Below are 167,712 nucleotides of genomic sequence, written 5' to 3' on the forward strand. Positions count from 1 at the left end.
CGTGCTCGAGCTGGTCGATGGTGCGGGCACTGGAGAGTGCGACGGCGGCGTGTGAGGCGAGCAGCCAGCTGGCGGTCTCGATGTCCTTGCCGAAGGCTCCGGGGCGGCGCGAGTAGAGGTTCAGTGCGCCGAAGTCGTCGTTGTCGGTGTAGAGCAGTACACCGGTCATGCTGCCCAGGCCGAGCTTGCGGGCCTCGGCGGCGTACCGTTCCCAGGCCGGCTGCGGCTGGGACATGTCCGCGATCCGGAACATGCGTTCACCGCTGTCCTTGCGGCTTGCCAGATCGAAACAGGGCCCCTCACACAGCTCGCCCTGCAGGCGGTCGGACTCGTGGACCATGTCCCCGCAGGCGGCCAGGGTCACCGCTCGGCCCTTGCGCACCACCAGAATCCCGGCGGCCTCGCAGCCATCGACCAGCTTGACCGCAGACGCTGCGATTTCATCCAGCGTGGCCTGGAGCGAGTCCTTTGCCAGCAGATCACGCGCGAGCACAGCCATCTGCTCGGCGTACTCCCGCCACTCCACTGCCACCACCCACTCGCCTCGATCACCGATCGAGCCACAGTACCCCCAGCCCCCGGCCGGCTGCCGCAACCAGGAAGCGCGGGAAGACTCCGGCCGACTCGTACCCCGAACCTTGACGGACCGCGGCCGCAGCGGTGAACACTGCGCGCAGCCCCAGCGCCCTTCGATATCGCCTGCGGCGAGGACGCGAGCCCACTGGTTCGTTCGCCGTCCTCGCCGCCGGGCATCGGTGTCTGGGAAGCGCGGCCCGATTGCATCCGCAGGTGAGCAGGCGCCTACCAGGTTGCCGCGAGACAAGCGGAACCGCAGGTGACGCCAAGACCATCCACACCCTCGGTGGACGGTCCGCATCAGCCGGCGAGGTCGGCCTTGCCGAACAGGACTGCGTAGCCGGAGGGGAGCTGGCTGATGACCTGGTTCAGTTCGCCACCGCTGACGGCATCGGCCACGGCGGTCAGCACCGCACTCGCGTCCCACTCGGCCGTGCGCGGCCGCGCCCCCGTCTTCTCCGCGACCCGGCGGAAGAACTCCTCGATCCCGAAGCTCTCGGCCTGCTGCGGCTTGGCGGCGGCCAGCGTCTGTCCCAGCGGCCCGGGCAGCTGCGAGCCAAGATCGTCGACCTCGCCGGGGCTGATCCGCTGAGCCAGCACGCTCAGGACGCCTTCGGTGACCTCCGCAGCTTCGTCCTGGCTGTCGTACTCGCCGCGCTCGCGTACACGGGCGAGAAACTCGTCGTACCTCATGGTCACCTCCGCTTTCATCCTTGCGTTCGAGACATGTGATCTTCTAATGCATCCTGCGCCACTCGCAGTTCTCTGTTCCGAGTACCCGGCCAGTCTGCGAATCTGCAGCGGAGCGTGCTGGTAGCCAGCGCCGTCCGGCGCCGCGACCAGCACGCCGGACGGCGAGACGACGCCACTGAAATCCAGGATGCCGCCAATCGCGATGACGATGACATTGAGGACGCTGAGATCGTCCCCGGGTCTCACCAAGGAAGTCTTCGCTCAGCCCCGCCACCGATTCCGTCAATGCAGCCAACGGCCTCTCGAGGAATCGCGAGCGGCCCACTACCCGTTATCCGGAATCCCGCTCCATGCGTGCTGCGGTGGTCCTGCCTCCCGTGATGGTCGCCGGGCAGGGCTACCGCCCTCTGCAGGGGGGCCGGAGCGAGCAGCGGCACGGCCCCGTCGCCGCACAGGCGGCGCGGACCCGCGGGCGACGACTCCGCGGTCCCGGCGATCCAGGGTGCGCGCCAGGCGGGATGAAGTGCCGCAGCATCAGGGCCGTAGCGTCAGGACTCAACGAACAGGACGATGGAGTCGGGATGCACACCGTCGTCCTTCATCGCGGCAGCGGCCTCCGGGGTCTGGAGTGCAGCCAAGAGGGCGTCGAGGTCAGGTACTTCCATCGTCAGCGCGACCTGAGCCGGGTTCTGCGGGTTGACGAAAGTACGGATGTTCGTCACCCCGAGCGGCCCGAAGAATTCTTTGCGCCTGGACGAGGCGAGCCAGTGCTTGCTGTCGTCAACAGAATGATGGATGACAATCTTCGGCAAGGTTTCCTCCGTGGTAGACAGACTTCGCTTACACGCGCTACTTCGCTTGGACGTGCCATGCGCAACGGTCCAGGCCACAGCAACACTATGTATCGACCAGATCGAACGCATCTCGAAGCAAAGCTCGCCAATCACGCGTGATCCGGACGTAGGCACCACCCCCTGGCCGAAGAGGCCACATCCCCGGGCTCCAAGTCGTGAGGGCGGTGTCCGTGCCTCAGGGCCGGAAGATCCGGTCCAGGTGGTAGCGGAGGACGGCCGTGGCGGATTCGGCGTCACGCTGGCCCACCAGGACGCTGGTGCCGAGCCCCGCGGACATGGCCAGCAAGCCGACCGCTTCGGTGTGAGTGTCCGTACCGGCCGGGAGCAGTCCGGCGTCCGCCGCCTGCTGCAGCAGCCCGGTGAGGGTGATCTCGGCGGCGTCCGGATCCTTGATGAAGGGCTGGGCCGCGAGGGCCTCGTCGGTCACCGACAGCACGGCGTACGAGGTGTAGAGGTGATGGAACAGGCGGCTCTCCTCGTCGACCGGCAGGGCCGCCGCCAGCAGCGCCTCGATCACCGCCCGCGGCCCGGGGTTGTCGCCGGCGGCGCGGACCCGGGAGCTCACCCGTTCCCCGAACCTGTCGGCCAGATGCCGCAATCCGAAGAGGAGCAGCTTCTCCTTGGACTCGAAGTAGTACTGCACCAGCCGCAGTGAGACGCCCGCCTCGGCCGCCACGTCGCGCATCCCCACAGCGTGCAGCCCGAGCCGTCCGGCGGCCCGGACGAGGGCCTGCGCGATCTCGGTGCGCCGCTCTGCGTGATCCACGCGCTTGGGCATGGTTCGACTCTCCGCTCTTCGGATCGCTCCTCCGACTTTTGATGATACAGCCGTACCATTTTCGTGGTACGTTCGTATCACAAAAACCGACTGCCCAGGAGATGGCCGTGCCCGAGCCCACAAGAGCCCGTCCCCAGCCCGATGTCGGCCGCTTCGTCAGCGACGCCTGGCGTGAGCGCTACTTCGCCGCCTGCGACGCGGTCTACGCGCTGGGCGTGCCCGCGTCCTCGGAGGAGGACGTGGAGACCTCCTTCGGGACCACGCACGTCTACCGCTACGACCCCGAGGACCCGGCCGCCCGTGAGCGCACCCCCCTCGTCCTCGTCCACGGAGCCGGCTCCTGCTCCGCAATGTGGTACCCGAACACGCCCGACCTCAGCGCCGAACGGCCCGTCTATGCCATCGACACCCCCGGCGACCCGGGCCGCAGTGTGCAGCACGCAGCCATCCACGAACCCGAGCGCGCCGCGCAGTGGCTGGACGAGACACTCGCCGGCCTCGGGCTCGACCAAGTGCACCTCCTCGGCTCGTCGTACGGCGGCTGGCTCGTCCTGAACCAGGCGTACCGCGCACCGGATCGCCTCGCCTCGGTCACGCTGCTCGACCCCGGAGGCCTGGAGAAGGTAGGGCTGCGCTTCTTCGTGTGGATCTTCGCCAGTCTGTTTGCCACCTTCGCCCCCAAGGCGCTGCGGCCACGGCTCGCGTCCTGGCTGGAACAACCCGTCCTCGTCGTGCCGGAACTGCGCACCATGATCCGGACCGGGGTACGCGCCTACCGCATCCGCCGGCCGGTGCCGCAGCCTCTCACCGAGGCCGAACTCGGGTCCATCCGCAAGCCGTTGTACCTGGTGCTCGGCAGGCGCAGCCTGCTGGTCCACCCCGACCGGCAGGTCGAACGCGTGCCCCGGCTGATCCCCGGCGCAAGGGCCGAGATCATCTCCCGGACCGGCCACGGCCCGCAGATCGACCACGCGGAACTGACCAACCGGAAGATGCTCGACTTCATGAACACCGCCGACCTCGGGCTGCCGACAACGCGCTGAGACTGTCCGGCAGGCCACGCAAAGCCAGAGCCATTTTCGCCCCGTACTGCACGGTGAGTCCCTGGCTTCTCTGCACCGAGAAGGCGAGCGGCTTCGAGGTTGTTTGAAGCGCGCAGCGACACCGCTCCCTGGGCGAACGCGATCGGCCAGGAGTCCGCATGGGAGACCGTGGCCGGTCGTGTGCGCTCAGCCGGTTACAGCTGTGGCTGCGGCATCCGTTGCCAGCGGAAGGGTCCGTAGGTTGTGCCAGTGACGGCGTAGTTGGCGTTGGCGTCTGCGGTGAGCTTCAGCCATTCAAGGGGGGTGGTGCTGCCGTGCACGACGATCCGGTGGAAGTTCGAGACGTTGTAGTACGGGTGCTCGTTCCACGCGTTGTTACCCGGGTCGTGGGCGCACACGCCGGCGCCGGTGGCCGGGTCCGTCTCGCCGGTGCACGTCGCCGTCGGCGACAGCGGGTTGTCCGAGCGGTAGAGGTGCGAGTCACCGTTGAGCATCAGCACCGGGCGGCCGAACTCGGTCGTCTTCGCCGCGACCTCGCTGATGATCGGCTCGTAGTTCGTAAGGTGGTCCTTGGTCTTGCCGTCGAGGTCCCACATGTCGGCCTGTGCCGTGATCACCACCGCCTTGGCGTGCTTGGCCTGCGCGCCGGCGAAGGCAGCATCGAGCCAGCGGACGTCGGCCGCGGTCCGGTTGGTCCGCTCGTCGGTCTGCGCCTGAGCCGCGGTCGGCACCTTGTACCAGGGGTCGGCGTCGTTGTTCGAGCCGCCCGGCACGTTGATGGTCACGAAGACGATGTCGTTCTGCGCCCACATCACATTCTCGACGTACTGCGCGTCGCCCGGGTGGCTCGGGTCATAGGCGGTGGCCTGGGACACCACGTTCAGTGTCCCGCTGCCGAGGGTGTGGCCGGGCTGCGCGAAGAAGTCCTGCCGGACTTCGGCGAGGTTGTCGAGCGGGTTGCCGCAGTGGTAGCTGACGCAATCCTGCGTGTTGGTCGACAGGCCGCTCGTGCCGATGTAGTTGATGTCACCGGAGGCCGAGTCGTAGAAGCCGCCACCCTGACCGGGGGAGGTGAGGCTCGATGCCTTGTGGCAGTCGGCCCACTCGTTGTCGCCCGGCGTGTAGACGAGCGGCTTGGTGAAGGTCTGCCACACGGACGCAATCGAGGCGTCGTAGTCCTGGGTGCAGAACTCCTTGCCCGAGTGGATGTCGCCCACGTGGACGACATCGCTGATGGCCGGGTCACTGTTGATGGTGCCGATGAACGCCGGGGTCTTCTGGAACTGCGAGGTGTCGGCCGTCTGGCCCGCAGGCGCGTACGCCGACCTGCCGTACGGCGAGTCGCCGAAGACCGCGAGCGTCAGCGGACTGTCGGCCGCCGACGCCGTGGCTACCGACCCCACGGAAGAGGCAAGGCCGACGGCGACGAGCGTGACAAGCCCGCGCTTCAACGTGCGTCTCAACATGCGTCCCTCTTTCAGATCCGGTTGAGGGGGGCGCCCCAGTGAACTGGATCCTCAGGAAGCGCGACATGGCATCAATGGCAGCCTGGAGATGACGAGTAAGCGAAATTCAGGCCGCGCCCGCAGGCCGGATCGCTCTCTGCGCGGCTCAGTCGTTGTGGCGTCCGCCAGCCGCCGCCTTGGAGATCTTGTCCTCGCCCAAGAAGTCAGAGAAGGTGCAGTTAACACGTCAACGTGCGCAGTGGCCGACCTGGCCCGGGCCGGCACCCGAGAATCAGCGCCGCGGTGGCCCGGTCCGTCGTGGGGTCGATGGGTCTGGGCGCGTCGTTCATGCTCACGACCGTACGGCGCCACCGCACCGAAGCGGCCCCCGCGGACGCTCCGGGCGGCCCGTACCTACGCTCCCTGTATGAGCACCGAGGACTTCCCCGAGCCCGAACCGGCTCGCCCGTGGCGGCCGGAAGACGGGCCCCGACCCAAGGTGACCACCTGGCCGACCGGGAAAGATCCCGCCCTGAAGGTTTGGTCACACGTGCGCTGGCGACGCGCCTCGGTCATGGCGCGTCAGGACTGGGCTGAAGGCCGGGTCTGGACATGACGAAGCGTCCGACACCATCCATGGCACTGTCGCTCGACGGCTACATCGTGACGATGCCTCACATGGACGACCCGGTGGTCGCTCTCCTCCAACGGCGAGGCATCTCGTACGTGACGCTGGGGCGCGATCCCAGCCGCCCGTGCGCGGCACCTTCGAAGCGCCGCCACCTCCTGGCCCAAGCCTGCCGGCACCTCCTGGAGACCCTCCGCGGTCGCGCCTTCACGCCCGGCCTGGACAACGACATCGCCCCAGGCCATCGCCCGCCACTCCCGCCAGCTCACCGTTCCCCAACCCAACCACCGGACCTCGGCCCCGACCAGCTCACCTACACGGCCGATTTCGCCTGGCCCGGCCGCTGATGGGTCGCCGGCACCGACGGCAAGCCACCGCGGGCATCGACCCAGTACGAGCGGGCCCGGGTCGTCAGCCTTTCCCTGCGGAACACGATCCGCGCCGCTCGCACCGCACCCGCCGCGCGGTACGAAGCCCCGGCCGCGACCGCTTCGCCCACCGCGCGTGCCGACGATCACGACCACGACCAGGCGGCGGCCGCGCCGCACGTCGTCGACCACCCGGGCCGGGACGCTGCCCTCCCCCGGGCGCAGCAGGGCGCCGCCGCTCACTTCACCAACCGGCTGCAATGCCCGACCTGTTGGAGGGCCGCACGACCGACCCTGCGACGTGGATGCGCTCGCCGGAGAACCTCGCCGGACCAGGACACCCGGCGAGCCGGGCGTACGGCTGCGCTGCTCCCTCGACCTGCGCCAGGAGCTTCCCGCCGTGGCCCGCCCGACCAAGAAGCCGACCACGGTGTAGCGCTCATGGCGAGGCAGGGTCCTCGCCGACCAGCGGTACCTGCGCTAGACCGACATCTGTGCGGATCTGGCCGCGGCAGCTGCCGACGCCGAGCGGTGGCGCCGGGCGACCGAGTCAGGACGTCCAGCAGGTGTAGGTGAACCAGGTCTGGACCTCGTCGGCGGACAGCACGCGGGTCAGCTCGGCCGTACCCGGGAGCATCGGGAAGAACCGGTCGGCATTCCAACTGCGCGGGTACATCGGCTCCTCCAGCACGAGTAGGCGTCGTCCCTCCACTACGGGGATGTCGTCGGGCAGCCCCTCGTTCCAGATCCGCTCCCCGTCCGGGGCGAGTAGTTCGAAGGCCCCAGACGCGACGGCCCCGGTGCGTCCCTGGGCGGGCTCGGGGGCCGTGGCCAGGCGGACGCTCTCCGCCGACGGTGCGGTGCCGGGCACGTGGCCGCCGCCGACGAGCACGTGGGCGAGCAGCGTGTGCAACTGGAAGTTGTCCCCGATGCCGCCGATGCGCACTTCGAACCCGGTCCCGGTGGGCCGGTGCAACACCACCAGGGGCTCGTCGTCCAGGATCGCCAGCGCATAGGCCAGGCACTTGAGGTCGTGCCGCTCGAGGGCCGCCAGGTCGCGGCAGGCGGGGAGGAGCGCGGATGCGTGCCGACGGCGCACCTCGGCGCTGCGGCACAGCACGGCCAGCGCGGGGGGCTGCCACTGCTCGACAGAGCACCAAGCCAGCGCCAGCCGCAACGCCTCGTGCGCCTCGCCTCCCAGCCGGGCCATCAGCGCGTCGTCGATGATCTTCTCGTCGGCCTCCGGCAGTTCGTCCCCGGCACGGCCGGCGGCGGCCCAGCGGCGGGCGAACTCCAGGGCATCGAGCAGATCCCGGTGGGTGCCGTCGAGGATCGGCTCCGCACAGGCCGCCGGATCGGCACCGCGTTCCACGCAGAAGCCGGCCATCGTCGCCAGCATCGGGCGCGGACCGGTGGGCGGAAAGGCGGGGAGTAGCGCGGCCAACCGGGGTCCCACCGGCACGCATTCGGTGCCCGTCGCCGACTGCAGCCCACTCATCGCCGCATTGAACGCACGCTCGGTGCGGCCACCGTCGCGAGCGGCTACTGCCTGCTCCAGCTCTGCCATTACGGCGGCCAGGTCCGCGGCCTTCTGTTTCCTTCTGAAGATCACCGGCACACCTTACTGATCGTTTCTGAACGAGTTGAACTACGGATCTTGTGCTCGGCGCTCTTGGTCGGCAGGGTGTCCGGGTGCGCGCTGATCTTGTTCCTGACGACCCGTGGGAGCGGGTTGCCCCGCTGCTGTCGCCCGCTCCTGAGCGCCGCTGCCGCTGTCCCGGGCGGCTGCGCGTTCCGGACCGAGCGGCACTCGCCGGCGTCATGTACGTGCTGCGGATGGGTGTCGCGTGGCGTGATGTCCCCGCGGAGACGGTGGTCTGCTCCGGTGTGACGGCCTGGCGTCGGCTGCGGGACTGGACCGAGGCCGGCGTGTGGCCGCGCCTGCATGCTGCCTGCTGACCGAACTTCGCAGCGCCTGCCTGCTGGACCTGGACGACTGCTCCGTGGACGGTTCGCACGTCCGGGCTCTCAAAGGGGGGATCACGTCGGCTCCTCACCCGTCGACCGCGCCCGTCCCGGCTCTGAGCACCACCTGATCGTCGACCGTCACGGAACACCGCTCGCCGTCACCTTGACCGGCGGCAACCGGCGCGACATCACTCAGCTCCTGCCGCTGCTGGACGCCATCCCACCGATCCGGGGACTGCTGGGACGTCCCCGCAGCAAGCCCCGCGCCTGTATGCGGACCGGGGCTACGACTTCGGCAAGTACCGTCGCCTGCTGTGGAAGCGGGGCGTCAAGCCGTTGATCGCGCGATGCGGCGCCGCTCACGGTTCCGGACTGGGCAAGGTGCGCTGGGTCGTCGAGCGCGCCTTCGCCTGGCTGCACCAGTTCAAAGGGCTCCGTACCCGCTACGAGCGACGCGCCGATCTCCACCAGGGACTGCTCGAACTGGCCTGCAGCCTCATATGCCTGCGCCGCCTGCGAACCTCATCCTGAAGCGATCAGTTGGCTACGCGGAACCACCCAGGCCGCACCTCGGTCAGAAGCGGTTGCAGCGACCGCACTGCGGCCCGCAGGTCCTGATCCGTGACGTCGAGAGGCTTTGGCAGGCTCAGCCCGTACCAGCGCAGCCGCCAGAGGTCGAAGACTGCGCTTCCGTCGGCTTCGAAGTCCACATCGATGTCGGTGCCGTTGTTGCCGACGAAGCGGCAGCCTGCCCCATGAATCTTGTAGGAGAGGGTGCCCACGCACCCGCTCCGGCTGATCCGGCGCGAACGGGCCAGGCCCGAGGACATCTGCCAGCCGCTCAAGAGCGGGGATCGCCACCCTCAGGGCCTCATCAATCGCGTTCAGAGCGTGGACGTAACCGAGCACGAGGTCTCGTGCAGCCCCACCCTGTTCCATACGGCGTCATCTCCCTGAGCGCGCGGCTGAAGGGATTGTTCCATGGGGCAGCCAGAGTCTCGGCAGGACGGCATTCTGAAACGATCCGTAAAGGCGTCGGCCGCCCGGCGCGGGTAAGCGCGAGGCGTGAACGGGGTAGTGAAGGCAGCCGCTATGGACTCGACGCCCGTGGGCAAGGACGGCACCACACCCGAACGGCGGGCCACACAGACAACTTTGGCCCGGGACGGGGATAGCACCGTTATCGCCCAGGCACGTCACCTGGCCGCCGGCTTCCTCACCCGTGTCCAGTCCGAACACGGTCTGCCCGTCTCCCGGCGCGCCATGGACCTCACGCAGCTGGTCGTCAGTGAGCTGGTCACCAACGCCCGCAAGTACGCCCCCGGCTTGGTGCTGCTGGACCTGCGCTTCCCCGGCGGTCTGGTCGAGATCGTGGTGTGGGACTCCTATCCCGTGGTGCCCATCGTCCGGGCCGCGGACGCCGGCCGGGTCGGACAGCACGGCCTGGAGATCGTGATGGCCGTCGCCCAAGGCTTCGAGGGGCAGCGCGAGCCGGTCGGCAAACGCATCACCGCCCGCTTGGCCCTGGCCGACGATCCCGACGGTGATATCTCCGGGCGGCCGCCTCAGTAGAGGTGCGCCACTGGTGCTGCCCGGTCGTGCGGCGGGCGTGGTGTTGCATGCGGCTTGCCGACGGGGGCGTCGTGACGGGCGACGGCGGCGGTCAGATGGCCTGCGGTCCCGGCATCCGGATGACAGCTCCAATCGAGCTGAATCAGTGCGGGCGTCGTGGGCACGCAGCAGGTAAGGGCGGCCAGACAATGCGCTCCCAAGCTACGGTCCTTTAGGTCATGAGTCGCCTGTCGCCTCCTTCAGCAGTGGGGATGGGGCGGTGCCGGTCCCACTCGCCTGAGGTGATCAGTTCAGGAGGCCGAGCACGGTGTCGGGCCGGCAGTGCGCGCACACGGGGACCTGCTGACGCAGCGCCTCCAGCGCCTGAGCACGTGTGGTCGGGCGAGATCGGCCGCTCTTCGTGGCCGCCCAGCAGTCACGGTGTGCACCCAGTCGACGTTCTTCCGGTGAGGCCGTACTGGATCTGCCAGTCTGGGGCGGGTGGCCGGGCCGCAGCCCGTGTTGTCGGTTGGGCCCCGTGGAACTGGCGGATCTGCTCGATCCCGCCACGTACAGGGGCGCCGCGGCCGCCGACCTGCTCGACTGGGCTACGGCGCTATGGCCAAGCCGGGAGCGGTCGTGGGATGCCGCGAATCCCGTCCACAGGGAGTGGCCTCTCCTCGCCGACTCTTACGACAAGCACCGTCTCTAAAATTTTCACCAAATCGTCTCACTCGTTTGCCGCGCATCTGGAGGAGTGCGGCATGCGTTAGCGGAGCATGACGAAAGCAAGTCTCTTTTCCTCGGCCCCCTCCGGGCCGACGGCGGACAAGCTCCCCACGGCCCGTGGCGTGGCGCTAGGGCGGTACATCTTCACGCCGGCCTCGGCGTACTCATCGCCTGACGCCAACGGCACCCTGCACAGAGACGGCGCGAAGGTCGAACTGCGGGTCACTGAGACCCTGCTCGGGGAGCTCCTGGTGCTGCTGGATACGGCCCAGGAGGAGCTCAGTCGGCGGTGGGCCAGCCCGGGGCAATCCGATTGCCTCGCATCCCGCATCTGACGGAGGCGGACTTTCGTGAATCACGATTATCCGGATCACTGGTTCGCCCGGCCTGATGAATATCTCGGTGCCTACCAGGACGGGCAGTCGGCAGGTTGGCACATGGGAGCTGCTGAGCCCCTGCATTCGATGACGTCCCCGGTAGCGGGCTGGGATCCCGTCGAGGAACTCACCTATCTCTTGCAGGATGCCGCGACGGCAGACCAGGTGGCTGCCGTGCCACCTCCTCGTAGCGAGCCGTCCCCCGGCATTGACTCCACCGACGACCCGATGGACAACCTGGTGCAGCTCACTGCTGAGTTGCCGCCTATCCGGCGCTTTTCCGCCGGGCATCGGAAGGTGCGAGCCCGCGAACCCCGCTTCACGAGGTTGCAGACCCTCAGTTACCTCATCGCCGCAATCGCTTGCGTCATCGTTTCTATGGTGAGTGTTTTTGGCGGCATGGTGGCCTACGCACCTCTTCTGCACGTTGCGGGTGCACGGGGCGCCATGGCTGAGGGGTGGCCTCTTCTGATCTATGGCCCCTGGATGGTGGCCTCGCTCTCCATCCTGCGGGCCGCCCTGCACCAACGGCGTGCGATGCACTCCTGGTTCGTCGTTCTGCTGTTTTCTTCCCTGGCAATGATCCTCTGCATGGCCGAGGCCGACATGACCTTCACGAGTGTCGCATCAGCCGCCTTGCCGGCCATTGCATCCCTGGCTTGCTTCCAACAGATGGTCCGTCAGATCACTCTTACTCGGCCACCTCGCCAGAGGACTTCACGTCGCCGGCAGCGCCTCACTCTCGCACCTCCGGAGTCCACGAATCTCAAAGGGCATAGACCGCTCTGACTCAAGGACACGCAGTGAGCCGTATCCAACCTGGCGCTGAGGCTGCGGGCAGACCCCGGCGGTAGCAACAGACGAAGCTCCTGGTAGATGGGTTGTCGACCAAGATCAACCTGTCAGGCCAGGAGCTTCGCGTGCTTGTCTGCCCATCAGCGATCGATCTGTCCAGTTCGGCCCTGCGGTTCCTCAGCCGTCACCTGACCGAGCGGCGCAGAGCTATCGGCTGCCGGGGGCGCCGCCTCTCCAGCAGTCGGCAGGCTTTGCTGCTCCTGGCCCACCTGCGCTGCGGCGACACCTACAGCCGTCTTGCCGCGGCGTTACGGATCGGGGTTGCCACCGTCTGCCGCTATATTTATGAGGCCGTCGTATATCCATGAGGCCGTCGACATCCTGGAGGCCTTGGCCCCGGGCCTGACCAAAGCCATGAAGACGGCCGCCACCAAGGCGCATGTGATCTGGACGGCACCCAGCTGCCGATCGACCGGATCGCCGCTGACCGGCCGTACTACTCGGATAAGCACAAGCGGCACGGCATGAACGTCCAGGTCCTCGCCGACCCGTCGGGGAAGCTGATCTGGGCCTCCCGGCGCTGCCCGGTGCGGTCAACGACCTCCGCGCGGCCCGCACCCACGGCATCACCGACGCTCTGAGCGAGGCCGGCGCGGCCTGCTGGGCGGACAAAGCCTACCGAGGCGCCGGCGGCACCGTCCGGGTGCCCTACTGGGGCCGCGGGGAGAAGCTCTCGGCCGGGCAGCAGGCCCACAACCGCTCCCATGCCCGCATCCGCGCCCTGGGCGAGCAGGCGGTTGCCGAGCCCTCAAGTCCTGGCGGCTGCTGCGCAAGCTCCGCTGCGGCACCACCCGGATCACCGGCCTGGTCAAGGCCGTCCTCACCCTCCACCTCGCCGCATCAGCATGAAGTCGGAAAACAACGCCCGCCTGTCGCCGCTGTCGCCCACCCATCGCGGTAACAGCTGTTACCATACTGGTATGGCGAAGACACAGCTGGGCGCGCGCGTGGACGAAGACGTCGCAGAACTCGCGAAGAAACGCGCCGCCGACCTCGGACTGAGCATCGGCGACTACCTCGCCCGCCTCGTGCACGATGACACCAGCGGCCTGCGTGCCCGCGCGGTGGACGCCGCCGCCCGGTTCCTGGCCGACCACCAATCGGTCTTCGACGAGGCCGAACAAGCCCAGCAGACGCCCCCCGGAGCGCGCGCCGCCTGATGGAACTGCACATCGACGTTCCCTGGATCCTGCAGGTCGCCGAGGCGGCCGGAGCGAACGACCCGGCCCCCGACGACTACGGTGTTCCCCTCTCCGCGGTCGCCCGCCACCGGGCGGAGCTGTTCGAGCAGCCCGTTTACGACGGCCCGTACGCCAAAGCCGCCGCCCTGGTACACACGCTGGGCCGCTGCCGCTGGCTGGAGCGCTCCAACCTCGCCGTCGCCGCTGCCACCGGCGTCATGTACCTCGAGGCCGCCGGGATTCCCGTCAAGCCCGCCCGCGAGGACGCCATCGCCCTCAAGGACCTGCTCCTGGACCCCGCCTGCACCGCCGGGAAGATCGCCGTCCTGCTGCGGGCCTGGCCCGCCACCAGCTGAAGCGACTCGGTGGCCCGCCCCTGTATCTTCCGTTCTAGTGGTCGTCGCAACACCCCAGCTCAAGGGGCGCGATGGACTTCAAGATTCGGGAGAACCGGACAACGGCTCAGGGCCCAGGCCCCTCTCCACTGAGCGAGCTGCATACTTCCGGCTCGTGAAGCAGGGGTACAGCAACAACGAGGCATGCCGGATCATCGGGATCAATCCGAAGACCGGCCACCAGTCGGCGTGGCGGTATAGCTCGGCAGCTGTGGCGTCCAATAGGTGCCTCAATCGTGTCGTGTTCGATGGTCACCGCCTGTGGGCGGCGTCTGCGACCTTTCTCACGGGCTGGTTGCTGTTGTCGTCCGCACAGTTCCGTGGCCGGTTGCGTGAGTGGCGGGTGGCTGTGGGGGTGGTGAGGACGGCGAGGCAGGTGATGACGAGGGCGATGCCTGCCCAGCCGGTTGCGGGGAGATGTTCGCCGACGACCAGGACGGCGAGGACAGCGGCGACGGCCGGTTCGAGCAGGGACAGAGTGGTGGCGGTGCTGGCGGATACCTGGGCGAGGCCCCAGCCGAAGAGGACGTAGCCGGCGAACATCGGGACGAGCGCCATGTACACGCCGACTCCGGCGTTGGACCAGGAGGCGACCAGTGGCGCGCCCGTGAGGGCCAGGACGGGCAGGAGGAGGAGTCCGCCGGTCCCGAAGACGGCGCCCATCGCCGCGCGGGAGGGGATCTGGCGGCTGATGAGCCGGTGCGCGGCCCAGGAGTAGAGGGCATAGGTGGCGGCGGCGATGAGTCCGAGGCCGATGCCGAGCAGGGTGCCGGTCGTGGAGGCGCGGCCGGTGTTGTCGGTGGCGCGAGCGGCTTCGGCCACGCAGAGCAGGACGGTGCCGAACAGGCCCAGTGTGGCCGCGGACATCCAGCGGCGCGTGAGTCGGCGGCCGTCCACCACGCGTTCGATCAGGGCGGAGGCGAGCGGGGCGGTGTCGATCGAGACGACGGTGCCGACGGCGACTCCGGCCAGGTGCATGGAGCTGTAGAACGCCAGGGGATAGACCGCCACCGAAGCGGCGCCGAGCAGGACCGTGCCGCGCTGCTCACGCAGACCGGCGGCGTCGCGGGCGATCTGTGGAGCGGCGATGAGGGCCTGGAGGAGCCCGCCCAGACCCATGGCCGCCGCGCCGATGGCCAGTGGGCCCACGGTTGGGGCGAAGGTGGCAGCCGTGCCGGTCGTACCCCACAGCACGGAGGCGGCCAGCACACACAGGGCCCCGGCTCCCGCGGACCGGCCGTGGCCGGTCACAGCCGGTCCAGCACAGCTGCGGCCATCGAGCGGGCGTGCTGGACGCGCTCGCCATCGCCCTCCAGGCCGGCGCGGGCCATCGCGCCCTCCAGCAGGAAGGACAGGTGCTCGGCCGTCGCACGGGCCTTGTCGGGCCGACCGGGCAGCATCTGCTGAAGGTGACCGGCGATCAGCTGCTCGACCTGCTCCTTGTGGGCGCGCACCACGGCGCGGCCCTCATCGCCGACCGGGAGTTCGGCGGCGGCGTTCAGCAGCCCGCAACCACGGAAGCCGTGCTCGTAGGCGAACGCCGCGTGGTCCGCGTAGGCGTCGAAGACGGCCAGCACACCTTCACGGGGACCGTCGGCGTGCTCCAGCCGAGCCCGGTAGAGACCGAGCCACTCCTCGTGCCGGGCGTCCAGATAGGCCCGGACCAGGTCGGCCTTGGAGGAGAAGTTGTTGTACAGGCTCATCTTCGCCACGCCGGCCTCGGCCGTGATCGTGTCGATGCCCGTCGCCGCCACGCCATCGGCGTAGAAGCGCCGGGCCGCCGCTTCCAGAAGCCGTTCCCGGGCAGGCCGCCGTCGCGCGGCGCTCACGTCGGTCTCGCTCATCACAATCCAAACTAGGTAGGTAGGTCTACCTAGAGTACAGAGTGGAAAACCACCGCCGCTACCGCCCGAAGCGCCGCGCCCCGCCCGGCGCAGGCCGAGCCCGCCACCGGCGACGTCGATTGGTGCGCAGGCCTCCGGCCGAGGCGGAGGTCCCCCAGCCGCGCACCAAGGGCGACGCTCCCGCTGGCCCAGAAGGGCGAAGGCAAGTAAGAGCGCGATGCCCCGCACCGATCGGTGCGGGGCATCGTCAAGTGCGCGGGAGGGTCGTGCGCGGCGCAGGCAGGTCTTCGGGACCTGCCCGCCCGGACGGTCCGCCAGTGGTGTCCCTCGGCACCGCACGCACGGTAGCCGGGCCGCTGTCGTCGGTCCGTGCGACAGCGACGATGGAGAGCGGACCAGTTCGCCTTGCAGAAGTGAATTCCCTCGTAGCTGTGACCGGCGGAAACGCTGGCTGCACCGCTCCTGGCCTGGAAAGCACCCCTCCGTAGTTCTCACGTGTTCATGGGGTTTCCCGGCCTCATGTGTGCTGGATCCGTTCCGGCGCGAGCTCCGGGCGGTTGCCAACGGTCGACCGCCGGCGCGGCGGCCCAGGCAACTCGACTGCAGCAACGGTTGGAGGCTGCGGGCCACTCCCTCCGTTAGGCCGAGGAGTGGTGTACACGGACATCCGCTGTCTGAGGGGGCGTGTCCGTCGCCAGTGACGCGGGCTCAGTCCGCATGAGGTCGGGCCAGGCCGTGGTCGTAGGCGAAGATCACCGCTTGGATGCGGTCGCGGGCGCCGATCTTCGACAGAACGCGGCCGACGTGGGTCTTCACCGTGGATTCCGACAGCACGAAATGCGTGGCGATCTCCCCGTTGGACCAGCCCTTGCCGATGGCGACGAGGATCTCCCGTTCGCGGTCGGTGAGGGCGCTGAGGCGCGGATCCTCGGCAGAGCCATTGCCGCCGGGTGGCACGAGACGGGCGAACTCGTGCAGCAGGCGGCGGGTGAGTGCAGGCGCGATCACCGCGTCGCCGGCGGCCACGGCACGGATGCCTGCGAGGAGTTCCTCGGGGCGGGCGTCCTTGAGGAGAAAGCCGCTGGCTCCGGCGCGCAGGGCCGCGTAGACGTACTCGTCGACGTCGAAGGTGGTCAGGACGAGGACCCGGGAACGGCCGCCGGCGGCGACGATACGGCGGGTGGCCTCGATGCCGTCCATGCCGGGCATGCGTACGTCCATGAGGACGACGTCGGGGCGCAGTTCGGCGGCCTTGCGCACGGCTTCGGCTCCGTGCGCGGCCTCGCCGACCACCTCCGTCTCGGGCACGGAGTCGAGGAGCATGCGGAAGCCGTATCGCTGGAGCGGCTGGTCGTCCACGATGAGCACGGTCGTCATCGGGCGCCAGCCTGGGGAGCGAGGTCGAGGGTGGCGCGCACCATCCAGCCGGCGCCGCCGGCCGGGCCCGCACTGACGTGCCCTCCGTAGAGTGCCGCTCGTTCCCGCATGCCCACCAGGCCGTGTCCTTCCTCGTTCGCCGGGCCGGGACGGCCGACCGGTGTGGATGGGCCGGAGTCCTGGACGGTGATGGTCAGCCGTGTGTCCTCGACGAGGACCGCCAGGTTCGCACGGGCGCCCGCACCGGCATGTTTGAGGGTGTTGGTCAGGGCCTCCTGCGCGATGCGGTAGACCGTGAGCTGCACCCCGCTGTCGAGGGCGTCGATGTCACCGGCCGTACGGTAGACGACTTCCAGGCCGGCGGCGCGCACCGCCTCGCACAGCGCGTCGATGTCCGCGAGACCGGGCTGGGGGCTGAGTTCAGGCTCCCCGCGCGGGCCGTCCGGCTCGCGCAGGACGCCGAGCACCCTGCGCAGTTCGCTCAGGGCCTGGCGGCCGGTGTCCCCGATGAGGTGCAGGGCCTCCTTGCCCCGCTCCGGAGCGGCGCCGGCGGCGTAGGCTCCCGCGTCGGCGAGGGTGATGATCACGGACAGGTTGTGGCCGACGATGTCGTGCATCTCCCTGGCCACTCGGGCCCGTTCGGAGGCGACGGCGAGTCTGTCCCGCTGGTCGCGTTCGATCTCCAGCCGCGTCGCACGGTCACGCAGCCCTGCCAGCTGGGCGCGCCGGATACGGATCATCAGGCCGAGCGCGAGGGCCGCGGTCGCCGTGCTGAACAGGAAGAACAGTGCGTCCCAGACCGACATCGCCACCGACACCCGGGCGGCGACCAGGCTCAGCGCACCCGCTGCGACGGCGCACGCCCACGGAAGTTGCCGCAGGCGCCCGTGCAGGGCGAGGCTGTACAGGGCGACGAAGAGGGCGACGTCCGCACGCAGCAGGGCGCCGAGGGACCACTGGAGGACGAACACGGCCGTGACCGCGCCGAAGGCCGCGGCGGGCGCGCGGCGCCGCCACAGCAGCGGCACCACCAGTCCGGCCTGCAGGGCCAGCATGCCCGCCACGGGCAACCGGGTGAACGCCAGGCGGAAGCGGCGCGGCCCGTCACCGTCCCCGCCGATCACGCCGACCGCGTGCAGCAGGTCGGGCAGGCAGAACACCAGGAAGACGACGACCACCACCGCGGTGTCCAGCACCCACGGACGGGCCCGGTCGGCATGCCGGAGCCGCTGGCCGGCCCGGCCGAGCCGGGCGACCAGGGGTCCCATCCCGCTGAGATCTTCGGTGGTCATCGAGGTCACCGGACCATGATGCGGGTCGCCGCCGCTCAGACGTCGCTGCGCAGCAGCCGGTACGCCGCTCCGGCCAGCGCGAGCGCCGTCCAGCCGAGGAAGACCAGCAGCCCGGCGCCTGGTGACAGGGCGGTCGAGTCGTGGGTCAGGGCGAAGACCGACTCGCCCGCGTTACTGGGGAGGTAGGGAGAGATGTCGCCCTGCCAGGAGCTGGGCAGCAGCGAGACCAGCCCGGGGACGAGCATGAGGGCGGCGACCAGCACCGAGATGCCGCCGGCCACCGACCGCAGCAGGGCGCCCAGAGCGGTGCCGATCACGCCGACCAGGCCCAGGTAGAGCCCGGCGCCGAACAGGCTGCGGACGACGCCGGCGTGGCCGAGGCCCATCGCGGCGGGCGTGCCGGAGACGATCCGGCTGCCGATGAGGAAGGCGGCGAATGCGCCGACGGTCGCGATCACCAGCGCGACCAGCCCGTACACCGCCGCCTTGGACCACAGGACGGGCAGCCGGCGCGGCACAGCGGCCAGCGTCGAGCGGATCATGCCCGTGGAGTACTCGCCCGCCGTGACCAGTACGCCGAGCACACCGAGGGCGAGCTGGGCGAAGTTCGTGCCGAACAGGGACAGGCTCGCGGCCGTCGCGGTGGCGAAGTCGCGGTCCATGTGCCGGCCGGAGCCGAGGCTGGACTTGTAGTGGCTCGCGGCGATGACGCCGAAGACCACGAGGAACAGCAGGCCCAGGCCGAGGGTGATCCACGTGGAGCGCAGGGACCAGAGCTTGGCCCACTCGGAGGACAGCACGCGCCGTCCGGTCACCCGGTACACGGGCCGTTCGGGCGCCGTCGGGGCGGTCTCGGGGATTTCGGGGGTTGCCGTGAGGGTGCTCATGCCGCGCTCCCGGAGGTCTCGGTGCCGGTGGTGGTGCCGTGGTACTCGACGGCATCACGGGTCAGTTCCATGAACGCCTCCTCCAGCGACACCGCCTTCGTGGTCAGCTCGAACAGGGGGATCGCGTGCTCGGCGGCCTTCAGGCCGATCTCACGGGCGGACATACCGGTGACCTGCAGTTCCTCTGAGCCGATGCGACCGGCGATCTCCACACCCGGCCCGGCCAGCACGTCCCGCAGCCGCGCGGGGTCGTCGGTCGCGACGCGTACGGTGTCGCCGCCGGCTTCCCGGACCAGGTCCTGCACGGTCGTGTCGGCCAGCAGCCGTCCCCGCCCGACGATGATCAGGTGATCGGCCACGAGTGCCACCTCGCTCATCAGATGCGAGGAGACGAAGACCGTGCGCCCCTCGGCCGCGAGGGCGGTGAGCAGGTTCCGGATCCAGAGGACGCCCTCGGGGTCCAGGCCGTTGACGGGCTCGTCCAGCATCACCGTCTGCGGGTCGCCGAGCAGGGCGGCGGCGATGCCGAGCCGCTGGCCCATGCCTAGGGAGAAGGCGCCGGCCCGCTTGTTCGCGACGCTGCCGAGACCGGCGAGTTCGACGACCTCGTCGACCCGGCGGCGCGGGATGCCGTGGGTGAGCGCGAGCGCCCGGAGGTGGTTGTGGGCCGAGCGGCCCGGGTGGATCGACTTCGCCTCCAGCAGCGCCCCGACCTCTTGGAGCGGCGCCTCGTGGCGGGCGTAGCGCTGTCCGTTCACGGTGACGGAGCCGCTGGTCGGCGCGTCCAGTCCGACGATCATGCGCATCGTCGTGGACTTGCCCGCACCGTTGGGCCCCAGGAAGCCGGTGACCGTGCCGGGCTTCACGGTGAAGTCCAGACCGTCGACGGCTGTCTTCTCCCCGTACCTCTTGGTGAGCTGCTGTGCCTCGATCATTCGCACCTCTCTCGGAATGCGGCGCCCGAAACGCCTGGCGCCTTCTCCCTCACGCTAAGTCCGTGACCTGCGGAATCCGGTGGTACCAGAGGGCTGAACAGCGCCGGGCAGGTGGTACTGGGGTATGACGACCCGGTGGTGCGCACGGAGCGAGCGTGAGGTTGCGCGGCCGGCCCGATGGCCGGTCAGGGGTCCGGCGGGGGCGAACAGCGGGTGCGAGGCCGCCGGCGGCTCACCACTCGGCCGGCGGCCGTTTTCTGCAGCAGACCGTAGGCGAGGACGGGTAGGAGCAACTGCGGTTTGCGGGCAGCGTGGTGGGTGATCAGAACGGCGCTCGCGCTGCTGTCGTTCATGCCGCAGGCGAGCGTGAGTGACGAGGCCCCCGGGGCGTCCGGTCTCAGTAGGCGTGCGGCGGCGTTGCCGACCGTGAACGACAGCAGGCAGACGCTCGCCGTCACGGTCAACGCGGCGGCGAGCAGCAGAGGGCGCGGGCGGGCCAGGAAGGAGCCGAGGCGCCGCAGGCGTTGACGTAGGTAAGGACGAGCGAGCCGACCAGGGCGACCGGCTCGATGACGCCGAGTACCGGCTCAGCCACGGCGCGGGCAGTGCCAGACGGCACAGAGTGCCGGCCGCGCAGGGCAGGACCGCGCCGATCAGGGCGAATCCGCCAGGGGCGGTGTGCGCGGCCCCGGCGAGCGTGCCCGCGTAACCATCGCTGAGCAGCGGCAGCAGGCTGCCGATGAGCAGGGGAAGGGTGAGCGGGCTGAGGAAGGTGGAGGCGAGGACGAGCCCCACCATGGTCGGCTGGTCGCCGTCCCCCTTGCCGGTCCACACGGTGGCTCCGGCGCCGACGGCCATCGCCGTGATGAGGATCATCGCCGTCACCAGGCCGCTGACGCCGTCGGTATCGGGGGTCTGGCGGAGCAGGGACGCGACGCCGGGGATGGCCAGTAGCGGAGTCCAGGCGCCGGGCAGAGCGAGTCGCGCTTTACGACAGGCTCGCCGTCCGTTACGAAGCAACCGTGCTGGTCGCAGTCGTCAACGAGTGGCTATGACCAGCAGCCGTCCCAGTACCCACAGGGCCTGTCCGGTTGATCCTCCCGGATGCTCATCGAGTCGGAGCCGGGTCACTGACCACCCGAGTCGTCTGGCTCGACCACTCGGAAGCGTTCCGCAACGACAAGAGTGCCGTCATCAATGACTGGGGTGCGTCCCAGGTACTCGCTCACGCCATCGCTCCGGAAGAACTCTTCGTGGGCTGCCCGCCACTCGGCCACGTCGGAGTATCCGCGTCCCTCGGCTCGCGCGAAGTCGTCGTCGATATCCTTCATGGGAACGACGCGCACGTCGACGAGCTCGATCGTGACGGCCGGACGACCTTCGGAATCAAGCACCGAGAATCGCTGGCCGGTCACCGGTACTGCCTCTCCGGTGTGCTCGTAGATCTCCAGGAGACCCGTGAGCGCGGTCTTCTGACCGTTCAGGATCGCCGCCACACCACGGTCACGTTCCGGACCCGGGAAGGCGAGTTCAAGGGTCGGAAGATCGTCATGTTCCATCGAGCGAGGGTATGAAGCCCAGCCGCGCTGATCAAGGGCCACCCCTCCGCTCGCTCCCGAACCCACAGTAAGCACGTTCACAACACGCCCTTACCGTAGGCCGTGTTTGAGAACCTGCTGATCTGCTTGTTCGGCCGTCCGGGGAAGTCTCGGGCGGCTATCCAGCTGGTGAGGTCGCGGGCAATTCGGCTGAGAAGTCAGCCACCCCACGGCCCCGCCGCACAGGCTGAAGATCAAGCTGGACCCATCCCTGTCCCCACGGGTGTGAACCGTCAAGAACGGGAAGGAAACCGGCGGGAGCCGGGAGAGCGGGGGAGGCGCTGTGGGTAGCGAGATCTTGGACAAGTTCCAGTACAGCATCACGCACACCTACGTCACGCGGCACGTCGGTGACAGCACACAGACGGCGACGTTGGTCAGCGCGGAGGTGGGCAGCCTGGACCGGTTCGCCGAGCGGCCGAGCGAGATGAGCGTGTTCTGCGAGCACTGCGAGGCGCGGCTGCGGGTCGTTCTCCGGTCCACGGCCCACGTACGGCAGCGGCGGCGCATGCACCGGCTGCTGTGGCCGGTGTGGGCCCTGCTGGCCGTGTTGAGCGGCTGGGGTCTGGTGCATGTGCTGCGGACCGGCGACGGCCTGGGGTACGACGACACCTTCGGCTTGATGTTCACCGCGGCCGCGACCGTCCTGCTCGGGTACGGCACCCTGCGCAGCCTGGTACTGACCCAGGGCTTCGACACCCCCGAGGTGACCAGGACGGACGATCGGGAGCCGTACGGGGTTCACCACAGCTGGACCACGCCCCGGCAGGCAGAGGCCGAGGACCGTAGGTCATGAGGCGGTCGACCACCACGCCCCACGACGCATGATCAGCCCGCCCCCTGGTGGGGGCGCGGTCCACCGTCGTGCTGAGGTCGGTGCCGGCGCGCCCGGCGGTCAGGTCGTGGGTCGAGCCGGCAGAGCCGGCGAGGCCCAGAGCAACCGTGCGAACGGATCGGTGAAGACCTGCACGTTCATGCCGTGGCGCTTGTGCCTCTCCCCGCAGTAGCAGCGGATGCCGGCGGCGATGCGGTCGATCGGCGGCAGGGTGCCGTCCAGGATGACGAGCGCCTTCTGCTGGATCGTCCGCATCGCCTCGGCCAGGGATGGGGCGATGGCGGCCAGGGCCGACGGCTTCGCGTAGGTAGCAGTAGACAGTCACGATCCCGGTGCCGAACCCGGCGGCCGGCTGGGGGACAGGTGTCGCCGCACCGCGGGTGGGCCAGGGCGAGCAGGGCCTGTCACGAGGCGGGAAGGCGCCGCCAACGCGTCCCGATCTCCCGCCGCCTGGCGAACTCGTTCCTCATCGGGTGTCGCTCGGTGCGGAACTGCCGATCCTGCGCTGGCGCCGCCCGCAAAAACACCGGCCGATCCCGCCCGGCCAGAGCCACGCGATAGACGTTGTCGTACATGCCCGTTCCCAACTCCACCACGGACACAACAACGGCATCACCGCCGAACGCGCGCCGGCACACGGCCTCGATCTCCCCTGCGGTCAACGACTGCTGGAACGCCTCCGAGGCGCGCTCAACGGGGCTGGAACTCCACGTGCCGCACGCTACCGCGAAGGGCCGCCCCAGGGCGAGGTTCCCGTGCAGCTCCGTGGTGATGACCCCTGAGCCATCCTGCGCGGCGGTGTGCGTCAGACGAGTTTCAGGGTGCCAGGCGTCAGAGCCCGACCATCGCTCTTACCAACCGGTCGGATACAGCCACTGCTGCTTTCCGGCGTGTCACGCTCCGGGCCCGGCAGCAGGAAGGCCGACCTCCTGTCAGGGGAGGCCGGCCCCGATGGGGCGGATGGGATAAATGTGGCGTAGGTGACACTTCGGCCCTACTTTGGTGGATGACGGTCTTGCTTCGTGGACAGGACGGTGATGGTGCCACCGCGCGTACTCGTGATCGAGGACGACCCGGACGTGAGCGCCCTGCTGGCACGGCACTTCCGCGAGCTGGGATGCCCCGTGACCGTCGCCTCCTCGGGGGAACATGGGCTCGACCTCGCCTTCGCCGACCCTCCGGACATCGCGGTCATCGATGTGATGCTGCCCGGCATCGACGGCCGGGAGGTCATCCGCAGGCTACGGGCGGACGAGCGTACGCAGAGCTGCCATCTGGTCGTCTCCTCGGTACTCGACCCGGAGGACCTGGTCGACCTCGCGGACGCACTGTTGGCCAAGCCGTTCCGGCAGTCGTCCGTGGCCCGGCTCTTGGAGTCCTACCGGATTGCCGTGTCACAGGAGGAGTAATGGCCCACGTCCTGATAGCCGACGACGACGCGGACATCCGCGGTCTGGTGGCGTTCAAGCTGACCCAGAGCGGTCACCGTGTCACGGCCGTGGAGGACGGCCTGGCGGCGCTGCAAGCGGCGCGCGAGGACACGGTGGACCTGGCCCTGCTCGACATACGGATGCCGGGAATGTCGGGCCTGGACGTGTGCCGGGCACTACGCGCCGCGCCCAGAACCGCGACGCTCCCGGTCATCATGATCACCGCGCGGTCGCAGGAGGGGGACGTCGAGGTCGGCTTCGCGGCGGGCGCCGACGACTACATCATCAAGCCCTTCAGCCCCCGCGAACTGTCCAGCAGGGTCACCGCGCTGCTCAGCCGGGTGGAACGGTGATTCCCACAGGTATCGTGAGCGGCGCGCTGCTGTGTCTGCCGGCCGTTGTGGTGACGCTGAGCCTGATGATCGTCGTCAGCCGCGGCGTCCGCGGCCTGCGCCGGCACAGACGTGAACGCCTCGTGGCACCGGTGCGCGGTCTGCTGATGCAGCTGCTGTGCGCGGAGGAGGACGAGCAGAGCGAGCTGCTGAGCCTGCTTGCGGGGACCGACAGGCGGACCTGGACCGCCTTGGAGCCGACCCTGACGGCGCTGCTGGCCAAGGTGTCCGGTGCGGCCCGTACGGCGCTGGTCCGCCTGTACGAGCTCCGAGGCGCCGCCGTGGACGCCGTCGGTGATCTGTCGAGCTTCAGCGCGGCCCGCCGGGGTCGCGCCGCGCAGGTGCTCGGTCAGCTCCGCCACCGCCCCGCGGCCGGGGCGCTGTGCCGTCTGCTGGCCGACCGCGACTGCGAGGTGCGGCTGGCCGCCGCACGCGCGCTGGGCAGGTGCGGGGATCCGGCAACCGTGCCGTACCTCCTGGAGTCCCTGCACGGACCGCGGCCCGTGGCGCCCGGTGTGGTCACCGGTGCCCTCGTCTCGCTGGGGCCGGAGGCACAGCGCAGGGTCGCGGCCGGGCTGGAGCACCCGGAACCCCTCGTCCGGGCGGTGGCGATCGAGGCGCTGGGCGCGACCGGCGCGGTCTCCCAGGCGTCCGTGATCGCCCGCGCGCTGCGCGAGGATCCCTCCGTAGAGGTACGGATCAAAGCGGCACGAGCGCTCGGCAGACTCGGCATGCCCGACGGCCTGGAACCTCTGCTCGCGGCCGTCGGCCGCAGCGGGCCGGCCGCCCTGCGCATCGTGGCGGTCGGCGCCCTCGGCAGTCTCGGGGCCGTCGCCGCGACAGGCCGGCTGGCCTGGCTGGTCGGCGACCCCGACCCGCATGTGGCGGCCACCGCGGCCCGCGCGCTGCTGAAGCTCGGTCCGGCAGGGCAGGCGGTGCTGCGCGCGGCGGCGGGCGACCGTCCCGGTGGACCGGCCGCCGCCCAGGCCAGGGCCGCGCTCGACGAATGGGAGGTCGGGGGTGCGCGCCACGACCTCCGGGTGGAGGTGGCGCTGTGAGCGCGGCCGGCGAGGGGATGTGGGCGGAGCTGCTCAGCGTGGTGCACACCGTGATCGCCGTGACCGACAACGCGGTGATCATCTACTTCCTGGCCATCAACACCGGTTACCTGGTACTGGTCCTCCTGGCGGTCCGCGAGTTCATCAGAAGGGCGCGCCGGGCTCGCTTCGCGGGCTACGACGACGCCGCCTCCAGCCCGTTCACCCCGCCCGTCTCGGTGCTCATGCCCGCGCACAACGAGGCAGCCGGCATCGTCGAAGCGGTACGGGCCATGCTGCTGCTGCGCTACCCGGTGTTCGAGGTCGTCATCGTCGACGACGGATCCACCGACGGCACGCTGGACGCCCTGCGGGACGCCTTCGACCTCGTCGAGGTCGACTGCGTGGTCCCCCGTGACGTCCCCGCACGCGGCGACGTCACCTCGGTCCATCTGCCCCGGGGCGGCCCGGTGCCCCTGGTGGTGGCCCGCAAGGTCAACGGCGGCAAGGCCGACGCGCTCAACGTGGGGATCAACCTGGCGCGCTATCCACTGCTGTGCATGGTCGACGCGGACTCGATCCTCGACTCGCAGGCGCTGCTCGCCGTGGCCAAGCCGTTCAGCGACGACCCGATGCGGGTGGTCGCCACCGGCGGGGCGATCGGCCTCGCCAACGGCTGCACCGTCGTGGCCGGCCGCGTGGTCGAGCCGCACGCTCCCCCCGACCTGCTCGGACGCGTGCAGGTCGTCGAGTATCTGCGCGCCTTCTTCCTCGGCCGCACCGGATGGTCCCGGCTCGGCGGTCTGCTGATCATCGCCGGTGCCTTCGGCCTGTTCCGCAGGGACGCGGTGGTGGCGGCCGGCGGAATGGACCCGGACTGCATCGGCGAGGACGCCGAACTGGTCATCCGCCTCCACCGGCACATGCGCGAGCAGGGCCGCGACTACCGCATCGTCTTCGTCACCGAGCCGATCTCCTGGAGCGAGGCGCCCTCGCAGCGCAAGGTCCTCGCCAGGCAACGGCGGCGGTGGCACCGCGGCCTGACGGAGATCCTGATCAAGCACCGCCGCATGATCGGAAACCCCGCCTACGGCCGCATCGGGTTGCTGGCCCTTCCCTTCCACGTCGTCTTCGAACTGCTGGCTCCGCTGGTGGAGCTCGCGGGCCTCGTCCTGGTGCCCCTGGGCGTGCTGGTCGGCGCGGTGAACGTGGACTTTCTGTGGCACTTCCTGCTCGCGGCCTACGTCTACGCCCTCGTGGTCAGCATGGTGTCGGTCGTGGTGGAGGAGTACGCCTTCCACCGGTTCACGCAGTGGCGGGACGTCCGGGGCGTTCTCATCGGGGTGCTCGCAGAGAACATCGGATACCGCCAGCTGACGGCGTGGTGGCGGCTGCGCGGGCTGTGGGACGGGCTGCGCCGGTCCCCCCAGGAATGGGGCTCGATGACCCGCGCCGGATTCGGCTCTTCCAGTCAGGCGAGTGAGGGCGGAGGTGATCGGGCATGAACGTTTCCGGAAGGGCCGGCGCCCCGGTGGCGCGTCGGCTCGGCCTCGCGTTCGCACTGCTGACCCTGCTGATCGCGCTGTGCGGGACCGGTACGCTGACCGGCGCGCTGCTGCTGGAGAGCCGGCACGACCGTCTCACGCACCGGGTGCACCCCGCCGAGGACGAGAATCTGCGCCTGGCCAACACGGGCGTCAGCGCGCAACGTTCGATGCGCGGCTATCTGATCACAGGCGACCAGGCCGAACTCGACGCCTTCCGCATGGCCCGGGACGCCATTCCGGCGATCATCGACGACCTTCGCGGGTACGGAGTGGTGGACGAACGTGAACTCGCGACGCAGCAGCGGCAGCTCCAGGCGTATCTGCGCGTCACCGCGGCGCAGGAGCACGCCGCCCCGAGAAGCGAGCGGGCCGCCGCGCTCACTCGTGAGGCCACTCGGCGGTTCGAGGAGTTCCAGGCCACCAACGACCGCGTGAGCGACCGACTGGCCGCTCAAGGGAATCGTCTGGAGGAGCACGCCGACACGGTGATCCGGTTCGGCGTCGCGGGCCTCGGTGTCGCGGTGGTCGCGGCCGTCGCCGTGGCCGTGTACACCTCGATGCGCACCACCCGTGCCCTGACCAGACCGCTGCGGAACACCGAGCGGACGCTCGCCAGGCTCACCGCGGGGGAGCACTCGGCGCGGGCCGACGAGGACGGTCCGGAGGAGATCAGGGCGGTGGCCCGGTCGGTCAACCTGCTCGCGGACGAGAGCAGTCGCCTGCTCACGGTCGAGCAGGAGCGGCAGAGACTGTCGGGGGCCGCGAGGGAGACCGGCATCCGGATCAGGGACCGCCTCGACGTCGACTACGTCCTCGACACCGCGTGCCGCGGCATCGGCGAGGTCCTGGCCGCCGACTACGTCTTCATCCTGCTCGCCGAGAACGACCGTGCCGAGTTCCCCCTGGTCCGGGTGTGGTCCGCACAGCGCGGCCTGCTGTCGGAGGAGGAGGGGAGAAGCATTCCCACGCTCCCGGCCGACGTGGTCCGCGACCACTACCGGCGCGGAACGGTGTGGTTGCTCACCGACATTCCCCAGTACACCTCCGACAGCCGGCCGATCCCGGGCGCCCCCGGCTCCTTCGGGGAGACCGGCATGCCGGCCGAGAACCGCGCTGCCGCGGCGGAGCTGGACCTGGACTCCGCGGTGGTCATCCCCGTCGGAGTGGGCGAGGAACCGATCGGTGCGGTGGCCGTGGCCCGTACCAGCTCCGACCGCCCCTGGCGTCCGGTGGACATGGAAATCGCCGAGTCCATGGCCAGCGGTGTCGGCCGGGCGCTGCACACCGCCCTGCTGTACGAGCAGGAGTCGAGCCTGGTGGAGAAGCTGCGTGCCCTGGACAAGGCCAAGAGCGACTTCCTGTCCACCGTCTCGCACGAGCTGCGCACCCCTCTGACCAGCATCGTGGGATACATCGAGTTGCTGAAGGACGAGGACACCGGTCCGCTCAACCCGCCCCAGCTGCGCATGCTCGACATCGTCGACCGCAACGCGAACCGGCTGCGGGCATTGATCGAGGACCTGCTCACTCTGTCCCGCATCGAGTCGGGAGCGTTCACCTCCCGGAAGACACCGGTCGACCTGTGCCGGGTGGTGACATCGGCGGCCGACGCGATGAGGCCGGCCGCCGATGCCGCCTCGGTCTCACTGGAGACCACGTGCCCCGAGCAGCCGCTTGTCCTGCACGCGGACGGCGACCAGCTCGACCGGGTCCTGATCAACCTGCTGTCCAACGCGGTGAAGTTCACCCCCGGCGGAGGCAACGTGAGCGTCCGTACCGACCAGCGGGACGGGGAGGCGGTCCTGAGCGTCAGCGACACCGGCATCGGCATCCCCGCGGCCGAGCAGCAGAAGCTCTTCCAGCGGTTCTTCCGCGCCTCGAACGCCACCGACCAGGCCATCCCGGGAACCGGTCTCGGGCTGACCATCGTGCACACGATCGTCGCCAACCACGGCGGGCGGACCGAGGTGCACTCCGAAGAGGGCCGGGGCACCACGATCACCGCCTTCCTGCCGCTCGCCGGCACGGACCACGCGGAGGGCGCCGCCTGAACGGCGTTGCGGTGGGCGCCGGTTCAGACGGTGTCCTCGAAGGTCACCCCCCGCGCCCGGAAGTCACCGACGACGCCCTGCACCTCGGCCGGGGTCAGCACCTGGTCCTTGAGGTGATACACGTAGTCGACCGTCTCCTCGTACGAGCGTGACCGCTTGCTGGTCGTGCCCAGGAGGTCGATCAGCCAGTGGTTGAAGCGGATGTCCATCGACGTCTCGGGCAGGTACGGCTCCCCGTGCGAGGCGAAGAGCCTGCCGTCGATGTAGTAGTTGACACTCGCGGTGTCGACGGTGATGACCAGGTTGTGCCAGCCGTCGAAACCGGCGCGCTCCTGGGTGGAGATGTTCACCTCCTGGGTGTCCGAGTAGGTCTCCCAGGACGTGGCGAGCAGGGCGCTGCTGGGGATGCCCCATCCGCCGTTGGGCAGGTACTCGAAATCGAGTTCGCTGTAGTCCGGGTCCAGGGGGAAGTTGAGCGGCGAGATGGTGAAGAAGGTCTGCACCATGTGGTCGCCGTCCGGTCCGGCCGCGGGCGTGTCGCTGAAGCGGACGCGGGCGGCGTAGGTGCCGCGGAAGAACTTGCGCTGCGTGTGAATCTCGCTCTCGGAGGTGGTGGAGGCCGTGCCGCTGCTACTGGCGCGCAACGTCATGAGGGAGTTGCCGCCGGACTCCGTGGTGAAGGTGATGTACGACGGCCGCCAGGTGGCTCCCGGAACACCGGGTCCGCCCTGGCCCGACTTCAGGGTCCAGCCGTGCTGGGTGAGCTGCGGATCCGTGTAGCCGGCGTAGTTGAAGTCATCGAACAGCGCCTGGCCGACGACGGGTTGGGCGACCGCGGCCCGGGCGGCATCGGCCTTCCCGGGGAGGGCGGTGAGGGTGGCGCAGACCAGGCCGGTCGCGGCAAGCACGAGGGCTGCCCGCTTCCGGAGAAACTGGGCGCATCCGAGCATCGGTTGACTGCCTTTCGTGAGCTGAGCAGGGCAGGGCGAGGTTCGGTGCCGGAGAAGGCCGAAGGAGAGGTGCGGCATTGCGCAGGGGCGGCAGTTGATGCGGACTGCCGGGCCGTGAGCGGGTGCAACGGCGGGCGGGTCGGGTGACGTCAGGGCAGCGGCTGGGCGTTGCCGCAGGCAACTGATTCGCTGTCAGGAGCGTGGCACAGCAGGCCCGGACGCGACAGAGCTTGGCCCCGGGACCACCCGAATGTGTGAGGTGGCGCCTGGTGAAACGCGAAAACGCCGCCCCCTCGGTCATCGGGGAGCGGCGCTTTGGCGCACGATGTCCGTGTGTGCGTCTGTGAAGCGCGGTTACTTCACCGGCTCCGGGGGCTCCGGCTCGCTCTCCGCCTCCGCCTCACCCGCCGGATCGACCGGCGTCTTCACTGACTCCAGCAGCTGCGCAACGGCGACCACGAGCGCCGCATCCACGGCCCGCGCCCGCGGGCCGAGCACGGCCGCACCTTCCCGCTGCGGTAGCCCCGGCAGGGCCCCGGCCCCCGACCGCCCGCCGCCTGCGCCCCCTTCGCAGGAAGCGCGGGGTCACGGCAGCACGGCCGTGACCCATGGCACCGTCCGGCCGACCTCGAACCGGTACCCGGGCTCCGGCAGGGGCGCGGTCTGTGTCGGGGTGGCCCGCACGGTGCCGTACACGTCCACACCGGCCGGCACCGACCGCACCCGTCCCTCGGCCTCGACGTCGTACGTGCCCGGGCCCGGGTACGGCAGCGTCCCGGAGGCGGCCGTGCCCCCGTCACGCCGCGCCGTCCAGGTGCCCGACGTGGCGCACGCCGGCCGCCCTCCGCTTCCGGGCCGGCGGCATCTCGCCGGCGTCGACACCGTCATCGTCGGCGCGCCACCGCCGACGCACAGGCTGACCTGGGCCCGCTGTCCGCCCGGGCCGCGCAGCACACCCTCGGGCGCGCACAGCGTCACCGGGCCGTCGTCCGTCGGCGGCGGGCCGGGAGCGGCCCACGCCGGCGACACCAGGGCGAGGCGCAGTGGAGCCGCCCCCGCCGGAGTCCTGAGCCTGCACGCAGCCGTCGGCACCGTCGTCCTCCCACAACTCCGACCGGCCCGCCGCCGGTCGTCCGCACCGAGGATGCGGGCACCGGCCGCCCGCCCCGCGGCTCCCACGCCGCCGCGCGCCGGACGGTCACCTGCGGGCAGCAACGGCCGCCGGGTGATCTTCGAGTGCGCGCGAAGTCCTGGGCTCCCCTTGTCAGCCGCTGACGAAGGCAGGAGCAGCAACGATGCAGTACCTGAAGCTCGGTTCGACAGTTCCGCGAACCCGTCGGTTTCCCGTCGCAGGCGACTGCATGATCGACGCGGCGATCTGTGACGGCGACATCGTGACCGTGCGACGGCAGGTCAGCGCCGACCACGGCGACATCGTCGCCGCACTCCTGGAAAACGAGGCCACCATCAAGGTGCTCCGCCGACAGGACGGGCGGGTGTGGCTCATGCCCCGCAACCCGGCCTACCAGCCGGTCCCCGGCGACCAGTCGGCCGCGAGCACCTGGTCATGGCCGACTACTTCAAGGGCCGGCCGATGTACGAAACGGCGGCCGCGCTCGCCCTGGACGAGGACCTGGTGGGCTGCGTGGTCTCCGAGCGGGTGGCGTGGGAGGAGGCGAGCCTGCCCCATGACGCGGCCGCGGCGCGGATCGGCTGGCACTGGCGGGACATCGAACGGCGGCAAGCTCCACGGCGCCAAGGGCTACGACTGCATCCACCTGCGGCGATGGTTACGCGGGCGGGGCATCGCACCTCGGATCGCACGCAAGGGAAGGGAGTCCGGCCAGCGGCTGGGCCGGCACCGCTGGACCATCGAACGCACCATGGCCTGGCTCGCCGGCTGCCGACGCCTGCACCGGCGCTACGAACGCAAAGCGAGCCACTTCCTGGCCTTCACCAGCATCGCCTGCACCCTCATCTCCCTGCGCCGCCTCACCCGCTGATGTGCCGCTGCAACAGCTCGACTGCCAGGTTGTGGCCGTAGTGAACGGCGAGGTTCATGGGCGTTTGCCCGTCGGGACCTGGGAGCTGCGGATCAGCGGCGAAGGCCAGGAGCACTGCGGTGGTGTGCACAGTCAGCGGACTGCCGCTCTGCAAGGCGCCATCGCCTTCCGCATCAATGGCGTGCGTAAGGAGAGTCATGTTGTGGCATACCTCATCGGGATCCCCTCCCTTGGCCAGCAGCTGAGCCAGGGTCTGTGCGTCTTCGCTCTCCACCGCTATATGTGCCGGTGCACAGGTGTTCTCCACGCCGGAATTCAACCCCTGCTGCACCAGTCCAACCAAGCCTTTTCCCGGCATCTGCTCGCCGATTGAGATGGCTTGTAAAGATCAAGCTAGCCCTCCCGCGCGACGCTGGTGATCACCTCCCGCAGCCGGGTCGCGTACAGCGACAGGTTCTTGTGCGCGATGTCGGTGTCCGGATAGCGGCATGCGAACCACAGGCCCTCGTGGAGTCTGTTGACCCAGACGCAGACCCGGTCGCCGTACGACACCCTGACCAGTCCGTAGGCCTTCAGCTCGGCCCACCGCTCGGAGCCGGGGACGTAGCGGGCGTCGAGGAAGGACACCAGGGAGTACAGGTCGGGAGAGGTGGGGCGGAAGTCCGTTCCGAGCAGTCGCAGCACCCGCTCGAGGGGGGTGCGGGCCAGCCGCTGATTGGCGCGCAGTGCGGTGCGTGCGTTCTCCAGAGCTCCGTGGAAGTCGCGGAGCTCCGCCAGCTGGATCTCGACCGGTGCCCCGCCGACGTACCAGCCCACGGAGTCCGACCAACGGGACGTCGCCCGGGTGTGGAACGGTACGACGGTGCGGAAGACGGGTTCCCCGGCGATCTCATGGACGATGAGCGCGGTGGCCGCCAACATGCCGACCAGACTGCCGCCGTAGGGGCGGCAGTGTGCCTCGAACGCGGCGGCGTCGTCGGCGTCCACAAGCGGCTCGCACAGCACTTTCTGCGGGGGCAGTCCCCCGCCGGGGTCCAGGCCGAGATCGACGGGGAAATTCGGCAGCTGCCCGTCGCAGTTCTTGATGAACTCCCGCCAGCGGGCCACCGTGTCATGGCCGTCGTCGATGTGGTCCGCGTCCGCCCGTTCGGCTTGGCAGAAGTCGACGTAACTGGCGACGGGTTGCTGCTTTGGGGAGCGGCCCGCCGCGGCCGCCGCACAGAGTTCGTGGAGGGCGGCGGGAATGTTCTGGAGCGAGTAGGCGTCGACGTTGCTGTGGTCGAAGGCCATGTACACGCTGGTGCTGTCGTCCCGGAAGACCGCCGTGTAGATGAAGTTGGGCCACCGGAGTGCGTCCGCCACGATGTCGAACCGGTTCTGGAGGTGCACGGCCAGCGCCGTCTCGTCCGTGAAGTCGCCGATGTCCTCCCGGTGCAGGCGCACGTCCTCGCTGTCGAGCGTGAACCGGACCATCTCGTCGTCGGGCGGCCCGGACCAGGTGAAGCCGCTGCGCAGTGTCTCGTGCCGCAGTGTCCAGGCGTGCAGGGCGTCCTGGAGGACGTCCAGGTCCGTCCGGCCGGGGAGATCGAAACTTACGCCGATCCAGGTGGGTACGAACAATCCGTCCTCACGCACGGACCGGGAGGCCCTGATGTGCGACTCCTGGATATAGGCCGGGGGCCGGGAGTCCTCCGGGAGGCCCTTCACCGTCGCGGCGGCGGCCGGATCGAGCGTCCACTCCACGAGTCGTCCGGGCCGGACCTCACAGTGCTGGATGTCCGTCATGCGCACGAGGTGTCTCCGTTCGCCGATGTGATGTACGGATCATCAGTTGCCGTGGGGGTGGACGCCCCATACCGAAAGGCGCGACTTTTCAGTGGAACGGATGGCATCCCGCAGGGTGAGCACTCCGGAAGGCGGTTGACGCTGGAAGGGGGCTTGTTGGTGTGCGGGGTGGTGGCTGGTCTGGGGGTGTGGGTTCGCTGAGAGATGGAATTGGCGGTTCGAGCGGGTGGGGTGGGGTGTGTGAGCTGGGGCTATGTGTTCTGCGTCGAGGGTGGCTGGGTTCGTTGTAGGTAGCTCTGGCGTGAAAAGGCCTGGTTGGTGTTTACGCTGGTCAGGGCTGTTTCGCGTGCTCGGCGGGTGGGGTTGGCGGCCTCGGCGGGCGGCGGCGGCGGTGGTGGGTTTCGGCCCTCCACCGGTCAGAGTGGTTCATGACGACCGATCTGACCGAGCACCCGCGGCACGCGCCCGCCGCGCCGTACGAGCGCGAGGTCCGCACGGAGGGCCCGGTCACGGTCGTTTCCCTCCACGCCTCTCCTCGGGAGAGGTGGCGGCGCGCGGCACCATCGCAGTGATCGGCGCCGATGCGATCGCCGATCGCATCGAGACGGACGCGGCGCACCGAGACGCGGCCTGGGCCGCGCCATGATGAGCGCTCTGGCGGAGGCCGCCGTGGCGCAGGGGGGCCCGTACCGGTCTTCTCATCGCCGGTGAGGAAGGCCAGCGCCTCTACTCCTCCCTCGGCTGGCGCCCCAAGGCGTCCTGATCGCCTTCCGGGGGCCGGGTCGTCCCCTCCGACCGGTAGGACTGCCGCACGCCGGCCGATCCCCCCTTACGCACGGCGCCGTCCGGGCGAGAAGACGAGCGCCGAGGCGACCTCAGTGAACGCCACGGCCTGCGTCGCGCGCTCGGCCGACCCGCACAGTTGTGGGGGAGACGTCGGCGAGGTCTTCTGCTCGTGCCGCAGCGACGGCCTCATGACTGGTTCTCGTTGCCGTGCGGCAGCCGGTCGATCGCGCGGACCGTGGCGTCGCGGGCTTTCGCCACCCGGTCCAGCTCCGCGCGGTGCTCTGCGATCGCGGCCTGTTCGTAGGCCGACTCGACCGCGAACCAGACTCCTACGAGGTTGGTGCGCGCCTTGCACGCGACGTCCGCCCGCGCCTGGGCGATCTCGCTGCGGGGCGGGGTCGCGCCGTTCGACGAGGGCACCTCGTCCATGGGGGTGGTCATTCTGAAGCCCCGGGCGTTCATGCACGCCGACCATGCCGAGAAGACCTTCGTGACCCGGGGATCGGACATGGACCGTTCGAAGCCGTCGGCCTTGATGCTGGTGACGATTCCGTCCGTATCGGTGCCTGGCCCCTGCGAAGCCCCGGCGCCGAGGAGCCGTTCGGCCTCGCCCAGGCATCCGCCCCTGGGGACCGGCCGGCCACGGTACGAGGTGAGGGGCGTGCCCGAGCTGTCCACCCCCGTGAGGACACTTTGGGCCGCCGCTGAGAGGGACGAAGGCTTCGCCGCCTTCGCCGCGGTGGCTCCGGAGGGCTCGGGGGCGGGGGTGTGGTAACCCCAGGTCCGGGCCTCCGCGGCGTCGGTGAGCCCGTACCGCCGGTACAGCACGGTGTACGCGTCCAGCGCCTCTCGCTCCGCCGCCGAACCTGCCGGCAGGCGGGCCGCCGCAGGGTACGGCACGGACAACCTCCGCACGCACGCCCGTACGGCCGCGTCGTCCACCTCGTCGTATTCCAGGGCCTGCCGCGGGGTCAACATGTAGCGCTCCACGGGCAGATGAAGGTGCTCCACCCCGACGATCCGCGGAATCGCGCCCACCGCGGGCGGTGCAGCCTGATGGGACGGCTGGGCCGACCGGGACGAGCACGCGCTCAGGGCGGCCAGCACCAGCGCGCCGCCGGCGAGTGCGACGCGTCGTGGTAGCCGCCGACGCGGTGTGCGTCGTTCACGCTGTACTGGTCGTGCGGGGGCGGGTGCGGAGACGTAGGCCATGGCCATCGCTTTCTCGGCAATCGGGCACGCGGTGCCCCGCCCATCGGCGGGGCACCGCGTACTCACGGGTCTGCTCGGCTCAGTGACCGAGACCGGGGCAGCGGGTGTGGTCCGAGACGGCGATGGACGCCTCGTTGTTCCGCATCCAGCTCGTGAGGTTCCCGCCCTTGTGGGGCGACAGCCAGTTGGAGTCCCCGCGGTAGTTCGTCGAGTACCAGATGCCCACGTTGCACACCGTGCCGTTCTGCGCGGAAGCGGCGTTGTTGCGGACCTTCTGGCCGTAGCCGGCCCCGCTGCCGCCGAACCGCTTCGTTCCCAGGTCGCCGACCTTGAGCAACGTCGTCCGGTACGCGGCGTTCTTGGCGTTGGGGGAGTAGTACAGGCAGAGGTCGTAACGGCTCCGGACGTCGCAGTCGGACCTGCTGTTCCAGCTGGAGATGTTCGCGCTGCGGGCCTCCGCGTGTCCGGCCAGGGCGCCCAGCGCCAGCGCCGCCGTGGCCATGAGCACTCCGGCACGGGCCGGCGTCCGCTTGATGATCGTCATGTTCGTTCTCTCCCGGTGTCTGTGTGACCACAACAGGTGCGGTGCGGTCCCCGAAGCCCCCCGGCCAGGCGGAAGACGGAGCCCGTCACCCGCGATCAGGAGACGTGGAGGGCGTGGGGCCGCCAGGTGCTGCCGCCGTGCAGGCCGGCCGGCACCTGCAACCGGTCTAGTACGTCATCGTTGTCCGGTGCCGGTGAGCGGGCACCGGACAACAGCGGCCGGACAACGACGGCTCAGACACGCAGGTCAGGAGAGTGGGCCCGGTGTGCTGCCACTGCAGGGCACGTCATGGGCAGGGCTGGTCCAGCGACGGTTCGGGCATGTACCGGTGCCACTGCCGCGCGGTGACGGCGCCGGTCGAGGCGCACAGGCGGCGGATCGCCTGGCTGACGTCGAGGTTCCACAGCCGCACGGTATGGTCGTCGCTCGCGCTCGCCAGAGTGTGGCCGTCAGGGCTGAACGCCACGTCGTCGATCGGCCCGGTGTGGCCGACGAGGGCGGTGCCCAGCTGGGACGGATGCTCCGGATCGGTGACGTTCCACAGGACGACGGTGTGGTCGTCGCTGCTGCTGGCCAGAGTGTGGCCGTCCGGGCTGAAGGCGACCCCGTACACGAAGCTTGTGTGACCGAGCAGGGGCTCGGCCAGGGCCAGCGGCCGTGCGGGGGCGGTGACGTTCCACAGCCGTACCGTGTGGTCGACGTTGGCGGTGGCCAGGGTCCGGCCGTCGGGGCTGAACGCCACGCCGTACGCACCGCCGCTCCGGGCGGCGAGCGGCCGGCCCAGCAGGGCAGGCCGGTAAGGGCGGGTCACGTCCCACAAGCGGGTGGTGTCGTCCGCGGAGGCCGTGGCCAGCACGTGCCCCCGCGGGCTGAATGCCAGAGCAGTGACCGCTCCGGTGTGCGCGGTGAGCGGCTCACCGATGCCGGTCGCGTGCGCCGGCCGGGAGACGTCCCACAAACGGACCTTTTGATCGCTCATGCCCGCGCTCGCCAGCGTCCGGCCGTCCGGGCTGAAGGCGACCGAGCTGATCTCGCCCCGGTGGCCGGTGAGCGGACTGCCCAGAAGCTTGGCGCGCGCGGGATCGCGCACGTCCCACAGCCGGATGGTGCCGTCCCGGCTGGCGCTGGCCAGGATTCCCCCGCTGGGGCTGAACGCCAGTTTCCGCACGGCGTTGCGGTGGCCGGTGAGAGGCCGGCCGAGGGGCGTGGGCCGCAACGGGTCGGTGACGTCCCACAATCGGACGGTACTGTCGGTGCTGCCGCTGGCCATGATGTGCCGCACCAGGCTGAACGCCACGGTGTTGACGTAACTCGGGTCCGGGATGACGGTGTCCGGGAGCTTCCAGAGCCTGACGGTGTGATCGGCTCCGGCCGAGGCGAGGCTGTGCCCGTCCGGGCTGAACGCCAGCCAGTAGACGTATTCGGTGTGACCGGTGAGGGGTTGCCCGAGCGGGACGGGTGCGGAGGGGTCCGTGACGTTCCACAGGCGGACGGTGTGATCGGCTCCGGCGGTGGCCATGACCCGTCCGTCCGGGCTGAAGGCGACCGCGTAGACCGTGTCGTCGTGTGCGGCCAGGGGTTTCCCGAGCGGGACGGGCGCGGTCGGGTCGGCGACGTTCCACAGGTGGACGGTGCGGTCGTTGCCCGCGCCTGCCAGGAGACGGCCGTCGGGGCTGAAGGCGACGGAGTACACGGTGTCCCGGAAGCCGGTGAGCCGCCCCAGACGCTGCGGCTTGGCCGGGTCGGTGACGTTCCACAGCCGAATGGTGTGATCGTGACCGGCGCTGGCGAGCGTGTGCCCGTCGGGGCTGAACGCGGCCGAGGCGACGGCGCCGTGGTCGTGTCCCCTGAGGGGGCGTCCGAGCCGCCGCGGGTGCGCCGGGTCCGCGACGTTCCACAGCCGGACCGTACCGTCGTCGCTCGCGCTGGCCAGGGTGTGTCCGTCCCGGCTGAAGGCCACGGAGAAGACGTAGCTGCTGTGACCGGTCAGCGGCTGTCCCCAGACAGCGGGGTGTGCGGGGTGGGTGACGTTCCACAGCCGCACCGTGTGGTCGCGTCCCGCGGACGCCAGGGTGCGGCCGTCGGGGCTGAAGGCGAGCCAGTAGACCCACTTGCTGTGACTGTCGACGGGCCGGCCGACCGGCACCGGGTCGGTCGGGTCCGCGACGTTCCACAGCCGGATCCGCCCGTCCGAGCCCCCGGCAGCGAGGGTGCGGTGGTCGGGGCTGAACGCGACCGCGAACACGGTGCCGCTTCCGGCGGTCAGGAGCCTGGACACCGGGGCGCCGGCGGCGCTGATCAGGTCGGTCTGCAGCTCGGGCCGCGGACGGATGCGGTAGGCGGCAATGTCCAGTTGGGCGGCGAGCGAGGGGTCGGTCTGCCGTAACTGGCCGGCCTCGGTCTGCACCTCCCCGGCGATGGCGTTGTTGCGTTCGGCCTGGGCGGTGGCGCTCTTCTTGAGCGCTACTCCGGCGGCCACGGACGCGACGAGGGCCAACACGCACACGGCGGTGATTCCGGCGCGGCGCAGACGTGCCGCGCGGCCCGCGTGCCGGACGGACGCGGCGAGGAACTCCTCCACCCGGGGGCCGGCGGCCGGACCGTCGCCACGGGTGGCGGCCCACTGACGCGCCGCGGCCAGCACGCCGCCCCGGTACAGGGCACCGGGGTCGCGGCCCTGCCGTTGCCAGACGGCGGCCGCCTCGGTGATCTGCTGGTGCATGAGCAGACCTGCCCGGTCCTCGTCGATCCACTGACGCAGCCTGGGCCATGCGTGCAGCAGTGCCTCGTGGGTGATCTCGGCGCTGTCCCTGTCCAAGGTGACCAGCCGCGCCTGGGCGAGGAGGTCCAGAACGGCACCGTTGTCCGGGCCGAGGTCCTCGCGCGCCACGGGCCGTTTGGTGTCGTCGGTTCCGTCGCCGAGTGACACCATCCGCAGCAGTACGGAGCGGGTGAGCCGCCGCTGCTCGGCCGTCATCTGCTCGTACAGGGCCTCGGCGGTGTTGGCCAGGGCGTGCGGGATGCCGCCCGCGGCCTCGTAGCCACTCAGGGTCAGCGTGTTGCCGCGACGGCGCAGCCAGGTCTCTCGCATGGCGTGGGAGACCAGCGGCAGGACGCCCGGCTGTCCGGTGGCCTCCGCTACGACCCGGGCCAGCAGGCCCGTCTCCACGGCGCACTCGGAGCGGACCGCCGGCCGGCTGACGGCGCGGCGCAGTTCCTCCGTCGACATGGGGCCGACCAGCAACTGCGCGTCCTGGAGAGCCGCCACGAGTTCGGGGTGCTGCGAGCAACTCGCGTAGAAGTCGGCCCGCACTCCGATGACCACGCGGGTACGGCTGTTGGCGGCTCGGGCCGCCGTGAGTAACGCGCCGACGAAACGGTCGCGTTCGTCCTTGCTCCGGCAGAGGGTGAAGATCTCTTCGAACTGGTCGACGACCAGCAACAGATCCGTGTCGTCGGGGCAGTCCGCCTTGACGAGTGCCTGGAGGACCGCCTGGTGCAGGGACCGGGAGTCGGTGCTGAGCTCTCTGTGAAGGGCGGACGCCGTGCCCCCGGCGAAGGCCGAGAGACGGGCGGCACACTCCTCCAGCGGATGCGCTCCAGGGGTGAACAGCAGGACCGGCAGGCCCGGACCGCCGACCGCATCGCCCCCGCGCAGACGAGGGATCAGACCGGCGCGCAACAGCGAGGACTTGCCGGATCCCGACGCCCCGAACACGGCGAAGAACCGGGCTGCGCGGACCCGGGCGACCAGATCGTCCGTGAGCCTCTCACGCCCGAAGAACCGGTCCGCGTCCTCCGGCTGGAAAGCCGACAGCCCCACATAGGGGCACGGCCGATCCTGCTCCCGGCCCGCGTCGTCCCCTTCGTGCGGCGAGGCGGAGGCCAGACCCGCGGCGACCTCGTGCCAGCGCGCCTTCCATTCCTCCTCGTCGCCGCCGCACGCCCGGACGAAGGCGAGCGTTACCTCCAAGGTGGGCAGCTTTCTTCCCCCGGCCGCGTCCGCGAGCGTCGTCGACGAGTAGTGCGCCGCCGCCGCGAGCTGACGGTAGGTGGGCTTGCCTGCCGTGTCCCGTAACCGGCGCAGCTCCGCGGCGAAGCCGGTCAGTGCGCTGCCATCGTCCTCCAACGGCTTTTCTCTCCGCGGCACTTGATACCCCCAAGGTCGGAGAAGCGTCGCCGGGAGCCTACTTGTCCGGAGCCGGTTGTCCGAAGACTCTTCACCGACACCGGACAACGCGTCCTGCCGTAGAACCGAATCGGCGACCGGCTGACGCGGGGGAACGGCCGACGCCGTCCAGGGACGAGAGAGATGGCCGTACAGCTGCAACGAAACGCAGGCCGCCCTCTTCCCGACTCGACCTTCTCTTCTCCCTGAACCTGAGGAGTACCGGACATGCTGACGAACATTCCTGCGGCCACCCGCCCGGTGCGGCGGGCCCGGCGGGCCGTTCTCGGTCTGCTGACCGCCGCGGTCGCGACCGGCGCCCTGGCGGCCGCCCCGGGCCCGGCTTCGGCGACGGTCTCGACGGCCGCCAGGCCGGCTGCCACCTCCCCCCAGATCAAGCTGGCCCAGCGGGACCTGAACGGCCTGGCCTACGGCGCCGGTCAGGTGGACGGTGTCGGCGGCCCCAGGACCAAGGCGGCGACGCAGTCCTTCCAGAGCGACCGGTGCCTCGCCGTCGACGGCGTCATCGGGACGCAGACGCTCGCCGGGCTCACCTCCGAGGTGAAGCAGGTGCAGACCAAGGCCGGGGTGCAGGCCGACGGTGACTACGGGAGCGGCACGACGAGCGCGGTGAAGAAGTACCAGTCGAAGCACCACCTGTCGGCCGACGGCATCGCCGGCGAGCAGACGATGAAGGCCATGGGCATCGAGCGGATCGTCAAGAGCTGCCACGCCACCTCGGCGCTCCGCACCAAGATCGTGAAGACCGCCCGGAGCCAGATCGGGGTCACGGCCAACTCCCACCAGTGCGTTCCCGGCAAGCCCTACAGCGTGTGCACCGAGTGGTGCGCGGCCTTCGCCACGTGGGTGTGGCGGCAGTCCGGGGTCAGCATCCCCTTCATGACGTACGTGCCCAACGTCTACGACTGGGCCGTCCAGCACCACAGGTGGGTCGGCACCAGCGGCCTCAAGTCCGCGAAGCCCGGGGACCTGATCATCTTCGGCAGTGCGCACAACCGGTACCACATCGGCGTCGTCGACCAGGTCAGCGGCGCGACCGTGCGCGTCATCTCGGGCAACACGACCGATCCCGCCGGTTCCGGCCGGCACGGCGTCTACGACAAGAGCTACTCGCTGTCGGGCTCCGTCTTCTACGGCCTGGTGCGCCCGTAGCGGCCCATGCCCGGCTGCCCCGCCTGCCCCTGCCGGCGCGTCCGGCGGGGGCAGGCCATGACCGACCACGGAACACGAACGGAGAGACAGCGATGACGCATCCCCACGGGCGCGGTGCCGCCCCGGTGAGAGCCGGGTGGCGAACCCGCGGTGCGGCGGCCGTCGCCGCGCTGACGGCCCTGTGCGCCGGCGGCGCGGGCGTGGCCCACGCGGACACCACCGCGACGGCCGGGGCGAGCCGGTCCACCGCTTTGGTGCGGGGGCTCGACGTGAGCGGCTACAACCCGACGATCGACTGGAAGAAGACGGCCACCATGGGCGCCGCCTTCGCCTATGTGAAAGCGACCGAAGGAGTCACCTACACCAACAGCTACTTCCCGCAGCAGTACCAAGGGGCGGCCGGCGCCGGACTCATCCGCGGGGCCTACCATTTCGCCCGCCCGGACGCCTCCGGCGGACGCGCACAGGCCGACTACTTCCTGGCCCACGGCGGCAGGTGGCAGCGTGACGGCATGACCCTTCCCGGCGCTCTGGACCTCGAGGCCAACGGGCACGGCGCCACCTGCTGGGGGCTCAGCCGCAGCGCCATGACCAACTGGATCGCGGCCTTCGTGAACGAGTACCGCGCACGAACGGGCCGCCACCCGGTGATCTACACCTCCGCCGGCTGGTGGGCGTCCTGCACCGGCAACTACCGGGGGTTCGGCCGCACCGTCCCGCTGTGGATCGTCAACCAGTCCGGTACGCCCACCCCGCTGGCCGCCGGCTGGAACACTTACACCGTCTGGCAGACCGCCGAGTCGGGCCCCTTCCCGGGGGATCAGGACGTCTTCCACGGCACACGGAAGGATCTGAAGACCTTCGCCCTGGGCGACTACACGCCCCCGCCGCCCGCGCCGAGCTGGCCCCTGGTGCAGCAGGGCGCGACGGGGCGCCAGGTGGTCACCGTGCAGTACCTGCTCGACGCGCACGGGGCTTCCCTCGCGGCGGACGGGCGGTTCGGGGCGGGGACCCGGGACGCCGTGGTCTCGTTCCAGAGGAGCCGGAACCTGGCCGCCGACGGCATCGTGGGGCCGAACACCTGGCAGCGCCTGGTCGTCACCGTGCGGCAAAGCGACAGCGGTGCGGCCGTGAAGGCGGTCCAGGAGGAGCTGAAGGCCCACGGCGTCTCCGTGGCCGTGGACGGCCGGTTCGGGGCCGGCACCCGGAACGCCGTGATCACCTTCCAGAGGTCCAGGGGACTGACCCCGGACGGCGTCGTCGGCCCGAACACCTGGATGAACCTGGTGAGCTGACGCCGCCAGAGCCGTCCGGCTACCGTCCGATCCGCCGCATCCTCCCCGGCGGATCGGGCGTGCGCACCAATGAGTCTCCGCCAACTTGAAGCAGCAGGTCAAAGGGCTGGTGTGACCGGTTCTCGGCATGCTCACGTCGGCCGTGAACGACTGTCTGCTGAGTAGATCATCTGGCGGAGTTGTGCCGGGGCAGATCAAGCGTCGGGACAAGTCAATGGCAGTTCGAGGTGACGATCGGGCAGGGTAGACGGATGCCTGAGTCGCCCTTGGCCGGAGGCTTCGTCAATACGGTCGTTCGTGTCGGGGACACGGTCCGCCGTCCAGTCTCGACTCGCACGAGGTTCGGTGGGTGATCTGCTGAGGTTGCTTGAAGCACGTGGTGGGAGCGGTGCTCCGCGATATCTCGGTATGGACGACGAGGGCCGTGAAGTCCTCAGTTACCTCGAGGGGCATGTGGCATGGGAGCCGCGACAACCTGCTGCTGTCTCATCCGACAAGAGTCTGGCGACGGTCGCCCGGCTCGTGCGTGAGTTCCACGACCTGACTGCCGGCACCCCGCTGGCCGGCGACCAAGAAGTCGTGTGCCACAACGACCTGTCGTCCAAGACCACGGTCTATCAGCTGTGCGGGGGAGAGCTTCGACCAGCGGCATTCATCGACTGGGACCTTGCGGCGCCGGGCGCGCGGATCCACGACATCGCTCATGTCTGCTGGCAGTACGTCGAACTGGGCCCTTCGGTCACCGATGTCGAGGAGGCTGCCCAGCGGTTGAGGCTGATCGTTGACATCTAAGAGTTGGCGGACCGGCAACGTCTCGTGTCCACGATCTTGTGGTGGCAGGACCGGTGCTGGCGGGGCATCGAGTCCCGGGCTGATGCCGGTGACGTCGCCATTGCCCGGCTCCGTGACGCAGGGGCGGTAAGGCACCTTCGGGCGGCCTATCAGTGGGTTTCCGATCATCGGGGTGCACTGGAACGCTCAGTGCGGTGAGCGCGTGAGTAACGGTCGCGGTCGGTTCAAGACGGCCATCCACCGCGTACTTCAGACGGCGAGTCCGACCTTGGCGGTTGCGCCAGGTAAGCCTAGCAAGCAGTTCACCGGGGATGGCCACATCGAAGTGTACGGGCGTCGAGCCCACATGCACCGCCATGGTGCCGCAGCCCCCGGCGCCGAGCATCGACCAGTCGCCGTGCCCGGGACAGGCAGGGTCCTCCCAGGTTGCGGGCGCCGCGCCGCAGCAGTCGCGTTCCATGTCGATCACCCGCAGCTGACTCACCACGAAGCTCGGTCAGCCTCCAGAGTTCTACCGTCTGACCCCCGAGGCCGCTGGCGAGTTGGCGGAGGCTTGCCCCTCGTTTCATCTCCACTCATCGGCGGTCTGAACGCCGTGCGTGTCACCAGGGTCGACGCCTGTGGCTGGCTCGGCCACGACACGATGTTGACGAGGACGAGAACACCGTCGAAGCCTGATCAACAAGCTGCTTGGTCCGAACCCGCCGTTGGCGACTTCGAGGCACAAGCGCGGCAGTACGTGGGTATTGGCCACCCCACGATGGCCTCCAGCTACTGAACTTGAACTCGGGATGTCGGCCAGCCCAGTTGGTCTGGCTTATGGGTGTGCGGCCGCCGTCGGCGAGAAAGGTAGCGGCTTGGTCCCCGATGGCCGTGCCTGAAGTGTTCAGTGCCTACGGTCTGGACTCCACTCGTAGACCATGGGGGCGGTCTCGATTACTTCGCTTGGCCAGACCTGCTGAAGTCGGTCCAGTCGGACTCGGTGGTCCAGGATCCAGTCGTCTTGTGGCCGGATCCAGAAGAATGTAGAGAGCCGGTCGGGGTCGTGGATCGTCACGCACACGGACTGATCCTCGTTGAGGCGAATGCCAAGCTCCAGACCCCGGCCGCCGCCGATTCCCACGTTGCCACCGGGCACCAGCCCTTCGAGCTCGTGTTCCCAGGCGGAGAGATCCCGCTGCAAGAGGTAGAGCTCGAGGCGTGCGTCGAGGAAGCTGGTGGACACCAGGACATCGGCGCGCAAGGTGTCATGACCGGTCAGGATGCCGGGCTGATAACGCCCAGTGACGCGAACGATGCACCGGTCGCCGTCTGCGTCTGCCAGGTGAATCAGGTCGACTGGTTCCGGCTCTCCCACAGTGCGCCTCCACTTGGCCTAGCTGGTGCGGGTAGCGTGCATCCTCTCTCATGGGGTGCGTGCGGACGAAGGAGACCCCCGACAAACGTTCGACGCGATCAGCGGTCCAGGATCAGGCCGGTGCCAGTGAGACAGCCGTCGATCACGTGGGGTCGGTACTGCAGCATCTTGAGCGTGCGCTTCACAGCGCGGGTGATCTGGTCCAGGTCGGCGGCGGCGAGGTTGCCGATGTCACGCTTGACCAGGGACCACACGCCTTCTTGCGGGTTCAGGTCGGGTGCGTAGGTGGGCAGTTGGAACACGGTGAGCCAGTCGGCGTTCGCGGCGATGAACTCGCGCAGCGGTGCGGTCAGGTGGATACGGACGTTGTCCCAGACCAGCACGATCGGTCCGCCGAGCTGGATGCGGGCGCGGACCAGCAGGTCGCGGAAGTCCCGCCAGCCGAAGCCCTTCGGTTGGTCCTTGCGCCCGTTGTACTCGCGGACCGAGTAGATCAGTCGGGACCGCTCGCCCGGTTTGTAGCAGGTCATGCCCGCCATCGACACTCGTCCCGAGCCCCGGCCTCGCAGCCGCACTACCGGGGTCTGTCCGATCCGGCCCCAGGTCCTGGCACGCGGCGGCGTCATCGACTGGCCGGCCTCGTCCTCAAAGACGATCCAGCCGCCGCACTCCGCCGCGACACTCTTACCCGCGGCCAGACCTCCTTCTTCCAGAGCTCTACCGCGGCGTCGTCACGCTCGATCGCGCGGCGAGTGGGCTGCTGCCAGGACCACCCATGCCGCTTCAACAGTCGCCACGTGCCCTCCACCGTGTAGGAGACGTGGAAGAGCCGCCCGATCAAGTTCTTGACGCGCGAGAGTCCATCGCTGATCGAGCCAGCCATGTGCGAGCGGGCCGCACTCCAACTCCCGCTCCAGCCGGGCGATCTGCTTGTCAGAGAGCCTGGGGCGCCCAGGCGAACCCTTCGAGGCGACACCAGCCGCACCGCCTTCGCGCCACTGCCGTCTCCACCGCTCCACCGATCGCTCTGACACGCGCAGCGCGGTGGCGACAGCGCGGTTCGTCGCCCCGGCCTCGAACCGGGTCACCGCGTCCAGGCCCACCCGCTCTCGGGCGTCCCTCTCAGCGTCGGTCAATCCACCGCCCTGCGCATACCTCACAGCGAAAGCAGTACAGCGCCCCAGGCTCACCGCTCAGCCGAACGGCCCCGACATCACCCGATCAAGTTCAGTAGCAACGGTCTGTGCGGGTGCCGGGGGAGGCATGCGGTGCGTCTGCGTGAAGACCGAACTGCTCGACGATCTCCTCCTCACTCACCGGGTGATCATCGAGGCTGCATCTTCGCCTGCCTGCACCCATCTGTCGCTCCTGATGAACCACTGGGAAGGCGGGACCAGGGACGCCGAGCATCGTCACCCCGTGCCATATGGCCGGCGTCGAGGTCATTCCCCTGAACGGGTGGGGCATCCCTGGGCGGGCCTGGGTATCGAGGCGATGTGGACAGACACAACGCGCACCCGCGGCCCCAGCAGGACAGTCATCCGGTGCCCAAGGCAGTACGTGACCTCATCAACGGCATCGTCGTGGCCGTTCGCGCGGGAGATGACCCTGTCGTCCAGACCTTGCTGACCCGACTTGCCCCCGTCGCCGACACGACCGCTCTGTTACTGCTGCGCTACCGGCTCGGTCTTGCAACGAACCCGCACGAGCCAACGGCTTCCCACCCGAACCCGCAGTCCCGGGTCGGCCCCACCGGTGCCCGGTCGACCCGAAGATGATGACGCTGGAGTTCCTCACCGAGCGCGGATCGACCTGCGGGGCCCCCACCAGGGCTGATGCGTTGCCAGATGAGGCCCAGGGTCGCCAGGTTCGGTGGGGCGGGGTCAAGCTGAGCACCCCGTTCGAGACGGGGTCGGTCACGGCCTCGCCCCGTCGGGCAGTTCACTGCAGTCGACATAGACCACAAGCGTCTGCTCCGGCTGTTCGGCCACGTGAAAAGCGGTGTAGGCTAAATCGATCGCTCCTCGTTGCGGATGCCGTAGCCGTTTGCGACCGCTGTGCCGGGCCTGCACCTCGTACTGGGGCCACCAGTCCCGCACCTCCGGGCTGCCCTCGTTCAGCTCCTCGATCAGTCGGGTGTACCGCGGGTCGCCGGAATGGCGTGCGGCCAGCGTCCGAAGTCGGGCGAGCAGGCCGCGTGCCTCGGGTTCCCAGTCGAGCAGAACCTCCCGGGCCACCGGTTCGAGGAACACCCAGCGGACGAAGTTGGCTGGCCGGTCCGCCTCGGTGGTGAGATTCGGAAACAGTTCGTCGGCCGCCTGGTTGTGACTGAGAACGTCATAGTTGCCGCCGATGATGTACGCCGGGTGCGGCTGGAGCAACAGGGGGACGGCCCCCGCGTCGGCCGTCAGCGGCTCGCGTTCCTCGACTTCGGGCGCAGGCGCGTGATCGGCAAGCTGGAGGAGATGATCGCGCTCGTGACGGTCGAGCCGCAGCGCCGCGGCGAGGGCGTTCAGGACTTGTTCGGAGGCGCGGATCTCCCGCCCCTGTTCCAGGTACGTGTACCAGGTGGCGCTGATCCCGGCCAGCAGTGCCAGTTCCTCTCGCCGCAGTCCCGGCGTCCGGCGCCGGCCGGTCTTGGGCAGGCCCACCTCGTCAGGGGTGAGGCGCTCTCTCCTGTTGCGCAGAAACGTACTCAGCTGACGGCGTTGGTCGCGTTGATCCGGCTGCTTGGGCATGACGGGCACCTTCAGTTCCAGAATAAATACGGTCTGGATACCAGGCTAAAGCTCCTGAAGACTGGTGTGCGAGCACAGGGCCACGGCGCTGCCGACGGCCTGACACGGTCACACAGGCCCCCGGCCGTCCAGTGCGCAACAGCTTCCGGACGCTCCACCGGGACCTGCTGCCGCTCAGTACCCCAGCCTCGGTGCCAAGGACGGAGAGGACGCCTTCATGTCCGGAATCAAGGGCAAGGTAGTGGCGATCACGGGAGCCAGCAGCGGCATTGGAGAGGCGACCGCGCTGCTGCTCGCCGAACGCGGCGCGCGACTCGTCCTCGGCGCGCGCCGGTCCGAGCGCCTGGCGGAACTGGTGACCCGGATCGAGAAGGCGGGTGGCGCAGCCATACAGATCCGCACCGACGTGACTCGGCGAGAGGACCTGCGCGCTATGGTCGCGCTGGCCGGTGAGCGATTCGGTCGACTCGACGTACTCGTCAGCAACGCCGGAGTCGGTACTATCTCGCCTCTCGACGATCTGCGCGTCGAAGAGTGGGACCACATGGTCGACGTCAACTTGAAGGGTGTGCTGCACGGAATCGGCGCCGCGCTGCCGGTCTTTCGGTCACAGGGCGTCGGGCACTTCATCACCACTGCCTCCACGGCCGCGTTTCGCATCGTGCCGACGATGGCGGTCTACGCCGGCACCAAGTTCGCGGTCCGGGCCATCTGCGAAGGACTGCGTCAGGAAGCCGGCGACTCCCTGCGGGTGACCACTGTCTCGCCCGGTCCGATCGCCACCGATTTCGCCGAGGCGTCAACCAACAGCCAGGTCAGAGCAGAGATCACGAGGATGCGGGACCACATCGCGATCCCGCCCGAGGCCATCGCCCGGGCCATCGCTTTCGCGATCGAGCAGCCTGCCGCGGTCGATGTGAACGAGATCGTCGTGCGGCCCACCGCCCAGAGCTGACCTCTCCCGCTCCTTTGGTGCGGACCCCGCACCCAGTCAGCGGCAGCGGGGACGGTCCGCTCGTTTCACCGGCGCGGGACGAGGCGGCGTGCCGGCATGTTCGAACGCAGAACCGGTCAGCCGGCGGCTCCCTGGCCGCCTGGTAGTTCGTGGACAGTTTCTGGCCCGCTTGTCCACCCTCCGACCTCGCTGATCCACTTTTCCGTAGTCCGGACTGACGGGACGGGATATGGGCCAGGATGGATCCTCGGCACCGGACCGGAGATGATCCATCCGATCCACCTGCACGGCGGTTACTTCACCCTGGTCGCCCAGGACGGGCGGAAGCTGCCGGCACCGCAGCAGATGGACACGCTGAACGTGGGAGCTACTCCGCGACCTCCTGCGTGCGGTCGGCAAGGGCCTGGAGGACGACGCGGAGTTAGCCGAATGCGTTGCCAGGGCCCACCTCGAGAAGCAGCAGGCGAAGCACTTCGTCCTCGAGACCGGGGAGATCGTCTCGATGACTGGCGACGATCCGGCAGCGAGCGTGCGGGGTCTGGCGTTCGAGGACATTCCCGACGCCGTCGCCAAGGCCGAGGCGGCGATCGCCGGCCAGGGCGACGACTGGCTGGCCTCGGTCCGAGCCGATTGGCAGAGGCACTTCGCGTCCTTCTATAGCGAGGCGCTCTACTTCTCCTTCCCCAACTGACGGGACCCGCGGCGCGGTGCCGGGCGATCCCGGCCTGATCCAAACGACCGGTCCTGGCCGGGGGGACTGCTGGGCGGCGCGGCAGGCCTGACAGACGACCTGAGCGTGTGGCCCGTATGGCACCGTGGGTTCCTGGCAGCGCGCGCAGTGTCCGACCTGGCGCGGCCGGCATCCGAGGGTAGCGCCGCGGTGTCCTGGTCCGTCGTGGGGTCGATATGTCTGGGCGCATCTCCCAGCGGCAGCCTATACACCTGGTCGATCGCGGTGTGCTCGCGGACTGGACCGCAGGCACGAGGCCGCTGTGCCTCGCTTGCGAGGGGCAGCACCTCACAGGCGCGGCAACCCCGCACGTTCCAACGCCTTGCGGGCAGCGAGGCAGCCCGCGATCTTGAACGCCAGTTCATGAGAGCCGAACGTATCGGCGCGGGCGCGCCGCAACACCACCCGAGTGGCGACCACAAAGACTCCGTGTTCGGGCAGCCTCAGCTGCTCCTCGATCCCTACGGTGGCAGCCGCGAAGAAGCGTGACACGGCTTCGGCGGGTTCATAGTCCACCGTCAGCTCTTGCGCCACCTCGAAGGCGAAGCCCTCAGCTGCAGGCTCGAAATCCACCTCTATCTCCGCGAAATGCGGCGCGCAGTTCTGCCTCTGATGCACCACCCGTACGCCACGGATCGGATACGGCGGAAACCGGGGCGGCACTGACGTCATGCCGGAACGCTACCGCCTGCCTGCTACCTCGCTCCGCTTCCGCCGCCGGATCTTGGTGACAGCAGGCCTGCCTCTGTGACCCCCGTTCCGTGCTTCGGCTCACTTGAGGCCGGCGGCCGCCGAGCAGCGGGAGACGGGCCGGAGCATCACGTCCTGGCGGTTCAGCAACGCGCAGTGGGACGCCCCGGCCAACGCTCAGCAGCTGTCCACGCAGCCGACCGTCCGCGCAGTTCCTGCACTGCCTCAAACATGGGCAACGCCGCCGGACTCGTCTCCATCTTCGGCCGCCGTACCGACGTCGAGGGCCCCGACGGCTACGTGGTCTTCGCCGCCGACAGCCGTCACCCGGCCTATCACCTGGTCAAGAACGTCGTCGACTCCTCGAAGTTCGTGAGCGAGTTCCGCTTGGAGGACTATCCCGCAGCGCCAGAGGACGTCCTGCACACCGGCCACGCCGCCTTCGACGCCGCCCTCAAGACCGTCAACGTCGGCAAGTTCACCCTGTGCACCGCCTCGATCGGCATCTGCGAACACGCGATGTACGAGGCCGTCACCCACGCCCACAACCGCATCCTCTACAACCGCCCCGTCACCAGCTTCCCGCAGGTGCGGCGCGAGTTGACCGAAGCGTACGTGAGGCTCGTCGGCATGAAGCTCTTCAGCGACCGAGCTGTCGACTACTTCCGCTCCGCCGGCCCGGAGGACCGCCGCTACCTGCTCTTCAACCCGATGACGAAGACGAAGGTGACCACGGACGGCGAGAAGGCCATCGACCTGATGGGGGACGTCATCGCGGCCAAGGGCTTCGAGAAGGACAACTACTTCGGCCAGGCGGCCGTGGAGATCCGCGGTCTGCCGAAGCTCGAGGGCACGGTCCACGTCAACCTGGCGCTGATCCTGAAGTTCATGCGCAGCCACCTCCTCGGCCCGGTCGACCACCCCGTCGTGCCGACCCGCCTCGACGCGGCCGACGACGACTTCCTGTTCCGGCAGGGCCCGGCCCGCGGCCTCGGCTCGGTGCGCTTCCACGACTGGCGGCCCGCCTTCGACGCGTACGCGCACCTGCGGCCGTGACCGGAGTGCCGATGGCCACGCCGGACTGGGCGGTCCGTCTCGCCCGTGCCGGACAGGGCCTGCTCTTCTTCGACGAACTCTCCTCCGCACCGCCGGCCGTGCAGGCAGCGCTGCTGCGGGTGGTGCTCGAACGACGCGTCGGCAACCTGGTGCTGCCGGGGAAAGGCCCGGTCACCCGAGGCTGAGAAGGCCGGCGTCGAGCACCGCGCTCCCGAAGGGGCGGGCGAGTTCGGCGAGACGTTCGCAGTCGGTGTCACCCAGGGCGGCGTAGGCAGGGAGGGCCAGACGGTCGGTGCGGTCCTCGATGTGCCGGCGCAGGAGTACGCCTTCCGAGCTCAGGGAGTCGCCGTCGAGGAGACCTCGCTTACGCAGGCGCTCCTTCGAGTCGGCCCACTCCTCCTCGGGCCAGGCGCGGCTCGCCTTGAGGAAGTCGACGGGAACCTCGCCGGTGGCGGCGTGCAGAATCAGGGCCTCCAGGCCTCCGACGCCCTCGCTTACCAGGCACGCGACATGGCCGTCTCCACGGAACTCCCGCAGCAGCGTCTGGGCGTGCCACAGCTGCAGTACCGGCTTCTCCGGCCAGGGCAGTGCGGCATGCGCGGCGAACAGCGGGCGGCCCTGCGGATGTTCGTGGGCCGCCTCGGCGGCCCGGCGGGTCAGGGCCAGGACCTCGTCCAGGGCGGGCAGCTCGTGGATTCCCGCTCGCTGCAGGGCCTCGCCCGCCGCGGCGTACCGCGCGTCCAGCACCTGCTGCGGCGTCGCCGCGTCCCAGGCCCCGCCGACTGCCTGCCGTACGAAAGCGGGGTTGAAGTTGTAGAAGGTCGAGATGACCAGCTCGGCGGAGGCTCGGCCGAACGCGGCGCTGCGGGAGGCGAAGTACCCGGCGCGTCCGCTCAGTCCGAGGTCCGCGTACCGCCGCCGTGCCTCGGGGACGAAGTAGATCATGGCGTGTACGGGCTCGAGGCGGCGCCAGGCCGCGCGCGCTGTCTTCACGGGGTCACCTTCTTCGGGGATTCGACGAACGGGGGTATGCGCTGCGGCTCAGAACTCGCCGTGCGTTCGGAGATGGTCGAGCAGTAGGCGGTTCATCGTGTCGGGTGCCTCCTCGGGGACCCAGTGGCTGACGCCCTGGAGAATCTCGAACCGGTACGGCCCGTTGACCCACCGCCCGGTCTCCTGTGCGGCCGTCGGGCCGAACGCGCCGTCCGCGGTGCTCCAGATGTACAGCGTGGGCGCGTCGATGACGCCGATCGCGCCGTCGGGGCGGCCGGCCCGGTACCAGTTCAGCGCCGCGGTGAGCGCGCCCGGCTGCGTCAGGTGCCGTACGTAGGCCTCGGCACTGTCGTGCGGGACCTTTCCGGCGTAGAGGGCGCGAAGCTGCTGGGCGTCGTGGGCGAGCATGCGCTCTTCGGTCGCGGGTGTCTCACGCCAGTCGATCATGTAGCGCGAGCGTGTGCGCTGATCTTCGGTGCGCAGGGCGGTGGCCAGAGCGCCGGGGTGCGGGGTCGAGACAACGGTCAGGGTGCGTACGCGACTGGGGTGGGCGTGCGCGGTCCACCAGGCCACCGCGCCGCCCCAGTCGTGGCCCACCAGGTCGAACGCCGCCCAGCCCAGTTCCTCGGTGATCGCGACCACGTCGTCGACCAGGAGGCCGATGCGGTAGTCCTCGGGCCGCTGGGGGCGGGCACCGGGGGAGTACCCGCGCTGGTCGGGTGCCACCACTCGGTAGCCGTGCGCGGCCAACGCCGCGATCTGCCGCTGCCACACCAGCCCCGTCTGCGGGAAGCCGTGCAGCAACAGCACCGGGCGGCCCTCGGGCGGACCCGCCGCAACCGCGTCGAACACGCCCGCCGCGGTGGAGATGCTCAGATCCGCCACGATCCACCCTTCGTACCGTCTGGTCGGTATCTTTGGGCCACGAAGGCGCGCCGTCAAGGCTGGGAAGCCGAACGCGCATGGTTGAACATGACGCCAAATTCAATTATAACCGTCGAGGCCGACTCCAGTCACTCCTGCGGCCCGGCTCAAGTCCTCGGTCAAGCAGGAGAGGGTCAATGACCGCTCACGAAGCGCCCACTGACCGTACACAGCACGCCGGTTGGCGTTCGGCCCCGCCATCGGCACCGAGCCGGGCGCACGGAGCTCGGAATTCCCCAAGCTCCGGGACGCACCGGACCAACAGGAAGCACTGAGGCGACATGCGAGAAGCAGTCATCGTTTCGACGGCCCGGACGCCGATCGGAAAGGCCTACCGCGGCGCGTTCAACGACACCCAGTCGCAGGAACTCGCCGCCCATGCCCTTGCGCACGCGGTGCAGCGGGCCGGGCTCGAGGGAGACGAGGTCGAGGACGTGATCTTCGGCTGCGCCGCGCAGCAGGGGTCCTCCGGCTTCAACGTCGCACGCCAGGCCGTTCTCCGTGCCGGGCTTCCGGACACCGTGTCCGGGATGACGATCGACCGGCAGTGCTCGTCGGGTCTGATGGCCATTGCGACGGCCGCCAAGCAGATCGTCGCGGACGGGATGCAGACAGCTGTCGGTGGCGGGGTCGAGTCGATCTCCCTGGTGCAGAACGACCACATGAACACCCACCGGGCGGCCGATCCCTGGCTGGTCGAGCACAAGCCGAGCATCTACATGCCGATGCTGCAGACGGCGGAGATCGTCGCCGAACGTTACGGCGTGAGCCGGGAGCGACAGGACGAGTTCGCGCTGCTGTCACAGCAGCGCACCGCGGCGGCGCAAGAGGCCGGCCGGTTCGACCAGGAGATCGTCGCGCTCAGCAGCGTCAAGAGGGTCCTCGACAAGCAGTCCGGGGAGGTGCGGGACGAGGAGGTCACCCTGACCCGGGACGAAGGCAACCGCGCGTCGACGACGCTCGAAGGCCTGGCCGGGTTGGCGCCGGTGCTGCCCGATGGTCAGGTGACCGCGCACTCCAGCGTGACGGCGGGCAACTCCTCACAGCTGTCGGACGGGGCTTCGGCGTCGGTGTTGATGGAGTCGAAGGAGGCCGAGCGCCGCGGACTGGAACCGCTGGGCGTCTACCGGGGTATGGCCGTCGCCGGCTGCGGGCCGGACGAGATGGGCATCGGCCCGGTGTTCGCCATTCCGAAACTGCTGAAGCAGCACAACCTCACCATCGACGACATCGGCCTGTGGGAACTCAACGAGGCGTTCGCCTCCCAGGCGCTGTACTGCCGCGACGAACTGCACATCGATCCGGAGCGGTTCAACGTCGACGGCGGCGCCATCTCGGTCGGCCATCCGTACGGAATGACCGGCGCCCGCCTGGTGGGGCACGCCCTCATCGAGGGCAAGCGCCGTGGTGTCCGCTACGTGGTGATCTCGATGTGTGTCGGCGGCGGAATGGGCGCGGCCGGACTGTTCGAGGTCGCCTGATGGGGAAGGATCGAACCGCGGTCCTGGTGGACTTCGGCGGGGTCATCACCTCCAGTGTGCTGGAGGCTTTCACCGACTTCGGCGCCTCGCTCGGCGGCGACCCGCGCCTGCCGCTGGACCTGCTCAGCCGGGACCAGCCGTCACGCACCCTCCTGGCCGACCATGAGTGCGGCCGTATCGACGCGGAAGCCTTCGGGCGAGGATTCGCCGAACGGCTCCGCGCCCATGGCGTCGACGTACCGGCCGAGGGGCTCACGGCCCGGATGCAAGCGGGCATGTCGATCGACCAGGACATGCTCGCGCTGCTCGGTGATCTCCGGGCCGCCGGTCATCCCGTCGCACTGGTGTCGAATTCGTTCGGTACCGGAACCTACGACGGCGTCGACCTCACCGCCGTCGCCGACGCGGTCGTCATCTCCGCCGAGGTCGGCATCCGCAAGCCCTCCCGGCGGATCTACGCGATCGCCTGCGAACGCCTCGGCATCGACCCGGAGGAGGCGGTCATGATCGACGATCTGCAGCAGAACCTCGACGGAGCGGCACGGCTCGCAATCGGGGGCGTACTGCACACCAGCGCCGCCGACACCCGCCGCCAACTCGCCGAACGCTTCGGAATCACCGCCTGACCGGTCGGCGCACCCACGGCCACGACGTCCGACGACCCGCTGTCGAGGCCGGGCCCGGTCAACCGATCGGCGAGGCGAGCCTCGCACCGCCCCCTGCTCATACCCCCGGAAGGCACCGCCCATGACCAGCGTTCTCGACCCCGTGTGCCGCCACGCGGCCGCCACTCCCGACAGCATCGCGCTGCGCGGCGCCGTGGATCAGTGGACCTATCGTCAGTTGCGTGACGCGAGCGCCGGGTATGCGGGCGCCCTGGCCGCTGCGGGCCTGTGCCCCGGGGACCGGGTGCTGCTTGCGGCCCCCTCGGTGCCCGAGTTCGTGGTGGCCTACCTCGGGATCCAGGCCGCGGGCTGTGTCGTGGTGCCGGTCAACACGATGGTCACCCGGGCGGAGGCCGAGTACGTGCTCGGCGACGCCGGGTGTTCCCTGGCGATCGCATGGCACGCCCTCGGCCCCGCCGTCGCGGAGGCGGCCGCAGCGCTCAAGGTGCCCTTCTGGACGCTGTCCCTGGGCACCTCGGTCGTCGGTGCACCCCCTGCCCGCGTCGTCGACCGGGACCGCGACGAGACCGCGGCCATCCTGTACACCTCGGGCACCACGGGGCGGCCCAAGGGGGCCCAACTCACCGTCGGAAACCTGTTGTCCGCGGGGGAGATCGGTGCCGAGTGCAGTCGCGCCTCGAGCACCGACCGTATCGGCACCGGACTCCCGCTGTTCCATGTCTTCGGCCAGGCGTCGGTCCTGATGGCCGCCCTGACCGTGGGGGGCTCGATGTCGTTGCTGGCCCGGTTCGACCCGGCGTCGATGCTGGAGATGCTGCGCCGCGACCGGCTCACCATCATGGCCGGCGTGCCGACCATGTGGAACGCGATGCTGCACGCGGCGGGCGACGCGAACTCGGCCGACTTCGCCGGGCTCCGTGTCGCGGTCTCCGGCGGTGCGTCGCTGCCCGGTCAGATCGCCCGCGCCTTCGAGGCCCGCTTCGGCTGCACCATCCTCGAAGGGTACGGGCTCACCGAGACCACCGCGTTCGGCACCTTCAACGACCTCGACCGCGGTGCCAAGACCGGGTACACCGGCCGGGCGGTCCCACGGGTGCAGGTGCAGGTGCGCGACGACGACGGCAACGAGTGCCCGCCGGGCAAGGTCGGCGAGGTTCACATCAAGGGGCATACGGTGATGCGCGGTTACTGGAACCGCCCCGCGGACACCGCCGCGGCACTCTCGCCCGACGGCTGGTTCCGGACCGGCGACCTCGGCGAAATCGACACGGACGGCGACCTGCGCATCGTCGACCGGCTCAAGGACCTGATCATCCGCGGCGGCTACAACGTCTACCCCGGGGAGATCGAGGAGGTTCTCTACGAGCACCCCGACATCGTCGAGGCGGCCGTGATCGGCGTGCCCGACGACCACTACGGTGAGGAGGTGGCCGCGCTCGTGGCCGCCCGCCCCGGTTCGCAGCTCGATGCGGCCGAGGTCTCGGGCTGGGCACGCGAGCGGCTCTCCGCCTACAAGATCCCGCGCATCGTCCGGTTCGTCGACGCGCTGCCCAAGGGCCCGACCGGGAAGATCCTCAAACGGTCCATCGACCGTACTGCTCTCACCCGCGACACCGCGCCCGACGACGTTGCCGCCCGCCGCCCCTGAATCCCGGAGACCGGGCCATCGACCGGAGCGGCCGGTGCCCCCATGCACTTCCCGTTCATGAGGTGGCGCCGGATTCAAGTAAAGTTGCGCGGATGGACAGGACTGCGCCGGAAGAGATCGACGGCGAGACGGCACCGCCTGTGGCACCCCTCTCGCCACTTCGTGAGCCGACGACGCAGCGCGGAGCGCGCACGCGGGCCGCTCTGCTGAAGGCCGCGCGGAAAGTGTTCGAACGGGACGGCTACCTCGACACCCGCCTGACGGACATCACCAAAGAGGCTCGGTGCGCGGCGGGATCCTTCTACACCTACTTCGCCAACAAGGAAGAGGTGCTTGCCGCCGTCCTCCTGGAGGCGCAGGAGGACATGCTGCACCCCGGCGTGGGCCGGGTGCAGGGCACCGACGATCCCTATGCGGTGCTGGAGGCGAGCAATCGCGCCTATCTCCAGGCGTACCGACGGAACGCGAAGCTGATGGCACTGCTCGAGCAGGTCGCACAGGTGGAGCCGGAGTTCCGTGAGTTCCGAAGGCGGCGCGGGGACGCGTTCATCCGTCGCAATGCCCGCGGCATCGCCGACCTGCAGGCGCGGGGGGTCGCCGACACCGAGCTCGATCCGATGACGGCCTCCCGTGCACTGTCGGGCATGGTCAGCGTCATGGCCTACCACGCCTTCGTGCTCTGCGAAGGGCAGGAAGCAGGTACACCGGTGGACTTCGAGGAACTCGTGTCCACGGTCACCCGGCTCTGGGCGAACGCCCTGCGGTTCCCCGGCCACCGCTGACCGTCCGACTCGTGACACCCGGCACCGCCGGGTGTCTTTTCTTTAGCCATTTATCTCTTCAGCCACTTATCGACGGGACGATGGCCTCGGCCTTCGCGATGACCGAGCCGCGTGTGGCCAGTTCCGACGCCACCGACATCGAGCTGCGGATGGAGCGCGACGACGACGAGTACGTGCTCCGCCTGTCCCGGACCGGCTCGGGCGCGGTCAGCCGCATCGGGCGCACCCGGTACCGCATCAGGGGGCCGCGGGCGGGTCCCGCGGCGCCACCGCCACCGCCACCGCCGGCCGCCGGTCGCCTGCCGGCGGTCGGCGCACTATGTGGCCCGTGGCCCCCAAGCACGCGCCGCCGGCGAGCGCGGGATGCGCGGGACAGCAGACGCACCGACTCGTACACCCCCGTGGCCGCCGTTGCCCCGGCGGAGCACATGCCTCGGGCGTCGTCGGCCCTTTTGCCCCGGCCACGCGCCGGGGCGCTTCAGCCGACCGGGGTCGACAGATGGACCAGGATGCCGCACACCTCGTCCACGATCTCCCTGGCCTCCGTCTCGTCCTCACAGTCGCCCAGCTCGCGCGCCGCCCCTCCGATGACGGTGGTCAGCACACTCACCCGGACCCGTCCGGCGCGTCGTTGCTCGTCCACCTCCAGGAGCCGGGCGTTGCGCCGTACCCATGCGCGGTCCCACTGGCGGCGCAGCGATTCGAAGCCGGCCGGACCCTCGTCCTCCGCGAGGAGCCTGGCGAGCCGCCGGTTCTCCCAGGCGCCCCCCAGATACGCCCTGGCTCCCGCCACGAAGAGGGCGATGGGGTCCACCACGCCACGGTCACGCTCGGCGGCCAGCGTGGCCGCGGTCCGGTGCTCCTGCTCCTCCCGGAACTCCTCCCAGAGGGCGAGGTAGAGGCCTCGCTTTCCGCCGTAGTGCTGGAAGAGGGCACCGGCGGGGATGCCGGAGCGCGCCGCGATCTCGGTGAGGCCGGCGTCGGTGTAACCGCGCTCGGCGAACACCGCCAGCGCGGCGTCCAGCAGCGTCCGCCGGACCGTTCCGTCCTGCCCGGCGTACCTCTCGTGCAGAGCCGTGCTTCCCTGTTCGCCCGGGACTTGCCGTGCCGCCTCGGTCCCGGCGGACTCCCTGGTGCCGCTCATCGGCCGTCCTCGCCTTCTCCGGCCCCGTCGCGGATGGCGAGGGCGACCAGCAGTTCCACGAGGTCGGCGATCCGGCGCGGATTGCGGCCGGTGCGTTCCTCGATCCGGCGCAACCGGTAGTGCGCCGTGTTGTGATGCACCCGCAGCCGCTCGGCGGCCAGCCGCAGATTGAGGTCCGCCTCCGCGAAGGCCCGGATGGTGTCGGCCAGTGTGTCGCCGCGTCTGCGGTCCTCCTCCAGCAGCGCCCGCAGGCGCGGATCGACCAATTGGCGGGCGAGATCGTCGGCGCGCAGCGCCAGGTAGTCGAACGGGGACAGCCACGGCAGCGCGGCCACCCCGCCCCCGCTCTGCACCAGGTCGAGGGCGGCCCGGGCCTCCGAGTAGGCGCGGGGCAGTTCGCAGGCGCCCTGCGCGACCGTGCTGATCCCCATGCAGAGCCGGGTTCCCTCCCGCGCGAGCCGCCGCTGCACGGCCTCGAAGTGGGCGCAGATGTCGTCCGCGTTCATGCCTGCCCGGACGACGGGCACCGCCACCACCTCTTCGTGGCGCACCACGACCAGGGTCCTGCCCGCCCAGGGACCGGCGACGCTGATCGACGCGCTGGTGGCATACCCGTGCTCGACGGAGGTGAGGTCCTCGGCACGGGTGTCGCCGACGCACACCGCCACGACCGCCATCATCGGCGATCGCGGCCCGATGCCGTACGCCTGGGCCGCGGCGGACAGCGGACCACGCGTCGGTGCCACGCCGGCCAGGAGCTGGTCCAGCAGGTCCCGCCTCTCCCGGTCCGCGTCCGCCACCACGTGCTGCTGGTACTCCACGTATGCCTGCGCGGCGTGGGTGCTGGCGTAGTCGACGTACCGCATCAGCGGGGTGACGAGGGACAGGGCGGCCTGCTGGGCCTCGGCGGATGGGCCCGCGCAGTCCAGCAGCGCGTCCCATATCACCTGCCGGCCGACCCGGAAGGCACTGATCCAGTCCTCCAGAGCGAACCCCGCGCGGGCGCGGCGCATGGCTGCCGCGCGGCTGAAGACCAGGTCCTCGGGAGCGATGTCGCGGTCGCCCGCCAGCACAGCCAGCTGCATCCGGTAGTGCTCGAGCACCTGCTCCCGTACCTCGGCGAAGAACCGCTCGTCCTGCAGCGCGTACGACGGGATCTCCGCGCGCATCACCTCGACGGCCGTCTCCGCCACCTCCTCGACCCGGTCGTGGACGGCGTGCAGGATCCGCCACCGCTCCCGGCGGAGCGGTTCGCAGAGGTGGGAAGTGCCCGACACGGGACCGGAAGGCATGGCGCCGATCGTCGCCGTCCGCCTCGTGTTCCGTCAACAGGCTCGGCGTGAGACATCTTCCGGCATCTGTGCGCGGCGCACAGTCCGGCGGCCGGGAAGTTGGGTTCTCGCACCCAATGTGCGCCGGGAAGGCCCCCGCCTACTGTGACGCTCGCCCACCCCCCAGCACGTCGGAAGGGGCGTCACTCATGCTCGCGGTCGACGGTATCACCGTGCGTTTCGGCGGGATCACGGCCTTGGACGGTGTCGGATTCACCGTCGAGCCGGGCACCGCAGTAGGGCTCATCGGGCCCAACGGCGCCGGCAAGACCACCTTGTTCAACTGCCTCACCAGGCGCTGCACCCCCGATGGGGGAGACGTGCGGTTCGAGGGTGAGGACCTGCTCGCCCTTCCGCCGCACGCCGTGGCCGGGCGCGGTATCGCCCGCACCTTCCAGAACCTGGGCCTGTTCCCACGGCTCACGGTCCGGGAGAACGTCATGGTCGGCGCCCACAGCCGGGGGCGCACAGGACACCTCGCCGCGGCGCTCCGGCTGCCCCGCGTCCGGCGGGACGAGAGGGAACTGCGGGACCAAGCGGACGACCTGCTACGGCGGCTCGACCTGGCGGACGTCGCCGACCACCCCGCCGCCGGACTGCCGTTCGGCACGCTCAAACGCGTGGAACTCGCCCGGGCGCTCGCGGTGCGGCCCCGGCTGCTGCTGCTCGACGAACCCGTCAACGGACTCAGCCACGGCGAGGTCGGCCACTTCGCGGATCTGGTCCGCTCGGTGCGCCAGGAGTTCGACCTCACCCTCGTCGTGGTCGAACACCACATGGGCTTCGTGATGGGCCTGTGCGACAAGGTGGTCTGCCTCGACTTCGGCCGCAGGATCGCCGAGGGCTCGCCGGAGGAGATCCAGCGCGATCCGTCGGTCGTCGAGGCGTACCTGGGGGTGGCCGCATGAGCGAGCCCACCACCGACCGTGCCGAGGCCCAGGCGAGTGCGGAGCCGGAGGACTTCCTGAAGGTGGCCGGCCTGCACGCCGGATACGGCCAGGCCCGTGTGCTCCAAGGCCTCGACCTCACCGTCGCCCGCGGCGAGGTGTGCGCGATCCTCGGACCCAATGGCGCGGGCAAGACCACGACACTGCGCGCGCTGTGCGGCATGGTCCGCGGCCGAGGTTCGGTCACCTTGAACGGTACGGAACTGCTCGGCCGCTCGCCCGAGCAGGCCGCCCGGCTCGGCGTGGCGCATGTACCCGAGGGCCGGGGCACCTTCAACGACCTCACCGTCGCGGAGAACCTGCGCATCGGCGCCCACCTGCGCACCGGCCGGTGGCGGCGGGGCCGTACCGAGCGTGCGGCCGTCGTGGCTGCCGACCTGGACCGGATCTACGGCTACTTCCCCAAGCTGCGCCAGCGGTCGCGGCAGGCCGCCGGCAGCCTCAGTGGCGGGGAACAGCAGATGCTCGCCCTCGGCAGGGCGCTGATGCTGCGGCCCTCCCTGCTGCTCCTGGACGAGCCGTCCCTGGGGCTCGCGCCGCTGGTCACCCGCGAGCTGTTCGAGATGGTCCGAGCCGTCAACGAGGAGGAGCGCACCACCGTGATCGTCGTCGAGCAGAACGCCCAGCTCGCACTGGACATCGCGCACCGGGCGCACGTACTGGAGGCCGGCCGCCTGGTGCTGTCCGGACCGGCCGCACAGATCCGCGAGGACGGGCAGGTCGCCGAGGTGTACCTGGGCGTCTCCGTCCGCTCCCGGAAGGCCGGGTGAGCACCGTGACCGATCTTCTCCAGCAAGTGGTGGAAGGACTGGGCTCCGGCGCGGTGTACGCCAGCCTGGCGCTGGCCATCGTGCTGATCCACCGGTTCACCGGAATCGTCAACTTCGCACAGGGCGAGCTGGCCATGCTCTCGACGTACGTCGCCTGGCAGCTGGTGGCGTCCGGGATGCCGTTCTGGCTGGCGCTTCCGGTCACCCTCGCGGTGTCCTTCGCCGGCGGCATGCTGGTCGAGCGGATCGTCATCCGCCCCGTTCAGGGCGCACCCGAGCTGACGGTGGTCATCGTCACGGTCGGCCTGTTCATCCTCGTCAACGCGCTGGCCGGCCTGATCTGGTCGTTCACCGTGAAGGACTTCCCGCAGCCGTTCCCCGACGGCGGGCTCGACCTCGCCGGGGTGCGCCTGGACTGGTCGACGCTCGGGATCCTCGGCGTGGTGGCCGTCGTGATGGGCCTGCTGTATCTGCTGTTCCAGCACACCTCCATCGGCCTGGTGATGCGGGCGGTCGCCTGCAACCCGGCCTCCGCCCGGCTGTCGGGCATCCGGGTGAGCCGGGTGCTGATGCTCGGCTGGGGACTGGCCGCGACGGTCGGCGCCGTGTCGGGCGTGCTCGTCGCCCCGCTGCTGTTCCTGGAGCCCAACATGATGGGCGGGGTGCTGATCTACGCGTTCGCCGCGGCCACCCTCGGGGGCTTCGACAGCCCGGTCGGCGCGGTCGTGGGCGGCCTGTTCGTGGGCGTCGCCGAGACGCTGACCGGTGCGTACGTGGACGCCATCGGTGCCGATCTGAAGGTGGGGGTCCCCCTGGTGATCATTCTCGCGGTGCTGCTGGTGCGGCCGCAGGGCCTGTTCGGACGGGCGGCGGTGGAGCGCGCATGAGCACGATCGTCGCCACACTCCGTACCGACCGCGCCCGGCGCCTGCGGCCCGCGCTCACCGTGCTGCTCGCCGCGGCGGTCGCCGTCGGCGCACCGTTCTACTTCGCCCCCTTCCAGGTCTTCCAGCTGACCATGGTGCTCCTGTACGCCGTGGCGCTGGCCGGCCTGAATCTGCTGGTCGGCTTCGGCGGGCAGATCTCGCTCGGGCACGGCGCGTTCTTCGCGGCGGGTGCCTACACGGCGGCGGTCATGCTCGACCGGTACGACACCGGTCACCTGGCCACGCTGCCGGTCGCGGCCGCCGGCTGTTTCCTGCTGGGCCTGGGGTTCGGAGTGCCCGCCCTGCGCCTGCGCGGGCTGTACCTGGCCCTGGTCACCCTCTCGTTCGCGGTGTTCCTGCCGCCGCTGCTCAAGCGGCTCGAACCGGTGACGGGCGGTTCCATGGGCCTGACGGTGGACAAGCTGCAGCCGCCCGCGTGGAGCGGGATGGCCGAGGACCAGTGGATGTACTTCGTCGTCCTGGCCGTCACCGTGGTGGCCCTGCTGCTCGCCCGCAACCTGCTGCGGTCCCGGGTCGGCCGGGCACTGCTCGCCGTGCGGGACAACGAGAGCGCCGCCGAGGTCATGGGCGTACGGCTGTCGCTGCACAAGACCCTCGCCTTCGCCTGGAGCGCGATGTTCGCGGGTGTCGCCGGCTGCCTGTACACCTGGGTGATCGGCTTCGTCTCACCCGACTCCTTCAGCTTCGTCCTTTCCATCACCCTGCTGGCCGGCCTGGTGGTCGGGGGGCTCGCCTCGCTGTACGGGCCCCTGCTGGGGGCTGCGTTCGTGATGTACGTGCCGAGTGTGTCCCAGGACCTCAGCGAGGCGGCACCGGGCGTGGTGTTCGGCCTGCTGATCATCGTGGTGATGTTCGTGGCCCCGACGGGACTGGCCGGTCTGCCGGGCCGTGTCCGGGCTGCTGTCACCCGTCGCCTGCCCCGCCCCACCGCAGCCGTCCCCGACCGGGCGTCCGGGGCCGTGTCCGCGCCGGATGCGGAACCGACGTCCCAGCCCTCCGCGACCCTCGCGCCGGGGGATCCCGCGGTTGCCGAGGCCGAACCCGTGGGCGCATCGCCCCGCACGGAAAAGGAATGAATCACATGCGCAAGACAACCCTCCTGCGGGCGGCTGCGGCCGCCACCGCGGCCCTGCTCACCCTGAGCGCCTGCAACAGCCGACGAGGGCAGGACGCCCAGGACAGCGCCGCCGGCGGTGCCTGCAAGGGCCAGCAGACCACCGGCATCACCGACAAGACCATCAAGCTGGGCGGTATCTACCCGCTGTCGGGACCGGCCTCGGCGTACGGCACGATCAGCAAGGGTGTGGCCGCCTACTTCAAGTACGTCAACGCCCAGGGCGGCATAGACGGGCGCAAGGTGGAGTTCATCGTCCGTGACGACGGCTACCAGCCGCCCAAGGCGGTCGAGGAGGCCCGCAGACTGGTCGAGCAGGAGAAGGTCTTCGCCGTGTTCCAGACCCTGGGCACCCCGTCCACGGCAGCTGTGTGGGACTACCTCAACAAGCAGAAGGTGCCGCAGCCCTTCGTCGCCACGGGCGCCTCCCTCTGGGGCACCGACGACAAGCACCCGTGGACCATCGGATGGCAGCCCAGCTACGTGGCCGAGGCACGGGTGTACGCCAAGTACCTCAGGGAAGAGAAGCCGAAGGCCAAGGTCGCGGTCCTGTACCAGAACGACGACTTCGGCAAGGACCTGCTGGGCGGATTCCAGAAGGCCGTCGCGGGCAGCGGCATCAAGGTGGTCGCCAAGGAGAGTTACGAGGTCACCGACCCCTCTCTCTCCGCGCAGATGGCGAGCCTCGCCCGCTCCAAGGCGGATGTGCTGCTCGACATCACCACGCCCAAGTTCGGCAGCCAGGCCCTCGCCGCCGACGCCAAGAACACCAAGTGGAACCCGCTGCACATCATGAACAACGTGGCTTCGTCCGCCGCCGTGCTCAAGCCCGTCGGGTTCAAGAACGTCCAGGGCGTGGTCTCGACGACCTACTTCAAGGACCCCGCCGACCCGCAGTGGGCGAACGACCCCGAGATCAAGGCGTACAAGGACGCCCTGCACAAGTACGCCCCCGACGCCGACCCGGGCAACCAGTTCAACGCCTACGGCTGGGCCGTCGCCTCCGGCCTGCACCAGGCCCTGGACGCGATGAAGTGCCCGACCAGGGAAGGCCTGCGGGACGCGGTGCGCAACCTGAAGGACGTGAAGGTGGACATGCTGCTGCCCGGGGTCACCCTGTCCACCGGACCCGGTGACGCCTTCCCGCTCGAGACGATGCAGCTGATGCGGTTCAAGGGCGAACGATGGCAGCTGTTCGGCAAGCCGGTGGACACCCGCAAGGAGTTCGGTCCGCCGGCGAAGTGAGTCGGCGGGGGCGGTCCCGGTCGATGCCCTGACCTCTGGGACCGCCCCCGCCCGTCCTGAGTCCGAAGGGCTCACACGGCGCTCAACCCTCCGTCCACCACCAGGCTCTGCCCGGTGATGTAGGAGGCGCGGTCGGACAGCAGGAAGGTAACGGCTTCGGCCACCTCCCAGGCGGTGCCCTGGCGCCCGAGCGGTACACGGCTGAACGAAGCGGAACGCGAGGCCCGCCGGGACGACGCCTCCCGGCCCATCGGAGTGTCGATCAGGCCCGGGACGACCAGGTTGGCGCGGATCCCGCGCGGCCCGCCCTCTTTGGCGACATGGCGGGTGAGCCCGAACAGGCCCGCCTTGGAACTGTCGTAGGCGGGCGAGTCGGTGGCCGCTCGCAGCCCGGCCACCGAACCGACGAAGACGATCGATCCCCGGTCGGTGAGCGCGGGCAGGCCGTACTTGGCGGCGAGGAAGGGAGCGCTCAGGTTGAGCGAGAGCACGCGCTCCCACTCCTGGGGTGAGGTGCCCGCCAGGCCCGCGCCGAGGCCGATGCCGACGTTGACCACCAAGGCGTCGAGGGGACCGAGTTCGCTCAGGGCCTCGGCGACCATGGCCGAGGACTGGCCCGGGTCAGCGGCGTCACCGACCAGGGGGAGGCCACGGGTGCCCTCCTCACCGACCAGGGCGGCGGTGGCCGCCGCGGCGGACGCGGAGACGTCGGCGCAGGCCACGGACGCTCCCTCACGGGCGGCGAGCACGGCCACCGCCCGTCCGTTGCCCACCGGAGCCCCCGGATCGTCGCTGGGGCGGGTGCCCGCGCCGATGACCAGTACATTCCGGCCGGTCAGGAGACCGGCGCGGTGGGCCACGGGGGTCCTGGGCTCAGACATGGCCGTGTGCCCCTTCCGCCGCGTCCGCGCCGGGCTCGCCGGGCGCGGGCAGGGTTTCCGTTGCGTAGCCGGGCTCGAGCCGGGTACCGGCGGAGTTCAGGAAGAATGCGACCATGTGGTACTGACCCACGAGCATCGTGATTTCGATCAGCTGTGCCTCGTCGTGGTCGGCGGCGAGCGCGGACCAGGTGGCCGCGGACAGACGTGCGTCCCGGTGCAGTTCGTCGGCGGCACGCAGCAGAAGGGCGTCGGCCGGCGTCCACCCGTGGGCGTCCGGGCCCGCGCCGACCCGCCGGATCTCCTCGTCGGTGACCCCGGCGGCTCTGGCCAGTGGTACGTGCCGCCCCCATTCGTAACCGGCCCGGGTGTGATGGGCGGTGCGCAGGATCAGCAGTTCACGGGTCCGGTCCGTAAGACGGCCGTCGCGCAGCAGATGACTGCCGAACGGCAGGAAGTGCCGGAAGAGGCCGGGGTGCCGCACCAGGGTCGTGAAGACGTGGGGGAGGCGGCCGTCGGCGTCCCGGGCGATCGGGGCGAGCAGCTGCCGGGTGGCCGGGTCCCACTCGTCCTCGGGAAGTGGTGCGAGGCGCGGGCCGGTGTCGGCGACGCGGTCGGGGCGGTGATGGTGTTCGTCGGTCATGGTGGTCTCCGTACGGTTCGTCAGACGGGGCGGTGGCGGGCAGGCGGGGCTGGGCACGGTCGATCGGCGCCTTGCTGCGTGGCCGCCGGTGGGCTCCTTTTGCCGCCGTGCCACTGTGCTTCCGGGGCCGGGGCGTTGTCGACGGCTCCCGGGCCAAGGGCGGAGGGGTCATATTGTTCCTTTGGACAACGGCCGGTGCCGGAGGCGGAGGTGAGGGCCATGCCCGGACAGCAGGGTGCGGCGGCGCCCCTCGAACGGGTCGTCGTCGCGATGGCCGAGCAGCGGGGGCACGTGGGCGGGCGGTTGCACGCTGATCTGACGAGTCACATCCCGTCCTACCGCGCGGTCCCGCGGGAACTCCTGGACCAGATCTGGCACCGGCACTTCCAGCGGGCTCTCGCGGTGCTGCGGGAGGGGACGGTTCCCGCGCCGGAGGAGTTCGACGAAGCCGATGTGGCCTGGGACCGGGTCGCCCGAGGCGTCCCGCTCGGCGACGGGCTCCGCGCCTTCCGCCGGGCGCTGAGCGCGATACGGGACCTGTTCCTCGCCGAGGCGGCCGAACGCGGGCTGGACCCCGTCCTCGTCGTGGACCGCACCAAGTGCCTGTGGGAACTGGCAGACGTGGCGAGCCTGCGGATCGCCGCCGTCCATCGGCAGGCTGAGGTCGCCTCCGCCCTGCTCGACGCGCGGCGCCGCGCCGACTTCGTGCGCGGACTGCTCTACGGAACGCTGAGCGCGGCGGAGATCCACAGCGGTGCGGTGATCTACGGTCTGCATCCGTCGCAGCGGTACCGGGCCATCAGAGCCGTCCCGAACGGCGACGCCGACCCGGACACGCTCGAACGCTCCCTGGAGTCCCACAGCCGCAGGTACGGCGAAGGGGCGCTGCTCACCGTGGTGGGGGAGGCCGTCGCCGGAGTCGTCCAGGTCAAGCCCGAGGCCGGTGACCTGGAGGTCACTGCGGGACTCGGCCCGCCGACGGACCTGACCGCGGTGCACCGCTCCTTCCGCGCGGCAGGCAGGCTGCTGGAGGCCGCCCGTGCGTACGGTCTGCGCGGCGTGTACGACCTGAGCGACCTGTCCTGGCGGGTGGCCGTCGTCGCCGAACCGGACCTGGCGGAGTTGCTGCTCGACCGCTATCTGCGCCCCCTGGAGGCGGAGGGGGAGTTCGGTGCGCTCATCGAGGAGTCGGTGCGGGACTACCTCGAGAAGGGGCGGCGGATCCGCGATGTCGCTCGGAGCGCCCACGTCCATGCCAACACCGTCCGCTACCGGTTGCGTCGTTTCGAGGAGCTGACCGGCGCGAGCCTGGACGCTCCGGACACCGTGGTGGAGCTCAGCTGGGCGCTGGCGGCGCGCGCGCTGAGGACTCCTCCACGCCATGCCGCGCGGCGGGCGCGACCGCGCCTGCCCACCGGGTTTCAATAGCCGTACAGGGCATCAGCAGTCCGCGGTGTCGTGAACGCCGGGTCACCGCTCCGGACGCCGGCACGCCGTCCACCGGCCGCGGTGATCGGCCGGTGGACGGCGATCTGCGGCACCGGACCGGTGATCGTACGAGGTGGTGGCGAATGGTGCAGAAGCCGACGAGGGAGCCCAGCGAGAGCCACGACGATCCGTTCGCCCCGCACCTGGCCGCCCTGGCGGTGCTCGACGACCGGGGAGCTGTCGTCGGATGGAACCGGCGAGCCCAGGAACTGCTCGGCCATCCGGCGACAGCCGTGATCGGTCGTCCGGCCTTCGAGGTCCTGGTCGATCCTCCTGATCTGCCGGCCGTCAGGAGGGCCGCCGCGAGCTGCATGAGAGCCGACGGCTGGTTCGGGGTGCTGAACGTGCGGCACCGCGACGGGCGGCTGGTGGAGATGGGGCTCAGGGCCCAGCCGCTCTCCCGGGACGACCACAACCGTGAGTGGCTCCTCACCGGGGCGCCGGCCGCCGACGTCCTGGAGTGGCAAAGGGACCGCGCGGTGCTCGACGGGTTGTACCGCCGGTGTCCCATCGGCCTGGTCGTCCACGGCCCCGACCTGCGGCTCCTCAGGGTCAACCGGGCCATCGAACGCTTCAGCGGCGTACCGGCAGCCGAGTTCCGCGGGCTGCCCACCGGATGTTTCCTCCTCCCCGACGACGCCCACAGGGCCGTGGACCGGGTGCGTCGGGTGATGGAGACCGGAAGGCCGATGGTCTACTCCGAGCAGCTCGTTCGCCTGCAGTCGGACCCGGCACGGGAGCGGGTCGCGATGGTCTCGTCGTTCCCGATGGAGGACTCCACCGGCCGCATCCTGGGTGTGGCCGAGATGATCGAGGACATCACCGAACGCCATCGGGCCCAGCGTCGGCTCGCGCTCCTCGACCAGGTCGGCAGCCGCATCGGGACCACCCTCGACGTGGCGGAGACCGCGCGGGAACTCGCCGAGGGGATGGTGCCTCACCTCGCCGACCATGCGTCGGTGGACCTGCTGCGGCCGGTGACGCGCGGCGAGGAACCGGCCCAGGCCCAGGCAGGGCCCCTGGTGCGCGTGGGCGCCTGCAGCGTCGGTGCCCAGCCACCCGGCCCGACCCACCCGCAGGGCGAGCCGGTCGAGTTCGCGTCCGGCACACCCCAGGCCAGATGCCTGGTCGAAGGGCGGGCCGTCCTGGAACCGGTTCTCCCGCCCGACTGGTTCTCCACCCAAGGCCGCCAAGGGGCCCACGCGCCGAACTTGTACGTCCACTCCCTGATCGTGGTGCCTCTGGCCGCACGGGGCCTGGTGCTGGGCGTGATGACCCTGTGGCGCGCGGGTCGTCCCGATCCCTTCGAGACGGACGACCTCACCCTCGCCCAGGAACTCGCCGCCCGGGCCGCCGTGGCCATCGACAACGCCAGGCGCTTCACCCAGCAGCAGCAGACCGCGTTCACCTTGCAGAGCAGCCTGCTGCCCCGGGCGGTTCCCGACCAGATCGCCGTCGAGGTGGCCCTGCGCTACCTGCCGGCCAGCTCGGCGCCGGGCCTGGGCGGCGACTGGTTCGACGTCATTCCCCTGTCCGGGGCGAGGGTCGCCCTCGTCGTCGGGGACGTGGTGGGACGCGGCATCCACGCTGCCGCCACCATGGGCCGGCTGCGCACCGCCGTACACACGCTCGCCAGCCTCGACCTGGAACCGGACGAGGTCCTCTCGCGCCTGGACGACCTGGTCAACCTGCTGGCGGTCGAACAGGAGGCGATCGGGGAACGGCCCGTGGGCGAGCAGGTCGTCGGCGCCACCTGCCTGTACGCCGTGTACGACCCGGTCTCCGGGCGGTGCTCCTTGGCCCGCGCCGGCCACCCGCCACCGGTGGTGACGGCTCCGGACGGACAGGCGGCTCCGCTCGATCTGCCCGCCGGTCCCCCGCTCGGCTTGGGCGGGCTGCCGTTCGAGGCCCGGGAGATCGAACTGGCCGAGGGAAGCCTGCTGTGCCTGTACACCAACGGACTCATCGGCGAACGCCGGATCGATGCCGACCTCGCCCTGACCAAACTGTGCACGGCGCTCACCCGCCCCGCGAACGCACTGGAGCGGACATGCCAGTCGGTGGTCGACTCACTCGTGCCCGAGCGCCCCATCGACGACGTGGCGTTGCTGATCGCCCGTACGCGCATGCTGCCACCCCGCGATGTCGCCTCCTGGCAGCTGCCGCCCGAGCCCGCCAGCGCGGCGCGGGCCCGGGCACTGACCTCGGCCAAGTTGACCGAATGGGGACTGGAGCACTTGGCGTTCACCACCGAGCTGATCGCCAGCGAACTGGTCACCAACGTCTACCGCTACGCCGGCGGCCCCGCGACCCTGCGGCTGATCCGTGAACGGTCACTGGTGTGCGAGGTCGGCGACACCAGCCACACCTCACCCCACCTGCGCCGCGCCCGCACGACCGACGAGGGCGGGCGTGGCCTGTTCCTGGTGGCCCAGATGGCCGAGCGCTGGGGCACCCGCTACACCCGCGAGGGCAAGACCGTGTGGACCGAACAACCACTGGCCGGCCCGCTTCCCTGACCGTCTCGGTCCGGCCCGGGGCTGCGGCGGGGCAGGGCCGGAGCGCCGATGCCCGACGGGACGACCGCCCCTGGGGGACGGCAGCCACGGCACCCGGCCAACCTGCTCGGCCCGCCCCGCCGCTCGGTCATTCGGCTGCGGCCAGCAGCCGTGCCTCGCTCTCCTCGTACAGCCGCCGGTGCTCGCGGGCGGCGGCGGCGCGGCGCCGGTGATCCACACGGCTGCCGAGCCAGCCCGCCAGGTAGCCGAACGGGACGGAGACCAGTCCGGTGGACTGCATGGGGAACAGGTCGAAGTCGGCGTCCGGGAAGACGGAGGCCGGCGTGCCCGAAACGGCCCTGGAGAAGACCAGCGCCAGCAGCGCACAGGCCGCTCCGCCATAGAGGGTGGCGAGCAGGCCGGTCCGCGTGAATCCGCGCCAGAACAGGGAGTAGGTGAGCGCGGGTGCCACCGCCGATGCCCCGACGCAGAGGGCCAGCGTGGTCAGCACTCCGACGTTCCAGTTCTGGACCAGGATGGAGAGCCCGATGGCGACGGTTCCCACCGCCACGCTCGTCCACACCGCCACCGTCATCTCCGTATGCGGCTGGGCCTGTCCTCGCCGCACCGCGTGCGCGAACAGGTCATGGGCGAGCGACGAGGCCGCGGCCAGGGTCATTCCCGCGACCGACGACAGCAGCGTGATGAACACCATGCCCGCCACGGCCGAGTAGAGAATCGTCGTGGCCGGGGAGCCCGGTCCCCCGCCGAACATCTGCGACAGCATGAGCACCGACGTCCTGCCCTGCGGGTCGGCCGCGGTGATGTACCGCGATCCCACCAGCGCCGCCGCGCCCGTACCCATGATGATCACGAGCAGGCAGAAGGTGGTGACCGTGCCGACCGCCCACGACATGGAGCGACGCACGGCCGGCACGTCCTGCGCCGAGTACAGACGCATCGTGATGTGGGGCAGGCAGGCCACGCCGAGGACCACGGTGATCTGCAGACCGATGAAGTCCAGCCGCGCGCCGGCCGAGGTGCCCAGTTCCAGGCCCTGCTGAAGGAAGGCGGGGCCCGCGCCGCTGCCGTTCTGGGCCTGCCTGAGCAGGTTGCCCGGGCTCCAGTCGAAGCGGTGCAGGACGAGGGCGGCGACGGTCGCGCTCGTGCCGAGCAGGAGCACCATCTTGATCATCTGCATGAGGGCCGTGCCCCTCATGCCGCCGAGCGCCGCGTAAATGATCATCAGGCTGCCGACGATGACGATGCACGCCGTCCTGGCACCCGCCACGTGCGGGAGGTCGATGATGAAGGTCAGCAGCGACCCGGCCCCGGAGAGCTGGACGACCAGGAAAGGCACGGTCGCAGCGAGCGTCACCACGCAGGCGGCCACACGCACGGCCCGCCCGGGCATGGTGCGAGCCAGAACGTCGCCCATGGTGAACCTGCCGGCATTGCGCAGGGGCTCGGCCATCAGGAACATCAGCAGGACCAGGGACAGGGCGGTGCTGACCGCGAGGACGTAGCCGTCGTACCCGGTGAGCGCGACGATGCCGGTGGTGCTCAGCACCGTGGCCGCCGAAATGTAGTCACCCGCGATGGCCAGGCCGTTCTTGAGCGGGGTGAGCTTGAGGTAGCCGGTGTAGAAGTTCTCGAGGTCGTCGCGGTCCGGGCCTGCCATCACGCAAACGAGCAGCGTGAGGGTGACCAGGGCGGTGAACAGGACGAGGACGGTGGTCTGCGTCCCGGAGTTGAAGTCGTTCATCTGGCCGCTCCCGCGTTCCGGCCGGCGGCGGCCGCCCGCTCACGCACGGCCCGGGCCTGCGGATCCACCGAGCGTCGTGCGCTGCGCCCGTACCAGAAGACCGCTGCGAAGGCGGCGAAGAGCTGGAGGACTCCCAGGGCCATTCCCAGGCTCAGCTCACCGGCGATCCTCGATCCCATCAGGCCCGGCGCGCAGCAGGCCAGCACCACGTACATCACGAAGGAGCCGAGCGCGGTGAGGGTGGATACCCGGCGGAGCCGGCGGTAGGCCGAGCGGAGGGCGGCCAGGTCGGCATGGTGCTCAGCCTGGTACGCATACGGCGCTCCCCAGGTGGCCTGCCCGAAGCGGTCATGTCCGGGGGCGCCGGCTCCGTATGACGGAGCCTGGCCGCGGGGCGGCGGCCATCCCGGCGGTCCGGGGGGCGGGTACTGGTTCTCGTCGGCGTATGTCATCGCCTGGCCTTCCACTACGGCTCGGACCCGTGCAGTGAACGGGGGAGGAGTCCTTCAGGCGCCGTACCATACCGACTGGTTGGGATGTCTGTTAGTGACGGTGCGATCACGTTATGGGATCGAGAAGAATCTTGCCGACGCGGCGGGGCGGCTGTTGTCTGGTGGCCGGCGCCAGCGGGTCGCCCTGGCGCGGGCGATCCTGCGCGACGCGCCGATCCTGCTGCTCGACGAGGCGACCAGCGCCTTGGACTCCGAGAGCGAGATCCTCGTCCAGGCGGCGCTCTGGCAGCTGATGGAGGGACGGACGGCGCTCGTGGTGGCGCACCGGCTGAGCACGGTCGCCGGCATGGACCGGCTCGTCGTCCTCGACCGGGGACGGATCGTCGAGCAGGGCACGCACCAGGAACTGCTCGCGTTGGACGGTGCAGCCTACGCGAAGCTGTGGCAGCACCAGTCGGGCGGCTTCCTGACGACGGCCCCGTCGGTGACACGGCCACGCGGGCCGAACTGCACTGAACGACCGCGGGTGGGGTGCCGGCATCCGCCTCAGACCACGCCGAACGGGACCTCCGCCCACCGAGTCGTCCCGCCCGCGTGCACGCGTACCCCGAACCGGGACGACAGCGCGGTGACAATGCCCAGCCCCCGGCCGTGCTCGTCCGGATCGACGGCGGAAGCCGACAGCCCGGTCGGGGCCACGGGACCCCGGTCGGTGACCTCGATGTGGACGGCCCTGCTCCGGCCCACCTGGCTGGGGGCGAGCCTCAACGTTGCCGGGGGCAGGGCATGGACGAGCGCATTGGTGACCAGCTCGGAGACGACCAGCAGCACATCCGCAACGACCTCCGGGGTCAGGTTCCACTCGGCGAGGACCACGCGTACGCGCCGGCGCACGGTCGCCACGGCCCCCGGGGCGTGCGGCAGCGGAAAGACATGCTCGGCCTCCTCGCGAGGCGCCGCGGTGAGCTGCGCTGTAGTCATGGAACCCTCCGTCCGGGAAGCACTGGCGGCCGGCAGTCGGGCGCGATGGAACGCTAAAGTCCCAAATGCCGCCAGTCAACGAACAGAGGTCGGCATTACCGAACGGCAGTCCCAAATGGGAAATATCGGGACTACTATCGCCTCATGACCGGCTCAGTCCAGTCGATCGAGCGCGCGGCGGCGATCCTGCGTCTGCTGGCCGGTGGACCCCGTCGGCTGGGGCTGGGGGAGGTGGCGTCGTCACTCGGGCTGGCCAAAGGGACCGCCCACGGCATACTGCGCACCCTGCAGCACGTGGACTTCGTGGAGCAGGACGCGGCGACCGGAAAGTACCAGCTCGGAGCGGCTCTGCTGCACCTCGGCACCAGCTACCTCGACGTCAACGAATTGCGCTCGCGCTCCATCAACTGGGCTGACGCCCTGGCCGCCCGCAGCGGCGAGGCCGTGCGCCTGGGCACGCCCCTGGAGGGCAAGGTGCTCGTCATCCACCACGTCTTCCGCCCGGACGACACTCTCCAGACACTGGACGTGGGCGCGCTGCTTCCGCTGCACGCCTCCTCACTCGGCAAGGTCCTGATGGCCTTCGGGGCCACGCCCGCCGACCCCGTGCTCGAGGCCGCACCGGAGGCGTACACCCGGCACACGCTGGTCCACCCCGACGACATCACCCGGGCGCTCGGTGAGATTCGGGAGCACGGATGGGGTGCGGAGGTGCAGGAGATGAGCATGGGCGAAGCGGGAATCGCCGCACCGATCCGGGCGCACGGCGGTCTCGTGGTCGGCGCGATCGGGGTGTCCGGCCCCGTCGAGCGGATCTGCGACGCCAAAGGCCGGCCTCAGCCGGCCCTGGTCACCGTGCTGCGGGAGGCGGCACGCGCGATCTCCAGAGACCTGGGCGCGGCCCGCTGGTAGGCCACCGGCATCCCCCGCGACGCACCGGAAGGCAGGGCAGATCATGGTGGATCGGTATGTGATGTCCATCGACCAGGGGACCACCTCCACGCGCTGCATCCTGTTCGACCACGGCGGACGGCTGGTGTCGGTCGCCCAGCGCGAGCACCAGCAGTACTTCCCGCGCCCCGGCTGGGTCGAGCACGACGCCGTCGAGATCTGGCGCAATCTTCAGCGCGTCGTACCCGAGGCGCTGTCGAACGCCCAAGTGGACGCGGGGCAGATCTCCGCCGTCGGGATCGCCAACCAGCGCGAGACGACGGTGCTCTGGGACCGGCGCACGGGGGTCCCCCTGGGCAAGGCGATCGTCTGGCAGGACACCCGTACCGCCCCGCTCGTGGAGGAACTGAGGAAGGATCCCGGGGACGAGTACTTCCTCGAACGCTGCTGCCTTCCCCCTTCGACCTACTTCTCCGCACCCCGGATCCGCTGGCTGTTCGACCATGTCGACGGGCTGGAGCGGCGTGCCCGGGACGGGGAGGTGCTGTTCGGCACCATCGAGAGCTGGCTGATCTGGAATCTCACCGGCGGCGCGGACGGCGGCCTGCACATCACCGACGCCACCAACGCAAGCCGCACCATGCTCATCGACGTCCGGACGCTCACCTGGAACGAGGAGCTGATGGACTTCTTCGGCGTGCCCCCCGCGATACTGCCGGAGATCAGATCCTCGGCCGAGGAGTACGGAGAGGCCCGCGCGGTGCTCCCCGGCGTTCGTCTCACGGCCGCGCTCGGCGACCAGCAGGCGGCTCTGTTCGGACAGACCTGCTTCTCGCCCGGCGAGACGAAGTGCACCTACGGAACCGGCAGCTTCCTGATGATGAACACCGGCACCGACCTCGTACGGTCCCGGCACGGGCTCCTCACCACCGTCGCCTACAAGATCGCGAACCAGCCCACGGTCTACGCCCTGGAAGGCCCGATCGCCGTCACCGGCTCGCTGGTCCAGTGGTTCCGCGACCGGCTGGGCCTGATCACCAGCGCACCCGAGATCGAGACCCTGGCGCGGACCGTCGAGGACAACGGCGGCTGCTACATCGTCCCCGCGTTCTCGGGTCTGTTCGCACCTCGCTGGCGCAGCGACGCCCGGGGCGTCATCGTCGGCCTCACCTCGTACATCACCCGGGGGCACCTGGCCCGGGCCGTCCTGGAGGCCACCGGCTGGCAGACGCGAGAGGTCGTCGACGCGATGAACGCCGACTCCGCGCTGACCCTGGAGCGCCTCAAGGTGGACGGAGGAATGACATCCGACCATCTGCTCATGCAGATCCTGGCCGATGTGCTCGACGTTCCCGTCGTACGGCCCCTGGTCCACGAGACGGTGTCACTGGGCGCCGCCTACGCGGCCGGACTCGCGGCCGGCTACTGGCCGGACCTGCAGATCCTGCGCCGCAACTGGCACATGGCCGGCCAGTGGCTGCCGGACATGGACCCCGCTCGACGGGACTGGGAGTACGCGTGCTGGCAGCGAGCCGTCGAGCGGTCCCTGGGATGGATCCAGCCTCCGGAGCGGTCATGACCGCGCGGGCTCACCATCCTGTCCCAGCCGGAAGACCTTCACACTGAGTGACAGGGGCATTTGGCCCGTGTCGGGAGCATCATGCGCCGTCCATGGATACTCCTTCCGGCGCTCGCTCCGGGATAGGTGGTGCTCTCGCATCCCCCGCCTGGGGACAGGACGAGGTGGTCCCGCACGGCCGTGGATTCCGTGCGCGGTTTCTGCAGGCGCTCATCGACGGCATCCAGTTCGGTGGGTCATCGCCATCACCGCGGTCGGACTCTCGCTGGTCTTCGGCACCATCCACCTGATCAACTTCGCCCATGGCGAGTTCGTCAGTACCTTCCGCTTTGAACGCCCTGTCCGGGAATTCCCATGGCTGGCGGCGGTGGGCAGCGGGACTGGAGAAGCAGCGCTGTATCCGCACGGTGTGTCAACCCGGAGTGATCTTGAGCTTCCGCAAGAAGACGTGGACGCTGGTGTCCGGTCGACGTCAAGCCAGTTCTCGCGTTGCGTGGGTGCGGTCGACGAGGTGACGACTGCTGACTGGTGGGCGGCCGTTCGCGTCCATCATTGGTCGTCGACCTCGTCGAAGATGCGTTGCAGAGCTTCGATAGCACGCTGGTGGCCGACTCCCGAGAGCTCGTCGGCCACTCCCTTGACCGTGAACGCTGCGCCCGCGTCGAGCGCCTTGCGCGCGAGGGTCGTTCCAAGGGCGACCGTGTTCGGCTGGCGCAGCCTGTGCAACAACAGCAGCCGAAGTGGCTGCACGGTGCGGCCATGGTCGAGGGCTTTGGATCCGCGAGTGCCTCGATGCTGCGCAGTGTCTCCGCCTGCTGACCTCCCGCTCGCTGCGCGGACGCGGGGTCGTCAGGGACGCGACGACTGTGTACGTCGCCCTCGGCACCGGTGGTGGGTTTCGTAACGCTGTGGCTTCGTAGGTCGTCCGTGCGATCCCCTGGGCCGTCACCGGCGCCATGCTCACACCATGACTGACACCCCCCACCACAACACCGCGGAACCGCAGCGCGACATCGAGCCGTCGGGCGTTCCCGCAGAGGCCACCCGCAGGTCCGTCATCGCCGCCTTGGGCGGCGCCACCCTCGGCGTGGCCGCGCTGGGTCTCGCCGCCACGCAGGCGACCGCCACCACCGAGCACCGGGCCGCGGCCCGGCCGGCTGCCGCCTGCGTCCTCACGCCCGAGCAGACCGAGGGGCCGTACTACCTGGACCTGGAGACGGTCCGCAAGGACATCACCGAAGGGAAGGCGGGTGTTCCGCTGGCCCTCCGAGTGACCGTGGTCGACGCGGCGACCTGCGCCCCGCTGCCCCGGACGGCGGTCGACATCTGGCACTGCGACGCCCTCGGGGTCTACTCCGGTTATGTCGCCGGAGGTTCCACCCCGGACACCACCTTCCTGCGCGGCGTGCAGCTGACCGACTCCGCCGGTGTCGCGGAGTTCACCACCGTCTATCCCGGCTGGTACGTCGGCCGGGCCCTCCACATCCACGTCAAGACGCATGTCGGAGGCACCGTGTCCAACGGGACGTACCACGGCGGCCACGTGTCCCATACGGGGCAGCTCTACTTCCCGGAGGCGTACAACGCCAGGATCGCCGCCCTGTCCCCGTACCGGAACAACACGGCCACCCGCACGCTCAACGCCCGGGACGGCATCTACCGCAACGGCGGGTCCTCGACCCTGCTGACCCTCGCCCAGTCGGGCAGCGACCTCGGCAAGGGAGTGACCGGCACCGTCGTACTCGGCATCGACCCCGCCGCCACACCCTGACGCACCTGGACGCCTGCGGTGGCCGGCCCTGCCACGGTGTCGGCCACCGTCGCACGCGCGACTGCGGCCGCTCCGCTCCGGCCGAAGCCGGCCGGCGCAGGCGTTGACGAGACACATGGCTGAAGGCGATGGTTTCGCTCCGGGGCGGTGGGGCCAGGAATCGGGGATGAGCCGGAGTCGAACATGTGACGTGTGCGGTGAGGCGCTGATCGTGAAGCCGCAGGGGGGCCGGCCGGCTCGATACTGCTCCAGCGCCTGCCGGCAGCGGGCGCTGCGGCGACGGGCGGCTTCGAACGTCACGCCCGCGGTCGCGACGGCCGGTGGCAGTGTCCTGTCGCCGGCGCTCGACTCCTTCGTCGGCCGGCAGCACGAGCTGTCGTGCCTGCGCGCGCTCCTGAGGAGTTCGCGCCTCCTCACGTTGACCGGTGCGGGCGGGGTGGGCAAGACCCGGCTGGCGCTGGAGTTCGCCAGGGGATTACCGAAGCGCTTCGCACGAGTCGACCTCGTGGAACTCGCCTCCCTCCAGGATGGTGCGCTGCTGACGCAGACCCTGGCCGCCGCGCTAGGAGTGGGTGAACGAGCGGGCCGGACCGGCGTCGACGTTCTGGTCCGGGCGATCGGCGGCGCCTCCCGGGTGCTGATTCTGGACAACTGCGAGCATCTGGCCGAGCCGTGCGCCCGGCTGGCGGCGATCCTGCTGACCCGCTGCCCCCGTCTGCGGATCCTGGCCACCAGCCGGGAGGCCCTGAGGGTGCCCGGCGAGAGCGTGTTCCGGGTCGGCGAGCTGTCCCTGCCGCCGGCCGGTGCCGGAGACGAGGTGACGGCCCTCATGCAGTCCGATGCCGTACGGCTCTTCGTCGACCGCGCCGCGAGGAATTCCCCAGGGTTCACGCTCCATCGCGGTAACGGCCACCTCGTGGCCGAGATCTGCCGGCGCCTGGACGGCCTGACGCTCGCCGTCGAGCTCGCGGCCCGCCACGTCGGTGCGCTCGCACTGAGCGACATCCTGGCGGGGCTGGACGACCAGTTCTCCCAGCTGGACCTTCTGACCGGGGGAAGCCGAACCGGACCCCCACGCCACAGTGGGCTCGCCGCAGCGGTCGACTGGAGCCATCGGCTGCTGGATCCGGCCGAGCAGGCGGTCTTCCGGCGTCTTTCGGTCCTCGTCGGCGGGTTCGATGTGGCTGCCGCGCAAACGGTCTGCGCCGGTGACGGCATAGGTCGGCGGCAGGTCTTCCGCATCCTGCGCGACCTGGAAGCGAAGTCGCTCGTCGTACGTCTGCCGGGAGAGACGGCACCCACACGCTTCAGGCAGCTGAGTGCCATCCGCGCCTGCGCCCTGGACCGGCTGCGCGCATCCGGCGAACTGCACGCCACCCTGCGCCGGGCGCTCGCGTGGCTGACCGAGCTGGCCGAGCGGGGCTGCGGGGACGTGTTCGCCGACCAGGCCGGCAGCCCGCTGGCGGCGGAACGGGACAACCTCGCCTCGGTATTGGCCTGCAGCGCCGGCCACGGCGATGCCGTGCGGGTACGGCTGACACTGGAGCTGGCGCGTGTGCACTACCAGCAGGAACAGCCGTCGTCCGCCCGTGCGCTGCTCACCGGACTGCTGCGGGGGGCCGGGGGCCGGGCACTGGGTGGGCAGGTGCCGGCGCTCGCCGCACGCGTGGCCTGCCAGCAGGCCGATGTGGACGAGGCTCTGCGCCTCGGCGAGCAGGCGGTGCAGAGCGAGCGGATGCGCCGTGACGCCGCCGGACTGGCCAACGCCCTGGACGCCCGGGCAGCGGCGCGGCTGTGCCGCGGTGACTTCACCGAAGCCGTCGCGGATCTACGGGAGTGCCTCGAGGTCGTCGCCACCCTTGGCAGGCCGCAGGACGCCGCCTGGTGCACCCATCACCTGGCCTGGGCGTTGCTTCAGGCCGGCGGGAAGCTGGAGGCCGACGAGCTGATGTCACGGTGCCTGCCCGTTCTGCGGGAACAAGCGCCATGGCCTCGGACCGCGGCCGCGCTGCACACTGCGGGGGCCGTACGGCTGGCTCTGGGACAACTGCGCAGTGCGGAGACCTTGTTCGCCGAGGTCCTGCGGATCGCTCCGGGGGCCAGTTTCCACGCCCTGTACCCCGTGGAGGGCCTGGCCCTCGTGGCCGCGGAGAACGGCGACATGCCGCGTGCGCTACGGCTGTACGAGGCGAGCGTGCGGGCGCGGCGCCGCTTGGACACCGAGCCCGAGGCTCCCTGGCGGCACAGGATGGAACAGGCAGCGGCGCGTGCCCGGACACGGCTGTCGGATGCGGCGCGGGAGACTGCTGTCGCCGGTGCCCGTGGGCTGCGTGGGGAGCAGCTGGTCGCGTACGCGCTCGGGGCAGGGAGCGGCGACCACCGAACGCGGCGTGACGTCCGGGCCACAGACGAACGGTTCCGGCTCACCGCAAGGGAGTTCACCGTGGTTGAACTCGTCGCCGAAGGGCTGACCAACCGGCAGATCGCGGACCGGCTCGGCCTTTCGATCCATACGGTCGCCACGCATCTGGACAAGATCCGCGACAAGCTGGGCATGCGCTCCCGCACACAGATCGCGCTGTGGGCAGCCGCACGGACCGAGGCGGCACGGTGACGGGGCATCCGGCCCCTCCATGACGGAAGCCGCCTCCCTTCCCCTGGTCGCCCTGACGTCGTGGCAGGCGCTGGTCGAGAGGGCACAGGTCCGGCCCGGCCAGAAGGTCCTGATCCGGCTCACCGCGCTGTGGGCGCTGTGCCCGTCGACCACCGACCCGGCCACTGTGCCCGGGTGGATGACCAGCTAGCCGTGGTCGGTCTCGCAGGGGCGGCAGTCCTGCCCGTCGAGGTGGGGGTGCTCCGGAAGGGTCTGGCGAGGAACTAAAAGAGTGCTGCCTGGCTGCGGTGCGTGCGGGGCGGGACCGGGGGAACCCTGCAAATCGAGCTGTCTGCACCTGCCCAATTCCCCGTGGAAGTAACTCACATTTTATGTGCTTGTAGGACTGCAATAAGGGCATCCGTTGGCCAGGAGGTTGATAACGATGGTTCCCCTGCTTCTGGTTCTGCTGCTGGCTCTGATCCTCTTCGGTGCGGGTTTCGCGCTGAAGGCGCTGTGGTGGATCGCGGTGATCGTGCTGATCGTGTGGCTGCTGGGCTTCGTCGTCCGTTCCGCGGACAGTGCGGGCCGTAGGGGCCGCTGGTATCGCTGGTAGAGGAAAGCCGCCCGCGCGAGGAGCGCGCCACGCGCGAGAGGTGATGGGGGCTCGGCCGGATGCGGCCGGGCCCCCACTCGTGTAAGAAGCTGTCCCGTGGGCCAGTTGGGAGGGATCGGGCGTATCGGACGCGCTGCAGGGTACGTGAGTCATGCACCGGCCCCGCGGGCCCAGCAGTGGAACCCTGCACCTCCTGTCTGCGGGGCCGCTGCGCGCGGAACAGCCGGTAGCCGGTCGTCTGTTCAGATGTGCCGACATCTTCCGAGGCCGACTACCAGCCGCGCAACGGCCGGAGGCGGAGGCACTCAGTTCCACCGCATGCCGAGTTGGTCGAGTTCCGTGCGGCGCTCCGGCGCCAGCCGGGACCTCCGTGAGTGCCTGGTGTCATCGAAGATTGATCACACTGGCCAGCGGCCCGCAGCCGACGTCCGTGGAGGCGCGGCGGGCCAGGGCGCGGAGTCATTGTTACGGTCGCTGGATGGCGAGCTGGGACGAGGACGGCATCCGCGCACGGATACGGGAGATGGCCGCACAGGACCCGGAGCGAAAGCGTTTCGGGGCGCGCACGCATCAGTACGCGCTGGCGCCGCAGCTACCGGAGACGGAAATCCGGACGTTCGAGGTATCCCACGGCATCGCTCTACCGGGGGAGACCGGTCCTTCGTCGCGCAGGTCGGCAACGGCCCGGCCGGGCCCGCGCACGGCATGATGCCGTTGACCGTCTCGCGCTTGGGGGCCGACAAGGAGTGGGCGGCGGACGACGAGTGGGAGGAGGACCGGCTGCCGGGCCGCCTCGCCGAGCCGTTCCCGCTCACGGAACCCCTGCCCGGCCCGATCGGGGCACCCATCGATCTGACCCGGGGCACACTCATGGTGGCCGAAGAGGGCTGCGGCACGTACAGCCGGCTCATCTTGAACGGCCCGCACGCAGGAGAGATCTGGCAGATCGATCCGGGCTGGGGCGGCTTCGTGCCGGTGAGCCCCAGCTTCCGATCCTGGTACACAGATTGGCTGGCGAGCCCGTAAAGGCGCGTGTGCTGTCCCCTGGCCCGGGAGGGATCACGAGTAAGTGGCCCACGAGCAACTCGAGCTCGAAGGGCACAGGATCAAAGTTCGATGGCACAGGACAGCGAGGCCCAGCGCGCTCTGACCACCACCCGGCCGGGGCCTCGAGGCGGACGATGTTGCGTTGCGCGGGTTCGTCGTCACAGCAGGAAGCCACCCCAGCTCAGCCGAGGCGCTCGGCAACATCACGGCATGCGCCAGACGACGCCGAGCCGGGAGACACCTCCCGGCTCGGCATCCGCGTGTGATCAGGCGCGCAATGATCAGGAGGCGGCTGAGACGTGGCGGGCCCGATGGCGGGCCGTATACAGCGCTGATGCGGCCGGTGTGCGTTCTCCATGCCAGTGGGGGTGGAAGAGCACCTCGCCCGACAGCTGGACGAGTCGTCTGCGCAGTACGGTGCGCGGCTGCGCGGCGAGTTGGCGGTAGGTGGCGTACCACTCGTCAACCGCCCGGGCAAGGTCGTCGGGAATCGGTCTCATGGCTGAATGAGGGCGCAGCCTCGGTCACCAAGGTCGTCGGCGGGTGCCTCGCCGACAGGTTCTCGCGCCGGCTCCTGATCGGCGCGAGTTACGGGCTGGCCGCGCTCGGCAAGGTTCTCGTTGCGCTCGCCACCGTGTGGCCGCTGGTGCTGGTGGCGCGGGTGGTCGACCGGTTCGGCAGGGGCATGCGGGGGGCACCGCGCGACGCCCTGTTCGTCGACGGGGTCCCTGCCGGGCAGCGGGGCAGGGTGTTCGGGCTGCACCGGGCCGCCGACACCGCGGGCGCCGTCGTCGGCCCAATGGTGGGCTTGGCACTGGACGAGGCGCTCGACCACCGTCTGCGGCCGCTGTTCTGGGTGGCGGTGATCCCTGCCGTTGCCTCGGTCGTCCTGGTTGCCGCCGTCAGTGACCCGGGCCGCAGGGCGGCCGGCGCGTCGGTGAAGGCCGTACGGACTCCCTGGCGCTCCCTTCCCCGCCCGTACTGGCGTGTCCTGGGCGTGCTGCTCGTGTTCAGCCTGGTCAACTTCTCCGACGCGCTGCTCCTGCTGCGCGCGCGTGAGCTGGGCCTGTCCACGGCCAGAGTCGTCGGCGCGTACGTGGTCTACAACCTGGCGTATGCGGCACTGTCCTATCCGCTGGAGCCCTGTCCGACCGGGTGCCCCGCCCGCTCGTGTTCGCGGCGGGCCTGCTCTTCTTCGCCGTCGGCTATCTCGGTCTCGCCCTCATCCACACGTCCTGGCTCGTCTTCGTCGTCCTGCCGCTGTGCGGCGGATTCGCCGCGTGCACCGACGGGGTCGGCAAAGCCTGGATCTCCACCCTCGTCCCTGACCGCCGACAGGGCACCGCCCAGGGCCGCTACCAGGGCGCGACCGGAGCCGCGATCCTCTTGGCAGGGCTGTGGGCAGGACTCGACTGGGCTCCAACGGCCAGGATCCCCCTGCTGATCTCCGGCATTGCCGTTCTCTTCCTCATCGGTGCCCTGCCGGCCTTGCGGTCCTCACAGGCAGGCGGCGTCACCACCCACGGCCTGAAATAGCTGAGATTTGAAGGAAGTTCGGGTCCGTGTGAGCTGAAAGGTAAACACCGCGCCATTTTTCGTGTGAGCCCTTTGTGCGACTGTTGTGCTCACGCCAAGATCCCCTCTGCGCCTGGGACACCCCCATGCACCCCGGGCGCAGGGAGGAGAGGGCATGCTGCCCCCAAGACATCAGCGACGGTTCATGACCTGTACCGTCGTGGCCGCCGCGTTCGGACTGGTAAGCACCCAGGCGTTCGCGGGCCCGGCCGACATCAGCCCCCGGCCCTGGCAGGCGCGCCACCAGGCCGCCATCGGCCGGCAGCACATCAAGGCGGTGCACGCAGGCGACGCGATGTCCGCCTTCGCCGCCGAAGGCGATGACGACGGCGCCGACGAGGCGGAGAACTCCGCCGAGGCCACGGCCCAGTTCACCGAGGCCCGCACCGCGCCCGGCGTGGTCGCACCGGGCGCCTACGGCGCTGCCTGGCAGCAGCTGCAGTCCATGCGGCACACCTCCGGCAGCTGGGACCACGTCACGAAGAAGCCGTACAACTCGGACGATCCGCGCTACCGTGATGTGAACTCCAACTCCAGTGGCGGCGCCGGGCAGGTGACCGGCCGCATCACCGGGATCGCCGCCGACAGCCAGGGCTATGTGTACGCGGGTGGCGCCAACGGCGGTGTCTTCCGGTCCACGACCGGTGGCGGGCACTGGAAGCCGATCGCCGACAAGCTGCCCTCCCTGTCGACCGGCACGCTCGCGCTGGACGGAGGGAACCGGCTCTGGTACGCCACGGGCGAGTCCAACACCGGGGCCACGTCCTTCGTCGGTACGGGCGTGTACGTCCTGAAGGACCCGCGGCACGGGCAGTTCCAGCCCGGCGACCGCGTGGGCGGCGCGGAACTGGAGTCCACCGTCATCCACGCGCTGCGCTTCGCCGGCACCAAGGTGTGGGCCGCCACGAGCACCGGCGTCTGGTCGCACTCCACGACCACGTTGTCGGGGCCGTGGAATCAGGAGTTCGCACCCAACCCCGACTATCTGCCGGGCGGTTCGAAGGCGGACGACCCGAGCGCGCCGTACAAGAACATCGCCAACGACATCGCCGTCGACCCGAAGGACCCGGACAAGGTCCTGCTCGCGGTCGGCTGGCGCGGTGGCGACACCTACAACGGCCTGTACGCCCGCCAGGCCGACGGCACCTGGAAACCGGCTGGCGGCCTCGGTGACCTGCCCACCAGCAGCGACGACGTGGGCAACATGACGTTCGCCGCCGCGGCCGACGGCTCGCGTCTGTACGCCATCGACCAGTCCCCGGCCCAGACGGCCGCCAACCCGGACAGCGGGCTCAAGGGCGTGTACGTGTCCAAGAGCGGCTCGCCGTTCGGGCCGTGGGCGCTGATCGCGGACTACACCAAGCTGAAGGCGTCCGGATCCGCCCTCCAGGGCGAGGGCTACCAGCCGGGCATCCAGTCTTGGTACAACCAGTTCCTCCAGGTCGACCCGGCCAACGCCGACCACGTCTATCTCGGGCTGGAAGAGGTCTTCGAGACCAAGAACGGCGGCTCCACCTGGACCACCCCGGGCCCGTACTGGAACTTCCCCTTCCCGTGCTGGAGCATCGACCCGGCCAAGCAGACCGGTGACTGCTCGCCGACCACGCACTCCGACCAGCACGCCGTCGCCATCGGCAGTTACCGGGGCAAGAGCTGGGCGTACGTCGGCAACGACGGCGGCATCTACCGCCGCCCGCTGAACGGCGCCGTCGACTCCGGCGGCCACGCCAAGGACTGGCAGTCCCTCAATGACGGCACTCTCGACACTCTCCAGTACTACTCCGTGGGCGTCGGCAAGGACCTCGCGGGCGGCGGCGTCTCGGTCACCGGGGGCCTGCAGGACAACGGCCAGTCGATCCTGCGCGGCCGTGACAAGGTCATGGGCTCCAATTTCGGCGGCGACGGCGGCGACACCATCGCCGACCCCGCCAACGGCTGCAACATCGCCGAGGAATACGTCTACCTCGACCTGTGGGTCACCCAGAACTGCGGTGTCAACGACGGTTCGTGGACGACCGACCCGGCCAAGGCCACCGAGTACGAGGTCGCCCCGCCGGACAAGGACCAGGGCGGCGCCGGTGCCCGCTTCATCGCGCCGATCACCGCCGACGCCAAGAACATCAGCACCTGGATCGCCGGCGGCCGGCACGTGTGGGTGAACACCAAGGGCTTCGCCATCCGCTCCGGCAAGGAGTGGACGAATGCCTTCGACCTCGGTGAGGGCCACGTGGCCACCGCCGTGGCATCCTCCGGCGGCACCGTCTACGCCGGCTGGTGCGGCCCCTGCAACAACCAGGGCTTCACCCGCGGCATCGCGGTCGGCAACGCCGACGGCACCGGCTGGCACCAGCTCAACCTGCCCGTCGGCGGGACCATCCCGAACCGCTACATCTCCGGCTTCGACGTCGACCCCGCCGACGCCCAGCACGTATTCGTGGCGATCAACGGCTTCTCCCGCAAGTGGACCGAGGGCCCCGGCGCCGGCGTCGGCCACATCTTCGAGTCGAAGAACGGCGGCGCCGACTGGACGGACGTCTCCGCCAACCTGCCCGACGTCCCGGCCAACACCGTGAAGGTCCTCCCGAACGGCGGCCTCGCCCTGGGCACGGATCTGGCCACCTTCTACCGGCCGGCCGGGGCCACGCAGTGGGAGGTCCTCGGCCACGCCCTGCCGAGCACAGCCGTCATGCAGCTGCGCCTCGGCCCCGACGGCAAGCTGTACGCCGCCACGCACGGACGCGGCGTCTGGTCCTTCGACGTACGGCGCCTCAAGGGCCGTAAGAACTGACCACAACGGCTTCGTCACCACGGGCGGCCGGTGCACCTCCTTCGCGGGAGGCGCACCGGCCGCTCTACGTCCGGGGTCACTGCATCGGATATGCCGCCACGCTCAGCCGGAGAGTGAAGAACGGCTCGGCCTCGGGGCCCCAGGTCACCGACACCACGCCCGTGCGTGCGGCCCGTACCGTGACGCGGGTGATTCCCTCACGGTCGGTGTGGTTCGAGACCACCGTCGCCGGTATGGATTGCTGCTGCGCGGCTGAGGCCAGGGGATTGCGGAGCGAGGCCGCAGAACCACGGTCACCGTGGCGCCGGGCCGGACGCACAGGGTCCGCACGGCAGCGTCTGCGGGGCCGTGGGTGACCGTGAGGGCGCCGACGATACAGGACATCAGGACGGAGGGATCCTCGGACGTGCGCGGAGACGCGGGATGCTGCGCCTGCGAGGCGCTGCCGGCGCTGTCTCCGCAGGCCGTCAGGACACAGGAGGCGGCCATCAGGACCGCGCCGAACCAGGGCCAGGATCGCACGCCACTGTGACGTTCCGGACTGCCCATCGGTTCCGGGAGGTGCGTACCGGCGGCCGACACACACCTCCCCTGGTACAACCGACGTCTTAGCGGAGGGTCGGGACAGACTTAGTACTCCAGTTGCAGTTCGCTCAGGTGACGGGAGTTCGTAACCTCCGCCGTGGCGGCGACGGTAATGGAAGTGTCGTGCGGTTGCCTGGTGGCGACGCCGCCACCAGGACCAGCTCAGCGCGTGATCGGTTTTCCGCCGGTGTGCCTGTGGGGGACGGTGAACTGCGAGGAGCCGCCGGACCTCTGCCACGGTGAGGGGTGCAGGGGCACCGGGACCGTTCTGCAGCCCCCTTGCCGCCGTCGCGGTGGCGGACATGGCCGCGAGGAACACGTGGGCCAGCATGGCGAGAGTGATGTGCCGGTACCAGCCCGGATAGCGTCGGACCTCGTACTGGTCCAGGCCGCACTCGTTCTTCGCAGCCTGGAAACACTCCTCGATCACCCACGGGTTGCCGGCAATCCGGGCCAACTCGGGAACCTCAGTGCCGACGGGTTGGTGCAGGGGGATCCCCGCCTTGACGCCTCAACTCGATCTCGCGGATGGATCTCAACCCTGTGGCCGACCAGGCACTGGATTATCTGGTCGGGGCCCACCTTGAGGAAAGTACTCTCAACGCTTCCGCCGACGCCCGCGCCGGCCGGCAGTCGCTCCGGCAGCAGCCCCAGCCTCGGCCGTCGCCGGTTGCGCCTGCGGGCCGGGCCGGTCGGCCGCCACCACCAGCGCGGCGAGCGCAGTGGTGACCGGCACCGAGGCGACCAGGCCGATCGAGCCCACCAGCGTGCGCACGATCTCCTCGGCCACCAGCTCACTGTTGGCGACGGTGCCCACGCCGCTCTGCGCGATGGAGAAGAGGAGCAGCAGGGGTAGTGCGGCTCCCGCGTAGGCGAGGACGAGCGTGTTGACCACGGAGGCGATGTGATCGCGTCCGATACGGATGCCCGCTCGGTACAGGCCGCGCCAGCCCATCGAAGGGTTGGCGTCGTGCAGCTCCCAGACGGCTGAGGTCTGCGTCACGGTGACGTCGTCGAGCACACCGAGCGAGCCGATGATGACTCCGGCGAGCAGCAGACCGCTCATGTCGAGCTTCGGGTACAGGCCATGGATCAGGCCGGTGCTGTCGTCGGTGTTGCCGGTGAGGGCGGCCCAGCCGATGAATGCCGAGCCCAGGAAGCCGATCAGTGCCAGCGAGAGCAGCGTGCCGAGTACCGCCACCGATGTGCGGGCCGACAGGCCGTGGCACATGTACAGGGCGATCAGCATGATGGCGCTCGAGCCGACCACTGCCACCAGGAGCGGGTTCGAGCCCTGCAGGACCGCCGGCAGGACGAAGAAGTTCAGTACCAGGAAGCTGATGGCCAGCGCGACCAGAGCCATCACGCCGCGCAGACGGCCGACCACCACGACGGCGAGGGCGAAGATGCCGGCCAGCAGGCCCATCGGGAAGCGCCGGTTGACGTCGGCAACCGAGTACTGCAGGTCCCTGGGCGCGGAGGGTTCGTATGCGGCGACGACCTTCTCGCCCTGGTGCAATTGTCGCGCCTGGTCGGGCTGCACGATTTCGGTGAAGGTACGGCCCTGGTCCTCGCCGGTGTCGACCCGGATCGTGGCTTTGTGGCAGGTGCCGTTCGCCTGTTGCTGTGCCGAGTTGCCCTCGGCGGTGGAGGTGTCGCCGGTGGGGGTCTCGGCGGAGGCGTTCACCGACTTGCAGCTCACCTCGACGACCTTGGTGACCGTCGCCTGCTGGGTCTGCTGGTCGAAACCGACACCAGTGCGCTTGTGTGGGGTGGCGTCGCCCGGCCACAGCACCACGAGCCCCACCACTACCGCGGCGGCGAAGGGGATCAGGATCGCCGCGATGACCTTGCGCAGGTGCCGGGAGACGGGCGCGGCAGGGCCATGGCTGTGGCTGTGTCCGTGGGTGTGCGCTCCTCCCCGACTGCCGGCGTCCACACCGTGTCCGTGATCGGAGTCATGTCCGGCGCCGGTCACTGGTGCGTGCCCGTGGTCAATTGCCTGGGAGGGGAGGTGGCCCGGGCCTGCGCCGGGTCCGTAGCCGGCGTGAGGTATCGAGTCGGGAGGATTCCCGTATCCGTACCCGTACCCGTAGGCGTGGCTCTGCTCGCTCCCTCGACCATCTCTGAGGTGGGGCGGGTCGCCGACCCGGTTCCAGTCTCCAGCACTCTGCCGGTCAGCGGCTCCCATGCCGTCTCCCTCGTGGTTGTCAGTCCCCCTCCGGAGCCGGTCCTGCGCGGCGGCTCTGAGGAAGGGTACGGGAACGGCCGTGCCGCGGTCTCGGTCCGACGGCGGGCTGCATCAAGGGTCGGTGCCACTTGCGGTGCGCGTGGTACCGGGGCCGCCTGGGCGAGCACACGGTGTACACGGTCATGAGCGCGGTTGAACGCCTGTGCGGTGGCCGCCGTAGTCAGGGTGAGGTCTTCTCGCAAACGCTGCCCGCCGGAGGTGTCGTACCCGTGGCCACCACGAGATCAGGCCCCACCACCAGGACCGACGACCGGCACGCGATGGCACAGGCGCCAGGTGGCCGGGGGCGGCCGGCGGAGACCGCGGGTGAGCGTGCCGGCGGGGAACGTGGGGCCGGTGACGGCCGGCCTGTGAACTCCTCCGTCGTCCTGGTCACGGTCCTGCTCCTGATCGTCATGGGGCAGGGCCCGATTCGCAGGGCCCTCGCCGCTCCGGTGATGCAGAGCTGGATGACGGTGTTCGTGGCGGTGGTGATCCAGGCCCTGCCCTTCCTGGTGTTGGGTGTCCTGCTGTCCGCAGCTCTCGCGGTGTTCGTCCCTCCCTCGTTCTTCGCCCGCGCACTGCCCGGCCGCCCCGGGCTCGCCGTGCCGGTCGCGGGCCTGGCGGGCGCGGTGCTGCCCGGCTGCGAGTGTGCGTCGGTCCCGGTGGCGGGTGCGCTGGTGCGTCGTGGGGTGACGCCCGCCGCGGCCATCGCGTTCCTTCTGTCCGCGCCGGCGATCAACCCGGTTGTGCTGACGGCAACGGCGGTGGCTTTCCCGCGCCATCCGGAAATGGTGCTGGGGCGTTTCGCGGCCAGCCTGCTCGTCGCGTGTGCCATGGGCTGGCTGTGGCAGCGACTCGGCCGCACGGAGTGGCTGCGTCCGCCGGCCCACGCGAGATACGACGGGCAGAGCAAGGGCGCGGCGTTCTGGGACTCGGTCCGGCACGACGTGATGCACGCGGGCGGTTTCCTTGTTCTGGGCGCGATGGCGGCTGCGACGCTCAAGGCGGTGGCCCCGGACGGCTGGCTGCGCACAGCGGCGGCCAACCCTCTTGCTGCCGTGAGCGCGTTGGCGGTCCTGGCCGTGCTGCTGTCGATCTGCTCGGAGGCGGACGCGTTCGTGGCGGCGTCGCTGACGCAGTTCTCGCTGACGGCGAAGCTGGTGTTCCTGGTGGTCGGCCCCATGATCGACCTGAAGCTGTTCGCGATGCAGGCGGGTACCTTCGGCCGCGGTTTCGCGTTCCGCTTCGCCCCGGCCACTTTCGTGCTGGCGGTCGCGGGAGGGGTCCTGACCGGGGTGGTGCTCTGGTGAACAGGCAGGCCCAGGCGGTGGTCATGTTCCTGGTCGGCGCGGTACTCGTGCATGCCGGGTTCACGGACCTGTATCTGCGGTACGTGAAGGCGGGGTTGCGGCCGCTGCTGCTGGCGGCGGGTGCCGTGCTGATGGCTGGGGCGCTGGCGGTGGCGTGGTACGAGTTCAAGGGCCGGCGGGGACCCGCCCAGCAGGACGGACACGAGGACGCGCAGCCTCACCGGACTCATGAGCACGGCCGTGAGGGCGGTGATGAACATGACCACCGTATGGACGACCATCACGGGCACCGAGAACCACGCGTCTCGTGGCTCCTCCTGATCCCCCTCCTCGCACTGATCCTGGTGGCGCCGCCGGCGCTCGGCTCCTTCAGCGCGATGCGTGCCGGTACGGCGTTGCAGCAGCCGTATGGCTACGCGAAACTTCCGGACTCGGACCCCCTCCCGATCAGCCTGGTCGACTACGCGGGCCGCGCGGTGTACGACCACGGCCGGTCACTGGGCAAACGAAAAGTTCAGATCACGGGCTTTGTCGCCCTGGACGCACAGGGCGCACCGTTCCTGGTCCGCATGTCCCTGAACTGCTGCGCCGCGGACGCACAGCCCGTGAAGCTCGCCCTGACGGGCGACATCCCACCGGTCCTGCAACCGGACACCTGGCTGCGGGTGACGGGCACTTACACCGCGAAGCAGATCAGGGACCCGGTCAACAACCGTCCGATCCCGTATATGCGGGTCACCGAGGCGGTACCGGTGCCGACACCGCGCGATCCGTACGACGAAAGCTGGAACCAGTGAAAGGTCAAGCGGACGCGGCAGTTTTGGATGTCCCGCCTTTCGTCAGAGAGCGCCTTCCGAGGCGGTCCGCGCGTCTACGTCGACCCCGCTACGCCGCGCCCGGGCGAACAGTCCGTGCCGGGGGGCCAGGCACCAGGTCACGGCGAACAGCAGGGTCAGGACGCAGACGATGGAGCCGCCGGCGGCCAGGTCGTAGGCGTACGACACGTACAGCCCGGCCAGCGCACCCATGCCGCCGAGCGCCGAGGCCAGCAGGGACATCGCCCACAGCCGTTCGGTGAGCATGCGGGCGGCCGCGGCCGGCGTGATGAGCAGGGAGAGGACGAGGATGTTGCCGACCGCCTCCAGGGACATCACGATCGCGGCGGTGGCGACCGCGTAGAGGATGAGGTCGAGCCGCATGACGGGGAGTCCGGCCGCGCGTGCCGTCTCGCGGTCGAGGCTGACGGCGACCAGCTCCTTGCTGAGCACCAGGACGATCGCCACGAGGACCGCGCCGAGGCCCGCCGCCGTCCACACGTCCTCGGGGCCGACGGCGAGCACCTGCCCGACCAGGAACGAGGACAGATCGGTGGACCAGCTGTCCTGCGTGGACACCAGGACGATGCCGAGACCGAACGCGCATGAGAAGAACACCCCGATGACGGTGTCCTCCTTCAGGCCCCGGTTCTGTGAGACGAGTGCGATGAGGAGGGAGGTGGTCAGGCCGGCGAGCGCGCCGCCGAGGAGCAGGTTGCCCTGGAAGGCGTAGGCGACGGCGACCCCGGGGAACGCCGAGTGGGACACGGCCTCGCCGATGAACGCCATGCCGCGCAGCACGACGTGCACGCCGACGACCCCGCACACCAGCCCGGTGACCACGGCGACGGCGAACGCCCGCCGCATGAAGGGGGGCTGCCAGGGGTCAATGAGGAAGTCCAGGAACGTCACGCCGTGGCTCCGATCGCGGTGTCCAGCCTGAAGGCCCGCAGCATCAGCTCCGGATCGCCCAGCAGCTCGGGGCCGCCCTCGGCGACGACGGTGCGGTTGAGCAACGCCACGCGCGTGCAGGTACGGGCGGCCCGTCAGGTCGTGGGTGGTCATCAGCAGGGCCCTTCCCTCGCCGGCCAGGCGGCCGAAGAGGTCGTTCAGCAGTTCCTGGGTGGGCACATCCACGCTCGGTGAACGGCTCGTCCAGCAGCAGCAGTTGGGGGCCGTCGGCCAGGGCGCGGGCCACGAGCACCCGGTGCCGTTGCCCGCCCGACAGCTCTCCGACGGGGCGCCTGCGCAGATCAGCGAGGCCGACCAGCTCCAGTGCCTCTTCGACGGCGGCCCGGTCGGCTGGCCGCGCCCGGCGCAGCCAGCCGATCGAGCGGGTACGGCCGGACAGCACGGCCCCGGCGATGTCGATGGGGAAGTCCCAGGCGAACTCGTGACGCTGCGGGACGTATCCGACGAGGCGTCGCGTGCGGGCCGGGGGCAGGCCGTCGACCAGCACGTCGCCGCCCGCGAGCGGGACCAGCCCGAGCACGGCGCGCAGCAGCGTTGTCTTGCCCGCGCCGTTCGGTCCGAGCAGGCCCAGCAGATCGCCACGGTGCACGGTCAGCCGGGTGTCCCGCAAGGCGGGCCTGCCGCAGAGGACCACGTGTACGTCCCGGGCCTGAGAAGGGGCTCCCTGGTCTTCACGCGTGGGTCCCTTCGGCGTGACGGCTCCGGCGCCGCGGGCCATGGCGACGAGGGCAGTCCCCAGGGCGGTGAGCGCGGCGGCCGCCTCACCGATGAGTACGGCCTTGGCGGCGCCGGTCGAGGCCATGGAACGGCCGGGAAGAGCACGCCGGCCGCGTCGGCTTCCGCCTCGGTGTCCGGGAGCAGCCATATCTGGCTGCCGGTGCCGAGGAAGCCGTAGCCGGGGTTGGCGACCTTGGCGGCGGCGGGCACGGACAGGGTCACGTCGGCCGGGGCGTACTCGGTGCCGGTCTCATCGTCGTGGACGTGCAGGGCGAGGTTGGTGCCGTCCCACTCAGCGTCGAGGACGTCGACGTGGCCGCTGCTGACCGTGGTGGCGGCGACCGCCGGGGTGGCCGCGAGGCCGCCGAGCGCGACGACGGCGGTAAGGAAACCCGAAAACGTCAGAGTGCAAGGGTACGCAAGGTGATCCCCCCTGGCTGTGCAAGGAATGACCGCATCCCCCGTGGCGGCTGTACGCGGGCGAGCCCCCCGACCTGCCGCAGCACCCACGCCGCCGGCGTGAGTGCTGCGGTGGTTCAGGGGGTTCGCCCTGTGAGCGGATCGGGCCTCGCTCACCAACTGCTCTTGGTCACGCCGGGCAGTTCGCCGGCGTGCGCCATCTCGCGTACCCGGATGCGGGACAGACCGAAGGTGCGCAGGTGGCCGCGGGGGCGCCCGTCCACGGCGTCGCGATTGCGCACGCGGGTGGCGCTGGCGTCGCGGGGCTGCCGAAACAACTCACGCTGAGCCGTCGTCTGTTCGTCCTCGGAGCTGCGGGGGGACGCGATGATCGCCTTCAGTGCGGCACGCCGCGCGGCGTACCGCGCCACGACGAGGCGCCGCTGCTCGTTCTTTGCGATCTTGCTCTTCTTCGCCATCAGACCTTCCCTCCCCGGGCGCGGATGCGGGCCACCGCGGCCTCGACGCCGATCACGTCGACCGTCTTGACGCCGTTGGCGGACAGGGTGAGGCGGACGTGGCGGCCCTCGCTGGGCAGCCAGTAGCGCTTGCGCTGGATGTTCGGGTCGAACCGGCGCTTGCTGCGCCGATGGGAGTGGGAGATGTGGTGGCCGAATCCAGGCTGGCGGCCGGTGAGTTGGCAGTGGGCGGACACGGGTTCCTCCTCGGTGGATGGGTGACGGCAGCACACTAGCAGTCTAATGAAAATGAAAACCAAGTTGTGTATGGTGCCGTTCATGGCCCGTAACGAACTCCGCCCGATCACCAAGCTGAGGTCCACCGCCGGCACCGGCTACACGTACGTGACCCGGAAGAACCGCCGTAACGACCCCGACCGGCTGACGCTGCGCAAGTACGACCCCGTCGTCGGTCGCCACGTCGACTTCCGTGAGGAGCGCTGAGAGCTGTGAAGCCCGGAATCCACCCCGAGTACCGCCCGGTCGTCTTCCGTGACCGGGCCGCAGACTTCGCCTTCCTCACCCGGTCGACGGCCACCAGTGACAGGACCGTCGAGTGGGAGGACGGCAACACCTACCCGGTCATCGACGTCGAGATCTCACTCGGCGAGCCACCCCTTCTACACCGGCACCCAGCGGGTCCTGGACACCGCCGGGCGGGTCGAGCGCTTCGAGCGGCGCTACGGACGCGGACGGGGTGAGCGGTGAGCGGGCTGCCGGTCGCGATCGTCGCCATTGCATGCCGACGCCCGCCGCGGCGCCGTCGATGAGATCCTGCGTACGGTCCCCGGCTCGGTCGCGCTGCACCACGACCTTACGGCCGCCGTCGACAGCTCGGTGCACCGCACGGTCCGCGACGCCGACGGTCTGCTGAGCCGCGGCGACGCGCCATTGGTGAACGACTGTGCGTGCTGTGCCCTGCGTGAGGACCTGGTTCCCGAACTGCTGCGGCTCGCACACGAGGGCAGCTACCGGCTGGCGGTCGTGGAACTGTGGGACTCGGTCGAGCCCCAGGCGATGGTCGCGGTGATCGCCGCCGCGGGGGCCCCGCTGACGCTGACGGGCGTCGTCACCGCGGTCGACCCGGCACTCGTCCTGCCGTACCTCTCCAACGGCGACGACCTGGCCGACGTCGGCCTCGCCGCCGCGCCGACCGACCAGCGCACCGTCGCCGACACCTTCGCCCGGCAGTTGGAGCACCCGACGGTGATCGCCGTCGTCGAGGACGGCTCGTCAGGGGAGTGCGCCGACGACACCGACTGTGCTCTGCTCGCTCAGCTCACACCGGGTGCGCGAAAGGTGGGCGTGGACGGCGGGGCCCTGGGGTCCGCTCTGCTGGCGGGCTTCGACGTGGCGGCAGCCGCCGCCCGTCTGCACCCTGCCTGCACCCTGCCTGCGCGCTGCTGCCGCAGGAGTGCGACGAACACGGCGTGACCACCCTCGTCTGGCGGCGCACCCGGCCCTTCCACCCGCAGCGTCTGTACGCCGCTCTGGAGGACCTGACCTGTGCCGCCGCGCGCAGCCGTGGGCGTTTCTGGTTGGCCGACCGCCCCGACACCCTGCTGTCCTGGGATGCCGCGGGAGGTGCCCTGTGCGTGGAGTCGGTGGGACCCTGGCTGGCCGCTCTGCCCGACGCCGCGTGGGAGATGGTGCCCGCCGAACGCCGTCTCGCCGCTTCCCTGGACTGGCACCCCGAACACGGCGACCGCTGCCAGTACCTCACCTTCACCTCGCCCGGCCTGGACCGCGACGGTCTGCTGACCCTGCTCGACGCGTGCCTCCTCACCGACGACGAGTTCGCGGCCGGCCGAAAAGGCTGACAACAACTTCCTCACGCTTTCGACGACTTGCTCGACCCCGGGACCTGACAGAGAGGACCGATCCACCATGCCCCGACGCATGAGCACCGGGCGGCAGACCGCCAAGCGTCAGCCCTTCAATCCGCTGGACGACGCTGGCATCACCTATGTCGACTACAAGGACACCGACCTGCTACGGAAGTTCATCTCCGACCGCGGGAAGATCCGCAGCCGCAGGGTGACGCATGTGACGCGTCAGCAGCAGCGGCAGATAGCACAGGCCATCAAGAACGCACGGGAGATGGCGCTCTTGCCCTACGGCACCCGGTAGCCGGCACAGCCGAACGAATCGCCCCGGCGCCGCCACCGCCTCTCGTGCGGGTTCGACGGCTCTCCGACCTGGCCGACCGTCTTCGAGTCCAATATGGAACTCCATCGCCGGGCGGCGCGTGACCTCGTCCACGCCTGCCGAGGAGCCGGAGCAGCCTGCGGTGGCGCCTGCCGGGCCTGTGGGGGCCGTCCAGGTCACCGACGACGGGCGGGCCTCCTGGACCCTGCCGACCGCGTACGGGCTTTCGCCGGCGGTTGCGGCGGCGGCCGTGGACCCGGCGCCCGGCGACGATGACCGCACGGTGTGGGCGGTCATTGAGGAGGTCACGTCCTGGCCCGTCACCGTGCGGGTATGGCGCAGCCGTCCCCGCCGCGGCACGGGCGTTGCCGAGCCCGCCGGCGCCGGGCTGTCCGTGCACGTGACGGCCTTCCCGGTCGCCGCTGGGTGAGCCCCGTTACGCTCGTGTCGCCGCTGGTTGTGGGCCGGGCGCTTCGCTTTGTGAGGGGTGACGACCGTGGCCTCAGTGTGCGTGGATCCTGACTACTTCGACGTCGGCGACGACGGGCGGCTGACTCTGCTGCCGGGCCGTCAGGGGCTGAGGGGACTGCTGTACTTCAAGACCCCGGGGACTTACACGTTCGAGAAGGCGTCCTAGCCGTGGCTCGCGAACGTGCGGGTGATATGCCAGGCCGGTGGGGGAGGCGCGGCCGGGGCGCGGGCCAACGCGGGGATGCTCACCGCGCAGCCCGGTGCGCCAGCGGGTGGCTACAGCGAGTCGTTCATCGCCGCGTCAGCGCTCGGCTCTGTCGAATCCGTGGTCGTCGGCGCGGCCGGTGCCGCTGGCACGGCCAACAGCGATGGCGGCTCGGGCGGGAATAGGTTCTGTCTACATGGTCATCGTCAGGTCCAGATGAGGATGGCGGCGGGATCAGCCCATCAGGGAGAAACGCTGCAAGGGCCTACGGGCCGGCCAGGACGTGCTTGACGAATGCGTCCGTGTCCGTGAGGTCGGGCAGCACGACGTGGGCGCCCGCGGCCCGCAGGTCCTCGGCCGTGGTGCGGCCGGTGGCGACTGCGATGACGCGGACGTTCGTGCCGAGGCCGCCTTCGACATCTGCAGGTGTGTCGCCGACGAGGACGGCATCGGGGGCGGCGGTGGCTGAGCGGGCGAGCGCGATCTCGACCAGGCCGGGGCGCAGATCAGCGTCTTCGCCGTAGGCGCCGGCGTCCCACTGGATGTGACTGTCGAGGCCGAAAACGCTCAGCTTGATCTCGGCGGCGCCGCGCACGTTGCCGGTAACGACGGTCTGCCGTACCCCGGCTCGCGCCAGCGCGTCCAGGGCGGTCGCCGCTCCGGGCAGGGCGTGCCCGCGCTCCCGCAGCTCCGAGGCGCGATGTACGTGCTGGGCGGTGAGCGCCGCCGCGAAGCGTTCGAAGTCGGCGCGGTCGGTGGTCAGGCCGTGCAGCTTGGCTGTCTCGCGGAAGATGACAGCTTCTGTGATGCCGTCGATCTTGGCCTGTTCACGCATCGGCTGGCCGGTGACCTCTTTGAAGGCGGCAGCGGACATCTCTTTGCCGATGCCGCGGGTGTCGATGAGGGTGTGGTCGATGTCCCACAGGACGAGGCGTGGCATGTCGGGCCTTCCGGGTGTGACGTGTCGCATCGTGTTGCTGAGAGTCCCCCGATAGTTGCAGTACGTACCCGCGCGCGGGCCGTGCGCCCTACCCTGACGGAATACGGGAGGGCGGATGGCCGGATCACCAAGATTGCCTATCGGGGCGCGGCTTCGGTACTACCGGAGAAAGAACGGTAGATCACAAGCGGCCGTCGCGGGCCTGTGCTGCATCACTGAGCGATACCTCTCGCTGATCGAGACGGGCAAGAAGACACCGTCGTCGGATCTCCTTAGCCGCCTCGCGACCGAGCTGGGTGTGCCCATCGCGTCACTCGTGTCCGACGAGCCGCCGGCGAAGAGCACGCCCACCCTCACGACGCCACCGGACATCGCCAAGGCGCTTATGGGCTACGGCGCTTCGCCACCCGGCTCAGCCACCACGCCCCCGGAGCTGCGGGAGCGCGTGGAGGAGGCGTGGGGGATCTGGCAGACGAGCGCCGAGCGCTTCACCGACATCGAGCCCCTGTTACCTGCCCTGATCGCCGACACCGAGTACGCCGTGCGCGCCTACCACACCCGAGAAGCCGGGGCCCGCCGAGACGTCCTGCGCACGGCGGCCGACCTGTACGGCCTGCTGCGGTCGTACTGCCGGCGCACCGGCCGTCTGGATCTGTCGCTGATGGTCGCCGACCGGGCCCGCCGCGCCGCTGAGGACGCGGACGACCCGATCCGCATGGCAGCAGCGCACTGGAATCTAGGCCACTGCCTCCTGTCCCAGGAGGGCGGTGCGGCCGAGGCCGCCGAGGTCGCCTGCCTCGCCGGCGAGCAGCTGCAGGACCTGACGGACAGCCCGGAGAAGGCCGCGATGGAGGGTGCTCTGGAGTTGGTCCAGGTGGTTGCTGACGCCCAGCAGAAGAGTTGGTGGCGGGCTCGGCAACGCCTCACTGAGAAGGCGTCGCGGCTGGGGAAACGGTCAGGCGAGTCCAATGCGATGTGGACCGTGTTCGGGCCGACGAACGTCACCTTGCATGCGCTGAGCATCGAGATGCTCGCGGGGGAGAGTAGCGAGGGCCTGCGCCTGGCCGACGAGGTCGATATCACCGGGCTGCCCAGCAGAGAGAGGCAGTTCACGTACACCGTCGACCTGGCTCGCTGCTACGACCTGCGCCGCGAGGACGCGGCTGTCTTCGTGCACCTGCTGGAGCTGGAGGAGATCAGCCCGGAAGACATGGTGCGCAGCCGCCTCGCCCTCGACATGGTCGACGGTCTGCTGCATCGGGTCCGTCCGACCTACCGCCGTCAGGTTGTGGTCCTGGCCGAGCGTATGGGCATCGCCTGACCGAACCGCGCTTGACCCGAACTGTCAGTTCCCCCGAACTCGCCGTTCGGGTCATGGTTCTTGCTCCGCCCTACCGTCGGTCGCACAGCAGCAACGCGACGAGAAGAGGCGCAGGTGAGGACGCAGATGCGCGCTCCGTGCCGTACCCCTGCACGGGGCCACGGGTGGGAGGCGGTTCGAGTCAGCCGCTTCTACGGCCTAAAAGCACTGGAGCGACTGGTGCGTCCCGGTGCCGTGGCTGTCGACCCGGCACCGCCCGGCCTCGTCTTCTTCGTGGAGCCTGGTCCGACCAACGGCTGGCCCCTCTCTTCCGAGCTGGTTCGGGTGATACCGGATTTCACGGTCCCGCCGACCAACCGGCAGACGCCTCCCGGTGCCTACTGGCTGGTGCCGCCGAAGCGGGGAGGCGTCGGGCTCACCGACCACGGCGCCTTAGAGGTCCTAACAAAGGCGTTGGACGTGGCGGTGGGTGATCAGGCAGGTTGCGAGGCCGAGGAAGGCTTCATGGATGTCGTCGCGTCGTTCCCATCGGATGCGCAGTCGGCGAAAGCCGTGCAGCCAGGCGATCGTGCGCTCGACCACGTAGCGGAAGATGCCAAGGCCGGAGCCGTGTGGCTGACCTCGTTCGGCGATGACCGGCGGATGCCGCGGGCCCAGAGCAGGCGCCGGTACTTGTCGTGGTCGTAGCCGCGGTCGGCCAGGAGCGCGTCGGGCCTGCGCCGTGGCCGGCCGACGAGTCCGGCCACGGCCGGCACCTTGTCCAGCAGGGACAGCAACTGCGTGACGTCGTTGCGGTTTCCGCCGGTCAGCGAGACCGCGAGCGGGATGCCCTGGCCGTCAGTGAGGACGTGGTGCTTGCTGCCCGGCCGTGCGCGGTCGACCGGGCTGGGCCCGCTTTTGGGCCACGCCGAGCGGCCCGCACGTGGGAGGAGTCGATCACCGCCCGCGACCAGTCCAGTTTCTTCGCCGCCCGCAGCTTCTTCAGCAACACCAAGTGCAGTTCGTCCCACACACCGGCCTCGTTCCACGCGGCCAGACGCCGCCAGCACGTCATGCCCGAGCCGAAGCCCAGCTCCTGGGGCAGGTACTCCCACTGGATGCCGGTATGGAGCACGAACAGGATCCCGCACAACGCCTGCCTGTCCGGCACCCGCGGCCGGCCTTCCACCAGCTTCGGCGCCGGCTCGGGCAACAACGGCTCGATCAGCGACCACAGTTCATCCGACACGATCCACGGCCGCGACTGTCGCTTTCCCACGACCGGACCAACGACCATTCACGCCGCAAGTCACATGATCAACAGCTTCTGTTAGGACCTCTTACTCGTCGCGCTCGCCGAGGTGATTCCCGACTGGTCTGAGGCGGCAGCGCAGTGACCGACACACGAGCACACCCCCAACTAACCCACCGGCCAGGAGAAGCCGTCATGACGTCCATCACGACCACCGCAGAGAGGCAGTTCGCCGTGAAGTCGTGGCTTCTCGGCGCGGTCAAGGACCGGCGGGCCGCCCGCGAGGAGTGGGCCGCCCATGATGTGGCACTCCTGCACTGCGGTGGCATCTTCTCCGCCGTCCGCATCCCATCGAACTTGGTGTGGGCGGCGGCCGGCACGGAGAAGCTGGCAGCGGTGGATGCCTTCCTCCGTCGGTGGTTCACCGACGGCGCCATGTTCATGGACCTCCACGCCCACCACTACTACGCCCTCGTACCGGCCTCAACCGCCCGCCAGTGGAACGCCCGGGAGCTGCCCGGGGTCGAATGCCTCGGTCACGATCACTACCTGGGCGTACCGGCGGTTCGGTGCACGGAGCCGCGCGGCCGCGCCTACTGGTGCCTCTCCATGGACTCGCCAGGCTGCCTCTGTTACGTGGACGAGGTCGAGCAGCTCCTGCGCCGCGCCCAGGAAGCCCGGGGCGAGAGCGTCGCCGTGACCGCCAGCGACGAGGAGCGATAGCCGTGCGCCATATGCGGCCAGACAGCACCGCAGGGCAGGCCCTCTACGTGCTGGCCGTCGTTGGGCTACTCGCCGCCCTCGCCGTCGGCGTGGCCGCCAGATAGGCCGACGCCCTCGCATCGTTCACCCGCCGCACTGGCCGGTGGACGGACACAGCCCCCGCCCCTTCCCCGGCGAACAGCTGGTTCCCCCTTCCCGGGGAGCGGGTGGGCCAAGCCGAACACCCCATGGAGTCACGGCGATCGATCGCCGCCCCCCTTGCGACCTTCAGCATGCCCGCTAGTCCTGCGGAGGACCTGATGAGTGCACATCCCCAGCCCGACACTGTCACGGACGGCCACCTCGGGCCGCTCGGGTACAGGCTGGTTCCTGAGTGGGCGGCCGCGAGCCGGGCCCGCGCCCGCGCAGCCGAGATCGTCACCGCCCACCGCGGCGCGTCCCGTGAGGTGGTGCGCAACCCGCACCTGGACCAGGAGTGGGCGCAGACGATCGTGCGCGCCCCGCGGCTCCTCAACGCAGTCCAGGACCTCATCGGCCCCGACGTTGCCGTGGAGAACACCTTCCTGGTCATCAAGTGGCCCGGCCGGCCCTTCGAGGTGCCATGGCACCAGGACGGCATCAACGCCCGACTGGAACTGGACCCGCACCGGTCGGTCGCCGCCTGGGTGGCCTTGACCGACGCCGACGAGGACACCGGCTGCCTGCACGTCATCCCCGGATCCCAGCGAGGCGGCTACCGGCCGTACGAGGTGGAGGCCGAAACCGGCGCCGCTCGCGGCCGCGCCCTCGGCGTCGACATCGACCACTCCATCGCGGGCATGCCGGTTGCCGTCCCGGCCGGGAGCGGGCTGCTCATGGACACCCGCCTCGTGCACTGCTCGCACTCCAACAGCGGAGCCGGCGCGCGCGTCGGCCTGAATATCCGCTACGTCGCGCCCGAGGGCATCCTCCGGCGCGCTCCCTCAAGCCCCAGCCTGGCCCCGCTCACGGGCACCGGCTGGTAACCGATCCGACACACAACGAAGGAGAACCCTCGTGACCACCATGGTGGAGGAGTTCATCGGACAGGGCGCTGTGACCCGGGTCCGCGTGCTGACGGGCGAGGACGTCGACGCTGAGCGTCGCGGTGACAAGGCGCCGATCGCCCGCAGCGAGTGCACCTACTACTGCCCGGACGAGGCGACGGCGAAGCGCGTCATCTCGGCCCTGGAGGAGTCCGACAAGCGGCTCCGCGAGCGGCCGGAAGAGCTGATGCTCTGGGACTGGCAGTGCACGTACTTCGAGGCTGAGCAGGGCAACCCGAACGGTGGCGGCACCGTGATCCTCGGCGTGGCCTGGTACGACGAGGAGTTCTACGCCGACCGCAAGGGGGCCTGGTTCGGCGCGATGCACCAGCGGATCTACAAGGACCTGGGCGTCCCGATGGAGGACATCGAGGTCACGCATTGGCGGCTCGACGCGGCGTGATCTGACGCCGCTGTGACCGTGGCCGGGTCCGCTCCCGTGAGCGGGCCCGGCCGCTTCCGTTTCCCAACCGAGGAAGGACACCCCTGCTGTGGGCGGGATGGATCAGGACGCCGCGCTGTGGGACGCGTGGGCGGCCACGTACAACGAGGACAGCTTGGGGCCGGCCGAGCCGGTCGCCGTGGTACTCGCCGAGCTGGCGGACGGCGGCCCGGCGCTCGAACTCTGCATCGGCATGGGCCGCGTCGCGCTGCCGCTGGCCGGGCAGGGTGTGCCGGTTATGGGCCTGGACGTGTCGACGGAGATGCTCCGACGGCTCGAGGAGCGGCGGGGCGCGCTCCCGGTCGACTACCGGGTTCGTGACATGGGTGACTTCGAGCCGCCCGGCCGGTATCCCCTCGTCTACATCGTGGCGGGCACCTTCTATCTGCTGGCGGACGACGACCGCCAGCGGTCGTGCCTGCGGTCCTGCTCCCGCGTCCTCGACGAGGGCGGGCACGTGGTGATCGAAGCTCCCGTTCCCGGCTCCAGCGCGCTGCCCCTGGAGTCCGGGGTGATCCCGCGCGGGGTCGGCGAGGAATGGGGCAAGCTGTCGATCGTCATGCACGAGCCAGGCCCGCAGCTCCTTCACACGCAGGAGGGGCGCCTGGTCCCCGAGGGCGCGCGGATGCGGCTGGTCTCACGGCGGTACGTGCACTTGCGGGAACTCGACGACATGGCCGGCGGGGCGGGGCTGAGGCTCGCGGCCCGCTACAGCGGCTGGGACCGCGCCCCATTCGAGGACGGGCAGGCGCGGCACATCAGCGTGTACTCAGTCTCGGGAGAGCTCGGCGGCCGGTTCGGTGACGGGTAGGGCTCCGCGGTCGCGCGACCACCACCAGGCCGCGCCCGCGCCCGCGCAGGAGACGGCGACCGTGGCGAGGCCTCCCGCCCAGAACGCGGCGACCGGCGACGCGGCGGCAATCACAGGAATGGCGAGGAGGGAAGTCGTCCCCGCGGTCCGAATCAGCGTCAGGTCGACGGCCATGAGTCGACGGCGCGCGGCGGGCGGGAAGCCGGCCAGGTGGGTTTGCATCGTCACGCCGCAGAACGGGGCGACGAATCCGGACGCGGCGGAGATCGCGAGCAGGACGGGCATGTTCCCGGCCGCTCCGGTCACCGCCAGGAGCAGCCCGGATGCGGCCCACACCAGGCAGTACACGACGGGCAGCCGGGCGGGGAGTCGCATGTTCCCGGCGATCAGGTTCCCGACGAGCGCACCGGCGCCGGTCACAGCGAGGACCAGGCCGTACGCGCCTGCACCGGCGTGCAGCTGGGTGGCCAGCAGGGCGGGAGTAGCCATGGCGACGGCCTGCGCGAAGATCCCGGCACCGTGGACGGCGATGGCCGCGCCCGTTGCTGGGTGGGTGCGCAACAAGGATCGGGCTCCGAGCCGGACGGTGCCGGACGGCGGCACAGGGCCGCGTGCGGCGTGCGCTGCGGACCGGCCGAGGGCAGCGAGCACCCAGGCCGAGACACCGAAAGTGGCCGCGTCGATCAGGAAGAGAGCGGACTGTGGGACGAGGGCGAGCAGCGCCCCGGCCGCGCCCGGGCCGGCGATGCGGGCGATCCGGCCGGTGAGGTCCATGAGGCCGTTCACGGCTTGGACCTCGTCCGGTTCGACGAGGTCCGGGACCAAGGCGCCGAGATTGGGGTCGAAGACGGCACCGGCGAGGCCGAGCAGGGCCGCGACAGTGAGCATGCCGGGGGTACCGAACACGGACCAGGCCCACGGGAGCGCGGCGACCAGGCCGACTCGGACTGCATCGACGCCGGCGAGGGCCCGCAGCGAAGCGAACCGGTCCATGATTCGGCGGCCCAGGGTGCCCATGACGATGTACGGCACCGACTCGGCGACCGCTACGAGACCCATGGCTCCCGCACCGGACCGCTCCCAGGCAAGCCACATGATCGCCATCGCATACAGGCGGTCACCGAATACCGACAGCGCTTGGGCGCCCCAGAGCGCCAGGACGCGACGGCGGCGCAGCAGCCGGACGTATCCCAAGATCACTCCCGCCGTGGAAAGCACGAAGTCCCGGGATGGTGCCACCGGGACGACACACAACCCTAGGGCACACGAGAGGACGTATGCGGCATGAGGACAGAAACGCTGCCCACCGCGGCGCATGAGGCGGCGGAAGAGCGCTGTGGCCCCGACACGAAGTTCACGCTGATCACGGATCGCCGTGGTTCCGCCGTGTGGAAGGGGCGGGGCGCTCGAGGGATCGTCGCTGTGAAGTCGGGCACGGATGAGGGCGCCGCCATCACGGCACGGGAGAGCGCGGTACTCGCCGCGATGGCGCCCGGCCGGCTCCTGGCCTCTGGCAGTGCGGGCCACACGGCCTGGATGATCACTCCGTGGCACTCGGGGCCGTCGACGTGGGATGCGTTGCGCGGTGTTCGGCACCGGCAGGTCGATCCAGAGGCGGCGAGATCGTCTGTGGTCGACCTGTGCCGAGCGGTCGCCCAGCTGCACGCGGCGGGATGGGTGCACTCCGACCTCCAGCCGGGGCACGCCATCCACACCGGCCAAGGCGTGGTCTTGATCGACTGCTCGTGGGCGTGGCATTACGCCCGGCTGGCCCCGTCCCGGATGTTCCGGGGCGGCATGCCGCACCTGCTCGCACCCGAGCTGGCGGCCGCCGTCGAAGCGGGGATGAGCCCCGTGGCGCCGGACCCGGCCGCCGAGACGTACACGCTGGCCGCATCCCTGTGGTGGGCGATCACGGGGGACTGGCCGCTCGACTACGCGGCGGCCGGCGTCGACCCGAGCGAGCTGTCGGCAGCTCAGCTGCGGAAGGCGATCGGCCTAGGCCAGTTCCGGGTGCGCCTGTCGTCTACATGGCCAGCCGTGCAAGACGTGCTGCGCGCGGTGCTGACCGAGCCGCCGGGGCGACGCCTGACCGCTTCCGCTCTGGCCGCCGCGGTAGCACGCTGATCTGCCCCGGCCGAAGGCTGGATGCTGTTGGCGAATTGAGCCCGATCTTGGTGTGAGTCCACGCTCACTCCGAGATCGGGCTGCTTCAGGCTCGGGCCGGGCTGCGAAGATGTGTTTCGTGGTTACGGATGCGGAGTGGGCGCGGATCCGGGAGGATCTGTGCTTCGGGCAGGTCTTCCGGGGCACTGTCGTGAAGGTGCCCAGACCTGGGGCGATCGGGTTCTTTGTGGACATCGGATTGGACGTCGGCGGCTTCGTTGACGTCCTGCTGTTACCGGAGCAGGAAGAGCGCTGGCCGGTCGAAGGCACGGTCGCTGATTTCGAGGTCTGGTGGGCGGACAGCCGGCAGCAGATCCGACTGAAGCCGTCCGATCCGCGGTATCTGCGGGAGGACTTCGCGGACTTCGTGGCGCGTGTCAGGCCCAGTTGGCCGTCCGATATCGGCCGCCCTGTTGCGTAAATGTCTCCGCCGCCATCTCCAGCCAGCGCAGCTCCCGCGCCGCCGACAGCACACGGGTTGAGTCCGTCCGTGCTTTCCCGCCGCTTGCCAGCAGGCCCTTGTCCCGGGCCGCAGCGAGGATGCCGCCCGGCATCTGCCTCGATGAGACGGTCCCGGAACTCCGACAGTGGGTGTGCAGGACCGCCTTCCGCTGCCGCGTCGCCCTGCTGCCCATGGCGCATCACCCCTGAGCCGTCGCCGAGTCAGTACGGCTCCACGGTAAATGGAAATGAAATCTATGTCCATGTCCATGTGAACATTGATTCATGTGTTCTGGGGTTACCTCTTCACGGACGGCGTGTGCGCGGGGTTGGGGTTCGACTTCGGCTTATGGTCTGTCAGACACCGACATCCGGAGTAAACATGCAGAAATCGGATGAACTGGTAGACCGAGTGGCGGGTGTGGCAGTCGCTTCCGCCGTCCCCACCGTGCCCCGCCCCCGACCGCGGTGGCCCTTCACCGCCGTCGTCGCGAGCGCAGTCGGCGTGACGCTTCTGCTTCTTCTCACAGGCACCGTGTGGCTGAACGACCCGGCCGTTCAAGCCTGGCGTACCGTGTGCCTGGCCATCACCGTCCAGGCGCTTCCCTTCCTCCTGCTGGGCACGGCGCTGTCCGGCGCGATCAACGCGTTCGTGCCGGCCGACCTGTTCACGCGCGTGCTGCCGAAGCGGCCCGCGTTCGCCGTTCCGGTGGCCGGTGCGGCGGGGGTGGTGCTGCCAGGCTGCGAGTGCGCATCGGTCCCCGTGGCGAACAGCCTGATCCGCCGCGGTGTCACCCCGGCCGCCGCCTTCGCCTTCCTGCTCTCCGCGCCGGCGGTCAACCCGGTCGTGTTGACTGCCACCGCCGTCGCCTTCCCCGGTAACCCCGCGATGGTCGTCGCCCGCTTGCTGGCCTCGCTCGCCACCGCTGCCGTGATGGGCTGGCTGTGGCTCTGGCGGGGGAAGGAGGAGTGGCTCAGGCCCACCGCCCGGCACAGCGGCCACCATTGCGGGCGGAGCCGATGGCGGGAGTTCATGCAGGGCTGTCGGCACGACTTCCTGCACGCCGGCGGCTTCCTCGTCCTCGGCGCCATGGCCGCGGCCACCTTCAACGTGATGGTGCCGCGTTCCGTCCTGGACACCTTCTCGGCCTCCCAGTGGCTGTCGGTGCTCTTCCTGGCCGGGCTCGCCGTCGTTCTCGCCGTCTGCTCGGAGGCCGATGCCTTCGTCGCGGCGTCACTCACCGGCTTCTCGCCCACAGCGCGACTCGCCTTCCTGGTGGTCGGGCCGATGGTCGACCTGAAACTCATGGCCCTGCAGGCAGGAACCTTCGGCCGGGCCTTCGCCTGGCGCTTCTCCACGGCGACCACCGTGGTGGCGATCGCCGTGAGCGCCCTGATCGGAGGGGTGCTGCTGTGAAACGCCCCGCACAGGCACTGCTCCTGGCCCTGACCGGCATCGGCCTGCTGCACGCCGCGCTCTTCACCGATCTCTACCTGCGCTATGTGAAAGAGGGGCTGCGCCCGCTGCTGATCGTCTCGGGGGTTGTTCTGTTGCTCCTCGGCCTGGCAAGCGCGGTGCGGGCGGGGAAAGACGCCGAACACACGGAACACACCGAACAAGCCGAAGAAGCGGAACACGCCGGCCATGCGCACGGCCACGACCACTCCCGTGTACCGGGCGTCGCCTGGCTGCTGTTCTTCCCGGCGCTGAGCCTGCTCCTCTACGCCCCGCCGGCACTGGGCGCGTACACGGCGGGGCGGTCCAACGACAAGGCGGTCAAGGAACAGAAGACATTCGACCCGCTGCCCGCGACCTCACCGCTGCCCATGACCCTCAGCGACTTCACCGCTCGGGTCCAGCAGGACCGTGACCGAGCCATCAAGGGACGCGCCATCCAGATGACCGGCTTCGCCACCCCGGCCGGACACGGCGGCGGCTGGTATCTGACCCGGATCATCTTCACCTGCTGCGCCGCCGACTCGCAGACCGTGAAGGTGCGGATGTACGGCAGCCAGGCCCCACCCGCCAACACATGGCTGGCAGTCACCGGCACCTGGCACCCCCGCGGCGCGCTCGGTACCAGGACCGCGGAAGCCGCACTCGACGTCCGAAGCGCCGAGCGCGTCGCCCCGCCGGTCAACGCCTACACGGACGACCTGCCGCTCACACCTTCCTAGTAGTGCTTGGTCAGGTGGATTCGCCGGTGGCGTGTCCGTTTGATCGGGTGTGTCGTTGAGCGAGTGTGCTGGGTGGGGAGTTGGCCGCGGTCCGGTGTGATCTGGAGGACTTCGCGGCGGAGATGTTCGAGCCGTTCGCGCGGGCGGATCAGCGCCGGTGGGGCGAGGTCTATCTGCGGGGGCTGTTGCTGGACGGGCGGCGCAAGTCGGTGGAGCCGATGGCCGCCCGGCTGGGTGAGGACGGCAACCGGCAGGCTCTGGCCCACTTCATCACGGCCAGCCCGTGGGAGGCGGCGCATGTGTGTTGACCACAGAGGCGATGTGGTCGCGGCCGATGCGGATGCCCGCCCGGTACAGCCCGCGCCAGCCCATCGAGGGGTTGGCCTCGTGCAGCTCCCACACGATGCCGGCCAGCAGCAGACCGCTCATGTCGATCGTCGGCAAGAGACCGGGGATCAGGGCCGGTGCTGTCGTCCGTGTTGCCGGTGAGTGCTGCCCAGCCGATGAACTCCGAGCCGAGGGTGCCGATCAGTAGCAGCGACGCCAGCGTGCGAGTACCGCCACCGATGTGCGGGCCGACAGGCCGTGGCACATGTACAGGGCGATCAGCATGATGGCGCTTGCCCCGATCACCGCCACGAGCAGTGGGTTCGAGCCCTGCAGGATCGCGGGCAGGATGAAAAGGTTGAGCACCCCGAAGCGCGAAGGGGAGAGAAACCAGACGCCACCCTGCTATGACACGGCGGACACCTTCATGGCGCGCCCTGTTGTGGCGGTGGCCCAGCCGTAGCGACAGCTCGGCACGGTTCCAAGACGAAGACCTGCGATTCTGCGCAGCTAGCGGTGAACGGCCGGTGATCGCCAGTGCGATCCCACCGTTGCTGTGCGATGCCCCCTACTCTGGAGGTACGCGCCGCCCAGAAGCCTGCGAGGTGTGCCGTGACCCGCGCCTACCGCTTTCACCTTGAGGTGGAAGACCACTCGGTGACTATCCAGACCCGCCACGCCACACGCGAGACCGAGCTGCTCGTGGACGGGAAGGTGGTCGGGTACCAGCTCGCCCAAGGACGCCGCCGACCTGCGATCGCACTCGCCGCTGAACTGCCCGGGGACCCGCCCCGGCCCTTCGCCGTCACTCTCCACACCAGCGAGACCACCGATGGCGCCCCCACGTGTGTGCTGGAGATCGCTGGACGCAGACATCCCATGCCCGAGACGGCGCTGGCCCGATCCGACGTCGCCGCTTCCGCAGCGGCCCGCCCCTCGCTGCGGGCGGCCCGCAGGCTTCTCCGCCACTCTGCGCGGCACGCGCCGCCGCTAGGACTTGTCTCGGCCGATCATGTGACTACTCGCCCGAGTCCTTCCTGTGGGCATGGGGCGGGATGATGTGAGCGATGCCGAGTGGGAACGGCTTCCTCCGTTCCTGCCGGTCACCAACGGGCATTATGGCAGGTGGCGGGTTCGCCGGGGGGTGATCGATGAGAGTCTGCACAGGGGGCGGACCGGGGTGCAGTGGCCTGATCTGCCCGAACGCTTCGGGCCGTGGAAGACCGTCTATGAACGCCATCGCCTGTGGTCGGCCGACGGCACTGTCACAGAGGTCGCACGGTCCGGTGCCCGGTGCGGTGACGTGCTGAGCCGCGTAGTCCCTTCACCTCCCTCCTGTTCGGCGGCTGCACGATGTGCGGACTCTCGGGCTGCCTGGTGCCGATCACGGTGTCTCCCCGGGCGGTGCGGCAGTCCGAGCGGTCAGGCGGTGCAACCCCTTGCGGTCGTAGTAGAGGGTCATGGCGAACCCGAACGACAGGGCGAGGGCGACGCCGATAACGATCATGGTCCAGGCGCGGGTCAGGCCGGCGTCCGCCCGGGCGTCGAAGTAGAGGATGGACCGCACCCCGTCCGTCAGCTGCCGCATAGGTTCGAACAGGGCCAGGAAGCGGTAGAAGCCCGGAACAGCCTGGAGGGGAATCGTCGCCCCCGAGGACGGCAGGGCCAGGGCGATGAACACGAACATGGACACGACCTGGCCGATCCCTCCGAAGGCCGCGTTGATGGCCTGCACTCCCAGGCCCACGGCCAAGCTCGCACAGTAGGAGAAGATCCACAGCAGCGACAGGTGTGATGCGTCCATGCCCAAAATCCCGATCCCGGCGATCATCACCAGGCTGGTGGTCAGCAGGCTGATGCCCGCGGTCATCAGCATCTTCAGCAGCAAGGTCTGCGTGCGGCTGATCGGCACCGTTGGCCGCCGGGTGTGCCAGGGCCCGATCTCGTTGTCGGTGTAACCCAGGCCTGCGTCGACGCCGCTGTTGATGACGTTTCCGCCCACGAACCCGGTGAGCACCAGGAGCAGGGTGAAGTAGAAGGCGGTCAGGCCGAGGCCGCTGTGCCTGCCGATGGGGTGGCCCACTCGGATGGTGACGGTGATCGGGTCGCCCAGGAGTGCACGGGTCGTCGTGTCGGCGCCCTGGCTGGACGCCTGGTTCGTCAACTGTCGGCCGATCGTCAGGGATGCCTGGTGAGCCGCACGCTGGGTGATCTGACTGGCCAGGGAGGAGCCGAGGCTGCCCAGCCCGGGGTTGGTCAGGACCGTGAGGGCGGGCCGCGCCGTGGCCCGGGGGGTCGTCAGCGCCGCCACCGATGTGGTGAAGTCGGCTGGGATGAACAGGGCGCCGTAGACCTTGCCAGATGCCAGCTGGTCCCGCATCTGCGTCGGGCTGAGCCGGCGCCACTGCACGGTGCCCGCAGGGGTCGCTGCGACGACCGACCGGCTCACCTGCGCTCCCAAGGTCTGTTGCTGTCCCGGCAGCGGCGGCCCCTGGTCCGTGTCGACCAGGGCGATCGGCAGACGGCGCAGATTTCCGCTCGGGTCCAGGATGCCTCCCATGTAGAGCAGCGTCAGGAACAGCGCCACCAGCGCGCACAGGGCCATCGGCACCAGCCAGAGCCGTCCGTGACGTGCCACAGCAAACGCGCGCGCAAATACCTGCTGCTGCCCGGAACCCGCCGAGGTCATGGAACTCCCAAGGGGACACGTCCTGCGCTGTCTGGATCTGCCGACGGGACTGGCTGTTGCGTAGGAGCCGTATGCCTGTGTCTGAGCTGCCCACGCCCTCGACAGCAGGGGAGTACAGCGGACCCTCCAGGACGATAACCATCTGTCGTCCAGGCATCGCTCATCGACACAGCTCCAGCTCAGGGGGCCGTCCGCGACCAGCGCAGCATCCCTGTCGGCGTCGCGCGCAGCTGACGGATCGGTCGAGAGGTGATCTGCACGTCGCCTGCCATGCCACTACAGGGAGATGCTCCACGGATCACAGGGCAGCAGTCCTCAGTGACCGAGTGACTGGGGAGTACCGAGAAAGCCTCGCCACCGGCACTGCGCCGGCGTCATGGCCGAATACCAAGTGGTGCTTCCGCAGCACCGCTCAGGACCACCCGCCACTGGTCCTGCCTCCAGCGCTCCTGGACGTTCTCCTCGTGCGCGCATGTTCCGACCGCCGGATACTCGATGCGTGCCCACTGCCACCCAACCGCGGTCCGAGCGCTGAAGGGCACCGGCCTCACCGGCCCTGACCAATGAGGAGATCGCGTCATGCGCTCCCGAAAGAGCCCGCTGACTCCACTCTCGGCGGTGGCGGCCGGCCTGCTGGCCGGGGCGGTGGGAACAGTGTGTCTGGATGCCGTCCATTACCTGAAGTACCGTCGCGCAGGCGGGACGGACAGCTCGCTCACCTGGGAATTCGCGCCGGTCGAGAGCTGGGGGGAGGCCCCTGACCCAGGGCAGGTTGCCAAGCGGGTGATCGAGGGCTTCACCCAGCGTCGGCTCCCTGACGGCTCCGCCTGGCTCACAAGCACCGTCGCTCACTGGGCCTACGGATCAGCGGCGGGCGCGGCGTACGGCATCGTGGCCGGGTCACTTCCCAGACCCTCTCCCGTGTATGGCGTGCCTTTCGGTGCCGCGGTCTTCGCCGGTGACTACATCACCTTGCCGATTGCAGGGCTCTACAAGCCGATCTGGCAGTACGACACCAAGAGCGTGGCCTGGGATTTCAGTGCGCACGTTGCCTATGGCACCGGCACCGCAATCACCTTCTGGCTGCTCACCCGACTCGGCGCCTGCGTCGCGGGCCACAGACCGTAAGCCGCCTGCCGGCCAGGGCCGACGCCCATGCGCGCCACCCCCTGCTGAGCGGTGTGCGGGTTACCTCTGGATCGCCCGTGAGCATCGTGAGCCGAGGATCACGCCTGTCGGCGCGGAGTCCCGCAGGCGTTCGGCGGCCAGGGCAGCTCGTCGAGTGCCGGCCCGGCCGTGCGCGGTCCGGGCCAGCGTCCACCGGATTCCCCTGCGCGGCACGCGTCCGGCCGTGCGAGTCTCGTCGTGCGGTATCTGGAACAAACGCAGAAGTCTCAGCCACGGACATGAAGCTCGAAGTCGTGGCGGTGTCGGTGTCCGACGTCGACCAGGGGAAGGGCTTCTACACGCGATTGGGCTGGAGGCTGGACGCGGACATCGGCCATGAGCTGCAACGTCTCAGCGGCGAGCCGAGGGAAGTGTTCCGCGACGCCTGCTGGTGCGCAGCGCAGGGCGGAGGTGCATCCTGAAAACTGGAGCGTTCCGGTGAGTGAGCCTGCCCAGCAGGTCCTTCAAGCGGTCATGGCACTGCACCGCGGCAGGGCGGGTCCGGGCACCAGCGTCGGCGACGCGAGCCAGGCGCTCCGCGAGACGCGTGTCGAAGGCCGCCGACAGACAACGGTCATCTCGAACCAGGGAGTAGGTCATGCCATCCCTACGCTTCCACGTGAACTCCTCGATGAGCCCGGGCGAGGTGATGGGCGTACTGACGAACTTCAGCCCCTCGCGTGTCGAGGAATGGCCCTCCATCGATGCCGAGCACTTCCAGGTCCATGAGAGGGGCGATACCTGGGCAGAGGTGACCGAGGGGAACGACAAGTCATGGGAGCGTGCACGCTACGAATGGGATCCCTCGACGAACAGGGTCACCGTCACCACTCGTGACTCGGTGCCCTTCGGCTCGGGGGGCTGGCAGTTTCAGATGACTCCCACGGATAACGGCACCCGCGTCGACGTCAGACTCGAACGGCACCCCACCTCGTTCAAGTCAAAGATGATGTCCTCGATCATTCCCTTCGCCGGGCCTGTGTTCCGCAAGTCCTTCGCGGAACCCCTGCACACCACGTAGTCGCGCCAGCGGCTGCTTCGACCATCCCCGAGACGGTCGTCCCGATGACCGTCTCAACGCGGAGCCAGTGTTCGTGTGGCACGCACGGCACCCGCCCGCACGACTTCGTGGGGTACGCCTCCTGGGTCGGCAGCACCGGCGCCTTTGCGGTAAGCACCGGGGCGGAGCCTGGCTCCGGCACGCGCTGACGGTGGGTCGGCGGTCCCCCTGGAGGATCTTGCATGACTACTGGCTGGTCGAGGGTGCGGTGATGCGGGTTTGAGGCGCTTCCCCCACAGTGAGGTGCATGGCGGTGCGGGCCCGATGGGTGGATGGGGATCAGAACAGTCCCTGGCTGGTGTTCATCCCGGTTGCCCTCATCGTGCTGATCACGGTCGTCGATGTTCATTCCCCCACCAGCGTCCATCTTGGGCCGCTGCTGGTGATCGCTCCGGCTCTCGCGCCGTCCTTCGCCGGACCGAAAATCACTGCGGCGGTCGGTGGGCTCGCGGTTGCGGCGCAGGTGTTCATCGCTGCTCTGCACGGCGGGCTGACCACGAGCAACCATCTGGCTCAGATCGCTGCGCTGTCCGTGCTTTCGGCGATGATCGTGCTGTTCACCGTGGTCCGCGAACGCCACCGCCGTCAGCTCACCCGCGCCCAGTCGGTGGCCGAGGCGGCCCAGCGCGCGCTGCTGCGCCCGCTGCCGGACCGTATCGGAGTGTTGCAGATCGCCTCCCAGTACGTGGCCGCTGAGGAGGAGACGCAGATCGGCGGCGACCTCTACACCGCGACCCGCGCTGATCACACCACCCGCTTGCTGATCGGGGACGTGCGCGGAAAGGGCCTGGCCGCGGTCGGTGAAGCCGCCCTGCTGCTCAGCGCCTTCCGTCTGACCGCTTCACGCCAGCCGAGCCTGCCCGACCTTGCCGCCGTCTTGGACGCCCACGTTCAGCGTTACCTCACCGATTTCTCCGTCACTGACGATGAGAGCGGCGAGCACTTCATCACCGCCTTGTTCCTGGACCTGCCCGACGACAGGCCCGTCGCTCATCTCACCAACTGCGGGCACCCACCACCCCTGCTCTTGCGACGAGGCCAAGCGCCCCAGCCGGTCGACACCGACGCAGCTCCGCCCTTGGGTGTCCACCCGGTGCCGGCAGACGGCCATGCCCAGAGCACCGTGCCTTTCGACGTCGGCGACACCTTGCTGCTCTACACCGACGGAGTGATCGAGGCCCGCAACGCCTCCGGCACCTTCTACCCGCTGGCGGATCGGATGGCCCGCTGGGCCCACTGCCCTCCAGCCACACTGGTCCGACACGTGTGCCGTGATCTGCTCGCCCACACCGGCGGCCGCCTGGGTGACGACGCCGCCCTGATCGCGATCCAGCGCACCTCACACCTCAGCGTGGCCTCGCGCGTGGTCTGATCCACGAAGGCGCGCATGCTGGCAGGCGTCGTGCTGATCGTCTCGCCATTCACCTTGATCGGCACGCTCACCCTCGTCGGCATCACGGCCATCGTCCTCGGCGTGATCGAGGTGTTGCACGCCCTCAGGACGCGCATCGAAGCCGGCCGTCCCGCCTCGGGCACCGCTGCCGAGCGGCGGCCTCATTGCCGCTCCCGACTACACCCCAGCATCAATCGCGGCGCATACTCTGGCGCCCCGCTCGTGCGGCGCGCAATGTCTCACCTCAGCAGAGCTGCCGAAGGCCAGCCGTACGGCCGAGAGGGGGTGCGGTGACGGCTGGCGTTCGGAGGCGTGCCCGGATGGTGATCGTGATGAATCCGCGTTCGGGGGGGAAGGCGGCTCGTTACGGCCTGGTGCAGCGGGCCGAGACGATGGGGGGCCCAGGTCTGGACGACCAGCGTTGAACGGGACGCGGCGTCGCTTGCGAAGAACGCCGTTGAGGAGGGGGCACAGGTGCTTGGGGGTCGAGGGTGGTGACGGCACCCTGTTGGCGGTTGCCGCGGTGGCCGCCGACACGGGCCGGTTGCTGGTCGTTGTCCCGGCGGGCCCCATAACCACTTTGCCCGGGATCTGGGCCTCGACCTCGGCGATCCGGCCAAGGTGCTGGACGCCTTGGGCGCCACTCTGAGACCGCACAGGTGGACCTCGGGGGTGCTCGGCCAGCGCGTCTTTGTCAACGACGTCGCGCAATTCAACGCCCTGCTCCCGAACGCGGTGATCTTCCACAACGCCCTGGATGTGGCCGAGATCGTGCGCCAGCTCCAGGAGGAGGGCCGCGTCGTCGACCCGAGGACCTGGCCCACATCTCGCCGTACCCGACCGAGCACATCCGCCGCTTCGGCGAGTACTCCACGCACGAACTCGGCCTTGAGCCCGAGGCGTACGACCCGCACCTGGACGTCGACTTCGGCCTGCCGCGCGGCGACGGCCCCGGTGCGGACAGCTACGGCCGGGCAGCCTGACCATCGATGCAAGGTCACTACTTCAGCGGCAGCGTGATGCCGTCCGGCGGCGGCACCATGCACACGCACGCACTTGGATCGGCGAGTGTGAGGCCCGTGCTGGCGGCCGCCGCGGGTGTCGGCGGCAGATTCGCGACCAGCTCCGCAAGCGCGTCCGCCGTGAGATGAGCCGATTCCCCGGTGCGAGGCCGACGGCCCGGGAAGGGTGGCCACTGGTCGCCGTCCGGCGCTGAATCGCCGGCCCTGGCTGCGCTGTCGTATCCGTTCTGGATGTGAGCCCGCCGGGGCGTGCACTGGGTGCGGTTCAGCGGGCGATCGAGATCGCAAAGGGCGCGAATCCGCTGGACCGAATCACGTGCGGTACGAACAGTATCGCGGCCTCCGTGGCGCGAGCGGTCTGGATCCCGCCGAGATCAGTGATCCACTCCATACGCCAGCCGAGGCTGACGAGCAGTTCACGGACGCTCTGCTTGGCCTGCGGGTCCTCGCCGGAAAGGAAGACATCGGGCGCCTGGGTGAGCGTGGCCGGGGCGGTCATCACCGGGAAGAGCATGGTGTTGAGTGTCTTGACGACGCGCGTTTCGGGGAGCGCTTGCTGGAGTTGCTCGGCGAGGCTTGCGCCGGGGTAGATCAGGTCGGCGGGCAGTCCGTCCGGTCCGTCGATGGTGGCGTTGGAGACGTCGACGAGGATCTTGCTGTGCAGTTCCTCGCGCAGGGCGACGAGCCGGTCCAGCGAGCCGGCGCCCGGGGTAGCGTTGATGACCATCTGGGCTGTCCGGACAGCGTCGGCGGCGGCGCCCGGCGCGCGGTCCGCCACGGTCACCTCATGCCCTGCCCGGGTGAGGGCTGCGGCCAGGTTGCCGCCGACGCGGCCGTTTCCGAGAACTGCGATCGTGGGCATGGTGATCTGGTCCCTCCGTGCGTGCAGGTTGTGGTGCGCGGTCAGCGTGAGAGCGTGGCGACGGCCTCGGCATGGACGCCGGGCGCGGCAGCCAGGAAGCTCTCGCTCTGCGGGGTCCAGGGGCGGCCCTCGACGTCGGAGATCTGTCCGCCGGCTTCGGTGACGAGCAGCGCCCCGGGCAGCAGGTCCGCGCGGGCGCCGGCGAACTGCCAGAAGGCGTCGATGCGGCCGGCTGCCACGTTCAGCAGGTGCAGGGTCGCGGGCACGGCGGTGCGGACGACGAGTGCGTCGAAGAGCATCGCGGTGATCGAGGAGCCGACGCGCCGCACGACGTTGTCGTCCTCGTCCGGCCGGGCCTCGCTGGTGGCCACCATGCTCAGGCCGAGGTCCGCGGTCTGGGAGACGCGCAGCGGCCGGCCGTCCAGGTAGGCGCCCGCGCCGGTGAGCGCGGTGTAGGTCTCGCCGGTCAACGGCAGGTGGACCGCGGTGAGCACCGGCTGGTTCTCGCGCACGAGGGTGGCGGTCACCGCCCACTCCGGCAGGGCGTGCAGGTGGTTGACGTTGCCTTCGGCCGGATCCACGACCCACCATTCGCCGGGCGGCAGTGCCCCGCCGTCCAACTCGTCCTCCACCCAGCCGGCGTCCGGACGCAAGCGCGTGAGGCGGGGGCGCAGGATGTCGAGGGCCGTGTCGTCGTTGGCGGCGAGCGCGCGCATCAACTCTTCGCCGGTCTGGTAGCGGACCACCTCGCCGAAGCGCTCGCGCAGCGCCGAACCGGCTGCGCGTACGGCGATCGTTGTCTGGCCGAGCAGGTCGGCGTCGGAGGCGGCGACGTCAGTGGTCTGAAGCGTTTCGGGCATGGTGAACTCCCGTGTGAGGAGGGGGTGATGAGGCTGTTCGGGCCGAGCTGTGCGCTCTGTTCAGCGCCTGATCTCGACGGTATACAGCCCCTTGATTAACTTCAAATGCATGTAAAGCACGGCTAGGATTACTCGTGTGCAATTGGACTTGAACCTGTTGGCCGCGCTCAACGCGCTGCTGGAGGAGGGCAGTGTGGCCGGGGCGGCCGCACGCCTGCATGTCACCGCCCCCGCGATGAGTCGGAGTCTGGGCCGAATCCGGCGCACGACCGGGGACCAGATCCTGGTGCGCACCGGCCGCACGATGACCCCGACGCCGTACGCGATCGCCGTCCGAGAACAGGTGCAGGAGCTGCTTCACCAGGTCCAAGGGGTGCTGGCACCGAGCCGTGAACTCGATCTGGCAACACTGGAGCGCACTTTCACACTCCGCTGGCACGATTCCCTGGTCGCCTTGAGCGGCCCCGCACTGCTCGCGGCCGTGCGTGAAGAGGCGCCGGGCGTGCGATTGCGCTTCGTCGCGGAATCGAGCATTGACACACCGGAGTTGCGGCGCGGCGAGGTGGACCTGGAGGCGAACGCCAACCACACGAGCGCACCGGACATCCGCGCCGAGAACGTGGGCGAGTCCCGCCTCGTCATCGTCGTGAGGCCGGGGCATCCCCTCACCCGTGGCAGTACCGTCACCGCACATCAATACGCCGCTGCCGAGCACGTCACCGTCTCGCGACGGGGAAACCTCAGCAATGCCCTCGACGACGCTCTCGCGCGGCTTGGCCTCACCCGCCGCGTGGTGGCGACCGCACCCACGGAAGCGGCCGCGCTGGAGTTCGCGCGCGGTTCCGATCTCCTGGTCAGCGTCCCCGAAGCCACCACGCGATCCGCGGTCGCCGACCTCGGCCTGGTAGTGCTTCCCCTGCCGCTCGAACTACCGCTCGCACCGGTCTATCTGTCGTGGCATCAGCGCTACGACACCGACCACGCCCACGTCTGGTTGCGCGGGCTGGCGCGAACCGCGCTGACCATGCGCGTAGCGTCATAGTCGGCGCCGTCCGGCCGCTTCAAGCCGTGACGTACAGCGCCACGGCGACCGCGACGTTCTCCGGATGGCTGACGTCGCTCGGACGTGCCAGCGCCAGGTACACCGTGGCTGGCAGCCTCCAGCCGCTCCACGCGACCATCGAGCCCGATCCCAGCCACGCCAGCGCAAGGAGGAACGGATAGGGCAACCAGGTCGACCGGCGCCGGACGAGAGCCAGTACGGCGGCGGCCGCGGCGAGAGCCCAGCACGCGCTGACCCCAACCAGTACATGCCAGCTGGCCGGCCGCTCATCGCGGTGTGCGATGCCCAAGGGGCCACCGGCCGCCCAGTAGAGCCAGGCTGGCCTGTCACGGCGCCGCTCACGGCAGCGAGGCCGAGGTGCACGAGCTGCCGAAGCCGAAAATGAAGGCCGCAGCCCAGAAGCAGCCCGCCAAGAAGGCCCCGGCCAAGAAGACGGCCACGAAGAGGGCGAGCAGCAGGAAGCCCCGCAGCGCCTATCCGCGGTCCTGCTCGGTGGTGCGGCAGGCCGCACAGATGACCTTCTCCAGGGGTGGCCGTGTGGCGCGAGGCGAGTGGAGGACTCTTTTCGCAGTTCGGGCCGGCGTCGATGACCATCTCGTGTGCAACACGTCTGGTGCTACTTGTGATGGGACTCGATTCGTGGGGCCGCGAGCCTCGTTCGGTGAACTCCTGTGCCCGGCCGCAGTAGGGTATGCCCCACCCTGTTCCCGGGGGTTTGTCGGAGTGCCTGAGTCCGGCACGGCGTGATCGGCTGTCCGCACGGGATTCGCGTGGCGGAAGGTGGACAGGTGAGAGTCCGGATCGGGTACTCGGCATGGACTGTGGGCGTGGTGCAGTTCTTCGTCATCCACTGGATTGCCGAGTCGGCTTGGGCCAGACCGTATAGCTGGGCACGGAACAACCTCAGCGACTTGGGTAACGCTCACTGCGCTCTGCAGTCTGAGCCTGAGCCGCGCTACATCTGTTCCCCCGAGCACGGGCTGATGAATGTTTCGTTCGTCGCCCTGGGAGTGCTGCTCGTTGTCGGCGCCGCGCTGACCGGTGGTGTCCTGTGGGACAGAGGCCGGGCCGCTGCAGTGGCCCGTCTGCTGCTCGCCAGTGCCGGCATGGGATTCGTGCTGACCGGGCTGGCTCCTGCGGACGTCAACGAGAACCAGCATGTTTTGGGCGCCCTCTTCATCATGGGAGCGGGCAACATCGGTCTCGTCGTGGCGGGCTTCGGCCTGGCAGAACACGTACCGACCCCCCTGCGGTGGGGCACCAGCCTGCTGGGAGTCACAGCGATCACGGCCTTCGGGCTGTTCCTCTCCCACCACTACCTCGGTCTCGGGATGGGAGGTATGGAACGCGTCGCCGCTCTTCCTTTCCTGTTCTGGGCGCTGGCTGTCGGTGCTCATGGCCTCATCCCCCGGGCAGGTCGTATCCAGGAGGCAGCGCCGGTCGAGCGTCCCAGCCGCGTTGGTTGAGAGGCCACGGTGTGTTCAGCGGCGGCGGGTGGCGGCGGATGGGCGGCGAACTGGGCGGTGGCAATGGGCGCAGGCCGACCTAGTGGGTCGGCATCCGAGGAGAAGTGCCGCGGTGGTGCGGTCCGTGGTGGGGGCGATACGTCTGGGGCGCATCGTTCATGCTCGCGACGGTACGGCGCCGCCGCACTGCCCGCCCTGAGCACCGATCGGGCGGGCAGTGCATACGCTCGCTGTATGAGCACGGAGGAGATTCCTGAGCCCGTCCCGGCTCGCCCGTGGCGGCCGGAAGACGACCCCAGGCCCAAGGTCACCACCTGGCCCGCCGTTAAAGAACCGATCCTGAAGGTGTGGTCACAGGGGCGGTGGCGGCCGGCCTCGGCATGGCACGCCAGGACTGGGCCGACGGCCGGATCTTCTACCAGGTGCACGTGGACCTGGTCGGCGACAGCGCTGCCAGTGCCCGCCTCTACCAGCGGCCCCAGCCGGGGCTGCGAGCCGGACGCGGCCCGGAACACCGCACCGGGCCTGACAGCCCACATGCCCCGCGCTCCCAGGCAAGGGAACTGAGGGCATCGTCAGCCATCGTGAGAGGGCGGGGCGCTCCGGCATCTCGGGACCGTCAGGCCGCCGGCAGCTTCCCTGCCTGGTCCGGGCAGTACACCAGCACCGCCGCTGACACCAGGGCCGCGGCCTGCTTGGGGTCGAAGTTGCGGAAGATGGCGTACTGCATCGCGTCGCCGTACGAGCCTCCTTTCAGCGCCACGCATATGTCCGTCCCGTTCGAGCCGAGGGTGTCGGCGAGCTGGTCCGTCTCCATATCCCCGAAGTCGTAGGGGTCGGCGGCCGCGACCGCGTCGGCGTACTTCTCGTCGTCGGCGGACGGCCCGCTCGACGAGCAGCCGGCGAGCACAAGCCCGGCGAGCAGGGCGCCCGCCACGGTGGTGATCTTTCGTCTCATGGGATCATCGTCGCTGCCAGGATGATTACGCAGTGGTGACGTGATGGATCTGTGACGACTAGGACGAGGGATGAGCGCTGTTTGCGGACAGCGAAGTCCGGTCAGGCCGCCCCAGGTTGTCACGGTCCCTCGTTCGCGTGCGGCCACGCTCGACCGCCTCCGCCTTTGGCGGCACCTCGCCCACGTCACGGCGCCGGGTGCCGCGCGGCCTTCTTCACATCCATCTCGACGTCGTACCTGCCGCGCCCCTCGGCCTGCGCGAAGGCGGTGACGGCCGCCTGGACCGTCTCGGCACGCTCCCGCCACACCCGCCAGGCCTTCTCGTACAGCGCGCTCTGCTCCTCGGTCCACTCGTGGGCGGCGGGTCGGCCGTACTCGTTACGCAGGGCAAGGACGTGGGCGTGAGCCTCATCGGCTGTGCGCTGCAGGTTCACGAGGTCTTCGAAGGTGTGTGCCACGCCAGGGATCCTAAGCGGGCCCACCGCACGCGCCGACCATCGCACTTAACTCCCGATCGGGTAGAGCGATCGCCGCCCGGGCGCGTCACTCTCCAGGGCCCTCGTGCGCTTCACCCGTACTGCCGCCTTCGCCGCCGCGTTCACAGCCGTGCTGCTTCCCGCCACCGCCCACGCGGCTCCGGCCGGCGCCGCTGTGCGCGATCCGGTGCAGACCTCACTGCGCCCGTGCGCGATGTTCTGGCCCAGCTGCCCATCGCCGTGGAGGACCGCACCGGCTACCAGCGAGAGGCGTTCAAGCACTGGGTCGACGCCGACAAGGACGGCTGCAACACCCGCGCCGAAGTCCACAAAGCCGAGGCCGTCATCGCGCCCGATCAGAGCCAGCGCTGCACTCTGACCGGAGGCCAGTGGTAGCCCGTACGACGACCGCTACATCGACGGCCCGCAGGGCCTGGACATCGATCACCTGGTCCCGCTCGCGGAAGCCTGGGACTCCGGCGCCTGGCACTGGTCGCCCGAGGAGCGCGAGGCGTACGCCAACGACCTGGGCGACGACCGCGCGTTGATCGCGGTGTCGGCGACGTCGAACCGGTCGAAGGCGGACCAGGACCCCACCACGTGGCTGTCGCCGGCCGAGGGCTCGACCACTTCGTCGCCGTCGACCGGCGCGAGACGGGCAGCAAACACCACTCGATCTGCCGGGATGATGCCGCTCGGGATCCGAGCTGCGCCCGCGGGTCAGCGCATCGGCAGGGGGATGGGTGTCGCGGCGGGCCGGCGACGGGCGGGACCTTCAGCAGTTACACGGTGGTTGATCGCCGAGGGGCTGGAGCAGGCGCGGGATCACGGCGCACAGTGCGGGCATCTCGACGCTGCGCACGTCAGTCTGGAGCGGTTGGGGTTCGATCTGAGTCGGTGGCTTTCCAGGTTGCCCGGTAGGTCTGCGGGGTCGTGCCGGTGACGCGCTTGAACCGTTCGCGGAAGGCGGTGGCGGATCCGAAACCGGCCTGTACGGCGATGCGTTCGACGGAATGATCGCTGTTCTCGAGTAGGTACTGGGCGTGCCGGACGCGTGCGCGGAGCAGCCATTGCAGCGGGGTCGTGCCGGTCTGTTCACGGAAGCGGCGGCTGAAGGTGCGGGTACTCATGGCGCAGCGGGCAGCCATGGCCTCCAGGGTGAGGTCCTCGCCGAGGTGGTCCTGGATCCAGGCCAGAGTCGGTTCCAGAAGTGAGCCGCGAGGCAGCGGCGGGGGTTCGTGGACGATGTACTGGGCCTGGCCGCCCTCGCGTTCCAAGGGGGTGACGGCCAGTCTGGCCGCGTCCGCCGCGACGGCCGAGCCCAGGTCGCTGCGGACCAGATGCAGGCACAGGTCCATGCCGGCGGAGGCCCCGGCAGAGGTGAGCAGTTGACCGTTGTCCACGTAGAGGACGTCCGGGCGCACTTCGATTGTCGGGTACTGCCGGGCGAGCTGATCAGCGGCGATCCAGTGGGTGGTGGCGGCCAGGCCGTCCAGCAGGCCGGTGGCGGCCAAGGTGAAGGCGCCGCCGCAGATCGAGGCGATGCGTGCGCCGTGGGCGGCGGCGTCGCGCAGAGCCTGAAGAGCCTCGACCGGGGGCGGCCCCGCACGTTCCTCCCGGCCGGGCACGATGATCGTGTCGGCGTCGGCGAGGCCGTCCAGCCCCCAGGGCGCACGGATGGTGAACGTTTCGGTCGGCACCTCCGGTCGGGTACCGCAGACGCGCACCCGGTAGGGGCGACGCCCGTCCGGCAGGCGCACGCGTCCGAACACCTCCACCGGGATGGCCATGTCGAAGGCCACCGTCCGATCCAGCGCAAGAATCGCGACCGTGTGCATCCGCGCAGACTACGCCCCCTTCCAGCCGCACCACATTGCCCTCGCCCGGAGGTTGTACGTCGGGAAAGCGCTGGTCAGCGAAGTGGCGAGAACTCGTTGATTTGTGTCATTCAAGCTCATGGGCGGGGCCTGTTGTGACGCCTAGCGTGAGCGCGGCAGTCAAGGACCCAGGGAAATGAGAGTCGCCGATGCTGGCCCAGTTCGTCCTCTTCGATGGTTTCGACCCGTTGGACGTCATCGCCCCGTTCGAAGTCTTCAGCGCCGCCCGAACCTTCACCGATCGGGTGACCGTCGAACTGGTCTCCGCTGAAGGAAGCAGGCAGGTGCCGAGCGGAATCCCCGGCGTCGCGCTGCCGGCCGCCGCTTCTCTGGCCCCGGACCGCGCGGACCTGGTCGTCGTCCCGGGCGCGGCCGGCAGGCTCCCCGGGCAGGGCGCGGACGGCTCCGCCGAGGAGATTCCCGCGGTCCTCGGCCGTGCGCTGACCACCGAACTCCCGAAGTTGCTGGCCGCGGTGCTGGCCGCAGAGGGCACCACGGTGGCCACGGTCTGCGGCGGGTCACTGGTGCTGTCGATGGCCGGACTTGTGCACGGCCGCCACGCCACCACCCATCACCAGGGTCTGGACCTGCTCGGCGCGGGCGGCGTGCACGTCGCCCCGGGCCGGGTCGTCGACGACGGCGACCTGGTCAGCGCTGGCGGCGTCACCTCCGGCCTCGACCTGGGCCTGTATCTGCTGGACCGGGAGATCGGGCCGAAGGTCGCGCTCGCGGTGGAGCAGCTGTTCGCCTATGAGCGCCGCGGCGTCGTCTGGCGCGACCAGGGGCCCGCGCCGGTGTCCGCCGCCGGCGGCGCGGAGCAGCCGCGATGACCAAGCTCCTGCTCATCCTGCACGTGCTCGCGGCGATCGTCGCCGTCGGCCCGGTGACCGTGGTGGGCAGCATGTTTCCCGCCGCGGCCCGCCGTGCCGCCGGCTCGCCCGACCGGAACGAGGCGGTCGTCACGGTACGGGTGCTGCACCGCGTCTGCCGCGTCTACGCCGCACTCGGTCTGGCCGTTCCCGGCCTCGGCTTCGCCACCGCGAGCGAGCTGCACGTCCTGGGCAGCCCCTGGCTGATCACCTCGATCGCGCTGACCGGTGCCGCCGCACTGGTGCTGGCGCTGCTGGTTCTGCCGGCCCAGGAACGCCTCCTCGCCGACCTGGCCGAATCCGCGCCTGGGACGGCGGTGGTCGAGCGCGCGCAGACCGCGCGCCTGGCCATGCTGACCGGCGCCTTCAATCTGCTCTGGGCGACGGTCACCGTCCTGATGATCCTCCGCCCAGGCTCCACCACGGGAGTGTGACTCATGACCGCCGACTCCGCAGCCGCGCCACGGCTCGCACGCAAGCCGCTGCGGGCTACAGCAACCATCGAACTGGTCAGCCTCACCGTGTTGTTGCTCAACATCGCCATCGGGAACGCCCAGCAGATCGCGGCGCTGTTCGGTCCTGTACACGGGATCGCCTGGCTCTTCGGCGTCCTGGCCACCTGGCGCGACCGGCAGCGCAGCACCGGCGCCGCGCTGCGCGCCGTCATTCCCGGCATCGGAGGCCTGCTCGCACTCCGCGCCCTGGAGCGCACCGGTACACAGCCCGCTCCGGACGCGGTGGCGGGGGCACGATGAGAGCCCGCCTGCCCACGCTCGCGGCCACGGCCGCGCCCGCCCTGGCGTTCGTGACCGCCTACGGTGCCGACGGGCTGCGGACCGCCCTCGTGGCGGCCACAGCGGCCGGGGCGCTCGTTCTCGGCTGTGGTCTGTGGATCCGTCGGTACCTCCGGCACGCGGCGGTAGGCGCGCTGCTGGCGGTGACCTGCGCGGCCGTGGCGGTCGGTACCGGGCAGGCGCGAGGCTTCTTCCTGCTGCCCATGCTGCTGCCCGCAGCGTCGGCGGCGGCCTGCCTGCTGTCGGTGCTGGCAGGCCGTCCGCTGGCCGGCCTGGTGGCCAACCGGGTCGCGGGCGGCCCACGACACTGGCGTTCGCACCAGCCCCTGCACCGCTTCTATCGTTGGATGACGGTGCTCATCGGCCTGGTGTGCGTGGCGAGCCTGGCGGCGCAGGCCGCCCTCTACAGTCGTGCGCAGATCGCCTGGCTCGGCGGCCTTCACATCGTCATGGGAGTGCTGTGGCCCGGGATCACCGCCATCACGCTGGCTCTGTCGAGGGTGGCCGTCGCCCGCCACCGCGAGTCGGCCCCGGGTACAGACCCGGCATCCAGACAATCGAACGCGGTCCGGGCACAGTAGGCATCGTGGACCCTTCTGTACGAAGAGGTGCTCTCGGAAGCCATCACGTACCACTTCACTGGAGCGGGAGGCAGGCGAGCAGGCTTTTTCCCCACAGCCCTGCACTGAGACCGGGAGAGCGGAACGGCGGTCCCCGCATCGGCGCTCCTTCTTCTTCCCTGCGGCTCAGGGGCTGAGCGGCAGCTCTCACCGCCCGCGTCCGTGGATGCGGTGCGGGCCACGGAGAGGGCGCCGACGACTGGGCCCTCCTGGCCACCTGGAGGTGCGGCGACGACGTCACGGAACTGGACTCCGGTATGGCCCACTGGGTGATCCGCCACCGGGACCTGGCGACCCGGCGCTTCGACCGGGTCCACCGCTACGTCGAAATGGCCTGACCGTGTGGGGCGGGGACGACGGGTACCCCAGGGATCATCAGCCGCCCGCCCCGCCCACGCCACCTGGTCCGTGCCGCCAACGTGACGATCGGTCGCCCGGAACGGGTGCCGCCCCCTGCCCCGGCGTTCACCCCGCCCGCGGAAGGGTCACGGCAGTAAAACCCGTGAAGCACACACTCATCCGAGACGATCAAAACCGATGGTTTGTCGGCGGCCAGTTGCTGGAGTGTTGTTTCGATCCAGTGGTTGGTGCGCTGGAGGGTTGGGTGAACCGGGTCCAGCGACTCGATTTCGAGGTGCTTGGTCTTCTCCCGCTTTGCTGCAGGTGTTCACCCGCATGTGCAGTTGCTCGCGGGCGGTGTCGTCGTCTGGGCGGCTTGGGATGGGGCGGGGGAGTGCGCGGCATGTGGTGGCGTGTTCGTTGGCGGTACGGTTCACACTGGGATTCACACCGGCGGCGTCGACGTGACCGTCACCCTCCACACCGAAAGCTCCCCAGCCCGACGGCAGTCAGTGGGACGAGATCGTTGAGACGTCCCTGCACTCCACGTCGGCCCAGTTGATGGTGCGAGGCCTGATGGGCGACCAGGACGAGGAACTGCCTGCCCTCTCCTTCGCAGGGCTCGGCGACTACCGGCTGCGCATCCATGCCCGCGGCCGTGACTCCGCAGTCGACCTCGCCTCCGACGAGACCAGGGAGTGGTATGTGATCCAGGCCGGGCCGGCAGCCGCACAGGACATAGCGATCCTGCGAGCCACCGACAACTACGGCGCCACCGTCCGTACCCGCTGAGCGCCAAGCTCCGAGTTTTCAAGCTCATCGACTGCCCGGACACCTGCACCAGCCGGTGTCCGGGCAACGGCTCGCACCTGAAGGTCATTTCCCGCTCCCACGCGCTGCGCGGCTTCGACTGCTCGGCTTCGGACGCAGTCGGGTAGGTTCGACGGGTGTCAGTCGTCGTCGGCGATGAAGTCTGTTATCGCGGCAGTGATGGCTTCGGGCTGCTCGTCGGGGATGAAGTGTCCAGCGTCGGGCACGACGATTCCGGTGGTGTTGTCGGCCCACGGGCTGATGGAGGCGGCCATGTCCGGAACGGAGCCGTGGCTGCTGGAGATTCCGAGGATGGGCACGGTCAGGTGCCGCCACTTGAGCGCCTCGCGGTTCTTGCGGGCTGACTCCGCGGCGTCTCGGTAGTACGCGAGGGAAGCGCGCAGGCCGCCGTCGACGGCGACGGCCGCCGCGTAGTGGTCGAGCTCGGCGTCGTCGAACGTGTCGGGAGACAGGGCCTTCATCTTCAGGAACCAGCCGACGTACTCGCGTTCGCGGCCGGCAAGCAGCGTCTCGGGCAGGTCGGGCACGATGTGGAACGCGAAATGCCAGGTTTTCCACGCTCGATCCGGGTCGGTGGGAATCGCCTCCGGGAGAGTGATACCGGGAATTCCGGCGTCGAGCAGAGCGACCCCGCGCAGGTGGCTCTCGAAGTTGAGGGCGAGGGAGAAAGCGACCCAGGCGCCGATGTCGTGGGCGACCAGAGAGTAAGTCGACACTCCGAGAGCCTTCACGGCGGTGTGGACGTGCGCGGCGACCGCGTGCGTGTCGTAGCTGCGCTCCGGACGCTCGGAGTGGCCCTGACCCGGTAGGTCGATCGCGATGACGTGGAACCGGTGGGTGAGGCCGGGCATTACCTTTCGCCAGGCCCACCAGGTTTGCGGGAATCCGGCGAGCAGGACGACGGCCGGGCCGCTCGGCCGTCCGCCTTCGACGGCATGAAGGCGGACGCCGTCCGCGTCGACCCAGCGGTGGGTGAATCCGGCCAGATGCTGCAGGGGCAGGTCGCGGATGGGGTTGCTTTCGGAGACCTGCGGCTTGCTGGTTGCTGGGCCGGTCACGGGGATCCTCCGTCGGTGTCAGGTGTGCGGTTGGGGTGGTGGAGCGGACGGCGGTGGCTGGGACCACGTGGTGTGGTTTCTCGCGCGGTCGCGAAGTGCGCGGTATGCCTGGCCATGACCACGCTTGAAGGTTACACATCTTGAACTGGTCAGTTCAAGATAGAATGGTGCGCAACACAGTCCGAACCATCGACGCATCGGCAAGGAAGTGCCGCGTGGCAGGCAAGAAGCAGTTCGACATGGACACGGCGCTCGACGCCGCGATGATCCAGTTCTGGCGCGATGGCTACGCCGACACCTCATTGGACGATTTGTCTCGGGCAACCGGCCTGAACCGCAGTTCCATCTACTCCTCCCTCGGCGACAAGGACACGCTCTTCCTGCGCTGCCTGGATCTCTACGCCGCGCGCTATGGCGAGAAGTACGACGCCGCCCTGTCGTGTGCGGCCTCGGAACCCGTTGCCGCCGTTCGTGCGTTCTTCGACGTCACCCTCGAGCGCATCGCCGATCCCGAACTGCCTGACGGATGCCTGATTGCCCAGTCAGCCATGGCAATCCCAGTGCTGAGTCCGAGCGTCGCAGCGCACGCCAAGCAGGCGCTCGCCTTGCAGCGCCTGCGCCTGTGCACGGCGCTGAAGGCCGGCCGACTGACCGACCATGACGCCGAAGCCTTCGCTGTACACGCGGCGGCTGTGAACCAGTCGCTCGCCGTCATGAGCAGGGCCGGGGCGAGCCCGGCGCAGCTCCTGACTATCGTGGGTGTGACCGTGGACGCGCTGTCGCAGGCGTTGCGCGTAACCTCACGGTGAAGGACCGGACGCTGGGACGTCCTGCTGGCCGTGAGGGCGGGGGCCGGCGAGGCGTCGTACTGCGTGTTCCTGACCGACGTGCTCGCGCTGCCGGGCTGGATCCTCAGTCCCGCAACAGATCCGGCACCCCCACCCCGTCCGGCTCATCCCGCTCCGCCGACTGCTGCGTCGCCCGAGTCAGCGCGACGTACAGCATGCGCAACCCGCAGGGCTCTCGTGGGCGATCTCCGCCGGCGGGACGACGACCGTCGCGTCGTACTGCAGACGCATGCCAGCCTCGGCGCGCTCGGCCTGCGGGGGCGTGCAGATGCTGCAGGCCCCCTTCGACGCCGCGCGTGTCCACAGCACCAAGGTGCGCCTTATGCCCACGGCGGTCCCGGCGTACGGGGATGGTCCCGTCTTCACGCGGGGCCCTGGCATGGCCGCCCTGTTGGAGGCGCAGGCCGACCGCGGCCGGCTCCTCGGTCAGTTGCCCCTGGCCTGGGGAGCCCCTGCGAGTATCGGCCTGAGCGCTTGTCCATGCACAGGGCCTCAACTGCTCACTCTGAAGCGGCGGAACCTCTCAGGGAGGAACTGCCGCAGAAGAGCCTGGGCGGCATCGAGACGCTTGAGCTCATCGTGGCCAAAGCGGAAAACTTCATACCCCCTGAGCTTGAGATCCCGGTCAGCGGCGACCATGTCCGCGTACTTGCCTACTTCCCGCTCCAGGAGGCGCGGCGCTCCCCGTCGCCGACTTCGTCACCCACCCCGGTGCGCGGGTCCTGATCCGTCACCTTCCGCCGCCGCGGCCGCCCGCACTCGCTGCTCCTCGCGAGCAGAGCCGACGTCCCGTTCCAGGGGTGTGCGGCTCACGGCCGTCGCGAGGTCCTCCAAGGCTTGCTTCTGCAGTTCCGCCTCGCGCCGCAGGACCGGGCTCCGGTCCCCGGCGGCGCCCTCCCACGCGTGGAGCGCCTCCTCCACGCGCCCCCAGTCCGGATTCCTGTGCTCGCGCACGTCGACTGCCGCCTGCGCCGTGTCCGCTTCCAGGGCCTCGGCGAACCGTTCCGCCTCGGGGACGACACGGCTGTCGGCCCGCGGGACGTGGCTCTCCATGAGCATTGCTGCCCGGCCGAACCTCTTGAGCGCCTCCTGCGCCTCCTGCGCCTCGCTCGACGTCAGCCCCCTGGGGCGGACTGGTTCCTGCCTTGCCCGGTCGTATGCTTCCTGCCAGGCGGCACGTGCCTCCCTGCTCGCCAGGAGTGCCCTGCGCATGTCGGCGTGATGCTCCCGGGTCGGTTCGGCGTAGTTGCGGAGCACCGCGGCCGCGTAGCGGCCGTTGACGGCGAGCCAGTCTGCAAGCCGGCCCGGCAGCCGGGGTGTCTCCCATGCGGGGAACACCACGTACGCCAGCATTGCCAGGGCCCCGCCGAGCAGGGTGAGCACCACCCGCTCCGGGACCGTCTGCTCCCATGCCTGGCCGCCCATGCCGAGCAGGAAGACGACGTACGCGGCGGTGAAGCACTGGGAGTAGGCGTAGCCGGTACGGATCAGCGTGTAAGACAGGCCCGCCGAGACCACCGCCAGCGCGCCGAACACATGGGTGTCCGGTCCCAGGGCCCGCACCATCCCGGTGGCGAGCGCGACCCCCGTGAGGGTCCCGGCGAGACGGGCCACCGCGCGCGCGTAAGTCCGGTGGAAGTCCGGCCGCATCACCATCACCGAGGCGATGGGCGCCCAGTAGCCGTGGCCGAGGGGGAGCCGGGCGGCGATCAGATAGCCGAGCGTGGCCACCGCCGCCAGGCGTACTGCGTGCCGGAACACGGGCGAGTCCCCACGGAGCTCTCGGCGGACCGCCCGGACGACGACCGGGAGGAGCCGGAACATTGTCGGGCGCACCAGGAACTGGGCGCCGGCGGAGCCGGACAGCGTGGGCGTCCTCCCGCGCGCGCCGCCGCTCTCGGCGATCTCCAACGCCTCGCCGAGCAGTTCCACGAGCCGCTCGGCGGCTTGCCGCGCGGGGCCCTCCAGCACCTCGTGCTCCTCGTCGACGCGCAGGACGTCCGTAATCCCGGGCCGTACCTCGGCGGGAGCGCCGCGTCGGATCGAACGGGCGGCCGCGTCCAAGACGTCGGCGGCCGCGTCGAGCAACTCCCGCGCGCGGTCCCGCCCGGGGCCCTCCGCCGGGGCGCCGACGTCCGGGTCGGCGAGCGCGGCGACGACCGGCCGAATGCGCTCGGCGAGTCCCCGGGGGCCGTGGAGGACGTGGGGACGGGTGCGGGCCTGTGATGGCGTCACGGCAGCCGCGTCCCGGGCCGTCATCAACGGCTCTGGGTCGAACGGCGCGGTCGGGTCGTGCCGCAACCGGCGGGTGTAGTCCGCCACGGTGGCCAGGGCGTCGGCGAGGGCATCACGATGCGCCCCCCAACGGCGGATCGGGAACAGCAGGATCAGCACGGCCTGCGTCACGCCCCCGAGTGCGATGACCCCGGCGTGCTCCAGGGCTCGCCCGATGCTCGTGGGCAGGGTGATGGTCACCAGCATGCTGCCGACGGTCGTCGCTGCGACGATCCCAGCGGTCGATCCGACGGCCCACGCCATTCCCGCGGCAAAGGCCCATACGGCCAGCAGTGGGAGGAACGTCACGAGTCGCCCTGCCGCCAGGTAGCCCACGAAGGTGCTGAGCGCCAGGCCCGCGCCCGCGCCGAGCGCGATCACCTTGCGTGGACGCCACGTGCGCTGAAAGGTGGCCCCACCCGCGGAGTAGGCACCGAGGGCGGCGGATGCGGCAAACGCAGGGGAGACCAGCCACAGCGCCGGCCCGATGACGATCGCCACCCCAGCGGCCGTGCGCAGCGCGAGCAGGGGCTCCAGCCGCGTCTCCTCGATCGTGAGCCCGGATCGCACGACCTCCCCGAAGGCCCGCAGCCACGTCACGGCGTGGGCCTGACCGGAACGCCCTGCCGGGTCGCGTCGGCCGCGCCGCCGCCTGCTTTCATGAGGGCTTCCTTCGGTGCTGCGGCATGACAGCAGCACGACGGTGATGGAGACGGCGCACAGAGCCTGACTCCCGGGAGACGGTGCGAGGGGGTCCGCGGCTCCGGCCTGCCTCTGCGGGCCGTTCACCCGGTTCAGGTGGAACGGCAGTGCCGCCGCCGACCGCCAGGCGGAGCTTCGGCGCTCCGGCGGCGTGCCGCCCGGGTCCCCGCCGGTCCTCGACGCGAAACAACCACGCACGATCGATCAGCGGAATCTCCGGACCCGGGCGACCACCAACCACCGACGCATCTCCGACTCAGGTCACCAGCTAGTCACCGCCGTCGTCTTGGAGCAACTGGCGACGTTCCTGTTCGCGCTTGGAGTAGGCGGCTGCCCGGATCGCCTCGTCGCTCTCCAAGCCTGATCCCAGCGCGCCCCCCACCGTGGCAACCGAAGCGACGAACCAGGACAACGTCCAGTACTCCGTGGCGTGCAGCGGGGTTCGTGTCATGGAAGCGAACACTCGGTCGTTGAGGATGAACAGGGCCCACACGAAGTTGATGACGATCAAACCCACGTAGCAGACGAGCACCCCGAGGCCCACGGTCACGACCGTCGAGGCGTTGTAGAGCCTCGCCCTCTGCCTCGCCTCCCGCGAAACCTCATCCGTTCGATGCCACAGCTGCGCGTCCACGATCAGCCAGCCGATCATGAGCGCGACAGACCCGACCATGGCGATCACGAGGCGTGGCGTGCTCAGGGACGTGGCCAGGTTCCAGATGGTGGAGTTCACAGTGGCGACTGCTCCCGTGGCGAGTGCGGCCGCCAGGGCTTTCGACAAGCCCGGCACCAAGCGCCACGGCCGGTTGGCGCGGACCATACCGAGGAGCACCCTCAGGTAGCCGCGCGGCCCACTGACGACGTACCGAAGATCGGCGGTCTCCTCCTCACCGACCGGGCCCGGGTCAATAGGTGCGAGACGACTGACGAAGGGCCCCAGAAGCGGCTGACTCTCCGGAGTTCCTTCGGTCCCGGTGGCCCGCGGACCCGCCAAGCCAAGCACGGCTTCTTCAACGGCCTGCCGGGCCCTCGTCTGCAGACGCAGGCCCCCCAGCGCAGGAAGAGACAGCAGCGCCAAGCCGTGTTCGTGACTCAGATCCACAACGAGCTTGCGCCCGTGTGAGTGCAGCGGAAGGTCGGTGAGGGCCACGACGATGTCCCAATTCTCCGCTCTTCCGCGGTCCATGATCCGGCGCATCAAGGTGGGCAGGTCCTCGGTCCCTGCGGTGAAGGGCTCACTGACCACCTCGACGTCGAACCGTCGCCCCTGGCCTGACTTGTCGGCGAGCCGCGTGGGAAGTGATGGGGCCATGCGCTGCGCGATTTCCGTGGGCGCGTCCGGATCCGCCAGGAGAGCTACGGCCGTAACGCCATGAGGCGACACCCGCATGATTAAGGCCCTTCTCGTCAGCTGCTCCCGCGATCACAAGTGCCCACAGGATGCCCCCGAGGTAACGTCGACGCCGCGTGACACGCTGACCCCCGCCGGCAGGTGCAGGCGGTACGGCCAAGTCTGCTCGTCTTCCCAGCACAGGGCCTGCTCCCACCATCCGGCCACGATCGCGTGCGCCGCCGCGCACACCCGCTCCGGCCACGCCTTGGCCCCACCGTACGCCGCGCCACCGGCCGCCCCGCTTCGGTGTCCGGCCCGGAAGTAACGGCTCGATCAGCGCCCACTGCGCGCCGGTCAACGGCGCACCGGACCAACGATGGCCGGCTTCCAGCCGTCGTAGTAGACGCCCCTGCCGATGGTCGGCAGCTGGGCGCCGAACTGTACGCCCGTCTCGGCCGGGAGACGATCCCGGAGCGGGTGCAGCACGGCCCGAAGTGCCGTGTACGACTGCTTGCGCCGTTCTTTGGGCCATTCGAAGACCTCCTCGACGTCCTTGAGGAGCCGGTTGGCCTTGTCCACCATGGTTTCGAACGAGGAGAAACCTGTCTCAACCATCTTCATGGGCCCTTCGTTCTGGGCACCTGACGGGCTCAGTCCGCGAGGTCGGCCTTGCCGAACAGGACCGCGTAACTGGAGGGGAGTTGGCTGATGATCTGATTAAGCTCCCCGCCGGTGACAGTGTCGGCAACGGTGGTCAGGACCGCGCTGGCGTCCCACTGCGCCGTACGCGGCCGGGCGTGGGTGCGCTCGGCGACCCGGCGGTAGAACTCCTCGATCCCGAAGCTCCTCGCCTGCTCCGGCGTGGCATGGTTCAGAACTTGTCCCAGCGGGCCGGGCAGCTGAGATGCGAGGTCCTTGACCTCTCCCGGGCTGATCCGTTGGGCCAGCACTTCCAGCACGGCGTTGGTGACGTCCGCGGCTTCGTCCTGGTCGTTGTATTCGCCTCGCTCGCGTACACGGGCGAGAAATCCGTCGTATTTCATCGCTGCCTTCCTTCTGCCCCGGTCACCTCTGGTCACAGGGGTCGCCTGGTGCGCCGTCGGGCATGCCGGGTCCGTGCGTCGGCGCGTAGATGCCGTTCGCAAGGCCCTTGGCGCGGGACTCACGCAGGGCACGGCGGAAGCGTCCGGGGCCCCAGGAACGGCCGCCCACGGCCTGTTCGAGTCGGTCCCGGCTGGTCGGGCCGGCATCTTGGAGCACGTGGGTGATCTGTTCGATCTCATCGTCGAGGCGTTGTTCGGCCATGGCGGACGTACGGCTTGCCGTGCCCGCGGTGCCGGCCGTCCCCGGCGAGTCCAGGGTCCTGCCCGATCCGGTGCCTGGGCGATAGCGGCGGCCGGCGAGCACCGCTGGGTCTGCTCCCACCCCTTCGGCTGCCGCGCGCCTGGGGCGTGCGGCGCCGAAAGGAAGCCGGTGGCGAGCCACGTGCCGTGTCTCCACCGCCGTGAGGGGTTGTGATATCGGACGTCATTCATGAGTCACCCCGGGTGTCATGCCTCGCCCATCCGGCCGCGGAGCCGGACGGGTGTCCGGAACCGCGGCGTTCGCGTCTCAGCCGCTGCTCCCGGTGCTTTCACTCGCGTCGCTGATCTCGACGTGCCGCGGCTTTGCGACCTCGGCCTTGGGGACGGAGATGGTGAGCACACCGTCCGACATCTGCGCATTGATCTTTTCGGTGTCGACCTCTCCGGGCAGCCGCAGCCGATAGTCGAAGGCTCCGGTGCGGCGGGTGCTCCGGCGCAGGACGCCTTTGCGTTCCTTCTCCTTGATCTCTCCGGTGACCACCAGCTCCTGGCCGTTCGCTTCGACGTCGATGTCCTTGCTCTTGACTCCGGGCAGTTCGATCTCGACGTGGAAGGCGTCGTCGGCCTCCGTGACATCCGCCAGGGGTGTCCACGCGACTGCGGGCGCCGCGCCTCCCACCGTGGATTCGATCAGTCCGCTCATCTCGCTGAGCAGTTGGTCGAACTCCGTCAGCGGATTGCGTGCCCAGCCAAGGGGCCTGTCCTGCATTGCGCCACCGCGGTGGCGCCGGACGGGCATGGTCATTCCCATCGCCGCCTTCTCCTTCTCGTGATCCCGTGGCCCACTGGGTGTCATGCGAGCCAAGCGGACTCCTTCGGACGGGTGTGCGGGGACCTGTCGGTGCCGCCGGGCGCGGCCGCGTGGTCCAGGTAGCGGTGCACGTAGTGGATGCTCATCGCGCCTTCGCCGACCGCGGAGGCCACGCGTTTCACCGAGCCGCTGCGGACGTCGCCGGCGGCGAAGACGCCAGGCAGGCTGGTCTCAAGCGTCAGGCAGTCGCGGCCCTGGCTCTGCCATAGTTCGGGAAGGGAGCAGGCCTGCGCCTCAGCGCCCGTGAGTACGAAGCCGCGTGCGTCGAGGGCGAGCGCGCCGGACAGCCACTCGGTGTGAGGGTCGGCGCCGGTGAAGACGAAGAGGGCCCGCACCGCGAGGTGGCGGTGCTCGCCCGTACGGTGGTCGACCACGGTGATTGCCTCCAGCGCCTTGTCGCCGAGTGCCTCGGTCATCTCGGTGTGCAGCAGCACGCGCACCCGCGGGTGACGCTCGATCTGATCGATCAGGTAGCGGGACATGTGCGCCTCGAGGCTCGGCCCACGGACGAGCAGATACACCTGCGGTGCGTACCCGGCCAGGAAGAGCACGGCCTGCCCCGCGGAGTTGCCGCCGCCGACCACCGCCACCGGGTCAGTACGGCACTGCTGGGCCTCGTAGACGGTTGCCGAGTAGTGGACGCTCGCGCCCTCCAACGGCTCGATGCCGGGTACATGGAGGCGGCGGTAGCGAGCGCCGGTGGCCAGGACGACGGTACGGGCGGTGATCTCGCTGCCGTCGGCGAACCTGACGGCGTAGTGGCCGTACCGCCGTTCGAGCCGGGCCGCCTCCGCCGGGACGCTGATCCGGGCGTCGAACTTGCCCGCCTGGAGTACAGCGCGCTCGGTGAGTTCGGCGCCGGAGATGCCGGAGGGGAAGCCGAAGCAGTTGTCGATGCGGGAGGACGTGCCGGCCTGGCCGCCGGTGGCCATCGCCTCGACCACGGTCGTGCCGAGGCCCTCCGAGGCGGCGTTGACCGCGGCGGCGAGACCGGCCGGACCGGAGCCGACGATGAGGAGATCTCCGCGGCCGTTGCCCGACGGCAAGGGCGGCAGACCGATGAACCGGGCCAGTTCCGCGTTGCTCGGATTGCGCAGCAGGGTCGTGTCCCGCCAGATCACCAGCGGTGTCTGCTCCGGACCGACCGCGAAGCGGCGCAGCAGCGCCTCGGCCTCCTCGTCCGTCTCCAGATCGATCCAGCGGTGCGGCAGCCGGTTGCGGGCGGCGAACTCTCGCAGCCGCCGGGTGTCGGGCGAATAACGCGAACCGATGATGCGGAAACCGGCGCCCTGCCCGACGAGCAGAGCACGGCGACCCAGGCAGGCGCGCAGCACCACATCACCAAGGATGGAGTCCCGGGTCACCAGGTCACGCAGCTGATCCATGGACAGGGCGAGGATCTCGCCGGGGTTCCTGACCACGGCGGTGTAGAAGCCCACCTGTCCGTTCAGAAGGCCGAGTTCGCCGATGAAGCGGCCAGGGCCGTGCACACGCAGCAAGCGTTCACCGGGCGTTTCGTACCCCTCGACGATGGCGACCGAGCCACTGAGGACGACGTAGAACGTCTCACACCGCTCCCCCTCCCGGATCAGCACGTCACCGGCGTCAACCGCGTGCCTCCGGCCGTGCTCCGCCAGACGGGCCATCTGGTCGTCCGACAGACGGGGATAAGCGCCGTAGATGTCGGGGGTCTCGAAGGGGACGCTCTCGGCCGCCTCGTCCGGCACAGGCGCTGCGCCCGGCCGTGTCTCGTCGCCGGGCATCACACGAACGCCTCATGGACGAAGCACCACCGCCAGTCCTCGCCGGGCTCCAGCGACGACGCGATCGGATGGCCGTCGGCGGCGGAGTGACGGCGGGCGTGCCGGTTAGGGGAGGAATCGCAGCAGCCGACGTGGCCGCAGGTCAGGCAGAGCCTCAAGTGGACCCACGGGGAGCCGAGCAGCAGACACTCCTGACACCCTTCTGGGGTCAGCGGCTGGACCGGCCGGACGAGCGCGAGGTGGGGGTCTGCGTGCAGGGTCATCCGGATCACCCTTCCCGGGCCGTGATCGACTGTTCCACCCACTGGCGCAGAGCGGGGGCGGGTGCCGCCCCCGCCTGCCGGGCGACGGTCTCCCCCTTGTCAAGGACCAGCAGCGTCGGTACCGCCTGGACCTCGAATCGCTGCGACAGCCGCGGGTTCTTGTCGACGTCGACCTTGACGAGTTTGATTCGGCCAGCGAGATCGGTGGCCACCTTCTCCAGCGCGGGGCTCACCATGCGGCAGGGGCCGCACCAGGTGGCCCACAGGTCGACCACGACGGGGACGTCGGCCCGCTCGACGACCTCGGTGAAGTCGTCGTCGCCCGCGTCCACCATCCACGGCAGAGGTTGCTTGCAGTTACCACACTTGGGGCGGCCCTCCGCGGCCACGGGCACCCGGTTGGTACGCCCGCAGTTCGGACAACTGACGGTCGCCGCTTGCATCGTGCTCATGCCGCCCGCGATCCCTTCCGGTTCTCGGGCTGGTCGTAGGTGACCACCAGCTCTCCGTGTTCGGCGTCGACGCGGACCGTCGCGCCGTCCTGGACGTCGCCGCGCAGCAGGGCGCGCCCGACCAGTGTCTCGACCTCGTGGGAGATGTAGCGGCGCAGCGGTCGTGCGCCGTACACCGGGTCGTAGCCCTGGTGGGCGATCAATTCCCTTGCTGCTTCGGTGAGTTCGATGGTGATGCGGCGTTCGGCGAGCCGGCGGCGCAGCTCGTCGAACTGCAGCTCCACGATCCGCTCGATCTGCCGCTCACCGAGCGGCTTGAACAGCACGATGTCGTCGACGCGGTTGAGGAACTCCGGGCGGAAGTGCCCGCGCAGCTCGCCCATCACCAAGGCGCGGGCGTCGGGCTTGATCTCACCCTCGGCGGTGGCGCCGTCGAGGAGGTGCTCGGAGCCGATGTTGGACGTCATGATGATCACGGCGTTGCGGAAGTCGACGGTGCGGCCCTGAGCATCGGTGATGCGGCCGTCATCGAGGATCTGCAGCAGGGTGTTGAAGACGTCGGTGTGAGCCTTCTCGATCTCGTCGAACAGCACGACCGAGTACGGCTTGCGGCGTACGGCCTCGGTGAGCTGGCCGCCTTCCTCGTAGCCGACGTATCCGGGCGGTGCGCCCATGAGCCGGCTGACGGTGTGCCGCTCCTGGTACTCACTCATGTCGAGGCGGACCATGTTCTCCTCGGAGTCGAACAGAGCCCGGGCGAGGGTCTTGGCCAGCTCGGTCTTCCCGACGCCGGTGGGGCCGAGAAAGATGAACGAACCGATGGGGCGGCGAGGGTCGCGGATGCCGGAGCGGGCGCGGATGATGGCGTCGGCGACGAGCTTGACGGCCTCGTCCTGGCCGATGACGCGCTCGCGCAGGATCTCGTCGAGGCGCAGCAGTTTCTCGCGTTCGCCCTCCTGGAGGCGGGCGACGGGGACGCCGGTCCAGGCGGCGACGATCTCTGCGATCTCCTCCTCGGTGACGACCTCTCGCAGCAGCCGGTTCTGCCCTTGTTTGGTGGCCAGTTGCTCCTCCTCTGCGGCGAGTCGGCGCTCCAGGTCCCGGAGGCGGCCGTAGCGCAGTTCGGCGGCGCGGTTGAGGTCGTAGGCGCGTTCGGCCTCCTCCGCCTCGTGGCGGACATGCTCCAGTTCCTGGCGCAGGTCCTGTACGCGGCGGATCGCCTGCCGTTCGGCCTCCCACTGGGCGTGTTTGGCGTCCGCCTCGCCGCGCAGGTCGGCCAGTTCCCTGCGCAGCTCCTCCAGGCGGGTTTTGCTGGCGGGGTCGGTCTCCTTGGAGAGGGCCGCTTCCTCGATCTCCAGGCGGGTGACGCGGCGGGTGATCTCGTCGAGTTCGGCGGGCATCGAGTCGATCTCGGTACGCAGCCGGGCACACGCTTCGTCGACGAGGTCGATGGCCTTGTCGGGCAGGAATCGATCGGTGATGTAGCGGTGGCTGAGGGTGGCCGCGGAGACCAGCGCGGTGTCCTGGATCTTCACGCCGTGGAAGACCTCGAGGCGTTCGCGCAGTCCGCGCAGGATGGAGATGGTGTCCTCCACGCTCGGCTCGTCGACCACGACCTGCTGGAAGCGGCGTTCGAGAGCGGCGTCTTTCTCGATGTGCTTGCGGTACTCGTCGAGGGTGGTGGCGCCGATCATGTGGAGTTCGCCGCGGGCGAGCATCGGCTTGAGCATGTTGCCCGCGTCCATAGCCCCTTCGGCGGCGCCCGCTCCTACGACGGTGTGGAGTTCGTCGACGAAGAGCAGGATGCGCCCCTGGGCGGCCTTCACCTCGGACAGCACGGCCTTGAGTCGTTCCTCGAACTCGCCGCGGTACTTGGCGCCGGCGACCAGGGAGCCCATGTCGAGGGCGAACACCGTCTTGTCGCGCAGGCCCTCGGGGACGTCGCCGCGGACGATGCGCTGGGCCAGGCCCTCGACGATGGCGGTCTTGCCGACGCCGGGGTCGCCGATGAGGACGGGGTTGTTCTTGGTCTTGCGGCTGAGGATCTGGGTGACGCGGCGGATCTCCGCGTCACGGCCGATGACCGGGTCCAGCCGCCCGGACCGAGCCTCGAGGACCAGGTCGCGGCCGTACTTTTCCAGCGCCTCGTAGGCCACTTCGGGGTTGGCGGAGGTGACGCGCTGGTTGCCGCGTACCTGGGTGAGCGCGCTCAGGAACGAGTCCCTGGTGATGCCGGCCTGGTTGAGCAGTCGCCCGGCGGCGGTTGAAGAGCCCTCCTCGGACAGGGCGAGCAGGAGGTGCTCCACGGACACGTACTCGTCCTTGAGGCGTTTGGCCTCCCGCTCGGCGGCATCGAGCAGGCGGGACAGGCGCTGAGTGACGAAGACCTGGCCGGGTGCCGCGCCGGGACCGGTGACCTTCGGGCGGCGGGAGAGTTCCTCGCGCACGGCCGCGCGCAGCTCCCTCGGCTCGGTGCCGGCCTGTTGCAGCAGCCGTGGGATCAGACCGTCCTCCTGATCGAGAAGCGCGAGCAGCAGGTGTTCCCCGTCGACCTCGGTCTGCCCCATGCCGACGGCCGCGCTCTGGGCCTCCTGGAGGGCTTCCTGGGACTTCTGGGTGAGACGGTTCATGTCCATGGGGGTGTTTCACTCCTCGTGCCGCGGCCGCGCAGGGCGGCTTCGAGCAGGCTGATGCGGTCGAGCAGGTCGAGCACCAGGCCGATGGATGCGTAGTTGAGGCAGAGCCCGGTGCGCAGCCGCTGGATACGGGCGAGAACCGCCGGGGCCGTGGGGTCGAACACCAGTCGCCCCGCGGAGTCGCGTTCGGCGTCGACCAGGCCGAGGGCGACGAACCGGCGGATCAGATCGGGGTGGAGGCCCGAGCGACGGGCCACGGCGGCCAGGGAGAGCCTGGGGACGGGCACGAGCGCGTACCGGACAGCCGTCGAGGCGGTTATGTCGGCGCCCGTTCGTACCGGACGGGCGCCCACGCCGCGGCCGATGCCTCCCGCTCCCGCGGGTCGGTCGTTCATCGCGTCCTCCTGGGGTCGAACGAGGAAGTGGCGGCGAGCTCCTCGAATAGTTCGCGCTCCCGGTCGCCGAGGGCGGGAGGCACCATGACACGGAGTTCGGCGTACAGGTCGCCGTTCGCGCCCCGCGGGTTCGGCATGCCCTCGCCGCGCAGCCGCAGCCGCCGGCCGCTGGACGAGCCCGCGGGCACCGTGACCTTGGCCGTGCCGCCGCCGGGCGTGGGCACCGGCACGGTCGCACCCAGGGCCGCCTCCCACGGGGCAACCGGGACCTGTACGTGCACGTCACGGCCGTCCAGCCGGAACCGGGGGTGGGGCTGGATACGCACCCGCAGGTACAGGTCGCCCGCGGCTGCGTCACCACTGCCCAGGCCACCCTCACCCGCCAGCCGGATGCGCTGCCCGTCGGTGACGCCCGGCGGCACGTCGACCTCGTATCGCCGCGGCTGCCCGGTGGGACCGGCGAGTGTGACGGTGCGACGGCCGCCTCGGTACGCCTCCTCGACGGTGAGCGGCAGCCCGGCCTCCTGGTCCGCTCCGGGGACGCCGCCTCGGGCGGCGCCGGCTCCGAACATGGAGCCAAGCAGGTCCTCGATGTCGATGCCCTCCGCTCCGAAGTCGTCTCCGAAGCCGGTGGCGTACCGGACACGGGGGCCGCCCGCGCCCGCGGTCCTCCGAGCGCGGAAGCCGCCCGCTCCGGCCGCGACCCGTTCGTCGAAGTCCTCGGGGATCTTGCGGAAGTCCTCGCCGAAGCGGTCGTAACGGGCCCGGGTCTTCGGGTCCGACAGGACGCTGTGTGCGTCGTTGAGGTCCTTGAAGCGTTCCTCCGCCCCCGGGTCCTTGTTGACGTCGGGGTGGTACTTGCGGGCGAGCTTGCGATATGCCTGCTGGATCTCGTCCTGGCTCGCGGTCCGCGACACGCCCAGCACCTCGTAGAAGTCCCGTGCCATGACCGGTCACTCCCGCTTCGCGACCGTCACGGCGGCGGGCCTGAGCTGCCGTTCGCCGTCCCCGTAGCCGGGGCGCAGCACCTCGACGACGGTTCCCGGTGGGGTGTCGGGGTCCTGGACGACACCGACCACCTCGTGCCGGGCCGGGTCGAAGGCGACGCCGGTCTCCGCGTGCCGCGGGTAGCCGAGCAGGCCGAGGACGTTCACCGCCTGGTCGCGGACCGCCCGGACGCCCTCCACGATGGCACCCGGATCAGCGCCGGCATGGGTCAGGGCGAGCTCGAGGTTGTCCAGGACGGGCAGGAAGGCGGCCGCCGTGCGGGAACGCTCGACCGTCCGCTCCCGCTCCAGTTCCCTGGCGTGGCGCTTGCGAAGGTTGTCGAGGTCGGCGAGCGCGCGCCGCCAGCGGTCCTCCAGCTCCTGGATCGCGGTCGTGTACTCGTCCTCGGCAGGTGCGGGGCGGGCGGCGTCGGGTCCCGGTTCGTCGTTCGCCGCTTCCGGCCGGGGCGGCGGGCCCGGTTGCGGCAAATCCCCACGAGGAGGGCGTACGGCGCCTTCCGGGACCGGTTCGACCGGCTCCGACGCGGCCCGGTCGGGTTCCTGGGGGCGGCTGGGCATGGCGCGCCTCAGTCCTTGTCGAACTCGGCATCGATGACGTCGTCGTCGCCGCCGCTCGGGCCACCGGTCGCGCCGCCCCCGGTGGTGTCCTGGCCGGGACCGCCTGTGGTAGCGGCGCCCTGATGGGCCGCCAGCCCGGCGAGCACCTGCTGGAGTTCGGAGGTCAGGGGCCGCACGCGCTCCACACCTGCCTCTTCCTTGACCGCCGCCCGGGCGTCGGACACGAGCATCTCGGCGCGCGCCTTCTCGTGTGCGGGCGCTGCGTCGCCCAGTTCGGCGAGGCGCTTCTCGACCTGGTAGGCGACGGCGTCGAGTCCGTTGCGGGCGTCGACGGCCTCGCGGAGTGCCTGGTCCTGGCCCCGGTTGCGCTCGGCCTCCTGGACCATGCGTTCGACCTCACTGCGGTCCAGGTTGGAGCTCTCGCTGATGGTGATGCCCTGTTCCTTGCCGGTGTCCTTGTCGCGGGCCCTGACGTTGAGGATGCCGTTGGCGTCGATGTCGAAGATGACCTCGATCTGTGGTTCGCCCCGCGGCGCCGGCCGGATGTCGGTGAGCTGGAACCGGCCGAGCACCCGGTTGTCGGCGGCCCGCTCACGCTCGCCCTGGAGGACGACGATGTCGACGGCGGGCTGGTTGTCCTCGGCGGTGGAGAAGGTCTCGGCGCGGCGCACGGGGATGGTGGTGTTCCGTTCGATGATCTTCGTCATCACGCCACCGCGCGTCTCGACGCCCAGCGAAAGGGGCGTGACATCGAGCAGCAGGACGTCCTTGACCTCACCTTTGAGCACCCCGGCCTGGATCGCTGCGCCCAGGGCCACGACCTCGTCGGGGTTGACGCTCATGTTGGGTTCCTTGCCGCCGGTCAGCCGGCGGACCAGAGTCTGGACGGCGGGGATGCGGGTGGAACCGCCGACGAGGATGACCTCGTCGATGTCGCTCTCGCCGACCTTGGCGTCGGCCATGGCCTGCTGGACCGGTCCCAGGCAACGCTCCACCAGGTCGCTGGTGATCTGCTCGAACGTGGACCGCATGATCGAGTCGGTGAGGTGCTTGGGGCCCGAGGCGTCGGCGGTGATGAACGGCAGGCTCACCTGCGTCTGCGTCACCGAACTGAGTTCGGTCTTGGCCTTCTCCGCCGCCTCGAACAGTCGTTGCAGCGCCTGCGGGTCCTTGCGCAGGTCGATGCCGTTCTCCTTCTGGAAGTCGTCCGCGAGGTAGTCCACCAGACGCCGGTCGAAGTCGTCGCCGCCCAGGTGGCTGTCGCCGGCGGTGGAGCGCACCTCCACCACGCCGTCGCCGACGTCGAGGATGCTCACGTCGAATGTGCCGCCGCCCAGGTCGAAGACGAGGACGGTCTCGTGCTGCTTCTTGTCCATGCCGTACGCGAGGGCGGCCGCCGTCGGCTCGTTGATGATCCGCAGCACTTCCAGTCCGGCGATCCGTCCGGCGTCCTTGGTGGCGGTGCGCTGAGCGTCGTTGAAGTAGGCGGGCACCGTGATGACCGCCTCCGTGACCCGCTCTCCCAGCTGCTTGGAAGCGTCGTCGGCGAGTTTGCGCAGCACCTGGGCGCTGATCTCCTCAGGCGCGTACAGCTTGTCGCGCACCTTGAAGCGGGCCGCCCCGCCGTCGCCCTCGACGATGTCATACGCCACCGCCCTGGCCTCGTCGGAGATCTCGTCGAAGTGCCGGCCGATGAACCGCTTGGCCGAGTAGATGGTGCCCTTCGGGTTGAGGATCGCCTGGCGCCGGGCCAGCTGGCCCACCAGGCGTTCCCCGGTGTCGGTGAAGGCCACCACGGACGGTGTCGTGCGGTTGCCCTCGCTATTGGGCACGACGGACGGCTCGCCGCCCTCCCACACGGCGATCACCGAGTTGGTGGTGCCCAGGTCGATGCCCACTGCCTTCGCCATGAGGAACTCCTCCCGGTCCGGCGCCTGCGCCGACTCTCCGGATCACGTTTTTCAGGTACGAGTGGGACCTCCGCCGGTGGTCTGCAGCGCGCCGCTCAGCCGTACAGCCTCGTCGGCGACCGCCTCGTCCACGACGACCTCGTACCGGCTCGGCTGCATCGAGCGGAGCGAGGCGAACCCGGCGACCGCCCTGCAGGGCGTGCAGCATCATGCCGAACAGCGCGCCGACGATCGCTCCGAAGGTCAGCCCGTACAGGGCGAGGAGCAGGGCGGAGACGACGGGGCGAGCCAGTTCACAAGGCCGAACAGCCAGCCGATCAGGACACCGGGGAGCGCTCCGCTCGCCGCTCTGTGAAGGGCGGCCCTGCCGTAGTCCATCCCGGCCGATCACCTGCTCGACCACGCGCAGGTCCTGGCCGGTGATCGCCACGCTCTCCACGGGAAACCCGTGGTCAGAGAGGTGGTCAACGGCGCGTTCGGCTTCCCGGTACGTCTTGTTCGGGGCAACCGGCCTGCGATGCTGCTCGGTCATCGCCCATCCCTTCCTCCCAAGGTGCGCGCGGAGGGTCTCAAACACCCCAGGGTGGCGGGCCGAGTGGCGCCACGCCTGCCCCTGGCGAGTCAGAAATGCACGGGTCCGGTCGCCCCACGAGTACGAAAGAAGGAATCCGAACATCTCGGATGAGCCGGCCTGCGAGCGGGTACCCGAGGCACCGCTCGCCTCCCTGAAGGCTCAGGGAGAACGGAGTGATCCCATGGCCAGCAGTCGGGCGCACAACCTGTACCGCCTGTACGGCCGCTACTCCAACCGGCAGGGCAGCAGCCTTCCGCGGGGCAGCGCCGGGCGGCACTCCCCGGCTGTGCGGAGACAGCCCCGCCCACCCGCTCCATCCCCGGCCGACCATGCTCTCCACGAACTGATTGCGTTCTCCCGCACCCTGTTCGACACCCCGGATGAAGGCGAGATCCTGCGCCTGGCCATGGAGTACATAGCCACCGCAGGGCCATACAGCGCCGAGGCCGGATACCTCAAGGTGGACGGCGACCTGGTCCCCAGCCCGAGCGGGCAGATCCATGCCTCGGCCGTGGACCGGAGGGTGCGGGAGCTGGCCGGGCAGGACGGCCCTGTGACCGTACCCGGCAGCCCCTGGGGCCGGGCCCTGGGACTGCGCGGGCTCGAGAGACTCCACGGCTACCTCGTGGTGACGTCCCGCTCCCGGCCCACCGAGGCCGAGCGATCCCTGCTCGCCGCGCTCGTCCGGCACACCGCTGCTGCACTGTCAGTCGCCTTTTCACACCGCCGCCGACGCGAGGACGCACTGGAGCTGCACCGGCTCAGGGAGGAACGCACAGCCCTCCAGGGGCAGTTGATCTCCGTCGCGGCTGAGCTGGGGTACCAGCGGGCCGTTCACGCGCTCATGGCCGACGTCGCTGCCTCGGGCGGCGGCGAGGAAGCCATCACCCGCGCACTGCACGGGCTCACCGGACTCCCCGCGCTGGTCGAGGACCGCTTCGGTCGGCTGAGGTCCTGGACCGGCCCCAGCCGCCCCACCCCCTATCCGGAACCGGACCCCGTGCGCCAGAACGAAATGCTGCACGCCGTCGCCCGGGAGGTCGGGCCGGTGCGGATAAGGGACCGGCTGATCACCCTGGTCCGCCCGCACGGCGAGATCCTGGGTCTGCTGGCCCTGGTCGATGCCCGGAACGAAGCCGACGAGCACACCGTGCTCGCGCTGGAACACGCCGCCACGTCACTCGCCCTGGAGTTGGCGCACCTGCGCAATCTGGCCGAAGTGGAGCTGAGGCTGCACCGCGAGCTGGTCGATGACCTCCTGGCAGGGGCGGACGAGGCAAGCGCCTATGCCCGGTCCGAGGCAGTTGGACACGACCTGCACCGCAGTCACTACGTCGTCGTGGTGCAGCGGTCGGACCGGACTGCGGACGAGGCCTTCGCGCAGACCGTGGGCCGGGCGGCCTCTGCCGTGGGCATGCGCTCGCTGCTAACCCGACGTTCCGACCACGTGGTCCTGGTCGCCGACGACAGGCCGCACGCCCGCGCGCTCTACGAGGCGCTCGCCCGGGAGACCGGGACACGGTCCGCGACGATCGGGGTGAGCGCCCGTTGCGACTCCCTGTACGACATCCCCCACCGCTACCAGGAGGCGCAGCGCGCCCTGGAAGTGCGACGTCACTCCCGCGAGGGCTACGGCACGACGTTCTTCGACGAGCTTGGCCTCTACCGCATCCTGGGACCTGGTAACGATTACCGGGAACTGGAGACGTTCGTCCACGAGTGGCTCGGGCAGCTCATCGACTACGACTCCCAGCACCACGCGGCCATGGTGGAGACCCTGTCCCGGTACTTCGACTGCGGCGGCAACTACGACGAGACCGCCGAATCCCTCGCGATCCACCGCAGCACGCTGCGCTATCGGCTCCAGCGCATCCGCGACATCAGCGGCAACGACCTCGCGAACGTCGAGGACCGGCTGAACCTCCAGGTGGCGACCCGAGTGTGGAAGATCGTGATGGGCGGACCCGGCTGATACCCCGCTAGAGCCATTGTGTGAGCGATACCGGGCGGCAGTTGGCCGGGCTGCGCTGTGACAGCGCTGCAGTAGGTGGGGGTGGGTAGCACTAGGACGACCATGTCGTCCCCTCGCGCGGCGCGAAGGGATGCAGGACGTCGACGCCCCGCGTGTCGTTCAGGTCGTTGATCATCCGGTCCTGGCGCCGGCGGACTTCCCGGTTCTCCTGGCGCAACCCGGTGACGCCCGCCTGGAGCTGTTCCATGATCTTCATACGGCTCTGTGCGAGGCGCCGTGCAGGATCGTCGACATCGACATGACCAGCCGTGAGTCGGCGCAGGTGATTTCCACCCCACGGTGACCCTCTGGTTACTCCGAGCGTGCGACCCCCCATTTCTCCCCGCAAAGGCTTCATGTGGCGCGATGGCTTCCAGCCCTTCCCTGGCCACCGCTCCTAAGTCCATCGAACGCGCTTCGTACGTCATTCGTACGGTAAATGCACGCGGAACGTACGGTCTGTGGGGTAGAGTGTGGGTCAGGAGGTGTCCATGTCCGAGTTGTTCGACGCGGTCGACGCGCTGGTCGCGTCCCGCTCTCCGCTGCCGCCGGCGGAGGAGCGCAAGCGGCTGCGCACCGCGCACGGGCTGACGCTGGACGAAGTCGCCGCGGCGCTGAAGGTGCGGCGGGCCACGGTGTCCGGCTGGGAGTCGACGAAGAAGTCGACCGAGCCGCGTGGCCCGGAGCGTGAGGCGTACGCGAGGCTGCTCAAGCAGCTCGCGGAGCTCTACCCCGCGCCGGAGGAGCCGGCCGCCCCGGTGCCCGACACGTTCACCGGCGCGTCCGACCCGATGGAAGCCGGGACTCTGCCCAAAGACCGGGCCTCCGAGGCTGCGGCCATGACTGCAACCGAGAACCCCCAGACCTCTGCCCCTGCTCCCGTCGCCGCTGCTCCCGCGGCCGTGACCCGCCCGGCGCGCACCACCAGGCCGACGTCGACGTCGCGCCGGCCGGGTGCGAAGAAGGCGGCCCCGGCCGGCACTCCGGCGGGCGGTATCGACCCGCGGTTCGAGAACGGACCGCTCGCGGTCGTCGACGTCGACGACGACGGCCAGGTCCTCGCTTACTGCACCGGTGGCCTGGTCCTGGACGTGCCCGCCAAGTCCATCCCGGCCCTGGTGGACTGGACGCTGCGCGAGGCGAAGCTCGGGCAACCGAAGCTGTCGGGGCCGGGCAAGGACGCCGATCCGCTGCTGGTGCTCACCGAGGCCGCCCTGGAGCGCTACGGCCTGCCCATCACTCTCACCGACGAGGAGCGGCTCGCCGGGCGCCTGCCGGAGGGCCACAAGGTCATCAAGCAGCTGGCGCGTGCGGAGTGGAAGCTGACGAAGCGCGGGTTCGGGCCGTGGGCGCGGATCTACCGCCCCGCCACCGGCTCGGAGCGGGCCTGCGTGCAGCTGTGCATCCCCTCCTGGAACGCGCTGGACACCCGGCACTGGGGGGAGGCCAGGCAGCTCCCGCCGGCCGAACTCGCCCGCGTGCTGGGCGTGTACGCGTCCCGGGTGATGACACCGCGCGGCTCCACGGCCGTGACGGGCCTGGAACTGATGACCGCGCTGCACCCGCCGACGCGCGCCTCCGAGCCGGACGCCGACGGCAAGCGGCACTCCGAGCACAACCCCGGCTCCCTCGGGAGGGACCCGGTGGACTGCGCGCCGTGCGAGGCCCCCGACGGACACCCGCTCCTGAAGGACCTGCCGCGCTTCCACGTCCGCGGCCCCGGCGAGAAGCTGTTCGAGGAGGCGTACGACTGGGCGCGGCCGATGACGGACGCCGAGTGCACGCTTCGGCACCTCGTCGGCATCGACGTCAACATGGCCTTCGCCGCAGGTGCCAACGGCCTGGTCGTCGGCCTCGGCGCACCGACACACGTCAAGAACCCCGTGTTCGACCCGAAGCTGCCGGGCTCGTGGCTGGTGGACCTGAGCCATGTCGACCTGTCGCGGGTGAAGGTCGGCAAGGAGTGGGTGGAGCTGGACGGCAGCCTGCTGCCCTCCCCGTTCACGCCGAAGGGCGAGCACCCGGAGGGGCCGGCCTGGTACGCGACGCCCACCGTCGCCTACGCCCAGGAGCTGGGCTACGAGGTACGCCCGCTGGAGGCGTGGGTGCGCTACGACAACGGCCGCTACCTGGACGGCTGGTATCAGCGGCTGCGCGACGCCTACCTGGCCACGATGGCCGACCTCGGCGTACACGCGGACATGGAGCCGGCCGACTTCCTCGCGGCGATGGACGGCTGCAAGGAGCGTGACCCGGAGCTGGCGATTGTCGTCTCGGCGATCAAGGCGACGGTGAAGGGTGGCCTGGGCAAGCTCCGTGAGCGCCCGCGCGGTGAGGGCTGGCGGCCGGGCGAGCCGTGGCGGGCTCTGTCCCGGCCGACGTGGCGGCCGGACATCCGGGCGGCGGTCATCTCCCGTACCCGGATCAACCTGCACCGCAAGATCGTCAAGCACGCGGCGTTCACCGGGCAGTACCCGGTGGCGATCCTGTCCGACTGTGTCGTGTACGCGGCCAACGGCGAGAGCCCGCTGGACTTCCTGCCCTACCGGGACGGCAAGCCGCTACCGGGCGGTTTCAAGCTCGGCATCAACCCCGGCCTGGTCAAACACGAGGGCACCCAGAGTGTCCTGTGGGGCGAGGAGGTCCGGGAGCGGTTCAACGCGCCGGAGCTCAACCTCGCCCGGTACATCAAGGACGGCACCGTCGCCGACGTCGACAACGGAGAGTAGGAGTAGGTGATGAGCCTGTTCGGCGACGGCCTGGAAGCCGCGGTGCAGAAGGCGTTCACCCGCCCGGCGCCCAAGAGGCCGGGCGCGCAGATGCGGTACCTGGTCAAGCAGCTCAAAGGCACGAAGGCGGTAGCCCAGATGCTGCGGATCTCCCAGCGCACCGTCGAGCGGTACGTGAAGGACCAGATCAAAAAGCCCCGACCCGACCTCGCCAGGCGCCTGGAGCGCGAGGTGAAGGCCCGGTGGCAGCCGCAGATCCGGGCGAAGGCCAAGGCGAAGGCGGCGAGCACGGGCGGCATCGTCATCGACACCCGCGCCCGCATGGGCTACACCGCGCCGATCGGGTCGACGGACCAGGACCGCATCCGGCACCTGACCGTCGCCCTGCCGCCCCGCTACGCCGCCCGCCTTTTCGAAGCCCAAGAGGCCGGCGCCAGCGACGCCCGACTGCAGGAGATCGCCGCCGAAGCGCTCAAGGAGGTCTACTTCCAGGACGGCGGCCGCCGCGCCGGCAGCCTGGAAGAGGTCCGCTTCACGGACATCGAGCACCTCGAGTTCGACCTGTAGCAGCCGCGCCCCGAACAGCCTACGAGCCCCGGACCTGAGCGGAAGCACGATAGTTGTCACCAAGGCAGGCATGTTGTCACCAAGCTCCCGGCTGAGGCGCGCCTGGCTGAGCCGTGACACGCTGGTTGGAACCTGGTCACGAGAGTTGGAACCAGTTCGGCCGGCGCCGACCAGGCTCACCTCCGACCGGGGGGCGTGAGAACGGTGGAGGTCACTGGGTTCGACGGAGTCCGACGGCGGAAGCGATCGGGACGTGGCTCGCCCGGACGGTGAGCAGACCCCGGCTCCCGCCGCTGACGGCCGGCCGTCAGCGGCGGGTTTCGATCCGCAGGCCGCCCGTGGTCACCCGGCGGATGTGGTCGCTCGCCAGCAGGTCGTGCGGCTGGCCGAGCTCGATCGCGCTCGCTGCGTCCAGGCGGGTCACCTGGGCGGCCGTGAACTCGACCTCCAAGGCGCCCAGGTTCTCCTCCAGCTGGGCGGGAGTGCGGGCCCCGATCAGCGTGGTCGCCACGCCCGGGTTCTGCAGGGTCCAGGCCAGCGCGACCTGGGCCGGGGTGCGGCCCAGCTCGGCGGCGACCTCCCGGGCGACCCCGGCCACGGCCAGGTTGCGTTCGGTGAGCGTGCCCAGGGCGAGGTTGAGGCCCCTGCGGGTGCCGTCGCCGGTGCCGGCGCCCGTCGCGGTCACGTCGTCCCGGCTGTACTTGCCGCTGAGCACCCCGCCGCCCAGCGGTGAGTACGGGACCACGCCCAAGCCCAGTTCCTGGGCCATCGGGATCAGGTCGCGCTCCGCGGTGCGTTCGATCAGGCTGTACTCGAGCTGCAGCGCGACCAGCGGCGACCAGCCGCGCAGGTCGGCGATCGCCTGCATCCGGGACACCTGCCAGGCCGGGGTGTTGGAGATCGCCACGTACAGCACCTTGCCCTGCCGGACCAGGTCGTCCAGGCCGCGCAGGACCTCCTCGACCGGCGTCCGGAAGTCCCAGACGTGCAGGTACAGCAGGTCGATGTACTCGGTGGCCAGCCGCTGCAGGCTCCCCTCCACCGAGCCGAACAGGGCCTTGCGGTGACCGCCCCCGGAGTTGGGGTCGCCGGGGCGGCGCAGCGTCGAGTATTTGGTCGCCAGCACCAGGCGTTCGCGCTCCTCGCGGGCGAACTCGCCCAGCAGGCGCTCGGAGCTGCCGTCGGTGTAGGTGTCGGCGGTGTCGAGGAGGTTGCCGCCGAGCCCGACGTAGTGGTCGAACAGCTTGCGGGCCTCGGCCCGTTCGGCGCCCCAGCCCCACTCGGTGCCGAAGGTCGCCGTACCCAGGGCCAGCGGTGAGACCCGCAGTCCCGAGCGGCCCAGCAGCCGGTAGGCGTCGAGGGTCAGTGCCATCAGGTCCTCCTGTGCTCGTGGTCCGTTGCCGGGACCGAGTCTGTGGCGGCGGCGGCCCGGGGGTAAGGGACGGCACTTCCTGGGAAGACCGGTCCCACCCTGGCGGTTGGACCGGTCATGACGACCCGAACCCTGAACAGTGCCCAGGAGTTGGCCGCCTTCCTGCGGAGCAGGCGCGAAGGCCTCGACCCGGACCGGCTGGGCCTGCCGTCGCACCGGCGGCCCCGGCGGACGCCGGGGCTGCGCCGAGAGGAGGTCGCCGAACGGGCCGGGGTCAGCACCGACTACGTGGTCCGGCTGGAGCAGGGCCGCGGGCTCCGGCCCTCGGCAGAGGTGCTGGCGGCGCTGGCCCGTGCCCTGTGCCTGGATCCAGGCGAACGCGACTACCTGTTCGACCTGGCCGGACGTCGCCGCCCCGGCACCACCGGTGGGCCGGCCGCCGGTGCGGCGCCATCGCTGGCCCGCCTGGTCGGTGACCTGTCGCCGCTGCCGGCCATGCTGCTGGACCACCGCTACGACATCCTCGCCTGGAACCCCGAAATGGCCCGGCTGCTACCGGGCTTTGAGGCCGTGCCGCCGTCACGGCGCAACGCGATGTGGCTGTGCCTGCTGCACCCGGCGATGCGCGGCTTCTACGCCGACCGGGAACAGGTGCTGCGGGACGGGATCGCCCACCTGCGCGCGGCATGGGCCGCACACCCGGAGGACCGGGAACTGTCCGGCCTCATCGCCGAATTCGCCACGCAGGACGAGGACTTCGCCCGCTTGTGGTCGGAGCGGGAGGTCGCCGTCAACGGACGCGGCCGGAAGTTGCTGCGGCATCCGGTCGCCGGTGCGATCACCGTCGACTTCGAAGTCCTGCTGCCGCTCCAGGACCCGGAACTGCGCCTGCTGGTCTACCGCGCCGCGGACGAGGAGAGCCGCGCGTCTCTGGACCGGCTGTGCGCGCGGTGACTGGGCCAAGAAGACCGACAACTCACGGTTGGTTGCAAGAAGCGTGACCAATTGGTGCCAACAAGCGTGCCCCACGGACCAGGAACCACAGCTCACCGACCCTTACTGGTTCCACCTAACGTGTCCAGGCTCACTGGCTGAGTCGCCATGCAGCTCAGGCGACCGGCGGACAGCCGTAGCCGGTGACAACCACCGTGCTTCACCCGCACCGAAGTCGCAGGTCGTCAGGTGCCCCGGTGACAACTATCGTGCTTCGGCTCAAATCGGCGGGCCGTCGTACAGCGCTCTGTCGGCGGCCCGTTCCCGAATCCGCACCACGCATACGAGGCCGATGATGACCATATCTGATCCACTCCAGCGGCCGAAATGGGAGTCGGCCCATCTGGGTCGCCGAGAACATTCGCAGCATGTCCCCCCAGCAGCGCCTGGACACGATCCTGCGCGAGGAGAAGTTCCGGGCCTTCTCGCCCTTCGGAGCAGTGGAGCCCGGCAAGTCGGGCGTCCCATGTCTATATGGACTCTGACTCGGTGCCTTCGCCCCTGCCCACGCCCTGCGCAGTTCCTCGGCCAGTTCCGCGGGAGCGTCCTCGGCGATGTGGTGACCGCTCTCGATGCCCTTGGCAATCAGTTCGCCCGCGCTCCAGTTCTGCCAGATGGCTTTGATGTCCTGGTACAGCAGAGGTAGGTCGCTCTTTGTGCCCCACAGCGCGAGGGTGGGGCATTGCACGCGTCGTCCGGCTGCTCGGTCCTCGTCGTCGTGCCGGCGGTCGATGCCGAGTCCGGCCCGATAGTCCTCACACATGGCGTGGATGGTCCGCGGATCGCTGAGCGCGCGCTGGAGGTCCTCCCAGGATTCCTGGCCCATGTCCTCGGGGGTTTCTGGGTACCAGAGGCTGAGGTTGATACCGCTGACGGTTTCCGGACCCGGGCTGGGTTGGGCGCGGAAGAACCAGTGCCACCACCGGGTGGCGAAGTCGGCGTCGCAGCGGGCCCTGGCCCGCGCGTTCCTCGGCCGAGAGGGCCTCGACCCAGGGCCTGGTGTCGGCGAGCGTGGTCTCCCCGCCCGGCCCGTCGGCCGGCGTGACGCACCACAGCGCGATGTACCGCGGAGGGGCGACCGCAAAGTCGTATCCCTCCGAGTGCGGGGTCAGCGGGCGGGTGTTGCCCGCGTGGTAGACGTCGTCCATGCCGGGCTCTGGACGTACGTCGCCGACGACGGCGCCGGTGTAGTTGGGCACGAAGCGGCCCAGGTTCCGGCAGAACCTCACTGGGTCGAACGCCTCCGGCACGTTGCACATCAGGACGTAGCCCTGCTCGTCCATGAGCTGGTGGAAAGTCTTCATCAACAGCTCATCGGTCAACGGATCGCCGTTGAAATCGGCCTGAGAGAGAATGCTGAGAGGCGAGTGCGCCATTTATTCCTCCGACGGAAGTGGGCGGAAGTTTGCACCCATGCGCATCAGTGCAGGCGGCTATGAATTACGCACGGGTATTGCAGATGGCATGACGAAGTCGGGGCCCTCAAAGGGCCGAGGACTCGACGGCATAACCGGTGACGCGTCGTCACGATATTCAGGGCAGACAGAGGCATGTCAAGGGCCCGAATAATTTAACGTTCTGTATACACGCATGCCTGCGGCTTCAGTCACAGTCTGTAATTTTCGCTGTTCAGCGAGGGGTGAGATGTGATCGCTGGCGATTGCTGAAAGTAATTCTGTTTGCTCGTAAAGCTGCCGGGTACCCAGGAGCGGATCTTTGTGTCCGCATCCGCAGAGTCACACCGGAGGGCGTAGGGCGAGGCTGAAGACGGCTGAAGTCATGCTCCTTGATCGGGGCTTGAAGCGAGCTGTGAAGCGGCCACAGGTCTCCGGCATCCTGCGGCAGGAAAGGGTTGACGCAATTGAGCCAGATTCGTGCCGAGAAAGCCCAGAAAGATCGCTTAACTGTTCGCCGTCTTCTGTTCAGTGAAGGTGCGACCGCCCTGGGAGACGGACTTTGGTTCAGCATGTGGGCGGTCTACCTGACCTCCGTTCAGGGCGTCCCCGCCGCGACGATGGGCCTCGCGATGGGACTGGGCGGGGGGCTCGGCCTCCTGGCCGCCTTGCCCTTCGGCACGCTGACCGATCGTCTCGGCGCCCGCGAGACCCTCGTGGCTGTCACCGTTCTGCGCGCCGCTTCCTCACTCACTTTTCTGGCCACGCACACCTTCTGGCCACTCATGGCCGCTGCCACCCTGTTCACCTCGACGGAAACGGCCGCCAAAGGCAACAAGGTGGCGCTCGTGCACCTGATGGTGCCCGAACGGGACTGCTTGCCTGTCCTCGCCCGGGTCCGCGTCGTGCAGCACCTGCTTTACGCCGCCGGCGCGGGCGCCGCCGCCTGGGTGCTCGCGCGCCAGTCGGCCGCCCCTTACCACGCCGCCGTCATCGTCAACAGCTTCACCTTCGTCGTCTCGGCCGCGATCCTGGCCCGCCTCCCGCACGTCCCGCCGGTGCCCGCCGCAAGGCGTCAAGTCAGCACAGCGGCACTGCGCAACGTCCCCTTCACAGCGATCATGAGCAGTACCGCCCTCCTTGCCCTGTGCTGGGCACTTCTGTCCAGCGGCCTGCCTCTGTGGCTGAAGGAGGACACCATGGCACCGGTATGGATCGCCCCACTGTCTGTGCTGGTCAGCTCCCTCCTGATCGCCCTCTTCCAGGTACGCGTCACCCGCACCGGACAACGACTGTCCGGAGCCGTACGCTCCTCATGGCGCGCCAGCGTCGCGCTCGCGGGATGTTGCCTGGTTTTCGCGGCAGCCGCCTGGCCCACCAGCCCGGTGGTGGCCGCCATCGTCGTCCTCGCCGGACTGGGCCTGCACGTGATGGGGGAGCTGTACTACGTGGCAGCCCGGTGGGGACTGTCCATCAAGCTCATGACACACGGAGCCCAAGGCCAGTACCAAGCTGTCGCGGCCACTACGGAAGGCGCCGTGGTGGCGGTTGGGCCCGCGCTGGTCGTCACGCTGGTCAGCGGCGTCGGGGGGGCGGGCTGGGGCATCCTCGCACTGGTCTTTCTCACCTGCTCCCTACCGGTCGCGCCTCTCTGTCGACCGGCACTGCGCCGCACAGTCACCCGCCCGGTAAAGGAGAGTTCATCCGCCTGAGAAGTACGATCGGCGAGCAGGATGCTTGCTCGTTTCTTGCCTGCCGACAGGAGTGACTTTGAAGGTGAACCGCGATGCCGCTGGCCACCCTTCTCCGCCTGCCGCCTGCCGCCTGCCGCCTGCCGCCTGCCGCCTGCCGCCTGCTGACAGCCGCCTTGATACGTCTGAGCCACGTTGTGCAGTCGTCATGGCAGTGAGAGGCCTGGTAATGCTGTCGGCGTCGACCTCGGTGAGGATGTCGAATTCCGGACCCTGCTATAAAACGACTCGTGAGCCGAAGCACGGTAGTTGTTACGAAATTGTCCTTTCTTGACCGTCCTGTCGCAGTGCGGCCAGTAGGGTCCCGAGAGGCTACGGCTGATGGGCGGCTGGTCGCGCGCGAGTGAGTCCGCTCCACCGCTCCAGTTCGTCCGTGTGGCTGCCGACCGCTGTTGCCCGGGCGACCTCTTCGGCTTCCTACGGTGTCGGCTCACGATGGCGGGTGAGCAACTGCAGCGGCCAGGTCGGAGTGCCCGACTGCTCACCGTCGAAGGGGTGCCAGTCCCAGGCCGCATCGAACCGCCAGGCGCGCCCCTTCTGGTCAGCAACCTCATCACCCAGTTCAAGGAAGGCGTACGGACGGAAGAACAGCTCAATGCGTATTGGTTCGCCGCCGGCCGGATCGATCGTGTAGCCCTGGTCCTCAAGGGAAGGATCATGGGTCTCACCTTGCTGCAGGACCTCAAGGTAGGACGCGGGCCGGGGCAGCATGCCGGTGACCAGAGGCGGGTCGAAGCGGTGGACCGCCTGGACGTGCACCACGGTCGCGGGGATGCCCCCCAGGCAGGTATCGCCCGGCTTCAGTGAGCCGTTTCAGCGCGGCCACCGATCGGGTGATGCCAGTGTGGTGGAGGCGGGGCCGCAAGGCACGAGGCTCCCGTGCCGTTGAGGGAGATGTTCGAAGTCTCAACCCATCGGCTCAGGAGCCTCGTTGGTTCCCTGTCCTGCCGCACTCGAGCTGCCCCACGCCCTGGTCGAGTGGGTGACGATGCTCATCGTCGCCCGCGAGGGTGACCGAAGGTGCAAACTCCCGCCGCACCAGCGGGCGCTCGTCGCTCTCGTGTACTTGCGGCGCCACGACACCCTCGCCCGTATCGCGGCTGGCTTCGTGATATCCGTCGGCACCGCCCACGTCTACGTCACCGCCGTCACCGGGCTACTCGCGGCCCGCGCACCCGGCCTGCTGAAAACCCTGCGCGAGAACGACCCCGACTTCGTGCTGCTGGACGGGACCCTCGTCGAGTGCGACCGCGTCGGCGACAGCCGGGCGGACTACGCGGCCAAGCACCGCCGGCACGGAGTGAACATCCAGGTCGTCACCGATCCCGCTGGTGAGGTGCTGTGGATCTCGCCCGCGCTGCCGGGCCGCACCCATGACCTGACCGCGGCCCGTACTCACAAGATCATCCGAATCTGCGAGCGACAGGGTGTCCCGCTCCTCGCCGACCGCGCCTACCAGGACGCCGGCCTCTGGGTCGCCACAGGAGTCAAACGCCCACCCGGCCGCGAACTCTCCCTCACTCAGCGCACGGTCAACCGCGCTCTCGCCCAGGCCCGAGCGCCCGTCGAGCGCGGCATGGCACGGCTGAAGTCCTGGCAGATCTTACGCAGAGCCCGTATCAGCCCCAACCGCATGACCGCCATCACCAAGGCCGTCCTCATCCTGGAGAAGCGACGCTGAAAAGGCTCACTGAGCGACGAGTAAAAACCCCCGCTTGCCGTGGACTGCCTCAGCGGGGTTCTGGGAAGCCGGGCAGTTCCAGCGGCATGGGAGTCCACCCGTTACGGGGTGCGGTGTTTTGCAGCAGGAGCCGGAAGCATTCGCCGTCGACGGGCCGGACGGTGACCTCGCGACCGTCGCCGCGCCCGGTCCCCAGGGCGGCCAGCGCCTGCCGGCCGTCTTCCTCGTCGACGGTGATGTGGGGGTGGTAGGAACGCACGGGGCTCAGGTCCAGATGCCGTCCGGCGACAGTGATCACGCACGTAGGGGTCCCATTTTGGATCGCATGGGGCTCACCGCTGAGCAGGACCCGCAGGGCGGGGGGAGTCCTGCCCGGTCAGGGTGAAGCGGGCCCGGGGCAGGAACGGGGAGATCACGCAGTGTCCCTGGATGAGCAGGCGCGCCATGAGCAGAGTGATCGGGTCCGTCGGGGTGAGCTCCCCCGGAACGGGGAAGTACTGCTCGCAGTGGCGCTGCACCACCTCCAGGTCCTGCAGCAACTCGGCCAACTGGGCCGCCTTCTTGCGCGCGGCCTCGGGGCGCGGCGGCAGCTCGACGCCTCCGATGGCCCCGGCGCTCGCCCGGACATCGAAGGCGCCGCCGGCCGCGATGCGCTCATAGATCTCCTCGACGGCGAGCAAGTCACCGCCTGCTACCCGGGGACGCTGTCGCATGTGGGGCGCGGCAGTGTCGGCTGGTCGGTCAGGGTAGAACTGGCGGGCAGCAGCATGCAGCTAATGATCCCTGCGGCTTCCGGTACTCCGGCCACGCTCCAGTTCACGCTCTCGCTGGAGATGCTGGAGCCGTTGGCGGCGCTGCAACTGCTGCGAGCGGCGCTCAGCAGTTGCCCTACTTTCTTGATCGTGGGTTCGAACTGATCATTCGTAAGATCAGCGGGACCCAGGGGCTCTGGGTATGGCTGTCAAGCGGTTAGCCGTCCGATGGCTGGAAAGGCTTGGCCGCCCGGAGCCCCGCGACGACTCGACCGCCAATTGGGAGATGCGACTCGATCGCTGTGTAGGGCAACGTCGGCGAGGTCGTCTGCTGGGCTGTGAGAGCGCGACGAGCTGGCGGAGGTGACCGTGCCCCGGATATGGGCCGGAGTGGACATCGGCAAGGAACACCACCACTGTGTGGTGATCAACACGGACGGCGAACGGCTTCTGTCCCGCCGGGTCCTGAACGACGAATCGGCCCTGTTGGAACTGATCGGAGACGTCCTGGCCCTCGACGACGACGTGCTGTGGGCGGTCGACCTCAACCACGGTGGCGCTGCCCTGCTGATCGGCTTGCTGCTCGGCCACGGCCAGCCGATGGTCTATATCACCGGCCTGACCGTGCACCGGGCCTCGGCGTCCTACCGGGGCGAGGGCAAGACGGACGCCAAGGACGCCTTCGTCATCGCCGACCAGGCCCGCATGCGCCGTGACCTGGGCCTGCTGCGGCCCGGCGACGAGATCGCCGTCGACCTGCGCACCCTGACCACCCGCCGCACCGATCTGGTCTGCGACCGGACCCGACAGATCAACCGGCTCCGAGCCCAACTGCTGGAGATTTGCCCGGCGTTGGAGCGCGTCCTGGACCTGACGAACAAGGGCCCGGTCATGCTGCTGACGGGTTACCAGACCCCGGCGGTGATCCGCCGCAGCGGAGCCAGGCGCATCGAGACGTGGCTGCGCAACCGCAAGGTCCGTGGTGCTGCCGCGCTTGCCAAGACGGTTACAGAGGCCGCAGAGGCTCAGCACACGGCTTTGCTCGGCGAGCAGCTGGCCGCCGCCATGGTCGTGCGGCTGGCGAAGGGGGTCATGGCCCTCGACGAGGAGATCGCTGAAGTCGACGCCCTCATCGAGGCCCGGTTTCGCGAGCACCCGCATGCCGAGGTGATCCTGAGCCTGCCCGGCATGGGCAAGCAGACGGGGGCCGTGTTCATCGCCGCCACCGGCGGCGACATGGACGCCTTCGGCAGCGCCGACCGACTCGCCGGATACGCCGGCTTGGCCCCGGCCCCACGCGACTCTGGCCGCGTCAGCGGCAACCTCCGCAGGCCACGCCGGTTCCACCGCGGCCTGCTCAATGCGATGTACCTGTCGGCCTTGTCGAGCCTGAAGAGTTGCCCGGCCTCGAAGGCGTACTACCAACGCAAACGCGCCGAGGGGAAGGGCCACAAGCAGGCGCTGCTGGCACTCGCGCGCCGTCGCGTCAACGTCCTGTGGGCCCTGATCCGCGACGGAGCGTGCTACCAAGCCACACCGCCTGTCACAGCAGCGGCTTGACTTCAGCATTGGGAAGCCTTTCAGCTCTCCTTCGCCAGCCTCGCCTCTTGCATAGGCGTGGCTGCCACGCCCACGTGGCGCCGACTCGTGCGTGAGGCGATAAAGCTTGCGCGTGGGCAGTTGGCCGATGCGCTTGGGGTCCGTCCGTCGATGGTTGGCGACTGGGAGGCAGGCGCCGATCCGAGTGGAGAGGTACGTGAACGTTACGCGTGCCTCCTGACAGCGGCGCTGGCCACCATGCCCTTCTTGGATAGCGCCGCGGTCGGCAACGCAGCCGTGGCTGAGCGGATCCAAGATGGAAACCGACTGCTCCGTCCATGAGGCCGCAACGAAGGAGGCCAGTCGGCGAGGAACTTCAGGGCTTGCCCGTGACCGGAGGGCCGTCGGGGGTGCTGAGGCTGGGGCCGGCCGCGGCGGTGGTGCGGCCGGACCGTAGGTGTGCCCAGTGAGGCACACGTTTATCCTCCCTGCCCAGACGATGGCTGGATTGTGCTCGTGCGTCGGTGGCCGCTGTTGTGCAACGGGCTCTAACCTGCCAGGGATTTGAGGGCTGATTGCGCTGCCCGCCGGTCACGCCCTGGATCGGTAGGTGCCTGGTGGAGGGGTATATTCCGTCACCAGATGACCCGACTGATTCATACGTCACTTCATTTCATTGTCGCTCGTCTCGAACAGGTGCTCTATCACGTCACGCGGTCAAGGTTGCTCGGCAAGGCGGGGTGTTTCCGCCAATCAGTGCTGGCGATCTTGGCCGAGATGGATCGATAAGGCGACAATCACACAAGGGTCTGCCTGGAGGCGGAGAACCACTGCCGAGGGACGTCCCCCGCATCCGAGCGGGTGCGGAGGCAGCATCGAGGAGGGGCCTGTGCAGGGGTACTTCACCAAGCAGTGGCATGAGGATCTGCGACAGCGTGTGCGTGAGTTCGCCGAGCGTGAGGTGCGGCCGCGCATACCGGAGATGGAGGCGACTCGGGGCGTGGCGCATGAGTTGTCCCGGCTGATCGCGCGGCAGGGCTGGATCGGCGTCACGATCGACCGGGCGTACGGAGGCATGGGGGCCGGGCACCTGGCCAAGACGATCATCATCGAGGAACTGTCCCGGGTCTGCGGGGCGATGGGCGCGATGGTGCAGGCCTCGCAGCTCGGTGTGGCCAAGGTCATTCATTTCGGCAACGATGTCCAGAAGAGAAAGTGGCTTCCGCGGATCGCTGCGGGGGACTGCCTGCCGACGATCGCGACCACGGAGGAAGGGTCGGGCGGCCACGTCCTGGGCATGGTCACCACCGCGGTACGCGACGGTGACGAGTACATCCTCAACGGCCACAAGGTCTTCGTCGGGAACTCCCACGTCGGCGACGTGCACGGCGTGGTGGCCCGGACCGGTGAAGGGTCAAAAGGCCTGTCCGCGTTCCTCGTCGAGAAGGACCGTCCTGGCCTCACCCTGGCCGTGCACCAGCCCGCCATGGGACTGCACGGCTTTTCCTTCGGCAAGCTGATCTTCGACAACTGCCGGGTGCCTGCTGCGAATCTCCTCGGGGCCGAGGGCGAGGGCCTGGCCGTGGCCTACTCGTCCAGCGTGCTCTACGGCAGGCCCAATCTGACAGCGGTCTCCCTCGGCATCCACCGGGCCGTCGTCGAGGAGACGACCGCCCTGTGCATCGAGCGCGAGCGCTACGGCCAACCGCTCGGCGAGCTGAACAGCATCAAACTCAGGCTCGGTGCGATGCAGCAACGCCTGATGACCGCCCGGCTCGCCGCGTACCACGCCGTGCACCTCCTGGACCAGGGCAAGCCCTGCGACGCGGAGCTCATGAACGCCAAGTACCTCAACGTCGAAGCGGCCATCGAGTCGGCCGAAGACTCCATGAAGATCCACGCCGGGAGCGGCCTGTTCACCGACCGCCCCGTGGAGCGCTATCTGCGCGATGCGCAGCACATCTACGCGCCGGCTGGCACGTCCGAGATTCAGCTGCTGCGCCTGGGCGAGTTCGCGCTGGGTAGGGCCAAAGGCCAGTGGTCGGAGCGCCTCGCCGACGTGGTGAGGCTCCGGCAGAGGGATCAGCTGGACGACGAGCGGCTGGAGCCGGCTGCCGTGTAAACACGGGGAGCCGCGGACACAGCGTCGTGCCCGCGGCTCCCCGCCTCGTGCCTTCGTGGGCCCTCTCCCGCCACCGTGGGCATTGGTGGCGTCAGAGTCCGCCCTGATCCTCTATCTGGTGCAGCCGGTCGACCATCCGCTGTGCCATCGACTTGATGGTTTCCAGGCCCTGCCGGCCCCAGGGGGTGATGTCAGGGGCGATCGCGCAGACCGTTCCCAGAGCGATGCCCGTGTTCCAGTCGATCAGTGGCGCGCCGATGTACGAGCGGATGCCGATCTGGTTGATGACCGGGTTCCCGGCGAACCTGGGGTAGTCGCAGACGTCTTCGAGCACCAGCGCCTTCTTGCGCACGACGACGTGCGGGCACCAACCGTGGTCTTTGGCCATCACTCGGCCGGTGCTGGCCTGTTGCGGCGCCAGGTCGACGCTCGGCTGCCCGTCCGCGGGGGTGAACAGACCGGCGAAGTACTGCTGGTTCTCGTCGATGAAGTTCACCATCGCGTAAGGAGCGCCTACGCTGCGGGCCAGATCGCGGGCGAACTGGTCGAACTCCGGAACGGGGAGATTGCCGACACCGATCTGGCGCAATCGGGCTACGCGAGCGGGTGCGTCCGGGTCGTCGGGCGTCACCAGCCGGGGGGCTGACGGGTCGTTGAGCGGTGTGTAGGGGACAGGCGCGGACATAGAAGGCTCCATTCGGTGGCGCTGGCCGGGGCGTCAGTGCAGCAGGGTCGGCTCCGCGGACGGCGTGCCGGGAGCGGGGGCAAGCAGGTACTCAAGGAGCGCGATGAGTACCTGGGTGCCGGAGGCGCCCAGACGCGCGTCGCACAGCACGATGGGTACCTCGGGCTTGAGGTCTATGGCGGCGCGGATCTCTTCCGGTGTGTAGTGGTAGGCGCCGTCGAACTGGTTGACGGCTACCACGAAGCTGATGCCGCGCCGCTCGAAGAAGTCGACGGCAGCAAAGCACTGGTCCAGCCGGCGGGTGTCGGCGAGGACGACCGCGCCCAGCGCTCCGTTGGACAGTTCGTCCCACATGAACCAGAACCGTTCCTGCCCCGGCGTACCGAAGAGGTACAGAACGTGGTCCCGGCTGAGGGTGATACGGCCGAAGTCCATCGCCACGGTGGTGGTCGTCTTGTCCTCGATGCCCACCAGGCTGTCCGTGCGGGCGCTGACCTGAGTCAGCAGCTCCTCGGTGCTCAGCGGTGCTATCTCGCTGACCGAGCCGACGAAGGTGGTCTTGCCTACGCCGAATCCGCCGGCGATGAGGATCTTAACGGCAGTGGGAAAGGGGTCAGATCCGCTTACGAAGGCCATCTAGCACCGCCTCCAGGAGGGCTCGGTCGGTCGGGGAGGCCGCCTCGATGGGGCGGGGCGCCTGGGTAACGAGCGCTTCATGCCCCAGCAGGTCGGACAGCAGGACTTTGGTGATCGTGGCCGGCAGCCGTAGCCGCGCGGCGATCTCGGCGACAGAGACGGGGCGGTGCTCGCACAGGGTGAGGACCTGGTCGTGCTCGGCACCGAGGTATGCCTTGGGCCGGGTGCCCGTCGCCATCACGAGACTGAGAAGGTCGAAATGGATGGCGGGCTGGGTGCGGCCGTTGCTGACGGTGTAGGGCCGCACTAAGCGTCCGGCCTCATCGTCCAGCCACATCCCTTCCTGCGCGTCCGTCATCCTCAATGCCCCATCGCGCCCGGCGACGCCGGTGCCTCGTGCCTGGCAGGCGTAGCGAGATAGGCCCTGACGCTCTTGATCAGCATCGCCATCTCGTAACCGAGCACGGCCGCATCAGCTTCCCGGTCGGCCAGAACCGCCAGGCAGGTCCCAGAGCCTGCCGCGGTCACGAAGAGAAGGACCGTGTCGAGCTCCACAACGACCTGCCGCACATCGTCGCCGCCGGCGAAGCGGACCCCCAGACTGCGGGCGAGCGAGTGCATTCCGGACGCCAGAGCCGCCATGTGGTCGGCTTCATCGTTTGTCAGCCCTTCGGAAGCTTTCCTGATTCCGTCGGCAGACAGCAGAAGTGCGCTGCGGGTATGCGGGACCCTCTGGACGAGGCCCTGCAAGAGCCAGTCGAGGTCCTGGTTTCGACCAGTACGCGTGTCGCTCACCATGGTGCGTCTTTCTCCTCGGGGGTGAGTGCGAGATCTGCAGTTAGCGAGAGTCGTCAGCGGGGCTGTCGACGGATATCTCCTCTGCGAGGCGGTGTCCTCGCTGGAAGGCCGCCATCAGTCCCGGATCATGCTCGCCCTGGGACATGCCCCCCGACATCCGCGTGGTGGGCGCTTCCTTCAGCTCTGGCACGAGGTGCTCTTGTGCCCGGCGCTGCGGCAGCTGCGGCTTCCCGGAACGGGAATCTCCATCGAAGCGTCCGGGACCCTGGGGCGCTGGGTGTCGGACGGGGGCCGTGGGCTGCGGACTGGGCTGCGGAGCGTGCTGCGGTGGGGCGGGGGTCGGGGCGCCCATCGGCTGCGTCTGCGGTATCGGCTGTGGCTGAGTAACCGGCTGGGCGGTGTCCAGCGCCGGGGGGACGTATCGCCCCACGGGCTCCACCGGAAGAGGAGGATGCTGAGACACCGCATGCTGTGCCGGCTGGGGCACCTCGGCAGCGGCCTGCGACGGCGACTGGTCGCTCTCGTCACCGATGAGCGTGTGCGGCAGGATCAGGACTGCCTGGATGCCACCGTAGATGTTGCTCTGAAGCCGCACCACGATGTTGTGGCGCCGCGCGAGCTCGGAGACTACATACAGGCCGATACGGCCGTCCGCGAGCAGCTTGCCCAGGTCGATGCGGTCAGGCTGGGAGAGCAGCGAATTGAGCCGGGCCAGCTCTTCCGGGAGAATGCCAAGGCCACGGTCCTCGACTTCGACGGCCAGGCCGGCCGTCACCCGCTGGGCGCGCAGCAGTACTTGGCTGCCGGGGTCGGAGAACGAGGTGGCGTTCTCCACCAGCTCGGCCAGCAGGTGGACGACGTCGGCGACCGCGTGGCCGCGCAGCGATCCTTCGATCGGCGGCACCAGCATGACACGGGGGTATTGCTCAACTTCGGCGATCGAAGAGCGGAGCACCTCCATCAGGGACACAGGGCGAGTCCACTGGCGACGCGACACCGACCCGCCGAGGACCGCGACGTTCTCCGCGTGCCGGCGGATACGAGTGGCCAAGTGGTCGACGTTGAAGAGGCCCTTGAGCAGCTCAGGGTCCTCCACCTCATTCTCCAGCCGGTCCAGCATGGTGATCTGGCGGTGGATAAGGGACTGAAGGCGCCGGGCGAGGTTGACGAAGACCTCGACACGTTCCTCGCTGCCCGGCGCACCGCCCTGCGCGAGCTGCGCCGACCGGGCGATAGCGGCTTTCGCTTCGAACTGCAGGCGGGCAACGGCGTACGCGAGACGGCCGAAGCTGTCGGTCTGGGCGGGGGCCTGCGGCGTGAACTGGGGCAGCGGCACCCGCATGCCCCGCTCCAGCGCGACCACCGTGTCCTGAAGATCGTTCTGGCCTGCGGCGACGGTGCTCAGCAGCGAGACGTAGCGCCCGGCCGCCCGACGGGCCTCGGCCGTGGCGGTGCGCGCGGCGACGAGCAGCACCGCGGCACCCAGAACGACAGCAGCAGTGAGGACACCCCAAGTGGCGGCGGCGACTGAACCGGACTGGGCGGACAGAACGAAAACGACCAGCGCGGCCGCGAGCAGTGCCATGAAGGCCGCAGGAAGGACCGTAAGGCGAAGCATCCGGGAGCGCGTGGCGGGATCTGGCGCCTGATTCCGCGCCGGCGGCTTACCGTGCCTGGTTCGCGCCGAACCCGCAGCGGTCGGCCGACCGGTTCCCGAGGGCGCTGCATATGTCGGTGGTTCAGACATGAGAGTCCTCTCGATCAGCCTGGTGGTGCCCAGCAACACGCCACCGAGAAACCGTCAACTCAAGGTAGCGACCGGGCAGTTAATAGCTCGGCCACCCTACGCCAACCTCATGCCATTGCAGTAATCACATCGCGACCCTAATCACTGCAAAAGGGGCGGATTGATTTTTGGAGGAATCGTGACCCGCAGCCGGTCCGGAGACAGTCACGGCCCGGTACCCAGCCAGGTCCTCGCTGACCTGGCGTAGCCCAGCGCGGCACGGACAGCTGGTGTTCACTCGCAGCGCTCCAGCCGGGCCAGGGCGACGTCCACCAGCCCCCGCTGTCACGCCCTGGGCAGCCGCGCCGCCTGCTGCCCGGACAGCTCGCCGTGGAAACCGGCGCATGACCTCGGGGTTTTCGGGCCCGATCGGGTCGTAGGAAGGGCAAGGCCCGCACGGGCCTGCCGAGAGCGGCGGGGCGGGGCGTCGGCGGCTGCAAGGCCGGGCCCTTCAGGCCATAGTCGCCGCTGCGCCTGCCGCTCAGGACTCGCTGTCCGCGTACTCGTGTGAGTGGCCCTGGCAAGATTTCCGTGAAGCTCGGGTCTGCCACCGTGCGACGGTGACGCTCCGTCATGGGTAGCGGCACTGTCAGCGAGCGTGATGACTTCGTACGGATCGCGCCTCCGCACCTCGACGCGGTGCGGGTGGAACGAGTGTGGGTGGCGGGCGGCGTGGTCCGCATCGCGGCCCGAACCCGCGAGGCAGAGCGCGAGTTTCGGCTACGACACCGCGAGGCCCCGATCACACACGGTCCTGCACGACCCGACCGGACTGATCGAGCGGCCCAACCTCCCCTCGACCGCCCCCCTACGAGGCGCTTGTCACCGCCGTCCTTGCATGGCAGAACCCGAACCTTGCTCGCGCGTCCTGAAGCAGCTCGCGCTGCAACTGACCGGCCCCGCCACCGCGGTGGCCGCCGACGTCAAGCGCCACGCCGCACAGCTTTCTCCCGACAGCGGCCCGAGGGCCCTCGCCGAAGTCGTCCTGGCCGAAGCCGAACGACGGCTGTCGGCCCCGCCTCAGGCCACCGTGCACAGCGTCCAGCACCGCGCCCGGCTGGTGCGCGCCCTGTACGAACGCCTCGACCGCATCCAGGCAGCCGCGCCCGCCACCGTCGCCGGCACCTGTTGAATTCGGGTCGCACTTGGGCGCGACCACGGATTCCCGTGTGCGCGACGCCACCACTGCCCTGGAGCTGGTGGAGGCCGAGTCGGAGCAGCACGCCGACCGTCGTGCACCCGCGTTCCCTCACGGGCGGGCGGAACGAGACCCTGCACGTCCACGGCAAGGACGAAATTGGCTCCCGCTCGCAAACCCTGTGGTGTGTTGCGCGTGTCCTGGTCGCCGAACAGCACCAGATCCGACACCAACGTCATCCCACACCCGCCCCGCCGTCGGTTCGCAGCCTGGGCGCTCACGGAACCCGCCGCTTCCTTCACCAACGCCACCAGCGGCCCCCCAATGTCAGACAGCTTCGGTGGCGAACATTCGGCGGAAGTCGTGCGGGGTGTAGCGCAAGGGCTCGCCGGAGGCGTCGCGGTGGCCGGTGGCCGGTGGCCGGTGGCCGCGAGGGTGCGGTCGAGGAGGCGTTTGATGCTGGTCTCGTTCAGGACATGTGCCCGCCAGTAGGGCCGGCGCTGGAAGAGGTGGGGGAGTTGCGGGCCGGTGACGCGCTCGTGGTGGTCGTAGCGGGCGCCGGTCACGCGTGATCGGTGAGGACCACCCGGAAAACAGTCGGCGGCAAGGAGGCCATGACTCGCCGCCGCCTGGTGCGGAAGAAGGGCGCGGAACTGCTTGATCACCATCGACGAGCCTCACGGCCGATCCAGGCCTTCGTTCCGGGCCGGATGCTGGCGTGTTTTCGCTGGCGGCTTCCGTCATGCCGTTATAGCGTTGTGATCAGCAGTCGTGGTTCCGAAGTTCCGTTCGCCCGTGATCGCCATCACGGGCGTTCTTGCTGTTTAGCGCCTCTCCGGACCAGGGCGATCACCTCCCGGTCGCGCAGGGTGCGTGCCCGGTTTCCCTCAAAGGAGACAGTCATGGCCAAGGGCACAGTGAAGTGGTTCAACAGTGAGAAGGGCTTCGGCTTCATCGAGCAGGAGGGCGGCGGCCCCGACGTCTTCGCCCACTACTCCAACATCGCCAGCCAGGGCTACCGCGAGCTGCA

The 167,712-nt window shown here is 69.7% G+C and carries 160 protein-coding genes and 24 pseudogenes (1 of these 184 only partly in view); 97 read left to right on the forward strand and 87 right to left on the reverse strand.

The window, feature by feature from the left end; translation table 11 throughout:
- The 4 genes from AB0J12_RS06405 to AB0J12_RS06420 form a co-directional block, all read right to left on the reverse strand.
- Positions 1-526, reverse strand: the 5' portion of a protein-coding gene (locus AB0J12_RS06405; protein WP_363263229.1) for a GAF and ANTAR domain-containing protein. The gene continues 170 nt to the left of window position 1, outside the view; only the first 526 of its 696 coding nucleotides appear in the window; it begins with the start codon at positions 524-526; the stop codon falls past the left edge of the window.
- A 350-nt stretch (positions 527-876) separates the two neighbouring features.
- On the reverse strand, positions 877-1,269 hold the full coding sequence (locus tag AB0J12_RS06410) for a DUF2267 domain-containing protein (protein WP_363263230.1): 393 nt from the start codon (positions 1,267-1,269) through the stop codon (positions 877-879).
- Positions 1,270-1,817: 548 nt separating this feature from the next.
- Positions 1,818-2,081, reverse strand: coding sequence for a hypothetical protein (locus AB0J12_RS06415; RefSeq protein ID WP_363263051.1), 264 nt, complete (start codon positions 2,079-2,081; stop codon positions 1,818-1,820).
- Positions 2,082-2,298: 217 nt separating this feature from the next.
- Positions 2,299-2,901 carry a TetR/AcrR family transcriptional regulator gene (locus tag AB0J12_RS06420; protein ID WP_363263052.1) on the reverse strand — a complete coding sequence of 201 codons (603 nt, stop codon included), beginning with the start codon at positions 2,899-2,901 and terminating at the stop codon, positions 2,299-2,301.
- A gap of 101 nt (positions 2,902-3,002) precedes the next feature.
- Between AB0J12_RS06420 and AB0J12_RS06425 the strand changes: the two genes are divergently transcribed.
- Positions 3,003-3,944 (forward strand): alpha/beta fold hydrolase, encoded by a 942-nt coding sequence (locus tag AB0J12_RS06425; protein ID WP_363263053.1) that lies wholly within the window; start codon positions 3,003-3,005, stop codon positions 3,942-3,944.
- 194 nt (positions 3,945-4,138) lie between these two features.
- Here AB0J12_RS06425 and AB0J12_RS06430 read toward each other — a convergent pair whose 3' ends face one another.
- Positions 4,139-5,410 (reverse strand): hypothetical protein, encoded by a 1,272-nt coding sequence (locus AB0J12_RS06430; RefSeq protein WP_363263054.1) that lies wholly within the window; start codon positions 5,408-5,410, stop codon positions 4,139-4,141.
- 406 nt (positions 5,411-5,816) lie between these two features.
- On the opposite strand from AB0J12_RS06430, the gene AB0J12_RS06435 reads away from it, so the two are divergent.
- Both AB0J12_RS06435 and AB0J12_RS06440 read left to right on the forward strand, forming a co-directional pair.
- Positions 5,817-6,005 carry a hypothetical protein gene (locus AB0J12_RS06435; protein WP_363263055.1) on the forward strand — a complete coding sequence of 63 codons (189 nt, stop codon included), beginning with the start codon at positions 5,817-5,819 and terminating at the stop codon, positions 6,003-6,005.
- A 681-nt stretch (positions 6,006-6,686) separates the two neighbouring features.
- On the forward strand, positions 6,687-6,821 hold the full coding sequence (locus tag AB0J12_RS06440) for a DUF6207 family protein (protein WP_363263056.1): 135 nt from the start codon (positions 6,687-6,689) through the stop codon (positions 6,819-6,821).
- Positions 6,822-6,935: 114 nt separating this feature from the next.
- Here AB0J12_RS06440 and AB0J12_RS06445 read toward each other — a convergent pair whose 3' ends face one another.
- Positions 6,936-7,997 carry a hypothetical protein gene (locus AB0J12_RS06445; RefSeq protein ID WP_363263057.1) on the reverse strand — a complete coding sequence of 354 codons (1,062 nt, stop codon included), beginning with the start codon at positions 7,995-7,997 and terminating at the stop codon, positions 6,936-6,938.
- An 80-nt stretch (positions 7,998-8,077) separates the two neighbouring features.
- On the opposite strand from AB0J12_RS06445, the pseudogene AB0J12_RS06450 reads away from it, so the two are divergent.
- Positions 8,078-8,884, forward strand: a pseudogene (locus AB0J12_RS06450) (IS5 family transposase).
- Between the two features lie 5 nt (positions 8,885-8,889).
- On the opposite strand, the gene AB0J12_RS06455 reads toward AB0J12_RS06450, so the two are convergent.
- Positions 8,890-9,135: a hypothetical protein gene (locus AB0J12_RS06455; RefSeq protein WP_363263058.1), complete on the reverse strand. Its 246-nt coding sequence runs from the start codon at positions 9,133-9,135 to the stop codon at positions 8,890-8,892.
- A gap of 310 nt (positions 9,136-9,445) precedes the next feature.
- Here AB0J12_RS06455 and AB0J12_RS06460 point away from each other — a divergent pair, with 310 nt between their 5' ends.
- Positions 9,446-9,925 (forward strand): ATP-binding protein, encoded by a 480-nt coding sequence (locus AB0J12_RS06460; RefSeq protein WP_363263059.1) that lies wholly within the window; start codon positions 9,446-9,448, stop codon positions 9,923-9,925.
- Positions 9,926-10,210: 285 nt separating this feature from the next.
- On the opposite strand, the gene AB0J12_RS06465 is transcribed toward AB0J12_RS06460, so the two are convergent.
- The gene (locus AB0J12_RS06465; protein ID WP_363263060.1) at positions 10,211-10,474 is read right to left on the reverse strand and encodes a DUF6233 domain-containing protein; all 264 of its coding nucleotides are present in this window, start codon (positions 10,472-10,474) and stop codon (positions 10,211-10,213) included.
- Between the two features lie 509 nt (positions 10,475-10,983).
- Between AB0J12_RS06465 and AB0J12_RS06470 the strand changes: the two genes are divergently transcribed.
- From AB0J12_RS06470 to AB0J12_RS06485, 4 genes and pseudogenes are all read left to right on the forward strand, one after another.
- Complete coding sequence (locus AB0J12_RS06470; RefSeq protein WP_363263061.1) at positions 10,984-11,799, forward strand: DUF2637 domain-containing protein; 816 nt, start codon at positions 10,984-10,986, stop codon at positions 11,797-11,799.
- Positions 11,800-11,930: 131 nt separating this feature from the next.
- Positions 11,931-12,714 (forward strand): annotated as a pseudogene (locus AB0J12_RS06475) (transposase family protein).
- A 71-nt stretch (positions 12,715-12,785) separates the two neighbouring features.
- A complete protein-coding gene (locus tag AB0J12_RS06480) occupies positions 12,786-13,025 on the forward strand; it encodes a hypothetical protein (protein ID WP_133931978.1) in 240 nt (79 codons plus the stop codon).
- Positions 13,025-13,402 carry a fic family toxin-antitoxin system, toxin component gene (locus tag AB0J12_RS06485; protein WP_363263062.1) on the forward strand — a complete coding sequence of 126 codons (378 nt, stop codon included), beginning with the start codon at positions 13,025-13,027 and terminating at the stop codon, positions 13,400-13,402. The genes AB0J12_RS06480 and AB0J12_RS06485 overlap by 1 nt, the downstream gene beginning before the upstream one ends.
- Before the next feature lie 291 nt (positions 13,403-13,693).
- Here the strand turns inward: AB0J12_RS06485 and AB0J12_RS06490 are convergent, their stop codons facing one another.
- The 9 genes and pseudogenes from AB0J12_RS06490 to AB0J12_RS06530 form a co-directional block, all read right to left on the reverse strand.
- Positions 13,694-14,692 (reverse strand): DMT family transporter, encoded by a 999-nt coding sequence (locus tag AB0J12_RS06490; protein ID WP_363263063.1) that lies wholly within the window; start codon positions 14,690-14,692, stop codon positions 13,694-13,696.
- Positions 14,689-15,285, reverse strand: a complete 597-nt coding sequence (locus AB0J12_RS06495) for a TetR/AcrR family transcriptional regulator (protein ID WP_363263064.1) — start codon at positions 15,283-15,285, stop codon at positions 14,689-14,691. Before AB0J12_RS06495 ends, AB0J12_RS06490 begins: the two co-directional genes overlap by 4 nt.
- A gap of 708 nt (positions 15,286-15,993) precedes the next feature.
- Positions 15,994-16,662, reverse strand: coding sequence for a response regulator transcription factor (locus AB0J12_RS06500; protein WP_363263065.1), 669 nt, complete (start codon positions 16,660-16,662; stop codon positions 15,994-15,996).
- Entirely contained in the window at positions 16,659-17,954 is a 1,296-nt protein-coding gene (locus AB0J12_RS06505) for a histidine kinase (protein WP_363263066.1), read from the reverse strand. The genes AB0J12_RS06500 and AB0J12_RS06505 overlap by 4 nt, the downstream gene beginning before the upstream one ends.
- A 35-nt stretch (positions 17,955-17,989) precedes the next feature.
- Complete coding sequence (locus AB0J12_RS06510; protein ID WP_363263067.1) at positions 17,990-18,841, reverse strand: ABC transporter permease; 852 nt, start codon at positions 18,839-18,841, stop codon at positions 17,990-17,992.
- On the reverse strand, positions 18,838-19,776 hold the full coding sequence (locus AB0J12_RS06515) for an ATP-binding cassette domain-containing protein (protein WP_363263068.1): 939 nt from the start codon (positions 19,774-19,776) through the stop codon (positions 18,838-18,840). The genes AB0J12_RS06510 and AB0J12_RS06515 overlap by 4 nt, the downstream gene beginning before the upstream one ends.
- Positions 19,777-20,236: 460 nt before the next feature.
- Positions 20,237-20,371 (reverse strand): hypothetical protein, encoded by a 135-nt coding sequence (locus AB0J12_RS06520; RefSeq protein ID WP_363263235.1) that lies wholly within the window; start codon positions 20,369-20,371, stop codon positions 20,237-20,239.
- Positions 20,372-20,415: 44 nt separating this feature from the next.
- A pseudogene (locus AB0J12_RS06525) lies at positions 20,416-20,796 on the reverse strand (sodium-dependent transporter); the annotation flags it as partial.
- Between the two features lie 107 nt (positions 20,797-20,903).
- Positions 20,904-21,335, reverse strand: coding sequence for an ASCH domain-containing protein (locus AB0J12_RS06530; protein ID WP_363263069.1), 432 nt, complete (start codon positions 21,333-21,335; stop codon positions 20,904-20,906).
- A gap of 322 nt (positions 21,336-21,657) precedes the next feature.
- Here AB0J12_RS06530 and AB0J12_RS06535 point away from each other — a divergent pair, with 322 nt between their 5' ends.
- Positions 21,658-22,170 (forward strand): hypothetical protein, encoded by a 513-nt coding sequence (locus AB0J12_RS06535; protein ID WP_363263070.1) that lies wholly within the window; start codon positions 21,658-21,660, stop codon positions 22,168-22,170.
- A gap of 88 nt (positions 22,171-22,258) precedes the next feature.
- On the opposite strand, the pseudogene AB0J12_RS06540 reads toward AB0J12_RS06535, so the two are convergent.
- Positions 22,259-22,679, reverse strand: a pseudogene (locus tag AB0J12_RS06540) (IS5/IS1182 family transposase); the annotation flags it as partial.
- A gap of 552 nt (positions 22,680-23,231) precedes the next feature.
- Here AB0J12_RS06540 and AB0J12_RS06545 point away from each other — a divergent pair.
- The 5 genes from AB0J12_RS06545 to AB0J12_RS06565 are packed head-to-tail and all read left to right on the forward strand — an operon-like array spanning position 23,232 to position 28,666.
- Positions 23,232-23,618, forward strand: coding sequence for a response regulator (locus AB0J12_RS06545; RefSeq protein WP_363263071.1), 387 nt, complete (start codon positions 23,232-23,234; stop codon positions 23,616-23,618).
- A complete protein-coding gene (locus AB0J12_RS06550; RefSeq protein WP_363263072.1) occupies positions 23,618-23,992 on the forward strand; it encodes a response regulator in 375 nt (124 codons plus the stop codon). Before AB0J12_RS06545 ends, AB0J12_RS06550 begins: the two co-directional genes overlap by 1 nt.
- Complete coding sequence (locus tag AB0J12_RS06555; RefSeq protein WP_363263073.1) at positions 23,989-25,089, forward strand: HEAT repeat domain-containing protein; 1,101 nt, start codon at positions 23,989-23,991, stop codon at positions 25,087-25,089. Before AB0J12_RS06550 ends, AB0J12_RS06555 begins: the two co-directional genes overlap by 4 nt.
- The gene (locus AB0J12_RS06560; RefSeq protein WP_363263074.1) at positions 25,086-26,573 is read left to right on the forward strand and encodes a glycosyltransferase family 2 protein; all 1,488 of its coding nucleotides are present in this window, start codon (positions 25,086-25,088) and stop codon (positions 26,571-26,573) included. Before AB0J12_RS06555 ends, AB0J12_RS06560 begins: the two co-directional genes overlap by 4 nt.
- On the forward strand, positions 26,570-28,666 hold the full coding sequence (locus tag AB0J12_RS06565; protein WP_363263075.1) for an ATP-binding protein: 2,097 nt from the start codon (positions 26,570-26,572) through the stop codon (positions 28,664-28,666). Before AB0J12_RS06560 ends, AB0J12_RS06565 begins: the two co-directional genes overlap by 4 nt.
- Positions 28,667-28,689: 23 nt before the next feature.
- Here the strand turns inward: AB0J12_RS06565 and AB0J12_RS06570 are convergent, their stop codons facing one another.
- The 3 genes from AB0J12_RS06570 to AB0J12_RS06580 all read right to left on the reverse strand — a co-directional run bounded on the left by AB0J12_RS06570 (position 28,690) and on the right by AB0J12_RS06580 (position 30,708).
- Entirely contained in the window at positions 28,690-29,574 is an 885-nt protein-coding gene (locus AB0J12_RS06570; protein ID WP_363263076.1) for a glycoside hydrolase family 16 protein, read from the reverse strand.
- A gap of 396 nt (positions 29,575-29,970) precedes the next feature.
- Positions 29,971-30,114, reverse strand: coding sequence for a hypothetical protein (locus AB0J12_RS06575; protein WP_363263236.1), 144 nt, complete (start codon positions 30,112-30,114; stop codon positions 29,971-29,973).
- Positions 30,115-30,201: 87 nt separating this feature from the next.
- Positions 30,202-30,708: a hypothetical protein gene (locus AB0J12_RS06580; protein WP_363263077.1), complete on the reverse strand. Its 507-nt coding sequence runs from the start codon at positions 30,706-30,708 to the stop codon at positions 30,202-30,204.
- A gap of 254 nt (positions 30,709-30,962) precedes the next feature.
- Between AB0J12_RS06580 and AB0J12_RS06585 the strand changes: the two are divergent.
- Together AB0J12_RS06585 and AB0J12_RS06590 are read left to right on the forward strand one after the other, a co-directional pair.
- Positions 30,963-31,166: pseudogene (locus tag AB0J12_RS06585) on the forward strand (S24 family peptidase); the annotation flags it as partial.
- A gap of 192 nt (positions 31,167-31,358) precedes the next feature.
- Positions 31,359-31,619: pseudogene (locus AB0J12_RS06590) on the forward strand (transposase); the annotation flags it as partial.
- Here AB0J12_RS06590 and AB0J12_RS06595 read toward each other — a convergent pair.
- The 5 genes from AB0J12_RS06595 to AB0J12_RS06615 all read right to left on the reverse strand — a co-directional run bounded on the left by AB0J12_RS06595 (position 31,609) and on the right by AB0J12_RS06615 (position 40,075).
- Positions 31,609-31,962 carry an ankyrin repeat domain-containing protein gene (locus tag AB0J12_RS06595; protein ID WP_363263078.1) on the reverse strand — a complete coding sequence of 118 codons (354 nt, stop codon included), beginning with the start codon at positions 31,960-31,962 and terminating at the stop codon, positions 31,609-31,611. The pseudogene AB0J12_RS06590 and the gene AB0J12_RS06595 sit on opposite strands and share 11 nt — an antisense overlap.
- A gap of 50 nt (positions 31,963-32,012) precedes the next feature.
- A complete protein-coding gene (locus tag AB0J12_RS06600; protein WP_363263079.1) occupies positions 32,013-33,410 on the reverse strand; it encodes a condensation domain-containing protein in 1,398 nt (465 codons plus the stop codon).
- Positions 33,411-34,376: 966 nt separating this feature from the next.
- Entirely contained in the window at positions 34,377-35,228 is an 852-nt protein-coding gene (locus tag AB0J12_RS06605; RefSeq protein ID WP_363263080.1) for a hypothetical protein, read from the reverse strand.
- A gap of 253 nt (positions 35,229-35,481) precedes the next feature.
- Positions 35,482-35,946 carry a hypothetical protein gene (locus AB0J12_RS06610; RefSeq protein WP_060898410.1) on the reverse strand — a complete coding sequence of 155 codons (465 nt, stop codon included), beginning with the start codon at positions 35,944-35,946 and terminating at the stop codon, positions 35,482-35,484.
- Between the two features lie 286 nt (positions 35,947-36,232).
- Complete coding sequence (locus AB0J12_RS06615) at positions 36,233-40,075, reverse strand: helix-turn-helix domain-containing protein (RefSeq protein WP_363263081.1); 3,843 nt, start codon at positions 40,073-40,075, stop codon at positions 36,233-36,235.
- A 267-nt stretch (positions 40,076-40,342) separates the two neighbouring features.
- Between AB0J12_RS06615 and AB0J12_RS06620 the strand changes: the two genes are divergently transcribed.
- The 3 genes from AB0J12_RS06620 (at position 40,343) to AB0J12_RS06630 (ending at position 43,374) form a co-directional block, all read left to right on the forward strand.
- Positions 40,343-41,287: a peptidoglycan-binding protein gene (locus AB0J12_RS06620; RefSeq protein ID WP_363263082.1), complete on the forward strand. Its 945-nt coding sequence runs from the start codon at positions 40,343-40,345 to the stop codon at positions 41,285-41,287.
- 92 nt (positions 41,288-41,379) lie between these two features.
- Positions 41,380-42,582, forward strand: coding sequence for a GH25 family lysozyme (locus tag AB0J12_RS06625; RefSeq protein ID WP_363263083.1), 1,203 nt, complete (start codon positions 41,380-41,382; stop codon positions 42,580-42,582).
- A 408-nt stretch (positions 42,583-42,990) separates the two neighbouring features.
- Positions 42,991-43,374 (forward strand): phosphotransferase, encoded by a 384-nt coding sequence (locus AB0J12_RS06630; protein ID WP_363263084.1) that lies wholly within the window; start codon positions 42,991-42,993, stop codon positions 43,372-43,374.
- Positions 43,375-44,260: 886 nt separating this feature from the next.
- Here the strand turns inward: AB0J12_RS06630 and AB0J12_RS06635 are convergent.
- From AB0J12_RS06635 to AB0J12_RS06650, 4 genes and pseudogenes are all read right to left on the reverse strand, one after another.
- On the reverse strand, positions 44,261-44,731 hold the full coding sequence (locus tag AB0J12_RS06635) for a DUF5959 family protein (protein ID WP_363263085.1): 471 nt from the start codon (positions 44,729-44,731) through the stop codon (positions 44,261-44,263).
- Positions 44,732-44,829: 98 nt separating this feature from the next.
- Positions 44,830-45,357, reverse strand: a complete 528-nt coding sequence (locus AB0J12_RS06640) for a transposase (protein WP_363263086.1) — start codon at positions 45,355-45,357, stop codon at positions 44,830-44,832.
- Positions 45,354-45,891: pseudogene (locus tag AB0J12_RS06645) on the reverse strand (winged helix-turn-helix domain-containing protein). The gene AB0J12_RS06640 and the pseudogene AB0J12_RS06645 overlap by 4 nt, the downstream one beginning before the upstream one ends.
- 756 nt (positions 45,892-46,647) lie before the next feature.
- On the reverse strand, positions 46,648-47,469 hold the full coding sequence (locus AB0J12_RS06650) for a helix-turn-helix transcriptional regulator (protein ID WP_363263087.1): 822 nt from the start codon (positions 47,467-47,469) through the stop codon (positions 46,648-46,650).
- 217 nt (positions 47,470-47,686) lie between these two features.
- Between AB0J12_RS06650 and AB0J12_RS06655 the strand changes: the two genes are divergently transcribed.
- From AB0J12_RS06655 to AB0J12_RS06665, 3 genes and pseudogenes are all read left to right on the forward strand, one after another.
- Positions 47,687-48,424, forward strand: coding sequence for an SDR family oxidoreductase (locus AB0J12_RS06655; RefSeq protein ID WP_363263088.1), 738 nt, complete (start codon positions 47,687-47,689; stop codon positions 48,422-48,424).
- A 96-nt stretch (positions 48,425-48,520) separates the two neighbouring features.
- Positions 48,521-48,778, forward strand: a pseudogene (locus tag AB0J12_RS06660) (multicopper oxidase domain-containing protein); the annotation flags it as partial.
- 148 nt (positions 48,779-48,926) lie between these two features.
- Positions 48,927-49,115: a hypothetical protein gene (locus AB0J12_RS06665; RefSeq protein WP_363263237.1), complete on the forward strand. Its 189-nt coding sequence runs from the start codon at positions 48,927-48,929 to the stop codon at positions 49,113-49,115.
- Positions 49,116-49,442: 327 nt separating this feature from the next.
- Here the strand turns inward: AB0J12_RS06665 and AB0J12_RS06670 are convergent, their stop codons facing one another.
- Positions 49,443-49,826 (reverse strand): hypothetical protein, encoded by a 384-nt coding sequence (locus AB0J12_RS06670; protein ID WP_363263089.1) that lies wholly within the window; start codon positions 49,824-49,826, stop codon positions 49,443-49,445.
- A gap of 252 nt (positions 49,827-50,078) precedes the next feature.
- Between AB0J12_RS06670 and AB0J12_RS06675 the strand changes: the two are divergent.
- Both AB0J12_RS06675 and AB0J12_RS06680 read left to right on the forward strand, forming a co-directional pair.
- Positions 50,079-50,885 (forward strand): annotated as a pseudogene (locus tag AB0J12_RS06675) (acyl-CoA dehydrogenase family protein); the annotation flags it as partial.
- A gap of 14 nt (positions 50,886-50,899) precedes the next feature.
- Positions 50,900-51,058: pseudogene (locus tag AB0J12_RS06680) on the forward strand (sigma 54-interacting transcriptional regulator); the annotation flags it as partial.
- Between the two features lie 13 nt (positions 51,059-51,071).
- Here AB0J12_RS06680 and AB0J12_RS06685 read toward each other — a convergent pair.
- Complete coding sequence (locus AB0J12_RS06685; protein ID WP_363263090.1) at positions 51,072-51,893, reverse strand: hypothetical protein; 822 nt, start codon at positions 51,891-51,893, stop codon at positions 51,072-51,074.
- Positions 51,894-51,941: 48 nt separating this feature from the next.
- Positions 51,942-52,778, reverse strand: a complete 837-nt coding sequence (locus tag AB0J12_RS06690; RefSeq protein ID WP_363263091.1) for an alpha/beta hydrolase — start codon at positions 52,776-52,778, stop codon at positions 51,942-51,944.
- 320 nt (positions 52,779-53,098) lie between these two features.
- Here AB0J12_RS06690 and AB0J12_RS06695 point away from each other — a divergent pair, with 320 nt between their 5' ends.
- The 5 genes and pseudogenes from AB0J12_RS06695 to AB0J12_RS06715 form a co-directional block, all read left to right on the forward strand.
- A complete protein-coding gene (locus tag AB0J12_RS06695) occupies positions 53,099-54,298 on the forward strand; it encodes an acetyl-CoA C-acyltransferase (RefSeq protein ID WP_363263092.1) in 1,200 nt (399 codons plus the stop codon).
- The gene (locus AB0J12_RS06700; protein ID WP_363263093.1) at positions 54,298-54,924 is read left to right on the forward strand and encodes an HAD family phosphatase; all 627 of its coding nucleotides are present in this window, start codon (positions 54,298-54,300) and stop codon (positions 54,922-54,924) included. Before AB0J12_RS06695 ends, AB0J12_RS06700 begins: the two co-directional genes overlap by 1 nt.
- Positions 54,925-55,045: 121 nt before the next feature.
- Positions 55,046-56,572 carry an AMP-binding protein gene (locus AB0J12_RS06705; protein WP_363263094.1) on the forward strand — a complete coding sequence of 509 codons (1,527 nt, stop codon included), beginning with the start codon at positions 55,046-55,048 and terminating at the stop codon, positions 56,570-56,572.
- A 92-nt stretch (positions 56,573-56,664) separates the two neighbouring features.
- Positions 56,665-57,354, forward strand: a complete 690-nt coding sequence (locus tag AB0J12_RS06710) for a TetR/AcrR family transcriptional regulator (RefSeq protein ID WP_363263095.1) — start codon at positions 56,665-56,667, stop codon at positions 57,352-57,354.
- A 56-nt stretch (positions 57,355-57,410) separates the two neighbouring features.
- Positions 57,411-57,533, forward strand: a pseudogene (locus tag AB0J12_RS06715) (acyl-CoA dehydrogenase); the annotation flags it as partial.
- Between the two features lie 299 nt (positions 57,534-57,832).
- Here AB0J12_RS06715 and AB0J12_RS06720 read toward each other — a convergent pair.
- Both AB0J12_RS06720 and AB0J12_RS06725 read right to left on the reverse strand, forming a co-directional pair.
- Positions 57,833-58,498: a TetR/AcrR family transcriptional regulator gene (locus tag AB0J12_RS06720; RefSeq protein WP_363263096.1), complete on the reverse strand. Its 666-nt coding sequence runs from the start codon at positions 58,496-58,498 to the stop codon at positions 57,833-57,835.
- On the reverse strand, positions 58,495-59,790 hold the full coding sequence (locus AB0J12_RS06725; RefSeq protein WP_363263097.1) for a helix-turn-helix domain-containing protein: 1,296 nt from the start codon (positions 59,788-59,790) through the stop codon (positions 58,495-58,497). The genes AB0J12_RS06720 and AB0J12_RS06725 overlap by 4 nt, the downstream gene beginning before the upstream one ends.
- Before the next feature lie 188 nt (positions 59,791-59,978).
- On the opposite strand from AB0J12_RS06725, the gene AB0J12_RS06730 reads away from it, so the two are divergent.
- Genes AB0J12_RS06730 through AB0J12_RS06750 form a run of 5 tightly spaced genes read left to right on the forward strand, consistent with a single transcriptional unit; the run spans position 59,979 to position 64,852 of the window.
- Positions 59,979-60,737, forward strand: coding sequence for an ABC transporter ATP-binding protein (locus AB0J12_RS06730; RefSeq protein ID WP_363263098.1), 759 nt, complete (start codon positions 59,979-59,981; stop codon positions 60,735-60,737).
- Positions 60,734-61,546, forward strand: coding sequence for an ABC transporter ATP-binding protein (locus tag AB0J12_RS06735; RefSeq protein WP_363263099.1), 813 nt, complete (start codon positions 60,734-60,736; stop codon positions 61,544-61,546). The genes AB0J12_RS06730 and AB0J12_RS06735 overlap by 4 nt, the downstream gene beginning before the upstream one ends.
- Before the next feature lie 5 nt (positions 61,547-61,551).
- Positions 61,552-62,433: a branched-chain amino acid ABC transporter permease gene (locus AB0J12_RS06740; protein WP_363263100.1), complete on the forward strand. Its 882-nt coding sequence runs from the start codon at positions 61,552-61,554 to the stop codon at positions 62,431-62,433.
- Entirely contained in the window at positions 62,430-63,569 is a 1,140-nt protein-coding gene (locus tag AB0J12_RS06745; RefSeq protein WP_363263101.1) for a branched-chain amino acid ABC transporter permease, read from the forward strand. Before AB0J12_RS06740 ends, AB0J12_RS06745 begins: the two co-directional genes overlap by 4 nt.
- 5 nt (positions 63,570-63,574) lie before the next feature.
- Complete coding sequence (locus AB0J12_RS06750; protein WP_363263102.1) at positions 63,575-64,852, forward strand: ABC transporter substrate-binding protein; 1,278 nt, start codon at positions 63,575-63,577, stop codon at positions 64,850-64,852.
- A gap of 71 nt (positions 64,853-64,923) precedes the next feature.
- Here the strand turns inward: AB0J12_RS06750 and AB0J12_RS06755 are convergent, their stop codons facing one another.
- Together AB0J12_RS06755 and AB0J12_RS06760 are read right to left on the reverse strand one after the other, a co-directional pair.
- Positions 64,924-65,733: an SDR family oxidoreductase gene (locus AB0J12_RS06755; protein WP_363263103.1), complete on the reverse strand. Its 810-nt coding sequence runs from the start codon at positions 65,731-65,733 to the stop codon at positions 64,924-64,926.
- Positions 65,726-66,373 carry a carboxymuconolactone decarboxylase family protein gene (locus tag AB0J12_RS06760; RefSeq protein ID WP_363263104.1) on the reverse strand — a complete coding sequence of 216 codons (648 nt, stop codon included), beginning with the start codon at positions 66,371-66,373 and terminating at the stop codon, positions 65,726-65,728. The genes AB0J12_RS06755 and AB0J12_RS06760 overlap by 8 nt, the downstream gene beginning before the upstream one ends.
- 219 nt (positions 66,374-66,592) lie before the next feature.
- Here AB0J12_RS06760 and AB0J12_RS06765 point away from each other — a divergent pair, with 219 nt between their 5' ends.
- Together AB0J12_RS06765 and AB0J12_RS06770 are read left to right on the forward strand one after the other, a co-directional pair.
- Positions 66,593-67,801, forward strand: a complete 1,209-nt coding sequence (locus AB0J12_RS06765; protein ID WP_363263105.1) for a helix-turn-helix domain-containing protein — start codon at positions 66,593-66,595, stop codon at positions 67,799-67,801.
- A gap of 143 nt (positions 67,802-67,944) precedes the next feature.
- Positions 67,945-70,380, forward strand: a complete 2,436-nt coding sequence (locus tag AB0J12_RS06770) for a SpoIIE family protein phosphatase (protein ID WP_363263106.1) — start codon at positions 67,945-67,947, stop codon at positions 70,378-70,380.
- A 127-nt stretch (positions 70,381-70,507) separates the two neighbouring features.
- Here the strand turns inward: AB0J12_RS06770 and AB0J12_RS06775 are convergent, their stop codons facing one another.
- Both AB0J12_RS06775 and AB0J12_RS06780 read right to left on the reverse strand, forming a co-directional pair.
- Positions 70,508-72,124 (reverse strand): cation acetate symporter, encoded by a 1,617-nt coding sequence (locus AB0J12_RS06775; protein WP_363263107.1) that lies wholly within the window; start codon positions 72,122-72,124, stop codon positions 70,508-70,510.
- Positions 72,121-72,576, reverse strand: a complete 456-nt coding sequence (locus AB0J12_RS06780; RefSeq protein WP_363263108.1) for a DUF485 domain-containing protein — start codon at positions 72,574-72,576, stop codon at positions 72,121-72,123. The genes AB0J12_RS06775 and AB0J12_RS06780 overlap by 4 nt, the downstream gene beginning before the upstream one ends.
- Before the next feature lie 154 nt (positions 72,577-72,730).
- Here AB0J12_RS06780 and AB0J12_RS06785 point away from each other — a divergent pair.
- Positions 72,731-73,045: pseudogene (locus AB0J12_RS06785) on the forward strand (ATP-binding cassette domain-containing protein); the annotation flags it as partial.
- A 77-nt stretch (positions 73,046-73,122) separates the two neighbouring features.
- Here the strand turns inward: AB0J12_RS06785 and AB0J12_RS06790 are convergent.
- Complete coding sequence (locus AB0J12_RS06790; RefSeq protein ID WP_363263109.1) at positions 73,123-73,557, reverse strand: ATP-binding protein; 435 nt, start codon at positions 73,555-73,557, stop codon at positions 73,123-73,125.
- A 144-nt stretch (positions 73,558-73,701) separates the two neighbouring features.
- Here AB0J12_RS06790 and AB0J12_RS06795 point away from each other — a divergent pair, with 144 nt between their 5' ends.
- From AB0J12_RS06795 to AB0J12_RS06835, 9 genes are all read left to right on the forward strand, one after another.
- Positions 73,702-74,469 (forward strand): IclR family transcriptional regulator, encoded by a 768-nt coding sequence (locus AB0J12_RS06795; RefSeq protein WP_363263110.1) that lies wholly within the window; start codon positions 73,702-73,704, stop codon positions 74,467-74,469.
- A gap of 43 nt (positions 74,470-74,512) precedes the next feature.
- A complete protein-coding gene (gene glpK / locus AB0J12_RS06800) occupies positions 74,513-76,027 on the forward strand; it encodes a glycerol kinase GlpK (protein ID WP_363263111.1) in 1,515 nt (504 codons plus the stop codon).
- Between the two features lie 552 nt (positions 76,028-76,579).
- A complete protein-coding gene (locus tag AB0J12_RS06805; protein WP_363263112.1) occupies positions 76,580-76,846 on the forward strand; it encodes a hypothetical protein in 267 nt (88 codons plus the stop codon).
- 148 nt (positions 76,847-76,994) lie between these two features.
- Entirely contained in the window at positions 76,995-77,798 is an 804-nt protein-coding gene (locus AB0J12_RS06810) for an intradiol ring-cleavage dioxygenase (protein WP_363263113.1), read from the forward strand.
- A 166-nt stretch (positions 77,799-77,964) separates the two neighbouring features.
- On the forward strand, positions 77,965-80,412 hold the full coding sequence (locus tag AB0J12_RS06815) for a LuxR C-terminal-related transcriptional regulator (protein WP_363263115.1): 2,448 nt from the start codon (positions 77,965-77,967) through the stop codon (positions 80,410-80,412).
- Between the two features lie 19 nt (positions 80,413-80,431).
- On the forward strand, positions 80,432-80,602 hold the full coding sequence (locus AB0J12_RS06820) for a hypothetical protein (protein WP_363263116.1): 171 nt from the start codon (positions 80,432-80,434) through the stop codon (positions 80,600-80,602).
- 234 nt (positions 80,603-80,836) lie between these two features.
- The gene (locus AB0J12_RS06825; protein ID WP_363263117.1) at positions 80,837-81,007 is read left to right on the forward strand and encodes a hydrophobic protein; all 171 of its coding nucleotides are present in this window, start codon (positions 80,837-80,839) and stop codon (positions 81,005-81,007) included.
- Positions 81,008-81,485: 478 nt separating this feature from the next.
- Positions 81,486-81,716: a hypothetical protein gene (locus AB0J12_RS06830; RefSeq protein ID WP_363263118.1), complete on the forward strand. Its 231-nt coding sequence runs from the start codon at positions 81,486-81,488 to the stop codon at positions 81,714-81,716.
- Between the two features lie 20 nt (positions 81,717-81,736).
- On the forward strand, positions 81,737-82,033 hold the full coding sequence (locus tag AB0J12_RS06835) for a hypothetical protein (protein ID WP_363263119.1): 297 nt from the start codon (positions 81,737-81,739) through the stop codon (positions 82,031-82,033).
- Positions 82,034-82,335: 302 nt separating this feature from the next.
- Here the strand turns inward: AB0J12_RS06835 and AB0J12_RS06840 are convergent, their stop codons facing one another.
- The gene (locus tag AB0J12_RS06840) at positions 82,336-82,554 is read right to left on the reverse strand and encodes a hypothetical protein (protein ID WP_363263120.1); all 219 of its coding nucleotides are present in this window, start codon (positions 82,552-82,554) and stop codon (positions 82,336-82,338) included.
- A 74-nt stretch (positions 82,555-82,628) separates the two neighbouring features.
- Here AB0J12_RS06840 and AB0J12_RS06845 point away from each other — a divergent pair.
- The 3 genes and pseudogenes from AB0J12_RS06845 to AB0J12_RS06855 form a co-directional block, all read left to right on the forward strand.
- Positions 82,629-83,120 (forward strand): annotated as a pseudogene (locus tag AB0J12_RS06845) (MFS transporter); the annotation flags it as partial.
- Positions 83,121-83,209: 89 nt separating this feature from the next.
- On the forward strand, positions 83,210-83,590 hold the full coding sequence (locus AB0J12_RS06850; RefSeq protein WP_363263121.1) for an MFS transporter: 381 nt from the start codon (positions 83,210-83,212) through the stop codon (positions 83,588-83,590).
- Positions 83,591-83,744: 154 nt separating this feature from the next.
- Positions 83,745-86,417 carry a glycosyl hydrolase gene (locus tag AB0J12_RS06855; protein ID WP_363263122.1) on the forward strand — a complete coding sequence of 891 codons (2,673 nt, stop codon included), beginning with the start codon at positions 83,745-83,747 and terminating at the stop codon, positions 86,415-86,417.
- A 76-nt stretch (positions 86,418-86,493) separates the two neighbouring features.
- Here the strand turns inward: AB0J12_RS06855 and AB0J12_RS06860 are convergent, their stop codons facing one another.
- The 3 genes and pseudogenes from AB0J12_RS06860 to AB0J12_RS06870 form a co-directional block, all read right to left on the reverse strand.
- The gene (locus tag AB0J12_RS06860) at positions 86,494-86,640 is read right to left on the reverse strand and encodes a hypothetical protein (protein WP_363263123.1); all 147 of its coding nucleotides are present in this window, start codon (positions 86,638-86,640) and stop codon (positions 86,494-86,496) included.
- Between the two features lie 672 nt (positions 86,641-87,312).
- Positions 87,313-87,474: pseudogene (locus tag AB0J12_RS06865) on the reverse strand (IS701 family transposase); the annotation flags it as partial.
- Between the two features lie 126 nt (positions 87,475-87,600).
- The gene (locus tag AB0J12_RS06870) at positions 87,601-88,980 is read right to left on the reverse strand and encodes a YibE/F family protein (protein ID WP_363263124.1); all 1,380 of its coding nucleotides are present in this window, start codon (positions 88,978-88,980) and stop codon (positions 87,601-87,603) included.
- A gap of 623 nt (positions 88,981-89,603) precedes the next feature.
- On the opposite strand from AB0J12_RS06870, the gene AB0J12_RS06875 reads away from it, so the two are divergent.
- Together AB0J12_RS06875 and AB0J12_RS06880 are read left to right on the forward strand one after the other, a co-directional pair.
- Positions 89,604-90,545, forward strand: coding sequence for a permease (locus tag AB0J12_RS06875; protein ID WP_363263125.1), 942 nt, complete (start codon positions 89,604-89,606; stop codon positions 90,543-90,545).
- Positions 90,542-91,342 (forward strand): TIGR03943 family protein, encoded by an 801-nt coding sequence (locus AB0J12_RS06880; protein WP_363263126.1) that lies wholly within the window; start codon positions 90,542-90,544, stop codon positions 91,340-91,342. Before AB0J12_RS06875 ends, AB0J12_RS06880 begins: the two co-directional genes overlap by 4 nt.
- Before the next feature lie 42 nt (positions 91,343-91,384).
- Here the strand turns inward: AB0J12_RS06880 and AB0J12_RS06885 are convergent, their stop codons facing one another.
- The 4 genes from AB0J12_RS06885 to rpmB form a co-directional block, all read right to left on the reverse strand.
- The gene (locus tag AB0J12_RS06885) at positions 91,385-92,272 is read right to left on the reverse strand and encodes an anchored repeat-type ABC transporter permease subunit (protein ID WP_363263127.1); all 888 of its coding nucleotides are present in this window, start codon (positions 92,270-92,272) and stop codon (positions 91,385-91,387) included.
- A 43-nt stretch (positions 92,273-92,315) separates the two neighbouring features.
- Positions 92,316-93,134, reverse strand: coding sequence for an ATP-binding cassette domain-containing protein (locus AB0J12_RS06890; RefSeq protein WP_363263128.1), 819 nt, complete (start codon positions 93,132-93,134; stop codon positions 92,316-92,318).
- A gap of 487 nt (positions 93,135-93,621) precedes the next feature.
- Positions 93,622-93,927 carry a 30S ribosomal protein S14 gene (gene rpsN, locus AB0J12_RS06895; RefSeq protein WP_363263129.1) on the reverse strand — a complete coding sequence of 102 codons (306 nt, stop codon included), beginning with the start codon at positions 93,925-93,927 and terminating at the stop codon, positions 93,622-93,624.
- Positions 93,927-94,163, reverse strand: a complete 237-nt coding sequence (gene rpmB / locus AB0J12_RS06900) for a 50S ribosomal protein L28 (RefSeq protein ID WP_363263130.1) — start codon at positions 94,161-94,163, stop codon at positions 93,927-93,929. The genes rpsN and rpmB overlap by 1 nt, the downstream gene beginning before the upstream one ends.
- Positions 94,164-94,245: 82 nt before the next feature.
- Here rpmB and rpmG point away from each other — a divergent pair, with 82 nt between their 5' ends.
- The 6 genes and pseudogenes from rpmG to AB0J12_RS06930 all read left to right on the forward strand — a co-directional run bounded on the left by rpmG (position 94,246) and on the right by AB0J12_RS06930 (position 96,751).
- Complete coding sequence (gene rpmG / locus AB0J12_RS06905; protein ID WP_363263131.1) at positions 94,246-94,410, forward strand: 50S ribosomal protein L33; 165 nt, start codon at positions 94,246-94,248, stop codon at positions 94,408-94,410.
- 5 nt (positions 94,411-94,415) lie between these two features.
- A pseudogene (locus tag AB0J12_RS06910) lies at positions 94,416-94,674 on the forward strand (type B 50S ribosomal protein L31).
- Positions 94,671-95,786, forward strand: a pseudogene (locus tag AB0J12_RS06915) (GTP-binding protein). The pseudogenes AB0J12_RS06910 and AB0J12_RS06915 overlap by 4 nt, the downstream one beginning before the upstream one ends.
- A gap of 67 nt (positions 95,787-95,853) precedes the next feature.
- Positions 95,854-96,096: a 30S ribosomal protein S18 gene (gene rpsR / locus AB0J12_RS06920; protein WP_363263132.1), complete on the forward strand. Its 243-nt coding sequence runs from the start codon at positions 95,854-95,856 to the stop codon at positions 96,094-96,096.
- A 118-nt stretch (positions 96,097-96,214) separates the two neighbouring features.
- Positions 96,215-96,544, forward strand: a complete 330-nt coding sequence (locus tag AB0J12_RS06925) for a hypothetical protein (protein ID WP_363263133.1) — start codon at positions 96,215-96,217, stop codon at positions 96,542-96,544.
- Between the two features lie 81 nt (positions 96,545-96,625).
- Complete coding sequence (locus AB0J12_RS06930) at positions 96,626-96,751, forward strand: hypothetical protein (protein WP_363263134.1); 126 nt, start codon at positions 96,626-96,628, stop codon at positions 96,749-96,751.
- A 304-nt stretch (positions 96,752-97,055) separates the two neighbouring features.
- On the opposite strand, the gene AB0J12_RS06935 is transcribed toward AB0J12_RS06930, so the two are convergent.
- On the reverse strand, positions 97,056-97,730 hold the full coding sequence (locus AB0J12_RS06935; protein WP_363263135.1) for an HAD hydrolase-like protein: 675 nt from the start codon (positions 97,728-97,730) through the stop codon (positions 97,056-97,058).
- Positions 97,731-97,845: 115 nt separating this feature from the next.
- Between AB0J12_RS06935 and AB0J12_RS06940 the strand changes: the two genes are divergently transcribed.
- Positions 97,846-99,051 carry a helix-turn-helix transcriptional regulator gene (locus tag AB0J12_RS06940; RefSeq protein WP_363263136.1) on the forward strand — a complete coding sequence of 402 codons (1,206 nt, stop codon included), beginning with the start codon at positions 97,846-97,848 and terminating at the stop codon, positions 99,049-99,051.
- 441 nt (positions 99,052-99,492) lie between these two features.
- On the opposite strand, the pseudogene AB0J12_RS06945 reads toward AB0J12_RS06940, so the two are convergent.
- Positions 99,493-100,327: pseudogene (locus tag AB0J12_RS06945) on the reverse strand (IS5 family transposase).
- Between the two features lie 150 nt (positions 100,328-100,477).
- On the opposite strand from AB0J12_RS06945, the gene AB0J12_RS06950 reads away from it, so the two are divergent.
- The 4 genes from AB0J12_RS06950 (at position 100,478) to AB0J12_RS06965 (ending at position 103,322) form a co-directional block, all read left to right on the forward strand.
- On the forward strand, positions 100,478-101,005 hold the full coding sequence (locus AB0J12_RS06950; protein ID WP_363263137.1) for a hypothetical protein: 528 nt from the start codon (positions 100,478-100,480) through the stop codon (positions 101,003-101,005).
- Positions 101,006-101,304: 299 nt separating this feature from the next.
- Complete coding sequence (locus tag AB0J12_RS06955) at positions 101,305-102,009, forward strand: phytanoyl-CoA dioxygenase family protein (RefSeq protein WP_363263138.1); 705 nt, start codon at positions 101,305-101,307, stop codon at positions 102,007-102,009.
- Positions 102,010-102,049: 40 nt separating this feature from the next.
- Positions 102,050-102,472 (forward strand): hypothetical protein, encoded by a 423-nt coding sequence (locus tag AB0J12_RS06960; RefSeq protein WP_363263231.1) that lies wholly within the window; start codon positions 102,050-102,052, stop codon positions 102,470-102,472.
- A gap of 97 nt (positions 102,473-102,569) precedes the next feature.
- Positions 102,570-103,322, forward strand: coding sequence for a class I SAM-dependent methyltransferase (locus AB0J12_RS06965; RefSeq protein WP_363263139.1), 753 nt, complete (start codon positions 102,570-102,572; stop codon positions 103,320-103,322).
- Here the strand turns inward: AB0J12_RS06965 and AB0J12_RS06970 are convergent.
- Positions 103,281-104,516, reverse strand: coding sequence for an MFS transporter (locus AB0J12_RS06970; RefSeq protein WP_363263140.1), 1,236 nt, complete (start codon positions 104,514-104,516; stop codon positions 103,281-103,283). The genes AB0J12_RS06965 and AB0J12_RS06970 overlap by 42 nt on opposite strands.
- A 90-nt stretch (positions 104,517-104,606) precedes the next feature.
- Between AB0J12_RS06970 and AB0J12_RS06975 the strand changes: the two genes are divergently transcribed.
- Together AB0J12_RS06975 and AB0J12_RS06980 are read left to right on the forward strand one after the other, a co-directional pair.
- Positions 104,607-105,449: a hypothetical protein gene (locus tag AB0J12_RS06975; protein WP_363263141.1), complete on the forward strand. Its 843-nt coding sequence runs from the start codon at positions 104,607-104,609 to the stop codon at positions 105,447-105,449.
- A gap of 118 nt (positions 105,450-105,567) precedes the next feature.
- Entirely contained in the window at positions 105,568-105,909 is a 342-nt protein-coding gene (locus AB0J12_RS06980; RefSeq protein WP_363263143.1) for a hypothetical protein, read from the forward strand.
- Position 105,910: 1 nt separating this feature from the next.
- Here the strand turns inward: AB0J12_RS06980 and AB0J12_RS06985 are convergent.
- A pseudogene (locus tag AB0J12_RS06985) lies at positions 105,911-106,076 on the reverse strand (IS5/IS1182 family transposase); the annotation flags it as partial.
- A gap of 235 nt (positions 106,077-106,311) precedes the next feature.
- On the opposite strand from AB0J12_RS06985, the gene AB0J12_RS06990 reads away from it, so the two are divergent.
- The 3 genes and pseudogenes from AB0J12_RS06990 to AB0J12_RS07000 all read left to right on the forward strand — a co-directional run.
- Complete coding sequence (locus tag AB0J12_RS06990) at positions 106,312-107,346, forward strand: permease (RefSeq protein WP_363263144.1); 1,035 nt, start codon at positions 106,312-106,314, stop codon at positions 107,344-107,346.
- Positions 107,343-108,107: a TIGR03943 family protein gene (locus AB0J12_RS06995; protein WP_363263145.1), complete on the forward strand. Its 765-nt coding sequence runs from the start codon at positions 107,343-107,345 to the stop codon at positions 108,105-108,107. Before AB0J12_RS06990 ends, AB0J12_RS06995 begins: the two co-directional genes overlap by 4 nt.
- A 122-nt stretch (positions 108,108-108,229) precedes the next feature.
- A pseudogene (locus tag AB0J12_RS07000) lies at positions 108,230-108,394 on the forward strand (transposase); the annotation flags it as partial.
- 13 nt (positions 108,395-108,407) lie between these two features.
- Here the strand turns inward: AB0J12_RS07000 and AB0J12_RS07005 are convergent.
- Positions 108,408-108,800, reverse strand: a pseudogene (locus AB0J12_RS07005) (YibE/F family protein); the annotation flags it as partial.
- Positions 108,801-109,479: 679 nt separating this feature from the next.
- Here AB0J12_RS07005 and AB0J12_RS07010 point away from each other — a divergent pair.
- A pseudogene (locus tag AB0J12_RS07010) lies at positions 109,480-109,710 on the forward strand (transposase); the annotation flags it as partial.
- A gap of 108 nt (positions 109,711-109,818) precedes the next feature.
- Here AB0J12_RS07010 and AB0J12_RS07015 read toward each other — a convergent pair.
- Positions 109,819-111,123: a DUF3533 domain-containing protein gene (locus AB0J12_RS07015; protein WP_363263146.1), complete on the reverse strand. Its 1,305-nt coding sequence runs from the start codon at positions 111,121-111,123 to the stop codon at positions 109,819-109,821.
- A 579-nt stretch (positions 111,124-111,702) separates the two neighbouring features.
- Between AB0J12_RS07015 and AB0J12_RS07020 the strand changes: the two genes are divergently transcribed.
- The 5 genes and pseudogenes from AB0J12_RS07020 to AB0J12_RS07040 all read left to right on the forward strand — a co-directional run bounded on the left by AB0J12_RS07020 (position 111,703) and on the right by AB0J12_RS07040 (position 115,037).
- Positions 111,703-112,251 carry a hypothetical protein gene (locus AB0J12_RS07020; protein ID WP_363263147.1) on the forward strand — a complete coding sequence of 183 codons (549 nt, stop codon included), beginning with the start codon at positions 111,703-111,705 and terminating at the stop codon, positions 112,249-112,251.
- A gap of 278 nt (positions 112,252-112,529) precedes the next feature.
- A pseudogene (locus AB0J12_RS07025) lies at positions 112,530-112,619 on the forward strand (glyoxalase); the annotation flags it as partial.
- A 269-nt stretch (positions 112,620-112,888) separates the two neighbouring features.
- Positions 112,889-113,311 (forward strand): hypothetical protein, encoded by a 423-nt coding sequence (locus AB0J12_RS07030; protein ID WP_363263148.1) that lies wholly within the window; start codon positions 112,889-112,891, stop codon positions 113,309-113,311.
- A 286-nt stretch (positions 113,312-113,597) separates the two neighbouring features.
- Complete coding sequence (locus tag AB0J12_RS07035) at positions 113,598-114,722, forward strand: PP2C family protein-serine/threonine phosphatase (protein WP_363263149.1); 1,125 nt, start codon at positions 113,598-113,600, stop codon at positions 114,720-114,722.
- A 15-nt stretch (positions 114,723-114,737) separates the two neighbouring features.
- Entirely contained in the window at positions 114,738-115,037 is a 300-nt protein-coding gene (locus AB0J12_RS07040; protein ID WP_363263150.1) for a DUF308 domain-containing protein, read from the forward strand.
- 993 nt (positions 115,038-116,030) lie between these two features.
- On the opposite strand, the gene AB0J12_RS07045 is transcribed toward AB0J12_RS07040, so the two are convergent.
- Positions 116,031-116,627, reverse strand: a complete 597-nt coding sequence (locus AB0J12_RS07045) for an NAD(P)-binding domain-containing protein (protein WP_363263151.1) — start codon at positions 116,625-116,627, stop codon at positions 116,031-116,033.
- Positions 116,628-116,668: 41 nt separating this feature from the next.
- Positions 116,669-117,487 carry a 3'(2'),5'-bisphosphate nucleotidase CysQ gene (locus AB0J12_RS07050; RefSeq protein ID WP_363263152.1) on the reverse strand — a complete coding sequence of 273 codons (819 nt, stop codon included), beginning with the start codon at positions 117,485-117,487 and terminating at the stop codon, positions 116,669-116,671.
- A gap of 136 nt (positions 117,488-117,623) precedes the next feature.
- On the opposite strand from AB0J12_RS07050, the gene AB0J12_RS07055 reads away from it, so the two are divergent.
- Positions 117,624-118,529 carry a LysR family transcriptional regulator gene (locus AB0J12_RS07055; RefSeq protein ID WP_363263153.1) on the forward strand — a complete coding sequence of 302 codons (906 nt, stop codon included), beginning with the start codon at positions 117,624-117,626 and terminating at the stop codon, positions 118,527-118,529.
- 19 nt (positions 118,530-118,548) lie between these two features.
- Here AB0J12_RS07055 and AB0J12_RS07060 read toward each other — a convergent pair whose 3' ends face one another.
- Entirely contained in the window at positions 118,549-118,839 is a 291-nt protein-coding gene (locus AB0J12_RS07060) for a hypothetical protein (RefSeq protein ID WP_363263154.1), read from the reverse strand.
- Positions 118,840-119,377: 538 nt separating this feature from the next.
- On the opposite strand from AB0J12_RS07060, the gene AB0J12_RS07065 reads away from it, so the two are divergent.
- The gene (locus AB0J12_RS07065; RefSeq protein ID WP_363263155.1) at positions 119,378-120,016 is read left to right on the forward strand and encodes a DUF998 domain-containing protein; all 639 of its coding nucleotides are present in this window, start codon (positions 119,378-119,380) and stop codon (positions 120,014-120,016) included.
- A 619-nt stretch (positions 120,017-120,635) separates the two neighbouring features.
- Here AB0J12_RS07065 and AB0J12_RS07070 read toward each other — a convergent pair.
- Positions 120,636-120,974 carry a DUF732 domain-containing protein gene (locus AB0J12_RS07070; RefSeq protein ID WP_363263156.1) on the reverse strand — a complete coding sequence of 113 codons (339 nt, stop codon included), beginning with the start codon at positions 120,972-120,974 and terminating at the stop codon, positions 120,636-120,638.
- A gap of 185 nt (positions 120,975-121,159) precedes the next feature.
- Positions 121,160-121,432, reverse strand: coding sequence for a hypothetical protein (locus AB0J12_RS07075; RefSeq protein WP_363263157.1), 273 nt, complete (start codon positions 121,430-121,432; stop codon positions 121,160-121,162).
- Positions 121,433-121,657: 225 nt separating this feature from the next.
- Between AB0J12_RS07075 and AB0J12_RS07080 the strand changes: the two genes are divergently transcribed.
- On the forward strand, positions 121,658-121,846 hold the full coding sequence (locus AB0J12_RS07080) for a hypothetical protein (protein WP_363263158.1): 189 nt from the start codon (positions 121,658-121,660) through the stop codon (positions 121,844-121,846).
- A gap of 52 nt (positions 121,847-121,898) precedes the next feature.
- Positions 121,899-122,393, forward strand: a complete 495-nt coding sequence (locus AB0J12_RS07085; protein WP_363263232.1) for a hypothetical protein — start codon at positions 121,899-121,901, stop codon at positions 122,391-122,393.
- Here AB0J12_RS07085 and AB0J12_RS07090 read toward each other — a convergent pair.
- Positions 122,314-123,288, reverse strand: a complete 975-nt coding sequence (locus AB0J12_RS07090) for a helix-turn-helix domain-containing protein (protein ID WP_363263159.1) — start codon at positions 123,286-123,288, stop codon at positions 122,314-122,316. The genes AB0J12_RS07085 and AB0J12_RS07090 overlap by 80 nt on opposite strands.
- 188 nt (positions 123,289-123,476) lie before the next feature.
- Between AB0J12_RS07090 and AB0J12_RS07095 the strand changes: the two genes are divergently transcribed.
- From AB0J12_RS07095 to AB0J12_RS07120, 6 genes and pseudogenes are all read left to right on the forward strand, one after another.
- Positions 123,477-124,157 (forward strand): DJ-1/PfpI family protein, encoded by a 681-nt coding sequence (locus tag AB0J12_RS07095; protein ID WP_363263160.1) that lies wholly within the window; start codon positions 123,477-123,479, stop codon positions 124,155-124,157.
- Complete coding sequence (locus tag AB0J12_RS07100) at positions 124,154-124,630, forward strand: DUF2269 family protein (RefSeq protein WP_363263161.1); 477 nt, start codon at positions 124,154-124,156, stop codon at positions 124,628-124,630. Before AB0J12_RS07095 ends, AB0J12_RS07100 begins: the two co-directional genes overlap by 4 nt.
- A 3-nt stretch (positions 124,631-124,633) precedes the next feature.
- Entirely contained in the window at positions 124,634-124,951 is a 318-nt protein-coding gene (locus tag AB0J12_RS07105; protein WP_363263162.1) for a hypothetical protein, read from the forward strand.
- Entirely contained in the window at positions 124,948-125,571 is a 624-nt protein-coding gene (locus AB0J12_RS07110) for a DUF3159 domain-containing protein (protein WP_363263163.1), read from the forward strand. The genes AB0J12_RS07105 and AB0J12_RS07110 overlap by 4 nt, the downstream gene beginning before the upstream one ends.
- A 242-nt stretch (positions 125,572-125,813) precedes the next feature.
- A pseudogene (locus tag AB0J12_RS07115) lies at positions 125,814-125,948 on the forward strand (DUF1963 domain-containing protein); the annotation flags it as partial.
- A 577-nt stretch (positions 125,949-126,525) separates the two neighbouring features.
- The gene (locus tag AB0J12_RS07120; RefSeq protein WP_363263164.1) at positions 126,526-126,741 is read left to right on the forward strand and encodes a hypothetical protein; all 216 of its coding nucleotides are present in this window, start codon (positions 126,526-126,528) and stop codon (positions 126,739-126,741) included.
- A gap of 158 nt (positions 126,742-126,899) precedes the next feature.
- Here AB0J12_RS07120 and AB0J12_RS07125 read toward each other — a convergent pair whose 3' ends face one another.
- Positions 126,900-127,838: an alpha/beta hydrolase gene (locus AB0J12_RS07125; protein WP_363263165.1), complete on the reverse strand. Its 939-nt coding sequence runs from the start codon at positions 127,836-127,838 to the stop codon at positions 126,900-126,902.
- 215 nt (positions 127,839-128,053) lie between these two features.
- Between AB0J12_RS07125 and AB0J12_RS07130 the strand changes: the two genes are divergently transcribed.
- Entirely contained in the window at positions 128,054-128,647 is a 594-nt protein-coding gene (locus AB0J12_RS07130; protein ID WP_363263166.1) for a TetR/AcrR family transcriptional regulator, read from the forward strand.
- 738 nt (positions 128,648-129,385) lie between these two features.
- Here AB0J12_RS07130 and AB0J12_RS07135 read toward each other — a convergent pair.
- The 15 genes and pseudogenes from AB0J12_RS07135 to AB0J12_RS07205 all read right to left on the reverse strand — a co-directional run.
- Positions 129,386-131,560 carry an FUSC family protein gene (locus tag AB0J12_RS07135; protein ID WP_363263167.1) on the reverse strand — a complete coding sequence of 725 codons (2,175 nt, stop codon included), beginning with the start codon at positions 131,558-131,560 and terminating at the stop codon, positions 129,386-129,388.
- A 370-nt stretch (positions 131,561-131,930) separates the two neighbouring features.
- On the reverse strand, positions 131,931-133,052 hold the full coding sequence (locus AB0J12_RS07140; RefSeq protein ID WP_363263168.1) for a hypothetical protein: 1,122 nt from the start codon (positions 133,050-133,052) through the stop codon (positions 131,931-131,933).
- A 297-nt stretch (positions 133,053-133,349) separates the two neighbouring features.
- Positions 133,350-133,610: a DUF2267 domain-containing protein gene (locus AB0J12_RS07145; RefSeq protein WP_363263169.1), complete on the reverse strand. Its 261-nt coding sequence runs from the start codon at positions 133,608-133,610 to the stop codon at positions 133,350-133,352.
- A 35-nt stretch (positions 133,611-133,645) separates the two neighbouring features.
- Positions 133,646-134,038, reverse strand: coding sequence for a DUF2267 domain-containing protein (locus tag AB0J12_RS07150; protein WP_363263170.1), 393 nt, complete (start codon positions 134,036-134,038; stop codon positions 133,646-133,648).
- Between the two features lie 22 nt (positions 134,039-134,060).
- Entirely contained in the window at positions 134,061-134,402 is a 342-nt protein-coding gene (locus AB0J12_RS07155; protein WP_363263171.1) for a hypothetical protein, read from the reverse strand.
- Between the two features lie 204 nt (positions 134,403-134,606).
- Positions 134,607-135,104, reverse strand: coding sequence for an Hsp20/alpha crystallin family protein (locus AB0J12_RS07160; RefSeq protein WP_363263233.1), 498 nt, complete (start codon positions 135,102-135,104; stop codon positions 134,607-134,609).
- 47 nt (positions 135,105-135,151) lie between these two features.
- Complete coding sequence (locus AB0J12_RS07165; protein ID WP_363263172.1) at positions 135,152-136,933, reverse strand: FAD-dependent oxidoreductase; 1,782 nt, start codon at positions 136,931-136,933, stop codon at positions 135,152-135,154.
- Positions 136,933-137,196 carry a UBP-type zinc finger domain-containing protein gene (locus AB0J12_RS07170; RefSeq protein ID WP_363263173.1) on the reverse strand — a complete coding sequence of 88 codons (264 nt, stop codon included), beginning with the start codon at positions 137,194-137,196 and terminating at the stop codon, positions 136,933-136,935. The genes AB0J12_RS07165 and AB0J12_RS07170 overlap by 1 nt, the downstream gene beginning before the upstream one ends.
- Before the next feature lie 5 nt (positions 137,197-137,201).
- Entirely contained in the window at positions 137,202-137,648 is a 447-nt protein-coding gene (trxA, locus tag AB0J12_RS07175) for a thioredoxin (protein WP_363263174.1), read from the reverse strand.
- Positions 137,645-140,284 carry an ATP-dependent chaperone ClpB gene (gene clpB / locus AB0J12_RS07180; protein WP_363263175.1) on the reverse strand — a complete coding sequence of 880 codons (2,640 nt, stop codon included), beginning with the start codon at positions 140,282-140,284 and terminating at the stop codon, positions 137,645-137,647. The genes trxA and clpB overlap by 4 nt, the downstream gene beginning before the upstream one ends.
- Positions 140,275-140,679, reverse strand: coding sequence for a chaperone modulator CbpM (locus AB0J12_RS07185; protein ID WP_363263176.1), 405 nt, complete (start codon positions 140,677-140,679; stop codon positions 140,275-140,277). Before AB0J12_RS07185 ends, clpB begins: the two co-directional genes overlap by 10 nt.
- The gene (locus tag AB0J12_RS07190; RefSeq protein ID WP_363263177.1) at positions 140,676-141,626 is read right to left on the reverse strand and encodes a J domain-containing protein; all 951 of its coding nucleotides are present in this window, start codon (positions 141,624-141,626) and stop codon (positions 140,676-140,678) included. The genes AB0J12_RS07185 and AB0J12_RS07190 overlap by 4 nt, the downstream gene beginning before the upstream one ends.
- A gap of 6 nt (positions 141,627-141,632) precedes the next feature.
- Positions 141,633-142,244: a nucleotide exchange factor GrpE gene (locus tag AB0J12_RS07195; RefSeq protein WP_363263178.1), complete on the reverse strand. Its 612-nt coding sequence runs from the start codon at positions 142,242-142,244 to the stop codon at positions 141,633-141,635.
- A gap of 8 nt (positions 142,245-142,252) precedes the next feature.
- Positions 142,253-144,154: a molecular chaperone DnaK gene (dnaK, locus tag AB0J12_RS07200; RefSeq protein ID WP_363263179.1), complete on the reverse strand. Its 1,902-nt coding sequence runs from the start codon at positions 144,152-144,154 to the stop codon at positions 142,253-142,255.
- Positions 144,155-144,587: 433 nt separating this feature from the next.
- Positions 144,588-144,830 (reverse strand): annotated as a pseudogene (locus tag AB0J12_RS07205) (hypothetical protein); the annotation flags it as partial.
- 79 nt (positions 144,831-144,909) lie between these two features.
- On the opposite strand from AB0J12_RS07205, the gene AB0J12_RS07210 reads away from it, so the two are divergent.
- Positions 144,910-146,700: a helix-turn-helix domain-containing protein gene (locus tag AB0J12_RS07210; protein ID WP_363263180.1), complete on the forward strand. Its 1,791-nt coding sequence runs from the start codon at positions 144,910-144,912 to the stop codon at positions 146,698-146,700.
- Positions 146,701-146,791: 91 nt separating this feature from the next.
- Here the strand turns inward: AB0J12_RS07210 and AB0J12_RS07215 are convergent, their stop codons facing one another.
- A complete protein-coding gene (locus AB0J12_RS07215) occupies positions 146,792-146,956 on the reverse strand; it encodes a hypothetical protein (protein ID WP_363263181.1) in 165 nt (54 codons plus the stop codon).
- Positions 146,957-147,230: 274 nt separating this feature from the next.
- Here AB0J12_RS07215 and AB0J12_RS07220 point away from each other — a divergent pair, with 274 nt between their 5' ends.
- On the forward strand, positions 147,231-149,468 hold the full coding sequence (locus tag AB0J12_RS07220) for a helix-turn-helix transcriptional regulator (protein WP_363263182.1): 2,238 nt from the start codon (positions 147,231-147,233) through the stop codon (positions 149,466-149,468).
- A 9-nt stretch (positions 149,469-149,477) separates the two neighbouring features.
- Complete coding sequence (locus tag AB0J12_RS07225) at positions 149,478-150,035, forward strand: XRE family transcriptional regulator (RefSeq protein WP_363263183.1); 558 nt, start codon at positions 149,478-149,480, stop codon at positions 150,033-150,035.
- 307 nt (positions 150,036-150,342) lie between these two features.
- On the opposite strand, the gene AB0J12_RS07230 is transcribed toward AB0J12_RS07225, so the two are convergent.
- On the reverse strand, positions 150,343-151,407 hold the full coding sequence (locus tag AB0J12_RS07230) for an aldo/keto reductase (protein WP_363263184.1): 1,065 nt from the start codon (positions 151,405-151,407) through the stop codon (positions 150,343-150,345).
- Positions 151,408-151,524: 117 nt separating this feature from the next.
- Between AB0J12_RS07230 and AB0J12_RS07235 the strand changes: the two genes are divergently transcribed.
- Positions 151,525-152,361, forward strand: a complete 837-nt coding sequence (locus AB0J12_RS07235) for a helix-turn-helix transcriptional regulator (RefSeq protein ID WP_363263186.1) — start codon at positions 151,525-151,527, stop codon at positions 152,359-152,361.
- A 794-nt stretch (positions 152,362-153,155) separates the two neighbouring features.
- Here the strand turns inward: AB0J12_RS07235 and AB0J12_RS07240 are convergent.
- On the reverse strand, positions 153,156-153,776 hold the full coding sequence (locus AB0J12_RS07240) for a TauD/TfdA family dioxygenase (RefSeq protein WP_363263187.1): 621 nt from the start codon (positions 153,774-153,776) through the stop codon (positions 153,156-153,158).
- Positions 153,777-154,261: 485 nt separating this feature from the next.
- Between AB0J12_RS07240 and AB0J12_RS07245 the strand changes: the two genes are divergently transcribed.
- Positions 154,262-155,506 (forward strand): MFS transporter, encoded by a 1,245-nt coding sequence (locus AB0J12_RS07245; RefSeq protein WP_363263188.1) that lies wholly within the window; start codon positions 154,262-154,264, stop codon positions 155,504-155,506.
- A 456-nt stretch (positions 155,507-155,962) separates the two neighbouring features.
- Here the strand turns inward: AB0J12_RS07245 and AB0J12_RS07250 are convergent, their stop codons facing one another.
- Positions 155,963-156,307: a hypothetical protein gene (locus AB0J12_RS07250; protein ID WP_363263189.1), complete on the reverse strand. Its 345-nt coding sequence runs from the start codon at positions 156,305-156,307 to the stop codon at positions 155,963-155,965.
- A 169-nt stretch (positions 156,308-156,476) separates the two neighbouring features.
- Here AB0J12_RS07250 and AB0J12_RS07255 point away from each other — a divergent pair, with 169 nt between their 5' ends.
- Positions 156,477-157,226 (forward strand): transposase family protein, encoded by a 750-nt coding sequence (locus tag AB0J12_RS07255; protein WP_363263190.1) that lies wholly within the window; start codon positions 156,477-156,479, stop codon positions 157,224-157,226.
- Between the two features lie 49 nt (positions 157,227-157,275).
- On the opposite strand, the gene AB0J12_RS07260 is transcribed toward AB0J12_RS07255, so the two are convergent.
- Positions 157,276-157,524: a hypothetical protein gene (locus AB0J12_RS07260; RefSeq protein WP_363263191.1), complete on the reverse strand. Its 249-nt coding sequence runs from the start codon at positions 157,522-157,524 to the stop codon at positions 157,276-157,278.
- A gap of 34 nt (positions 157,525-157,558) precedes the next feature.
- Entirely contained in the window at positions 157,559-157,939 is a 381-nt protein-coding gene (locus AB0J12_RS07265; RefSeq protein ID WP_363263192.1) for a hypothetical protein, read from the reverse strand.
- Here AB0J12_RS07265 and AB0J12_RS07270 point away from each other — a divergent pair, their 5' ends adjacent.
- The 4 genes from AB0J12_RS07270 (at position 157,940) to AB0J12_RS07285 (ending at position 161,639) form a co-directional block, all read left to right on the forward strand.
- Positions 157,940-158,143, forward strand: coding sequence for a hypothetical protein (locus AB0J12_RS07270; RefSeq protein ID WP_363263193.1), 204 nt, complete (start codon positions 157,940-157,942; stop codon positions 158,141-158,143).
- 198 nt (positions 158,144-158,341) lie between these two features.
- Positions 158,342-159,538 (forward strand): IS110 family transposase, encoded by a 1,197-nt coding sequence (locus tag AB0J12_RS07275; protein ID WP_363263194.1) that lies wholly within the window; start codon positions 158,342-158,344, stop codon positions 159,536-159,538.
- Positions 159,539-159,625: 87 nt separating this feature from the next.
- Positions 159,626-159,859, forward strand: coding sequence for a helix-turn-helix transcriptional regulator (locus AB0J12_RS07280; protein ID WP_363263195.1), 234 nt, complete (start codon positions 159,626-159,628; stop codon positions 159,857-159,859).
- Between the two features lie 547 nt (positions 159,860-160,406).
- Positions 160,407-161,639 (forward strand): acyl-CoA dehydrogenase family protein, encoded by a 1,233-nt coding sequence (locus tag AB0J12_RS07285; RefSeq protein WP_363263196.1) that lies wholly within the window; start codon positions 160,407-160,409, stop codon positions 161,637-161,639.
- A 91-nt stretch (positions 161,640-161,730) separates the two neighbouring features.
- Here the strand turns inward: AB0J12_RS07285 and AB0J12_RS07290 are convergent, their stop codons facing one another.
- The 5 genes from AB0J12_RS07290 to AB0J12_RS07310 are packed head-to-tail and all read right to left on the reverse strand — an operon-like array spanning position 161,731 to position 165,343.
- The gene (locus AB0J12_RS07290; RefSeq protein ID WP_363263197.1) at positions 161,731-162,324 is read right to left on the reverse strand and encodes a GAF domain-containing protein; all 594 of its coding nucleotides are present in this window, start codon (positions 162,322-162,324) and stop codon (positions 161,731-161,733) included.
- Between the two features lie 33 nt (positions 162,325-162,357).
- Positions 162,358-162,960 carry an ATP/GTP-binding protein gene (locus AB0J12_RS07295; RefSeq protein ID WP_363263199.1) on the reverse strand — a complete coding sequence of 201 codons (603 nt, stop codon included), beginning with the start codon at positions 162,958-162,960 and terminating at the stop codon, positions 162,358-162,360.
- Positions 162,938-163,318: a DUF742 domain-containing protein gene (locus AB0J12_RS07300; protein ID WP_363263200.1), complete on the reverse strand. Its 381-nt coding sequence runs from the start codon at positions 163,316-163,318 to the stop codon at positions 162,938-162,940. Before AB0J12_RS07300 ends, AB0J12_RS07295 begins: the two co-directional genes overlap by 23 nt.
- 2 nt (positions 163,319-163,320) lie before the next feature.
- Positions 163,321-163,758 (reverse strand): roadblock/LC7 domain-containing protein, encoded by a 438-nt coding sequence (locus AB0J12_RS07305; protein WP_363263201.1) that lies wholly within the window; start codon positions 163,756-163,758, stop codon positions 163,321-163,323.
- Positions 163,759-163,798: 40 nt separating this feature from the next.
- Positions 163,799-165,343, reverse strand: coding sequence for an ATP-binding protein (locus AB0J12_RS07310; RefSeq protein ID WP_363263202.1), 1,545 nt, complete (start codon positions 165,341-165,343; stop codon positions 163,799-163,801).
- A gap of 1,039 nt (positions 165,344-166,382) precedes the next feature.
- Between AB0J12_RS07310 and AB0J12_RS07315 the strand changes: the two genes are divergently transcribed.
- Together AB0J12_RS07315 and AB0J12_RS07320 are read left to right on the forward strand one after the other, a co-directional pair.
- Positions 166,383-166,676, forward strand: coding sequence for a restriction endonuclease (locus AB0J12_RS07315; RefSeq protein WP_363263203.1), 294 nt, complete (start codon positions 166,383-166,385; stop codon positions 166,674-166,676).
- A gap of 908 nt (positions 166,677-167,584) precedes the next feature.
- A partial coding sequence (locus AB0J12_RS07320) for a cold shock domain-containing protein (protein ID WP_363263234.1) occupies positions 167,585-167,712 on the forward strand: 128 nt, incomplete at its 3' end.

Source organism: Streptomyces sp. NPDC049915 (assembly GCF_040656475.1).
GTDB lineage: Bacteria > Actinomycetota > Actinomycetes > Streptomycetales > Streptomycetaceae > Streptomyces.

Bases quoted from the DNA above. Each gene is read 5' to 3' on its own strand.
- AB0J12_RS06410 (WP_363263230.1), bottom strand. From the start codon at position 1,269: ATGAGGTACGACGAGTTTCTCGCCCGTGTACGCGAGCGCGGCGAGTAC.
- AB0J12_RS06420 (WP_363263052.1), bottom strand. From the start codon at position 2,901: ATGCCCAAGCGCGTGGATCACGCAGAGCGGCGCACCGAGATCGCGCAG.
- AB0J12_RS06425 (WP_363263053.1), top strand. From the start codon at position 3,003: ATGGCCGTGCCCGAGCCCACAAGAGCCCGTCCCCAGCCCGATGTCGGC.
- AB0J12_RS06430 (WP_363263054.1), bottom strand. From the start codon at position 5,410: ATGTTGAGACGCACGTTGAAGCGCGGGCTTGTCACGCTCGTCGCCGTC.
- AB0J12_RS06435 (WP_363263055.1), top strand. From the start codon at position 5,817: ATGAGCACCGAGGACTTCCCCGAGCCCGAACCGGCTCGCCCGTGGCGG.
- AB0J12_RS06460 (WP_363263059.1), top strand. From the start codon at position 9,446: ATGGACTCGACGCCCGTGGGCAAGGACGGCACCACACCCGAACGGCGG.
- AB0J12_RS06480 (WP_133931978.1), top strand. From the start codon at position 12,786: ATGGCGAAGACACAGCTGGGCGCGCGCGTGGACGAAGACGTCGCAGAA.
- AB0J12_RS06485 (WP_363263062.1), top strand. From the start codon at position 13,025: ATGGAACTGCACATCGACGTTCCCTGGATCCTGCAGGTCGCCGAGGCG.
- AB0J12_RS06495 (WP_363263064.1), bottom strand. From the start codon at position 15,285: ATGAGCGAGACCGACGTGAGCGCCGCGCGACGGCGGCCTGCCCGGGAA.
- AB0J12_RS06500 (WP_363263065.1), bottom strand. From the start codon at position 16,662: ATGACGACCGTGCTCATCGTGGACGACCAGCCGCTCCAGCGATACGGC.
- AB0J12_RS06505 (WP_363263066.1), bottom strand. From the start codon at position 17,954: ATGACCACCGAAGATCTCAGCGGGATGGGACCCCTGGTCGCCCGGCTC.
- AB0J12_RS06510 (WP_363263067.1), bottom strand. From the start codon at position 18,841: ATGAGCACCCTCACGGCAACCCCCGAAATCCCCGAGACCGCCCCGACG.
- AB0J12_RS06515 (WP_363263068.1), bottom strand. From the start codon at position 19,776: ATGATCGAGGCACAGCAGCTCACCAAGAGGTACGGGGAGAAGACAGCC.
- AB0J12_RS06530 (WP_363263069.1), bottom strand. From the start codon at position 21,335: ATGGAACATGACGATCTTCCGACCCTTGAACTCGCCTTCCCGGGTCCG.
- AB0J12_RS06550 (WP_363263072.1), top strand. From the start codon at position 23,618: ATGGCCCACGTCCTGATAGCCGACGACGACGCGGACATCCGCGGTCTG.
- AB0J12_RS06565 (WP_363263075.1), top strand. From the start codon at position 26,570: ATGAACGTTTCCGGAAGGGCCGGCGCCCCGGTGGCGCGTCGGCTCGGC.
- AB0J12_RS06610 (WP_060898410.1), bottom strand. From the start codon at position 35,946: ATGACGATCATCAAGCGGACGCCGGCCCGTGCCGGAGTGCTCATGGCC.
- AB0J12_RS06620 (WP_363263082.1), top strand. From the start codon at position 40,343: ATGCTGACGAACATTCCTGCGGCCACCCGCCCGGTGCGGCGGGCCCGG.
- AB0J12_RS06625 (WP_363263083.1), top strand. From the start codon at position 41,380: ATGACGCATCCCCACGGGCGCGGTGCCGCCCCGGTGAGAGCCGGGTGG.
- AB0J12_RS06630 (WP_363263084.1), top strand. From the start codon at position 42,991: ATGGACGACGAGGGCCGTGAAGTCCTCAGTTACCTCGAGGGGCATGTG.
- AB0J12_RS06640 (WP_363263086.1), bottom strand. From the start codon at position 45,357: ATGACGCCGCCGCGTGCCAGGACCTGGGGCCGGATCGGACAGACCCCG.
- AB0J12_RS06650 (WP_363263087.1), bottom strand. From the start codon at position 47,469: ATGCCCAAGCAGCCGGATCAACGCGACCAACGCCGTCAGCTGAGTACG.
- AB0J12_RS06655 (WP_363263088.1), top strand. From the start codon at position 47,687: ATGTCCGGAATCAAGGGCAAGGTAGTGGCGATCACGGGAGCCAGCAGC.
- AB0J12_RS06665 (WP_363263237.1), top strand. From the start codon at position 48,927: ATGACTGGCGACGATCCGGCAGCGAGCGTGCGGGGTCTGGCGTTCGAG.
- AB0J12_RS06670 (WP_363263089.1), bottom strand. From the start codon at position 49,826: ATGACGTCAGTGCCGCCCCGGTTTCCGCCGTATCCGATCCGTGGCGTA.
- AB0J12_RS06695 (WP_363263092.1), top strand. From the start codon at position 53,099: ATGCGAGAAGCAGTCATCGTTTCGACGGCCCGGACGCCGATCGGAAAG.
- AB0J12_RS06700 (WP_363263093.1), top strand. From the start codon at position 54,298: ATGGGGAAGGATCGAACCGCGGTCCTGGTGGACTTCGGCGGGGTCATC.
- AB0J12_RS06705 (WP_363263094.1), top strand. From the start codon at position 55,046: ATGACCAGCGTTCTCGACCCCGTGTGCCGCCACGCGGCCGCCACTCCC.
- AB0J12_RS06710 (WP_363263095.1), top strand. From the start codon at position 56,665: ATGGACAGGACTGCGCCGGAAGAGATCGACGGCGAGACGGCACCGCCT.
- AB0J12_RS06720 (WP_363263096.1), bottom strand. From the start codon at position 58,498: ATGAGCGGCACCAGGGAGTCCGCCGGGACCGAGGCGGCACGGCAAGTC.
- AB0J12_RS06725 (WP_363263097.1), bottom strand. From the start codon at position 59,790: ATGCCTTCCGGTCCCGTGTCGGGCACTTCCCACCTCTGCGAACCGCTC.
- AB0J12_RS06730 (WP_363263098.1), top strand. From the start codon at position 59,979: ATGCTCGCGGTCGACGGTATCACCGTGCGTTTCGGCGGGATCACGGCC.
- AB0J12_RS06735 (WP_363263099.1), top strand. From the start codon at position 60,734: ATGAGCGAGCCCACCACCGACCGTGCCGAGGCCCAGGCGAGTGCGGAG.
- AB0J12_RS06745 (WP_363263101.1), top strand. From the start codon at position 62,430: ATGAGCACGATCGTCGCCACACTCCGTACCGACCGCGCCCGGCGCCTG.
- AB0J12_RS06750 (WP_363263102.1), top strand. From the start codon at position 63,575: ATGCGCAAGACAACCCTCCTGCGGGCGGCTGCGGCCGCCACCGCGGCC.
- AB0J12_RS06755 (WP_363263103.1), bottom strand. From the start codon at position 65,733: ATGTCTGAGCCCAGGACCCCCGTGGCCCACCGCGCCGGTCTCCTGACC.
- AB0J12_RS06760 (WP_363263104.1), bottom strand. From the start codon at position 66,373: ATGACCGACGAACACCATCACCGCCCCGACCGCGTCGCCGACACCGGC.
- AB0J12_RS06765 (WP_363263105.1), top strand. From the start codon at position 66,593: ATGCCCGGACAGCAGGGTGCGGCGGCGCCCCTCGAACGGGTCGTCGTC.
- AB0J12_RS06770 (WP_363263106.1), top strand. From the start codon at position 67,945: ATGGTGCAGAAGCCGACGAGGGAGCCCAGCGAGAGCCACGACGATCCG.
- AB0J12_RS06775 (WP_363263107.1), bottom strand. From the start codon at position 72,124: ATGAACGACTTCAACTCCGGGACGCAGACCACCGTCCTCGTCCTGTTC.
- AB0J12_RS06780 (WP_363263108.1), bottom strand. From the start codon at position 72,576: ATGACATACGCCGACGAGAACCAGTACCCGCCCCCCGGACCGCCGGGA.
- AB0J12_RS06790 (WP_363263109.1), bottom strand. From the start codon at position 73,557: ATGACTACAGCGCAGCTCACCGCGGCGCCTCGCGAGGAGGCCGAGCAT.
- AB0J12_RS06795 (WP_363263110.1), top strand. From the start codon at position 73,702: ATGACCGGCTCAGTCCAGTCGATCGAGCGCGCGGCGGCGATCCTGCGT.
- glpK (WP_363263111.1), top strand. From the start codon at position 74,513: ATGGTGGATCGGTATGTGATGTCCATCGACCAGGGGACCACCTCCACG.
- AB0J12_RS06810 (WP_363263113.1), top strand. From the start codon at position 76,995: ATGACTGACACCCCCCACCACAACACCGCGGAACCGCAGCGCGACATC.
- AB0J12_RS06815 (WP_363263115.1), top strand. From the start codon at position 77,965: ATGAGCCGGAGTCGAACATGTGACGTGTGCGGTGAGGCGCTGATCGTG.
- AB0J12_RS06820 (WP_363263116.1), top strand. From the start codon at position 80,432: ATGACGGAAGCCGCCTCCCTTCCCCTGGTCGCCCTGACGTCGTGGCAG.
- AB0J12_RS06825 (WP_363263117.1), top strand. From the start codon at position 80,837: ATGGTTCCCCTGCTTCTGGTTCTGCTGCTGGCTCTGATCCTCTTCGGT.
- AB0J12_RS06830 (WP_363263118.1), top strand. From the start codon at position 81,486: ATGGCGAGCTGGGACGAGGACGGCATCCGCGCACGGATACGGGAGATG.
- AB0J12_RS06840 (WP_363263120.1), bottom strand. From the start codon at position 82,554: ATGAGACCGATTCCCGACGACCTTGCCCGGGCGGTTGACGAGTGGTAC.
- AB0J12_RS06855 (WP_363263122.1), top strand. From the start codon at position 83,745: ATGCTGCCCCCAAGACATCAGCGACGGTTCATGACCTGTACCGTCGTG.
- AB0J12_RS06890 (WP_363263128.1), bottom strand. From the start codon at position 93,134: ATGGCCTCGACCGGCGCCGCCAAGGCCGTACTCATCGGTGAGGCGGCC.
- rpsN (WP_363263129.1), bottom strand. From the start codon at position 93,927: ATGGCGAAGAAGAGCAAGATCGCAAAGAACGAGCAGCGGCGCCTCGTC.
- rpmG (WP_363263131.1), top strand. From the start codon at position 94,246: ATGGCCCGTAACGAACTCCGCCCGATCACCAAGCTGAGGTCCACCGCC.
- rpsR (WP_363263132.1), top strand. From the start codon at position 95,854: ATGCCCCGACGCATGAGCACCGGGCGGCAGACCGCCAAGCGTCAGCCC.
- AB0J12_RS06935 (WP_363263135.1), bottom strand. From the start codon at position 97,730: ATGCCACGCCTCGTCCTGTGGGACATCGACCACACCCTCATCGACACC.
- AB0J12_RS06940 (WP_363263136.1), top strand. From the start codon at position 97,846: ATGGCCGGATCACCAAGATTGCCTATCGGGGCGCGGCTTCGGTACTAC.
- AB0J12_RS06950 (WP_363263137.1), top strand. From the start codon at position 100,478: ATGACGTCCATCACGACCACCGCAGAGAGGCAGTTCGCCGTGAAGTCG.
- AB0J12_RS06955 (WP_363263138.1), top strand. From the start codon at position 101,305: ATGAGTGCACATCCCCAGCCCGACACTGTCACGGACGGCCACCTCGGG.
- AB0J12_RS06960 (WP_363263231.1), top strand. From the start codon at position 102,050: ATGGTGGAGGAGTTCATCGGACAGGGCGCTGTGACCCGGGTCCGCGTG.
- AB0J12_RS06965 (WP_363263139.1), top strand. From the start codon at position 102,570: ATGGATCAGGACGCCGCGCTGTGGGACGCGTGGGCGGCCACGTACAAC.
- AB0J12_RS06975 (WP_363263141.1), top strand. From the start codon at position 104,607: ATGAGGACAGAAACGCTGCCCACCGCGGCGCATGAGGCGGCGGAAGAG.
- AB0J12_RS06990 (WP_363263144.1), top strand. From the start codon at position 106,312: ATGCAGAAATCGGATGAACTGGTAGACCGAGTGGCGGGTGTGGCAGTC.
- AB0J12_RS07015 (WP_363263146.1), bottom strand. From the start codon at position 111,123: ATGACCTCGGCGGGTTCCGGGCAGCAGCAGGTATTTGCGCGCGCGTTT.
- AB0J12_RS07020 (WP_363263147.1), top strand. From the start codon at position 111,703: ATGCGCTCCCGAAAGAGCCCGCTGACTCCACTCTCGGCGGTGGCGGCC.
- AB0J12_RS07030 (WP_363263148.1), top strand. From the start codon at position 112,889: ATGCCATCCCTACGCTTCCACGTGAACTCCTCGATGAGCCCGGGCGAG.
- AB0J12_RS07035 (WP_363263149.1), top strand. From the start codon at position 113,598: ATGGCGGTGCGGGCCCGATGGGTGGATGGGGATCAGAACAGTCCCTGG.
- AB0J12_RS07040 (WP_363263150.1), top strand. From the start codon at position 114,738: ATGCTGGCAGGCGTCGTGCTGATCGTCTCGCCATTCACCTTGATCGGC.
- AB0J12_RS07045 (WP_363263151.1), bottom strand. From the start codon at position 116,627: ATGCCCACGATCGCAGTTCTCGGAAACGGCCGCGTCGGCGGCAACCTG.
- AB0J12_RS07050 (WP_363263152.1), bottom strand. From the start codon at position 117,487: ATGCCCGAAACGCTTCAGACCACTGACGTCGCCGCCTCCGACGCCGAC.
- AB0J12_RS07070 (WP_363263156.1), bottom strand. From the start codon at position 120,974: ATGAGACGAAAGATCACCACCGTGGCGGGCGCCCTGCTCGCCGGGCTT.
- AB0J12_RS07090 (WP_363263159.1), bottom strand. From the start codon at position 123,288: ATGCACACGGTCGCGATTCTTGCGCTGGATCGGACGGTGGCCTTCGAC.
- AB0J12_RS07095 (WP_363263160.1), top strand. From the start codon at position 123,477: ATGCTGGCCCAGTTCGTCCTCTTCGATGGTTTCGACCCGTTGGACGTC.
- AB0J12_RS07100 (WP_363263161.1), top strand. From the start codon at position 124,154: ATGACCAAGCTCCTGCTCATCCTGCACGTGCTCGCGGCGATCGTCGCC.
- AB0J12_RS07105 (WP_363263162.1), top strand. From the start codon at position 124,634: ATGACCGCCGACTCCGCAGCCGCGCCACGGCTCGCACGCAAGCCGCTG.
- AB0J12_RS07110 (WP_363263163.1), top strand. From the start codon at position 124,948: ATGAGAGCCCGCCTGCCCACGCTCGCGGCCACGGCCGCGCCCGCCCTG.
- AB0J12_RS07120 (WP_363263164.1), top strand. From the start codon at position 126,526: ATGGGCGACCAGGACGAGGAACTGCCTGCCCTCTCCTTCGCAGGGCTC.
- AB0J12_RS07140 (WP_363263168.1), bottom strand. From the start codon at position 133,052: ATGCGGGTGTCGCCTCATGGCGTTACGGCCGTAGCTCTCCTGGCGGAT.
- AB0J12_RS07145 (WP_363263169.1), bottom strand. From the start codon at position 133,610: ATGGTTGAGACAGGTTTCTCCTCGTTCGAAACCATGGTGGACAAGGCC.
- AB0J12_RS07150 (WP_363263170.1), bottom strand. From the start codon at position 134,038: ATGAAATACGACGGATTTCTCGCCCGTGTACGCGAGCGAGGCGAATAC.
- AB0J12_RS07160 (WP_363263233.1), bottom strand. From the start codon at position 135,104: ATGACCATGCCCGTCCGGCGCCACCGCGGTGGCGCAATGCAGGACAGG.
- AB0J12_RS07165 (WP_363263172.1), bottom strand. From the start codon at position 136,933: ATGCCCGGCGACGAGACACGGCCGGGCGCAGCGCCTGTGCCGGACGAG.
- AB0J12_RS07170 (WP_363263173.1), bottom strand. From the start codon at position 137,196: ATGACCCTGCACGCAGACCCCCACCTCGCGCTCGTCCGGCCGGTCCAG.
- trxA (WP_363263174.1), bottom strand. From the start codon at position 137,648: ATGAGCACGATGCAAGCGGCGACCGTCAGTTGTCCGAACTGCGGGCGT.
- clpB (WP_363263175.1), bottom strand. From the start codon at position 140,284: ATGGACATGAACCGTCTCACCCAGAAGTCCCAGGAAGCCCTCCAGGAG.
- AB0J12_RS07185 (WP_363263176.1), bottom strand. From the start codon at position 140,679: ATGAACGACCGACCCGCGGGAGCGGGAGGCATCGGCCGCGGCGTGGGC.
- AB0J12_RS07190 (WP_363263177.1), bottom strand. From the start codon at position 141,626: ATGGCACGGGACTTCTACGAGGTGCTGGGCGTGTCGCGGACCGCGAGC.
- AB0J12_RS07195 (WP_363263178.1), bottom strand. From the start codon at position 142,244: ATGCCCAGCCGCCCCCAGGAACCCGACCGGGCCGCGTCGGAGCCGGTC.
- dnaK (WP_363263179.1), bottom strand. From the start codon at position 144,154: ATGGCGAAGGCAGTGGGCATCGACCTGGGCACCACCAACTCGGTGATC.
- AB0J12_RS07210 (WP_363263180.1), top strand. From the start codon at position 144,910: ATGGCCAGCAGTCGGGCGCACAACCTGTACCGCCTGTACGGCCGCTAC.
- AB0J12_RS07215 (WP_363263181.1), bottom strand. From the start codon at position 146,956: ATGAAGATCATGGAACAGCTCCAGGCGGGCGTCACCGGGTTGCGCCAG.
- AB0J12_RS07220 (WP_363263182.1), top strand. From the start codon at position 147,231: ATGTCCGAGTTGTTCGACGCGGTCGACGCGCTGGTCGCGTCCCGCTCT.
- AB0J12_RS07225 (WP_363263183.1), top strand. From the start codon at position 149,478: ATGAGCCTGTTCGGCGACGGCCTGGAAGCCGCGGTGCAGAAGGCGTTC.
- AB0J12_RS07230 (WP_363263184.1), bottom strand. From the start codon at position 151,407: ATGGCACTGACCCTCGACGCCTACCGGCTGCTGGGCCGCTCGGGACTG.
- AB0J12_RS07235 (WP_363263186.1), top strand. From the start codon at position 151,525: ATGACGACCCGAACCCTGAACAGTGCCCAGGAGTTGGCCGCCTTCCTG.
- AB0J12_RS07240 (WP_363263187.1), bottom strand. From the start codon at position 153,776: ATGGCGCACTCGCCTCTCAGCATTCTCTCTCAGGCCGATTTCAACGGC.
- AB0J12_RS07265 (WP_363263192.1), bottom strand. From the start codon at position 157,939: ATGCGACAGCGTCCCCGGGTAGCAGGCGGTGACTTGCTCGCCGTCGAG.
- AB0J12_RS07290 (WP_363263197.1), bottom strand. From the start codon at position 162,324: ATGTCCGCGCCTGTCCCCTACACACCGCTCAACGACCCGTCAGCCCCC.
- AB0J12_RS07295 (WP_363263199.1), bottom strand. From the start codon at position 162,960: ATGGCCTTCGTAAGCGGATCTGACCCCTTTCCCACTGCCGTTAAGATC.
- AB0J12_RS07300 (WP_363263200.1), bottom strand. From the start codon at position 163,318: ATGACGGACGCGCAGGAAGGGATGTGGCTGGACGATGAGGCCGGACGC.
- AB0J12_RS07305 (WP_363263201.1), bottom strand. From the start codon at position 163,758: ATGGTGAGCGACACGCGTACTGGTCGAAACCAGGACCTCGACTGGCTC.
- AB0J12_RS07310 (WP_363263202.1), bottom strand. From the start codon at position 165,343: ATGGCACTGCTCGCGGCCGCGCTGGTCGTTTTCGTTCTGTCCGCCCAG.
- AB0J12_RS07315 (WP_363263203.1), top strand. From the start codon at position 166,383: ATGGCAGAACCCGAACCTTGCTCGCGCGTCCTGAAGCAGCTCGCGCTG.